This window comes from Streptomyces sp. NPDC053048 (assembly GCF_044547045.1).
Lineage (GTDB): Bacteria > Actinomycetota > Actinomycetes > Streptomycetales > Streptomycetaceae > Streptomyces.
Window position 1 is genome coordinate 234,672 of record NZ_JBITZS010000003.1, and the last position, 229,646, is coordinate 464,317.

The 229,646-nt window shown below is 72.5% G+C and carries 198 protein-coding genes and 4 pseudogenes (1 of these 202 only partly in view); 108 read left to right on the top strand and 94 right to left on the bottom strand.

Annotation, left to right across the window (positions count from 1 at the left end):
* From ACIG36_RS09290 to ACIG36_RS09300, 3 genes are all read right to left on the bottom strand, one after another.
* A partial coding sequence (locus tag ACIG36_RS09290; protein WP_399924526.1) for a GDSL-type esterase/lipase family protein occupies positions 1–1,241 on the bottom strand: 1,241 nt, incomplete at its 3' end.
* A gap of 105 nt (positions 1,242–1,346) precedes the next feature.
* The gene (locus ACIG36_RS09295; protein WP_399924529.1) at positions 1,347–2,927 is read right to left on the bottom strand and encodes a S1 family peptidase; all 1,581 of its coding nucleotides are present in this window, start codon (positions 2,925–2,927) and stop codon (positions 1,347–1,349) included.
* Between the two features lie 79 nt (positions 2,928–3,006).
* On the bottom strand, positions 3,007–3,528 hold the full coding sequence (locus ACIG36_RS09300; RefSeq protein WP_399924532.1) for a hypothetical protein: 522 nt from the start codon (positions 3,526–3,528) through the stop codon (positions 3,007–3,009).
* Positions 3,529–3,901: 373 nt separating this feature from the next.
* Between ACIG36_RS09300 and ACIG36_RS09305 the strand changes: the two genes are divergently transcribed.
* The 8 genes from ACIG36_RS09305 to ACIG36_RS09340 all read left to right on the top strand — a co-directional run bounded on the left by ACIG36_RS09305 (position 3,902) and on the right by ACIG36_RS09340 (position 17,298).
* Positions 3,902–7,825, top strand: a complete 3,924-nt coding sequence (locus ACIG36_RS09305) for a polymorphic toxin-type HINT domain-containing protein (RefSeq protein ID WP_399924535.1) — start codon at positions 3,902–3,904, stop codon at positions 7,823–7,825.
* A 16-nt stretch (positions 7,826–7,841) separates the two neighbouring features.
* Positions 7,842–8,282 carry a hypothetical protein gene (locus ACIG36_RS09310; RefSeq protein WP_399924539.1) on the top strand — a complete coding sequence of 147 codons (441 nt, stop codon included), beginning with the start codon at positions 7,842–7,844 and terminating at the stop codon, positions 8,280–8,282.
* Between the two features lie 330 nt (positions 8,283–8,612).
* Positions 8,613–9,827, top strand: coding sequence for an ROK family protein (locus ACIG36_RS09315; RefSeq protein ID WP_399924542.1), 1,215 nt, complete (start codon positions 8,613–8,615; stop codon positions 9,825–9,827).
* A 157-nt stretch (positions 9,828–9,984) separates the two neighbouring features.
* Entirely contained in the window at positions 9,985–11,094 is a 1,110-nt protein-coding gene (locus ACIG36_RS09320; RefSeq protein WP_399924545.1) for a substrate-binding domain-containing protein, read from the top strand.
* Between the two features lie 105 nt (positions 11,095–11,199).
* Positions 11,200–12,081, top strand: coding sequence for an ATP-binding cassette domain-containing protein (locus ACIG36_RS09325; RefSeq protein ID WP_399924548.1), 882 nt, complete (start codon positions 11,200–11,202; stop codon positions 12,079–12,081).
* Entirely contained in the window at positions 12,078–13,373 is a 1,296-nt protein-coding gene (locus ACIG36_RS09330) for a sugar ABC transporter permease (RefSeq protein ID WP_399924551.1), read from the top strand. The genes ACIG36_RS09325 and ACIG36_RS09330 overlap by 4 nt, the downstream gene beginning before the upstream one ends.
* Positions 13,374–13,589: 216 nt before the next feature.
* Positions 13,590–15,560 (top strand): 1-deoxy-D-xylulose-5-phosphate synthase, encoded by a 1,971-nt coding sequence (gene dxs, locus ACIG36_RS09335; RefSeq protein WP_399924554.1) that lies wholly within the window; start codon positions 13,590–13,592, stop codon positions 15,558–15,560.
* A 211-nt stretch (positions 15,561–15,771) separates the two neighbouring features.
* Entirely contained in the window at positions 15,772–17,298 is a 1,527-nt protein-coding gene (locus tag ACIG36_RS09340; RefSeq protein WP_399924557.1) for an amino acid permease, read from the top strand.
* A gap of 22 nt (positions 17,299–17,320) precedes the next feature.
* Here ACIG36_RS09340 and ACIG36_RS09345 read toward each other — a convergent pair whose 3' ends face one another.
* Positions 17,321–17,767 (bottom strand): NTP pyrophosphohydrolase, encoded by a 447-nt coding sequence (locus ACIG36_RS09345; RefSeq protein WP_399924560.1) that lies wholly within the window; start codon positions 17,765–17,767, stop codon positions 17,321–17,323.
* 159 nt (positions 17,768–17,926) lie between these two features.
* Between ACIG36_RS09345 and ACIG36_RS09350 the strand changes: the two genes are divergently transcribed.
* On the top strand, positions 17,927–19,030 hold the full coding sequence (locus ACIG36_RS09350; protein ID WP_399924563.1) for a hypothetical protein: 1,104 nt from the start codon (positions 17,927–17,929) through the stop codon (positions 19,028–19,030).
* Positions 19,031–19,147: 117 nt separating this feature from the next.
* On the opposite strand, the gene ACIG36_RS09355 is transcribed toward ACIG36_RS09350, so the two are convergent.
* The 5 genes from ACIG36_RS09355 to ACIG36_RS09375 form a co-directional block, all read right to left on the bottom strand.
* Positions 19,148–20,221 (bottom strand): C40 family peptidase, encoded by a 1,074-nt coding sequence (locus ACIG36_RS09355; RefSeq protein WP_399924566.1) that lies wholly within the window; start codon positions 20,219–20,221, stop codon positions 19,148–19,150.
* A gap of 47 nt (positions 20,222–20,268) precedes the next feature.
* Complete coding sequence (locus tag ACIG36_RS09360; RefSeq protein ID WP_399924569.1) at positions 20,269–20,751, bottom strand: poly-gamma-glutamate biosynthesis protein PgsC/CapC; 483 nt, start codon at positions 20,749–20,751, stop codon at positions 20,269–20,271.
* Entirely contained in the window at positions 20,748–21,965 is a 1,218-nt protein-coding gene (gene pgsB / locus ACIG36_RS09365; RefSeq protein ID WP_399924572.1) for a poly-gamma-glutamate synthase PgsB, read from the bottom strand. The genes ACIG36_RS09360 and pgsB overlap by 4 nt, the downstream gene beginning before the upstream one ends.
* 5 nt (positions 21,966–21,970) lie before the next feature.
* Positions 21,971–24,220: a HAMP domain-containing protein gene (locus ACIG36_RS09370; protein ID WP_399924575.1), complete on the bottom strand. Its 2,250-nt coding sequence runs from the start codon at positions 24,218–24,220 to the stop codon at positions 21,971–21,973.
* 168 nt (positions 24,221–24,388) lie between these two features.
* Positions 24,389–25,534, bottom strand: a complete 1,146-nt coding sequence (locus tag ACIG36_RS09375; RefSeq protein WP_399924578.1) for a CapA family protein — start codon at positions 25,532–25,534, stop codon at positions 24,389–24,391.
* Between the two features lie 18 nt (positions 25,535–25,552).
* Here ACIG36_RS09375 and ACIG36_RS09380 point away from each other — a divergent pair, with 18 nt between their 5' ends.
* Complete coding sequence (locus ACIG36_RS09380) at positions 25,553–26,578, top strand: hypothetical protein (RefSeq protein WP_399924581.1); 1,026 nt, start codon at positions 25,553–25,555, stop codon at positions 26,576–26,578.
* Between the two features lie 157 nt (positions 26,579–26,735).
* On the opposite strand, the gene ACIG36_RS09385 is transcribed toward ACIG36_RS09380, so the two are convergent.
* The 5 genes from ACIG36_RS09385 to ACIG36_RS09405 form a co-directional block, all read right to left on the bottom strand.
* Positions 26,736–28,862, bottom strand: coding sequence for a 3-hydroxyacyl-CoA dehydrogenase NAD-binding domain-containing protein (locus ACIG36_RS09385; RefSeq protein ID WP_399924584.1), 2,127 nt, complete (start codon positions 28,860–28,862; stop codon positions 26,736–26,738).
* Positions 28,859–30,079 (bottom strand): thiolase family protein, encoded by a 1,221-nt coding sequence (locus ACIG36_RS09390; protein WP_399924587.1) that lies wholly within the window; start codon positions 30,077–30,079, stop codon positions 28,859–28,861. Before ACIG36_RS09390 ends, ACIG36_RS09385 begins: the two co-directional genes overlap by 4 nt.
* Before the next feature lie 202 nt (positions 30,080–30,281).
* Positions 30,282–31,559 (bottom strand): HRDC domain-containing protein, encoded by a 1,278-nt coding sequence (locus ACIG36_RS09395; RefSeq protein ID WP_399924590.1) that lies wholly within the window; start codon positions 31,557–31,559, stop codon positions 30,282–30,284.
* 75 nt (positions 31,560–31,634) lie between these two features.
* On the bottom strand, positions 31,635–32,294 hold the full coding sequence (locus ACIG36_RS09400) for a response regulator transcription factor (RefSeq protein WP_071963467.1): 660 nt from the start codon (positions 32,292–32,294) through the stop codon (positions 31,635–31,637).
* Between the two features lie 237 nt (positions 32,295–32,531).
* Positions 32,532–33,188 (bottom strand): DUF3000 domain-containing protein, encoded by a 657-nt coding sequence (locus tag ACIG36_RS09405; protein ID WP_399924593.1) that lies wholly within the window; start codon positions 33,186–33,188, stop codon positions 32,532–32,534.
* A 91-nt stretch (positions 33,189–33,279) separates the two neighbouring features.
* Between ACIG36_RS09405 and hemE the strand changes: the two genes are divergently transcribed.
* The gene (gene hemE, locus ACIG36_RS09410) at positions 33,280–34,344 is read left to right on the top strand and encodes a uroporphyrinogen decarboxylase (RefSeq protein ID WP_399924596.1); all 1,065 of its coding nucleotides are present in this window, start codon (positions 33,280–33,282) and stop codon (positions 34,342–34,344) included.
* Here the strand turns inward: hemE and pcaG are convergent.
* The 3 genes from pcaG to ACIG36_RS09425 are packed head-to-tail and all read right to left on the bottom strand — an operon-like array spanning position 34,341 to position 36,873.
* Positions 34,341–34,889, bottom strand: a complete 549-nt coding sequence (gene pcaG / locus ACIG36_RS09415) for a protocatechuate 3,4-dioxygenase subunit alpha (RefSeq protein ID WP_399924599.1) — start codon at positions 34,887–34,889, stop codon at positions 34,341–34,343. The two genes, hemE and pcaG, sit on opposite strands and share 4 nt — an antisense overlap.
* 1 nt (position 34,890) lies before the next feature.
* Complete coding sequence (gene pcaH, locus ACIG36_RS09420; protein ID WP_399924602.1) at positions 34,891–35,622, bottom strand: protocatechuate 3,4-dioxygenase subunit beta; 732 nt, start codon at positions 35,620–35,622, stop codon at positions 34,891–34,893.
* Between the two features lie 57 nt (positions 35,623–35,679).
* Entirely contained in the window at positions 35,680–36,873 is a 1,194-nt protein-coding gene (locus ACIG36_RS09425; protein ID WP_399924605.1) for a thiolase family protein, read from the bottom strand.
* 113 nt (positions 36,874–36,986) lie between these two features.
* On the opposite strand from ACIG36_RS09425, the gene hemG reads away from it, so the two are divergent.
* Entirely contained in the window at positions 36,987–38,429 is a 1,443-nt protein-coding gene (gene hemG / locus ACIG36_RS09430; RefSeq protein ID WP_399924608.1) for a protoporphyrinogen oxidase, read from the top strand.
* Between the two features lie 4 nt (positions 38,430–38,433).
* The gene (hemQ, locus tag ACIG36_RS09435; RefSeq protein WP_399924611.1) at positions 38,434–39,147 is read left to right on the top strand and encodes a hydrogen peroxide-dependent heme synthase; all 714 of its coding nucleotides are present in this window, start codon (positions 38,434–38,436) and stop codon (positions 39,145–39,147) included.
* Positions 39,148–39,243: 96 nt separating this feature from the next.
* On the opposite strand, the gene ACIG36_RS09440 is transcribed toward hemQ, so the two are convergent.
* The 3 genes from ACIG36_RS09440 to ACIG36_RS09450 all read right to left on the bottom strand — a co-directional run bounded on the left by ACIG36_RS09440 (position 39,244) and on the right by ACIG36_RS09450 (position 42,874).
* Positions 39,244–40,812, bottom strand: a complete 1,569-nt coding sequence (locus ACIG36_RS09440) for an alpha/beta hydrolase (RefSeq protein WP_399924614.1) — start codon at positions 40,810–40,812, stop codon at positions 39,244–39,246.
* 166 nt (positions 40,813–40,978) lie between these two features.
* On the bottom strand, positions 40,979–42,085 hold the full coding sequence (locus ACIG36_RS09445; protein WP_399924617.1) for a DUF1996 domain-containing protein: 1,107 nt from the start codon (positions 42,083–42,085) through the stop codon (positions 40,979–40,981).
* Positions 42,086–42,094: 9 nt separating this feature from the next.
* A complete protein-coding gene (locus tag ACIG36_RS09450; RefSeq protein WP_399924620.1) occupies positions 42,095–42,874 on the bottom strand; it encodes a DUF4142 domain-containing protein in 780 nt (259 codons plus the stop codon).
* A gap of 373 nt (positions 42,875–43,247) precedes the next feature.
* On the opposite strand from ACIG36_RS09450, the gene ACIG36_RS09455 reads away from it, so the two are divergent.
* On the top strand, positions 43,248–43,937 hold the full coding sequence (locus ACIG36_RS09455) for a nuclease-related domain-containing protein (protein ID WP_399924623.1): 690 nt from the start codon (positions 43,248–43,250) through the stop codon (positions 43,935–43,937).
* A 60-nt stretch (positions 43,938–43,997) separates the two neighbouring features.
* On the opposite strand, the gene ACIG36_RS09460 is transcribed toward ACIG36_RS09455, so the two are convergent.
* Complete coding sequence (locus ACIG36_RS09460; RefSeq protein WP_399924626.1) at positions 43,998–44,399, bottom strand: BlaI/MecI/CopY family transcriptional regulator; 402 nt, start codon at positions 44,397–44,399, stop codon at positions 43,998–44,000.
* A 201-nt stretch (positions 44,400–44,600) separates the two neighbouring features.
* Between ACIG36_RS09460 and ACIG36_RS09465 the strand changes: the two genes are divergently transcribed.
* Genes ACIG36_RS09465 through ACIG36_RS09475 form a run of 3 tightly spaced genes read left to right on the top strand, consistent with a single transcriptional unit; the run spans position 44,601 to position 48,751 of the window.
* Complete coding sequence (locus ACIG36_RS09465; RefSeq protein WP_399924629.1) at positions 44,601–46,658, top strand: transglycosylase domain-containing protein; 2,058 nt, start codon at positions 44,601–44,603, stop codon at positions 46,656–46,658.
* Between the two features lie 46 nt (positions 46,659–46,704).
* A complete protein-coding gene (locus tag ACIG36_RS09470; RefSeq protein ID WP_399924632.1) occupies positions 46,705–47,445 on the top strand; it encodes an aminoacyl-tRNA hydrolase in 741 nt (246 codons plus the stop codon).
* A gap of 43 nt (positions 47,446–47,488) precedes the next feature.
* Complete coding sequence (locus ACIG36_RS09475; RefSeq protein ID WP_399924635.1) at positions 47,489–48,751, top strand: hypothetical protein; 1,263 nt, start codon at positions 47,489–47,491, stop codon at positions 48,749–48,751.
* A gap of 34 nt (positions 48,752–48,785) precedes the next feature.
* Here ACIG36_RS09475 and ACIG36_RS09480 read toward each other — a convergent pair whose 3' ends face one another.
* Entirely contained in the window at positions 48,786–49,634 is an 849-nt protein-coding gene (locus tag ACIG36_RS09480) for a polysaccharide deacetylase family protein (protein WP_399925389.1), read from the bottom strand.
* A gap of 81 nt (positions 49,635–49,715) precedes the next feature.
* Positions 49,716–50,840 (bottom strand): cell division protein ZapE, encoded by a 1,125-nt coding sequence (gene zapE / locus ACIG36_RS09485; protein WP_399924638.1) that lies wholly within the window; start codon positions 50,838–50,840, stop codon positions 49,716–49,718.
* Between the two features lie 72 nt (positions 50,841–50,912).
* Here zapE and ACIG36_RS09490 point away from each other — a divergent pair, with 72 nt between their 5' ends.
* The 4 genes from ACIG36_RS09490 to msrB all read left to right on the top strand — a co-directional run bounded on the left by ACIG36_RS09490 (position 50,913) and on the right by msrB (position 54,372).
* Positions 50,913–51,695, top strand: a complete 783-nt coding sequence (locus ACIG36_RS09490) for a pyrimidine reductase family protein (RefSeq protein ID WP_399924641.1) — start codon at positions 50,913–50,915, stop codon at positions 51,693–51,695.
* A 251-nt stretch (positions 51,696–51,946) separates the two neighbouring features.
* Positions 51,947–52,441: an indole-3-glycerol phosphate synthase gene (locus ACIG36_RS09495; protein ID WP_399924644.1), complete on the top strand. Its 495-nt coding sequence runs from the start codon at positions 51,947–51,949 to the stop codon at positions 52,439–52,441.
* 102 nt (positions 52,442–52,543) lie between these two features.
* Positions 52,544–53,938 (top strand): UDP-N-acetylmuramate--L-alanine ligase, encoded by a 1,395-nt coding sequence (murC, locus tag ACIG36_RS09500; RefSeq protein ID WP_399924647.1) that lies wholly within the window; start codon positions 52,544–52,546, stop codon positions 53,936–53,938.
* A 26-nt stretch (positions 53,939–53,964) separates the two neighbouring features.
* Complete coding sequence (gene msrB / locus ACIG36_RS09505) at positions 53,965–54,372, top strand: peptide-methionine (R)-S-oxide reductase MsrB (protein WP_399924650.1); 408 nt, start codon at positions 53,965–53,967, stop codon at positions 54,370–54,372.
* A gap of 24 nt (positions 54,373–54,396) precedes the next feature.
* Here msrB and ACIG36_RS09510 read toward each other — a convergent pair whose 3' ends face one another.
* The 4 genes from ACIG36_RS09510 to glgX form a co-directional block, all read right to left on the bottom strand.
* Entirely contained in the window at positions 54,397–54,684 is a 288-nt protein-coding gene (locus ACIG36_RS09510; RefSeq protein ID WP_399924652.1) for a hypothetical protein, read from the bottom strand.
* 143 nt (positions 54,685–54,827) lie between these two features.
* Positions 54,828–56,567 (bottom strand): malto-oligosyltrehalose trehalohydrolase, encoded by a 1,740-nt coding sequence (gene treZ / locus ACIG36_RS09515; protein ID WP_399924655.1) that lies wholly within the window; start codon positions 56,565–56,567, stop codon positions 54,828–54,830.
* A 107-nt stretch (positions 56,568–56,674) separates the two neighbouring features.
* Positions 56,675–59,053: a malto-oligosyltrehalose synthase gene (gene treY / locus ACIG36_RS09520; RefSeq protein WP_399924658.1), complete on the bottom strand. Its 2,379-nt coding sequence runs from the start codon at positions 59,051–59,053 to the stop codon at positions 56,675–56,677.
* A 79-nt stretch (positions 59,054–59,132) separates the two neighbouring features.
* Complete coding sequence (gene glgX / locus ACIG36_RS09525; protein WP_399924661.1) at positions 59,133–61,265, bottom strand: glycogen debranching protein GlgX; 2,133 nt, start codon at positions 61,263–61,265, stop codon at positions 59,133–59,135.
* 270 nt (positions 61,266–61,535) lie between these two features.
* Here glgX and ACIG36_RS09530 point away from each other — a divergent pair, with 270 nt between their 5' ends.
* The 3 genes from ACIG36_RS09530 to ACIG36_RS09540 all read left to right on the top strand — a co-directional run bounded on the left by ACIG36_RS09530 (position 61,536) and on the right by ACIG36_RS09540 (position 64,786).
* Positions 61,536–62,780: an SAV2148 family HEPN domain-containing protein gene (locus ACIG36_RS09530; protein WP_399924664.1), complete on the top strand. Its 1,245-nt coding sequence runs from the start codon at positions 61,536–61,538 to the stop codon at positions 62,778–62,780.
* A 155-nt stretch (positions 62,781–62,935) separates the two neighbouring features.
* A complete protein-coding gene (locus tag ACIG36_RS09535; protein ID WP_399924667.1) occupies positions 62,936–63,643 on the top strand; it encodes a 3'-5' exonuclease in 708 nt (235 codons plus the stop codon).
* Between the two features lie 168 nt (positions 63,644–63,811).
* On the top strand, positions 63,812–64,786 hold the full coding sequence (locus ACIG36_RS09540; protein ID WP_399924670.1) for a zinc metalloprotease: 975 nt from the start codon (positions 63,812–63,814) through the stop codon (positions 64,784–64,786).
* A 40-nt stretch (positions 64,787–64,826) separates the two neighbouring features.
* Here ACIG36_RS09540 and ACIG36_RS09545 read toward each other — a convergent pair whose 3' ends face one another.
* Positions 64,827–65,699 (bottom strand): phosphotransferase, encoded by an 873-nt coding sequence (locus ACIG36_RS09545; RefSeq protein ID WP_399924673.1) that lies wholly within the window; start codon positions 65,697–65,699, stop codon positions 64,827–64,829.
* 96 nt (positions 65,700–65,795) lie between these two features.
* On the opposite strand from ACIG36_RS09545, the gene ACIG36_RS09550 reads away from it, so the two are divergent.
* Complete coding sequence (locus tag ACIG36_RS09550) at positions 65,796–67,007, top strand: macrolide family glycosyltransferase (protein WP_399924676.1); 1,212 nt, start codon at positions 65,796–65,798, stop codon at positions 67,005–67,007.
* 121 nt (positions 67,008–67,128) lie between these two features.
* Positions 67,129–67,773: a LysE family translocator gene (locus ACIG36_RS09555; protein ID WP_399924679.1), complete on the top strand. Its 645-nt coding sequence runs from the start codon at positions 67,129–67,131 to the stop codon at positions 67,771–67,773.
* Here ACIG36_RS09555 and ACIG36_RS09560 read toward each other — a convergent pair.
* Entirely contained in the window at positions 67,770–70,739 is a 2,970-nt protein-coding gene (locus ACIG36_RS09560; RefSeq protein WP_399924682.1) for an NACHT domain-containing protein, read from the bottom strand. The two genes, ACIG36_RS09555 and ACIG36_RS09560, sit on opposite strands and share 4 nt — an antisense overlap.
* Here ACIG36_RS09560 and ACIG36_RS09565 point away from each other — a divergent pair.
* Entirely contained in the window at positions 70,707–70,841 is a 135-nt protein-coding gene (locus ACIG36_RS09565) for a hypothetical protein (protein ID WP_399924684.1), read from the top strand. The two genes, ACIG36_RS09560 and ACIG36_RS09565, sit on opposite strands and share 33 nt — an antisense overlap.
* Before the next feature lie 79 nt (positions 70,842–70,920).
* Here the strand turns inward: ACIG36_RS09565 and ACIG36_RS09570 are convergent, their stop codons facing one another.
* The 14 genes from ACIG36_RS09570 to ACIG36_RS09635 form a co-directional block, all read right to left on the bottom strand.
* Positions 70,921–71,379 (bottom strand): hypothetical protein, encoded by a 459-nt coding sequence (locus ACIG36_RS09570; RefSeq protein WP_399924687.1) that lies wholly within the window; start codon positions 71,377–71,379, stop codon positions 70,921–70,923.
* 109 nt (positions 71,380–71,488) lie between these two features.
* The gene (locus ACIG36_RS09575; protein WP_399924690.1) at positions 71,489–72,271 is read right to left on the bottom strand and encodes a sirohydrochlorin chelatase; all 783 of its coding nucleotides are present in this window, start codon (positions 72,269–72,271) and stop codon (positions 71,489–71,491) included.
* A 14-nt stretch (positions 72,272–72,285) separates the two neighbouring features.
* The gene (locus ACIG36_RS09580) at positions 72,286–73,170 is read right to left on the bottom strand and encodes an ABC transporter permease (protein ID WP_399924693.1); all 885 of its coding nucleotides are present in this window, start codon (positions 73,168–73,170) and stop codon (positions 72,286–72,288) included.
* Positions 73,157–74,032: an ABC transporter ATP-binding protein gene (locus ACIG36_RS09585; protein WP_399924696.1), complete on the bottom strand. Its 876-nt coding sequence runs from the start codon at positions 74,030–74,032 to the stop codon at positions 73,157–73,159. Before ACIG36_RS09585 ends, ACIG36_RS09580 begins: the two co-directional genes overlap by 14 nt.
* 55 nt (positions 74,033–74,087) lie before the next feature.
* Positions 74,088–75,194 carry an aliphatic sulfonate ABC transporter substrate-binding protein gene (locus ACIG36_RS09590; protein WP_399924699.1) on the bottom strand — a complete coding sequence of 369 codons (1,107 nt, stop codon included), beginning with the start codon at positions 75,192–75,194 and terminating at the stop codon, positions 74,088–74,090.
* A 208-nt stretch (positions 75,195–75,402) separates the two neighbouring features.
* Positions 75,403–76,752, bottom strand: a complete 1,350-nt coding sequence (locus tag ACIG36_RS09595; protein WP_399924702.1) for a sulfate adenylyltransferase subunit 1 — start codon at positions 76,750–76,752, stop codon at positions 75,403–75,405.
* Positions 76,753–76,754: 2 nt separating this feature from the next.
* Positions 76,755–77,669 (bottom strand): sulfate adenylyltransferase subunit CysD, encoded by a 915-nt coding sequence (cysD, locus tag ACIG36_RS09600; RefSeq protein ID WP_399924705.1) that lies wholly within the window; start codon positions 77,667–77,669, stop codon positions 76,755–76,757.
* Positions 77,666–78,244: an adenylyl-sulfate kinase gene (gene cysC / locus ACIG36_RS09605; RefSeq protein ID WP_399924708.1), complete on the bottom strand. Its 579-nt coding sequence runs from the start codon at positions 78,242–78,244 to the stop codon at positions 77,666–77,668. Before cysC ends, cysD begins: the two co-directional genes overlap by 4 nt.
* Complete coding sequence (locus ACIG36_RS09610) at positions 78,226–78,936, bottom strand: phosphoadenylyl-sulfate reductase (protein WP_399924711.1); 711 nt, start codon at positions 78,934–78,936, stop codon at positions 78,226–78,228. The genes cysC and ACIG36_RS09610 overlap by 19 nt, the downstream gene beginning before the upstream one ends.
* The gene (locus tag ACIG36_RS09615; RefSeq protein ID WP_399924714.1) at positions 78,923–79,099 is read right to left on the bottom strand and encodes a hypothetical protein; all 177 of its coding nucleotides are present in this window, start codon (positions 79,097–79,099) and stop codon (positions 78,923–78,925) included. Before ACIG36_RS09615 ends, ACIG36_RS09610 begins: the two co-directional genes overlap by 14 nt.
* A 91-nt stretch (positions 79,100–79,190) precedes the next feature.
* Positions 79,191–80,891: a nitrite/sulfite reductase gene (locus tag ACIG36_RS09620; RefSeq protein ID WP_399924718.1), complete on the bottom strand. Its 1,701-nt coding sequence runs from the start codon at positions 80,889–80,891 to the stop codon at positions 79,191–79,193.
* A 120-nt stretch (positions 80,892–81,011) separates the two neighbouring features.
* Positions 81,012–81,095 (bottom strand): putative leader peptide, encoded by an 84-nt coding sequence (locus tag ACIG36_RS09625; protein WP_399925391.1) that lies wholly within the window; start codon positions 81,093–81,095, stop codon positions 81,012–81,014.
* 104 nt (positions 81,096–81,199) lie between these two features.
* The gene (locus tag ACIG36_RS09630) at positions 81,200–81,793 is read right to left on the bottom strand and encodes a GNAT family N-acetyltransferase (protein ID WP_399924723.1); all 594 of its coding nucleotides are present in this window, start codon (positions 81,791–81,793) and stop codon (positions 81,200–81,202) included.
* A 13-nt stretch (positions 81,794–81,806) separates the two neighbouring features.
* Positions 81,807–83,093 carry a GAF domain-containing protein gene (locus ACIG36_RS09635; RefSeq protein WP_399924726.1) on the bottom strand — a complete coding sequence of 429 codons (1,287 nt, stop codon included), beginning with the start codon at positions 83,091–83,093 and terminating at the stop codon, positions 81,807–81,809.
* A gap of 233 nt (positions 83,094–83,326) precedes the next feature.
* On the opposite strand from ACIG36_RS09635, the gene ACIG36_RS09640 reads away from it, so the two are divergent.
* The 4 genes from ACIG36_RS09640 to ACIG36_RS09655 all read left to right on the top strand — a co-directional run bounded on the left by ACIG36_RS09640 (position 83,327) and on the right by ACIG36_RS09655 (position 87,871).
* Positions 83,327–84,502 (top strand): YihY/virulence factor BrkB family protein, encoded by a 1,176-nt coding sequence (locus tag ACIG36_RS09640; protein WP_399924729.1) that lies wholly within the window; start codon positions 83,327–83,329, stop codon positions 84,500–84,502.
* A 167-nt stretch (positions 84,503–84,669) separates the two neighbouring features.
* Entirely contained in the window at positions 84,670–85,767 is a 1,098-nt protein-coding gene (gene rsgA / locus ACIG36_RS09645; protein ID WP_399924731.1) for a ribosome small subunit-dependent GTPase A, read from the top strand.
* A gap of 98 nt (positions 85,768–85,865) precedes the next feature.
* Positions 85,866–87,371: a DNA-3-methyladenine glycosylase 2 family protein gene (locus tag ACIG36_RS09650; RefSeq protein ID WP_399924734.1), complete on the top strand. Its 1,506-nt coding sequence runs from the start codon at positions 85,866–85,868 to the stop codon at positions 87,369–87,371.
* A 2-nt stretch (positions 87,372–87,373) separates the two neighbouring features.
* On the top strand, positions 87,374–87,871 hold the full coding sequence (locus tag ACIG36_RS09655; RefSeq protein WP_399924737.1) for a methylated-DNA--[protein]-cysteine S-methyltransferase: 498 nt from the start codon (positions 87,374–87,376) through the stop codon (positions 87,869–87,871).
* A 58-nt stretch (positions 87,872–87,929) separates the two neighbouring features.
* Here the strand turns inward: ACIG36_RS09655 and ACIG36_RS09660 are convergent, their stop codons facing one another.
* Positions 87,930–88,619, bottom strand: a complete 690-nt coding sequence (locus ACIG36_RS09660; RefSeq protein WP_399924740.1) for a winged helix-turn-helix transcriptional regulator — start codon at positions 88,617–88,619, stop codon at positions 87,930–87,932.
* Positions 88,620–88,730: 111 nt separating this feature from the next.
* Between ACIG36_RS09660 and ACIG36_RS09665 the strand changes: the two genes are divergently transcribed.
* Positions 88,731–90,581, top strand: coding sequence for a protein phosphatase 2C domain-containing protein (locus ACIG36_RS09665; protein WP_399924743.1), 1,851 nt, complete (start codon positions 88,731–88,733; stop codon positions 90,579–90,581).
* Positions 90,582–90,798: 217 nt separating this feature from the next.
* Positions 90,799–91,353, top strand: a complete 555-nt coding sequence (locus ACIG36_RS09670) for an ATP-binding protein (protein WP_399924746.1) — start codon at positions 90,799–90,801, stop codon at positions 91,351–91,353.
* 35 nt (positions 91,354–91,388) lie between these two features.
* On the opposite strand, the gene ACIG36_RS09675 is transcribed toward ACIG36_RS09670, so the two are convergent.
* Positions 91,389–92,438 (bottom strand): DUF2637 domain-containing protein, encoded by a 1,050-nt coding sequence (locus ACIG36_RS09675; RefSeq protein WP_399924749.1) that lies wholly within the window; start codon positions 92,436–92,438, stop codon positions 91,389–91,391.
* 196 nt (positions 92,439–92,634) lie between these two features.
* A complete protein-coding gene (locus ACIG36_RS09680; protein WP_399924752.1) occupies positions 92,635–93,453 on the bottom strand; it encodes a (2Fe-2S)-binding protein in 819 nt (272 codons plus the stop codon).
* Positions 93,454–93,570: 117 nt separating this feature from the next.
* On the opposite strand from ACIG36_RS09680, the gene ACIG36_RS09685 reads away from it, so the two are divergent.
* Positions 93,571–94,317 (top strand): GntR family transcriptional regulator, encoded by a 747-nt coding sequence (locus ACIG36_RS09685; RefSeq protein ID WP_399924755.1) that lies wholly within the window; start codon positions 93,571–93,573, stop codon positions 94,315–94,317.
* Between the two features lie 133 nt (positions 94,318–94,450).
* Here ACIG36_RS09685 and ACIG36_RS09690 read toward each other — a convergent pair whose 3' ends face one another.
* Positions 94,451–95,215: a hypothetical protein gene (locus ACIG36_RS09690; protein ID WP_399924759.1), complete on the bottom strand. Its 765-nt coding sequence runs from the start codon at positions 95,213–95,215 to the stop codon at positions 94,451–94,453.
* A 132-nt stretch (positions 95,216–95,347) separates the two neighbouring features.
* Entirely contained in the window at positions 95,348–97,027 is a 1,680-nt protein-coding gene (locus ACIG36_RS09695) for a PucR family transcriptional regulator (protein WP_399924762.1), read from the bottom strand.
* 221 nt (positions 97,028–97,248) lie between these two features.
* On the opposite strand from ACIG36_RS09695, the gene ACIG36_RS09700 reads away from it, so the two are divergent.
* The 7 genes from ACIG36_RS09700 (at position 97,249) to ACIG36_RS09730 (ending at position 107,009) form a co-directional block, all read left to right on the top strand.
* Positions 97,249–98,139 (top strand): FAD binding domain-containing protein, encoded by an 891-nt coding sequence (locus tag ACIG36_RS09700; RefSeq protein WP_399924765.1) that lies wholly within the window; start codon positions 97,249–97,251, stop codon positions 98,137–98,139.
* The gene (locus tag ACIG36_RS09705; protein WP_399924768.1) at positions 98,130–98,618 is read left to right on the top strand and encodes a (2Fe-2S)-binding protein; all 489 of its coding nucleotides are present in this window, start codon (positions 98,130–98,132) and stop codon (positions 98,616–98,618) included. The genes ACIG36_RS09700 and ACIG36_RS09705 overlap by 10 nt, the downstream gene beginning before the upstream one ends.
* Positions 98,619–98,620: 2 nt before the next feature.
* Positions 98,621–101,014 carry a xanthine dehydrogenase subunit D gene (gene pucD, locus ACIG36_RS09710; RefSeq protein WP_399924771.1) on the top strand — a complete coding sequence of 798 codons (2,394 nt, stop codon included), beginning with the start codon at positions 98,621–98,623 and terminating at the stop codon, positions 101,012–101,014.
* An 86-nt stretch (positions 101,015–101,100) separates the two neighbouring features.
* Positions 101,101–102,561, top strand: coding sequence for an NCS2 family permease (locus ACIG36_RS09715; RefSeq protein WP_399924774.1), 1,461 nt, complete (start codon positions 101,101–101,103; stop codon positions 102,559–102,561).
* A gap of 12 nt (positions 102,562–102,573) precedes the next feature.
* Positions 102,574–103,767: an XdhC family protein gene (locus tag ACIG36_RS09720; RefSeq protein ID WP_399924777.1), complete on the top strand. Its 1,194-nt coding sequence runs from the start codon at positions 102,574–102,576 to the stop codon at positions 103,765–103,767.
* 149 nt (positions 103,768–103,916) lie between these two features.
* Positions 103,917–105,713, top strand: coding sequence for a trypsin-like serine peptidase (locus ACIG36_RS09725; protein WP_399924780.1), 1,797 nt, complete (start codon positions 103,917–103,919; stop codon positions 105,711–105,713).
* 615 nt (positions 105,714–106,328) lie between these two features.
* Positions 106,329–107,009: a hypothetical protein gene (locus tag ACIG36_RS09730; RefSeq protein ID WP_399924783.1), complete on the top strand. Its 681-nt coding sequence runs from the start codon at positions 106,329–106,331 to the stop codon at positions 107,007–107,009.
* A 20-nt stretch (positions 107,010–107,029) separates the two neighbouring features.
* Here ACIG36_RS09730 and ACIG36_RS09735 read toward each other — a convergent pair whose 3' ends face one another.
* Together ACIG36_RS09735 and ACIG36_RS09740 are read right to left on the bottom strand one after the other, a co-directional pair.
* On the bottom strand, positions 107,030–107,239 hold the full coding sequence (locus ACIG36_RS09735) for a hypothetical protein (RefSeq protein WP_399924786.1): 210 nt from the start codon (positions 107,237–107,239) through the stop codon (positions 107,030–107,032).
* 187 nt (positions 107,240–107,426) lie between these two features.
* Entirely contained in the window at positions 107,427–108,632 is a 1,206-nt protein-coding gene (locus ACIG36_RS09740) for a helix-turn-helix domain-containing protein (protein ID WP_399924789.1), read from the bottom strand.
* Between the two features lie 182 nt (positions 108,633–108,814).
* Between ACIG36_RS09740 and ACIG36_RS09745 the strand changes: the two genes are divergently transcribed.
* Positions 108,815–109,621, top strand: a complete 807-nt coding sequence (locus tag ACIG36_RS09745) for an MgtC/SapB family protein (protein ID WP_399924792.1) — start codon at positions 108,815–108,817, stop codon at positions 109,619–109,621.
* Positions 109,622–109,657: 36 nt separating this feature from the next.
* Here ACIG36_RS09745 and ACIG36_RS09750 read toward each other — a convergent pair whose 3' ends face one another.
* Positions 109,658–110,752, bottom strand: a complete 1,095-nt coding sequence (locus ACIG36_RS09750) for an endonuclease/exonuclease/phosphatase family protein (protein ID WP_399924795.1) — start codon at positions 110,750–110,752, stop codon at positions 109,658–109,660.
* A 78-nt stretch (positions 110,753–110,830) separates the two neighbouring features.
* Positions 110,831–113,206 (bottom strand): collagenase, encoded by a 2,376-nt coding sequence (locus ACIG36_RS09755; RefSeq protein ID WP_399924798.1) that lies wholly within the window; start codon positions 113,204–113,206, stop codon positions 110,831–110,833.
* A 175-nt stretch (positions 113,207–113,381) separates the two neighbouring features.
* Between ACIG36_RS09755 and ACIG36_RS09760 the strand changes: the two genes are divergently transcribed.
* Positions 113,382–114,596, top strand: coding sequence for a M6 family metalloprotease domain-containing protein (locus ACIG36_RS09760; protein WP_399924801.1), 1,215 nt, complete (start codon positions 113,382–113,384; stop codon positions 114,594–114,596).
* 75 nt (positions 114,597–114,671) lie between these two features.
* Here ACIG36_RS09760 and ACIG36_RS09765 read toward each other — a convergent pair whose 3' ends face one another.
* The 5 genes from ACIG36_RS09765 to ACIG36_RS09785 are packed head-to-tail and all read right to left on the bottom strand — an operon-like array spanning position 114,672 to position 120,400.
* A complete protein-coding gene (locus tag ACIG36_RS09765) occupies positions 114,672–115,652 on the bottom strand; it encodes an ABC transporter ATP-binding protein (RefSeq protein WP_399924804.1) in 981 nt (326 codons plus the stop codon).
* The gene (locus ACIG36_RS09770) at positions 115,649–116,680 is read right to left on the bottom strand and encodes an ABC transporter ATP-binding protein (RefSeq protein WP_399924807.1); all 1,032 of its coding nucleotides are present in this window, start codon (positions 116,678–116,680) and stop codon (positions 115,649–115,651) included. Before ACIG36_RS09770 ends, ACIG36_RS09765 begins: the two co-directional genes overlap by 4 nt.
* Positions 116,680–117,666 carry an ABC transporter permease gene (locus ACIG36_RS09775; protein WP_399924811.1) on the bottom strand — a complete coding sequence of 329 codons (987 nt, stop codon included), beginning with the start codon at positions 117,664–117,666 and terminating at the stop codon, positions 116,680–116,682. Before ACIG36_RS09775 ends, ACIG36_RS09770 begins: the two co-directional genes overlap by 1 nt.
* The gene (locus tag ACIG36_RS09780; RefSeq protein WP_399924813.1) at positions 117,663–118,634 is read right to left on the bottom strand and encodes an ABC transporter permease; all 972 of its coding nucleotides are present in this window, start codon (positions 118,632–118,634) and stop codon (positions 117,663–117,665) included. The genes ACIG36_RS09775 and ACIG36_RS09780 overlap by 4 nt, the downstream gene beginning before the upstream one ends.
* Before the next feature lie 14 nt (positions 118,635–118,648).
* The gene (locus ACIG36_RS09785) at positions 118,649–120,400 is read right to left on the bottom strand and encodes an ABC transporter substrate-binding protein (protein WP_399924816.1); all 1,752 of its coding nucleotides are present in this window, start codon (positions 120,398–120,400) and stop codon (positions 118,649–118,651) included.
* Positions 120,401–120,535: 135 nt separating this feature from the next.
* Between ACIG36_RS09785 and ACIG36_RS09790 the strand changes: the two genes are divergently transcribed.
* The 15 genes from ACIG36_RS09790 (at position 120,536) to ACIG36_RS09860 (ending at position 140,729) form a co-directional block, all read left to right on the top strand.
* The gene (locus tag ACIG36_RS09790) at positions 120,536–121,906 is read left to right on the top strand and encodes an aminopeptidase P family protein (RefSeq protein ID WP_399924819.1); all 1,371 of its coding nucleotides are present in this window, start codon (positions 120,536–120,538) and stop codon (positions 121,904–121,906) included.
* Positions 121,907–121,980: 74 nt separating this feature from the next.
* Positions 121,981–123,138 carry an NAD(P)/FAD-dependent oxidoreductase gene (locus ACIG36_RS09795; protein ID WP_399924822.1) on the top strand — a complete coding sequence of 386 codons (1,158 nt, stop codon included), beginning with the start codon at positions 121,981–121,983 and terminating at the stop codon, positions 123,136–123,138.
* 40 nt (positions 123,139–123,178) lie between these two features.
* On the top strand, positions 123,179–123,493 hold the full coding sequence (locus ACIG36_RS09800; RefSeq protein WP_399924824.1) for a (2Fe-2S)-binding protein: 315 nt from the start codon (positions 123,179–123,181) through the stop codon (positions 123,491–123,493).
* On the top strand, positions 123,474–124,925 hold the full coding sequence (locus tag ACIG36_RS09805; protein ID WP_399924827.1) for an FAD-dependent oxidoreductase: 1,452 nt from the start codon (positions 123,474–123,476) through the stop codon (positions 124,923–124,925). Before ACIG36_RS09800 ends, ACIG36_RS09805 begins: the two co-directional genes overlap by 20 nt.
* Before the next feature lie 59 nt (positions 124,926–124,984).
* A complete protein-coding gene (locus ACIG36_RS09810; RefSeq protein WP_399924830.1) occupies positions 124,985–125,893 on the top strand; it encodes a dihydrodipicolinate synthase family protein in 909 nt (302 codons plus the stop codon).
* Between the two features lie 28 nt (positions 125,894–125,921).
* The gene (locus ACIG36_RS09815; RefSeq protein ID WP_399924833.1) at positions 125,922–126,926 is read left to right on the top strand and encodes a proline racemase family protein; all 1,005 of its coding nucleotides are present in this window, start codon (positions 125,922–125,924) and stop codon (positions 126,924–126,926) included.
* On the top strand, positions 126,923–128,293 hold the full coding sequence (locus tag ACIG36_RS09820) for an aldehyde dehydrogenase family protein (protein ID WP_399924837.1): 1,371 nt from the start codon (positions 126,923–126,925) through the stop codon (positions 128,291–128,293). The genes ACIG36_RS09815 and ACIG36_RS09820 overlap by 4 nt, the downstream gene beginning before the upstream one ends.
* A 58-nt stretch (positions 128,294–128,351) precedes the next feature.
* Positions 128,352–129,035, top strand: coding sequence for a GntR family transcriptional regulator (locus ACIG36_RS09825; protein WP_399924841.1), 684 nt, complete (start codon positions 128,352–128,354; stop codon positions 129,033–129,035).
* A gap of 255 nt (positions 129,036–129,290) precedes the next feature.
* On the top strand, positions 129,291–130,061 hold the full coding sequence (locus tag ACIG36_RS09830) for an SDR family NAD(P)-dependent oxidoreductase (RefSeq protein ID WP_399924844.1): 771 nt from the start codon (positions 129,291–129,293) through the stop codon (positions 130,059–130,061).
* A gap of 472 nt (positions 130,062–130,533) precedes the next feature.
* Complete coding sequence (locus ACIG36_RS09835; RefSeq protein ID WP_399924847.1) at positions 130,534–130,752, top strand: hypothetical protein; 219 nt, start codon at positions 130,534–130,536, stop codon at positions 130,750–130,752.
* A 107-nt stretch (positions 130,753–130,859) separates the two neighbouring features.
* Positions 130,860–131,666, top strand: a complete 807-nt coding sequence (locus ACIG36_RS09840) for an HlyD family efflux transporter periplasmic adaptor subunit (protein WP_399924849.1) — start codon at positions 130,860–130,862, stop codon at positions 131,664–131,666.
* A gap of 98 nt (positions 131,667–131,764) precedes the next feature.
* A complete protein-coding gene (locus ACIG36_RS09845; RefSeq protein WP_399925393.1) occupies positions 131,765–133,882 on the top strand; it encodes an NHLP family bacteriocin export ABC transporter peptidase/permease/ATPase subunit in 2,118 nt (705 codons plus the stop codon).
* Positions 133,883–133,884: 2 nt separating this feature from the next.
* Positions 133,885–136,770, top strand: coding sequence for an NHLP bacteriocin export ABC transporter permease/ATPase subunit (locus ACIG36_RS09850; protein WP_399924852.1), 2,886 nt, complete (start codon positions 133,885–133,887; stop codon positions 136,768–136,770).
* 167 nt (positions 136,771–136,937) lie between these two features.
* A complete protein-coding gene (locus tag ACIG36_RS09855) occupies positions 136,938–137,876 on the top strand; it encodes an AAA family ATPase (protein ID WP_399924855.1) in 939 nt (312 codons plus the stop codon).
* Between the two features lie 126 nt (positions 137,877–138,002).
* Positions 138,003–140,729 (top strand): AAA family ATPase, encoded by a 2,727-nt coding sequence (locus ACIG36_RS09860; protein ID WP_399924858.1) that lies wholly within the window; start codon positions 138,003–138,005, stop codon positions 140,727–140,729.
* Between the two features lie 24 nt (positions 140,730–140,753).
* Here the strand turns inward: ACIG36_RS09860 and ACIG36_RS09865 are convergent, their stop codons facing one another.
* The 3 genes from ACIG36_RS09865 to ACIG36_RS09875 all read right to left on the bottom strand — a co-directional run bounded on the left by ACIG36_RS09865 (position 140,754) and on the right by ACIG36_RS09875 (position 142,134).
* The gene (locus tag ACIG36_RS09865; protein ID WP_399924861.1) at positions 140,754–141,122 is read right to left on the bottom strand and encodes a peptidase inhibitor family I36 protein; all 369 of its coding nucleotides are present in this window, start codon (positions 141,120–141,122) and stop codon (positions 140,754–140,756) included.
* A gap of 84 nt (positions 141,123–141,206) precedes the next feature.
* Entirely contained in the window at positions 141,207–141,626 is a 420-nt protein-coding gene (locus ACIG36_RS09870; RefSeq protein ID WP_399924864.1) for a peptidase inhibitor family I36 protein, read from the bottom strand.
* 64 nt (positions 141,627–141,690) lie between these two features.
* Positions 141,691–142,134 carry a peptidase inhibitor family I36 protein gene (locus ACIG36_RS09875; RefSeq protein WP_399924867.1) on the bottom strand — a complete coding sequence of 148 codons (444 nt, stop codon included), beginning with the start codon at positions 142,132–142,134 and terminating at the stop codon, positions 141,691–141,693.
* A 295-nt stretch (positions 142,135–142,429) separates the two neighbouring features.
* Between ACIG36_RS09875 and ACIG36_RS09880 the strand changes: the two genes are divergently transcribed.
* The 3 genes from ACIG36_RS09880 (at position 142,430) to ACIG36_RS09890 (ending at position 146,062) form a co-directional block, all read left to right on the top strand.
* Positions 142,430–143,788 (top strand): cytochrome P450, encoded by a 1,359-nt coding sequence (locus tag ACIG36_RS09880; RefSeq protein ID WP_399924870.1) that lies wholly within the window; start codon positions 142,430–142,432, stop codon positions 143,786–143,788.
* Positions 143,789–143,820: 32 nt separating this feature from the next.
* A complete protein-coding gene (locus ACIG36_RS09885; RefSeq protein WP_399924873.1) occupies positions 143,821–144,798 on the top strand; it encodes a pentalenene synthase in 978 nt (325 codons plus the stop codon).
* Positions 144,799–144,862: 64 nt separating this feature from the next.
* Entirely contained in the window at positions 144,863–146,062 is a 1,200-nt protein-coding gene (locus ACIG36_RS09890; RefSeq protein WP_399924876.1) for a cytochrome P450, read from the top strand.
* A 33-nt stretch (positions 146,063–146,095) separates the two neighbouring features.
* On the opposite strand, the gene ACIG36_RS09895 is transcribed toward ACIG36_RS09890, so the two are convergent.
* Both ACIG36_RS09895 and ACIG36_RS09900 read right to left on the bottom strand, forming a co-directional pair.
* Positions 146,096–146,698: a TetR/AcrR family transcriptional regulator gene (locus ACIG36_RS09895; RefSeq protein WP_399924879.1), complete on the bottom strand. Its 603-nt coding sequence runs from the start codon at positions 146,696–146,698 to the stop codon at positions 146,096–146,098.
* A 65-nt stretch (positions 146,699–146,763) separates the two neighbouring features.
* A complete protein-coding gene (locus ACIG36_RS09900; RefSeq protein ID WP_399924882.1) occupies positions 146,764–147,726 on the bottom strand; it encodes a quinone oxidoreductase family protein in 963 nt (320 codons plus the stop codon).
* Between the two features lie 194 nt (positions 147,727–147,920).
* Between ACIG36_RS09900 and ACIG36_RS09905 the strand changes: the two genes are divergently transcribed.
* A complete protein-coding gene (locus ACIG36_RS09905) occupies positions 147,921–150,740 on the top strand; it encodes an AAA family ATPase (RefSeq protein ID WP_399924885.1) in 2,820 nt (939 codons plus the stop codon).
* A gap of 48 nt (positions 150,741–150,788) precedes the next feature.
* Here ACIG36_RS09905 and ACIG36_RS09910 read toward each other — a convergent pair whose 3' ends face one another.
* The 7 genes from ACIG36_RS09910 to ACIG36_RS09940 form a co-directional block, all read right to left on the bottom strand.
* On the bottom strand, positions 150,789–153,368 hold the full coding sequence (locus ACIG36_RS09910) for a glycosyltransferase (protein WP_399924888.1): 2,580 nt from the start codon (positions 153,366–153,368) through the stop codon (positions 150,789–150,791).
* The gene (locus tag ACIG36_RS09915; protein WP_399924891.1) at positions 153,365–156,358 is read right to left on the bottom strand and encodes a glycosyltransferase; all 2,994 of its coding nucleotides are present in this window, start codon (positions 156,356–156,358) and stop codon (positions 153,365–153,367) included. The genes ACIG36_RS09910 and ACIG36_RS09915 overlap by 4 nt, the downstream gene beginning before the upstream one ends.
* Entirely contained in the window at positions 156,355–157,131 is a 777-nt protein-coding gene (locus tag ACIG36_RS09920; protein ID WP_399924894.1) for a glycosyltransferase, read from the bottom strand. The genes ACIG36_RS09915 and ACIG36_RS09920 overlap by 4 nt, the downstream gene beginning before the upstream one ends.
* Positions 157,132–157,822: 691 nt before the next feature.
* On the bottom strand, positions 157,823–158,287 hold the full coding sequence (locus ACIG36_RS09925) for a hypothetical protein (protein WP_399924897.1): 465 nt from the start codon (positions 158,285–158,287) through the stop codon (positions 157,823–157,825).
* A gap of 1,014 nt (positions 158,288–159,301) precedes the next feature.
* Positions 159,302–160,621, bottom strand: coding sequence for a hypothetical protein (locus ACIG36_RS09930; protein WP_399924900.1), 1,320 nt, complete (start codon positions 160,619–160,621; stop codon positions 159,302–159,304).
* 615 nt (positions 160,622–161,236) lie between these two features.
* Complete coding sequence (locus ACIG36_RS09935; RefSeq protein WP_399924903.1) at positions 161,237–162,388, bottom strand: magnesium and cobalt transport protein CorA; 1,152 nt, start codon at positions 162,386–162,388, stop codon at positions 161,237–161,239.
* 109 nt (positions 162,389–162,497) lie between these two features.
* Positions 162,498–163,112, bottom strand: coding sequence for a TetR/AcrR family transcriptional regulator (locus ACIG36_RS09940; protein ID WP_399924906.1), 615 nt, complete (start codon positions 163,110–163,112; stop codon positions 162,498–162,500).
* 90 nt (positions 163,113–163,202) lie between these two features.
* Here ACIG36_RS09940 and ACIG36_RS09945 point away from each other — a divergent pair, with 90 nt between their 5' ends.
* On the top strand, positions 163,203–163,679 hold the full coding sequence (locus ACIG36_RS09945; RefSeq protein WP_399924908.1) for a DUF1453 domain-containing protein: 477 nt from the start codon (positions 163,203–163,205) through the stop codon (positions 163,677–163,679).
* Positions 163,680–163,744: 65 nt separating this feature from the next.
* On the opposite strand, the gene lysA is transcribed toward ACIG36_RS09945, so the two are convergent.
* The 3 genes from lysA to ACIG36_RS09960 all read right to left on the bottom strand — a co-directional run bounded on the left by lysA (position 163,745) and on the right by ACIG36_RS09960 (position 166,565).
* The gene (lysA, locus tag ACIG36_RS09950) at positions 163,745–165,091 is read right to left on the bottom strand and encodes a diaminopimelate decarboxylase (protein ID WP_399924911.1); all 1,347 of its coding nucleotides are present in this window, start codon (positions 165,089–165,091) and stop codon (positions 163,745–163,747) included.
* A 39-nt stretch (positions 165,092–165,130) separates the two neighbouring features.
* Positions 165,131–165,532, bottom strand: a complete 402-nt coding sequence (locus tag ACIG36_RS09955) for an SAV_915 family protein (RefSeq protein ID WP_399924914.1) — start codon at positions 165,530–165,532, stop codon at positions 165,131–165,133.
* 241 nt (positions 165,533–165,773) lie between these two features.
* Complete coding sequence (locus tag ACIG36_RS09960) at positions 165,774–166,565, bottom strand: response regulator transcription factor (protein ID WP_399925395.1); 792 nt, start codon at positions 166,563–166,565, stop codon at positions 165,774–165,776.
* 215 nt (positions 166,566–166,780) lie between these two features.
* Between ACIG36_RS09960 and ACIG36_RS09965 the strand changes: the two genes are divergently transcribed.
* Complete coding sequence (locus ACIG36_RS09965; protein WP_399924916.1) at positions 166,781–168,472, top strand: AMP-binding protein; 1,692 nt, start codon at positions 166,781–166,783, stop codon at positions 168,470–168,472.
* Positions 168,469–170,115 (top strand): AMP-binding protein, encoded by a 1,647-nt coding sequence (locus tag ACIG36_RS09970; RefSeq protein WP_399924919.1) that lies wholly within the window; start codon positions 168,469–168,471, stop codon positions 170,113–170,115. The genes ACIG36_RS09965 and ACIG36_RS09970 overlap by 4 nt, the downstream gene beginning before the upstream one ends.
* Before the next feature lie 261 nt (positions 170,116–170,376).
* On the opposite strand, the gene ACIG36_RS09975 is transcribed toward ACIG36_RS09970, so the two are convergent.
* The 4 genes from ACIG36_RS09975 to ACIG36_RS09990 form a co-directional block, all read right to left on the bottom strand.
* Positions 170,377–171,087 carry a hypothetical protein gene (locus tag ACIG36_RS09975; RefSeq protein ID WP_399925396.1) on the bottom strand — a complete coding sequence of 237 codons (711 nt, stop codon included), beginning with the start codon at positions 171,085–171,087 and terminating at the stop codon, positions 170,377–170,379.
* 176 nt (positions 171,088–171,263) lie between these two features.
* The gene (gene gcl / locus ACIG36_RS09980) at positions 171,264–172,988 is read right to left on the bottom strand and encodes a glyoxylate carboligase (protein ID WP_399924922.1); all 1,725 of its coding nucleotides are present in this window, start codon (positions 172,986–172,988) and stop codon (positions 171,264–171,266) included.
* Complete coding sequence (locus ACIG36_RS09985) at positions 172,985–173,881, bottom strand: 2-hydroxy-3-oxopropionate reductase (RefSeq protein WP_399924924.1); 897 nt, start codon at positions 173,879–173,881, stop codon at positions 172,985–172,987. Before ACIG36_RS09985 ends, gcl begins: the two co-directional genes overlap by 4 nt.
* 34 nt (positions 173,882–173,915) lie before the next feature.
* The gene (locus ACIG36_RS09990) at positions 173,916–174,728 is read right to left on the bottom strand and encodes a TIM barrel protein (RefSeq protein WP_399924927.1); all 813 of its coding nucleotides are present in this window, start codon (positions 174,726–174,728) and stop codon (positions 173,916–173,918) included.
* Positions 174,729–174,839: 111 nt separating this feature from the next.
* Between ACIG36_RS09990 and ACIG36_RS09995 the strand changes: the two genes are divergently transcribed.
* The 8 genes from ACIG36_RS09995 (at position 174,840) to ACIG36_RS10030 (ending at position 181,864) form a co-directional block, all read left to right on the top strand.
* Positions 174,840–175,103 carry a thiamine-binding protein gene (locus ACIG36_RS09995; RefSeq protein ID WP_399924930.1) on the top strand — a complete coding sequence of 88 codons (264 nt, stop codon included), beginning with the start codon at positions 174,840–174,842 and terminating at the stop codon, positions 175,101–175,103.
* A 44-nt stretch (positions 175,104–175,147) separates the two neighbouring features.
* Positions 175,148–175,450, top strand: a complete 303-nt coding sequence (locus ACIG36_RS10000; protein WP_399925398.1) for a helix-turn-helix domain-containing protein — start codon at positions 175,148–175,150, stop codon at positions 175,448–175,450.
* A 91-nt stretch (positions 175,451–175,541) separates the two neighbouring features.
* Complete coding sequence (gene uraD, locus ACIG36_RS10005; protein WP_399924933.1) at positions 175,542–176,072, top strand: 2-oxo-4-hydroxy-4-carboxy-5-ureidoimidazoline decarboxylase; 531 nt, start codon at positions 175,542–175,544, stop codon at positions 176,070–176,072.
* Positions 176,069–176,428 (top strand): hydroxyisourate hydrolase, encoded by a 360-nt coding sequence (gene uraH, locus ACIG36_RS10010; protein WP_399924936.1) that lies wholly within the window; start codon positions 176,069–176,071, stop codon positions 176,426–176,428. Before uraD ends, uraH begins: the two co-directional genes overlap by 4 nt.
* 5 nt (positions 176,429–176,433) lie before the next feature.
* Positions 176,434–177,330, top strand: coding sequence for a factor-independent urate hydroxylase (gene pucL / locus ACIG36_RS10015; protein ID WP_399924939.1), 897 nt, complete (start codon positions 176,434–176,436; stop codon positions 177,328–177,330).
* Positions 177,331–177,352: 22 nt separating this feature from the next.
* A complete protein-coding gene (locus ACIG36_RS10020; RefSeq protein ID WP_399924942.1) occupies positions 177,353–178,774 on the top strand; it encodes an 8-oxoguanine deaminase in 1,422 nt (473 codons plus the stop codon).
* A gap of 135 nt (positions 178,775–178,909) precedes the next feature.
* The gene (locus ACIG36_RS10025) at positions 178,910–180,253 is read left to right on the top strand and encodes a nucleobase:cation symporter-2 family protein (RefSeq protein WP_399924945.1); all 1,344 of its coding nucleotides are present in this window, start codon (positions 178,910–178,912) and stop codon (positions 180,251–180,253) included.
* A 66-nt stretch (positions 180,254–180,319) separates the two neighbouring features.
* Positions 180,320–181,864 (top strand): YfcC family protein, encoded by a 1,545-nt coding sequence (locus ACIG36_RS10030; protein ID WP_399924948.1) that lies wholly within the window; start codon positions 180,320–180,322, stop codon positions 181,862–181,864.
* A gap of 30 nt (positions 181,865–181,894) precedes the next feature.
* Here ACIG36_RS10030 and aceB read toward each other — a convergent pair whose 3' ends face one another.
* The gene (gene aceB / locus ACIG36_RS10035; RefSeq protein WP_399924951.1) at positions 181,895–183,496 is read right to left on the bottom strand and encodes a malate synthase A; all 1,602 of its coding nucleotides are present in this window, start codon (positions 183,494–183,496) and stop codon (positions 181,895–181,897) included.
* A 107-nt stretch (positions 183,497–183,603) separates the two neighbouring features.
* Complete coding sequence (locus ACIG36_RS10040) at positions 183,604–184,254, bottom strand: NTP transferase domain-containing protein (protein ID WP_399924954.1); 651 nt, start codon at positions 184,252–184,254, stop codon at positions 183,604–183,606.
* A 157-nt stretch (positions 184,255–184,411) separates the two neighbouring features.
* On the opposite strand from ACIG36_RS10040, the gene ACIG36_RS10045 reads away from it, so the two are divergent.
* On the top strand, positions 184,412–184,825 hold the full coding sequence (locus tag ACIG36_RS10045) for a DUF5955 family protein (RefSeq protein ID WP_399924957.1): 414 nt from the start codon (positions 184,412–184,414) through the stop codon (positions 184,823–184,825).
* 40 nt (positions 184,826–184,865) lie between these two features.
* Here ACIG36_RS10045 and ACIG36_RS10050 read toward each other — a convergent pair whose 3' ends face one another.
* Positions 184,866–185,654, bottom strand: coding sequence for an IclR family transcriptional regulator (locus tag ACIG36_RS10050; RefSeq protein WP_399924960.1), 789 nt, complete (start codon positions 185,652–185,654; stop codon positions 184,866–184,868).
* Positions 185,655–185,852: 198 nt separating this feature from the next.
* Between ACIG36_RS10050 and allB the strand changes: the two genes are divergently transcribed.
* Positions 185,853–187,178 carry an allantoinase AllB gene (gene allB, locus ACIG36_RS10055; RefSeq protein WP_399924963.1) on the top strand — a complete coding sequence of 442 codons (1,326 nt, stop codon included), beginning with the start codon at positions 185,853–185,855 and terminating at the stop codon, positions 187,176–187,178.
* The gene (gene alc / locus ACIG36_RS10060) at positions 187,175–188,371 is read left to right on the top strand and encodes an allantoicase (protein WP_399924965.1); all 1,197 of its coding nucleotides are present in this window, start codon (positions 187,175–187,177) and stop codon (positions 188,369–188,371) included. Before allB ends, alc begins: the two co-directional genes overlap by 4 nt.
* Here the strand turns inward: alc and ACIG36_RS10065 are convergent.
* From ACIG36_RS10065 to ACIG36_RS10080, 4 genes are read right to left on the bottom strand one after another with little or no spacing between them, the layout of a single operon-like run.
* Positions 188,352–188,900: a GNAT family N-acetyltransferase gene (locus ACIG36_RS10065; RefSeq protein WP_399924967.1), complete on the bottom strand. Its 549-nt coding sequence runs from the start codon at positions 188,898–188,900 to the stop codon at positions 188,352–188,354. The genes alc and ACIG36_RS10065 overlap by 20 nt on opposite strands.
* A 4-nt stretch (positions 188,901–188,904) precedes the next feature.
* Positions 188,905–189,573, bottom strand: coding sequence for a transcriptional regulator (locus ACIG36_RS10070; protein ID WP_399924970.1), 669 nt, complete (start codon positions 189,571–189,573; stop codon positions 188,905–188,907).
* A gap of 59 nt (positions 189,574–189,632) precedes the next feature.
* Entirely contained in the window at positions 189,633–189,791 is a 159-nt protein-coding gene (locus ACIG36_RS10075; RefSeq protein ID WP_399924973.1) for a DUF6126 family protein, read from the bottom strand.
* Positions 189,788–190,432 (bottom strand): helix-turn-helix domain-containing protein, encoded by a 645-nt coding sequence (locus ACIG36_RS10080; protein ID WP_399924976.1) that lies wholly within the window; start codon positions 190,430–190,432, stop codon positions 189,788–189,790. The genes ACIG36_RS10075 and ACIG36_RS10080 overlap by 4 nt, the downstream gene beginning before the upstream one ends.
* Positions 190,433–190,571: 139 nt before the next feature.
* Between ACIG36_RS10080 and ACIG36_RS10085 the strand changes: the two genes are divergently transcribed.
* The 17 genes and pseudogenes from ACIG36_RS10085 to ACIG36_RS10165 form a co-directional block, all read left to right on the top strand.
* Complete coding sequence (locus tag ACIG36_RS10085; protein WP_399924979.1) at positions 190,572–190,997, top strand: ribonuclease domain-containing protein; 426 nt, start codon at positions 190,572–190,574, stop codon at positions 190,995–190,997.
* Between the two features lie 128 nt (positions 190,998–191,125).
* The gene (locus ACIG36_RS10090; protein WP_399924982.1) at positions 191,126–191,698 is read left to right on the top strand and encodes a TetR/AcrR family transcriptional regulator; all 573 of its coding nucleotides are present in this window, start codon (positions 191,126–191,128) and stop codon (positions 191,696–191,698) included.
* A gap of 20 nt (positions 191,699–191,718) precedes the next feature.
* Positions 191,719–192,315, top strand: a complete 597-nt coding sequence (locus ACIG36_RS10095; RefSeq protein WP_399924985.1) for a DUF4865 family protein — start codon at positions 191,719–191,721, stop codon at positions 192,313–192,315.
* Positions 192,316–192,438: 123 nt separating this feature from the next.
* A complete protein-coding gene (locus tag ACIG36_RS10100) occupies positions 192,439–193,074 on the top strand; it encodes a bifunctional 4-hydroxy-2-oxoglutarate aldolase/2-dehydro-3-deoxy-phosphogluconate aldolase (protein WP_399924988.1) in 636 nt (211 codons plus the stop codon).
* 197 nt (positions 193,075–193,271) lie between these two features.
* Complete coding sequence (locus ACIG36_RS10105; protein WP_399924991.1) at positions 193,272–194,435, top strand: cytochrome P450; 1,164 nt, start codon at positions 193,272–193,274, stop codon at positions 194,433–194,435.
* Positions 194,436–194,534: 99 nt separating this feature from the next.
* Positions 194,535–195,284: a GntR family transcriptional regulator gene (locus ACIG36_RS10110; protein WP_399924994.1), complete on the top strand. Its 750-nt coding sequence runs from the start codon at positions 194,535–194,537 to the stop codon at positions 195,282–195,284.
* 244 nt (positions 195,285–195,528) lie between these two features.
* Positions 195,529–196,509, top strand: coding sequence for a sugar ABC transporter substrate-binding protein (locus ACIG36_RS10115; protein ID WP_399924997.1), 981 nt, complete (start codon positions 195,529–195,531; stop codon positions 196,507–196,509).
* Positions 196,506–197,540, top strand: coding sequence for an ABC transporter permease (locus tag ACIG36_RS10120; RefSeq protein WP_399925000.1), 1,035 nt, complete (start codon positions 196,506–196,508; stop codon positions 197,538–197,540). Before ACIG36_RS10115 ends, ACIG36_RS10120 begins: the two co-directional genes overlap by 4 nt.
* Positions 197,537–198,373 carry an ATP-binding cassette domain-containing protein gene (locus ACIG36_RS10125; protein ID WP_399925003.1) on the top strand — a complete coding sequence of 279 codons (837 nt, stop codon included), beginning with the start codon at positions 197,537–197,539 and terminating at the stop codon, positions 198,371–198,373. Before ACIG36_RS10120 ends, ACIG36_RS10125 begins: the two co-directional genes overlap by 4 nt.
* A gap of 196 nt (positions 198,374–198,569) precedes the next feature.
* Positions 198,570–199,691 (top strand): ROK family glucokinase, encoded by a 1,122-nt coding sequence (locus ACIG36_RS10130; RefSeq protein WP_399925006.1) that lies wholly within the window; start codon positions 198,570–198,572, stop codon positions 199,689–199,691.
* Between the two features lie 5 nt (positions 199,692–199,696).
* Complete coding sequence (locus tag ACIG36_RS10135) at positions 199,697–200,281, top strand: hypothetical protein (protein ID WP_399925009.1); 585 nt, start codon at positions 199,697–199,699, stop codon at positions 200,279–200,281.
* A 125-nt stretch (positions 200,282–200,406) separates the two neighbouring features.
* A complete protein-coding gene (locus ACIG36_RS10140; RefSeq protein WP_399925400.1) occupies positions 200,407–200,787 on the top strand; it encodes a DUF6423 family protein in 381 nt (126 codons plus the stop codon).
* A gap of 61 nt (positions 200,788–200,848) precedes the next feature.
* Complete coding sequence (locus tag ACIG36_RS10145) at positions 200,849–202,081, top strand: MFS transporter (protein ID WP_399925012.1); 1,233 nt, start codon at positions 200,849–200,851, stop codon at positions 202,079–202,081.
* 96 nt (positions 202,082–202,177) lie between these two features.
* Positions 202,178–202,783: a hypothetical protein gene (locus ACIG36_RS10150; protein ID WP_399925015.1), complete on the top strand. Its 606-nt coding sequence runs from the start codon at positions 202,178–202,180 to the stop codon at positions 202,781–202,783.
* Between the two features lie 13 nt (positions 202,784–202,796).
* Positions 202,797–203,261, top strand: a complete 465-nt coding sequence (locus ACIG36_RS10155; protein ID WP_399925017.1) for a DUF6187 family protein — start codon at positions 202,797–202,799, stop codon at positions 203,259–203,261.
* Positions 203,262–203,332: 71 nt separating this feature from the next.
* Positions 203,333–204,130, top strand: coding sequence for a JmjC domain-containing protein (locus ACIG36_RS10160; protein WP_399925019.1), 798 nt, complete (start codon positions 203,333–203,335; stop codon positions 204,128–204,130).
* Positions 204,131–204,245: 115 nt separating this feature from the next.
* Positions 204,246–204,362, top strand: a pseudogene (locus tag ACIG36_RS10165) (3-oxoadipate enol-lactone hydrolase); the annotation flags it as partial.
* Between the two features lie 179 nt (positions 204,363–204,541).
* On the opposite strand, the gene ACIG36_RS10170 reads toward ACIG36_RS10165, so the two are convergent.
* Both ACIG36_RS10170 and ACIG36_RS10175 read right to left on the bottom strand, forming a co-directional pair.
* A complete protein-coding gene (locus ACIG36_RS10170) occupies positions 204,542–204,955 on the bottom strand; it encodes a PIN domain-containing protein (RefSeq protein WP_399925021.1) in 414 nt (137 codons plus the stop codon).
* Entirely contained in the window at positions 204,952–205,215 is a 264-nt protein-coding gene (locus tag ACIG36_RS10175) for a CopG family transcriptional regulator (RefSeq protein ID WP_399925023.1), read from the bottom strand. The genes ACIG36_RS10170 and ACIG36_RS10175 overlap by 4 nt, the downstream gene beginning before the upstream one ends.
* 314 nt (positions 205,216–205,529) lie before the next feature.
* On the opposite strand from ACIG36_RS10175, the pseudogene ACIG36_RS10180 reads away from it, so the two are divergent.
* The 5 genes and pseudogenes from ACIG36_RS10180 to ACIG36_RS10200 all read left to right on the top strand — a co-directional run.
* Positions 205,530–205,783: pseudogene (locus tag ACIG36_RS10180) on the top strand (transposase); the annotation flags it as partial.
* Between the two features lie 44 nt (positions 205,784–205,827).
* A pseudogene (locus tag ACIG36_RS10185) lies at positions 205,828–206,829 on the top strand (alpha/beta fold hydrolase); the annotation flags it as partial.
* A gap of 1,056 nt (positions 206,830–207,885) precedes the next feature.
* Positions 207,886–208,110, top strand: a pseudogene (locus tag ACIG36_RS10190) (carboxymuconolactone decarboxylase family protein); the annotation flags it as partial.
* 24 nt (positions 208,111–208,134) lie between these two features.
* Positions 208,135–208,779: an MBL fold metallo-hydrolase gene (locus ACIG36_RS10195; protein ID WP_399925025.1), complete on the top strand. Its 645-nt coding sequence runs from the start codon at positions 208,135–208,137 to the stop codon at positions 208,777–208,779.
* Between the two features lie 51 nt (positions 208,780–208,830).
* Positions 208,831–209,622, top strand: a complete 792-nt coding sequence (locus ACIG36_RS10200) for an exodeoxyribonuclease III (protein ID WP_399925027.1) — start codon at positions 208,831–208,833, stop codon at positions 209,620–209,622.
* A gap of 23 nt (positions 209,623–209,645) precedes the next feature.
* Here ACIG36_RS10200 and ACIG36_RS10205 read toward each other — a convergent pair whose 3' ends face one another.
* Positions 209,646–211,538, bottom strand: coding sequence for an SGNH/GDSL hydrolase family protein (locus tag ACIG36_RS10205; RefSeq protein WP_399925402.1), 1,893 nt, complete (start codon positions 211,536–211,538; stop codon positions 209,646–209,648).
* Positions 211,539–211,686: 148 nt separating this feature from the next.
* Here ACIG36_RS10205 and ACIG36_RS10210 point away from each other — a divergent pair, with 148 nt between their 5' ends.
* Positions 211,687–212,127, top strand: coding sequence for a DUF6278 family protein (locus ACIG36_RS10210; protein ID WP_399925029.1), 441 nt, complete (start codon positions 211,687–211,689; stop codon positions 212,125–212,127).
* Between the two features lie 40 nt (positions 212,128–212,167).
* On the opposite strand, the gene ACIG36_RS10215 is transcribed toward ACIG36_RS10210, so the two are convergent.
* Positions 212,168–212,929, bottom strand: coding sequence for a GntR family transcriptional regulator (locus ACIG36_RS10215; RefSeq protein WP_399925031.1), 762 nt, complete (start codon positions 212,927–212,929; stop codon positions 212,168–212,170).
* Positions 212,930–213,137: 208 nt separating this feature from the next.
* Between ACIG36_RS10215 and ACIG36_RS10220 the strand changes: the two genes are divergently transcribed.
* From ACIG36_RS10220 to ACIG36_RS10235, 4 genes are read left to right on the top strand one after another with little or no spacing between them, the layout of a single operon-like run.
* Complete coding sequence (locus ACIG36_RS10220) at positions 213,138–213,881, top strand: amino acid ABC transporter ATP-binding protein (RefSeq protein ID WP_399925033.1); 744 nt, start codon at positions 213,138–213,140, stop codon at positions 213,879–213,881.
* Positions 213,882–213,898: 17 nt separating this feature from the next.
* Positions 213,899–214,816, top strand: coding sequence for a glutamate ABC transporter substrate-binding protein (locus ACIG36_RS10225; protein WP_399925035.1), 918 nt, complete (start codon positions 213,899–213,901; stop codon positions 214,814–214,816).
* Positions 214,817–214,826: 10 nt separating this feature from the next.
* On the top strand, positions 214,827–215,471 hold the full coding sequence (locus ACIG36_RS10230; protein ID WP_399925037.1) for an amino acid ABC transporter permease: 645 nt from the start codon (positions 214,827–214,829) through the stop codon (positions 215,469–215,471).
* Positions 215,468–216,331 carry an amino acid ABC transporter permease gene (locus tag ACIG36_RS10235; protein WP_399925038.1) on the top strand — a complete coding sequence of 288 codons (864 nt, stop codon included), beginning with the start codon at positions 215,468–215,470 and terminating at the stop codon, positions 216,329–216,331. Before ACIG36_RS10230 ends, ACIG36_RS10235 begins: the two co-directional genes overlap by 4 nt.
* Before the next feature lie 23 nt (positions 216,332–216,354).
* Here the strand turns inward: ACIG36_RS10235 and ACIG36_RS10240 are convergent, their stop codons facing one another.
* From ACIG36_RS10240 to ACIG36_RS10270, 7 genes are all read right to left on the bottom strand, one after another.
* On the bottom strand, positions 216,355–217,545 hold the full coding sequence (locus ACIG36_RS10240) for a globin domain-containing protein (protein ID WP_399925040.1): 1,191 nt from the start codon (positions 217,543–217,545) through the stop codon (positions 216,355–216,357).
* A 99-nt stretch (positions 217,546–217,644) separates the two neighbouring features.
* Positions 217,645–218,094 (bottom strand): RrF2 family transcriptional regulator, encoded by a 450-nt coding sequence (locus tag ACIG36_RS10245; protein WP_399925042.1) that lies wholly within the window; start codon positions 218,092–218,094, stop codon positions 217,645–217,647.
* A 13-nt stretch (positions 218,095–218,107) separates the two neighbouring features.
* Positions 218,108–219,505, bottom strand: a complete 1,398-nt coding sequence (locus ACIG36_RS10250; protein ID WP_399925044.1) for an MATE family efflux transporter — start codon at positions 219,503–219,505, stop codon at positions 218,108–218,110.
* Positions 219,506–219,512: 7 nt separating this feature from the next.
* Positions 219,513–220,538: a cysteine synthase family protein gene (locus ACIG36_RS10255; protein WP_399925046.1), complete on the bottom strand. Its 1,026-nt coding sequence runs from the start codon at positions 220,536–220,538 to the stop codon at positions 219,513–219,515.
* Between the two features lie 66 nt (positions 220,539–220,604).
* Positions 220,605–222,023, bottom strand: a complete 1,419-nt coding sequence (locus ACIG36_RS10260; protein ID WP_399925048.1) for a Y4yA family PLP-dependent enzyme — start codon at positions 222,021–222,023, stop codon at positions 220,605–220,607.
* On the bottom strand, positions 222,014–223,075 hold the full coding sequence (locus ACIG36_RS10265; protein ID WP_399925050.1) for an ornithine cyclodeaminase family protein: 1,062 nt from the start codon (positions 223,073–223,075) through the stop codon (positions 222,014–222,016). Before ACIG36_RS10265 ends, ACIG36_RS10260 begins: the two co-directional genes overlap by 10 nt.
* A 35-nt stretch (positions 223,076–223,110) precedes the next feature.
* Positions 223,111–224,181 carry a TauD/TfdA family dioxygenase gene (locus ACIG36_RS10270; RefSeq protein ID WP_399925052.1) on the bottom strand — a complete coding sequence of 357 codons (1,071 nt, stop codon included), beginning with the start codon at positions 224,179–224,181 and terminating at the stop codon, positions 223,111–223,113.
* A 257-nt stretch (positions 224,182–224,438) separates the two neighbouring features.
* On the opposite strand from ACIG36_RS10270, the gene ACIG36_RS10275 reads away from it, so the two are divergent.
* The 5 genes from ACIG36_RS10275 to ACIG36_RS10295 form a co-directional block, all read left to right on the top strand.
* Positions 224,439–225,986, top strand: a complete 1,548-nt coding sequence (locus tag ACIG36_RS10275; RefSeq protein ID WP_399925054.1) for an ABC transporter substrate-binding protein — start codon at positions 224,439–224,441, stop codon at positions 225,984–225,986.
* The gene (locus ACIG36_RS10280; protein WP_399925056.1) at positions 225,983–226,987 is read left to right on the top strand and encodes an ABC transporter permease; all 1,005 of its coding nucleotides are present in this window, start codon (positions 225,983–225,985) and stop codon (positions 226,985–226,987) included. Before ACIG36_RS10275 ends, ACIG36_RS10280 begins: the two co-directional genes overlap by 4 nt.
* Entirely contained in the window at positions 226,984–227,853 is an 870-nt protein-coding gene (locus tag ACIG36_RS10285) for an ABC transporter permease (protein WP_399925058.1), read from the top strand. The genes ACIG36_RS10280 and ACIG36_RS10285 overlap by 4 nt, the downstream gene beginning before the upstream one ends.
* On the top strand, positions 227,850–229,355 hold the full coding sequence (locus ACIG36_RS10290) for an ABC transporter ATP-binding protein (protein ID WP_399925060.1): 1,506 nt from the start codon (positions 227,850–227,852) through the stop codon (positions 229,353–229,355). Before ACIG36_RS10285 ends, ACIG36_RS10290 begins: the two co-directional genes overlap by 4 nt.
* A gap of 120 nt (positions 229,356–229,475) precedes the next feature.
* Positions 229,476–229,646: the 5' portion of an SGNH/GDSL hydrolase family protein gene (locus ACIG36_RS10295; RefSeq protein ID WP_399925062.1), read on the top strand. Its footprint extends 717 nt past the window's final position; 171 of the gene's 888 nt are visible here — the first part of the coding sequence; its start codon is at positions 229,476–229,478; the stop codon falls past the right edge of the window.

Genomic DNA, 229,646 nt, shown 5'->3' on the forward strand with positions numbered 1-229,646 from the left:
TGGCCGACGCCGGTGGCGTAGTTGCCGAGTTGGGTCCAGCCGCCGTGTCCGGTGCCGCCGTTGTTGAGCCAGGCGTCGATGGCGCCGTTGTCGTGGAGGATGAGGTAGTCGGCTTTTCCGTCGGCGTTGATGTCGGCGAGGCGGACTTTGTTTCCGGGTTGGCCGACGCCGGTGGCGTAGTTGCCGAGTTGGGTCCAGCCGCCGTGTCCGGTGCCGCCGTTGTTGAGCCAGGCGTCGATGGCGCCGTTGTCGTGGACGACGAGGTAGTCGGCCTTCCCGTCGCTGTTGATGTCCACCCGGTAGTCGGCCGGCGGCGCCGGCTTACGCGGCGGTGCGGGCTTGGTTTCCACACGCTCCCGTATCCAGCCGTCGGCGGCGGCGCGGGCCACGGCGTTGGAGAAGGCGTCCGCCATTTTGACGTAGCCGCTGTCCTTGGGATGGAGGTCGTCATTGAGGTCGCGGGTGGTGACCTCGCTCATGTCGACGTATCCGACGTGGCGGCCTTTGCCCTGCTGCTCCGAGACCAGGCGCGGTACGGCGGCGTTGAATCGCTCGATCCGCTTCTGGGTGCCGGCATCCGACGAGGGAACCAGGGAGGAGACCAGCACGGTCACGCCGGGGGCTATCGACGTGATCTTGTCGATGAGCTCGCCGAGACGCCGTGGAGCTTCGTCCACCTGCTGGTTCTCGTTCATGTCGTTCGTGCCGATGTGGAGCAGCACGACGTTCGGCTTCGCCGCGGGCAGCCATTGGTCGACGTTGGCGGACAGGCCGCCGATCTTCCAGCCCCAGTGCCCTTCGTGATCAGGGTCGGCCATCCTGCCGTCCCTCCGGGATCCCACGAAGTCCAGTCTGTCCGTGTGCGGAGCCAGCCGGGTCCACAAGTCCGCACGATAGCCGCCGCCGTGGGAACTGCCGTCTCCATAGGTGATCGAGTCGCCCAGGGGCATCACCCTGAGCTGCGGAACCTTCCAGTCCTTCGTGACGGCCGCGGATCTGGCCGCGGGGACCTGCTGCCGACCATCGGGATGCGGGCTCGAAGCAGGTCCTGGCCTCCTGACGGACGACGCGTCAGTGATCCGGGCGACGTCACAGGCACTCGTGGTCAGCGCGCCCGCGATCAGCGCCATGGCCATGGCCCGTGTGCCCAGCCGCGACGTGGCACGAGGGGCGCATGCTCGTCGCTTGCCCAGGAGGCGTCCGGCGGGAAGCGCGTCTCCGAGGCTGAGTGGAGATCTCATTTCCAAGAATGACTTTCTGTCACGGTTTTACGCAGACGATTCGGCCGAGGAGGCTTGCCACTGACGGGCCGGGACAAAGCCTCCTCTCAGGAGCCGGTCCAGGCCCTACTTGAGGAGCTCGACCTCGCCATGCGTACCGGTCGCGTCCACGGCCGGGTAGACACTGAGGTTGCCGTCCGACCAGCGGACGAGGATGTCATTCGGGCGAGCGTTGGCCGAGAAGGCCCCACCCGTGACAGAGAGGGTGTTGCGCCACGGGGACTTCTCCTCGCGGAACCGGAATTCGTTGGTGAAACCGCCGGCAGTGGTGACTCCCGGGTAGATACTGGCCCCACCATTGATCCAGCGGACCAGGAGGTCGTTTGTCGCCTTGCCGGTGAAGTCCCCGGAGCTGATCTGCTCGACGTAGGTACCGCCCACCTTCGCCTCCTGCAACTGAACCTCGCGCTTGAGCCCGTTGGTTCCGAGGTCGGTGAACATGGAGATCGACCCGTTGACCCAGACGACGAGCAGATCGTCCCGCTGGGCGTTGTCGGTGAACTTGCCCACCGTCATCAGCTTGGCGCGCTTCACCCACGTATCGTTGGCGGGCCTCAGCTGCTCTTCCTTGCTGAACCCGTTCTGGTCGACGTGGGAGAACCACGTCACCTCTCCGTTGCGCCAGCGGACGACCAGGCCGTCGCTACCGCTGCCGGTGAAGTTGCCCCCTGCGACGGACACGGCGGTCAGCCATCCCTTCTCTGCGATCCTGTGCTCGGCAGAGAAGGGATACTTCGGGTTGTTGTGGTCGGCACCCTGGAAGAGGCTGGCCGATCCGTTCTTCCAGACCACGAACAGATCCATGTGCCGGCTGCCGCCGGGTGATCCGCCGGTGAAGTAGCCCTGAACCAGGTGCTGTGCCTCGGTCCAGTTCCTGCCGCGCAGGAGGTCGCGGGAGGAGGTGGCCTGAATCCAGCCGGCGATGTCGTCGACGCGGCTGCTTACGGCGCCTGTACGGGTTTCCTTCTCATCCATGCCGAGACATCCGCCTTGCCAGGAGCGGCTGCTGACGCCGACGAGTTCGTACCGGCCGCCGATGTCGCGGAAGACAGGACCGCCGGTGTCGCCCTGGCAGATGGCGGCACCCTCGGACTTGGCGGTGAGGCCGATCGTGGCGTCCTTGACGGGGCCCAAGGTGAACTTCGCGTAGTGCAGGCGGTCAGGCACCCACTCGGTCTTGGTGCGGCCGTAGCCCGAGGCCCAGAGGTCCTGGCCGTCGATGGGCTGATTCAGGCTGATGCTCGCGGGCGTGACCCCGGTGACCGGCTTGGCCAGCTTGGCCATCACCAGGTCACGGTCGTCGCGAGGGACGAGCTCGACGACGTCGGCCACAGTGCCGGTGTCCCGGGACAGGTCGGCGCGACCGATGGTGGCTGTCGTCTTGAGCTGGGGTGCGCCGGCGGGGACCTTGGTGCTCTGAGCAGGATTCTCGGCGAAGCAACTGGCCGCGGTGACCAGCCACTGCGGTGCCACGAGGGCGCCGGAGCAGCCACGCTGGCCGCCGATGTCGAGCTTGGCCGTGAAGGCGAAGGAATCGTTGACGGGTTGGCCGGTAATAGCTTGTGCGGGCGTGGCGGTAAAGGTGCTTACTGCAGCGGATAAGAGGAACGCTGTGATCCATGCTGTGCGCAGGCGTCTGGCAGACATGTCGTTCTTCCTTGCTCTTGATGCATGGCTCGATGCCCTGGGCAGGCCGAATGAAGAAGTTGGGATGAGTCGGTTTCGGTCAACCAGTGACGCGGAGTTCCAGCAGAACGGCGCTCTTGGCCGGGTCCACCGCCTCGCCGAATGGCCTGTAGTCGTTCTTGGGCGCGTCGATGACGGTGTCCTTGCCATCCACGGTGATTTTGGCCTGAACCGGGTGGTCTTCGGTCCAGATGCCATAGGCATCGGGCAGCTCAAGGAGGAGATGTCCCTGCTTGCCCTTGACGGCGAAGCAGAAGTTCTTCTGCCCCAGCCGGGACTTGACCATGATGTCGTGAGGAGTGGCGCAGTCGGTGAGCGTGATGTGGCCATCGCCCTTGTACAGGGTGATGCCCTTCTCCTTGAGGATCTTCGCGCTGTCGGGGTACTGGAACGTCTCGATCGCGAACGGAGCCTCGTCATCGTTCGACGCTGCTCCGCCTGCGGTCGGCGTGGTCCGCGCCGGGGCGGGCTGAGCCGCATACGAGGTGGCAAACCCGACACACGGCGCAATTAACGCAATGATGCCGGCAATAAGAGCTTTTCGGGCACGGGAAATTGCCACGCTTACCTTCCGGTTTGTGGGTGGGGTCGACGTAACGCCCCGCGATGTCCGCTAGTAAAGCATATGTATGATGCCAGCCGACATGACATCAGTTTGGTGTTGTGACGGGGGAGTTGGGGCGCTTCGGTGCGGGGGAGCGCCGGGCGGTGCTTAGTGAATCGGGCCCTTTCTGATGAGTGCCTAACCGTTCGAATTTGAACGACTTGAATCCGGAGTACGGAATTCCGTAGCCCGGACCGATGAGAAAGGAGACCGCTGTATGAGACGGCGATTACGCCCTCGTGCTGGAGTGTTTCGACGTGCCAGACCCGTGCGGGAGGGCGGAAGACGGCCATTACGGCTGTGGGAGGCCTGCGCTGCGGTACTCCCCGTTGTGCTGCTTGCCGGTCTGCTGGGTGGTGGCTCGGCCGTTGCGGCCGATGATGCGGACAACTCGGACTGGCGCAGGCTGTGGGAACGTGGGCTGGTCGTCAACCTGTGGATGACTGGCAGCCCAGGCATCAAGAGGGCGGCCGAGCAGGCGTTGCTCGGCACGGACGAGGACATCGAGAAGTTCTTCGCGGCCAAGGGCGACATCCAGAACGACGACGACTACATCGATGTCAGCCGTGTCTTCAATGTGGGCGGGCCCGCAGTGCGGGAGGCTGCCAAGAAGGCGCTCAAGGGCTCCCCGGAAGACGTTCGCGCGTTCCTGAAGGATGGCTGGAAGGCGCCTCTCGAAGACGACCGGAGCGTCGAGGCATCCCGCGTCATCTACTACGGGGGCAACGGGGTCAAGAAGGCCGGCGAGGCGGCGCTGAAGGGCACCCCGGCCGACGTTGCCAAATTCCTCGAGGTCGGCCAGTACGACGCACGTGAGACAGACGACGAGGTGCTTGTCTCATCGATCATCAACGCGGGTGGCCCGAACGTGAAGGCTGCCGGCAAGCTCGCACTGAAGGGCACCCCTGAGGACAGGACCGAGTTCCTGGAGGTGGGCCAGTTCACGGCCCGCAACCGCGACCAGGAGCACGCCACCATCGCGGAGCTCACGCAGCAGGCCGAGCAGGCAGGATTGCGCGCGCAACAGGCGATGGAGGCGTCCCAGAAGGCGTCGGCTCGCGCGGTGACAGCGTCCGGGCTGGCCAAGGAAGCCGCACAGAGGGCGGCCAAGGAAACGAAGGCGGCCAGGGACGACTCCAAGAGGGCCGCCGTCAAGGCCCAGCAGGCGGCGGATGCGGCTCGAGCCGCTGCCGGTGCGGCTCAGCAGGCCATCAGTTCGGCCAACGCCGCCAACCGCTCCGCCCGCGTCGCTGCTTTGGCCGCCGTCCAGACTGCCAATGCTGCCAATGCGGCAGCCGAGGCCGCCGGGCGAGCCTACAACGCCTCGATTGCTGCGGCTGGTGATGCCGGCAAGTCCGAAGAGGCCAAGAACTACGCGAAGCAGGCACGTACCGCGGCCGGGCTCGCCAAGAAGTCGGCCGATGCGGCCGAACAGGCGGGCAAGGCATCCTGGGCCGCCGGAGAAGCGGCGAAGGCATCGCTGAGTGCCGTAGCCGACGCCAATGACGCCGCGGACGCCGCCGACGAGGCGAGCGGATACGCGGACGCGGCCGGTATCCATTCCGGTGAGGCGAAGGCGGCTGCGGCCGAGACCCGTCGGCACGCCCGAGAGGCCAATCGCGCCGCCAACGCGGCCCAGACCCTGGCTCGAAAGTCAGCCGGCGCCGCCTATGAGGCACGTGACGCGGCCAACTCCGCTGCCTTTCACGCGAACAGGGCCGCGGACGCCGCCGACGAGGCAGCCAAGCACGCGGGCGAGGCCAAGGACGCGGCCACCGAGGCAGCGAAACAGGCCGGCGCGGCGAAGGAGGCGGCTGACGCCGCGAGCACGGCGGTCGCCACAGCAAAGAAGGTCTTCGGGATTGCCCGGGAGATCGAGGAGGAGGACCTCGCCACCCGTACCGCGGCAGCCATCGAGCGTGCGAAGTCCGAGCAGGCGCGGGCGGAGAAGTTCACGTCCGCCGCTGCTGCTCAGGTGGTTGAGGCCAGGGGACTGGACGACACGGCCAAGGAGCTGGCCGCCGAAGCGGCCAAGCCCGGGGTCGACGTCAAGGCGATCGCGGCCAAGGGACGGGCTCTGGCTCTACGAGCCATGAAGCTCCGCGGTCCCTTCAGCCAGGAGGCTGCGGCCGGGGCCTTGGCCGGCACTGACGCCGACGTTGTGGAGTACCTCCGCAGTGGATGGGCGAAGGCGGAACAGGACGAAACGCGTCAGCGGGTCGTCGACCTGTCCATCCAGAGTCCTTACCAGTCCGTGCGCACCGCTGCGCAGGAGGCGCTCAAGGGCAGCGATCAGCAGATCAGGGACTTCTACACCACCGGTCAGTACACGGCGGGAGAGACGGACTACAGCGTCCGTGTCTCGCAGATCAACAACGCCGGCGGCCCCGGGGTGAAGGAGGCGTCCAAGGTCGCCCTGGCCAGCAAGGACCCCAAGGACCTCGCTGCTTTCATCGCCAGCGGCCAGTATCAGGCCCAGCACGACGACGAGTTGGTCCTGGCATCCCGGCTCGTCAACGACGGCGGCCCGGAGGTGAAGGCAGCGGCCAAGATCGCGCTGGCCGGACCGGCGGATCAGTTGCACTCCTTCATCCAGGTCGGCCAGTACATGGCCGATCGAAAGGACCAGCTCGCCGCTACCCATATCGCTCAGCTCCAGGTCCTGATCCATCAGGGCTCCAAGATCGCGGCCAAGGCCCAGGAGAACCGCTGGACCGCGGCCAATGCGGCGGCCAGGGCCAAGGGTGCCCAGGGCGATGCCGAGAAGGCCGCCGAGCAGGCCCGGAAGTCGGCCGACGATGCCAAGGGATACGCCGCCGAGGCCGACAGGTCGGCCCGCCAGGCCGAGGGCTCGGCGGCCAAGGCGGCGAAGTCGGCCACCACTGCGCGCAGTGCCGCCGACTCCGCCGACCGCGACGCGGATGCAGCCACGGAATCCGCAGCCCAGGCTGAGTTCTCTGCCGGCTACGCGCGGCAGTCTGCCAGTGAGGCAGCTGGCTACGCGGATGATGCGCGAAGCTCTGCCGTGGCGGCCGGAAAGAATGCCGACGAAGCCAAGTCCCTTGCCAGTCAGGCCTGGAATGATGTGCTGAAGAAGCGTCAGGCGGAGCAGGCTGAAGCGCAGCGTCTGGCTGAGCAGCAGCGGAAACAGCAGGAGAAGGAACGGAAGGAAAAAGAGAAGAGGAAGTGTCGCACGAATCGCCCTGGCAATGAGGTCGGTGGCCTTTTGCCTTGTGTGATGGCGCCTGGTGAGTGGACCATCGACACCACGGAGCCCGACCCGGCCCTGACCAACTTCGCTTGGAACATAACCGGGCTGAACGACATCAAGGACTGCATCAAGAACCCTTCCTTGGGTAAATGTGTGATGGCCGCCGTAACGGTCCTTCCTGTCGGCAAGCTCAAGACAGTCGAAAAGGTCATCGACGGGGTTGAAGGGGCCGCCAGGGAATCGCGGATCGCGAGGTCAGCAAAGTGCTTGGAGTGCTTCCTGGCAGGCACCAAGGTGCTCATGGCGGACGGCTCGACGAAGAACATCGAGTCCGTCAGGGTCGGGGAGTACGTCGTGGCCACCGATCCCGTCAGCGGAACGACCCGTCCCCGCTCCGTGACCGATGTCATCGTTACTGAGCACGACAAGCACTTCAATGAGTTGACCTTAGCCACCTCGCGTGGCACGGAAAAACTCACGGCCACCTTCGAGCACCCCTTCTGGTCGCCGTCGGAGAACTCCTGGGTTAAGGCTGCCGAACTTCGGCCTGGCATGACCTTGAGGACCACTGGTGGGCGTGCGCTGAGCGTCGAGGGAAACCGGCCCTTTGCGCAAACAGCCAGGACCTACAACCTGACTGTTGACGATCTGCACACGTACTATGTGTTGGCGGGCGCGACTCCTGTCCTGGTTCATAACAGCGGCGGATGCCTTCCAGTTCTTCGGCACTGGAGCAGCAAGCGATTCCAGTTCGGGAATGAGACCTTTCTGCTTGACAAGAAGGGGGTAGAGCACATCCTCACGCGTCACCACCCGAAGTACTGGGATGGCTCGGTGAAGAAGACTCAGTCTTTCTTCGATCCGAAGATGAGCGTCGATGACGTTCTAGAGGCGATCGATCAAGTCATGCGGCAGAATCGAGAGGTGCTGCTTGAGCGGGGCAGTGGCGGTATGTACCAGATCCGTGGAAATGTCAACGGAGTCGGCTACGTGCTCGGCATGAACAGAGGGCGGATAGGTCAGTTCTATCCGGAAAGTCCATAGCTGAAGGATCTGTGAGATGGTGGAAATCGAGACGTTCCTGAAGGGAGCTGACGGTGGGTTCGTGCAGGTGGAAGCCTGTCACACCCCGCCGACGGACCTCGATTACATTGAGGGCGCAATCCTGCTGTCCATTGATGGGCTGGAGATCATCGGCCTTGAAGAATGGGATTACGTTGACCAATTGTGGTGCTATGTCGCCGATATGGTGAAGCAGGTGCGTGCGACGGGTTACGCGGAGACGTACTTCCCCGACCAGCCGATCGAGCTCTCTTTCCGCGCTTCGGGATCGCGCATCCTGGTCACCTCCAAGATTGGCGCGGAGGTCAAGAGGGCGAGTGCTTCGTCTGTGGATCTCCTGGATTCAGTCAGGGTTGCCGGTCTGTCCTTCTTCGAGAAAATGTCCCAACTGGCTCCAGCCAATTCGTATGCTGAGGCACGACAGGAATTGTCGGCCTGAAAAGTTGAGCCTCGCCGAGGATTCAAGAATCCTCGGCGAGGCCCCTGAGAGTCGGTGGCGCGGCGCCGAGAGGTCCGAACTGCTCCCTGAGCACTCCCCTCGCCGGGCGCAGGTGATCGGCTTCGCTTCCATACCTGGCGGCGGGCGCCACCCGGTCGTCGCATGCGGTTCTACCGATGTGGCCTCAATGTTCCTCAAGGCCTTGACCGGATCCCACCCGGACAGATGAGCTTAGAGTTCAGATGTTGTATGGATGGCCGGGCTCCAGTGCTGCAGTCCGGCCCATGGGGCGGCGGTCGTGTCGGCCCGGTGAGGCAGGAGTGGATGGGCGTGGAGACTCCGGGGTCGCAGTCGTCGCTGCACCGGGCGAATCTGGAGCGGGTCGTGCGTGCTGTGCGTATGGCGGGGTCGCTCACGCAGGCCGAGATCGCGCGGGCCACCGGGCTCTCGGCGGCCACGGTCTCCAATATCGTCCGGGAGCTGAAGGACGGCGGGACCGTGGAGGTCACGCCCACCTCCTCCGGGGGGCGGCGGGCCCGGAGTGTGTCGCTTTCCGGGGATGCCGGGATCGTCGTCGGGGTCGACTTCGGGCACACCCACCTGCGGGTCGCGATCGGCAATCTCGCGCACCGGGTGCTGGCCGAGGAGGCCGAGCCGCTGGATGTGGACGCCTCCGCCGCGCAGGGACTGGCGCGGGCGGAATACCTGGTCAAGAGCCTGATCGCGGCGGCCGGGATTCGGCCGGACAAGATCGTGGGGGTCGGGCTCGGGGTGCCTGGCCCGATCGACGTGGAGTCCGGGGTGCTCGGGTCCACCGCCATCCTGCCCGGCTGGGCCGGTACCAATCCGCGTGACGACCTCGCCGCCCGCCTGGGCGTGCCCGTCCACGTCGACAACGATGCCAACCTGGGCGCGCTGGGCGAGCTGGTCTGGGGTGCGGGGCGGGGCGCCTCCGACCTCGCGTACATCAAGGTCGCCAGCGGTGTCGGCGCCGGGCTGGTGATCAACGGCAAGATCTACCGGGGGCCGGGCGGCACGGCCGGGGAGATCGGGCACATCACGCTCGACGAGTCCGGCCCCGTCTGCCGCTGCGGCAACCGCGGCTGCCTCGAGACCTTCACCGCCGCCCGCTACGTCCTGCCACTGCTCCATTCGGCTCATGGAGCCGACCTCACCATGGCCCGGATGGTGCAACTCGCCCATGACGGCGACCCCGGCTGCCGGCGGGTGATCGCGGACGTCGGCCGTCATATCGGCAGCGGCGTGGCCAATCTGTGCAATCTGCTCAATCCCAGCCGTGTCGTCCTCGGCGGCGACCTCGCCGACGCCGGCGAGGTCGTGCTCGCGCCGATCCGCGAATCCGTCTCGCGCTACGCGATCCCCAGCGCCGCACGGCAGTTGGAGGTCGTCCCGGGCTCGCTGGGCGGCCGCTCCGAGGTGCTGGGCGCGCTCGCGCTCGTCCTCAGCGAGATGGGCGATTCGACGCTGCTCGACGACGCGGGGGCCGCGCACGCGCCCTCCCCCGGCCTCGACACCGGGCACTGACACGCCCGCACGATTCGCCTCTTGAGTTCACGCAGATAACGAATGGCATCGTTGCCATCTCGTTAAGGATTTACTTCTTGACGCTCACTTGGCGGCCGAGTTGACTTCCAGCCACCTCGGCCGCAACGACGCGGCCTCGTCAGGGAGGTATCTGCAAGTGAATTCGCATCTGCGCCGTGCTGCGGTGGCCGTGGCCGCCGTGTCGATGGCCGCCGGGCTGGCCGCCTGTGGCAGCGCCAAGGAAGCGGGCGACAGCGGGGACCGGAAGAAGGACAAGAGCGGCCCGCTGACCATCGGTCTCCTGCTCCCGGAGAACCAGACCGCGCGTTACGAGCGGTTCGACAAGCCGCTGATCGAGAAAAAGATCAAGGAATTGGCGGGCGCGGACACCGTCGTCCTCTACGACAATGCCAAGCAGGACGCCTCGGTCCAGCAGCAGCAGGTCGACACCATGATCACCAAGAAGGTCGACGCGCTGATCGTCGACGCGGTGGACGCCAAGTCGATCGCCTCCTCGGTCAAGAAGGCCAACGACAAGGGCATTCCCGTCGTCGCCTACGACCGCCTCGCCGAGGGCCCCATCAAGGCCTACACCTCCGTCGACAACGAGCGCGTCGGCAAGATCCAGGGCGAATCGCTGCTCAAGGAACTCGGCGACAACGTCTCCAAGGGCGAGATCGTGATGATGAACGGCGCGATCACCGACCCCAACGCCAAGATGTACAAGGACGGCGCCCACTCCGTACTCGACGGCAAGGTCAAGATCGGCAAGGAGTACGACACCAAGGAGTGGAAGCCGGAGAACGCCAACGAGAACATGAAGGGCGCCATCTCCTCGCTGGGCAAGGAGAACATCGTCGGCGTCTACTCCGCCAACGACGGCATGGCCGGCGGCATCATCACCGCCATGAAGGGCGCCGGCTTCGACAAGCTGCCCCCGGTCACCGGTCAGGACGCCGAGCTCTCCGCCGTCCAGCGCATCCTCGCCGACGAGCAGTTCATGAGCGTCTACAAGCCCTACAAGCCCGAGGCGGACGCCGCGGCCGAGCTGGCCGTCGCCCTCGCCCAGGGCAAGAGCGTGGACTCCGTCGCCAAGTCCACCGTCGACAGCGGCACCCAGAAGAAGATCCCCGCCGTCATCGTCACCCCCTTCGCGCTGACCAAGTCCGACATCGGGAAGTACGTCGGCAAGGAGGGCTTCTTCGGCCTCGACGAGATCTGCACCGACAAGTACAAGGCGCAGTGCGACAAGGCCGGGCTGAAGTAGCCCACCGCTCCCCGCTCGAGCCCCCGTCCGGCGCCCCCTCCGGCGCCGGACGGCGGAACCCCCGTCCCCGGGGCAGTTCAGTCCGCCGGTCAGGCGGCGAAGGAGATGATTCACGTGTCCGCTACGCCCGTGCTGGCGTTGCGCGGGATCTCCAAGCGGTTCGGTGCCGTCCAGGCGCTCACCGACGTAGAGCTGGAGATCCACGCCGGTGAGGTGGTCGCCCTGGTGGGCGACAACGGCGCCGGCAAGTCCACCCTCGTCAAGACCATCGCCGGAGTCGGCCCCGCCGACGACGGCGTCATCGAGTGGGAGGGCCGGTCCGTCACCGTGGACCGGCCGCACGCCGCTCAGGAACTGGGCATCGCGACCGTCTACCAGGACCTCGCGCTGTGCGACAACCTCGACGTCGTCGGCAACCTCTTCCTCGGCCGCGAGATCGTCCGCGCCGGGGTCCTCGACGAGGTCGAGATGGAACGCCGCTCCCGCGAGCTGCTGTCCACCCTCTCCATCCGCATCCCCAGCGTGCGGATCCCCATCGCCTCGCTCTCCGGCGGGCAGCGGCAGACCGTCGCCATCGCCCGCTCGCTGCTGGGCGAGCCCAAGGTCGTCATCCTGGACGAGCCCACCGCCGCCCTCGGCGTCGAGCAGACCGCCCAGGTGCTGGACCTCGTCGAGCGGCTGCGCGAGCGCGGCCTCGGCGTGATCCTCATCAGCCACAACATGGCCGACGTCAAGGCCGTCGCCGACCGCGTCGCCGTGCTGCGCCTGGGCCGCAACAACGGCACCTTCGACGTGCGGACGACCTCCCAGGAAGAGATCATCTCCGCCATCACCGGCGCCACCGACAACGCCGTCACCCGCCGCCGCGCCCGCTCCGCGGAGGCCGCCGGTGCCGCCGAGGCCACACCGGCCGACAGGACAGACGAGGCGGCGAAGAGCACCCGGGCCGACCACGCCGACCAGCCCGAGAAGGAGGCGGGCGCATGAGCACCAAGCTGCCCACGTCGTCCCCCGAGCCGACCGCCAACGGCAACGGCCAGGCCCCCGCCGACGAGGCCGTCCCCGCCGTCGACCCGCGTCTGCTGGTCCGCGAGGAGGGCTTCGCCGGGTACTGGAGCGAGTTCCGGCGCAAGATGCGCAGCGGCGAGCTCGGCTCGCTGCCCGTGGTCGTCGGGCTGATCGTCATCGGCCTGGTCTTCCAGCTGCGCGACTCCGCCTTCCTGGGCGCCGAGAACCTCTCCAACCTCTTCGTCACCGCCGCCGGGACCGGCCTGATCGCCGTCGGCATCGTCTTCGTGCTGATCCTCGGCGAGATCGACCTGTCCGTGGGCTCGGTCAGCGGCCTGGCGGCCGCCGTGTTCGCCGTCCTCAACGTCAACCACGGCATGGCCGAGTGGCTCGCCCTCGTCCTGGCGATCGTCTCCGGCGCCCTCGTCGGCGCGCTGCACGGCTTCTTCTTCGCCCGCATCGGCGTGCCCGCCTTCGTGGTCACCCTGGCCGGCCTGCTCGGCTGGAACGGCCTGATGCTGCAGGTCCTGGGCTCCAACGGCACGATCAACCTCGACGACGCCGGGCTGGTCGCGGGGCTGACCAACCACTACTTCACCGACGTCGCCGCCGCCTACGGGCTGGCCACCCTCAGCGTCGTGGCGTTCTTCGCGGTGTCCCTGCGCGACAGCAAGCGGCGCGAGGCGGCCGGCGTCCCCAGCCGCCCGCTCAGCGAGATCGTCCTGCGCACGCTGGTGCTGGCCGTGCCCGCCTATGTGGTGGCCTGGCTGTTCAACCAGTACAAGGGCCTGCCCCTGGCCGTGGTGATCTTCCTCGGCGTGGTGGTCGCGCTCGACTTCGTGCTGCGCCGCACCTCCTACGGGCGCAAGGTCTTCGCCCTGGGCGGCAGCGTCGAGGCGGCCCGCAGGGCCGGCATCAACGTGGCGGCGGTCCGGATCTCCGTCTTCGCCCTCTCCGGGACGATGGCGGCCCTCGGCGGCATGTTCCTGGCCTCCCAGATCAACGCCGCCAACCAGTCCTCCGGCGCCGGCAGCCTGCTGATGAACGCCATCGCGGCGGCCGTCATCGGCGGCACCAGCCTCTTCGGCGGCCGCGGCAAGACCTGGTCCGCGCTGCTGGGCGTGCTGGTGATCCAGTCCATCGCCTCCGGCATGGCCCTGCTGGGCATCGCCTCGGCCGTCCAGTACATGATCACCGGCGCGGTGCTGCTGGCCGCCGTGGTGATCGACTCGGTCTCCCGCCGGACCCAGAAGACGGCCGGACGGGCGTAGGCCCGTACGTACGAACGGGTGGGCGCCGACCCCGCGGGGGCCGGCGCCCACCGCGTTCTTTGGGGCGAAATGCGGGCCCACTGCGCCGATCGCGTGAGATAGCTCGCATCACCCGTTCACCGCCACCGCGGGCGGAACATTAGACTCGACGGATCCAGAAGACCGCGACGTCCTCTGGAGCTCGACAACGGCGACGACAGCTTGAAGGAGGCACGGGTGGCCCTGCTGACCCGCATCAGGGGACCGCGCGATCTGGACCGGCTCAGCCCGGAGCAGCTCGACCGGCTCGCCGCGGAGATCCGCACCTTCCTCGTCGACGCCGTCTCCAAGACCGGCGGCCACCTCGGGCCCAACCTCGGCGTGGTCGAGCTGACCATCGCGCTGCACCGCGTCTTCGACTCGCCCAAGGACAAGGTCCTCTTCGACACCGGCCACCAGGCCTACGTCCACAAGCTGCTCACCGGCCGCCAGGACTTCTCCAGGCTGCGCGCCAAGGACGGCCTGTCCGGCTACCCCTCGCGGGCCGAGTCCGAGCACGACGTGATCGAGAACAGCCACGCCTCCACCGTCCTGGGCTGGGCCGACGGCCTGGCCAAGGCCAACCAGATCCTCGGCAGGGAGGACCACGTCGTCGCCGTGATCGGTGACGGCGCGCTCACCGGCGGCATGGCCTGGGAGGCGCTGAACAACATCGCCGTCGCCAAGGACCGCCCGCTCGTGATCGTCGTCAACGACAACGAGCGCTCCTACGAGCCCACCATCGGCGGCCTGGCCAACCACCTGGCGACCCTGCGCACCACCGACGGCTACGAGCGCTTCCTGGCCCGCGGCAAGGACCTCCTCGAGCGCACCCCGGTCGTCGGCAAGCCGCTGTACGAGACGCTGCACGGCGCGAAGAAGGGCCTGAAGGACTTCATCGCCCCGCAGGGCATGTTCGAGGACCTGGGCCTGAAGTACGTCGGCCCCATCGACGGCCACGACATCGAGGCCCTGGAGTCCGCGCTGCAGCGCGCCAAGCGCTTCGGCGGCCCCGTCCTCGTGCACTGCCTCACCCAGAAGGGCCGCGGCTACAAGCACGCCGAGCAGAACGAGGCCGACCGCTTCCACGGCATCGGTGCCATCCACCCCGACACCGGCCTGCCCGTCGCCTCCGGCGGCGCCAGCTGGACCTCCGTCTTCGCCGACGAGATGGTCAAGCTCGGGCAGGAGCGCGAGGACATCGTGGCCATCACCGCCGCGATGATGCAGCCGGTGGGCCTGGGCAAGTTCGCCAAGGCCTTCCCCGAGCGCGTCTACGACGTCGGCATCGCCGAGCAGCACGCCGCCACCTCCGCGGCCGGCCTGGCCACCGGCGGCCTGCACCCGGTCTTCGCCGTCTACGCCACCTTCCTCAACCGCGCCTTCGACCAGGTCCTGATGGACGTGGCCCTGCACAAGTGCGGCGTCACCTTCGTGCTGGACCGGGCCGGCGTCACCGGTGACGACGGCGCCTCCCACAACGGCATGTGGGACATGTCGATCCTGCAGGTCGTCCCCGGCCTGCGGATCGCCGCCCCGCGCGACGCCGACCAGGTCCGCGCCCAGCTGCGCGAGGCCGTCCAGGTCAAGGACGCCCCCACCGTCGTGCGCTACTCCAAGGGCACCGTCGGCCCGGCCGTCGAGGCCGTCGGCCGGGTGGGCGGCATGGACGTGCTCCGCGAGCCCGCCGAGGGCACCGTGAAGCCGGACGTCCTGATCGTCTCCGTCGGCGCGCTGGCCCCCATGTGCCTGGAGGCCGCCGACCTGCTCGACAAGCAGGGCATCTCCGCCACCGTCGTCGACCCGCGCTGGGTCAAGCCAGTCGACGAGGCGCTGCCGGGCCTGGCCGAGCGGCACCGCGTGGTCGTCACCGTCGAGGACAATGGCCGCGTCGGCGGCGTCGGCTCGGCCGTCGCCCAGGCGCTGCGCGACGCCGGCGTCGACCTGCCGCTGCGCGACTTCGGCATCCCGCCGCGCTTCCTCGACCACGCCTCCCGCAAGGAGGTCATGGCCGAGATCGGGCTGACCGCCCCCGACATCGCCCGCCAGGTCACCGGCCTCGTCGCCAAGCTGGACGGACGCCTCGAGGACGCCCCGGAGGAGGTCTCCGAGGAGACCTCCCAGGACCTGACCGAGGCCGCCGAGACCGCCGAGGCCGTCCGGGACTGACACCCCTTCACACCGCCGTCCCCGAAGGGCCGGCCGGACCACCGCCGTCACGCGCGTGGTCCGGTCGGCCCTTCGGCATGGATGCGCCGGACCTCCATCGGGTGAATCCTGGACGGGGTGGCTGTGGCCGCCCGCGCAAGGCCCCGATCATCGCGGACACTCGCTCAGTTCAGGTGTGGACGAGTGACGCCGAGCAGGTGGAGGTGAGCCGATGAGCACAGCGCAACCCGACCGGAACGGCCGCGGCAGGGGCGGTATGTTCCGGACCAAGAGCGTGGAACAGTCCATCCAGGACACCGAGGAGCCGGAGCACGCGCTCAGAAAGGACCTCTCCGCCCTGGACCTCACGGTGTTCGGCGTCGGCGTGGTCATCGGCACCGGCATCTTCGTCCTCACCGGAAAGGTCGCCAAGGAGAACGCCGGACCCTCGGTGGCGCTCGCCTTCGTCCTGGCCGGCATCGCCTGCGGCCTCGCGGCCCTGTGCTACGCGGAGTTCGCCTCCACCGTCCCGGTGGCCGGCTCCGCCTACACCTTCTCGTACGCCTCGCTGGGCGAACTGCCCGCCTGGATCATCGGCTGGGACCTCGTCCTGGAGCTGGCGCTGGGCTGCGCCGTGGTGGCCGTCGGCTGGTCCGGCTACATCCAGTCGCTGATGGACAACGCCGGCTGGCACCTGCCGAAGGCCTTGTCCGGGGTGCAAGGGGACGGCTTCGGCTTCGACATCCTCGCCGCGATCCTGGTCCTGGTGCTCACCGGCATCCTCGTCGCCGGCATGAAGCTGTCCTCGCGCGTGACGGCGGTCGTCGTCGCCGTGAAGGTCACCGTCGTCCTCATCGTCATCTTCGTCGGCGCCTTCTTCATCACCGGCGCCAACTACGAGCCCTTCGTCCCGCCGGCCAAGGGCACCGAGGGCGGCAGCGGGCTCGCCGCCCCCCTGGTACAGGTGATCTTCGGCTTCACGCCGTCCAACTTCGGCGTCATGGGCATCTTCGCCGCGGCCGCCGTCGTCTTCTTCGCCTTCATCGGCTTTGACATCGTCGCCACCGCGGCCGAGGAGACCCGCAACCCCCAGCGCGACCTGCCCCGCGGCATCCTCGGGTCGCTGGCCATCTGCACCGTGCTCTACGTCGCGGTGTCCGTCGTCGTCACCGGCATGCAGAAGTACGACCGGCTCTCCACGAAGGCGCCGCTCGCCGACGCCTTCAAGGACCTCGGCCACCCCTTCTGGGCCGGGCTCATCAGCTTCGGCGCGGCCGTCGGCCTCACCTCCGTCTGCATGATCCTGCTGCTCGGGCAGAGCCGCGTCTTCTTCGCCATGAGCCGCGACGGACTGCTGCCGCGCTTCTTCTCCATCGTCCACCCACGCTTCGGCACGCCCTACCGCTCGACGATCCTGCTGGGCGTCGCCGTCGCCATCGTCGCGGGCTTCACCTCGATCGACGTGCTGGCCGAACTGGTCAACATCGGCACGCTCTTCGCGTTCGTCGTCGTGGCGCTCGGCGTCGTCATCCTGCGCCGCACCCGCCCCGACCTGCCCCGCGCCTTCCGCACCCCGTTCGTGCCCGTCGTCCCCGCCCTGTCCATCCTCGCCTCGCTGTGGCTGATGCTGAATCTGCCGACCGAGACCTGGGTGCGATTCGCCGTGTGGATGGCCCTGGGCGTCGTCGTGTACTTCGTCTACGGCCGCCGCAAGAGCCGGGTGAGCGAGGCCGACCGGCTGCAACCGCCCACCATCTGAGAGAACGGCACCTGAACGTACGTCAGGAAAGGCCGTCCGCACCCCGGCCGGGGCGCGGACGGCCGCACGACACGTCCTGTGGCCGGACCGAACGCGGTCCGGCCACCTCGGCGCCCAGCGCCCCGACCCGCCGCCGCAGCTCCCGGTCCGCGGTGACGACCACGCAGCGCCGCCCCGGGGCCCGCCCGGCCACCACGTCCACGATCCGGTCGTCCCCGCTGCCCACGGCGGCCTCCACACGCACCCCCGGCACCGACGCGGCCGCGCGCGCCGCGCCCTCCACCACCAGCACGACCTCCAGCGGGCCCGGCAAAGGAGGGACGACCGTCCCCGCGGGCAGGCCCGCCGCCGCGTACGCCACGAGGGCGTCCCGCAGCCGCTCGGCCGCGCCCAGTCGGTCGCGCCACCAGCCGTCGGGCACCGAGCCGACGACGTTCGCCCCGTCCACGACCAGAAGAGCAGCTGTCATGGCGACAGCCTAGGCGCGGGGCGCGGCAGGGCCCGTGTGCGGTCCGCGTGCGGTTCGTATGCGGCCCAGGTCCGGCCCGTACGGGCCGAAAGGCCGCAGGGGGCGCAATGTTATTGTCGAGGGTCGACAAAAAGCTCCAAGAGAGGCTGGCAGCGAGTCATGGCAGTGCGGACGTCCACCCCCACCACCGGCTGGTTGCTGCGGGGCAAGGACGGACGGCTGACGGCCTACGCGCCCGCCTCCGGCGGCCTCGTCCGCTGGACCGAGACCCGGCCGGGCGGCCCCCAGTGGACCGGCCCCGAGCGCTTCGAGGTGCCGGGCCTGGAGCCGCACCTGTCCATAACGCAGAGCGCCGAGGGCTACGTCAGCCTGGCCGGCCTGCGGCGCCGCGCGCACGACGACGGCCGGGCCGAGACCGACGTGGTCTACACGACGCAGTTCCAGCCCGGCCGGGCGCTGACGACCTGGCGCTCGATCGGCACCCCCTACGGCCAGGACTGGCAGCGCGCCGACCAGATCGGCGCCCCCACGGCGGTCGTGGACCGCGTCGGCCTGCACATCTTCGTCCGCAACGCCGGTGGCGGCGTCTGCGGGCGCAGGCAGGACGCGCGTGGCATCTGGGGGCCGTGGGCGGACATGAAGGGCAGTCACGTCCTCGACACCATGTCAGCGGCCGCGAGCGCCGACGGGCGCGTCGAACTGCTCGCCCCCGCGAGCGAGTTCGTCCTGCGCTGGCGCCAGGAGGAGCCCGGCGGCCCGCTGCGGCGCGTGCTGAACACCCCCGCCAAGCCGCTGGCCGGCTCCGGCGCCTCGGCGCCGGCCGCCGACGGGCGCGTCGCCCACTTCTGGCGGGACTCGGCCGACGGCGTCCTGCACGTCCAGCGGCCGGCCGCGCCCGCCGGCGCCGGCGACCAGGAGGGCGCCGAGGCCCCCGCCCCGGTGGCCATCCCCTCCCTCGGCGGCGACGGCACCGGCCCGGTCGCCGTGCTCCGCACGAGCCTGGACGGGACCGACTGCACCGTGCTCGCCCAGCGGGCCGGGTCGGGGCTGCCGGCCGTGGCCGCGTATGCGGGGCAGGAGGACGAGCCGGTGGATGCGACGTGGTCGGAGACCGGGGAGGAGTGTGTGGGGGTGCCGGCGCTGGCGCTGGACGCCCAGGGGCGGGTGGTCGTTGCCGCCATTGGGGCGGACGGTGCCTTGCGGGTTGCGCGGCAGCGGGTGGACGAGCCGGGGCTGGCGCTGGGGCCTTGGGTGCGGGTGTAGAACGGGAGATTTCCCCAACCCGCCGCCCCTTCCCGTAACCGGGGGCAAGCCCCCGGACCCCCTTTTCGTCCTCAAACGCCGGACGGGCTGGAATCAGCCCGTCCGCGCTGAACGCGACTACAGTCGCTTCGCACTGCGCAAGCCCACCGCATAAAAGCCGTTGCCGTCCAAGCGGGCCGTGCCGCCCTTGTCGCCGAAGGTGGGGCCGTTGGCCTCCTCGCGGCTGGAGATGAAGCGGGGCTTGCCGTCGGTGTCGAGGCCCATGTAGATGCCCACGTGGTCGAGGCGGTCGCCGGTGCGCTTGTCGATCTCGAAGAAGACCAGGTCGCCCGGCTGCAGCTTGTCGATGGCCTCGGGGCGCTTGCCCGTCAGTTCCAGGACCGGGACGCCGGGGGCCAGGCGGGCCATGCCGTTGGCGGTGCGGGGCAGGCCGTCGCCCTTGATGTCCTTGCCCATCAGCGGGTAGCGCGCCCGGTAGCCGAAGACGGTGCGGACGAAGCCCGAGCAGTCCATCGCGCGGAACCGCTGGGGCTCGGGGCGCTCCACCGTGCCGTCGCGGAAGGTGTAGGGGATGCCCAGGTAGTCGTAGAAGTCCGACTGCTCCAGGCGCATGTCGCCGGCCTCGGTGCCCTTGGGGTTCAGGGGGCCGAACTGGGCGTCGCCCGCGTAGGGGATGCCCTGGGCGTCCTTCTTCTGCGGGGCGCCCTCGAGGTACTCCATGGAGAAGGCGAAGACGTCCGGGTCCTTGCTGCCCAGGTTCTTGCCGAACCAGTCCTTGAACCAGGCCGACTTCTCCGCGCCCTCCTTCCAGACCACCGGCAGCAGGCGCACCCAGCTGTCGGTGGTCACCTTGGCGGAGGTGGTGGCGGGCTCAGTGAAGGTGCGGCTGGGGCCGGTGAGCACCGCGGTGCGGGCGTTGTCGGTGAAGGTGGCCAGGACCGCGCCGTCGCCGGAGCGGACGACCGTACGGGCCGGGTTGGCCAGCCGTTCGAAGCGCTTCTCGCCCGACGGCAGGGCCTTGCCGGCGGCCGTGGTCCCGGAGCCGCCGACGGACTGGACGGGCGGCGCCGCCTCCTGCTGTTGGTCGCGCAGCTCCACGGTCAGGTAGGCGCTGGTGCCCAGCAGTCCGAGCACGACGAGCGTCTGTATCGCGCGCTGGGTACCGCGGCCTTTTGCCTTCTTCCGGGACATCGGTCTGCGCTCCGTAGGTCTTTGGGCGGGGAGGTCTGGGGGACGGGTCAGGCGGTGGGCATGAAGCCCAGCAGGATCCCGGCGGTCAGGACGACGTAGTTGGCGAGCGAGACGGTGCCGGTGGCCAGCAGCGTCGCGCCCCGCGGCTGGCGCACCAGCTGGTAGGCGATCAGGCCGGGGACGATGAAGCCGAGCGTCTGGTTGGCGTACATCAGCGGGAACTGCTGCTGGAGGATCACATACAGGGTGGCCTGCAGCACCACGCCGGTCAGGACGACCGCCGCGAACAGCCGCTTGCCGTAGAGGATCACATGGCGCTGCAGCAGCAGGGTGCCCAGGTAGGTCAGGACGGTGATGCCGACGACCATGGCGGCGCGCTGCAGGTCCTCGACCAGGGTGAGGGCCAGCCAGCCGGGGGTGATCATGCCGCCGGGGGAGAGGTTGGTCGTCAGATAGCAGACCAGCGAGAACAGCAGGCCCAGGGCGATCCCGATGGCGGCGATCTCCGGAGTGAGGACGGCGGGGATCAACGGAACTCTCCTGTGCTGTGCGTCTGCGGGTTCTCGTCTGCCGGCAGCTCGGCCAGCCGCTCCAGCAGCAGCTCGCCCTGGCCGTGGATGTTGCCGATGGCCACCAGTGAGGCGCCGGGGCCGAGCCGGCCCAGGATCTCGCGCTCCAGTTCGGCGGCGTCGCGGCGGTCGCCGCCGAGGTCGACGACCCGGTCGCGCCACTCGGCGGGGATCGCGTCGTGGGCGCTCTTGGTGGGGTGGCCGATGAGGAAGACCGAGTCCGGCGCCAGCCGGGGGATGATCTCGCCCATCTGGCCGTTGCGCTCGACGCGGTCGGGCCGGCAGTTGATCAGCACGTGCAGCGGGCGCTCGATCGCGCCGAGGCTGAGCAGCTGCTCGACGTTCATCAGCGTCGACTCGGGGTCGTTGGCCGCGAAGATGTTGGCGAAGCGGAACGGCATGCCCTCGGGGGTGAGGTAGCGCTCCACGGACAGCACACCGGGGTCCGGCGGCGCGTCGTACATGCCCTGCAGGGCGGTGGCGCGGTCGACGCCGAGCAGGTCGGCGACGGCCAGCGCGATGGCGACGTTCTCCTTGAACGTGAACCAGCTGAAGCCGCGCAGCTCCGCGTCGGTGACCGTCTCCGGGTCCACCGCGATCAGGCGGCAGTCGCGCTTGGCGGCCTCCTCGCGCAGGATGTGCAGCCGGTCGCGCTCGGCCGTCACGCAGATGCCGCCGTGCGGCATGGACCGGCTCAGGGAGCGGGCCACGTCGTCCAGGGTCGGGCCCATCTCCGCCAGGTGGTCCTCGCGGACGTTGCACAGCACGCCGATGGTGGAGCGGATCAGCTTGGTCTGGTTGACCTCCTGCAGGGCCGGCATGACGGCCATGCACTCGATCACCAGCGCGTGCGGGCGGTAGGCGGCGGCGCGCCGCACGATGCCGATCTGCTCGACGACGTTGGCGATGCCGAACTTGCGGTAGACGGGCTCCTCGGTGGCGTCCGGGTGGATGAAGCGGGCGGCGGTGCCGGTGGTCTTGGCGACCGTGACCAGTCCGCCGCCGCGCAGGGCGCCCGCGCACAGCCGGGTGATGGAGCTCTTGCCGCGGATGCCGTTGATGAGCACCCGGGTGGGGATCATGTCGAGGTTGGTGAAGTGGCGGCGCTGCTCGATCACGCCGGCCACCAGCACGACGGCGCAGCAGATCACGAGGACCGTGTAGAGGAAGAGCACGGCGGTCAGTTCCTTCCGGCCGGCGGCCGCTCGGTGGTCGTCCGCAGCTGCTGCCGGATCAGCTCGAGGTTGCGGACGACGGCGCCGACCTCGTCGTGGTGCTGCGGGAAGAGCACGGTCCTGCGGTCGCCGCCGGCCAGCGCCTCGGCCCGGTCGGCCAGGGCGTGCAGCGGGCGGATGACGATGATGTACAGCCAGCCCAGGCAGGCCACGGCGGCGGTCAGGCCGAGCAGGCCGGCGAGCATGGTGCGTCGCTGGGCGCTGTACTCGGGCAGCTCCAGCCAGGACGTCGGCTGGGAGCTGACGACCTGCCAGCCGAGGTCCTTGACCGCGCCGCCGCCGGTGAAGGGGGCGGCGGCCGCGATGTCGGAGGAGCCGTCGGAGCGGTGCAGGATGGCGGTGCCGGAGGTCTTCCTCGTGTGCTCGCGGGCGGTGACCGCGAGGTCCCGCAGGTGTCCGCCGGGCAGCTTGCTGAAGGCCCGGAAGCCGTGGCCGCGGTCGGCGGCGACGATGCGGTGGCCCTTGTCGATCAGCCAGACCTGGCCGAGGCCCGGCCGGGTCACCAGCGAGATCAGGAACTGCGGGTCGTACTCGCCGACGACCGCCCGGCCCTTGGCACCGGGCACGGCCGCGTAGGCGGCGACGGCCGGTTCCTTGCCGGAGGTGTTGAGCTGGGCGACGGAGTCGGGGCGGGGCGGCTTGCCGGCCGGGTGGCGGGGCGAGTCGCCGGCGCGGGAGAGGACCTTGCCCTCGCCGTCGATCACATAGACCGCGCGGTAGCGGCTGTGCTCGCGCAGCGTCGTGTCGAGGACGGTCTTGACGGCCTTGTCGTCCTTGCCGACCTTGTCGGGGGAGTTCTGCTTCTTCTCGCCGCCGGAGATCGTCTGCGCTGCCGAGGCCACGTCGGCCCAGCCTTCGTTGAGTGCCTTGCGGACGCGGTCGGAGGCGGTGTCGGTGCGCCGGCGCTGGTCGTCGACGAGCTGTTGGGGCACGGTCACGGTGCTGCCGGCCCGGTTGACGAGCAGCAGCAGCGGTCCGGCCCAGGCCAGCAGGACGACGGCGCACACGGCGACCATGGCGGTGGCGCCGATGCCGCCGCGGGCCCGTCCGGTACGGGTGGGGCGGCCGCCCAGCAGCTGGCGGCGCAGGCTCTCCAGGGCGGCGCCGGTACGGGCCGCCTCGCGGCCCTTGAAGCGGGCCACCGGACGGTCGAGTTCGCCGCGCGCGAGTCGGCGGCTCTCCAGGTACAGCTGGAGCAGCGGCCGCTGGACGGTGCGCAGCAGTACCCAGCCGACCACGAGGGCGAGGAGCAGCAGGACGCCCGCGGCGACGAGGCCGAAGGCCTGGGTGCGGACGACGGCCGGGTCCTCGGTGACCTCCACCGAGGTGATCACCGACAGGCCGAGGGTGCCGGCCGCGCTGGTCTCGCCGGGTGCCCGTCCGGCGGCCGCGTAGCCGACGGCGGTACGGACGTCCCCGCGCTTGTCGCCCATGAGGTGGCCGCTGGCGCCGGGATGGCCGCCGGCCTCCGGTGTCTTCGAGGAGTCGGCGGCGGCCGTTCTGCGCGCGGTCTTCGCCCAGGCCTTGCGGGCCACGGACGGGCCGTCGCTGGCCAGGACGGTGCCGGCGGAGTCGACGACCAGCAGGGAGCGGTCCTCGCCGGAGGAGATGCCGGGGACGTTCAGGGAGCCGGAGGCGACCAGCAGCCGGGTGGCGTCGCCGCCGGGCAGGGCGGCCACCACCAGCATGCGGGTGTCGCCGGAGGGCAGTTTCACCAGGCGCGGGCCGAGGACGTCGTCGCTCTTTCCGTCCTTGCCGTCGCCGCCCTTGCCGCTCGTGCCCTTCAGGACGGTGGCCAGCGGGATGTTCTCGCCGCGCGCCGCGAGCAGGGTGCCGCCGGCCGGGTCGACGACGGCGGTGCCGCGCCACTTGTTGTAGACCTTGCCGAGCTTGTCCAGGACCGCGTCGGGGTCGGAGCCGGCGTAGACGGCGGCCGCGCGCTGGATGTCGGTGATGCTCTCGTCGAGGGAGGCCCGCAGGGACAGGGCGCCGTCCTCGGCCACGTGCTGCTGGGAGGTGAGGACGGCCGTGTCGATCGCGGAGCGGTCGCGGTCGCCGAGCACCAGCGCCGTGGTGCCCGCGACGGCCAGCAGCAGCGCCAGCAGCGCGGCTATCGGGGGCCGGGCGCCGCCCAGCAGGGGCATGTCGGCGCGGCGGCGGACCTTGCGCCGGCGGGTGCCGCGCGAAGCGGACAACGGACTTCCTCTCGGTCGCGGCACGCGGGGCATGCCGGGACCACGGGGTTCCTGAACTGTCGGCCGCACTGCGTCTTTGTTGCGTCAAACGTTCGGATTGTAGGCAAACCCTAAACACTTGACAAAAGGGTTTGTGCGGCCACGGTCAAATTCGGTCTTTTGTCGTGACTATTCCGTGACGGTCAGCGGCCGCAATCCGTCCTTGTCGGCACCGCGATTCAGGACGATTCCGCGCGTGCGCTCCAACGCCGTCCGGTACCGCGCCCGCTGCGCCTCGGTGAGATCCCCGCGCCGCAGCGCCGCCCCCACGTCCAGCAGCCGGATCTTCGGTTCCAGCTCCACCAGCGTCGGCACGAACCGGGCGTCCGAAACCGACCACTTGCCCTTCTTCTTGGTGAACTCGAACCAGCCCAGCGCGCCCTCCTCGGTGATTCCGAGGGGTTCCGCGTGCCGGGCCACCTGATTTCCCAGACCGTAGGCGACCCAGGTGTCCGAGACCTTCTCGAAGGGCTGCACCACATGCGCGTGGTGGCCGATGACCAGATCGATACCGGTGCTCTCGGCGATCCGCCGGGCCGTGCGCAGCTGTCCCTTGCTCGCCTCGTTGTGGCCCTCGCGGCCCCAGTGCAGGCTCGCGAAGACCACCTCCGCGCCCGCCGCGCGCGCCGCCTTCTCGTCCGCCGCCATCCGCTTGAGGTCGATCTCGTTGACCAGCCACGGCTTGTCCTTCGGCACGGTCGTGTCGTTGAAACCATACGAATAGGACAGCTGCGCCACCTTCACCCCCTTCACGTCGAGGATGTTCGGGGTGGCCGCCTCCTTGGCGTCGCGCGCCGAGCCCGTGTGCTTGAGCCCCGCCGCGTCGAGCGCGTCGAGAGTGCGCTTCACGGCCGCCGGGCCGTGGTCGAGGGTGTGGTTGGAGGCCGTCGAGCAGGTGTCGTAGCCGATGTCCTTGAGCGTCCCGGCGATCTGCGGGGGCACGCTGAACTTCCGGTACCCCAGGAAGGGCCCCCTCGGCTCGGCCATGACGGTCTCCATGTGGCACACCGCCAGGTCCGCCTTGCCGACCACCGGCTTGATCCCGGCCATGACCGCCCCGAAGTCCGGGCCGGCGCGGCCCGCCTCCTTGGCGTCCTTGTTCGCCTGGTCGGTGATCTCCGGGTGGATCAGGACGTCCCCGCCCGCCACGAGAGTGAACGACGCCTCGCCGCCCCCTGAGTCACCGTTCAGGTAGAGATAGCCCGCGGTCGAGGCGCCGAGGAGGGCCACGGCGGCCAGGGCGGGGACGGTACGGCGGCGAGGGAAACGCTTCACCGGGGTATTTTTACCGCCATGAGGCTGAAGCCGGTAACCGCCGCCCCCGTCGTCACCGCGCTGCTCGGCGCGCTGGCGCTGGCGGCGCTCCCCGGCCTGACCGGCTGCGCCCAGCCCGCCGCCCAGGGCCGGACGGGCACGGAGGCCACCCGGCACCACGCCGCACCGGACCCCGCGGGCTCCGTCGACCTCCGTGGCTGGATCACGTCCTACACCGACCGCATCGCGCAGAACGGGAACTACCGGATCCCCGCCGCGGGCGAGCGCCGGGCCATCGCCGACGGCGTCCGCCTGCTCCTCGACGGCGACCACGCCGCCTCCCAGCGCTCCCTGGCCAAGGCGGGCTACACGATGCGCACCCTCGTCGACCGCGACGGCGGCCGGGAGTTCGCCGAGATCGCCGACGCCACGAAGGACGGCGAGACCACCCGGGGCTGGGGCCGGGTCTACGTCGACCTGCGCGACACCGCCCGCTGGCAGGTCCAGGTGCCGCACCCCGCCGCCGACCTGCGCACCGAGCAGCTCGGCATCGGGCTGCTGCGCAGCTCGCCGGGCGGCGTGCTGATCCTGGCGGGCGCCCACCGGGGCGCCGGGGCCGGCGCGGTGGGCGGCGAGGGCGAGGAGGGCGCGGGGTCGGGCCCCGCGGACGTCGCGCATCGCTCGGACTCGGTCTTCGACGCCGTGGCGAGCGCGCTCGCCGACCGGCGGATGCCGGCCGTGCAGGTGCACGGCTTCGCCGACAGCAGCCTGCCCGACCACGACGTGGTCGTCTCGCCCGGCAAGGGCGACGACGGTCTGCCGGCGGCCCGGCGGCTGGCGGCCGGGCTGCGCAAGCAGCAGCTGAGGGTCTGCGAGGTCTGGCAGCGCTACTGCGGGCGCCTCGAGGGGCGCACCAATGTGCAGGGGGACCATGCGGATGCGGTGGGGGTGCCGTTTGTGCATGTCGAGCACAATCGGCGGGTGCGGATGAGTGACGAGCTGGTGGCGAAGGCCGTGCGGGCTCTGGCCGAGGTCACGAAACGGTGGGGTGCGGGGCGCGGCTAGGTGCCGGCCGGTGGGTGGGTTGTGCCCACCCGTTCCGCCCCAGCGGAACGACTGCCCACAACCCGGGCGCAATTCAGCCCGTCCGGCGTTTGAGGACACCGCGCGGAGCGCGGTCCGGGGCCCGGGGCGAAGCCCCGGACCCCTGTGCTGTCCGCGTTTACGCGGGCACGCTCGCCACGCCCTGCGGGAGGAAGCGGCGGCCGGTGGCGCGTTCGGAGATGCCCTCGCGGTCCAGGTACGGCGTGATGCCGCCCAGGTGGAAGGGCCAGCCCGCGCCGGTGATCAGGCACAGGTCGATGTCCTGGGCCTCGGCGACGACGCCCTCGTCCAGCATCAGGCCGATCTCCTGCGCGACCGCCTCGAGGACGCGGGCGCGGACCTGCTCCTCCGTCAGGACGCTGTCGCCCTGCACCAGCAGCGCCGCGACCTCCGGGTCCAGCTCCGGCTTGCCGGAATCGTAGACGTAGAAGCCCCGCTTGCCGGCCTTGACCACGGCGGCCAGGTTCGGCGAGACCTTGAAGCGCTCGGGGAAGGCGCCGGCCAGCGTCTCGGAGACATGCAGGCCGATGGCCGGGCCGACCAGCTCCAGCAGCACCAGCGGCGACATCGGCAGACCGAGCGGCTCGACGGCCTTCTCGGCGGTGGCCACCGGGGTGCCCTCGTCGATGACGTTCTGGATCTCGCCCATGAAGCGGGTCAGGATGCGGTTGACGACGAACGCCGGGGCGTCCTTGACCAGCACCGCGGTCTTCTTCAGCTTCTTGGCGACGGCGAAGGCCGTGGCCAGCGAGGCGTCGTCGGTCTTCTCGCCGCGCACGATCTCCAGCAGCGGCAGGATCGCGACCGGGTTGAAGAAGTGGAAGCCGACGACCCGCTCGGGGTGCTTCAGCTTCGACGCCATCTCGCTGACCGACAGCGAGGAGGTGTTGGTGGCGAGGATGGCGTGCGCCGGGACGACCGCCTCGACTTCGGCGAACACCTGCTGCTTGACGCCCATCTCCTCGAAGACGGCCTCGATGACGAAGTCCGCGTCGCCGAACGCCTCGGCCTTGTCCAGGACGCCGGTCACCAGGCCCTTGAGGCGGTTGGCCTTGTCCTGGTTGATGCGGCCCTTGCCGAGCAGCTTGTCGATCTCGCCGTGGACGTAGCCCACGCCCTTGTCGACACGCTCCTGGTCGATGTCGGTCAGCACGACCGGCACCTCGAGGCGGCGGGCGAACAGCAGCGCCAGCTGGGAGGCCATCAGGCCCGCGCCGACGACGCCGACCTTGGAGACCGGGCGGGCCAGCGACTTGTCCGGCGCGCCGGCCGGGCGCTTGCCGCGCTTCTGCACCAGGTTGAAGGCGTAGATGCCGCCGCGCAGCTCGCCGCCCATGATCAGGTCCGCGAGGGCCTGGTCCTCGGAGTCGAAGCCCTGGCGCAGGTCGCCGTTCTTGGCGGCGGCGATGATGTCCAGCGCGCGGTAGGCGGCCGGGGCCGCGCCGTGCACCTTGGAGTCGGCGATGAGGCGGCCGCGCTCGACGGCCTGGTCCCAGGCCTCGCCGCGGTCGATCTCGGCCCGGACGACCTCGGTCTCGCCCTTGAGGACGGACGCCGTCCACAGCAGCGACTGCTCGAGGAAGTCGGCGCCCTCGAAGATCGCGTCGGCGATGCCGAGCTCGAAGACCTGCTTGCCGCGCAGCTGCTTGTTCTGGTTGAGCGAGTTCTCGATGATGACCGAGACCGCGCGGTCCGCGCCGATGAGGTTCGGCAGCAGGGCGCAGCCGCCCCAGCCCGGGACCAGGCCCAGGAAGACCTCGGGGAGCGAGAAGGCCGGGATCGCCTTGGACACCGTGCGGTAGGTGCAGTGCAGGCCGACCTCGACGCCGCCGCCCATCGCCGCGCCGTTGTAGTAGGCGAACGTCGGGACCGCGAGCGACGACAGACGCTTGAAGACGTCGTGGCCGCCCTTGCCGATGGCCAGCGCGTCCTCGTGACGCTTCAGCAGCTCGACGCCCTTGAGGTCGGCGCCGACGGCGAAGATGAACGGCTTGCCGGTGATGCCGACGCCCGTGATCTTCCCGTCCTTGGCCTCCGCCTCGACCTGGTCGATCGCGAGGGCGAGGTTGGCCAGCGACTGCGGGCCGAAGGTGGTCGGCTTGGTGTGGTCCAGGCCGTTGTCCAGCGTGATGAGCGCGAAGCGCCCGGCGCCGGGGAGGTCGAGGTGGCGCACGTGCGCCTGCGTCACGACCTCGTCGGGGAACAGCTCGGCCGCGCCCTTGAGGAGTTCAGCGGTGGTGCTCACTTGTTGCCTCCGTCGAAGTGCGGGTTCTCCCAGATGACCGTTCCGCCCATGCCGAAGCCGACGCACATCGTGGTGATGCCGTAGCGGACGTGCGGCTGCTCCTCGAACTGGCGGGCCAGCTGCGTCATCAGGCGGACGCCGGAGGAGGCCAGCGGGTGGCCGAACGCGATCGCGCCGCCGTACTGGTTGACGCGCGGGTCGTCGTCGGCGATGCCGTAGTGGTCCAGGAGCGAGAGCACCTGCACCGCGAAGGCCTCGTTGATCTCGAACAGGCCGATGTCGTCGATCGACAGGCCGGCCTTGGCCAGCGCCTTCTCGGTCGCCGGGACCGGGCCGATGCCCATGACCTCGGGCTCGACGCCCGCGAAGGCGTAGGAGACCAGGCGCATCTTGACCGGCAGGCCCAGCTCGCGGGCGACGTCCTCGGCCGCGATCAGGGAGGCGGTGGCGCCGTCGTTGAGGCCGGCCGCGTTGCCCGCGGTGACCCGGCCGTGCGGACGGAACGGGGTCTTCAGGCCCGCCAGGTTCTCCAGCGTGGTGCCCGGACGCATCGGCTCGTCGGCGGTGGCCAGGCCCCAGCCGGTCTCGCCGCCCTCGGGCGAGGTGCGGCGCACGGAGATCGGCACCAGGTCGGCCTGGATCCTGCCGTCGGCGTAGGCCTTGGCGGCCTTCTCCTGGCTGCGGACCGCGTACTCGTCGGCGCGCTGCTTGGTGATGTGCGGGAGGCGGTCGTGCAGGTTCTCCGCGGTCATGCCCATGAACAGGGCGGACTCGTCGACCAGCTTCTCCGACACGAAGCGCGGGTTGGGGTCGACGCCCTCGCCCATGGGGTGACGGCCCATGTGCTCGACGCCGCCGGCCAGGGCGATGTCGTACGCGCCGAGGGCGACGCCGCCCGCGACGGTCGTCACGGCGGTCATGGCGCCGGCGCACATGCGGTCGATGGAGTAGCCGGGCACGGACTGCGGGAGGCCCGCGAGGATGCCGGCGGTGCGGCCCAGGGTCAGGCCCTGGTCGCCGATCTGCGTCGTCGCGGCGATGGCGACCTCGTCGATCCGGGCCGGGTCGAGGTCCGGGTTGCGGCGCAGCAGCTCCCGGATGACCTTGACGACCATGTCGTCGGCGCGGGTCTCGTGGTAGATGCCCTTCGGGCCCGCCTTGCCGAACGGGGTGCGGACGCCGTCGACGAAAACGACGTCCCTAGCGGTACGAGGCACGTTGGCTCTCCTCCAGGTGCGGATCGCTGCGCGCGGGCATGCCGGTACGGCTCCGCCGCGGTGCGGGCTGACAACCGTCATGCTACTTGCGGGTAACCGCGCTGCCCAGACCCCTCGGGGAGCGGCGAAGGTCACATGCGGAACGCACTCGGGCCCGGCCCCCGCGATCGCGGGGGCCGGGCCCGTGGGGAGGAACGGAGGCTCAGGCGGCGGTGTCCGCCAGGGCCTTCATCAGGACCGGGGTCACCTGCTCGACCTGCCAGGCGCGGGCTCCGTGCGCGCTCAGCACCGAGGCGACGGCCTCCGCCGTGGGGACCTTGGGCGGCTCCCAGCACAGGCGGCGGACGGTGTCCGGGGTGATCAGGTTCTCCTGCGGCATGGTCAGCCGCTCGGCGAGCTCGGAGACCGCCGAGCGGGCGGCCGAGAGCCGGGCCGCGGCGACCGGGTCCTTGTCCGCCCAGGCGCGCGGCGGGGGCGGCCCGGTCAGCGGCTGGCCGGGCTGCGGCAGCTCGGCGTCCGGCAGCGCCCTGGCGCGGTCGACGGCGGACTGCCACTGCTCGAGCTGCTTGCGGCTCATCCGGTGCCCGAAGCCGGGCAGGGCGGCGAGCGCCTGGACGCCGACCGGCATGTTCAGGGCGGCCTCGATGATCGCGCCGTCGCCGAGCACCTTGCCCGGTGAGACGTCGCGCCGCTGGGCGACGTGGTCGCGTACGGTCCACAGCTCGCGCACCACGGCCATCTGGCGGCGCCGGCGCACCTTGTGCATGCCGGACGTGCGGCGCCAGGGGTCCTTGCGGGGCGGGGCGGGCGGCGCGGAGGCGATGGCGTCGAACTCCTGGCGGGCCCACTCCAGCTTGCCCTGCCGGTCCAGCTCCTCCTCCAGCGCGTCGCGCAGGTCGACCAGTAGCTCCACGTCCAGGGCGGCGTAGCGCAGCCAGGGCTCGGGCAGCGGGCGGGTGGACCAGTCGACGGCGGAGTGGCCCTTCTCCAGGGCGTATCCCAGGACGTTCTCGACCATCGCGCCGAGTCCCACGCGCGCGAAGCCCGCGAGCCGTCCCGCCAGCTCCGTGTCGAAGAGCCGCGTCGGCGTCATCCCTATCTCGCGCAGGCACGGCAGGTCCTGGGTGGCGGCGTGCAGCACCCACTCGGCGCCGGACAGGGCATCGCCCAGGGCGGTGAGGTCGGGGCAGCCGACCGGGTCGATCAGCGCGGTCCCGGCGCCCTCGCGGCGCAGCTGGACGAGGTAGGCGCGCTGGCCGTAGCGGTAGCCGGAGGCGCGCTCGGCGTCGACGGCGACGGGGCCGGTGCCCGCGGCGAAGGCCGCGACCACCCCGGCGAGGGCGTCGGCGTCGGCGACGACCGGGGGCATGCCCTCACGCGGCTCCAGCAGGGGGATCGGCGCCGAATCGACGTCGTCCGGGGGGCCGCCCCCGGTGGTTCGCAGTGCAGTGTCTTCTGCGGTCTCTTGGGCGTCGGTCACTGGTCAAGGGTATCTGTGTATGGCAAGCGCCCGTCGCCGGAACGTTCCGGCGACGGGCGCGGCGCGCTTCGCGCGTCAGTGGATGATGCCGGTGCGCAGGGCCACGGCGACCATTCCGGCGCGGTCGCCCGTGCCGAGTTTGCGCGCGATGCGGGCGAGGTGGCTCTTGACGGTGAGCGCCGAGAGGCCCATGGAGACGCCGATGGCCTTGTTGGACTGGCCCTCCGCAACCAGCCGCAGGACCTCGACCTCGCGGCCGGACAGCTCGCGGTAGCCACCGGGGTGGCCGGGGGCGCCGGGCGGGCGGCGCTGCATCCGGGCCGCTGCGGAGCCGATGGGGGCGGCGCCGGGACGGCCGGGCACGCCGAGGTTCGTACGGGTTCCGGTGACGACATAGCCTTTGACGCCGCCCGCGAGGGCGTTGCGCACCGCGCCGATGTCGTCGGCGGCGGACAGCGCCAGGCCGTTGGGCCAGCCCGCCGCGCGGGTCTCGGACAGCAGCGTCAGGCCCGAGCCGTCCGGAAGGTGGACGTCGGCCACGCAGATGTCGCGCGGGCTGCCGATGCGCGGCCTGGCCTCCGCGATGGACGATGCCTCGATCACGTCGCGCACGCCCAGCGCCCACAGATGGCGGGTGACGGTGGAGCGGACCCGTGGGTCGGCGACGACGACCATGGCGGTCGGTTTGTTCGGGCGGTAGGCGAGGCTAGCGGGTTGCTCGAGGAGAACGGACACCAGGCCTCCATGGGGGAGTGGCGGGGGACCGGTGCCGACTTGGGGACAAGCCGGGGCGATCCGTATGGGAAGGGTCACAAGGTCCTTCGGCAGCGAAACGGTCCGGCTTTAGGGAATGATCACGAATTGGTGAGTAACAATTCGGGCAATTAGGACGGTTGCCCGATCAACTTGCCACCCGCCCCGACAAGAAACCACAGGTCAGAGGCGCAGGAAGGGGCCGCACCGGCCCGTACGTCACCGGCTGTGCGGCCCCCGCCGCTGCGGCAGCGTCACGATGCCCGCCTCCGGAGCGCCGCCCGGCGGCAGCCCCGCGATCTGGCACAGCAGATCGCACCACGCCGACAGATGCGCCGCCGTGTCCGGCACCCCGCCCGCGCCCGGACCCTTGGCCGGCAGCGCCGGCGACCACGACGCCCGGATCTCGATCCGCGTCGACGGCTCCCGCTCCCGCAGCCCGCCGAAATAGTGCGAGCCCGCCCGCGTCACCGTCCCGCTGATCGCCGCGTACGGCACCCGGCGCGCCTCCAGCGCGCCCGTCAGCCAGGACCAGCACACCTCCGGCAGCAGCGGGTCCGCCGCCATCTCCGGCTCCAGCTCCGCGTGCACCAGCGTCACCAGACGGAACGTGCCGCCCCACGCGTCGTGCCCCGCCGGATCGTGCAGCAGGATCAGCCGCCCGTCCGCCAGCTCCTCGTCGTCCACCACGACCGCCGCCTCCAGGGCGTACGAGTACGGGGCCAGCCGCTGGGGCGGCGGAGTGGCGTCCAGCTCGATCTCGGGCCGCAGGCGAACCCCTTGCAGCCCCGCGACCGCCTGCCGGAAGACGGACGGGGTGCCCTCCCCATCCGCGTCGTCCGGACCGTCCGAGAGGTGTCCCTGCGCCGCAGCCATGCCCGGAAGACTAGGCGGAACCACCCCCGGTTCCGGGTAGGGACACCCACACGGGCGGGTCACTCGTTCGGCCCGTGCGAAGATTTGGGGCATGAGTGAGCGCAGCCAGCAGCAGACGGGCCGCACCGCGGCACACGATTCGGCGTTCCTGAGGGCGTGCCGCCGCGAGAGCGTGCCGCACACCCCGGTCTGGTTCATGCGCCAGGCGGGCCGCTCGCTCCCCGAGTACCGCAAGGTCCGCGAGGGCATCCCCATGCTCGAGTCCTGCATGCGGCCCGAGCTGGTCACCGAGATCACCCTGCAGCCGGTGCGCCGCCACGGCGTCGACGCCGCCATCTTCTTCAGCGACATCGTGGTGCCGCTCAAGGCCATCGGCGTCGACCTCGACATCAAGCCCGGCGTCGGCCCCGTCGTCGCCGAGCCCGTCCGCACCCGCGCCGACCTCGAGCGGCTGCGCCCGCTCACCCCGGACGACGTCCCCTACGTCACCGAGGCCATCGGCATGCTCACCGCCGAGCTCGGCGCCACCCCGCTCATCGGCTTCGCCGGCGCGCCGTTCACACTGGCCAGCTATCTCATCGAGGGCGGGCCCTCGCGGACGTACGAGAACACCAAGGCCATGATGTACGGCGACCCGCAGCTGTGGGCCGACCTCGTGGAGCGGCTGGCCGGCATCACCTCCGCCTTCCTGCGCGTCCAGATCGAGGCGGGCGCGAGCGCCGTGCAGCTCTTCGACTCCTGGGCCGGGGCCCTCGCCCCCGCCGACTACCGGCGCTACGTCATGCCCGCCTCCCGCACGGTCTTCGACTCCGTCGCCGGCTACGGCGTGCCGCGCATCCACTTCGGCGTGGGCACCGGTGAGCTGCTGGGCCTGATGGGTGAGGCCGGAGCCGACGTCGTCGGCGTCGACTGGCGCGTCCCCCTGGACGAGGCCGCGCGCCGCGTCGGCCCCGGCAAGGCACTGCAGGGCAACCTCGACCCGACCGTCCTCTTCGCGCCGCGCCAGGCCGTGGAGACCAAGACCGACGAGGTCCTGGCCGCCGCCCGCGGCCTGGAGGGCCACGTCTTCAACCTCGGCCACGGCGTCATGCCGTCGACCGACCCGGACGCGCTGACCCGCCTCGTCGAGTACGTCCACGAGCGCACGGCCCGCTAGCCGGTACCGGCAAAGGCCAGGAACACCGTTTCGGCGTGCCGCTCGTCGCCCCGCAGCCGCACGTCGAAGCGGTACGTGTCCGGCCGGTCCGCTTCCGGCACGGCCAGCAGTGTGCCGCGCCGGTCGGCCGACAGGGCGGCGAGCAGCGCGTCGCCCTCGGGCAGGGCGAAGTAGACGCGGGTGAACAGGTGGTGGGGCAGCCCGCGGGCGAACAGGCACAGCGCCAGGTACGGCGCCCCGCCCGGCGGCAGGGTGCGCAGCGCGTAGTGGCCGTCCCCGTCGGTGGGCACGCGCGCGAAGCCGGTGAAGACCGACCCGTCCCGGCGCAGGCTGCCGGGCGCCCCGGCCGGTGAGCCGTCGGGGGCCGTCTGCCAGAACTCCAGCAGCGCGTCCGGCACGGGCGCGCCGTCGCCGTCGATGACGTACCCGTGCAGGACGAGGGCGCCGGGGTGCCCGGCGGGGACGACGTCGCCGCCTCCGGGGAAGGGCAGGGCGGTGCCGTAGTAGGGGCCGATCGTCTGGGAGGGCGTCGCGTCCAGCGGCATGTCAGCGGCCTTCCGGTGGAGGGGCGGTCCAGGTGGCGGCCGGGCCGTCCAGGACGATGTCCCAGTGGTAGCCCAGCGACCACTCGCTCTCGTTGAGATCGGGGTCGTAGACGGCGACCAGGCGGCGCCGGGCGTCGGCGTCGGCAAGGGAGTTGCGGACCGCGTCGTAGGGCAGCAGCGGGTCGTTGGGGAAGTACATCTGGGTGACCAGGCGCTGGGTGAACGCCGTGCCGAACAGCGAGAAGTGCAGGTGCCCGGGGCGCCACGCGTGCGGGTGGGGCGCCCACGGGTAGGCGCCGGGCCGGACGGTGGTGAAGCGGTAGCGGCCGGCGGCGTCGGTCAGGCACCGGCCGGTCCCGGTGAAGTTGGGGTCGAGCGGCGCCCGGTGGTCGTCCAGCCGGTGGGCGTAGCGGCCGGCGGCGTTGGCCTGCCACAGCTCCACCAGCTGGCCGCGGACCGGGCGGCCCCGCCCGTCCAGGACGCGCCCGCTGACGGTGATGCGCTCGCCCAGCGGCTCGCCGCGGTGCTGCCGCGTCAGATCGCTGTCCAGCGGGCCGACGTCGGCCGGTCCGAAGACGGGGCCGGTCAGCTCGGCCGCCCCGGGATCGAGGACGACGGGCACCGGCGGCCGCTGCGGTCTGCGTGCGGTGACGCCGGTGTAGGCCGGCGCCTCGCCCTCCTGGCCGGTCCTTCGGTGCGCTCCTGCCGTTCGTGCCGGTCCGTTGGCTGCCATGGCCTTGGCCTACCCCTCTCCGGCGGGCGCGATCCCCGCCGGAGCAGCGGATATCGGTCAGCGTTCGAGGACCAGCGCCTGCCCCTGGCCGACGCCGATGCACAGCGCCGCCAGGCCCGTGCCCGACCCGGCGGCCGCCAGCTGGTGGGCGACCGAGCCCACCAGGCGGGCGCCGGAGCAGCCCAGCGGATGGCCGATCGCGATCGCCCCGCCCCGCGGGTTGACGACGGCCGGGTCCAGCTCCGGCCACTCGGCCAGGCAGCCGAGCGCCTGCGCGGCGAAGGCCTCGTTGAGCTCGAAGACCGTCAGGTCCGCGAAGGAACGTCCCGCCTTGCCCAGCGCCCGGCGCACCGCCTCGACCGGCCCGAGCCCGTAGAGGTCCGGCTCGATGCCGGTGACCGCCGACGCCCGTACCCGCGCCAGCGGCTCACGGCCGGTCGCCCGCAGGCCCTCCTCGTCGCACAGCAGCAGGGCGGCGGCACCGTCGTTCAGCGGTGAGGAGTTGCCCGCCGTCACCGTGCCGCCCTCCTTGCGGAAGGCGGGCTTCAGCGCAGCCAGCGCCTCGAGGGACGTGGTGTCGCGGATGCACTCGTCGCGCGCCAGGTCCACCCCGGGCAGCGGCACCACCTCGGCGTCGTAGCCGCCGTCCTTCCAGGCCCGCGCGGCCTTCTCGTGGCTGGCCAGCGCGAACGCGTCCTGTGCCGCCCGGCCGATGGCGTGCCGGTCGGCGATCAGCTCGGCGCCCTCGCCCAGGGACACCGTCCAGCGCGGCGGCATCTTCGGATTGGTCATCCGCCAGCCCAGGGTGGTCGAGTACAGCTCCTGGTGACCGGCCGGAAAGGCCCGTTCCGGCTTGGGCAGCACCCACGGGGCCCGGCTCATCGACTCCACACCGCCCGCGATCACCACCGACGCGTCGCCGAGGGCGATCGCCCGGTAGGCCTGGACGACCGCCTCGAGGCCGGAGGCGCACAGCCGGTTGACGGTCGCGCCGGGCACCGTCACCGGCAGCCCGGCCAGCAGCACGGCCATGCGGGCCACGTCGCGGTTCTCCTCGCCCGCGCCGTTGGCGTTGCCGAAGACCACGTCGTCGACGCGGGCCGGGTCCAGCGCCGGCGCCCGGCCGGCCAGGGCGCGCACGACGTGCGCGGCGAGGTCGTCGGGACGCACGGAGGCCAGTGCCCCGCCGTACTTGCCGACCGGGGTGCGGACGGCGTCGACGATGTACACATCCCGGATGCGGTCGTTCATGGGGGTCTCCGTAAACGTTCGGGTGCTCGTGTGCGCGCGAGTCTCGGCCGGGTGCCGGTCGGTGTCAATGGGGTGCCGGTCGGGGGCGGGTGGGTGTTTGAGACAGTGGAGCCATGAGCGCAGCGCACTTCCCCTCGCGGCACGTGGTGGTCATCGGCGGCGGTATCGCGGGGCTGGCGGCGGCCCACCGGCTGCTGGAGGGCGGTGCGCGGGTGACCCTGCTGGAGGGCTCGGACCGGCTCGGCGGCAAGCTGCACGCGGGCGAGATCGCGGGCATGCCGGTGGACCTGGGCGCCGAGTCGATGCTCGCCCGGCGGCCCGAGGCCGTCGCCCTGGCCCGCGCCGTCGGCCTCGGCGACCGGCTGCGCGAGCCCGCCGCCACCGCGATGCTGTGGACCCGCGGCGACCTGCGTCCGCTGCCCAGGGGACACATGATGGGCGTGCCCGGCGACCTCGCCGAGGTGGCCGCCTCCAAGGTCCTCTCCGAGGAGGGCCTGGCCCGCGTCGCCCGCGACGAGGAGCTGCCGCGCACCGAGCTCGGCGAGGACGTCGCCATCGGCGCGTACATCGCCGCGCGGATGGGCCGCGAGGTCGTGGACCGGCTGGTGGAGCCGCTGCTGGGCGGCGTCTACGCGGGTGACGCCTACCGGATCTCCATGCGGGCCGCCGTGCCGCAGCTGTTCGAGGCCGCGCGGACGCACGGCTCGCTGACCGCGGCGGTCCGCGACCTCCTCGCCCGCGCCGCCGCCCGGCAGCAGGGCGGGCCGGTCTTCATGGGCATCGACGGCGGCATCGGCCGGCTGCCGCTCGCCGTCGCCGAGGCGGTGCGGGCCCTGGGCGGCACCATCCGCACCGGCACACAGGTGACGGAGATCGAGCGCACCGGCGACGGCTGGCTGGTCGCCACCGAGGGGGAGACGCTCGCGGCGGACGGCGTCGTCGTCGCGACCCCCGCGCGGCACACCGCCCGCATCATCGGCCGCGCGGCGCGCGCGGGCGGCGCGGGCGCCGCCGTGGACGCCCTCGCCGAGGTCGAGTACGCCTCCATGGCCCTGGTCACCATGGCCTTCCGCCGCTCCGACGTGGCCGGTCTGCTCCACGGCAGCGGCTTCCTCGTGCCGCCCGTCGACGGCCGCAAGATCAAGGCGTCCACGTTCTCCAGCAACAAGTGGCGCTGGAACGCCGACGCCGACCCGGACCTCTTCGTCCTGCGTACCTCGATCGGGCGGTTCGGCGACGAGGACGACCTCCGGCGCGAGGACCCCGAGCTGGTGGCCATGTCGCTGAAGGACCTCGGCGAGGCCGTGGGTCTCACGGCGGCCCCGGTGGCCACCCGCGTCACCCGCTGGGACGACGGACTGCCGCAGTACCCGGTGGGCCACCTCGAGCGGGTCGCCCGCCTCCGGGAGCACATCGCCCGCCTGCCCGGCCTGCGGCTGTGCGGCGCGGCCTACGAGGGCGTGGGCATCCCGGCCTGCGTCGCGAGCGCCCACCGGGCGGCCGACGAGCTTCTCGCGACCCTGGACGAGGGCGCGCGGGACGACAGGGGAGAATAGGAACATGACTGACGCGCAGAAGATCCCGAACGCCGGCAAGAAGGCCAAGGACCTCAACGAGGTCATCCGCTACACCCTCTGGTCGGTGTTCAAGCTGCGCGACGTGCTGCCGCAGGACCGCGCCGGCTGGGCCGACGAGGTCGAGGAGCTCTTCGCTCAGCTCGCCGAGAAGGACGTCACGGTGCGCGGCACCTACGACCTGTCCGGTCTGCGGGCCGACGCCGACGTGATGATCTGGTGGCACTCCGAGACCTCGGACGCCCTCCAGGACGCCTACAACCGCTTCCGCCGCACCCGCCTGGGCCGCGCGCTGGAGCCGGTGTGGTCGAACATGGCGCTGCACCGCCCCGCCGAGTTCAACAAGTCCCACATCCCGGCGTTCCTCGCCGACGAGACGCCCCGCGACTACGTCAGCGTCTACCCGTTCGTGCGCTCGTACGACTGGTACCTGCTGCCCGACGAGGACCGCCGCCGCATGCTCGCGGACCACGGCAAGATGGCCCGCGGCTACCCCGACGTCCGGGCCAACACCGTCGCCTCCTTCTCGCTGGGCGACTACGAGTGGATTCTGGCCTTCGAGGCCAACGACCTCTACCGCATCGTCGACCTCATGCGTCACCTGCGCGCGTCCGAGGCGCGCATGCACGTGCGCGAAGAGGTGCCGTTCTACACCGGCCGCCGCAAGGCCGTGGCGGACCTGGTGGCCGGCCTCGCCTGAGCCTCACCCGCATCGTGAAGGGGCGCCCGGCCTTCGCCGGGCGCCCCTTCACGTTCGCCGCCGGTTACCGCGTCGTCGTCCTGCTGCGTTGTCGTCCTACTGCGTTGTCGTTGCGCGCGGCTGCGCCCGTCCCGAGCAGTAGGCGCGCCGTGCCGGCAGGTCGCCGTAGAGCAGGTAGTTCTCCAGGTGGCGGTTGACGCAGGCGTTGGGGCCGCCGCCGATGCCGTGGGTGCCCGCGCCGCGCTCGGTGACCAGCACCGAGCCCGCCAGCCTGCGCTGCAGCTCGAGCGCGCCCTTGTAGGGCGTCGCCGCGTCCCGTTCGGCGGCCAGCAGCAGCGTGCGCGGCAGGCCCGCCTTCCGCTCCACCTCGACGTCGAGCGGGCGCTGCCGCGGCCCCTGCCAGAACGCGCAGGGCAGGTTCATGAACGCGTTGCTCCACGTCTCGAACGGGGCGCGCCGGGCGAGCTTGTCGTTGTCGCGCTCCCACATCGCCCACGAGTGCGGCCACCGCACGTCGTTGCACTCGACGGTGGTGTAGACGGCGTTCTCGTTCTCGGCGGCCCGCGCGCCCGCCGCGCTGGGCGCCGCCAGCGCGATCAGCGGCTTGTCGTCGCCGCGCAGATAGGCGGACAGCGCGTTCGCGTCGCGCGCCCAGTGGCTGTCGGAGTAGCCGGACTTCAGGAACGCCGACTGCATCTGGCCGGGGCCCACCGTGCCGCCCGCGGCCCGCTTGGCCAGGCGCCGGCTCGCCTTGTCGTACGAGGCCAGCACGTCCTTGGCGGTGCGCCCGAGGTGGTAGACCGCGTGGTGCCGGGCCACCCAGCGCCGCCAGTCGGCCCAGCGCTTCTCGAAGGCGGCGGACTGGTCGAGGTTGTTGCCGTACCAGACCTTGCGGGGGTCGGGGTTGACGACGCTGTCGAAGACCATGCGGCGTACGTGCGTGGGGAACATCTCGGCGTACAGGGCGCCGAAGTAGGTGCCGTAGGACGCGCCCACGAAGTTCAGCTTCTTCTCGCCGAGCGCGGCCCGCAGCACGTCGAGGTCGCGGGCGTTGTTGAGGCTGGTGTAGTGCCGCAGGGCGGAGCCGTTGCGGCGGGCGCAGCCGCGCGCGTAGGCCCGTGCCTTGGCCAGTTGCCGCTTCTTGTACGCGGCGGAGGGGTGCTGCGGCGCGTCGGTGGGGCCCTTGACGAAGGCGGCCGGGTCGACGCAGGACAGCGGTGCCGAGCGGCCGACACCGCGCGGGGCGTAGCCGACGAGGTCGTAGGCGTCGGAGACGTTGTGCCACTGGGGGAGACGGGTGAGCAGCGGGTAGAACATGCCGTTGCCGCCCGGTCCGCCCGGGTTGAAGACGATCGCGCCCTGCCGGTCGTCGTCGTGGCCCTGCGCGCGGGCGCGGCTGACGGTGAGGCGGATGTGCTTGCCCTTGGGGTGGGCGTAGTCCAGGGGGACGGAGACGGTGCCGCACTCGATGGGCGCGGGCAGGCCCTCCACGGCCGGGCAGTCGTCGAAGTCGATGCCCTTCTCCGCGGCCCACGAGGCGGCCAGGGCCACGCCGCGGGCCTCGGCGAGGCCGGGATCCAGCGCGTGCGCCGGGGCGGAGGGGAGTCCGGTGAGCCCGGTGAGGATCAGGGATCCGAGGGTTCCGTACAGGGCTGCTGATCTCACTGGGTACGTATCCCTTCATATGCAATGCGGCAAAAGGGATAATTGGGTTAGCGGTTGGGGAAGTAAAGCACCGGGCACGATGTCGGGCGCGAATGCGCCCGAAGAGAGCCCGTGCCCGGTGCCTGGTGCCCGCTGTGCGCCGCCGGCTGCCGTCAGCCGACCGCTGTCAGCCGCAGCGGCGGCCGCTGTTGACGCAGCGCACGACGGTTGCCATCAGGTCGTCCGGCATGACGTTCGCGAAGTCGGCGTGGTCCGTGACGGGCTTGCGCAGCTGCTCGGGGAAGCTGTCGACGGCGAAGACCGGACCGGGCGGCACGCTGTAGGTCAGCTCCATCCGCAGCTGCGGCACGGGCCGCAGGCCGCGCGCGCAGCGGCCCGTGCGCGCGTCGGGGAAGGCGAGGTGCGCCCGGTGGTCGGCGCTGTCGATGTTGCGGCCGTCCCAGCAGCTGGGGAAGTCCAGCAGCCTTACGACCTTGCTGCCGCGCGGGCACAGCGGGTACTTGTCGCCGAAGTGCCGGCCGGCGACGCCGGTGCAGCCCCATTGGGCGCGGGCGTTGCCGGGGCCTGCCGTGAAGGCCTTGGCGTCACCGGTGATCGCCCGCAGCCCGGCCGGCATGGCGGTGACCCGGGCGGCAGGGTTGCCGCGGAAGGTGAGCGCGGCGCTGTCGGGGGTGAGGACGCGACCGGTGTTGCCGTCGGGGGCGGCGGGGGCTTCGGGGGCCTCGGGGCTCTTGCTCTTCGGGTCCTTGCCCTTGGGGTCCTTGTCCTTCGGGTCCTTACGGTCCGTCAGGCGCAGGACGGGCCAGAAGTAGGCCGACCTGTCGCCCCGGGCGCAGGTGGTGCCCGCCGCGCGCAGCGAGGCGTCCGTGGAGAAGGCGTCGGTGGAGAGGTTGCCGACGTAGTCGTGGAGATGGTGGGCGCCGTTGCGCACACCCGGCGTGACGATGAAGTTGTCCGGGTTGCGGTGACCGTTCTCGTTGCGGCCGCAGCGGGCGGTGAACGTCCCGGTGGAGGCGGAGGGCCCGTTGCGGGGCGGGCGTGCGTCGGGGCGGGCGCGGCGGATGTCGGCGAAGTCGGCCGGGTCGGGGCCCGCGTGGGCGTGATTGTCAGTGGGGGATGTCACTCTGGGTGACGAGTTCGGTGTCGGTGTCGGTGTCGGGCGGGCGGAGGCGCTGCCGGTCACGGCGGCGAACAGGCCCGCCGAGCCGAGCAGCGCGGCGACGGCGATCAGGACCAGGTGCGTGGCGCCGAGCCGGCGCCGGTGACTGGGCATGGGGTGGGCTCAACTCTCTTCGGAGGAGGGGGAAGGGGAGGGCGATGACGGTGAGAGGTGCGGTGAGTGCCGGGGGAGGGGCGTGGCCGTGGGGAGGTCCGGGGTGACGGCGGGCGCGGGAGTCGCGGGAGTCGCGGGGGTCGCCGGGGCCGCTCCGGCACGCGAGGCCGGCGGGGGCGGCGGCGCGCCGGAGGCGAGGGCGTCGAAGTCGACCAGACCGGTGTCCTCCAGGATCTTCAGGTGGTCCAGGACGGTGGTGTTGGCGTCCTCGGCCAGCTCGCGTACCGCGGAGTTGCGGGTGCCCGCGCGCACCTGGCCGACGAGGGCGAAGACCTTGCCGTGGGCGCGCCGCAGGATGTTGGCGAACTCCCGGTCGTACGTGCCGCCGTGCGCGGCGTCGAGGCGGGTCAGCCAGCGGCGCTGCTCGGGGGAGGGCTGGCTGGGCAGCTCCAGCCCCAGCCGCCCGGCCACGTCGCGGACGTGCTGGTCCAGGGTGGTGTGGCCCTCTACCAGGTGTCGTCCGGCCAGCTTCACCGACGCCGTGGTGCCGCGCTCGAGGGCCTGCTGGCCGGCGGGGATCTCCCACAGCCCGGCCAGCCGGACCCGTTCGACGAAGTCGCGGTCGGCCGCGGACAGCGGCCCGAAGCGCGTGGAGACGGAACCGGCCGTCGGATCGAGGGCGGCGCCGGTCGCTGTGCGGTCGCGGTACGACCAGAGGGGGAAGAGCAGTGCGGCGACGGTCGCGGTGAGGGCGGTGACGACCAGGCCGGTGCCGATGAGGGATCGCATGGGGCCTCCTAGTGCGGGACCGCACGCTAGGGGCCGGGCACTGATCCGCAAGGGGATTCGGCGAATCCGTGAGCGGGGGCGGAGCCCGGATCCCCGCTCCGGCCTGCGGCTTCGGCCGCCCGGGGCCGATCGGCGGGCGCGTGTGGGCCGCGTCACTGTCCGGGCAAGGCCGCCCGGGGCGGCGGAGGAGGTTGGTACGTTGTGCGGTTCCGCCCGCCGCGGTGGGGCGGTGCGGGGCGCGGGATCCGGCGCCGGGCATGGACGAGGCCCCGCGGTCGGGGGGACGCCGCGGGGCCTTCGCACCATTCAACGGGTGGTCGATTGGGTTGGTTCCCGCACTTCTGCGGCAGTATGGCGGGTGGGGGTGATGGGCGTGCGTGAACGGCCGGAAGCCAAGAGGGGCGCGAACGGAAAGCGCTACGACCCCGAAAGGCTCTTTCTGCCCCCCGACGACGATCTCGCCCCGAACCGGCCGGGGGAGACCCTCCGCGCCCGGCTCGAGGCGTCCCGGGCGGGCCGGGTGGGGCTTGCGCTGGCCCGGCTGCTCGGCCGCCGTCCGGTGGAGGACGACTGGCGTCGGGCGCTGGCCGCCGAGCAACTGGTGGGGACGGAGCTGGACGGGCTGACGGCGGGCGGCTGGGAGGTGGTGCACTCCATCGTCCTGCCGGGGGACGCCGTCATCTCCCACCTGCTGATCGGGCCCGGCGGCGTCTTCTGTGTCGCCGCCGAGCAGACCAGGGGCACGCGGGTCGAGGTGGGCGAGGTCTCGGTGCGGGTGGGCGCGGAGCGTCAGGGGCGCCCGTACGTCCGCCGGACGCGGCACTGCGCGCTGCGGTCCTCGCTGGTGCTCTCCCGCGGCTGCGGCTTCCCGGTGCCGGTGCTGCCGGTGCTGGTGCTCGTCGGCGCCGTGCGCGTGGAGGTGGACCGGTCGCTGGACGACGTGCGGGTGCTGCGCGAGGAGGAGGTCCTGGGGCTCGGCGAGCTGGGCGGGGTGCTGCACCCGGACCGGGTCGACCGGATCCACACGGTGGCGCGCAACCGCCGGGTGTGGCTCCTGGCCTAGGGCGCGACTTCGCGGACACGCCCTGGGGCGCGTCCCGGGACGTCTGCCGGGGCGCGGTGCCTACCAGGTGCCGGGGGCCCCTCCGGCCAGCAGCCGGCTCAGCAGCGTCGCGTCCTCCTCGGTCAGGCCGTCGGCGAAGCGGGTGAGCACGACCTCGCGGTCGGCCCGGCCGTCGAGGACCTTGTGCATCCGCCGGGCGGCGAGGCCCGCCTCGTCGGTCAGGGGCGCGTAGGCGTAGGCGCGGCCGCGCGGGGTGCGGGTGAGCACGTCCTTGCCGTGCAGCCGGGACAGGATCGTCACCACGGTGCTGTACGTCAGCTCGCCCGACAGCGTGCCCTGCACCTCGCGCGGGGTGAGCGGGGTGCCCGCCCGCTGCAGTGCGGCGAGGACCTCGCCCTCGAGGGCGCCGCTCGCGCGGCGCCGGCCCTGGCGCACGACGGCGGTGGGGGTGGGCGCTCCCATGTGTCCGGTGTTCCTTCTGTTTCTGCTGATCTTGCTGGTTCTGCCGGGCTTCGAGTGCCCTTTACAGGAGTGTAAAGGCTTTGTCAGCCGTATTCGAACCTTCGGTAACCTGACGGACTATCAGATTCCGCTTTGTGGCAGACTCGCCGCCAGATCGAGCGGTAGACGTAGCGACAGATGTTCGGACAGGGTCAGGTCAGGGTGGCTGAACGACGGAAAAACGGGGCACATGCCCACAAAAGCTCCACTTTCGCCTATGGCCACCGGGGGAAGCGGGGCGCCCCCCGGCGCACCTCCCAGCGCACCTCCCGCAGGAGCTTCCGTCCCGCCTACCCCCGCCCCGGCCGGACGGGCTTCCGCCGCTGGATCCCCTCCTGGCGCCAGACCCTGGGCCTTCTCGGTGCCGTCACCGGCGCCCTCGTGGTCACCGTCGGCGTGCTGTACGCGCGCACCGGGATACCCGAGGACCTCAACGCCTTCGCCACCCAGCAGGACAACGTCTACTACTGGGCCGACGGCACCGAGATGGCCCGCACCGGCCCGGTCGACCGGCAGGACACCGCGCTGGAGAAGGTCCCCGAGAAGGTGCGCTGGGCCGCCCTCGCCGCCGAGAACGAGACCTTCTACTCCGACAGCGGCATCTCCGTCAGCGGCATGACCCGCGCCGTGACCAGGATGCTCACCGGCGGCGACACCCAGGGCGGCTCCACGATCACCCAGCAGTACGTGAAGAACGCCTACCTCAACCAGGACCAGACGTTCAGCCGCAAGCTCACCGAGATGTTCATCGCCATCAAGCTCGACAACAAGCTGAGCAAGGCCGAGATCCTCCAGGGCTACCTCAACACCAGCTGGTACGGCCGCGGCAGCTACGGCATCCAGCGCGCCGCCCACGCCTACTACGGCAAGGACGTCTCGCAGCTCGACGTGAGCGAGGGCGCGTTCCTCGCCTCCCTGCTCAAGGGCGCCGCCCTCTACGACCCCGCCGTCAGCGCCAGGAACCACGAGCGCGCCGTGGAGCGCTGGAACTGGATCCTCGACCGCATGGTGACCATCGGCAGGCTCTCGCCCAAGGAGCGGGCCGGCTACACGAAGTTCCCCGAGCCCAAGGCGCCGCCCAAGCCGGCCGGGCTCAGCGGGCAGACCGGGTACCTCGTGGACACCGCCCGCGCCTATGTGAGCGCCCACACCGAGGTCTCCGACGCCGACTTCGACCTCGGCGGCTACCAGATCCGCACCACCTTCCGGAAGGCCGACGTCGAGGCCCTGGCCAAGGCCGTCGACGCGAGCCGCAAGCGGCTCGACCCCGACAAGCGCGAGGCCGACAGGAACGTCCGCGTCGGCGCCGCCTCCGTCACCACCGACGGCCGCATCCTCGCCCTCTACGGCGGCTCCGACTACCTCAAGCAGGGCTTCAACGACGCCAACTCCACGGTCGTCCCCGCCGGCACCGCCTTCGGCCCGTTCGTCTACGCCGCCGCCCTGCGCGACGGCATCCAGCGCGAGCGCGGCGGCCCCCGCACGCCCGTGACCCCCGCCACCGTCTACAACGGCGACGACAAGGTCGCGATCCGCACGCCCGAGGGCCCGTACTGGGACCGCTCGGGAAAGATCGTCAAGGCGCGCAACGACGGCGGAAAGTCCTGGGGCAGGGTCACGCTCAAGGAAGCCGTCGCCCAGTCGGTGAACTCGCCCGTCATGCAACTGGGCATGGACGTCGGGCTGGACCGGGTGGGCAAGGTCGCCGTGCAGACCGGCCTGCTCGAAGAGAGCCTGGGCGCCAAGGTGCCCGCCTTCTCCCTCGGCACCAGCACCCCCAGCGCCATCCGCATGGCCGGCGCCTATGCCACGTTCGCCGCCAAGGGCGTCAACGCCGAGCCCTACTCCGTCGACCGGCTCAGCCGCAACGGCGACCCCGTGGAGGTGGAGAAGCCCACCCCCGAGCGAGCCCTCCCCGCGAGCGTGGCCGGCGCGGTGGACGACGCGCTGCGCGAGGCCGTCCGGCGCGGCACCGCGACGGCCGCGAAGGCCGCCGGAGCCGACGCGGCCGGCAAGACCGGCACCGGACCGGACAACAAGTCCGCCTGGTTCGCCGGCTACCGCGGCAGGACCGCCACCGCCGTCTCGCTCTTCCGCATCGACCCGAAGACCCAGGAGCCGCTCCCCCTGGACGGCCTGGGCGGCGCCGCGAAGACGGCGACCGGCAGCACGTACCCGCTCGACATCTGGACCGCCTACATGAGCCGGGCGGGCAAGTAGCACACCAGCCCCGCCCGTCCCGTGCGCCCCACGGTAGCGTGGGGGCGTGACCAGCTCCGATGCCCCGTCCGGCGCCACCGGCGACCCTCGCGACAACGCCCCGCAGTTCGTCCTCCCGCTCGTCGTGCGGATGGAGAAGACCGCGCCGCCCACCCGCACCGACGCCCTGGAGACGGCGGCGCGCGCGGTGCTCACGCTGCTGTCGGACGAGCGGGCGACCGCCGCCGACGGCGAGTGGGCGCGGGCGGTGCGCGACTGGCAGGACGCCCGGATCCGCAAGGTGGTGCGACGGGCGCGCGGCGCCGAGTGGCGCAAGGCCTCGGCGCTGCCGGGCATCACGGTGATGGGCCGGGCCGAGGCCGACGCGCCCGCCGCCGAGGTGCGGGTCTTCCCGCCCGTACCGCTGGACGGCTGGCCCAAGGAACTGGTCAAGCTGCAGGTGTCGGGAACCGACCTCGACGACCCCGAGCCCCCCGCCGCGCCGGACCCCGCCCGGCCGGTGCTGTGGCTCAACCCCTGCCTCGGGATGTCCGCGGGCAAGGCCATGGCGCAGGCCGGGCACGGGGCCCAGCTGGCATGGTGGGACCTGGACGAGGCAGCCCGCGAGGCCTGGCGCCGGGACGGCTTCGCGCTGTCCGTACGGACCGCCGACCCGGCCCGCTGGGCCGAGCTGACCGCGAGCGGGCTACCGCTGGTACGCGACGCCGGCTTCACCGAGATCGCGCCCGGCTCCTGCACGGTCGTCGCGGACCACCCGTCGCTACGGAACTGTCACACAAGCCTGTGATACTGGCGCCTAAACATCTGTACGGGTGCCAGGGAGTACGAAGTTGTCGAAGAGGTCTCTTTACGGAGGGACGGCCCTGGGCGCCGCGTGCGTGGCGGCGGCACTCGTCGCCGGTCTGACCCGCACCGACGCCGGCGCGGACGACAGCGGGAAGGCCGCCGCCGCCTCCCCGGCGGCGCCGGGGAGCGCATCGAGGAGCGAGGCCAACGGCGGCAAGGAGCCCGAGGAGGTCTGGGACGGCAAGGTCAGGATCCTCGGGGACGGCTCGACGTCCTACACCGGCCCCCAGCCGAAGGTGACCAAGCCCGAGAAGCTCAAGCCGGGCGAGAAGCCGCCGCAGTTCGTCGTCTTCTCCTGGGACGGCGCCCTGGAGAACGACGACCGGCTCTTCTCCCACTTCCGCAAGGTCGCCCGGCAGAGCAACGCCCAGATGACCTACTTCCTCAGCGGCATCTACCTGCTGCCCAAGTCCGACCGGCACAAGTACCAGCCGCCCCGGCACAAGCAGGGCGACGCGGCCATCGACTTCACCTCCGACGCCCACATCAAGGACACCCTCGAGCAGCTGCGCGGCGCGTGGCTGGAGGGCAACGAGATAGGCACGCACTTCAACGGCCACTTCTGCGGCAAGGGCGGGGGTGGCGAATGGACCGTGGACGAGTGGAAGAAGGAGATAGAGCAGTCCTACTCGTTCGTCCAGAACTGGAAGACGAACACCGGCTTCAAGAACGTCGACCCGCTGCCCTTCGACTACAAGAAGGAGCTCGTGGGCGGCCGCGCCCCCTGCCTCGAGGGGCAGAAGACGCTGATACCGGCGGCGAAGTCCTTCGGCTGGCGCTACGACGCCAGTTCGCCCGGCGACTTCCAGCTCTGGCCCTCGAAAATCGACGGCGTCTGGAACTTCCCGCTGCAGCTGCTGCCGTACCCCAAGAGCGACCGCCAGGTCCTCTCCATGGACTTCAACTTCCTCTACAACCAGTCCGGTGACAACACCAACGGCGACCCCGCCAAGCGCGCGGAGTGGCAGCAGCTCACCCGCCAGGGCTACCTCAACGGCTTCAACCGCGTCTACAACGGCAGCCGCGCCCCGATGTTCATAGGCAACCACTTCGAGACCTGGAACGGGGGCATCTACATGAAGGCCATGGAGGACGTCATGAAGGACGTCTGCCGCCGGGACGGGGTGCGCTGCGTCTCCTTCCGCCAGGTGGCGGATTGGCTGGACGCCCAGGACCCGCAGGTGCTGGCGAAGCTGCGCGGGCTGGACCCGGCACAGGCCCCGGACTGGAAGACGTTCATCAAGTAGAAGACGTTCGTCGAGCAGCGGAACCGGCGGGAGGTCACCCGCCGATCAGGTCGGAGACCCGGACGAACTCATAGCCCTTGGCCCGCAGTGCCGGCACGATCTTCCGTACCGCCTCCTCCGTTGTCGGTGCCGCGCTGCGCGTGCAGTGCATCACCACGACCGAGCCCGGCTGGACCTGCGAGATCACCTGAGTGGCCACCGGTCCGGCCTGCTTGGCGAAGGCGTCGCCGCTGACGACGTCCCACTGCACGGCCGTCACCTTCGCCGGTCCCAGCTCCCGCAGCACCGACGGGTTGTGGCAGCCGCCCGGGAAGCGGAAGTAGGGCACGACGCGCTCGGCCCCGGCCTTCTTGAACGCCGTGAAGGCGCGCTCGACGTCGGCGCGCGCCTGGCCGCGCGGGAGGGCGGGCAGGCCGTAGCAGGGTGTGGCGAAGGCGTGGTGGCTGTAGGAGTGGTTGGCGATCTCGAAGAGGGGGTCGCCGCCGATGGACCTGACCTGGTCCGGGTACTGCTCGGCCCAGCGGCCGGTCATGAAGACGGTGGCGGGCACCTTCAGCCGGCGCAGCGTCTCGATGAGCGCGGGGTTGTCGAAGTGCTCCCCGCGGGCGGCTCGCGGCCCCTGATCGGACGTCATGTCGGCGTCGAAGGTGAGGGCGACGCGCTTGGCGCCGTCACGGGCGCCGTGCGAGAAGACGGGCGCGGCGCCGCCGGGGCCCGGCGGCAGGGTGGGTGCGGCGGACGGGGCCGCGGACGAGGGGGCGGCGGAGGCCGGCGCGGTGGCCTTCGCTCCGGCGGACGTGGCCGTGGCGGCGCCGGTCCGGCCGGCGTCCTGGCCGCCGCCACAGGCGGTCAGGACGCAGCACAGCAGCGCGGCTGCGCCCAGGGCGGCGGCGGAGCGGGAGAGTCGGGTCTCGGGGAGCACCAGGGCACGTTACCCGGCCGGAGCCGGGCCGTATCCCGCCGGCTACGCCTCGGCCAGGGCCTTGCCGTCGCGCGCGAGCGCGGTCAGCCGGGAGATGGCCCGGAAGTACTTCTTGCGGTAGCCACCGTTCAGCATCTCCTCGCTGAACAGCTCGTCGAACGGCCGCCCCGACGCCAGCACCGGCACCTCGCGGTCGTAGAGCCGGTCGGCGAGGACCACCAGGCGCAGGGCCGTCGACTGGTCCGGGACCGGCTCGACGCCGGTCAGGCACACGGCCTTGATCCCGTCGCTCATGGCGCCGTAGCGGCTGGGGTGGACCTTGGACAGGTGCTCGAGGAGGGCGGGGAAGGCGTCCAGCGAGGCGCCCTCGGCGGTGTGTGCGACGCGCTCGACGGTCTCGTCGTCGTACGGGGCGGGGGCCTGCGGCAGGCCGCGGTGGCGGTAGTCCTCGCCGTCGATGCGCAGGGGCCGGAAGTGCGCGGACAGGCCCTGGATCTCGCGCAGGAAGTCGGCGGCGGCGAACCGGCCCTCGCCGAGCTTGCCGGGCAGCGTGTTGGAGGTGGCGGCCAGCGCCACGCCCGCCTCGACGAGCTTGCTCAGCAGCGAGGAGACCAGGACCGTGTCGCCGGGGTCGTCGAGCTCGAATTCGTCGATGCACAGCAGCCTGTGGCCGCTGAGGGTCCGCACGGTCTGCTGGAAGCCCAGCGCGCCGACCAGGTTGGTCAGCTCGACGAACGTGCCGAAGGCCTTCTGCTCCGGGGCGGCCGCGGTGGCGTGCCAGAGAGAGGCCAGCAGGTGGGTCTTGCCGACGCCGTAGCCGCCGTCGAGGTAGACGCCGCGCGGGCCGGCGGGGGCGGCGGGCTTCGTCTCGCGGCGGAACCAGCGCTTGCGGCCGGTGGCCGCGGCTTCGCCACCGAGGCCCGCGGCGAAGGCGGCGAGCGTCTTGACGGCCTCGGCCTGGCTGGGCTGGTTCGGGTCGGGGAGGTAGTTGTCGAACCGCACCGAGTCGAAGCGCGGCGGCGGCACCATCTCGGCGACCAGGCGGTCGGCCGGTACGTGCGGGGCGCGCGAGGTGAGCGCGACGGGCCGCCCGGCGGCCTGCCCGGCCGTGGGGCCGGTGGCGGCGGAGCCCGGTGCGCTGGAGGGTGCTGCGGTGGAGGACGACACAGCTGTCCAGCGTAGCCCCGGATCGGGGCGGGGGCCGTCCCGCGCGGGGCGAGCCATGTCACACTGCCGCCTATGCGACGCCTGTTCCCCTCCCCGCTCAGCCCCGCCGACCTCGAGGACCGCGAATGGGGGCTGGACGAGCTGGCCGACCTCTACGCCTACCCGGAGGCGGACGCCGGGGGCGGCGCCGGGCGGCCGTGGCTGCGGGCCAACATGGTCTCCTCCCTGGACGGCGCCGCCCACCACGAGGGCCGCTCGCAGCCGCTGTCCTCGCCGGCCGACATGCGGATCTTCGGCACGCTGCGGGGCCTGGCCGACGCGGTGATCGTGGGCGCCGAGACCGTGCGGCAGGAGGTCTACCGGCCCGCGCGAGCCCGGGAGGCGTTCGCGGCGCGACGGGCGGCGCTGGGCCAGGGGCTCGCGCCCGTCATAGCGGTGGTGAGCGCCGGCCTGGAGCTGGACTTCTCGCTGCCGCTGTTCACCTCGCCGCTGGTGCCCACGATCGTGCTGACGGGCGCGCAGGCCCCGGCGGATCGGATCGACGCGGCGCGCACGGCGGGCGCCGAGGTGATCGTGGCGGGCGAGGGGCGCGGGGTCGACGCCGCGCGCGTGCCGCGGCTGCTGGCCGAGCGGGGGCTGCGCAGGCTGCTCACGGAGGGCGGCCCCCGGCTGCTGGGGCAGTTCGCGTCGGCCCGGGTGCTGGACGAGATGTGCCTGTCGCTGGCCCCCATGGTGGCCACGGGCACGGCGCCGCGGATCATGGCGGGGCCGCCGCTGGAGGTGCCCGAGCGGTTCGTGCTGGGCTCGGTGCTGGAGCACGACGGCTTCCTGTTCACCCGTTACCGCAGGGGCTGACGCATGAGCCGGCGCGGGGGGACGACGGGGTCGTCACGGGGCGTCACGGACCGTCGCGGGGTCAGGGGCGCGCGTCGGCCGGCGAGGATCCGACAATCGGCGGAATTTTTCGTTCCGGTTCTCTTCCGGTGGGCAGAATTGAGTCAGACGCTCTCCCGAGGGCAGAGGACCACAACAGGCGGGCTCACGGGAGCACGCGCAGGATGGTTTCTGTTGGGCCCGGTGGCCCATGGAGAAGAAGGGCGCCCACCGTGTTCACGAGCGTACTGATGATCGAGCAGCCGCTGTCCGCCGCCGATGTCGACTTCGTCACGACCCTCCACGACGACGCGATGTCCTTCGTCGTCCTCATGCGGCCCAGAGGCGCCGAGGACCGGCTGCTGCGCGCCATCGACGACGTTGCCCTCGGCGAGCTGGAGCAGGCCGTGCACGAGGCGGACGAGCCCGAGGGCGCGGAGGCCGTACGGCCCGCCGTGCTCGCCCTGGAGCACTCCCTGCAGAGCCTGCGGGCGGCGGGCTGCGAGGCCGTCGGCCAGATCATCGACAACCACCCGCTGGACCTGCTGCGCTCCGTCGTCGAGCAGACCCACGCCGACGAGGTGATCGTGCTGACCGCCCCGCACCTGGTCGAGGAGTTCTTCCACCGAGACTGGGCCTCCCGCGCCCGCCACAAGGTCGGCGTGCCCGTCCTCAAGCTCTACGCGCACAACGACGAAGAGGTGCCCGAGGGCGGCGCCGAGGAGTGAGCCCGGCCGGCGGCCCGCGGCGGGCGTGGACCGGAGTACCGGCGGCGAATGCAACAATCGGTGCCTGTAGCCACACCCGCCGACCCCCAGGGAGCACCGCACATGGCACCGGCCGTCCCCACGACGATGGACCGACCGCACTTCATCGGCATCGGCGGCGCCGGAATGTCGGGCATCGCGAAGATCCTCGCGCAGCGCGGTGCGGCCGTGGCGGGCAGTGACGCCAAGGAGTCCGCGACCGCCGGCGCCCTGCGCGACCTCGGGGCCACCGTGCACATCGGCCACGCCTCCGGGCACCTGGCCGAGGACGCCAGCTGCGTCGTGGTCTCCAGCGCCATCCGCGCCGACAACCCGGAGCTGGCCGCCGCCGCCGAGCGCGGCATCCCGGTCGTCCACCGCTCGGACGCGCTGGCCCGCCTGATGGACGGCCTGCGGCCCATCGCCGTCGCCGGCACGCACGGCAAGACCACCACCACGTCCATGCTGGCCGTCTCCCTCGACACCCTGGGCCTCGACCCCTCGTACGCCATCGGCGGCGACCTCGACGGCCCCGGCTCCAACGCCCGCCACGGCGCCGGCGAGATCTTCGTGGCCGAGGCGGACGAAAGCGACCGCAGCTTCCACAAGTACGCGCCCGAGGTCGCGATCATCCTCAACGTGGAGCTCGACCACCACGCCAACTACGCCTCGATGGACGAGATCTACGAGTCCTTCGAGACCTTCGTCGGCCGCGTCCGCCCCGGCGGCACCCTCGTCGTCTCCGCCGACCAGGCGGGCGCCCGCGAGCTGACCGCGCGCGTCTCCGGCCGCCACGACATCGAGGTCGTCACCTACGGCGAGGCCGAGGACGCGGACGTCCGCGTGGTGAAGATCAGTCCGCGCGGCCTGACCAGCGAGGTCACCGTCCTGCTGAACGGGCGGATGCTGACCTTCACGGTCTCCGTCCCCGGCCGCCACTACGCGCTCAACGCCGTCGCCGCCCTCGCCGCGGGCGTCGCCCTCGGCATCCCGGCGCACAACCTCGCCTCCGCCCTCGGCAAGTACACCGGCGTCAAGCGCCGCCTGCAGCTCAAGGGCGAGGCGAACGGCGTCCAGGTCATCGACTCCTACGCGCACCACCCCACCGAGATGACCGCCGACCTCGAGGCCATGCGCGGCGCGGCCGCCGGCTCCCGGGTCCTCGTGGTCTTCCAGCCCCACCTGTTCTCCCGCACCCAGGAGCTGGGCACCGAGATGGGCCAGGCCCTGGCCCTGGCCGACGACTCCGTCGTCCTCGACATCTACCCGGCCCGCGAGGACCCGGTCCCCGGCGTCACCAGCGCCCTGATCATCGACGCGGCCGTGGCCGCGGGCGCCGAGGTGCGCGCCGAGCACGACATGGCCGCGATCCCGGACGTGATCGCGGGAATGGCCCGCCCCGGCGATCTCGTTCTCACCATGGGCGCCGGCGACGTGACGGACCTCGGTCCGAAGATCCTGGCCCGCCTGGAGAGCTGACCCACACACCGCGGAGGGCGTGCGAGATGGCGTACGAGGTCGAGAAGACGGACGAGCAGTGGCGCGCCGAGCTGAGCCCGGCGGAGTACCAGGTACTCCGCCAGGGCGGCACCGAGCCCGCCTTCCGCGGCGAATACACCGACACCAAGGCGGAGGGCGTCTACAGCTGCCGGGCCTGCGGCGCGGAGCTCTTCCGGTCCACCGAGAAGTTCGAGAGCCACTGCGGCTGGCCGAGCTTCTTCGACCCCAAGGACGCCTCCGCCGTGGAGCTCCTTCAGGACCACTCCCACGGCATGGTCCGCACCGAGGTCCGCTGCGCCCGCTGCGGCTCCCACCTCGGGCACGTCTTCGAGGGCGAGGGCTACCCCACGCCCACCGACCAGCGCTACTGCATCAACTCCATCTCGCTGCGCCTGGAGCCGGCGGAGGGCTGAGGCCGGCTCACTTCTGCGTGCCCGTCACTTCTGCGCGAGGCCCTTCTTCAGGTCGTCGTAGTTCATGACGGGGAGGAGCTCGACATCCGCTTCCATCTCCAGCAGGAGCGCTTCCAGCGTGGCGGGTATCCGCGACGGGTCCTCCAGGTCGAAGACGAGCACGCAGGTGCGGCCGCCGTCCATCGGGCCGAAGTAGGCGGCTTCGGGCTTGGTCCGGTCCATCAGGCCCTGCACGAACTTCGGGAGGTTGCCGCTCCGGTAGGCCTCGTTCGAGGCGTGGGTGTCCAGCCGGGCCCTGAGCATCATGCGCATGGCTCATCGTCCCCTCGGCGCGACGCACCGCACCCGGCGCTCCGGCTCCGCGCTCACTGAGGCGCGGATGCGCCCGTTCCCAGCGTCCCTCCCGCCCCGCCCCGCCGCAACGCGCGGCGGGAGTCGGGGCGCCTCCGAGGAGGTCAGCCGCACCGCAGCACGGCCGCCGAGGCGGGCGGCAGGTGCAGCAGGCCGTCCGGGCCGGGGAGGTCCACGGGCCGCCAGGCGGCCAGGACCTCGCGCACCGGGGCGTCGCCCAGCGGCAGCGCGGCCGGTGCGTCCGTCGGGTTGACGGCCGTGCACAGGCCGCCGCGGCGCAGGACGGTCGTGCCGCCGGGGCCGACGGTGACCGCCGTGGCGGAGAGCGGCCCCGGGGCGGGCTCGGCACGGCGGAGGGCGATCAGACGCCGGTACCAGGCGAGGAGCCGGTCGTGCGGGGGACGGCCGGGCTCGGACCAGTCGAGGCACGAGCGATCGCGCGTGGCCGGGTCCTGCGGATCGGGGATCTCGCCCGCCGTCCACCCGTGGGCGGCGAACTCGCGGCGGCGGCCGGTGCGCACGGCCTCGGCCAGGTCCGGGTCCGTGTGGTCGGTGAAGTACTGCCAGGGCGTACGGGCGCCCCATTCCTCGCCCATGAACAGCATGGGGGTGAAGGGCGCGCCCAGTACGAGGGCGGCGGCGCAGGCCGGCAGGCCGGGGGAGAGGCGGGCGGAGAGGCGGTCGCCCAGGGCGCGGTTGCCGATCTGGTCGTGGGTCTGGGCGTAGCCCAGGAGCCGGTGGGCGGGGGTGGTGGCGGGGTCGAGCGGGCGGCCGTGCGGGCGGCCGCGGAACGCGGAGTGGGTGCCGTCGTGGAAGAAGCCGCCCCGCAGCGTCTTGAGCAGGGCCTGCGCCGGGTCGGCGGCGAAGTCGGCGTAGTAGCCCCCCGACTCCCCGGTCAGGAGGGTGTGCAGCGCGTGATGGAAGTCGTCGTTCCACTGGGCGTGCAGGCCCAGTCCGCCGGCCTCGCGCGGGGTGGTGGTGGCCGGGTCGTTGAGGTCCGACTCGGCGATCAGGAACAGGGGCCGTCCCAGCCGCGCGGCCAGCGCGTCGACGGCGGCCGACAGTTCGGCCAGGAAGTGCTTCGGCCCGGTGTCGGCCAGCGCGTGCACCGCGTCCAGCCGCAGCCCGTCGAGCCGGTAGTCGCGCAGCCAGGCCAGCGCACTGCCCGTCAGATACGCGCGCACCTCGGCCGATCCGGGCGCGTCCAGGTTGACGGCCGCACCCCACGGCGTGTGGTGGGCGGCGGTGAAGTACGGGCCGAACGCGGGCAGGTGGTTGCCCGAGGGGCCGAGGTGGTTGTGCACCACGTCCAGGACGATGCCCAGGCCCAGCCCGTGCGCGGCGTCCACGAAGCGCCGCAGCCCGTCCGGCCCGCCGTAGGGCTCGTGCACGGCCCACGGGGCGACGCCGTCGTAACCCCAGCCGTGCCGGCCCGGGAACGGGCACACCGGCATCAGCTCCACATGCGTGATCCCCAGCTCCGCCAGGTGCCCCAGCCGGGCCGCGGCCGCGTCGAAGGTGCCCTCCGGGGTGAACGTGCCGGTGTGCAGCTCGTAGAGCACCGCGCCCGGCAGCGGACGGCCCGCCCAGGGGTGCCGCCAGGCAAAGCGGGTGAAGTCGACGACGGCGGAGAGGCCTTCGGGGCCGTCGGGCAGCCGGCGCGAGCGGGGGTCGGGCAGGACGGGGCCGCCGTCGAGGGCGAAGCCGTAGCGGGTGCCGTGCGCGGCGGGCGTCTCGCGGCGCCACCAGCCGGCGCGGGCCGCGTCGCGCTCCATCGCGTACGTCCGGCCGTCGGCCAGCAGGTCGGCCCGGCCGGCCTCCGGTGCCCACACCTCGAACAGCACGGCAGCTCCTCCCGGACGCGTCCTCCCGGAACAGGTGCTGTCCATGGTGCCGCCCGATGGCACCCGGCTGCTACGAGGCCGCCGGTGCCCGTCCGTTCGCGCCCGCCCTACGCCCGCACCAGCAGCGCCACGGGTGACGCCGCCAGCAACCTGGCCAGCTCCACTCGCCCCTGCCACATCCCGCCCGTCAGCAGCTCGCGCCACGCGCCGCCCGCCGGCAGCTCCAGCACCGTCCCGCGCCAGCCCCCGTCCTCCGCGAGCCGCCGGGGCAGCCGGGTCGCCGCCGCGACCACCTCGCCCGCCCGTGCGAAGGCCACGCAGTGTCCGGCCGCGGGCCCGGCCGGGGTCAGCGGTTCGTAGGAGCCCTCGGCGCCGAACCACGCCGGATGCGCGCGCCGAAGGCGCAGCGCGGCGCGGGTGAGGGCGTACTTCTCGCCGGACAGGCCTTCCCGCGGGCCCGCGGCCGGTTCCGGGGGGAAGGGCGGCACCCGCCGGTTGTCCGGGTCGACCAGTGCCGTGTACACCCCTTCCGTTCCCATGTACACGTCCGGCACCCCCGGCATCGTCAGGTGCAGCAGCGCCGCCCCCAGCGTGTTGGCCCGTACCGTCGGCGCGGCCTCGAGGGCGAGGGCGGCCAGGGCGGCACGGTCCTCCTCCCCGCACGGGCCCGTCGCGACGAACTCCGTGACGGCCGCCTCGTAGGCGGCGTCCGGCTCGGTCCAGGTGGTGAGCAGCGCCGCCTCGCGGACGCCCTTGAGGACCGCGGTCGCCAGCCGTCCGGCGTCGGCGGTGCCCAGCCCGAAGGCGTTCTGCCAGGCCGACCACGCCACGTGCGGGTCGGGGGCCGTGCCGCGCGACCACAGCCGGTCCATCAGCTCCGCCCAGTGCCGCGGGTACTCGCTCAGCGCGGCGATCCGGGCCCGCGCGTCCGCGCTGCGCTTGGTGTCGTGGGTGGAGAGCACGGTCCCGCCGGCGGGCCAGTCGCGCCGCAGCCGGGCGCAGTAGGCGTGGAACTCCGCCGGGCCGACCGCCGGCCGGTCCGGCACCCCGCCGACCTCGGTGGCCGACAGCAGCGGCGCGTAGCGGTAGAAGGCGGTGTCCTCGACCGACTTGGCGCGCAGCGCGGAGGCGGTCTGCGCGAAGCGGGCGCAGAAGTCCCGCTGGTCGGGCCCGTCGCCCAGCCGGCCGAGCGCCGCGTCGCGGACGAACTCCACGGCCCGCGCCTCCTCCGGCACCGCGAAGGCGGTGCGGGCACCCTGCGCCGCCTCGTCGAGCAGCGCGGCGTCGACCGGGGTGACCGTCCGGCCGGGCACGGCGTAGGGGCGGTAGACGGGCAGTCGGACGAGGATCTCGCACAGGGCGGTGCGCAGGGCCCAGGGGGCGTGGTCGCGCAGCCGGTGGGTGGCCTCGCACAGGCGTCCGGCGGTCCGGACCAGGCGCTCGGTCTCCGCCGCGAGTTCGTGGGTGACGACCCGGTAGGCGGCGCGGCGCACGGTCGCGGGCCAGTCGCCGCCCCGGTCGGGCGGCGGGCCGGCGAAGGCGCGGTAGGAGGCGGCCAGTTCGGCCGCCCCGTCGGGATCGGTGAACAGGCCGTCGAGGTGGCGCAGGGCGTCGTAGCCGGTGGTGCCGGCGACGGGCCAGTCGGCGGGCAGGCGCTCGTCCCCGCTGAGGATCTTCTCCACCACCGTCCACCGCCCGCCGGTGGCCGCGTGCAGCCGCCGCAGGTAGCCGGCCGGGTCGGCGAGGCCGTCGGGGTGGTCGACGCGCAGCCCGTCGAGCACCCCGTCGGCCAGCAGCGCGAGGACCTTGGCGTGGGTGGCGGCGAAGACCTCCGGGTCCTCCACGCGCACGGCGATCAGCTCGGAGACGGTGAAGAAGCGGCGGTAGTTCAGCTCGGTGCGGGCCAGCCGCCACCAGGCGGGCCGGTACCACTGGGCGTCCAGCAGCTCGGGCAGCGGCAGCCGCTCGGTGCCGGGGCGCAGCGGGAAGGCGTGCGCGCGGTAGCGCAGCACGTCGCCGTCGACCGCGAAGCGCGCCAGCTCGTCCCCGAGCGGCCCGGCCAGGACGGGCAGCAGCACCTTGCCGCCGTGCTCGGCCCAGTCGATGTCGAACCAGCGGGCGTGGCGCGAGGCCGGGCCGTCCCGCAGCACCTCCCACAGCGGGCCGTTGAGGTGCTCGGGCGCGGGCAGCGCCATGTGGTTGGGCACGATGTCGGCGATCAGCCCCAGCCCGTGCGCGTGGGCGGTGCGCGCCAGGGCCCGCAGCCCCTCCTCGCCGCCCAGCTCGGCGCGTACGGCGGTGTGGTCGAGGACGTCGTAGCCGTGGGTGGAGCCGGGGACGGCCTCCAGGACGGGGGACAGGTGCAGGTGGGAGACGCCCAGGCCGGCGAGGTAGGGCACGGCGCGCTCGGCCTCCCGGAAGGGGAAGCCGGGCTGCAGCTGCAGGCGGTAGGTGGCGGTCGGCGGGGCGGAGCTGTCGCGCGTCACGGGAACATACGTACCCACAACGGGGCGGCATCGCGCACGCCCGCCGCCGGGCGGGGCGCCGGAGGCCGGCCGGGTGCCGTCAGGCGGGGCGCTGGAGCACCGCCAGGCTGCGGTCGGTGAGGGTGAGCCGTTCCCCGGCCCGGACCTTGGGCCCGTCGGCCGCCGCGCCGTCGGGGCGGGCGGTGTCGACCACCACCTGCCACTGGGTGCCGTGGTCGGCGGGCACGACGAAGTCCAGCGGCTCGTGGTGCGCGTTGAACATCAGCAGGAAGGAGTCGTCGACGATGGGCTCGCCGCGCGGCCCCGGCTCCGAGATGGCCCCGCCGTTGAGGAAGACGGTCAGCGACTTGGCGTGGGCGGCCTGCCAGTCCCCGTCCCGCATCTCCTCCCCTTCAGGGGTGAACCAGGCGATGTCGGAGAGTTCGTCGTGGGTGCCCCGCACCGGGCGGCCGTGGAAGAAGCGGCGCCGCCGGAAGACCGGGTGGTCCCGGCGCAGCCAGACCAGCGAGCGGGTGAAGCACAGCATCCGGCGGGCCCGCGCCGAGGCCTCGTCGTCCTCACCCGGGACCGGCCAGCGCACCCAGGAGATCTCGCTGTCCTGGCAGTAGGCGTTGTTGTTGCCCCACTGGGTGCGCGCGAACTCGTCCCCGTGGCTGAGCATCGGCACGCCCTGGGAGACCATCAGCGTGGCGATGAAGTTGCGCATCTGCCGCTCGCGCAGGGCGAGCACCGCCGGGTCGCCGCTCTCGCCCTCGGCACCGCAGTTCCAGGACCGGTTGTGGCTCTCGCCGTCCGCGTTGCCCTCGCCGTTGGCCTCGTTGTGCTTGTCGTTGTACGAGACCAGGTCGTGCAGGGTGAAGCCGTCGTGACAGGTGACGAAGTTGATGGAGGCCAGCGGGCGCCGGCCGTCGTGCTGGTACAGGTCGGAGGAGCCGGTCAGGCGCGAGCCGAACTCGGCGAGGGTGGCCGGCTCGCCCCGCCACAGGTCCCGGCAGGTGTCCCGGAACTTGCCGTTCCACTCGGTCCACAGCGGAGGGAAATTGCCGACCTGGTAGCCGCCCTCGCCCACGTCCCACGGCTCGGCGATCAGCTTCACCCGGCTGACCACCGGATCCTGCTGCACCAGGTCGAAGAACGACGACAGCCGGTCCACCTCGTGGAACTGCCGGGCCAGCGTCGCCGCCAGGTCGAAGCGGAAACCGTCCACCCGCATCTCGGTCACCCAGTAGCGCAGCGAGTCCATGATGAGCTGCAGCACGTGCGGACTGCGCATCAGCAGCGAATTCCCGGTACCGGTGGTGTCCATGTGGTACCGCGCGTCGTCCGCCAGCCGGTAGTACGAGGCGTTGTCCAGGCCCCGGAAGGAGAGCGTGGGCCCGAGGTGACTGCCCTCCGCCGTGTGGTTGTAGACCACATCGAGAATCACCTCGATCCCCGCCGCGTGCAGCGCCCGCACCGCCGACTTGAACTCCAGCACCTGCTGACCCCTGTCGCCCCAGGACGCATAGGCGTTGTGCGGGGCGAAGAAACCGATGGTGTTGTAGCCCCAGTAGTTGCCCAGCCCCGCGTCCACCAGCCGGTGGTCGTTGACGAACTGATGGACCGGCATCAGCTCGATGGCGGTCACCCCCAGCTCCGTCAGGTGCTCGATCACCGCCGGATGCGCGAGCGCCGCGTACGTACCGCGCACCTCCTCCGGCAGGGCCGGATGCAGCATCGTCAGGCCCTTCACATGGGCCTCATAGATGACCGTACGGTGGTAGTCCGTACGCGGCGGCCGGTCGTCCCCCCAGTCGAAGTAGGGATTGACCACCACCGAAGTCATCATGTGCGGTGCCGAGTCCATGTCATTGCGCTTCTCCGGCCGCCCGAAGTGATAGCCGTAGACCGCCTCGCCCCAGCCGATCGCCCCGCTGACCGCCTTCGCGTACGGGTCCAGCAGCAGCTTGGCGGAGTTGCAGCGCATCCCCCGCTCCGGCTCGTACGGGCCGTGCGCCCGGAACCCGTAGCGCTGACCCGGCATCACACCCGGTAGATAGGCGTGCCGTACGAAGGCGTCGCTCTCGCGCAGCTCCACCGCCGTCTCCGAGCCGTCCTCGTGCAGCAGGCACAACTCGATCCGCTCGGCGGCCTCGGAGAAGACCGCGAAATTGGTGCCGGCGCCGTCGTACGTCGCGCCGAGTGGGTACGCCTGTCCCGGCCAGACCTGCATGAGCGAAAGTGTTCCACCCCGGGCCGCGCTTTCCGCAGATCTTCCCCAAAACCCCGGAAGGAAGCCGCCGCCGGCCGCCCCGGCTCGGCCGACCGGGTGAGGACCACCCTTCTGGCTATGAATCAGATCACTCCCGCCACAGGGCCGTCGGACAACCACCACGTCCGGCGGCCGAGTTGCGCGAAGGGCCCGAACCGAGCGGATGCACCGGCTCCCGCCCGCACAGTACGCTGCCTTGATCGTTGGACGGGGGCGGAAGGCGGTGCACTGGTGAGCTCGGGCGGGCTGGAGCTGCCCCCTGGAGACGGAAGTCCCGAGGGAGACGGCTCGACCGACACGCCACCAGGCGTGATGTCCCTGACCCGGCCCCGGGAGATCGGGGCGGAACTGGACTGGGGCGCCGACGCCTGGGGCGAGGTGCGCACCCGCGCCCGCCGGGCCGGGCGCGCCTACATCTGGCTCAACCTCGTCGAGCAGCGGCTGCGCGCCGTCGTCGCCGCCGTGCTGCGCCCGGTCTACGAGCCGGTGCACGGCGACGAGGAATGGGTCGTGGCCGCCGCGGGCCCCGCCGGCCAGGAGTGGGTGCAGCGCGCCGTGGCCGTGCGGGAGGTGAGCCGCCGTAAGGGCTACCTGCTGGACCCGGCCGACGACAACGTCCTCAGCTTCCTCACCCTGCCCCAGCTGCGCGAGCTCCTCGTGCAGCACTGGCCGTGCTTCGAGCCCTACCTCGACGACCGGCGCGAGCTCGAACTCGCACTGGACGAGCTCGAGGTGGCCCGCAACGTCGTCTCCCGCAACCGCGCGCTGTCCGAGACCGTCCTCGCCCAGGCCGAACGGGCCTCGGCGAGGCTGCTGGACATCCTCGGCGGCGGCACCCACGGCCCCTCCGCCGACCGGCTGCCCGTCGACGCCGTCGAGGACCTGGTGGGCGACCGCTACGCCGACGTCGTCGGCGTCCACCCCGACCGGGTCAGGCTGCAGCGCCAGCTGCCCGTCGAGGACCTCTTCGGCAGCGCCCGCCGCCTCGACGCGGTCGGCATAGGGCTCAACCTGCTCGTCCAGAACTACTCGGGGCGGCGCCTGGTGCGGCTGGCGGAGTCCGGCTGCCGGGCCCGGCTGCTCTTCCTCAACCCGGCCAGCAGCGCGGTGCGCCGCCGCGAGCGGGAACTGGGGATCAAGAAGGGCGAGATGAGCCGGTCGGTGGAGATGAACATCATGCACATGCGGCGGGTGCGCGACCGGCTGCGCGACACCGCCGCCTTCGAGATCCGGGTCTTCGACGAGACCCCGCGCTTCACCGCCTACCTCGTCAACGGCGACGGCTCGGACGGCCTGGCCGTCGTCCAGTCCTATCTGCGCAAGGCCCGGGGCATGGAGTCACCGGTCCTGGTCCTGCGCGGCGGCGGCCGCGACGTGCTGCGCCAGGGACGGTCCCCGGAGGACGAGGGCGGGCTCTTCGAGACCTACCGCGAGGAGTTCGAGGGGGTGTGGGCGGACTCGCGGTCGGTGTCGTGACGCCGTTCCGCGATGGGGGTTCGTCCGTATAAGGCGGGTTTCATCCGATATGCCGTCAGGGGTCGCTGCCGGGGCCGATGTCAGGGCCCGATGTCAGTGGGCTGTGCGACGCTGGGGCACCAGACGGGGGAAGCACCACCGAAGGGGGAACCGCCATGGCCTGGCACGACGAGCCGCTGATCGGCTTCGACCTGGAGACGACGGGCACGGACCCGGCGCAGGCACGGATCGTCACCGCGGCGGTCCTCGAGACCAAGGGCGGGGAGGTGGCCGCGAGCCGGCTGTGGCTGGCCGATCCGGGGGTGCCGATCCCGGCCGAGGCGGCGGCCATCCACGGCATCACCAGCGAACGGGCGGCCGCCGAGGGACGGCCCGCGGGCGAGGTCGTCGAGGAGATAGCCGGCGTGCTCGCCGGCCACTGGGCGCTGGGCGTCCCGGTCGTCGCGTACAACGCCGGCTTCGACCTCAGCCTGCTGGAGGCCGAGCTGCGCCGGCACGGGCTGCGCTCGCTGGGCGAACGGCTGGGCGGCGGCGAGGTCGGGCCCGTCGTCGACCCCTACACCATCGACCGGCACGTCGACCGCTACCGCAAGGGCCGGCGCACCCTGGAGGCGGTCTGCCGGGAGTACGGCGTGGTGCTGGACGGCGCCCACGAGGCGGGGGCCGACGCGCTGGCGGCGGTCCGCGTCGCCCGCGCCACGGCCGAGCGGTACCCGCGGATAGCCGGGGCCGGGCTGTGGGAGCTGCACCGTGACCAGGTCCACTGGTACGGCGAGTGGGCGGCCGGCTATCAGAAGTGGCTGCGCCGGCAGGGCGATCCGCAGGCGGTGGTGGACACCTCCTGGCCGCTCCGGTCCCGTTGAGCGACCGGTCTCACTGACATCACCCGAATTCGGAACCTGTCTATGTATTTGGTCCGGATTCTGTGATGCCCGTAGATGTCGGGGGTGTCCGGGTCTACGGTAATCCGTACCGGGCCCGCGATACCCCCCATCACTGCCGCGTCGAGCGGCGATCCGAGGAGGCGCGTCGTGCCCGAGAACCAGGAGTCGTCATCGTCCCGGCCGGAGCCGTCGTCCCGGCGGCAGGACTCGTCCCGGCCGCCCGAAGGCCTGCTGTGCGGGACCATGGAGGTCCACCGCAGGCTGCTCACCGAGGACGGTGACTACGCCTCAGCCCGCACGGACATCGAGAACCAGGCGTTCGCGTACGAGAGCGGGGACGCCCGCACGGCCCGCACGGGCGTGACGTGCATTCCGGTCGTCGTCCATGTCGTGCACCGCACCGACGAGGAGAACATCGACGACACCCAGGTCTTCAGCCAGCTCGATGTCCTGAACAAGGACTTCCGCAAGCGCAACGCGGACGTCGCCCAGGTGCCGGAGATCTGGAAGGACCTCGCCGCCGACAGCCGGGTCGACTTCCGCCTCGCCACCCGCGACCCGGACGGGAAGCCCACCACGGGCATCACCCGCACCCGCACGACGGTGGCGGGCTTCGGCACCGACGACGCGGTGAAGTTCACCGACCGGGGCGGCCGGGACGCCTGGCCCGCCGACCGCTACCTCAACATATGGGTCTGCCTCCTCGACGGCGGCCTGCTCGGGTACGCCCAGTTCCCGGGCGGCCCGGCGGCGACCGATGGCGTGGTCGTGCGGCACTCGGCGTTCGGCACGAGCGGCACCGCGGCGGCGCCGTTCGACCTGGGGCGGACGACCACCCACGAGGTGGGCCACTGGCTGAACCTGTACCACATCTGGGGCGACGACGGGACGGGCTGCAGCGGCAGCGACTTCGTCGCCGACACCCCCAACCAGGGCGGCCCCAACTTCGGCGCCCCGGTCTTCCCGCACGTCTCGTGCCGCAACGGCCCGCACGGCGACATGTTCATGAACTACATGGACTACGTGGACGACGCGGCCATGTTCATGTTCACGACCGGCCAGGCCAAGCGGGTCGCCGCCACCCTCGACGGCCCCCGGTCGTCCCTCGCCGAGGGCACCTGACGGCCGGGAGGCGGCCGGAAGCGGTCCGGAAGGGGGCGGATCAGAAGGGGTACCACCGCACGGCCGGGTCGCCGTCCCGCAGGGAGGCGACCCGGCGGCCGAACTCCGCGAGGGCCGCGGGGTTGCCCGGCGCGTGCTGCGCCACCCACGCGCAGCTGGCCGTCTCCCGGGCGCCGCGCAGCACGGCACAGCCGTCCCACTCGCGCACGTCCCATCCGTAGGTGTGCACGAAGGAGTGGTAGGCGTCCGGGTCCAGCCCGTACCGGTCCCGGCTGAGGGCCATCACCACCAGGTCGTGCTCGCGCAGGTCAACGGCGAAGGTCTCCAGGTCCACCAGTACCGGACCGTCGGGCCCGATGTGGACGTTGCGCGGGAGCGCGTCGCCGTGGATCGGGCCCGGCGTCAGACGGGGCGTCAGCGCGGCGGCCGCGGCGGTGAAGCCGTCCCGGCGCTCGCGCAGGTAGTCGGCGTCGGCCGGGTCGATGGCGTCACCGGCCAGCCGCAGCCAGCGCTCGACGCCGCCGAGGAGGTCACGGTGGGGCAGGCCGAAGCCGGGGTCCGGCAGCTCGTGGATCCGCCGCAGCAGCCCGGCCAGGTCGGCCGGTGCCGCGGGGCGTGCGGGCGCGGGGAGCCGGTGCCACAGCGTGACGGGGTGGCCGTCGGCGGACAGCGCCTCGGGCGCGGCCGCGCGGACGGCGGGCACGCCGCACTCGGCGAGCCAGGCGGCGACGCGCAGTTCGCGGCGGGCGCGGTCCATGAGCGAGGCGTCCCTGCCCACCTTGGCGACGAGGTCGCCGGCCGCGAAGACGGCGTTCTCGCCCAGCGAGAGCAGGGTCGCGTCCGCCACCCGGACGGGGGCTCCGGCCGCGGCGAGCAGCTCGCGGGCGCGCTGTTCGGTAAATGCTGTGTCCACCGCGCAAGTGTCCCCCGCGCGGGTCGGGGGAGTGATCGGGGGGATGGCGGAAAACATTCTTGACACGAGACGTTGCGTCTCGCATAGGGTGTGGCCATGACTCAGCCCACCGGCCAGCGGCCCGCCCATATCGCGATGTTCAACATCGCGGCTTCCGGACACGTCCACCCCGGCCTCGAGGTCGTCCGGGAACTCGTCGCCCGCGGCCACCGCGTCACCTACGCGATACCCGAGTCCTTCGCGGAGCTCGTCGCCTCGACCGGCGCCGAACCGAAGATCTACGACTCATCGCTCCCGGTCGACCAGGACCCCGACGCGTGGGGCAGTGAGCTGATCGACCACCTCGAGCTCTTCCTCGACAACGCCGTCCACTCGCTGCCCCAGATGGCGGCCGCGTACGAGGGCGACGAGCCGGACTTCGTCCTCTACGACAGCACGGTGTACGCCGGCCGCGTCCTCGCCGAGCGCTGGGGTGTGCCGTGTGTGCAGCTCAGCACGCACATGGTGGCGTGGGAGGGCTACGAGGAGGAGGTCGCCGGGCCCCTCTTCGACGCGGTCAAGGAGAGCCCGAAGGGCAAGGAGTACTACCGGCGCTTCACCGACTGGCTGACCGGGAACGGCATCGCCACCGACCCCGACAGCTTCGCCGGCCGGCCCGGCCGCAGTCTGGCCCTCATCCCCCGCGCCATGCAGCCCAACGCCGATCGCGTCGACACGTCCGTCTACACCTTCACGGGCACGTGCCAGGACGACCGGACCCACCAGGGCACCTGGGAGCGCCCGGCCGGCGCCGAGAAGGTCCTGCTGATCTCCCTCGGCTCGGCCTTCACCAAGAAGCCCGCCTTCTACCGCGAGTGCATCAAGGCATTCGGTGACCTGCCCGGCTGGCACGTCGTCCTGCAGATAGGCAAGCACGTCGAGGTGACGGAACTGGGGGCGATTCCCGCCAACTTCGAGGTGAGTTCCTGGGTTCCCCAGCTGGCCATCCTCCAGCAGGCCGACGCGTTCGTCACGCACGCCGGCATGGGCGGCTCCAAGGAGGGCCTGGCCTGCGGCGTCCCGATGGTCGCCGTGCCGCAGGCCGCCGACCAGCCCGGCAACGCCGCGGTCCTGGAGGGGCTCGGGGTGGCCCGGCACGTCCCGATGGAGGAGGCCACCGCCGACACGCTGCGCGAGGCGGTGCTCGCCCTGGTCGCCGACCCCGCCGTGGCCGAGCGCTGCGCGGCCCTCAAGGCCGAGGTCACCTCCGAGGGCGGCGCCCCGTACGCGGCCGACCTGATCGAAGCGGAACTGAAGGCTTCCAGGTAACTCCTGGTACGGTCCCGTCCCATCGGCTGTCGCGCCCCACCCCCACGGGGCGCGACAGCCGTTCGTGATCCGTGCGCGGACAGGCTCCGGCCGACGCACCGTGCGAGAGGAGCTCCGCCCCATGACCGCCGCGATACTCGGCTTCGCCCTCTTCTCCCTCCTGGTGGCCATGGCACCGGGCCCCGACACGCTCCTCGTCCTGCGCAACTGCCTGCGCGGCGGCCGCCGCACCGGCAGCGCCACCGCGCTCGGCGCGGCCGTCGGCTCCCTGGCCTGGGGAGTGGCCGCCGCCTTCGGCCTCGCGGCCGCCCTGCAGCGCTGGGACGCGGCGTTCACCGTGGTCCGCCTGGCGGGCGCCGCCTACCTCGTCCTCCTGGGCGCGCAGGCCCTGTGGGCCCAGCGCCGCGGCGCCGCCACCGCGCAGGCACCGCTCGCCGGCACCGCCGAGACCGGGGCCGACGCCCCGGGCGTGGCCGAGGCCTTCCGCCAGGGCCTGCTGAGCTGCCTGCTCAACCCCAAGGTGGGCGTCTTCTTCGTCGCGGTGGTCCCCCAGTTCCTCCCCGAGGGCGGCTCACCGCTGGGCACGACCCTGCTGTTCGGCGCCATCGACGCGGTGATCGCCGCCGCCTGGATGCTCCTGGTGGCCGTCTCCGCCACCCGCATGCTCACCTGGCTCCGCCGCCCCCGCGTCAACCGCAACCTCGAACTCGCCACGGGCGGCGTACTGGTGGCCCTGGGTGTGGGCACGGCGGCGGAGTCGGTCTAGGGGGTCCGGGGCCGGGGGGAGCGGATGACGGTACCCGGGGGGAAGAGGTCGAGGCCGATGACAGTTACGGCGTCGATGATGTGCACCTCGATGTGCTCGGCGCTGCCCGCGAGGCTGGTGAGGTCGACGACCGCCTCCGCTGTGTTGCGACAGGCGACGGTCAGTCTCCGGAGGTTCGAGAAGGTCTTCACCACGGGGGTCAGGTCGGACAGCCCTACCGCATTGTTGAGGATGAGATCTGAGACATGCGGGAGCGGTGGGCTCTCCGCGAGGCGGGAGAGGTTCTGGCCGACAATCTGGAGGCCGACGAGGGAAGGCATCGCGGCGATCTCCCCGCGTGCCGCCTCGGCGAGACCCGAGGCGATGAAGCTGAGGAACTCCAGGCCCGTGAAGCGGGAGACACCCGAAAGCACCCCCGGCAGGCAGGCGCGCTCCCAGAGGAACAGCCTGCGGAGATTCGGAAGGCCGGGGAGGTGCGTCACGTCCGGCTCGACCAGCCGAGCATGGAGGTTCAGATGCTCGAGGTGCGGGAGCTCGCGAATCCGGCTCAGATCCAGAGCGTGCCTGCTCCAAATCACCAGAGAGGTGAGCGGCAGCTCATCGAGCGGTGAGACATCGAAGCCGCCACGAGGAAAAGACAGGGACAGGTTGCGCAGCCCGCGGAGGTTCCGGACGAAGCCGAGGTCTGTGAGCAGGCCGCCGGAGATTCCCAGGTCACGCAGTCGTCCCGCATCGACTGCCGAAGCGATTTCGGCGGTCGAGAAGTCGCCGGAGAAGGAGAGCCTCACCTTCTGGCGGAGGGCCGGAAGCGCCTTCAGCTCCGCGTGGCTGTTGACGACGACCTTGGCGCTCTCATCGAGGTGACGAAGTATTTCCTCGTCGTACTCCTGGGCGTCGTACGCGTTCCATCCCATGGCCAGCTCGCTCTGGACGTCGAACTCACGGCAGTCACGATACTTTTTGAGCAGGGACATCGCGGCGTCTCCGCCCACTGTCACCGCCGTTTGCACCACCGCTTTGGCCTCGTCCTCATGCCCCACCTCCTCTGGCCCTGGCAACAGGTCGAGGATCACCGGACCGATGCAAGCCAGCTTTGCCGCCTCCCGAGCGCTGCGCGGCGGCAGCAGCGCCGCGCACCGGCTCTCCACCGCCTCCCGCACATCCGGGTTCAGCTCCGTTGCCTGGTCCAGGCACGCCATGGCGAGCAGATGCAGCCGCATCCGGTGCTTGGCGCTGCGGTCGCCCCGGGCCACCAGTCGGCGCAGCAGCGTGGCGCGCTCGGCCGGTCGGGCATGGGCGACGGCCATCCGCAGCACGTCCTCCCACTGGTCGTCGTGGGCATTCTTGACGAGCAGCCCCAGATCGCGGGTCTCCACCGCGGCCTTGGCCCCGAGGTAGTCCTGAAACGTGCGGTGTACGAAGTCGATGGTGTCGGCTGTGGGGCGACGCAGGAGGCCGCTGCGGGACACCAGGTGGGTCAGTACCCGCTCGGCGTTGCCCTGTTCGGAGACGGCGGGCATGGCCGGCAGGGTCTCGTCGATGACGGCGAGGGCCGTCTCCTCCTCCATTTCCGTCTGGCCGTTGCGGATGAGCCAATACGCCAGCCGCTGCAACAGCTGAATCGCCTGGTGCTGGGTCAGACTGATGCCCTCCGGCGCCTCGATTCCGCGCTCGATGTCCCTACGAAAGAGCAGCATGGAGAGCGCGGCGTCGTACAACTCCATGCGGCTTCGCGGCAGATGGCCTCGACGATCGCGGTGGAGGGCGCACATCAACGCGCACATCAGGGGCGTCGAAGCCAGTTGAGCGAGGTCTCGCTGCGCCCGCACCGCGTTCTTGAAGCGTTCCTCCAGCCCAGGGCCTGCGCCCGCTGCCTCGTGCCAGCGTGTGGCGAAGACCGTGACGTCCCGCCGGTTCATCGGCCGTACGGTCAGCTCCGTGAACCTCGAGCCCTCGAGCCACCGCTCGGGAACGGCGGATGGCCGGGTGGTGACGAGAAAATGTGAGCGCGGATAAGCGGCGAGCAGATCCCGCAGCCATTCCTTTGTCTGCTCACGCCGTTGGCTCGGCACTTCGTCGATGCCGTCGATGAGCAACAGGCCTCGCCCGCTGGCGAGCACCCGATCCGCCCAGCCCAGCGGCTGGCAGGAGGCGAGCGTGCTTCTGACGGCTTCCAGGAATTGCGCAGGGCTCGGGAGTGCGCTGTGCAGGTGCAGGGTCCGTAAGGGGAGAACGAAGGGGATCAGATCCCGGAAATGGGCCAGCGAGCCGGGTGGCTGTTGGCCGGCGGAGATGACTGCGAGCCACTGCAGGAGAGTGGTCTTTCCGCTTCCCGCGAGCCCACGGACCAGAACCCGCTGCCGTCCGGCCAGGGCCCGCTCGGCCCGTTCTGCGATGGAGGACGGACCGTGACCGTCCTCCTCCGGGGATTCGTCCTGCCGCACGGCCAGTTCCAGACTCAGATACGCCGTGTCCAGAGGCCAGCACGCAGCCTGCGGCCCCTGCAGGTCGAGTCCCACGATGGTGAGTCTGCTGTGCCGCTCGACGAGGTAGCCGCGATAACGTTCCTCGAACGCCGCGTCCTCGTCGCCGAGCGGATGCGGAGCCGGGGCTGACTCCGCGACCGCCCTGTCCCTGAGCGACATCAGATGCCCCGGATCGGCCCCCAAAGCCTTGGCGAGCGCCACCACCGTGGCCTCCGTCGGCACCTTCCGCCCGTTGAGGACCCGGCTCACCGTCGTGTGCCCCAGCCCCGCCCGCCGTTCCAGTGCGGCGTACGTCAGCCTGCGTTCCGACCGCAACAGCCGGAACAACGCGGCCAGTTCGGCAAGTGCTTCGGACGTCTCCTGATCAGCCCCCATGCGTTCATCTTCGTCCGCACGAACGCCGGTGAACGCGGAATCGGAGAAGTTCGGTTCATGAGCCTCGAGCTGATGCTTCTCGCAGTCCTGTTCACCGGTGCCCACGCGATCGCCACCCGCGTCGGCGGGACCACCGCGGACCGGGCGGCCGCCCTGATCGCCTTCGTGAACGCTCTCGCCCTGACCCACACACTGCTCACGCGGTAGCCGAGAAGGACCGTGCGGCGGCGCCGCGCCCCTGGTGTCGCCGCACGGCCGGTTCAGGTGGTTTCTTCGTGCCCTGCCCCTACCTGTTGTACCGCTCGATCTTCAGCACCCAGTTCTGGAAGCCGGCCGTGCCGATGTTGTCGCTCGGGCTGACCCGTACCTGTGCGCTGACGTCCTGCTGGTTGAACTGCGGTTCGAACTTGATGATGCGGAGCGTGGTGTGGGACGACCACTCCGCGGAGGCCGCCGCCGAGGAGAAGCGGTGGTTGTCGCTCACCGGTTCCGGGCTCTGGCCGCCGAAGAGGATGTCGAGCCAGACGACGCTGTTGTTGTCGCCGGAGCTGACCAGCGTCTCCGCGCTGAAGGTCGCCACGAAGATCGCGCCGTAGGACGGCGAGTTGGGGCCGCCGACCTTGAGGTTGATCTTCGCGTCCGGGAGGTCCTGCCAGCCGGGGCTCTTGGTCTCCCAGCGGTCGGCGTCGCGGACCCAGTAGGTGCGGTCCGCCGGGCGCGCCACCCAGTCCGTCACAGCAGTCACACTCTTCCCCTTTCCGTCATGCCGGTCATGGGTCGTGTTACTGGGTACAGCGAACCAAACGGGCATCAAGGTCAGGGGTCGAATCCTGATATGGGCTCAGCAAACGGCCCTATCCCGCCGAAAGGGAGATCGCGGCTCGTGTCACGGGCGTGCTCCCGCGCACCAGCCGTGCCGTCGCCCGTGCCTCGTCGTACCGGCGCAGCAGCAGGGTGATCACCTCAGGCGCCGGGCCCAGGACGTCCGCGAGGACGTCGGCGCCCGCCGCCCGCGCCCCCGCCGCGATGCGGTCCGGCAGCCGGCCGGGGGCCAGGACGTACGGGGCCACGGCGACCGTGCGTACGCCCTCGGCACGCAGGGCGCGCACGGCGTCCTCGGTGCGGGGGGCCGAGGCGGAGGCGAACGCGGGTCGCACGGCGCACCAACCGGTGTGCCGCCACTCCCGCGCGATTTCTGCGATCACCGCGATCGCCTCCGGGTCGGAAGAGCCCGCCGAGGCCAGGACGACCCCGGTCGAGCCACGTTCGCCGGCGACCGCGCCGGCCTCGTCCAGGCGTCGTTCCAGCGCGGCGGTCAGCAGCGCGGAAGGGCCGAGAACGTTCGCCCGGCGCACCGTCAGGCCCGGCAGGGCGGAGCCGGCGCGGGCGAGGACGGCGGGCAGGTCGGCCTTGGCGTGGAAGGCGCGCGTCAGCAGCAGGGGGAGCGCGACCACCTCCCGCACGCCCTCCGCGGCCAGCCGCTCCAGCACCCGCGGCACGCTCGGCGCGCAGAAGTCGAGGAAGCCCACCTCCACCCGCAGACCGGGCCGGCGGGCCGCGACCCGGTCGCGCAGCGCGGCGACCGTCGCCGCGTGCCGTGGGTCGCGGCTGCCGTGCGCCACCAGGAGCAGCACCATGACCGGCCCGTCCCCTAACGGACCGCCAGCCCGCGCGTGCGCAGCACCCGGCGCTCGAGCGGGCTGAAGACGATCAGGTCGATGGCGATGCCGACGAACAGGATGAGGACGATGCCGAGCAGCACCCCCGGCATGTCCGAGTCGGTCCGCGCGTTCTCCAGGTACTGGCCCAGACCCAGCCCCAGGTCGGGGGAGGAGGCGATGAGCTCGGCCGCCATCAGCGACCGCCAGGAGAACGCCCAGCCCTGCTTGAGCCCCGCGATGTAGCCGGGCAGCGCGGCCGGCAGCAGGATGTGCCGTGCGCCGCGCGCCCCCGTCGCGCCCAGCGTCCGCCCCGCCCGCAGGTACAGCGGCGGCACCTGGTCGATGCCCGACACCAGGCCGTTGGCGATGGACGGCACCGCGCCCAGCAGGATCACCGCGTACATCGCCGAGTCCGTGATGCCCAGCCAGATCACCGCGGCCGGCACCCAGGCCACCGACGGCAGCGACTGCAGCCCCGACAGGATCGGCCCCAGCGCCGCCCGGACGATCGCCACCCGCGCCACCAGCAGCCCCAGCGGGGTGCCGATGGCCAGGGCCGCGAGGAATCCCAGCAGGCCGCGCGAGACGCTGGTCCACACGATGTCCAGCAGGGTTCCGCCCAGCCACAGCTCGCGCAGGCTGCTCCAGACCGCCGAGGGGTCGGGCAGCTTGTAGTCGTCGGTGACGCGGGCCAGGACCAGCAGCTTCCACACCACCAGCACCAGCACGACCGCTGCGACGGGCGGCAGCACCTTGGTCAGCAGCACCTGCCGCCAGGGCGTGCGCTTGACCTGGACCGAGTCCAGGGCGTCGAGCCCGGCTTCCAGGCCCGCGAGGTCGGGCTCGGCGGCCCGCGCGGTCTCAGTGCCGGCCATGGCGGCGGATCTCCTCCCGCAGTTCCTCGGTGATCTCCACCGACAGGTCGGCCACCGCCGCGTCCTCGATCCGGCGCGGCTGCGGAATGCCGACCTCCCACTCCCGCACCACCCGGCCCGGCCGGGACGACAGCAGCACCACCCGCTCGCCCAGCCGCACGGCCTCGCGCACGTTGTGGGTGACGAACAGGACCGACAGCCGCGTCTCCGCGCAGATGCGGGTCAGCTCGTGGTGCAGCACGTCCCGCGTGATGGCGTCCAGTGCCGCGAACGGCTCGTCCATCAGCAGCAGCCTGCTGTCCTGCGCCAGCGCCCGCGCCAGCGCGACCCGCTGCCGCATGCCGCCCGACAGCTCGTGCACGCGCTTGCCGTACGAGCCGCCCAGCCGCACCAGCTCCAGCAGCCGCTCGGCCTCCGGTCGCCGCCGCGCCCGCGGCACCCCGCGCAGCCGCAGCGCCAGTTCGATGTTGCGGCCCGCGGTCAGCCACGGGAACAGCGCGTGCTCCTGGAACATCAGCGCGGGCCGGCCGCCGGTCACCTCGATGGTGCCGCTCGTCGGCCGGTCGAGGCCCGCCACCAGGTTCAGCAGCGTCGACTTGCCGCAGCCGGAGGCGCCCAGCAGGCAGACGAACTCGCCGGGACGGACGTCGAGCGTGATGTCCTCGAGCACGGGCCGCTCCGCGCCGGGACGGCCGTAGCTCTTGTGGACGTGGCCGAGGCGCACGGCCGGACGTATCCCCTCGTCGAGGAGAGCCGTGCCGGCCGGACTGCCGGTCGTGCCGCCGGTCGCCTTGCCGGCTGTGTCGCCGGTCGCCTTGCCGGTCGTGTCACCGGTCGCGGATGTGATCGGTGCCGGGGCCATTCGGCCACCTCCTGATCGGGGAGCGGGCATACGAGCCCCTACTGCCGCGTACACGTCACTGCCTTCCGAGCTTCGCGGCGTCGACCGCCGGCTTGCCTTCGGCCTTGAGCACCTTGTTGAGCAGGGTCAGGTCGTAGATGCCGGACAGGTCCGGCTTCTCCAGCAGCCCCGCGTCGACGGCCTGCCCGGCCTCGGTCTCCAGCGTCCGCGCCAGCGGATCGTCCGTCGTCGTGATGGACTGCCAGGCCGGGTCGAGCACCTTCGCCGGCAGCTCCTTGCCGTTCAGCCGCTTGAGCGCCGCGTTGACCGACGCCTTCGCCCGGTCGGGGTTCGCGGCGATCCAGGCGTTGGTCCGCACCGAACCGCGCAGCACGGCCTCGACCACATCGGGGTGCTCGTCGAGGAACCTCTGCGACACGATCACATTGGTGATCACGAACTTCCCCTCCGGCCACAGCGTGCTCTCGTCCAGCAGCACCTTCCCGCCGTCCGCGACCAGCCTGGACGCCGTCGGCTCCGGCACCCAGGCGCCGTCGACCGAACCGGACTTGAAGGCGTCGGGCGTCACCTTGTTGTCCGTACGGACCACCGAGACGTCGCCCTTGCCGCTCTGCGGATCGACCTTCCAGCCCTGCCCGGCGATCCAGTTGAGGAACGCCACGTCCTGCGTGTTGCCCTTCTGCGGCGTGGCGATCCGCTTGCCCTTGACGTCCTCCAGTGAAGGGATCTTCTTGGGGTCGACGACGAGCTTCACGCCGCCGGACGCGGAACCGGAGATGATCCGCAGGCTCTTGCCCTTGGACTTCACATAGCCGTTGATCGCCGGCGACGGCCCGATCCAGCCGATGTCGATGGAGCCCGCGTTGAGCGCCTCGATCTCCGACGGCCCCGCGTTGAAGGTGGTCGCACGGACCTTGGTGCCGCCCAGCGCCTTCTGGAGGATGCCCTCCTGGTCACCGATCAGCGGCGTGGCGTGGGTGAGGTTGGGGAAGTAGCCGATCCGTACGGTGTCGACCGAGAGCTTCCGCCCCTCGGCCGCGGCGTTCGCGCTGTCGTTCTTCTTCTGCGACCCGTAGCCGCAGGCGCCGAGGACGACGGCCAGCAGGGGGAGGGCGGCCGCGGCCACGAGGGCGCGGCGGCGGACCGGTGGGGCGGCAGACATGAGGGCGGTTCCTCTCCGCGGGCCGGAGCGTACGCCGAAGGCGCGCCCGGCGGTTCACAAGGGACTTCGGGGACGGGGGAGTCGGGGCGGTACGGACATCAGCGAGCACATCGCCCGACGCCGCCCTGCCCGCTGCCGAGGAGGCCGCTGCCGATGCGGCCGCCCACCTTGTCGAAGGTCGAGAAGACGTCCCTGGTCCCGGTCATGGTCAGAAGTCCCAGCCCTCGTCGTCGGCCGCCGGCTCCGCGCCGCCGCCCGCCGTGCCGTCCGTACCCGCCGCGAAGGCCGCACCGGCCATGCCCGCGGTGAGCGTGGTGCCGTCGGCCGGGTCGATCAGCAGGAACGATCCCGTGCGGCGGGAGCGGGCGTAGTCGTCGAGCGCCAGCGGCTCCGCGGTGCGCAGCACCACCCGCCCGATGTCGTTGGCGGCCAGCTGTCCGGGGTCGGGGTGCTGGGAGAGGTCGTCCAGGGCCAGCCGGGAGGGCAGCGCCTTGACGACGGCCTTGACCGTGCGGGTGGTGTGCTTGAGCAGCACCCGGTCGCCGACGCGCAGCGGCCGGTCGGCCACGTGGCAGACGGTCGCCTCCACGTCCCGGGTCGTGCCGGGCGCGCTCGCGGTGGGGGCGATCAGGTCGCCGCGCGAGACGTCCAGGTCGTCGGCCAGCCGCACGGTCACCGACTGCGGCGCCCACGCCACGTCCACGGCCTGGCCGAGCGCGTCGATGGCCTCGACCGTGCTCGTCCGGCCCGAGGGGAGGACCGTCACCGGCTCGCCCACGCGCAGCACGCCGGAGGCGAGCTGGCCGGCGTAGCCGCGGTAGTCGCGGTGGGCGGCGGTCTGCGGGCGGATGACGTACTGGACGGGGAAGCGGGCCGGGTCACCCGTGGGATCGGCGACCACGGGGACGCTCTCCAGGTGTTCCAGCACGGTCGGGCCGCCGTACCAGTCCATGTGCGCGGACGGGGTGACGACGTTGTCCCCGGCGAGCGCGGAGATGGGGATCGCGGTGACCTCCGGCACCCCCAGGGAGGCGGCGTACGCGCCGAACTCCCGCGCGATCGGGGCGAAGACGGACTCCGCGTAGCCCACGAGGTCCATCTTGTTGACGGCCAGCACCACGTGCGGGACGCGCAGCAGCGCGGCCACGGCGGCGTGGCGGCGGGTCTGCTCGACGACGCCGTTGCGGGCGTCGACCAGCACGACGGTCAGCTCGGCGGTCGAGGCGCCGGTGACCATGTTGCGCGTGTACTGCACATGGCCGGGCGTGTCGGCCAGGACGAACCGTCTGCGCGGGGTGGCGAAGTAGCGGTAGGCGACGTCGATGGTGATGCCCTGCTCGCGCTCGGCCCGCAGCCCGTCGGTCAGCAGGGCCAGGTCCACGGCCTCGTGCCCGCGGCTGCGCGAGGCGTGCTCGACGGCCTCCAGCTGGTCGGCCAGCACGGACTTGGAGTCGTGCAGCAGCCGGCCGACGAGCGTGGACTTGCCGTCGTCGACCGAGCCGGCCGTGGCGAAGCGCAGCAGCGACGTCGCCGCGGCGTCAAGGGAATCGGTGCTCATTGCTAGAAGTACCCCTCGCGCTTGCGGTCCTCCATCGCGGCCTCCGACAGCTTGTCGTCGGCCCGGGTGGCGCCCCGCTCGGTGAGCCGGGACGCGGCGATCTCGGTGATGACGTCCTCGACGGTCGCGGCGCCGGAGTCGACGGCGCCGGTGCAGGACATGTCGCCCACCGTGCGGTAGCGCACGATGCGTCTCTCCACCCGCTCGCCGTCCCGGGGCGTGCCCCAGTCGCCGGGGGCCAGCCACATGCCGTCGCGGGAGAAGACCTCGCGCTCGTGCGCGAAGTAGATGGAGGGCAGTTCGATCTTCTCGCGGGCGATGTACTGCCACACGTCCAGCTCGGTCCAGTTCGACAACGGGAAGACGCGCACGTGCTCGCCGGGCGAGTGACGGCCGTTGTACAGCTGCCACAGCTCGGGGCGCTGGCGGCGCGGATCCCAGCCGCCGAACTCGTCCCGCAGCGAGAACACCCGCTCCTTGGCCCGCGCCTTCTCCTCGTCCCGGCGGCCGCCGCCGAAGACGGCGTCGAAGCGGTGGCGCTCGATGGCGTCCAGCAGCGGCACGGTCTGCAGCGGGTTGCGGGTGCCGTCCGGGCGCTCGCGCAGCCGCCCGTCGTCGATGAACTCCTGCACCGACGCCACGTGCAGGCGCAGCCCGTGCGTGGTGACGGTGCGGTCGCGGTAGGCGATGACCTCGGGGAAGTTGTGCCCGGTGTCCACGTGCAGCAGGGCGAACGGCACGGCCGCCGGCGCGAAGGCCTTCAGCGCCAGGTGCAGCATCACGATCGAGTCCTTGCCGCCGGAGAACAGGATCACCGGCCGTTCGAACTCGCCCGCCACCTCACGGAAGATGTGCACGGACTCCGACTCGAGGGCGTCGAGGTGCGAGAGCGCGTAGGCACCGTCGGCGTCGCTCATATCAGCCCCTTCTCGTTCAGCAGCGCGTACAGCGCCTTCGCCGATTCCTCGACGGTCTGCTCGTGCGCCGCGATCCGCAGGTCCGGGGCGGCGGGCGCCTCGTAGGGGTCGTCGACGCCCGTCAGCCCGGATATCTCGCCGGCCGCCTGCCGGGCGTACAGGCCCTTGACGTCCCGCGCCGAGCACACCTCCACCGGGGTCGCCACATGCACCTCCAGATAGCCGGTGCCCTCCGCCCGGTGGTGTTCGCGCACCGCCTCGCGGGAGTCCGCGTACGGGGCGATGACCGGCACCAGTACCGTCACGCCGTGCGAGGCCAGCAGCCGGGCGACGAAGCCGATCCGGCGCACGTTGGTGTCCCGGTCCTCGCGGGAGAAGCCGAGCCCCGCGGAGAGGAACTCGCGGATCTCGTCCCCGTCCAGCACCTCCACCCGCCGTCCCTCGTCCCGCAGCCGGGACGCGAGCGCTCGGGCGATGGTCGTCTTGCCCGCGCTGGGCAGGCCGGTGAGCCACACGGTGGCGCCCACGCTCATGGCGGTCTCTCCTGTCGTCCCTGTCATCCGTGCAGCCCGCATTCGGTCTTGCCCAGCCCGGCCCAGCGGCCGGCGCGCGCGTCCTCGCCCTCGAGCACCCTGCGGGTGCAGGGCGCGCAGCCGACGGAGGTGTAGCCGTCCATCAGCAGCGGATTGGTGAGCACGCCGTGTTCGGTGATGTAGGCGTCCACGTCGTCCTGGCTCCAGCGGGCGATCGGCGAGACCTTGACCTTGCGCCGCCGTGCGTCCCAGCCGACGACCGGGGTGGCCGCCCGGGTGGGCGACTCGTCGCGGCGCAGCCCGGTGGCCCAGGCGTCGTAGCCGGCCAGCCCCTCCGCCAGCGGCCCCACCTTGCGCAGCGCGCAGCACAGGTCCGGGTCGCGGTCGTGGAGCTTCGGCCCGTACTCGGCGTCCTGCTCGGCGACGGTCTGCCGCGGCGTGAGCGTGATGACGCGGACGTCCATCACGGCGTCGACCGCGTCGCGGGTACCGATGGTCTCCGGGAAGTGGTAACCGGTGTCCAGGAAGACCACGTCGACGCCGGGGCGCACGCGCGAGGCCAGGTGGGCGACGACCGCGTCCTCCATGGAGGAGGTGACGCAGAAGCGCTCGCCGAAGGTCTCGGCGGCCCAGCGCAGGATCTCCGGCGCGGGCGCGTCCTCCAGCTCACGTCCCGCCCGCTCGGCGAGCAGCCGAAGCCGCTCGAGCCGCTCCGCCTCGTCAACTTCCGTCATGGGGAGCCCCCTTGGTCAGGCCCCGGGCGAGGAGCCCGAGGAACGAGAGCCGGAACGCGCGGTTGCACGCGCCGCATTCCCAGGCGCCGTGGCCCTCCTCGGAGGGGCGCAGGTCCTCGTCACCGCAGTAGGGGCAGTAGAACGGGGCGGCTCGTTCGCTCATACCTCCTCCTGATTGTTCGCTTCTCCGCCCGCGCGGCGCAGAGGTGCGGCTTTCGTCTTCATCTGCGGCCCGGCGGCCGCGCGTGCGTCGCTCACGAAAGCTCACCCTCCGAGGCGCGGGCGGCCCAGGTGGCGAACCGCTCGCCCTCCTCGCGCTGTTCGCTGTAGCGGGTCAGGACCCGCTCGATGTAGTCGGGCAGCTCCGCCGAGGTGACCTTCAGCCCGCGCACCTTGCGGCCGAAGCCGGCCTCGAGTCCGAGCGCGCCGCCCAGGTGCACCTGGAAGCCCTCGACCTGCTCGCCCCGCTCGTCCGTCACGAGCTGGCCCTTGAGACCGATGTCCGCCACCTGGATGCGGGCGCAGGCGTTGGGGCAGCCGTTGATGTTGATGGTGACCGGCTCGTCGAAGTCCGGGAGCCGCCGCTCCAGTTCGTCGATCAGGGAGGCGCCGCGCGCCTTGGTCTCCACGATGGCGAGCTTGCAGAACTCGATGCCCGTGCAGGCCATTGTGCCGCGCCGGAACGGGGACGGGCCGACCCGCAGGTCCAGCGCCTCCAGGCCGGTGACCAGCGACTCCACCCGGTCCTGCGGCACGTCGAGCACGATCATCTTCTGCTCGGCGGTGGTGCGCAGCCGGCCCGAGCCGTGCTCCTCGGCCAGTGCCGCGATCTTCGTCAGGCCGGCGCCGTCGACGCGGCCGACGCGCGGGGCGAAGCCGACGTAGAATCGGCCGTCCTTCTGCCGGTGCACCCCGACGTGGTCCCGCCAGCGCGCCACGGGCTGCTCGGGGGCCGGGCCGTCGAGCAGCGGGCGCCGCAGGTACTCGTCCTCGAGCACCTTCCGGAACTTCGCCGCGCCCCAGTCGGCGACGAGGAACTTCAGCCGGGCGCGGTTGCGCAGCCGGCGGTAGCCGTAGTCGCGGAAGATGCCGATGACGCCGCCGTAGACGTCCGCGACCTCCTCCAGCGGCACCCAGGCGCCCAGCCGGACGCCGATCCTGGGGTTGGTGGACAGGCCGCCGCCCACCCACAGGTCGAAGCCGGGGCCGTGCTCGGGGTGGCGCACGCCGACGAAGGCGATGTCGTTGATCTCGTGGGCGACGTCCAGCAGCGGTGAGCCGGAGACGGCCGACTTGAACTTGCGGGGGAGGTTGGAGAACTCCTTGTCGCCGATGAAGCGGCGGTGGATCTCCTCGATGGCGGGGGTGCCGTCGACGATCTCGTCCTCGGCGATGCCGGCGACCGGCGAGCCCAGGATCACGCGGGGGGTGTCGCCGCAGGCCTCGGTGGTGGACAGGCCCACGGCCTCCAGACGCCGCCAGATCTCGGGGACGTCCTCGATGCGGATCCAGTGGTACTGGATGTTCTGCCGGTCGGTGATGTCGGCGGTGCCGCGGGCGAACTCCTGGGAGATCTCGCCGATGACGCGCAGCTGCCCGGTGGTCAGCCGGCCGCCGTCGATGCGCACCCGGAGCATGAAGTACTCGTCGTCCAGCTCCTCCGGCTCCAGCACCGCGGTCTTTCCGCCGTCGATGCCCGGCTTGCGCTGGGTGTACAGCCCCCACCAGCGCATCCGGCCGCGCAGGTCGCTGGGGTCTATGGAGCCGAAGCCGGCCTTGGAGTAGATCGTCTCAATGCGTGTCCGCACATTGAGACCGTCGTCGTCCTTCTTGAACTGCTCATTGGCGTTGAGCGGAGTGAAGTGGCCGACCGCCCACTGGCCCTCGCCGCGGTGGCGGCCGGTCTTGCGCCGGGGCGGGGCGGCGGCGCGGGAGTCTGGAGTGGAGTCAGCCATGGGTAAATGTCCTTAGAAGTCCGCATACGTCCGAGGAATCGGCGCAGGGAAAGCGGCAGGAAAACGCCTCTGGCCGCGCAACAGGAGGGCGGCGAGGGGAGGGCGGTGGTGCTGTGACTGTCAGCCCGCCGGACAGATGGCGCTGGACATGCGGCAGAGGTCGACGTGGCGTCGACTCACCAGGGCAACTCCAGCACGGGACATGGCGGAAGCGTGGCACGGCGGTCTTCGGCCAGTCCACTGTTGTCCATATTATGAGATGGGCCGTCCCGCAGAGCGGGACGGCCCGGGGTTTCGGGAGGGCGCCGCTACCCGGTTTCGCCGCCCCGCGCCCCCGGCCAGGGGCCCGGCGCCGCGACGTCCGGCTCCTCCTCCGTCTTCACCTCGAACACCCGGAAGCCGCGCCGCGCGTAGTTGGCCAGCGCGTGCGGGCCGTCCTTGCTGCAGGTGTGCAGCCACACCCGCTCGGTGGGCTTCCGCTCCGGCCACCGCCCGGCCAGGTCCCAGGCCCGCGCGGCGCCGAACGACAGCAGACAGCCGCCGATACGGCGGCCCCGGAACCGCTCCATCAGCCCGAAGTAGACGATCTCGACGGCCCCCTCGGGCTGCGGGTCCAGCTCGATGTACCCGGCCGGCGTCCCGTGCTCGTACGCCACCCAGGTCTCCACCCCCGGCCGCTCCAGATGGGCCAGCCACCTCTCGTACGTCCACGGCAGCCGGTCCGTCCAACTCAGATCCCCGCCCACGGCCGTGTAGAGGAAGCGGCTGAACTCCGGCGAGGGCACCTCGGCCCGTTCGATCCGAACCCCGGACGGGATGTCCGGATCGTGGTCCGGAAGGTCGTCCGGCGAGGTCTGTTCCATGGACCAGGTGGTCACACTCGTCGTCGCGCTCTTGCTCATGCACCCCACCCCATCACGGCAGGGGCGCGGAGCCGGATCCGCCCTGACCTCCCGGCAGCTCCCGGCGCGCGGCCAGCACCACCGGCGCCGTCGAGGCGGGCAGCAGATCCGCCCCGTGACCCGGCGCCAGCAGCCGGACGTCCAGGCCGTCCGCGAAGCGGTACGGCCGGTGGCTGAGCACCCCCGCCAGCGTGCGCCGCATCCGGGAGAGCTCCGCCCGCACCGTCACCGTGCGCGTGGCGTCCCCGAAGAGGTCCGCCGCCAGCTCCGCGGCCGTGCGCCCCGCCGGGTGCCGGGCCAGGATGAACAGCAGCTCGGCATGGCGCGGGCTGAGCTCGTGCGACCAGTGGCCCGCCCCGCCCGAGACGGTGACCGTCCAGTCGTGCGGCCGTCGCAGGTCCAGCACCACCCGGCTGGGCGGCGCGTCCTCCCCGGCGCTCTCGTCGACCCGCACCAGCCAGCCGTCCGGCAGCGGTTCGATCGAGCACGGCCCGAGCGAGGGCAGCCACACCCGCCCCGGCCGCACCTGACCGGGCAGCACCACCCGGCTCACGGGAGCCATGCCCGTCACCGCCGCCGTCCAGCCGTCCCGGTCCACCGCCAGCGCCCGCCCCCCGACCCGGGCCAGCATCGGCGCCGCGATCGCGCGCAGCCGGTCGACGGACTCCCAGTGCCGCGCCCGCAGCTCCGCCTCGGACACCTTGGCGACGGCGGTCACCAGCGCCAGCGTCGCCGGATTGAAGGCGAGCGCCGGGCCGCTGACGTTCAGCACCCCCAGCAGCCGCCCGTCGCGCGGGTCGTGCAGCGGGGCCGCCGCGCACGTCCAGGAGTGATGGGTGCGCACGAAGTGCTCGGCGGAGTGCACCTGCACCGGCCGGCGCTCGACCAGCGCCAGCCCGATGCCGTTCGTCCCCACCAGCTCCTCCTTCCACGACGCCCCCACCTCGAAGCCCAGCCGGTCGGCGCTCCTGCGCACTCCGGGGCTGCCCTCCCGCCACAGCAGCCGTCCCTCGGCGTCGGTGACGACGATCAGATGCCGCACCGCGTCGGCCGCCTCCAGCAGCCCCTCGCGCAGCTGCGGCAGCAGCACCCCCAGCTGGGAGGTGTGCCGCAGGTGCTCCACCTCGTCGGCCGGGATCAGCGGTACCGGCCGGCCCGACTCCGGATCCACCCCGTGGCGGCGCACGCGGTGCCACGACTCCCCGATCACCGGCCGGGGCCGGGCGGGGGGCTCCGAGCCGGCGAGCGTGGCCTCCCGGATCGCGGGAAGCAGAGCCGCGTCGATTGGTATGCGCTTCACGCTGCAATGGTGCCGTCACGGGGCGGGGCGCGACGGGGCATCCGCGATATTGCAACGCCATGCAACCATTGCGAACGCCCCCGCCCCGGGCGGAAAGTGACGGTGAGCGGCCGGAGGGTGGTGCCGAGTCGGCGCAGCACCACCCTCCGCGGCCTCCCGAGGGCCCCGTCGCGTGCGCCCGGCCGCCGGGGCAGCGGAACGATGGACCCGCCCGCGGCGGATACGGTTAGCGGGTGCAGGCAGCAAAAGAACATTCGGGCCGGCAGGTCGGCCGGCTCCACAGGGCGAGGGCCCTGTACCGCAATGTCTCCAAACGCAGGATGGCTTGGCTGCTCCTGAAGGACACCGTCAATTCCTGCATGGAGTACCGCGTCACCGGGCTCGCGGCGGAGGCCGCCTTCTTCACCCTCCTGTCGCTCCCGCCCCTGCTGCTGGGCCTCCTCGGCCTGCTGCGCTACCTCGACGACTGGACCGGCACCGACACCATCGGCAGCATCCAGCAGAACATCCTGGCCGCCTCCTCGACCGTCCTGTCCGACCAGGGCACCAAGGAGATCGCCGAGCCGCTGGTCCAGGACGTCATCAGGATCGGCCGCCCGGACGTCATCTCCATCGGCTTCGCCATCGCCCTGTGGTCCGGCTCCCGGGCCGTGAACGTCTTCGTCGACACCATCACGATCATGTACGGGCTGGAGGGCAAGCGCGGCATCGTACGCACCCGGCTGCTGGCCTTCCTCCTCTACATCGTCGCCCTGCTGATCGGGGCGGTGGCGCTGCCGCTGATGGTGGCCGGGCCCGAGGCGGTGGTGGACATCGTGCCCTGGAGCGCGGACGTGGTCCGCTTCCTGTACTGGCCCGTCGTCATCGTGCTGTCCATCGCCTTCCTCACCACGCTCTACCACGTGTCCGTGCCGGTCCGCTCGCCCTGGGCGGAGGACATCCCCGGGGCGCTCGTCGCCCTGGGCATGTGGGTGCTGGGCAGCTTCCTGCTGCGCATCTACCTCACGCACACCGTCGAGGGCGTGACGATCTACGGATCGCTCGCGGCGCCCGTCGCCGTGCTGCTGTGGATCGGCGTCTCGGCCTTCGCCGTGCTCGTCGGCGCCGCCGTCAACGCGGCCCTGGACCGCGTCTGGCCCTCCGTCACCACGGCCGCCGCCCGCGCCGAGGTCGACCGGCAGCGCGAGGCCGCCGCCGTGCGGGCCGCCTACGAACGGGCCGCCATGGCCCTGGTCCACGAGATCGAGGACGACCCCTACGAGGAGCCCGAGGACGGCGTGATCGGCCAGGACCGCGAGCCCCCCTCGGAGTTCCCCGAGCGCTGGGCCCAGTTCCTGCCGCACGAGGACGTGCGCTCGCGCCTGTCCAAGCCGGACCACCAGCCCAAGCACGCCAAGCCGCGCGACTAGCCGGGAGCGGAAAAACCGTTGGCGGCGCCCGTCCGGGCGCGCCTACGATCACCGAGTACGTATGGAGCACTCCTCAGGAGGTGAGCACGCGATGACTGTCATTGCGACGGGCCGCGCCCGCACCCGGAAGCAGATTCATCCCACCTCCCTCCTGAAGGACCACGGTCTTGTCCGAGAACAGTTCCGCACACCCGCTCTCCGCCTACGGCTGGGACGACGGGTTCGCTGACGGCTTCGCTCCTCTCACCGGCCCGGGGGTCGTCCCCGGCCGCATCGTCCGCGTCGACCGGGGCCGCTGCGACCTCGTCGTCGCCGACGGCGACGGTGTCCGGCACGTCATGGCCGACACCGCGCTCGTCACCACCGGCGATCCGCTGAACATCATGTGCACCGGCGACTGGGCCGCCGTCGACCTGGAGACCGGCTATGTCCGCGCGCTGCTGCCGCGCCGCACGGCCTTCGTCCGGTCCACCTCCTCCAAGCGGTCCGAGGGCCAGGTCCTCGCCGCCAACGTCGACCACGCCGTCATCGCCGTGTCCCTGGCCGTCGAGCTCAACCTCGGCAGGGTCGAGCGGTTCCTCACCCTGGCCTGGGAGAGCGGTGCCACGCCGCTCGTCGTGCTCACCAAGGCCGACCTCGTGCCCCGCGCCGACACCCTCGCCCATCTCGTCGCCGACACCGAGGCGGCGGCGCCCGGGGCGCGGGTGCTGGCGGTCAGCGCGGAGACCGGCCAGGGCGTCGACGCGCTCGCCGCCGAGCTGGCCGGCGGCACGGCCGTGCTGCTGGGCCAGTCCGGGGCCGGCAAGTCCACCCTCGCCAACCGGCTCACCGGGCAGGACGTCCAGGTCGTGCAGGCCGCCCGCGACCGGGACGGCAAGGGCCGGCACACCACCACCACGCGCAACCTGCTGCCGCTGCCCGGCGGCGGCGTCCTGATCGACACCCCGGGCCTGCGCGGCGTGGGGCTGTGGGACGCCGAGCGCGGGGTCGCGCAGGCGTTCGCCGAGATCGAGGCCCTCGCGGCCGACTGCCGCTTCCACGACTGCGGCCACGACAGCGAGCCGGGCTGCGCGGTCCTGGCCGCCGCCGACAACGGTGAACTGCCGCAGCGCAGGCTCGACAGCTACCGCAAACTGGTCCGCGAGAACACGTGGATGGCCTCGCGCTCCGACGCCCGCCTGCGCGCGGAGATCCGCCGCGACTGGAAGCAGAAGCAGATGGCCGGGCGGCGCATGGCCGAGCAGAAGCGGGGCGGCGGCCGCTAGGGCCTGCCTCCGCGCTGCCGCATGGCCCTCGCCCCCGGGCGAGGGCCATGTCCGATTTCCGCCAGTGACGGCCCTGCCGGTGCCGCAGACTGGAACGCATGACGGACACCGCAAGCCGACTCGACGACTTCCGCTACCAGGCGGTGAGCAGCAGGGACGCACGTTTCGACGGCGAGTTCTTCACCGCCGTGAAGACCACCGGAATCTACTGCCGGCCCAGCTGCCCAGCGGTGACCCCCAAGCGGCAGAACGTCCGCTTCTACCCCTCGGCCGCCGCCGCGCAGGGCGCCGGCTTCCGCGCCTGCCGCCGCTGCCGCCCCGACACCGCCCCCGGCTCCGCGGAGTGGAACGTGCGCGCCGACCTGGTCGGCCGGGCGATGCGGCTGATCGGCGACGGCATCGTCGACCGCGAGGGCGTCCCCGGGCTCGCCGCCCGCCTCGGCTACAGCTCCCGCCAGGTGCAGCGCCAGCTCACCGAGGAACTGGGCGCCGGACCCGTGGCCCTGGCCCGCGCCCAGCGCGCCCACACCGCGCGCGTCCTGCTGCAGACCACCCGGATGCCGGTCACCGAGGTCGCCTTCGCCGCGGGCTTCGCGAGCGTCCGGCAGTTCAACGACACCGTCCGCGCCGTCTACGCCCGCACCCCCAGCGAACTGCGCGGCCGCTCCGCCGCCGCGCCCTCCGGCGACCCGGCGCCCGCCGGCATCCCGCTGCGGCTGGCCCACCGGGGCCCGTACGCCGCGCGCGAGATCTTCGACTTCCTCGGCCGGCGCGCCATCACCGGTATCGAGGAGATGACGGGCGCCCCCGGGGCCCGGCTGTACCGCCGCACCCTGCGGCTGCCCTACGGCACGGGCGTCGCCGACGTCCACGAGCCGCGGTCCGGCGCGGCGGGACACGGCAACTGGCTCGACTGCCGGCTGCACCTGACCGACCCCCGCGACCTGTCCACCGCCGTCCAGCGCGTCCGCCGCCTGTTCGACCTGGACGCCGACCCCTACGCCGTCGCCGAGGGCCTCGGCGCGGACCCGCACCTGAGGGCCCTGGTGGCCGCCCGCCCCGGGCTGCGCGCGCCGGGGGCCGCGGACGCGGAGGAGCTGGCGGTACGGGCCGTGCTGGGCCAGCAGGTCTCGCTGGCGGCCGCGGCCCAGCTGGGCGCCACGCTGGTGGCCGCGTACGGAAAGCCGCTGGCCGTACCCGACGGCGGGCTCACCCATGTCTTCCCCGAGCCCGCCACGCTGGCCGACGCAGCCCTCGACGAACTGGGCATGCCCGACGCGCGCCGGCGCACGCTGCGGACCGTCGGCCGCGCCCTCGCCGACGGCACGGTCCGCCTCGACGCCGGCGCGGACCGGGACGCCGCCGAGCGGGCGCTGCTCGCCCTGCCCGGCATCGGCCCCTGGACGGCCGGCTACATCCGCATGCGGGCGCTCGGCGACCCCGACGTCTTCCTGCGGGGCGACGCCGGGGTGCGCCACGGGCTCGCCGCGGTGGGCGCCGGGCCCGACGACGCCGAGGCCTGGCGGCCCTGGCGCTCCTACGCCGTGCACCACCTGTGGAACGCTCCCCCGAACCGCCCCCGAACCGCCGCGAAGGACGACTGACCATGCTCTACACCGAGATCGACAGCCCGCTGGGCCTGCTGCTGCTCACCGGCCGGCCCTCCGTCACCGCGCCCGGCGGCACCGCGATCGCGTCGCTGTCCGTCCCCGGGCAGAAGAACGCGCCGGCCGTGCGGGACGACTGGCGGCGCGAGCCCGCCGCCTTCGACGAGGCGCGGCGCCAGCTGGCGGCCTACTTCGCCGGGGAGTCGAAGGACTTCGCGCTCGAATTCGATGTCCAGGGCACCGAGTTCCGCCGCAAGGTGTGGGACGCGCTGGACGACGTCCCGTACGGCGCCACCACCAGCTACGGGCAGCTCGCCGCCCGCATCGGCGCCTCGCGGGTCGCGGTGCGCGCGGTCGGCGGGGCGATCGGCGCCAACCCGCTGCTGGTGCTGCGGCCCTGCCACCGGGTGATCGGCGCGGACGGTTCGCTCACCGGCTACGCGGGCGGCCTCGAGCGCAAGCGGCTGCTGCTGGACCTCGAGGGGGCGGCTGTCTGAGCCGGCACTGATCGCTCACCGGGCGCGCGCGTTATGAATGTGCGCCCCCGGCTGCGCGTCAGCGCCGTTCGGTCCATCCGTGCTCTGCGGCGTGCCAGCCCAGCTGCAGCCGGGTGGTCACCCCGGCCAGCTCCATCAGCCGCTTCACCCGCCGCTGCACCGTCCGCAGGCCCAGGCCGAGCTGTTTGGCGACGCTGGCGTCGGTCAGCCCCGCCAGCAGCAGGGACAGCACCCGCAGATCCGTGGCGTCGGGCCCGGCCGGGCAGCCCGCCGGGCCGCCGCCGGCGGGCAGCGGCGGCCGGCCCTCGTGCCAGACGTCCTCGAAGAGGTCGACCAGCCGGTCCAGCAACGGCCCGGCGTGGACGACCAGGGCCGCCGACTCGGCCGTGCCCGACGCCAGCGGCACCAGGGCGACCCTGCGGTCCGCCATCACCAGCTCGGCCGGTATCCGGTCGACCACCCGCAGCCCCGCCGCGGCCGGCCGCCCGCCCGCCGGAGCGTGTTCGACGACGGTCCGGTGCGCCACCGCACCCGCGTCGTCCGGGACGGCGGCCCAGGGTCTGTCCGTCAACCCCAGGGCTCTGCCCGTCAACATGGCGCACACTTCTTCCGCCGCGCCCAGCCGCATCCGCAGCAGCCGCCCGGCGACCGCCTCCGCTCCCGTCACCACCTCCACCGCGTCCGGCCCGGACGCCCATTCCCCCTGCACCGACTGCCGGATGACGTCCACACCCATGGCACCGAGCACGTCACACCCCTCCCCATACACCACAACCGTGTTGCGCCTGTGGACATCATCCCTGGGGTGGTGTTCGCCGTGCACTCTTCCCGTATGCCCCGCAGTGTGGACAATAAGGGCATGAGTCAGCAGGGGGACCATTACGCCGAACAAGAGGACGCCTGGTGGCGCGAGTTGTACGGCAGGAGTGAGCCCGACACCGGCGCGGCCGCCGCGGGCGACAGCCTCGACGAGAGATTCTCCTCCGCCTCGGCGGTCGTCGGGCCGGAACCGGTCCGTCCGCGCCCCGAGTCCCGGCGGCCGAGAGCCGCCGAGCCACCGGGCGCCGGCCCCGTCCTGCCGGGACCGCCGTCCGCGTCCCCGTCCGGGCTCTCGCCCGCCCTCTCGCGCGGAGTGCCCCGGCAGGCCAAGCGCTGGCCGGCCCCCGGCCACGGCACGCTGCCCGTCCCCGCCTCCCCGCCACAGGGCCGGCCCGGCTTCGACGGCCCGCCCGAACTGCGCCCGCCCGCAGGTCCCGCGCGTCCGCCCGCAGGCCCCGCGCGCCGGCCCGAGGGCCCGCCGCCCCCCGACCCGAGGACCCGGGTCTCGCCGCCGCCCCCGTCCGTGCCCGTACACCTCGAACCCCTCGAACCCCTCGAACCCCTTGAACCGCTCGAACCGCTCGAGCCCGTGGAACCGCTCGAGCCGCACGGTCCGGCCGAGGCGTCCCGGGCGCCGGCGGAGACGGTGTCGCCGGACGTCCCCGACGTCCCCGACATCCCGGACGACGCCGGGATCATGGACATCGCGCACGTCACCGGCGTCGCGGACCTCACCGGCCTCGCCAATATCGCGGGCGCCGCCCGGGGAGCGGGGATCGCCGAGGCGCCCCTCGCACCCGTTCTCCCCGAGGTGACCGACGCCTCGGAGTCCCCTGGCGCGCCCGGCGCCGTGGAGGCCGGCGCGCCGCCCGCGCCCGCGCCGGAGCGCAGCCCCGCGCGCAGGAACGGAACGCGCCTGCGCGTCACCGAGTTCGTGGGCCGCAGGCCCCCCACGTACGACGCCGAGCCGACCGCCTGGCCGTCCGCCGACCCCGGCGGGCTGGAGGATTTGGTGCCCGACACCGTGCTCGACGGCGCCCGTTACGGCGCGATGACGCTGCGGGCCGCCTCCCTGCGCGGGGACTCCGCCCGCTACCGCGGCGAACCGCGCCGGGACGCCCTGCTCACCGCCCGGTTCGGCAGCGGCCGGGACGCGCTGCTGCTCGTCGCCATGGCCAGCGGCGCCCGCGCGGCCGAGGGCGCCCACCGCGCGGCGCGGGAGGTCTGCGAGTGGATCGGCGGCGCGGTCGGGCGCAGTCACGCCCGGCTGGCCGAGGACATCCACGCCGGCCGCCGCGACGAGCTGAAGTCGGGCCTGCACCGGCTCACCGACCGCACCTACGGCCGGCTGCGGGGCCGTGCGGCCGAACTGGGCCTGCAGCCCGCCGAGTACGCCGCCGGGCTGCGCTGTCTGCTGCTGCCGGCCGACGTCCGCTGCCGCACGCGCGTGTTCTTCGGCGTCGGCGCCGGCGGCCTCTTCCGGCTGCGCGACGGAGCCTGGCAGGACCTGGACCCCGGGCCGAACGAACCGGACGCCGCCGAACCCGCGGCCGGTCACGGGCCCGGCGCCGACGCGTACGCCCCCGCCGACCGGATCACCGTGGACCTCGGCATCCCCACACCGGGGACCACGCCCGTCATAGACCCCGCCGACGTACCCAGCGAGCCCTTCCGCTTCCGGGCCTCCGTCGCCCGTCCCGGCGACACCCTGCTGCTGTGCACCGCCGGCCTCGCCGACCCGATGCGGGGCGAGCCCGAGCTCGGCGTCCGCCTCGCCGAGCGGTGGACGCGGGAGGAACCACCGGGACTCGCGGAGTTCCTCGCCGACGCGCAACTGCGCGTGAAGGGATACGCCGACGACCGCTCCGCCTGCGCGGTCTGGGAGCTGTAGCGCGCACCACCCCGCCCCGCCGGTGATTTCACCGAATCCGCCGTGCCGCCGCCCCACTCCCTGGCAGTTTTCCGGGTGCCGCACAAGAGGCTCCCGCATCCCGGTCGTATAACCATGTTGATGCGTCAACAGGCGTCATTCCGGCGAACGTGGGGCATGCATTTGCCGTGAGCGTGTTCGATGCCGGGGCGCCGGGGAGGGGTCGGGGCGGCGAGGGATGAAACGGCGGACTGCACACCGGGCGGGCGCGGAACGGCGCGAGGACAGGGGAGGGTCCGCGGACGGCACGGCCCGGGAGAAGGCCGCGGAATGCGATCCGCCGGTCCCGGGGCCGCACTGGGAGAGACGGCTCCGGCGCAAGGACCTGACGGCCGTCGCCGGCATCCGCGCGGAACTGCGCGCGCTGCTCGACCGCTGGGGCGAACCCGGACGGGCCGACACCGCCGAACTGCTGGCGAGCGAGCTGGTCACCAACGCGCTGGTGCACACCGACGGCGGCGCGGTCGTCACCGCCCGGCTCAGCGGCGGCGCCGCGCCGGCGGTCCGCGGCCGCCTGCGGGTGGAGGTGCGGGACTTCCTCGCCCGGCCCCCCACCCTGCGCCCGGACGTGACGGGGGCCCGGAGCGGGAACGGCTCCGGGCCCGGCGTCGAGGCCACCGCCACGTCCGGGCGGGGCCTGTTACTCGTCCACGCCCTCGCCGACGGGTGGGGCGTCAGGGCCCACGGCGTCGGCAAGGCCGTCTGGTTCGAGCTGGACGCCCGCGCGCCCTGAGCCGTTCGTACGCGGCGGCTCAGGGCGTGCGAGGGTCAGCCGAACTGGCGCTCGATCTGGGCGAGTTTTGCCTCCAGTGAGTCGAGTCGAGGGATGGCCTGGGTGTCGTCCTCCGCGGTGAGGTCGATGGGGTCGGGCCTGCCTACCGCCTGGAGGGGCCGGGACCGTACCGGAAGCTGCCCCGACTCGACTATGGAAGGCTCCGCCCCCGCTTGGGAACCGATCTGGGCGGCGGGGGGCATCGCGGGGCCGGTCACCTCGACCTGCCGGCCACCGCGGGAACGCCCCCACATGCGGTGCTGACGGTTGTACGCCTTGATCCGGGCCCGCTCGAGCTTGCCCGCCTCCCGGCGGCGCATCCGGTGCTGGGCGCGCTGGCGCTTGTCCTCGCGGACCTCCTCGACGGCCTCGTCCAGGGAACGGACGCCCTCCAGGAGCATCAGCGACCAGGCGCCGAAGGTCTCGCGCGGCGCCCGCAGCCATCGCACTATCCGGATCTGCGGCAGCGGGCGGGGCACCAGGCCCTGCTCGCGCAGCGCGGCCCTGCGGGTCTGCTTCAGCGCCCGGTCGAAGAGCACGGCCGCCGACAGCGACATGCCGGCGAAGAACTGCGGGGCCCCCGCGTGGTCCAGTCCCCGGGGCGCGTGCACCCAGTTGAACCAGGCGGCGGCGCCCGCGAACGTCCACACCAGCATCCGGGAGCCCAGCGCCGCGTCGCCGTGGCTGGCCTCGCGCACGGCCAGCACCGAGCAGAACATCGCGGCCCCGTCGAGGCCGAACGGCACCAGGTACTCCCAGCCGTCGGTCAGCCCCAGGTTCTGCTGACCGAAGCCGACCAGGCCATGGAAGGAGAGGGCCGCGGCCACGGCGGCACAGCAGAAGAGAAGTACGTAGGAGGCGCTGCCGTAGATGGCTTCTTTGCGGCGTCTGCGCTCCTCGTTGCGTTCCCAGGAGTCCGTGCCGGCCGCCGTGTCCTCCGGGCCGGACTGCCGGCCGCGCGCGTACACCGTCACCGCCACCACTGCCCCGATGAGCGCCACGGCACTGGGAAGCACCCAATTCAGCGGTATGTCGGTCACTCTCATCTTGCGTCCCTTGCATGCAGTACGGGGTTTCGCGCGCCATCCTGACGGAACCCGGTCGCATGCCAAGGGGTTTCACGGCAACTCCCCGCGAATGGACGGCAAGGATATACGGAGAGCTACGAAGAAATTCGAACGCCGCCCAGTGGGAAGGGAATTGAGTTCTATTCACTCCACCGGATGGAGTGGCCTTGCCATTTCAGCGTGCTGACAGCCGCTCCACGCGGTCGGCGTCGGCGGTGCGGGGGCAGGTGATGCAGGTGTTCTCGGGCCGCAGAGTGTAGAAGAAACAGCAGCTCGCGCGGTCGCGGGTGGGTGCCGGAACGCCGCCGGGAAGGGTGAGTTCGCGGAAGCGGGCGCCGCCGATGTAGGGGGCCGTGTCCCCCGGCAGCAGCAGCTCCAGCTCGTGCCGGGCGCGCTCCTCCTCGCCGAGCAACCGCCCCACGTGCCAGAGCCCCTCGGCGGTCTCGTCCGTCGCCATGCCCCACAGCGCCCGCGCGCCGCGCCGCATGCGCGGTCCGAAGCCCTCCAGTACCGGCCCGAGGTGCGCGGCGACCGCGGCCCGCAGCTCCGCGCGCAGCGCCTCCTCGTCCGGCACGGCTCTCGCTCCCGGCGAGCCGGCCGCCGGGTCGCCCGGCAGATGGGCGAAACCGTTCGCCTCCGCCGTGATCCGGCCACTGGCCCGGTGCAGGGAGACCGCCGTCAGCGGCAGCCGGACCACGCGGCGCTGCAGGAACCACGGAAGGGTGAACAGCAGGCACACGTGCCAGGCGTAGCGGTGCAGCCCGAAGCTCGCGACCACGTCGGGCCGGGCCCGTAGTCCGTAGTCCCGCTGGACCTGCTCGACGTCCCAGTCGAGGAACGTGTCGAGCCCCGCCCCGCCCGCGGCGAGGTCGGCCGCCGTCACCCAGCCCTCGCCGCTGCGCGGGGGCTCGCACAGGATCGTCACGGCCGGGAGGAGTTCGGTCAGCCGGGCGTAGGAGTCCGCGACGGGAGAGGCTGCCGGTGCAGCAGACATGGAGGTGACCACCGATTCCCGATCGTAGGCAGGTAAGGCTTACCTTACCCGTCGTGGCCGGGGTTTGAACTGCCGGAACCGCCGCCTATGGTTCCGACTGAGACCAGGAGGACCCCAATGGAGCAGGGCAGACCCCACACCGCAGTATCGCGGCCCACCGCCGCCGTACCGGAGCAGGCCACGCCGGGCGTGCCGGGCGTGCGGGGTGAGCACACCCACGACGACAGCCAGCGGTACGCGCGCCGGGCGCCGCAGCGCTACTCGGTACGGGGTCAGGTGCTCGACGCGCTGCGCAGGGCGCTCGTCAGCGGCGAGCTCGTGCCCGGCGAGGTGTACTCGGGCCCCGCGCTCGGCGAGCGGTTCGGGGTGTCGGCGACGCCCGTCCGCGAGGCGATGCAGCAGCTGGCGCTGGAGGGCGCGGTCGAGGTCGTCCCCAACCGCGGCTTCCGCGTCGCCAGCCGCACCCCGCGCGACCTCGCCGACCTCGCCGAGGTCCGCGCCCTCCTCGAGGTGCCGGTGCTGCTGCGGCTGGCCCGTACGGTGCCCGCGTGCCGCTGGAACGAGCTGCGGCCGCAGGCCGAGACGGCCGCCGCCGTGGCCGCCGGCGGCGACCGGGCCGCCTACGCGGAGGCCGACCGGGCGTTCCACCGGGCGTTGCTGGAGCTGTCGGGGAACCGGCAGCTGGTAGCGGTGGCCGGGGAGGTGCAGCGGCGGGCGCAGTGGTCGGTGGGCGGGGATCCGGTGGCCGATGCGGGGCAGCACTTTGTGCTGCTGGATGCGCTCGTGGCGGGTGACCTGGCTGCCGTGGAAGCGGTGGCGAGTCGGCACTGCGGTTTTTCTCCCCCACCCCGCCCCTTCCCGTAAGGCCTCAATCGCCGGCCGGGCTTTTCAGCCCGGCCGGCGATTGAGGCCAGAGCACAGCAGCCCGGCCGGCGTTTGAGGCCAACGGGGTCCGGGGCGGAGCCCCGGTTACGGGAAGGGGCGGGGTGGGGAAAAGTCACCGCAACCGCGTCGCCAGCCACGCCGGTACTCCGCCCAGCAGCCGCACCAGGCGCCCGGCTTCCGCCCGTAGGCGGGCGGCCTCCGCCGGATCAGGGAGGACGGCCGCCAGTGAGGCCAGGGCCGGGGCGATGCCCACCAGGTAGCCGAGCTCCTCGCGGATCCGCAGGGACTCGGCGAAGCCGTGCCGGGCCTCGGGGAGTCTGCCGTCGTGCTCGGCCATGGCCGCCACGTGCCGCCAGGTGAAGGACAGCAGCAGCCGGTGGCCGTGCGTGTCCGCGCCGGCGTGGGCGCGCTCGAAGGCGGCGGTGGCGTCGGAGGGGTTGTCGGACAGGTGCTGGGCGATCAGTCCGCGCCGGAAGTCCAGCACGGGGCGCGTCGGTGAGTGCGGGCCGAGGAGTGCCGCCGCCCGTCCCAGCGCGGACCGGGCCTCGTCGGCCCGGTCACGCACGCCCAGAAGGGTGGACGCGTAGGCGAGATGGCCGCGCTCGCACGCCGCCGCCCCGCGCTCCTCGTCGTCGGTGGCCAGGGCCTCCGCGGACCGCAGTGAGTCCTCGGCCGGGCCCCAGCCCTCTCCCGTGAACACGCACCGCTCGACGAGGACCGCCGTGCGCCGCAGCGCCGGGCCCGCTTCCGTGGCCGCGCGCGGGGCGAGCAGCGCGGCGGCGTCCTCCCAGCAGGCCCTCGAGCGCAGCCGCCAGACGGCGCGTTCGAGGGGGTCGTCCCCCTGAGGATGTGGCTCCGGCAACCCAGAATTCCGCATGGCGGTATCCGCCACAGTGCCCTCCCCAAGCGCGCCGTCGAGCTGGAAGCCTGCTTCGATCTCAGCACGAAGACGGGGGCGCGGCCAAGGGTCAGGTGTGAATCAGTTCACAAAGTGCCGGAGAATGATCATTCAGCTCATGCGCAGCGCCAGGAAGAAATCCAGCTTGTCCTCCAGGCGCGACAGGTCGCGGCCGGTCAGCTGCTCGATGCGGCCCACCCGGTACCGCAGCGTGTTGACGTGCAGGTGCAGCCGCGTGGCGCAGCGCGTCCAGGAGCCGTCGCAGTCCAGGAACGCCTCCAGCGTGGGGATGAGTTCCGCGCGGTGGCGGCGGTCGTAGTCGCGCAGCGGGTCGAGCAGGCGCGCGGTGAAGGCGCGCCGGACGTCGTCGGGGACGAACGGCAGCAGCAGGACGTGCGAGGCCAGTTCCTGGTGGCCGGCGGCGCACACGCGCCCCGGGCGGGCGGCGGCCACCCGGCGGGCGTGCCGGGCCTCCTCCAGCGCGCCGCGCAGGCCCTCGGCCGAGTGGACGGAGGCGCTGACGCCGAAGGTCAGCCGGCCGTCGTCGGCCAGGCCCGCGGCCAGCGGCTCGCGGACGGAGGCGAGCAGGGTGTCGGCGTGCAGGCCCGCCGGCGCCGGTTCGTCCGTCCCGGTCAGCACGGCAGGCAGCGGCACCAGGGCGACGGCCTCGTCGCCGGTGTGGGCGACGGCGATGCGGTCGGAGGGCTCGGGCCCGGACGCCTCCGGGTCGACCAGCACCTCCTCCAGCAGCGCCTGGGCCACCGGGCCGCCCGGGATGTCACCGTCCTCCCACTCCACGCGGGCCACGACGACCTGCCAGTGCGGGGCGGTGCCCAGCCCCGGCAGCAGCACCGGCGCGGCCACCCGCAGCCGGGCCGCGATCTCGGCGGGCGCGGCACCCGCCTGCACCAGCTCCAGGACCTCCTGGGCGAGGCGGCGCCGTACCGTGCGGGCCGCGTCGCGCCGGTCGCGCTCGACGGCGATCAGCTGGGTGACGCCGTGCAGCAGGTCCAGCCGCTCCTCCGGCCAGTCCCCGGCGTCCGCCTCGACGGCCAGCAGCCAGTCGGACAGCACCGTCTCGCGCACGTCCCGGGCGGAGACGGCGCGGCCGCTGCTGCGGACGGGGAACAGGGAGTACGTGCTCCCGGCCACGCTCACCCGGTGCGGCCCGCGCCGGCCGGCGCGGGAGGCGGCCAGGTGCTCGCCGGCCAGCGCGGCACCCACCGCCGCGGGCAGCTCGGCGCCCGCCCCGGGCAGCGAGGAGCCGGCGATCCGACGGCCGGTGGGGGAGAGCACCCAGGCACGCAGGTCCAGGTCGGAGCCCAGCAGGTCCAGGACGACCTCGGGGCCGCCGCCCGCCGGGCCGCCCGTCATCAGCCGGCGGTGCCGGTCCACCACGGCCGCCAGATCGCCCGCGCGCTCGCTGGAGACCTGCCGCACCACGTGCTCGGTGATGGACGCGAAGGAGACGGTCTCGTGCACCGAGAACAGCGGCAGCCGGTGCCGCGCGCACGCCTCGATCAGGTCGTCCGGCGTCGAGGCGATCTCCGCCTCGCCCGCGGCGAGCCCGGCCACGCCGGCCGCCGTGAGGATGCGCACGAAACGCTCGGAGTCGGCCGGCTCCCGCCGCCAGGCCAGCCCGGTGAGCACCAGCTCGCCGCCGGAGAGGTAGCGGCTGGGGTCGCGCAGGTCGGTGGTCATCACGCCGCGCACCGTGCGGTCCAGCTCGTCCTCGCCGCCGAGCAGTCGAAGGCCCAGCGCCTCGGTCTCCAGCAGTGCGCGCAGCCGCATCGTGGGTCGCCGCCGATCTGTCTTCTTGTAACCAGTGGAATGCAGTGAGGTTTCTGAACCCCGTCTTTCGTTCGAATCTACAAGACAGGGGCCCTGGCCAGCCAACCGCTTCATGTTTTCGGTGACTGCACCCGCCGGTCGCGGCATCGCTGTACTGGCCGTGCGCCGCGCGAAACAGGACATGAGACAGGACATGCAGCCCCCTCTCGAGAAGAGCCCCCATGGACTTCCTGCGCCCTGCCAGCTGGGAGGAAGCGCTCGCCGCCAAGGCGGAGCACCCCACCGCCGTACCCATCGCGGGCGGCACGGACGTCATGGTCGAGATCAATTTCGATCACCGCCGTCCGGAGTACCTCCTCGACCTCGGCCGCGTCGGCGAGCTCCACGCCTGGGAGACCGACGGCCCCGACGTCCGTCTCGGCGCCGCCGTCCCCTACACGCGCGTCATCGACCACCTCGGCGCCGAGCTGCCCGGCCTCGCCCTCGCCGCCCGCACCGTCGGCTCCCCGCAGATCCGCAACCGCGGCAGCGTCGGCGGCAACCTCGGCGCCGCCTCCCCGGCCGGTGACAGCCACCCCGCGCTGCTGGCGGCGGGCGCCGAGGTGGAGGCGCAGTCGGTGCGCGGCACCCGGCTGATCCCCGTCGAGGAGTTCTACACCGGCGTCAAGCGCAACGCCCTCGCCCCGGACGAACTCATCAGGGCCGTCCGCATCCGCAAGGCCACCGGCCCGCAGCAGTTCTCCAAGGTCGGCACCCGCAACGCCATGGTCATCGCCGTGTGCGCCTTCGGCATCGCCCTGCACCCCGCCGGCCGGACCGTGCGCACCGGCATCGGCTCGGCCGCCCCCACGCCCGTACGGGCCCGCGCGGCCGAGGAGTTCCTGGACGCGGCGCTCGCCGAGGGCGGGCACTGGGACTCCGGCAGGCCCGTACCGCCGTCGGTGGCCGCGCAGTTCGCCGAGCTCGCCGCCGGCGCCTGCAACCCCATCGACGACGTGCGCGGCAGCGCCGCCTACCGCAGGCGCGCCGTCGCCGTCATGGCCCGCCGCACGCTCGGCTGGGTCTGGGAGGAATACCGCCACGCCGAGGGAAGGGAAGCACGATGCGCGTGAGGCTCACCGTCAACGGCCGTCCGCAGACGGCCGACGACGTCTGGGAGGGCGAGAGCCTGCTGTACGTGCTGCGCGAGCGGCTGGGCCTGCCCGGCTCCAAGAACGCCTGCGAACAGGGCGAATGCGGCTCCTGCACGGTCCGCCTCGACGGGGTGCCGGTCTGCGCCTGCCTGGTCGCGGCGGGGCAGGCCGAGGGCCGCGAGGTGGTCACCGTCGAGGGCCTGGCCGCCCGCTCGGGCGCGGGGGAAGGCGGGCTCTCCGTCGTCCAGCGGGCCTTCGTCGACGCCGGGGCCGTGCAGTGCGGCTTCTGCACCCCCGGCCTGCTCGTGGCCGCCGACGACCTGCTCGAGCGCACCCCCCAGCCCTCCGACGCCGACATCCGCGAGGCCCTGTCGGGCAACCTGTGCCGGTGCACCGGCTACGAGAAGATCCTCGACGCCGTGCGGCTGGCCGCCGCCCGCGCCGGAGAGGCGGTCTGAGCATGCGCGAGTCCACCCCCACCGGTCTCACCCCCGCCGGCCTCACCCAGGGCAGCCGCACCCCCGGCGGCATCGGCGAGTCCACGCTGCGCCCCGACGGCACCCTCAAGGTCACCGGCGAGTTCGCCTACGCCTCCGATCTGTGGCACGAGGACATGCTCTGGGGCTTCACCCTGCGCAGCCCGCACGCCCACGCCCGGATCCGCTCCCTCGACGTCTCCGGCGCCCTGGCCACCCCCGGCGTGCACGCCGTCATGACGCACGACGACCTGCCCGCCGCGACCCGCTACGGGCTGGAGATCAAGGACACCCCCGTCCTCGCCGACGGCGTCGTGCGCCACCACGGCGAACCGGTCGCCCTCGTCGCCGCCGACCACCCCGAGACCGCCCGCCGCGCCGCCGCCCGGATCAGGGTCGACTACGAGCAACTGCCCGTCGTCACCGACGAGAAGAGCGCCACCGCGCCCGGCGCCCCCGTCCTGCACCCCGGCCGCACCGACCTCCACGCCCGCCACGTCCCGCACCCCAACGTCGTCCACCGCCAGCCCGTCGTGCGCGGCGACGTGGCCGCCGCCAGGGCCCGCGCCGATGTCGTCGTCACCGGCGAGTACGAGATGGGCATGCAGGACCAGGCGTTCCTCGGCCCCGAATCGGGCCTGGCCGTACCCGCCGAGGACGGCGGCGTCGACCTCTACATCGCCACCCAGTGGCTGCACGCCGACCTCCGCCAGATCGCCCCGGTCCTCGGCCTGCCCGAGGACAAGGTCCGCATGACGCTCTCCGGTGTCGGCGGGGCCTTCGGCGGCCGCGAGGACCTGTCGATGCAGGCCCACGCCTGCCTGCTCGCGCTGCGCACCGGCCGGCCCGTGAAGATCGTCTACAACCGCTTCGAGTCCTTCTTCGGCCACGTCCACCGCCACCCCGCCCGGCTGGCCTACGAGCACGGGGCCACCCGCGACGGCAGGCTGCTCTACGTGACGTGCCGCATCGTCCTCGACGGCGGCGCCTACGCCTCCTCCTCGCCCGCGGTCGTCGGCAACGCCGCCTCCCTCTCCGTCGGCCCGTACGTCGTCGACAACGTCGACATCGAGGCGCTGGCCCTCTACACCAACAACCCGCCGTGCGGCGCGATGCGGGGCTTCGGCGCGGTGCAGGCGTGCTTCGCCTACGAGGCCCAGATGGACCGGCTCGCGGCCGCACTGGGCATGGACCCGGTGGAGTTCCGCCGCCGCAACGCCATGTCGCGGGGGTCGGTGATGCCCACCGGGCAGGTCGTGGACGCCCCGGCGCCGGTCGCCGAACTGCTGCGCAGGGTCAAGGCGATGCCGCTGCCGCCGCCGCGCCAGTGGGAGAGCGCCGGCGGCCCCGTGGACGTACGGGCGCTGCCCGGCGGACTGTCCAACACCACCCACGGCGAGGGCGTCGTGCGCGGCGTCGGCTACGCGGTCGGCATCAAGAACGTGGGCTTCTCCGAGGGCTTCGACGACTACTCCACCGCGCGCGTGCGGCTGGAGGCCGCCGGCAGCGAGGCCGTGGCCACCGTGCACACGGCGATGGCCGAGGTCGGGCAGGGCGGCGTCACCGTGCACGCCCAGATAGCCCGCACCGAGCTCGGCGTCTCCCGGGTGACGATCGAGCCCGCCGACACCCGCGTCGGCTCCGCCGGCTCCACCTCCGCCTCCCGCCAGACCTACGTCACGGGCGGCGCCGTCAAGAACGCCTGCGAGGCGGTGCGCGAGAAGGTCCTGGAGCGGGGCCGGGCCCGGTTCGGGACGTACCACCCTGCGTGGGCGACGGCCGAACTGCTGCTGGAGGGCGGCAAGGTGGTCACCGACGGCGGCGAGGTGCTCGCCTCCCTCGTGGACGTCCTCGAGGGCGAGCCCGTCGAGGCCGAGGTGGAGTGGCGGCACCGGCCCACCGAGCCCTTCGATCTCCGCACCGGCCAGGGCTTCGGCCACGTCCAGTACTCCTTCGCCGCCCACCGCGCCGTCGTCGAGGTGGACACCGAGCTGGGCCTGGTCAAGGTGGTGGAGCTGGCCTGCGCGCAGGACGTCGGCAAGGCCCTCAACCCGCTGTCCGTCACCGGCCAGATCCAGGGCGGCACCACGCAGGGGCTGGGGCTCGCGGTGATGGAGGAGATCGCCGTGGACCCGGTGACCGCCAAGGTCCGCAACCCCTCCTTCACCGACTACCTCATCCCCACCATCCTCGACACCCCCGCCATCCCGGTCGACGTCCTCGAACTCGCCGACGAGCACGCCCCCTACGGGCTGCGCGGGGTGGGGGAGGCCCCCACCCTCTCCTCGACGCCCGCGGTCGTGGCGGCCATCCGCCAGGCCACGGGCCTGGCCCTGACCCGGGTGCCGGTGCGGCCGGAACACCTCACGGGCACCTGAGCACCCTCCCTGTTTTTCCTCCCGTCCTCCGTCTCGGGCCGTCCCCCGGGTCGTGCAGCCCCCACCGCAACCCTGGAGTTGGCACCATGACCCATGCATCCGTGCGGCCGGGAACCCCGGCGCACGACGCGGGCGACGGCCCGTGTCCGTCCGGTGGACGCTCCCGGCTCGACCGGTACTTCCACATCACCGACCGGGGGTCCACCGTCGCCCGCGAAGTGCGCGGCGGCGTGACGACCTTCATGGCGATGAGCTACATCCTGCTGCTCAATCCCCTGATCCTGTCCGGCCCGGACGCCGCCCAGCACCGCCTCGGCCAGTCCGCTCTGATCACCGCCACCGCCTTCGCCGCGGCGGTCGCCACGCTGCTGATGGGGCTGGTCGGCAAGGTGCCGCTGGCCCTGGCGGCCGGGCTCGGCGTCTCGGGGGTGCTCTCCACCCAGGTCGTCCCGCGGCTGACCTGGCCGCAGGCGATGGGCATGTGCGTGATCTACGGCGTGGTGATCATGCTGCTGGTGCTCACCGGCATGCGGGAGCGGGTGATGAACGCGATCCCGCTCGCGCTCAAGCACGCCATCACCATGGGCATCGGCATGTTCATCGCCCTGATCGGGCTGGTGAAGGCCGGGTTCGTGCACGCCGCGACGTCCGGCGGGCCGGTCACCCTCGGACCGGCCGGCGAGCTGGCCGGCTGGCCGGTGCTGCTGTTCTGCGTCACGCTGCTGCTGATCTTCATGCTGCAGGCACGCGATGTGCCGGGCGCGATCCTCATCGGCATCGTCGCCGGTACCGTCCTCGCGCTCGTCGTCGACGCCGTCGCCGACCCGGGGCCGAAGACCTGGCGCAACGGTCCGCCCGGACTGGAGGGCGGCGCGGTCTCGATGCCGGACTTCTCGCTCTTCGGACAGGTGGAGTTCGGCGGCTGGGGCGCGGTCGGCGGGGCCACCGTCGGCATGATCGTCTTCACGCTGGTGCTGGCCGGCTTCTTCGACGCCATGGCCACGATCATCGGCGTGGGCACCGAGGCGGGCCTGGCCGACGGGCGGGGCCGGATGCCGGGGCTGAGCAGGGCGCTGCTCGTCGACGGCGCGGGCGGCGCCATCGGCGGGGCGGCGGGCGCCTCGGGCCAGACGGTCTTCGTCGAGTCCGCCACCGGGGTCGGCGAGGGCGCCCGCACCGGGCTGTCCTCCGTGGTCACCGGGCTGTTCTTCGCCGCGTGCCTGTTCCTCACCCCGCTCACCCGGATCGTGCCCGCCGAGATAGCGGCGGCCGCGCTGGTCGTCATCGGCGCCATGATGGCGGGTCACGCCCGCCACATCGACTGGACGGACCGGGCGGTGGCCGTACCGGTCTTCCTGACCGTGGTGCTGATGCCGTTCACTTACTCCATCACGGCGGGCGTCGGCGGCGGCGTCATCGCCTATACGGTCATCAAGGCCGGCCAGGGCCGATGGCGTGAGCCCGGCGCCTTCATGTGGGCCCTGAGCCTCGTCTTCGCGGGCTACTTCGCCCTGCACCCCATCGAGCACTGGCTCGGCGTGAAGTGAGGAGAGAGCGCTGTGCTGGACATCGCCGAGGAACTGCACCGCTGGTGCGAGGAGGGACGCGACTTCGCCGTCGCGACGGTCGTGGCCGTCAGCGGCAGCGCGCCGCGGCAGCCGGGCGCCGCACTCGCTGTCGACGCGGACGGCACGGCGGTGGGCTCGGTGTCGGGTGGCTGTGTGGAGGGCGCGGTCTACGAGCTGTGCCGGGAGGCCCTGGAGAGCGACGAGAGCGGCGAGGGCGTGGTGCGGCGGTTCGGCTACTCCGACGAGGACGCCTTCGCCGTGGGCCTGACCTGCGGCGGCGTCATCGACGTCCTCGTGGTGCCGGTGCGGGCCGACGATCCGTTACGGGCGGTGGCCGCCCCCGCGCTCGCCACCGCGGCCCGCGGCGGGACGGCGGCCCTGGCGCGCGTGGTGTCGGGCCCGGCGGGCATGGCGGGGCGCGCCCTGCTCGTCCACGCCGACGGCCGTCACACGGGAACGCTCGGCGGCCCGGAGGAGTTGGACCGCGCGGCGGCGGCCGAGGCGGCCGCGCTGCTGGAGGCGGGCCGCACCGCGACCCTGGAGATCGGCGCGGACGGTTCGCGCTGCGGGGAGCCGGTGACGCTGCTCGTGGAGTGCAGCGTGCCGCCGCCCCGGATGATCGTCTTCGGGGCGATCGACTTCGCGGCGGCGCTGGTGCGGGCGGGGAAGTTTCTCGGCCACCACGTCACCGTCTGCGACGCGCGCCCGGTCTTCGCCACTGCCCGGCGCTTCCCCGAGGCCGACGAGGTCGTGGTCGACTGGCCGCACCGCTACCTCGACGCGCAGGCGTCGCGGGGGGCCCTCGACGGCCGGACGGTGCTGTGCGTGCTCACGCACGACGCCAAGTTCGACGTCCCGCTGCTGGAGCGGGCCCTGCGGCTCCCGGTGGCGTACGTCGGCGCGATGGGCTCGCGCCGTACGCACGAGCAACGGCTGGCGCGGCTGCGCGAAGCGGGCATGGGCGAGGCGGAACTGGCGCGGCTGAGGTCGCCCATCGGGCTCGACCTGGGGGCGCGTACGCCCGAGGAGACGGCCCTGTCCATCGCCGCCGAGATCGTCGCGCTCCGGCGCGGCGGCTCGGGCGCACCGCTCACCGGGGCCGGCACGCCCATCCACCACGAGCATCCGCAGCGCGAGCCGGGCCACGAGCCGCGTCACGAGCGGCGGGCGTCCGTGGCGGCGTAGCGCGTGTCCGGAGTGGGGCGGTCCGGGACCTGGGGGCGGGGCGGTCCGCACGGGGCTGCCGGCCTCGGCCCCGGGTGATCAAGGGAACACCCGCTGTGCAAATATTCATCGCACTTTTGTTCCCTTGTTTCCTAGTGCTGAGAGCCACCTTGTCTCCTTCCAGATCCGGCTGGACCCGCGCCCTCGCCGTGGCGCTCACCATGGCCGCGTGCGGCACGACGGCGACCGCCACGGTGGCCGTCGCCGCCCCGCGGCCGGCGGACGACGCCCGCGCCGCCGAGGCGTACTGGACGGCCGAGCGCATGGCCGGCGCCAAGCCCGTCGAGGCCGGCCACACCACGGCCCCTACCGGCACGCCGCGCTCCGGCCTCACCCGGGCGCCCCGCGCCGGCGTCGCCGCACCGTCCGGAACGCCCAAGGGCTCCTACGGCGACGGCATACCCGCCGTCGGGACGTTCTTCAGCAGCTCCGGCCCGAGCGGTGCCACCTACTGCACCGCCAGCGTCGTGCAGAGCGCCGGACGCAACCTCGTCCTGACCGCCGGGCACTGCGCCAAGTCCCTGGCCGGCGGCGGGCAGCGCATCTTCGTGCCGCAGTACCGCAAGGGCCTGGACGCGGCCCACCAGCCCCACGGCGTCTTCCCCGTGGACAAGGTCTTCACCGACCCCCGCTACACCAGGAACAGCAAGGGCGCCGACTCCAACCTCGACTTCGGCTTCGCCCGCCTGTCGCCCAACGCGCAGGGCGCCGAGGCCGAGGACCGTACGGGCGGACTCCGGCTGACCGACACCCCCCGCTGGACCAGCACCGTCAACGTCCTGGGATACCCCGGCTCGTACAACCCCGACCAGCGGGCCATCAGCTGCACGGTCCCGTCCTTCCGGCTGCCGGGCTTCCGCCAGATGCAGATGAAGTGCGGCGGCTACTACGGAGGCGTCTCCGGCGGCCCGTGGATCGCCAACTACGACGCCAAGTCCCGCACCGGCGACGTCATCGGCATCGTCGGCGGCTTCAACGGCGGCGGCAACACCGCCAACGACGACTGGCTCAGCTACTCCCCGGTCTTCGACGGCGAGATCCGCGCCCTCTACCAGGACGCCGTCGTCGGCCGCACGCCCCAGCGTTCCGGCACCTACCAGCAGCCCTCGGACAAGGCCCGCCTGGCCGGCGCCGCCTCCACCTGGACCCATGCCAACCACCTGGCCTCCGGCGACTTCACCGGCGACGGGCGCGACGACATGGTGACCATCTGGAGCGACGGCGAGGTCACCCTGTACACGGGCGACGGCTCCGGCGGCTTCAGCTCGGAGAAGCAGCTCGCCAAGGCGGACTTCTGGAAGCGCGCCAAGACGGTCACAGCGGGCGACTTCGGCGGCTCCGCGCTGCCGGACCTGATGGTGCGCTGGGACAACGGCAAGCTCAGCTACTTCGAGGACGTCAACTCCTCCGGCTTCGGCAAGGAGTTCACGCTCGCGGCCGTGGGCTCCTCGTGGAAGGACGCGGCGCAGATCACGGCGGGCCGCTACAACTCCACGCGGAAGAACGACCTGGTCGTGCGCCGGTCCGACGGCAAGGTGACGCTGCACTCGGGCGTGACGTCGTCGGGGCTCGGCAGCGAGCGTCAGCTCGCGGCCTCCGGCTCGTTCTGGAAGAACGCCCAGTCCCTGACCAGCCTCCAGCCCGCGGGCAAGGACACGTCGAACGTGGTCGTGCGCTGGGCCGACGGCTCCCTGGGCAGCTTCGCCCTGGGCGGCACCGGCCTCTCGGGCACCCGCCTCCAGGCCCCCAACGCCTCCTGGTCACCCGCCGTCATGGTGGCCGGCGACTTCAGCGCGAGCGGCCGCCCCGACGACCTCGTCGTGCGCTGGTCCAACGGCGAGACGTCACTGTACGACGGCACCAAGGGCGACGCACTGGGCAGGTGGACGGCGCTGGTCCAGCCGTAGGGGCTCGTCGCCCCGCACCCCTTGTACCGCGAGAAGCCGGACGGCCGCAGGACGCGGCCGTCCGGCACTCGGGCATCTACGGTGTCATGGCGCGCAGAGCAGCCCGTGAGGTGCGGGCACCTCATCACCACGCGGCTCCCCTCGGAAAGTGATGCGCGTCCCGGACGTGCCTGCGCACCGCCACCGTGGCGGCCACTGCCGGCGCCCTGTCACCCCCGTCCACGGCGGCTTGCTGGGCGCGCCGCAGCTCGGCGCATTCGGCACAGCCGATCGGCGCACCCGTGCCCCCGGTACGGATTGCGGCCCCTTCCCGGCTGTTCCTGCTGCGCTCGTTCGCTTCGCGCACCCGTGCCCTCACCTCCGCCCGGCGCATGTCCGTGTGCGTATGCCCCTCGGGGGCGGCGGCGTTGTCTTTCGCGTGCTCGTCAGTGCCCGGCATGGCGGCTCCCGTTCAGCGTTGTGATCGCGTGAACACCATGCGGCCCTGCGCGTCGTGGGCCCAGGGGCGGGGTGTACGAGTCGCCAGGGGAGGTAGGACGTGCTGTCCTAGGGGGCCTCTGGTGAGTCGTGAGACGGTCGTCGGCGCACCTGGAGTCGAACAGGGACAATCTACTCATGACAGAACTGCTCGAGTGGAGCTATGAGGGTACAGAGCTGGCGTGGATCCAGGACCGGCTCGGACGGCCCGATGACGGACCTGGACATGTGGTGTCCGAGCTCGTGCCGAGGGGCTTGGGCTCCTACCTGCGCGTCTTCCACCCCTTCCAGGCCACGGACGGATCAGGCCGCACCTGCTCTTGGCGCACGCTGGCCGAAGCGTATGGCATCCGCTTCCACGCCGAGTTGTCCCACAGGTCACTGCCGACCGGGACCGGTCCGTCCGGCGGGCCTTTCTGGCTGGCCGAGTCGGGTCACCTTGACGGCCGCAGCCGCCAGGCACTGCAGCGTTGCCTCGCTCCGTCGACAGGCGACCAGCCTGTCTTCTACGCCTATGACCTCGTGGCCATGAGCCAGGTGAACTCACCAGTCGAACATTGTTCAACTCTGGCCGATCTCGATTCCACGCATGAGGCTGCGTGTGCCGAGCTGGGAGGCAACGTCGACGGTCCGGAGTTCTGGTGGCCGCAGGACCGAAGCTGGGTGGTCACCACCGACCACGACTTGCTCTCCACCTACATCGGTTGCTCGGCCGAGACAGCGAAGCGCATCCTGCAGACTGACGAGCTCGAGGCCCTGCCCGTCACCCCGCAGACCCGCGTCGACTTCTACGCCGACGAGGCCAACCACCTCCGATGAGCCTCGTCGGGCCCGTACGCTCAGAGGAGCGGCTCCAGCGAGATCGGCAGGGACACGATCTGCGCCCCCAACGCGCCGACAGCGACAAGCGAGTTGGCGTGCAGGTCGAGCGCCCCTCGCAACAGGTCCAGGTCGACATCCGCCTGCGCCGGAGACGCCAGTACGGCACCGCTCACCGTCAGTAGCAGGGTGGCGGCCGTGACGGTCGCGATGCGGCGGATACGTGTCATTTCCCGTAACTCCTCTGATGCGGGTGGGGATTACGGGGCGTCCTACCCTCGCCGACGGTGATGACTCCGCCCTAGCGCACGGGCGCCGACCCGTGCGCCCTCGCGCTCGTACGCACGCCCTTTGACGCGGCCGGCCCGGCCCGGGACGCCTCATGCCCAACCAGCGGCGGATCAGTAACTCAGGACACTAGCCGTCGATCTCCAGTCGAAGGGCGAGGTCCTTGATGGGGGATGTGCGCCGCAGCTCCCGCCCTCTCAGCTCCGCCACCAGGTGCCGGGACGAGCCGTGGTAGCGCATCCACTCCGGGGCGGTCCGTTCGGCCGCCAGTAGGGCCCGCGTGGCCTCGCGGTCGCGGCGCAGCTCGGCGTACGCCTGGGCGCGGTCGAGGTGGTGCCGGGCGAGCCAGGTGGGAGGGAGGCCTGCCAGGCCGGGGATGCGGTCGGCGTGGTTCAGGGCCTTGTCGGGCTTGCCCATGTCCACGTAGGCGTTGACCGTGGCGACCCCGGCGTTGGTGGGCCCGAAGGGGGTCGCGTAATCGAGGCGGTCGGCCCCGATACGGGCGGCAGCGGCGGAGGCGAGTGACAGCAGTTCCTCCGCCGTGTCGCCGCGTTCCGCCCGCACCGCCGCGGTGGCGCCGCGAAGCAGCAGGATGCCCCAAAGGGCGAGATCCAGAGGAGCCGACCGGAAGCCGGGCTCGATGCGTTCCGCCATCCGCACCGCCACGTGTTCGGCGTCGGCGACGCGTCCCTGCTTGGAGAAGATCCACGACAGGGTCGAGATGCCGACGACCTCCAGACGCGGGTCGTCGGACAGGGCCGCCGCCTCCATGGACCGTTCCAGCGCGGTGTAGGCGACGTCCTCCTTGCCGAAGGCGGTCAATGTGGTGGCCGCCACCTGATACGCCTCGGCCAGCATCGCGTAGGACGTCGAGCGCTCCTCGCCGGTGTAATGGCGGACCGCCGACCGGGCGTCGGACAGGAGCGTCGGCAGCAACGCCGTGATCTTCGTCAACTCGCCCTGGCGGCGGATCCTTTCCGTACCCCGCATGCTGCTGCGCAGTTCGGCGACGGTGGGGGGCGGCACGTCCTCCTCCTGTCCCATCCCGGGGAAGCCGGACAGTGGCGTGACCGCCTGCCGCAGCGCGAGAATGCTCGGCGGCTCGGCGTTGCCGGCCGACGGCAGCACGGCGGGCGGCCCGAGCAGCGCCGAGGTCTCGACGTCGAGGGCACGGGCAAGCTTGTTCAGGGTGTTCATCCGGGCCGTGAACCGCTGGTTCTGCTCCAGCTTGCGGACGGTATCCACGCTGAGCCGCGCCTTCTCGGCCAGCCCCTCCTGGGTCAGACCACGCCGTACGCGCAGCTCACCCACCCGGTCCCCGAGTGTCGCCGTCATTGCCCCGCCCGTCAGGAGAGTCGAATGCCTGGGACCACGGTACGCCCGGCTCACCTGGGGTACGGGCGGGTCGAACAGCGCGCGAACACCGGGCGCATCCGCCGGTTCAACATCTTGCCGTGACCGGCCGATAAGAGATCGATGAGCCGGTAGGACCGGCGGTGACGAAGGAGGGCGACGGCATGGCCATCGTCAACGAGTGGCACATGGCGGCCAACATCGGGGCCGGCCTGGGGTTCGGTGCGATCATCGGGCTGGAGCGGCAGTGGCGTGCCCGGATGGCGGGGCTGCGCACCAACGCGCTGGTCGCCGCCGGGTCCGCCCTCTTCGTCCTGCTGTCGATCTACGGCTTCTCCAGTGCGACCAGTACGACCGGCTACGACGGCTCGCGCGTCGCCGCGCAGATCGTCTCCGGCATCGGTTTCCTGGGCGCGGGCGTCATCATGCGCGACGGTCTGAGCGTGCGCGGCCTCAACACGGCGGCCACCCTGTGGTGTTCCGCCGCCGTGGGCGCCCTCGCCGGGACCGGGCTGTACGTGCTCGCGGCGCTCGGCACGGTCGGGGTGGTGGGGGCGAACACCCTGCTGCGGCCGCTGGCGCGCGGGCTGGACCGGGGGCCGCACGGCGGGGCCGAGGTGGCCACGGACTACCACTTCGAGGTGGTGTGCACCGAGCCCGAGGAGGCCCATGTGCGCACGCTCGTCGTGCAGGCCGTCGCCAGGCCCGGCTTCCGGCTGCGGTCCGTGCACAGCCAGGACGCCGAGAGCGCGGGCAAGGTGATGGTGTCGGCGGAGCTCACCACCGAGCGGCGCGACGACAGCCTCCTGGAGGAGGCCGTCAGCAGGCTCTCGCTCGAGCCGGCCGTCTCGGCCGTCAGCTGGACCGTGCTGCACGGCCCGGATGTCGAAAACGGCGAGGAGGACGACGAGGACTACGCCGCCGGGCGGCGGGCCCGGCGGCGGGTGCGGAACCTGTTCACGGGACGCTGAGGCGGCTCGTCGAAGACCTTCGTCCGAAGGCCTTCGTCACAGGTCGAGCTCGGCGACGAGGGCGGCGTGGTCGGAGGCCTGGTCGTGCGATCCGTGCACGCTGGGGAACGGGCTGCCGAACTCGAAGATCCCGCGCGTCTCCAGCTCCACTGCCGTCACCTTGCCGAACAGCTCCGGCGAGAACATCAGGTAGTCGATCTTGTCGGCTGCCTTGCACTTCCCATGGGTGCCGTCCGGGCCCTCGTACGCGTCGTGGGTCATGGCGTCCCGCAGGCCGGCATCCAGCAGGGACTTGAGCGGCACGCTGTCCGGGGTGTCGTTGAGGTCGCCGGCGACCACGACGTGGGCCGAGCGCTCGAGGGCCGCTTCGTAGAGCTTGGCGACGCGCTCGCCCTGGCGCTTGCGTTTCTCCGCACCGCCACCGATCTTGCTCTTGAAGTGGTTTCCCAGCAGCCACAGCGGCCGCCCGCCGACGTCGATCTCGAATTCCGGGCAGTCCCTGCTGAAGATGGGGAATTCGTCCTGGGGATTCTTCTTGTCGAAGATGTGCGAGCGTATCGAGGTGATCGAGCGCCGGCTGAGCAGCCCGACGTCGATGCCGCGGTTGTCGTTGCCGTCGATCAGCATGTTGAACGGATACGGCTCCCCGTCCATCTGGCCTGCCAGGACCTGTTCGTTGAAGCGGTGCAGGGTGAGCCGGTCCTCGACCTCGACCGTGAGCAGTATGTCGGCGTTCACCTCGGCGATCACCCTGGCCGTGTTCCGGATGGCGTCCAGGGAGAGGTCCCCCCGGACCAGCTCGGCCCAGCCGATCCAGGCCGCCCTTCCGGTGGCCTCGTCCCTCACCTGGACGTCGGTGCCCTGCCCCTTGAGCAGTTTGGCCCTGCCCTTGGGCTGGTTCATCAGGATCGTCTGGGTGGAGATCTCCTTGTTGACGTCGACGCTGTGCGCCAGAAGGATCTTGATGATCTCCTTCTTGTCGTCGTCCGTGTACTCCTTGTGGTCGAGAACTTCGACGAGTTCCCTGAAGGCGTCGAGTACGTCGTCGCGTATCCGGTCGTTGGGGATACCGAGGGCGACGGGCCGCCGGAAGAGATTCTCCGCGTTGAAGGTGGCGATGCGAATGCTCATGGCGCCTCCTCGTACACGTCCAATTCTCCGGCGGCCCGCCCGTGGCTGTCCAACGGAGTGGACCGCCGTTTTCGCGCGTCAGCCGCGCAGCGGCCCCTCGCAGCGGTAGTCCGCCGTGCCCGCCGGCCGGTCGGACCAGATGTCGACCTTGCCGAAGGAGCAGTTCATGTCGGCGAGGTTGTTGGAGGCCGTCTTCGCGCGGTCGAGTATGAAGTAGTCGACCGTCTCGGACATGTCCTTGAAGACCAGGTCGGCGTTGCCGGGGCTGCTCAGGTTGGCGGTGATGCGGCCCGTGCAGACGAAGCGGGGGCGGTCGGTGGTGCGGACGGAGCCGCACTCGGGGGTGTGGCCCGTCGAGGCGGTGAAGGACGAGCGGACCTGCTCGGCCGTGGCGTGCTGGAGGCGGTTGACCGGCGTGTACGTGGTGTTCGGCACGTACAGGTCCTTGACCTTGGCGATCTGCTTGTCGAGGAAGGCGTTGTAGTCCCGCTGCACGTACCAGTCGCGGCCCATGCGGTTGCGCCAGGCGTCGTACCCGGAGACGTCGTTCGCCCGGAGGTAGCCGTACATCTCGCGGAGCAGCGAGGGGCGTTCGGTCCACAGGTACTCGAAGAACGTCCCCGCGTACGAGTAGAACCGGAAGCCGTCGCGGTCGTACTCGGCGTGCAGCAGCTGGTCGACGGTCATGCGCGGCTTGCCGCCCGCCGTGTCGTCGATGATGCTCTGGACCAGCGACTTGCGGACCTTGATGCCGTCGTCGCGGGTGGCGCCGTCGAAGAACTCCGCCGTGCCCTCGTCCATCGCGGTGGTGCGGTCGTTCTGGTACCAGGGGCCCTCGCCGAAGCTGCCGGGCACCGCCCAGCGGCCGTTGAGGTAGTGCGTGTACTCGTGGCGGAACAGCTCCTCCAGCGTGAGCGTGGAGTCCTGCGGCACGCGGCGCTCGTACGTGTAGAAGGTGGCGCCCTTCTCGATGTAGATGCCGCCGTTGTTCGTGGCCATGCCGGTCAGCAGCGGGTGGTAGATCTCGTAGTCGGCGCGCGAGGCGTACAGCACGATGTTCAGCGAGGCGTTGGTGTCGCCGGCCAGCGGCTGCTCGGTGCCCAGGACCCGGTGGTACTGCGCCTTGACCTGCTTGCTCGCGTAGTAGAGGCGGTCGACGGTGGTCCGGGGCAGTGCGGTGCGCACCTTGATGGCGCCGTTGTCGTACGTGTACGTGTACGGGAAGATGCGGCGCTCGATGTCCGTCTTGCACACCCCGTACTGCTTGCACATCTCCAGCTCGTTCAGCCAGGTGACGATCTTGCCCCAGGGGGCGCTGCCCTGACCGAAGTTGCGGGTGGTGGTGTCCAGCAGCCCGCCCAGCGCGGAGCCGATCTCGCTCCTGACCGCGGCGACCTGGCTGAGCCGGCCGTACTCGTTGAGCGCGTCGCGCACCACCCACTCGTTCTCGGTGCCCTTGAGGTGGGTGTGTCCGGCGAAGGCCTTGAGGGCGGCGCGGTAGGCGGGGTCGGCGGCCACGGCCGCGTCGAACGCGGCGTCGTCGTTGTAGACGCCCAGGTAGCCCACGGACAGCGCGCCCAGTACGGCACCGCCCCAGGCCCGGTCCTTCGCGGTGTCGGGGTGCGAGGCGTCCATCATGCCCAGGACCCGCTTCATCAGCGGGAGCTGGTGGTGGCGCAGCCCGGGAACGCTGGCGGCGTAGAGGGCCTCGCGCAGCGTCTCGGCGTTGGTGCGGGTGGCGTCGAAGGTGCGCGCGGCGCTGCCGAAGTAGTAGACGGCGCGGCGGACGGCCTCCAGGGTCTGCGGGTCGGTGTGGTCGATCTCGTCGCGCGAGAAGTCGTGGTAGGCGGCGGCGTGGAGGTAGGTGAACAGCTCCAGCACGTGGGTGCTGTTCTTCCCGTCGTGGGAGTAGCCGTACCGCTCGGCGCGCAGCGCCACGGCGCGTACGTGCTCCTTCGACATCACGCGGGCCAGCCGCTGGTCCCAGGTCCACAGGATGTCGCGCAGGCAGCCGTCGGCGGTGACGGCCGGGTCGGCGAGGAACTCGGCGAACTGCTCGGGGCCGAGCCGGCTGACGCCGTCGAGCGTGCAGGGCACGCTCGTGCCGCCCACCTTGGCGCGCGGGGCGAGGGACTTGGCCTTGCCCTTGTCCTTGGCGTTCTCCTTGGCGTTCTTGGCCTGCGGCTTCGCCGGGCCCGGGACGCGTGCCCGCGTCAGGTCGCCCGGCCCCGCCTTGGACAGGTCGGAGGGCTTGGGGGCCTGGGCCAGCCTGGTGACCTCGTCGAACGGGTTGGGCGTGGGGGTGTCCGCCCGCGCGGCCGCCGACGGAGCGGTGGCGGAGGCGGGGGCAGGCGCGGGCGAGTCCGCGAAACCGGGCTGGACGACAGTGGTGCCGAGCGTCACGGCTATCGCGGCGGTGAGCAGGGATCTGCGCAGGGTTCTGGAGTGGGACACCGATGTCTCCTGTGTGTGGGAGGTGTTGAGTGATGCGCACGCGAATGGGGGGTGAGAGGCGGCGCCATGTGATGCGTAACGTAGTAATGTGAAATGTTACTGACAACCCCTTAGATGTTCCGGATTCCGCCCGGGATCAAGGGGAGGACCATTTGCGCAGGTCAACGGGGGTTCGATGAACACCAGGAAAAAAAGCGTTATTTCAGGGTCGCGAATAGCGTCGTGGCCGGCGGCGCTGCTCGCCGCCGTCCTGCTGCTCCTCTGCGCGCCACCACTCGCCGAGGCCGCAGGCAGAGCGGCGGTGCGCGACAGCGCCTCCCGGTGCGCCCTTCCCGGCGCCACCGGTTGGACCGACGAGGGGCACGACACCGACCACTCCGTCTTCCAGCGCCCCACCGGCACCATCAACGTCGGCATGATCTTCGTGGACTTCCCCGACGCGCCCGCCACCGAGCACCCGGCCACCGCCGGCGCCCGGATCACGCCCGGCGCGGACTGGATGTGGCACGCCTCCTACGGCAAGGTCTGGCCGGCCATCAGTCAGCACCAGCGGTGGGTGCGCATGCCGCACCGCTCCACGGACTACGGCTTCGCCCGCGGGCTGACGCACGAGACGCACGAGGCGTACCTCAAGGACGCCGTGACCGCGGCCGACCCGTCCGTGGACTTCTCCCGCTACGACACCGTCTACGTCGTCGCCACCCGCAACGCCACCGCCATCCCCTTCACCCCCACCTACATTTACGAGCCGGGCACGCGGGGCGTCGTCGCCGACGGCACCCGAGTGAAGTGGGCGGTGACGTTCGGTCAGGACATGTGGCACTGGGACCACCGGCTGGTGGGCCACGAGACGGCGCACACCTTCGGCCTGCCCGACCTCTACGCCTTCGACGCGGGCTCCGACGCCCACCGCTTCACCGGCGGCTGGGACGTGATGGGACTGATCGGCGGCGCCGGCTCGCAGTACTTCGCCTGGCACTCGTGGAAGCTCGGCTGGACCGGTGACGACCAGGTGCTCTGCCGGGCGACGCGCGGCAGCGACACGGTCCGTCTGACCGCCGTCGGCTACCACACCGGCACCAAGATGGCCGTCCTGCGCACCGGCCCGACCACCGCCTACGTCGTGGAATCCCGGCGGGCGGTCAACGCGGACGCGGGCGCCCGTTCGACGGGCGCCCTGGTCTACAAGGTCGACTCGTCCGTGCCGACCGGAAAGGGCCCGATCCGGGTGATCGACGCCAGGCCGGCCACCACCCCCGTGGGCGGCCGGCCGCTGGACGACGCCCCGTTCGCCTCCGGCCGGTCGTTCACCGACCACTCCGCCGGCGTCCGCATCGAGGTCCTGGACGCCGACAGCTCCGGCGACACCGTCCGCGTCACCAAGTGGTGACGCGATAAAGGGACGTAGGACGCGCCGGTGCCCCGGATCCCCCCATGGAACCAGGGCACCGGGGCCCCCTTTCGCTCAGGCGGCCTCGGGGAAGTGACAGGCCACCTGGCGAGCCTCGCCCGGCACCGCGATCCGCAGTGCCGGGACCTCGGTGCGGCAGATCTCCCGCGCCTTCGGGCAGCGCGGATGGAACGTGCAGCCCGGCGGGGGAGCCGCCGGGCTCGGCGGATCGCCGAGCAGCGTGATGCGCTCCCGCGCCCGCTCGGCCGCCGGATCCGGCAGCGGAACGGCCGAGAGCAGGGCCCGGGTGTACGGATGGGCCGGGGCCGCGTACACGCGCTCCTTGTCGCCGATCTCCACGATCCGGCCCAGGTACATCACCGCCACCCGGTCGCAGACCCGCTTGACCACCGACAGGTCATGGGCGATGAACAGGTAGGCCAGCCCCAGCTCCCGCCGCAGCCGCTCCATCAGGTTGACGATCTGGGCCTGCACGGAGACGTCGAGGGCGGAGACCGGCTCGTCCGCGACGACCAGCCGGGGGCCGGTGGCGAGCGAGCGGGCGATGCCGATGCGCTGCGCCTGCCCGCCGGAGAACTCGTGCGGATAGCGGTCGATGTGCTCGGGGATGAGCCCGACCAGCTCCATCAGCTCCACCGCCCGCCGGCGCGCCTCGGCCGCCGGAGTGCCCTGCACCAGCAGCGGGTCGGCGATGATCCGGGCCACCGTCTGCCGCGGGTTGAGGGAGGAGTGCGGATCCTGGAAGACCATCTGCAGCTCCCGGCGGAGCGGCTTGAGTTCGCGGGGGCGCAGCCGGCTGATGTCACGGCCGTCGTAGGTGATCGTTCCGGCCGTCGGCTCCAGGAGTCGCACGATCATGCGGCCGGTGGTGGACTTGCCGCAGCCGGACTCCCCGACCAGGCCCAGTGTCTCGCCCGCCGCGATGTCGAAGCCGATGCCGTCGACGGCCCGTACGGGCGCCGAGCGGCTGCCGCGGCCGGGGAAGGTCATCGTCAGGTCCCGTACGGACAGCAGGGGAGCGGCGGTGGGGGTCATGGGGTGCCTTTCCGGGCCTCGGCGGGGGCGTGCTGGGGGAAGTGGCAGGCGACCAGGCGCCCGTGGGCCGATGTGGGTTCCGGCCTGGTCGTCGCGCAGCGGTCGCGCTCGTCCGGCGGGGCGGCCGCCGCGCGCGGGCAGCGCGGAGCGAAGGCGCAGCCCGGGGCGGGGGTCAGGAGTGAGGGCGGGCTGCCGGGGATCGCCCGCAGGGGCGCGTCGTCCGTGTCGTCGAGGCGGGGCAGGGAGTCGAGCAGGCCGCGGGTGTAGGGGTGGTGGGGGTCGGCGAACAGCGCGTCCACCGGGGCCTGTTCGGCGGCCCGCCCGCCGTACATCACCAGGACCTCCCCGGCGACGCGGGCCACCACGCCGAGGTCGTGCGTGATCATCACGACGGCCAGGCCCCGGTCCTGCTGCAGGCGGGCGATCAGCTCCAGGATCTGCGCCTGGACGGTGACGTCGAGGGCGGTGGTGGGCTCGTCGGCGATGAGCAGTTCGGGTTCGCAGGCGAGCGCCATGGCGATCATCACGCGCTGGCGCATCCCGCCGGAGAACTGGTGCGGGTACTCGCCCGCGCGCCGCGCGGGCTCGGGGATGCCGACCTCGCCGAGCATCTCGACGGCACGGCGGCGGGCGGCGGCCCGGCGGGAGCCGAAGTGCACGCGGTGGTGCTCGGCGATCTGCTCGCCGACGGTGTAGTAGGGGTGGAGACTGGACAGCGGGTCCTGGAAGATCATCGCCATCCGGCGGCCGCGCAGCCTGTTGAGCTCGCCCTCGGGCAGCCCGACCAGCTCCCGGCCGTCGAGGGCGATGGAGCCGGTGACCTCGGCGCCCGTGTGCAGGCCCAGCACGGCGAGCGAGGTGACGGACTTGCCCGACCCCGACTCGCCGACGATGCCGAGGGTCTGGCCGCGGCGCACCGAGAAGGTGAGCGCGTCGACGGCCCGCACGGGCCCGCGCCCGGTGCGGAAGGTGACGGTCAGGTCCCGGACCGACAACAGGGGCCTCTCTTCGGCGTGCGGGACGGCCATCAGAACCTCACTCTCGGGTCGACGACGGCGTAGAGCAGGTCGACGGCCAGGTTGGCGACGACGATGAAGACGGCGGCCAGCAGGGTGACGCCGAGGATGACGGGCTGGTCACCGGTGGACAGGGCGCCGTGGAAGAGCCGTCCGACGCCGGGGAGTCCGAAGATGGACTCGGTGATGACCGCGCCCGCGAGCAGTCCGCCCAGGTCCATGCCGAAGAGGGTGAGGACGGGCGTCATGCCGGCGCGCAGTCCGTGCTTGACGACGACCTTGCGGCGCGGCAGGCCCTTGGCACGGGCGGTGCGGATGTAGGGCTCCGCCATCGTCTCGATCATGGAACTGCGGCTCTGGCGCGCGTACATCGCCGCGTACAGGACGGCGAGGGCGAGCCACGGCAGGAGCAGGTTCGACGCCCAGTCCAGGGGATCGTCGCCGAAGGGCACGTACTGCGGGTAGGGCAGCAGCCCGGCCACCCGGATCACGCCGTAGATCAGCATCATCGAGGTGAAGTAGACCGGCAGCGAGGCGGCGCCGACCGCGCCGACCATCAGGGCCCGGTCGGTGAGGGAGTCCTTGCGCAGGGCCGCGGTGACCCCGGCGCTCAGCCCGAGCAGCAGCCACAGCGCGGCCGCGCCCAGCGCCAGCGAGGCGGAGACCGGGAGGCGGTCCATCAGCAGGTCCCAGACGGCCTCGGAGTTCTCGTAGGAGTAGCCGAGGCAGGGGAAGTCGCAGTGCAGGGCGTACTGCCCGCTGCCCATGGTGCGGCCGGTGAAGATGCCGGTGACGAAGTCGGCGAACTGCCGCCACAGCGGCCGGTCCAGGCCCATGTGGGCGCGGATCGCCTCGAGCCGCTCGGTGCTGCAGGACTTGCCGCAGGCGGCGGCCGCGGGGTCGGAGGGCAGGACGTAGAAGACGGTGAAGGTGACGGCGGCGACGGCGAGGAGCACGCCGACGACGCCCAGCAGGCGGCGGGCGGTGTAGAGGATCATGTGCGGCCGCTCCTCGGGTCGAGGACGTCGCGCAGCGCGTCGCCGAGCAGGGTGAAGGCGAGCACGGTCAGGAAGAGGCAGGTGCTGGGGATGATGAAGTACATGGGATCCGTGTCGTAGAAGGCGACGCTCTCGGCGATCATCTGGCCCCAGGAGGGGGTGGGCGGGCGGACGCCGACGCCCAGGTAGCTCAGGGCGGCCTCGGTGGCGATCATGCCGGGGACGATGAGGGTGGTACTGGCGATGACGGGCCCGGAGACGCCGGGCAGGATCTCCCGGGTGAGGATCCGCCAGGGCCCCGAGCCGCCGACGCGGGCGGCGTCGACGTACTCGCGGTGCTTGAGGGAGAGGGTCTGGCCGCGCACGACGCGGGCGACGCCGGGCCAGCCGAACACGCCGATGACCGCGGTCATCAGGGCGACGCGGTTGACGTCCTTGGCCACCGACATCATCGCGATCATGAAGATGAGGGAGGGGAAGGACATGGTGAGGTCCATCAGGCGGGAGAGCACGGCGTCGGTGCGCCCGCCGAAGTAGCCCGCGGCGATGCCGGCCGCCGTTCCGGCGGCGACGACGATCGCGGTGGCGGTGAACGCGATGAACAGCGAGACCTGGGCCCCGTGGACGACGCGGGCGAACAGGTCGCGGCCGGTGACGGGCTCCACGCCGAGCCAGTGGTCGGGGGAGACGCCGCCGAACGGGCCGATGGGCCGGCCGCCGAGGTAGGGGTCGACGGCGCTCTTGTCGAACTCCTCGGGGGACCAGCCGCCGAGCGCGCTCAGCAGCGGGGCGCCGGCTGCCATGAGCAGGAAGAGGGCGATGACGGCCAGGGCGACGCGCACGGAGGCGCGGCGGAGCAGTTCGGTGCGGGCCAGGCGCCAGGGGCCGCTGCCGGTGGGTGCCGCGGCCGGGGCGGGCGTGGTGCCGGGCGTGGTGCCGGCGGTGGTGCCGGTGGTGGTGTCGTTCATGGTGTGGCGGCCCTTCAGCCCTGGCCCTTGGCGGGGTCCTTGAGGCCGACGGTGGCGTAGTCGAGCTGGCCGCCGAAGGAGGTGTGCCCGTAGGCGCCGGCGATGTTGGTGCCCAGCACCAGTGGCCACCGGCGGATCAGGACGGGGACGGTGGGCGCCTTGGCGAGGATCGTGCCGTCGAGCTCGCGCCAGGCCGTGGCCGCCTGCCGGGTGTCGGTCATGGCAGCGATCTCGTCCATGCGCTTCATGGTCGCGTCGTCGCGGAAGAGGGAGTGGTTGCCGGAGTTGCCCTTGTCCTTGATGAAGCGGCCGTCGAAGACGAAGGGCAGGAAGGTGGAGCCGGAGGGGTAGTCGGGGCACCAGCCGGTGTAGACCAGGTCGGTGCGGTTCCTGGTGTCGCCGATGGTGGCGTAGAACGCGGACGGGTCGACCGTCTCGATGACGACCTTGATGCCGGCCCGGCCCAGGGACTGCTGGATCGCCTCGGCCCGGCCCTTGTCGCCGGCCGAGACGGTGATCCGGGTGGTCAGCCCGTCCGGTCTCCCCGCCTCCTTCAGCAGTTGCTTCGCCTTCGCCACGTCGCCGGTGGCGGGGATCGCGGTGGTGTCGGGCTGCTTGCCGCCGAAGAGGGCGGCCGGCATGTACGCGGTCGACAGGTCGTTGAAGGCGGGCCCGCCGGAGGCGGTCAGGACGGCGTCCCGGTCCAGCGCGTACAGCACCGCCCGGCGCACCCGCACGTCGTCGAAGGGGGCCCGGCCGGTGTGCATCTGGACCATGTCGGTGCAGCTGGTGGACTCGGCGATCAGCCGCTCGCGCACCTCGTCCCGGGGCAGGACCTTCGCGGCGCTCTCCGGCCGTACGGCGTACCAGGAGACGGCCGAGGCGTCCGCGCCCCGGCTGGCGATCATCCGGTCGTCGATCTGGTTGGCCTTCAGGCCCATGACGACCACCAGCCGGTCGGGGTAGGCCTTGCGGACCTCGTCGGTGCCCGGATCCCAGTGGTCGTTGCGCACCAGGACGAGCTTCTTGCCGCGCGCGTAGCTCTCGACCTTGTAGGGGCCGGAGGAGAAGGGCCGGTTGTCGTACTGCGGCCCCTTGTCCCTGGCCTTCGGCACGGGCGCGAAGGTGGGCATCACGGTGGCGTTGGGGAACTCGGCGAAGGGCTTGCGCAGGTCGAAGACGATGGTGCGGTCGTCCGGCGTCCTGATGGAGTCCAGGTGCCTGCCCTCGGCGGGGCCCCGGTAGCCCTCGGCGCCGGCGAGGTAGCGGGCGGCGTAGTCGGCGCCGCCGGGCAGGTCGGGGGAGAAGGACCGCTCCACGTTGTACTTGACGTCCTGGGCGGTGACGGGCGAGCCGTCCTCGTACCGCACCCCCTCCTTGAGGCGGAACGTCCACGTCCGGGCGCCGTTCGAGGGCGTGCCCAGGTCGGTGGCGAGGTCGGGCACCAGCTCGGCGCCCTTGCCGCCGGGGGCGGCGCGGTAGGTCACCAGGGTGCGGTAGAGCAGCCGGGTGCCGAAGTCCATGTCGCTCATGACCCAGTTGCGGGCCGGGTCGAGGTGGGTGAAGTCCTGGTTGGACAGCACGGTGAGGGTGCCGCCCTTGCGGGGAGTGCCGCCGACCACGGTGCCTTCGCCGGCGGCCGCGCGGTGCTTGCCGCCGCCCCTCGCGCTGTCCTCCCGGTGCCCTCCGGAGCAGCCGGCCGCCCCGAGGGCGACGGTGGCCGCCGCCAGGGCGGCGGCGATGGCGGTGCATGTGCGCTTGTTCATCAGTGGTCACTCCGTGAACTGTCGAACAGCCATGGCTGAAATGTGACCCGTAACATAGTAATGTGAAATTGCACTGACAAGACGTCAGCCCCTGCTCAGCCTCTCCGTTATCCACCTGTGTCCGAGGAGGACCCCGTGAAGGAAGCCGCAACCACCGCGATCCGCACGGTCAGTCATGATCTGCCCGTGTCGGCGGAGTTCGAGGAGTTCATGGCGGGCGGCTGGTCGGCCACCCCGCTGCCCGGCGACATCCGGCTGCCCGTGGCGGACCTCGCCGCCGCCCGCCGCGCCAGGCTGTCCGCCCGCTTCCCCGGCGAGCGGCTGATCGTCCCCGCCGGTGAGCTGAAGGTCCGCTCCAACGACATGGACCACCGCTTCCGCCCGCACAGCGCGTACGCCTGGCTGACCGGGCTCACCGGCGAGGACCAGGTGGGCCACGTCCTCGTCCTGGAGCCCGACGGGCCGCACCGGCACGAGGCCGTGCTGTACCTGCGCCCCCGCTCGCCCCGCGTCGGCACGGAGTTCTACCGCGACCGCCGCTACGGCGAGTTCTGGGTCGGCCGGCGCCCCGACCTCGCCGAGGCCGAGCGCATGACCGGCATCCGCTGCCTCCACCTCGACGACCTCGGGCTCCTGCCGCCGGGCCGCGACGCGTCCCGCGACACCGGCCTCGCCTCGGTCCTGAGCGAACTGCGCCTGGTGAAGGACGCGTGGGAGGTCGAGCAGCTGCAGCTGGCCGTCGACCACACCGCCGCCGGCTTCGAGGACGTCGTCCGTGCGCTGCCCCGCGCCCTGGAACACCCGCGCGGCGAGCGATGGATCGAGGGCGTCTTCGGGCTGCGCGCCCGCACGGAGGGCAACGGCCCCGGCTACGAGACCATCGCCGCCTCCGGTGCCCACGCGTGCGTGCTGCACTGGATACGCAACGACGGACGCCTGAACCCCGACGAACTCCTCCTGCTCGACGCCGGGGTGGAGACCGACACCCTCTACACCGCCGACATCACCCGCACCCTGCCGCTCTCCGGGCGCTTCTCGCCCGTCCAGCGCGAGGTGTACGAACTCGTCCTCGCCGCCCAGGAGGCGGGCATCGCCGCGCTGCGGCCGGGCGCGAGCTTCCGCGACTTCCACCGGGCCGGCATGCGCGTCATCGCCGAGGGCCTCGCGGAGTGGGGCGTGCTCAAGAGTCCTGAGGGCGACTTCCACCGCCGCTACACCCTGTGCAGCAGCGGGCACATGCTCGGCCTGGACGTCCACGACTGCGCCCAGGCGCGGGCCGACGCCTACCTCGACGGCGTCCTGGAGGAGGGCCAGGTCCTCACCGTCGAACCCGGGCTCTACCTCCAGCCCGACGACGAGACGCTGCCGCCCGAACTGCGCGGCATCGGCGTGCGGATCGAGGACGACCTGGTCATCACGGACGGAGGGGCGCGGCTGATGTCCGGGGCGCTGCCCAGGACGCCGGACGCGATCGAGGCGTGGATGGGCGAGCTGACGGAGAGGTAGGAGCTGACGGAGAGGTAGAAATCGCGAGCGGACGGCTCTTGGCACGCCTCAGTGCAATGTGAAATATTACTGACGTGCCCAAGAGTAACTCCCCGGACCACGCGGACGTCATCGTCGTCGGAGCGGGCGTGGTCGGCGCCGCCTGCGCCTACTACGCCGCCCGCGCCGGCCTGTCCGTCACCGTCGTCGACCGAGGTCCCGTCGCCGGCGGAACCACCGGCGCGGGCGAGGGCAACCTCCTCGTCTCCGACAAGGAACCCGGCCCCGAACTCGACCTCGCCCTGCTCTCCACCCGCCTGTGGCGCGAACTCGACGCCGCGCTCGGGGAACGGACCGAGTACGAGCCGAAGGGCGGCCTCGTCGTCGCCTCGACCGGCACGACCCTGGACGCGCTGCGGGACTTCGCCGGAGCGCAGGCCAAGGCCGGCGTCACGGCCGAGGAGATCCCCGCGGACCGGCTGCACGACCTCGAGCCGCACCTCGCCCCCGGCCTCGCCGGCGGCTTCCACTACCCCCAGGACGCCCAGGTCCAGCCCGCCCTCGCCGCCGCCCACCTGCTGCGCGCCTCCGGCGCCCGGGTGCGCACCGGCCAGGAGGTCACCGCCGTCCTCACCGGCCCGTCCGGCGAGGTGCGGGGCGTGCGGACACCCGGCGGCGACCTGCTCGCCCCCCACGTGGTGAACGCCGCCGGCACCTGGGGCGGCGAGGTGGCCCGGCTCGCCGGAAGCCACCTGCCCGTCCTGCCCCGCCGCGGCTTCGTGCTCGTCACCGAACCGCTGCCGCGCGTGGTGCGGCACAAGGTCTACGCGGCGGACTACGTCGCCGACGTGGCCAGCGACTCGGCGGCCCTGCAGACCTCCGCCGTCGTCGAGGGCACCCCCGCAGGTCCCGTCCTGATCGGCGCCAGCCGCGAACGCGTCGGCTTCGACCGCACGCTGTCCGCCGAGGCGCTGCGCCGCCTCGCGCGCGGGGCCACCGAGCTGTTCCCCGTGCTGGCCGGGGTACGGGCGATCCGCGCGTACGCGGGCTTCCGCCCGTACCTGCCCGACCACCTGCCCGCCATCGGCGCCGACCCCGCCGTCCCCGGCCTGCTGCACGCCTGCGGGCACGAGGGCGCCGGCATCGGCCTCGCCCCGGCCACCGGCGTGATCGTCGCCGCACTGCTGACGGGCGCCGAACCACCCCTCGACATCCGCCCGTTCGGCCCCGGCCGTTTCGCGCCCGCCGCCTGAACCCCACCGGTCACCACCCCCGCCCCGAGAGGAGTCCGCAGTGGCCCGTACCCCCGCCGAACTGGCCGGGGCCCGGCCCGAGCCGCCGTTCGAGATCACCTTCGACGGCCGCCCGGTCACCGCCCTGCCCGGTCAGACCATCGCCGCCGCGCTCTGGGGGGCGGGCATCCTCGCCTGGCGCACCACCCGGCACGGCGGCCGGCCACGCGGCGCCTTCTGCGGCATCGGACAGTGCTTCGACTGCCTCGCCACCGTCAACGGACAACGCAACCGCAGGGCCTGCCTCGTGCCCGCCCGCCCCGGGGACACGGTCACCACCCAGGAAGGACACGGCCATGCCGACCTCGCCGTCTGACCCGTACGACCTCGCGGTCGTCGGCGCCGGCCCCGCCGGCCTCGCGGGCGCCGTCACCGCCGGCGAACTCGGCCTGTCCGTCATCCTCCTGGACGCCGCCGGACAAACCGGCGGCCAGTACTTCCGCCACCCCGCCCCCGGCCTCGGCGCCACCCGCCCCCAGGCCCTGCACCACGACTGGCCCGCCTTCGCCGCACTGCGCCGCCGCCTCGAGAACGGCACCGTCACCCACCTCGCCCACCACCACGTGTGGACCGTCACCCGCCGCGACGAGCACACCTGGACCGTCCACGCGCTCACCGGAACCGACGGCGACGGCGAACGCCCCGTACGCCTGCACGCCCGCACGGTCCTGTTCGCCACCGGCGCCCAGGAACGCCACCTGCCCTTCCCCGGCTGGACCCTGCCCGGCGTCGTCGGTGCCGGCGGCGCCCAGGCCATGCTCAAGTCCGGGCTCGTCCTGCCCGGACAGCGCGTCGTCGTCGCCGGCAGCGGACCGCTGCTCCTCGCCGTCGCCTCCTCGCTGGCCGCGGCGGGCGCGCGCATACCCGCCGTCGCCGAGGCCTCCGGCTACCTCGGCTACGCCCGCAGCCCCCGCGCCCTGGCCACCAACCCCCACAAGCTCCTCGAGGCCGCCGTCCACGGCTCCGCCCTCCTGCGCCACCGGATACCCCTGCACACCCGCAGCGCCGTCACCGAGGTCCACGGCACGGATCGCGTCGAGGCCGTCACCGTCTCCCGTCTCGACCGCCACTGGCGGCCGCTGCCCGGCACCGGCCGCCACATCGCCTGCGACGCCCTCGCCGCCGGCCACGGCCTCGTCCCGCAGACCGAACTCGCCACCTCCCTCGGCTGTGCGACCCGCCGCGGCCCCGACGGAGCCACCGCCCTCGCCCTGGACGACCTCCAGCGCACCTCGGTGCCCGGCCTGTGGGCCGCAGGCGAGACCGGCGGCACCGGCGGCTGGCAACTGGCCCGCACCGAGGGCGAACTGGCGGGCATCGCGATCGCCGCCCACCTGCGCGCCCGGCCCGTCCTCACCGGCAGCCGGCGCGTGGCCGGCCTGCGCCGCCGCCGCGACCGCATGCGGGCCTTCGCCGACGCCATGGCCGCCGCCCACGCCCCCGGCCCCGGCTGGACCGGCTGGCTCACCGACGCCACCGACGTCTGCCGCTGCGAAGAGGTGACCGCCGGCCGGATCCGCGAGGCGGCCGGCGAACTCGGCGCCGGCGACGCGCGCACCGTCAAGCTCCTCACCCGGGCCGGCATGGGCTGGTGCCAGGGCCGCATGTGCTCGGCGGCCGTGTCCTGCCTCGCGGCGGACGGTACGGCGGAGGGGACCGTACCGCCGTCCGCCGAACGCAGGCCGCTGGCCGTGCCCGTACCGCTCGGGGTCCTGGCCACCGAGCCCGAACGACCGGACCCCGGATGACCGGACCCGGGTGACCGGACCGAACGACACGCTCTCCCACCGAAGAAGGGTTACCGGCAATGACCACCACCACCTGGCACTCCGACCGTCCCTGGCGGGGCATCATGGTCGCCACCGCGCTCCCGCTGCGCGACGACCTCTCCGTCGACTACGACGCCTACGCCGAACACGTCCGCCACCTGCTCGACAACGGCTGCGACGGCGTCGTCCCCAACGGCTCGCTCGGCGAGTACCAGACCCTCACCGACGACGAGCGTGCCCGCGTGGTGCGCACCGCCGTCGAGGCCGCCGGGGACGGCGCCCGGGTCATGCCCGGTGTCGCCGCCTACGGCAGCGCCGAGTCGCGCCGCTGGGCCGAGCAGGCCGCCGAGGCCGGCTGCGGCTCCGTCCTGCTGCTGCCGCCCAACGCCTACCGCGCCGACGAGCGGGCCGTGCGCGGCCACTACGCCGAGGTGGCCGCGGCCGGGGTGCCCGTCGTGGCGTACAACAACCCCATCGACACCAAGACGGACCTGACCCCCGCCCTGCTGGCCCGGCTGCACGCCGACGGCCACATCGTGGCCGTCAAGGAGTTCAGCGGCGACGTCCGGCGCGCCTACGAGATCGCCGAACTCGCCCCCGAGCTCGACCTGCTGATCGGCGCCGACGACGTCCTGCTCGAACTCGCCCTCGCCGGGGCCGTCGGCTGGATAGCCGGCTACCCCAACGCCTTCCCCGCCACCTGCGCCGAGCTCTACCACGCGGCAGTCGCCGGCCACCTCGAGACGGCCCTGCCCCTGTACCGGTCGCTGCACCCGCTGCTGCGGTGGGACTCCAGGACCGAGTTCGTGCAGGCCATCAAGCTCTCCATGGACATCACCGGCCGCCACGGCGGCCCCACCCGGCCCCCGCGCCTCCCGCTCACCGGGGAGACCGAGGCCGCGGTGCGCTCGGCCACCGAGAAGGCCGTCGCCGACGGCCACCACTGAGAGCCCACCCACCGCGGAAAGGACGTCCGTGCGCACCCGTCATGTCTTCCATGCCGTCGACTCGCACACCGAGGGCATGCCCACGCGTGTCATCACCGGTGGCGTCGGCGTGATCCCCGGCGCCACCATGGCCGAACGCCGGCTGCACTTCATCGAGCACCTGGACCACCTCCGCACGCTCCTGATGTACGAGCCGCGCGGCCACGCCTCCATGAGCGGCGCGATCCTCCAGCCCCCCACCCGTCCCGACGCCGACTACGGCGTCCTCTACATCGAGGTCTCCGGGCTGCTGCCGATGTGCGGGCACGGCACCATCGGGGTGGCCACCGTGCTCGTCGAGACGGGCATGGTGGCGGTCACCGAGCCCGTCACCACCGTGCGCCTGGACACCCCGGCCGGTCTCGTCGTCGCCGACGTGCGGGTCGAGGACGGCGTGGCCAAGGCCGTCACCTTCACCAACGTGCCCGCGTTCGCCGTCGGCCTGGACCGCGTGGTGGACGTGCCCGGGTACGGGAAGGTGACGTACGATCTGGCCTTCGGCGGCAACTTCTACGCCTTCGCCGAACTCGAGGCGCTGGGGCTGCCCTTCGACCGCGCGCGCAAGGACGACCTGCTGGCCGCCGGGCTCGCCGTCATGGACGCCGTCAACGCCTCGCCCGACCGGCCCGTCCACCCCGAACACCCCGAGATCAACGGCCTCAAGCACGTCTACCTCGCCGCCCCCGGCTCCGACGCCACCCGCTCCCGGCATGCCATGGCCATCCACCCGGGCTGGTTCGACCGCTCGCCGTGCGGCACGGGAACCTCCGCCCGGATGGCGCAGCTGCACGCCCGCGGCGCGCTGCCGCTCGACCGGGACTTCGTCAACGAGTCCTTCATCGGCACCGAGTTCACCGGCCGGCTGGTGGGGGAGACGCGGGTGGGCGGGCTGCCGGCGGTGGTCCCCACCATCACCGGGCGGGCCTGGATCACCGGCACCGCCCAGTACTTCCTCGACCCGGACGACCCCTTCCCCGGAGGTTTCCTGCTGTGACCGCAGCCACCGCGTCGTTCCTCTCGATCAACCCGGCCGATCCGGCCGACGTCGTCGCCCGCGTCACCCCCGCCGGCGCCCCGGCCGCGGCCGCGGCCGTCGAACGGGCCCGCGCCGCCGGGCGGGACTGGCTCGCCGGCGGCGCGGCCGCCCGGTCCGCGGCCCTCTCGGCCGTCGCCGGCGCCCTCGAGGCCGCCGCCGAGGAGCTGGCCGGCCTCGCCGTGCGCGAGGTGGGCAAGCCGCTGACCGAGGCCCGCGCCGAGGTGGCCCGTACCGTCGCCATCTGGCGGTACTACGCCCAGGCGCCCTACGAGGCCGCCGGCGCCGTCCACGAGCCGGCGGCCGGAGCCGGCCTGCTGCTGACGCGGCGGCGCCCGCACGGCGTCGCCGGCCTGATCACCCCGTGGAACTTCCCGTTCGCCATCCCCTCCTGGAAGGCCGCACCGGCGCTGGCGGCCGGCAACACGGTCGTCCTCAAGCCCGCCCCCGAGGCCACCGCCTGCGCCCTGCGGCTCGCGGAGATCGTGCGGGGGGCCGTGCCGGACGGGGTGTTCACCGTCGTTGCCGGCGGCGCCGACGAGGGGGGTGCCGTCCTGGCGGCGGCCGACGTCGTCTCCTTCACCGGCTCCACCGGCGTCGGCAACACCGTCGTCCGGGCCGCGACCGCACGTGGCGTGCCGGTCCAGGCCGAGATGGGCGGCCTCAACGCGGCGATCGTCCTGCCCGACGCCGACATCGAACGGGCCGCCGCCCACATCGCCGCCGCGATCGCCGGGTACGCCGGGCAGAAGTGCACCGCCACCAGCCGGGTGATTGCCGTCGGTGCCGCCCTCGATCCGCTGCGCGAGGCCCTGGCCGGCGCCCTGCGCGAGGTGCCGGTCGGCGACCCGGCCGACCCGGCCACCGTGTGCGGTCCGCTCGTCTCCGACCGGGCGCGCGAGCGGGTGACGGCGGCGCGGGAGGGCCTGTCCGTGGTCGCCACCGGCGCCACGCCCGAGGGGCCCGGCTGGTACGCGGCCCCGGCGCTCGTGGAGAAGGTGCCGCCGGAGCACCCGGTGCTGCGCGAGGAGGTGTTCGGGCCCCTGGCCGTCCTGCTGCCGGCCGACGACCTCGCCCACGCCGTGCGCGTCGCCAACGCGGTCCCGTACGGGCTGGTCACCTCGGTGCACACGGCCGGCCTCGGCGCGGCGCTGCACGGCCTCGACCACCTCGACACCGGCATGATCCGCGTCAACGCGCCGTCCACGGGCGTGGACTTCCACCTGCCCTTCGGCGGCGCCAAGGCGTCCGCGCACGGACCGCGCGAACAGGGCAGGGCAGCGCTGGAGTTCTACACTTCCAGCCGGACCTACACCCTGACGCCCTGAATCGCAATGTGACATTGTACGCTGGTGGTCCAGTCCAACGGGCCACGAAAGGGACACCATGGGGCACCTCAAGCAGCGCAACCTCGTCACCGCCAGCGAGCGGCTGCGCGACCAGGTCGCCCACGCCCTGCGCGCCGCCCTGATCTCCGGCGAGCTGCGTCCCGGGCAGGTCTACTCCGCGCCGGGGCTCGCCGAGGACTTCGGTATCTCGGCGACCCCGGTGCGCGAGGCGATGCTCGACCTGGCCCGCGAGGGCCTGGTCGAGCCCGTCCGCAACAAGGGCTTCCGCGTGACCGAGGTCAACGAGCGCGACCTCGACCAGTACACCGAGATCCGCACCCTGATCGAGGTCCCCATGACGGGCCGCATCACCCGCACCGCGGCCCGCGAGGACCTCGAGGCCCTCCGCCCGGTCGCCGAGGAGATCGTGCGCGCCGCCCGCGAGCACGACCTCATCGGCTACCTCGAGGCGGACCGCCAGTTCCACCTCACCCTCCTCGCCCTCTCCGGCAACGAACGCCTCGTCGAGACCGTCAGCGACCTGCGCAAGCGGTCCCGCCTGTACGGCCTGACGGCGCTGGACGAGCGCGGCGAGCTGATCCCCTCGGCCGAGGAGCACCTCGAGCTCCTCGACCTGATGCTGGCGGGCGATGCCAAGGGCGCCGAGAAGTGCATGAAGCGCCACCTGGGGCACGTGCGCTCGCTGTGGGCGAAGAACGGCGAGCGGCCCGGCGGCGCCTGAGGTCGCACCCGGGCACGCCGGGGCGTAGGAAGGCGCGCAGCTCCTCCCGTCGCGGACTGACCGGCTCCGCACGGTCGGCTGTCGTGTGCCTGGTGGTCATGACACCACCATCAGTTGACTCCACTCACATCTCGGCAATACCGAGAAGAATCCTCGTTGTTCCCCCTGACATGGGGCGGTCGGCGGAGGTGACCGGGACTGTCGGCACCTCCGCCGACGCATTCCTTTCCTGACAATTGACTGGATTCTTTAATGATGTCGAATGTTCCGGGCGCGCGACGCTTTGACGGCAAGGTTGTTCTTATCACCGGCGGCGCCACCGGCATGGGCTACGCCGCCGCCGAACTCTTCCTCACCGAAGGGGCGAAGGTCGTCATCACCGGACGCGGCGAGGACCGGCTCAAGCTCGCCGCCGAGCGCCTCGACGCCGGCGACCGCCTGCTGACCGTGCGGGCCGACGTCTCCCGGCGCGCCGACGTCGACCACCTGATGACCGGGATCGGCGAGCGGTTCGGCCACCTCGACGTGGTGTTCGCCAACGCCGGCGTGGGCGTCTTCAAGCGGATCGAGGACTTCACCGAGGAGGACGTCGACACCGTCCTCGGCGCCAACGTCAAGGGCGTCTTCTTCACCGTCCAGCGCGCGCTCCCGCTGCTCCGCGACGGCAGCTCGATCGTCATCAACGCCTCCTGGACCCTGCACCGCGGACTGGTCATCGGCTCGCTCTACTCGGCGAGCAAGGCCGCGGCCGCCAACCTCGCCAAGACGCTGGCCAGCGACCTCTCCGGGCGCGGCATCCGCGTCAACTCGGTCAGCCCCGGCTACATCGACACCGACATGTTCCGCGAGTCCGTGCCCACCGACGAGGCGCGCCGCGCCAGCGCCGAGGAGTCGGTGCTCGGCCGCGTCGGCACGCCCGAGGAGGTGGCCGCGACCGTGGCCTTCCTCGCCTCCGACGCCGCCTCCTTCGTCAACGGCGTCGACCTCCTGGTCGACGGCGGCGTCGTCAACTCCATCCCCGCGTAGCAGAGACAGGAGATCGGGGCACGCGGAGCATCGAGACCCAGGTCGGCATCGACGCCCACCTCGACGGTGCGACGGCCACGCCGGCCGCCCCGGCCGCGCCCCGCCGGCCCGCGGCGTGATCTCCAAAATCTTCACACAACGTGAGCGGCCGGCCCGCGCGGCCCGCGCCGCTCCGTCATATGCCGGTTATGCCCAAAGCGCTTGATGAGTGTGTGTCCATTTATGTTCCGTCGGGATGCGGAGGCGCCCGAATCTGTTACTCGATCCTGTGAAGAAGTTGTGATGGTTGAGTAAAGGAATCGGATAGCCATCCCCGCTCGCGCACCCTCCTTCGTCAACACGGTTGGCCGCGCCACCCGTTCGCGTGCTTATATCTGCGGCACCGCGGCGGCCCTACGAACGGTGGCCGATTACGGCCGGGCCGCCGGGGCCCCATTGAGAAACAGTCAGACGAATGAAGGGTGCGCGAAAAATGCGTGACAACCTCGAGACCCGCGAGATCGCCGACGCCGAGCTGGACGCCGTTTCCGGTGGTGTCGCCATTTCCGGTGGCCTCCTCGGCGCCGTGACCGGCGACGTCCACACCGTGCTCGGCACCGTGACCTCCCTGGACACGGTCCAGGCCGTCCGTCCCACCGCCGGCCAGGTCGCGGACATCGTCGGCATCCAGGCCGGCGTCGCCGGTCTCTGAGCGGGACCGGTCACCCCGTGAACCCCGGAACGCCTTTCGTTCCGGGGTTCACCGGCGTCCGCACCATGCGTTTTCCCGTGTCACGAATGCAGTCGAAGGAATAGTCCGTGCAGTTCCGCCAGCAGGCGCTTTCCAAACTGCAATCGCCCGAAGAACTCGATCTGCCCGTACGCTTCGCGCGACCGCAGGGCCGGCTGGTCCTGGCCGTCACCGTCGTCGTCATGGCCGTCGCGGCATTCTGGGCATTCACCGGATCCGTGTCGTCCAAGCTGAGCGCCCCCGGCATCCTCACCCACGCCGACGGAAGCTATCTGCTGCAGAGCCCCTTCGCCGGGCAGGTCACCAAGGCGTTCGCCCGGGAAGGGGAGTTGCTCGCCCCCGGCGCTCCGCTGCTGCAGATCGGCACGGACCGGGGCGAGCGGACCGTGCGCCTGCCGGCCGGTGGCCGGGTGACCACCCTGATCGCCAAGACCGGTTCCGTCGTCGCGACCGGCGCGGACGTGGCGACCGTGGAACGCGTGACGAGGGCCGACGACCCGCTGGTGGCCATGCTGTACGTGCCCGCCGACAGCGGCTCGGCGATCACCGTGGGCGCCTCGGTCGACATCGGCGTCCAGTCCGTCCCCCAGCAGCCGTTCGGCGTGCTGCGCGGCCGCGTCGAGGCCGTCGGCCGCGCACCCCGCACCCCGGCGCAGATCAGCGGATTCCTCGGCGACAGCAGGCTCGCCGCACAGTTCACCCGGCAGGGCAACCCCGTCGCGGTCCTCGTGCGGCTCGAGCGCTCCTCCGCCACCGCCTCCGGCTACCGCTGGTCCTCCAAGGACGGGCCGCCGCACCCCCTCGACTCCATGACGCCCGTCACCGGCTCCGTCCACCTCGCCGCCCAGCGGCCCGTCGACTGGCTGCTGCCGTGACCCGCCGCGCGCCCCGCGCCGGCACGCACGGACGGGGCCGCCGCCCGGCACCCGCGAGCCGCCGGCAGAAGACCGTACGCACCCCCACCGTGCTGCAGATGGAGGCGGTGGAGTGCGGTGCCGCCGCGCTCGCCATGGTGCTCGGCCACCACGGCCGCTTCGTCCCCCTGGAAGAACTGCGCATCGCCTGCGGCGTCTCCCGCGACGGCTCCCGCGCCGGCAACCTCCTCAAGGCCGCCCGCGCCCACGGACTGCGCGCCAAGGGCATGCAGATGGGCCTGGACGCGCTCGCCGAGGTGCGCGCCCCGGCCGTCCTCTTCTGGGAGTTCAACCACTACGTCGTCTACGAGGGCACCGGCCGCCGCCTCGGGCGCCGGGGCGTGTACATCAACGACCCCGCCAAGGGCCGGCGGTTCGTCCCCATCGAGGAGTTCGACACCAGCTTCACCGGCGTCGTGCTCACCTTCGAGCCCGGTGAGGACTTCCGCCGCACCGGCCGCAGGCCCGGCGTCCTGGGCGACGTGCCGCGCCGCCTGCGCGGCACCTCGGGCACCATGCGCGCCGCCGTGGTCGCCGGCCTCCTGCTGGTGGCCGTCGGCGCGACGGTGCCTGCACTGAGCCGCACCTACATCGACACGTTCCTCATCGGCGGCCGGACGTCCACGCTGGGCGTGCTCTTCGCGTCGATGGCGACCGCCCTCGTGCTCACCGCCGCGCTCACCGCCGTCCAGCAGGCCAATCTGCTGCGCGGACGCGTCATCTCCTCCACCCTGGGCAGCGCCCGCTTCCTGCGGCATCTGCTCAGACTCCCGGTCGCGTTCTTCTCCCAGCGCAACCCGGCCGACCTGGTCCAGCGCCTGCGCTCCAACGACGCGGTCGCCGAGACGCTCGCGAGGGACCTCGCGGCCGCCGGCGTGGACGCGGTGGTCGTGGTCCTCTACGCGGTGCTGCTGTGGACGTACGACCCGCAGCTGACCGTCGTCGGCATCGGCATCGCGCTGCTCAACGTGGCCGCCATGCGGATCGTGATGCGCGTACGGGCCACCGGCACCCAGAAGCTGCGGGCCGAGAGCGCCCGCCTGACCAACACCTCCTACAGCGGTCTGACGCTCATCGAGACGATGAAGGCCACCGGCGGCGAGGACGGCTTCTTCCGCCGCTGGGCCGGACAGCACGCGATCACCCTCGACGTGCAGCAACGGCTCGGCGTGCCCAGCGCCTGGCTCGCGATCACCGCACCCACGCTGGCCGCGCTCAACAGCGCGCTGATCCTGCTGATCGGCGGCCTGCGGGCGGTGGAGGGCCACCTCTCGGTCGGCCTGCTCGTCGCCTTCCAGGCCCTGGTGACCAGCTTCACCGCACCGATCACCCGCCTCAACGGCGTCGCCGGCCGCATCCAGGACTTCGCCGCCGACGTCGCCCGCCTCAAGGACGTCGAGAACTTCCCCGTCGACCCCTTGTACGCGCGGCGCGAGCCGCCCGCCGGCACCCGCCGCCTCAAGGGCCATGTGGAACTGGACCACGTCACCTTCGGCTACAGCCCCCTGGACGCCCCGCTGCTGAAGGACTTCTCCCTGTCGGTCGGCCCCGGGCAGCAGGTCGCGCTCGTCGGCGGCTCCGGCAGCGGCAAGTCCACCGTCTCCCGGCTGATATCCGGCCTCTACACCCCCTGGGAGGGCGCCATCCGCATCGACGGCATGCGGCTGGAGGACATCCCGCGCGGCGCGCTGGCCGCCTCGGTCTCCTTCGTCGACCAGGACGTCTTCCTCTTCGAGGGCACGGTCCGCGACAACGTCGCGCTGTGGGATCCCTCCATTCCCGACGAGGCCGTCATCGCCGCCCTCGAGGACGCCGCCGTGTACGAGGTGGTCGCCCGGCGCCCCGGCGGCATCCACAGCCGTGTGGAGCAGGACGGCCGCAACTTCTCCGGCGGCCAGCGCCAGCGCCTGGAGATCGCCCGCGCGCTCGTACGCCGCCCCAGCGTGCTGGTCCTCGACGAGGTGACCAGCGCCCTGGACGCGGTGACCGAACAGGTCGTCATCGACAACCTGCGGCGCCGCGGCTGCGCCTGCGTGGTCATCGCCCACCGGCTGAGCACGGTCCGCGACAGCGACGAGATCGTCGTGCTCGACCGGGGAACGGTCGTGGAACGCGGGCGGCACGAACACCTGGTCGCAGCCGGGGGCGCGTACGCGGGCCTGGTCAAGGAGCACTGAGCATGACCACTCCTACCACTCCTCACCACACCCCGGTCGCCGATCCGGTGGTCGCGGCCCTCGGCGGGCTCGGCACGGCCGTCGACTGCGCGGGCCTGCGCAGCCTGTCCCTGGAGGGACCGCTCGTCCTGTGGCTCGTCGAGGGCGGCGCGCTGGACCTGTTCGCTGTCGACGCCGCGCAGGCCGGCACCTGGCACTTCCTCGGCCGGCTGGAGACGGGCACGCTGCTGCTGGGCCCCGCCGAGGGCCCCGAGCACACGCTGATCGCCCGTCCCCGCCAGGACTGCCGGCTGCGCCGCATCGAACTGCGCGAGCTGTCCAGGCCCGAGCACGGCGGGTACGGCGGGTACGGCGAAGACAATGGGTACGGCGCGTACGGGGGCTACGGAGGCTACGGCGACCAGTGGTACGACGCCGCCGACGGGGCGCTCAGCCCCCTGGAGAACGCGTTCGCGCTCGGCGTCGGCCGGGGCCTGCGCGTCCTGTGCCAGGCACCGCTCGACGGCCGGGCCGCCACCGGCGGGAGCAGTGCCGACGACGACGTCCTGTGGATGCAGATCACGCCGGGCAGCGTGCGGTACGGCGCCGCCTACGAGGGGTACGCGACCGGCACCCTCCTCGTCGACGCCGCGATGTGGCAGGGCATGGTCGACCAGCAGTACCGGCTGCTGTACGCACTGGACCGCTGGATCGAGCAGCTGGAGCGCGCCCACGAGGACCGTACGGCGGCCGGCATCGAGGCCGGCGAGACCGCGCGGGCCCAGGCGGACCAGGCGCTGCTGGCCTCCATCGACCGCTCCGGCGGGCGCCCGCGCCGCGCCGCGGGCGACGACGCGACCTTCGCCGCGTGCCGCCTGGTCGCCCGCGAGGCCGGCATAGCCCTGTCCGACCCGGGTCCGGCGCGGGCCGGCTCCGAGCGGCTGGACCCCGTCGAGCGCGTCGCGCTCGCCTCGCGGATCCGTACCCGACCCGTCCGGCTCGCCGGGCGCTGGTGGCGGGAGAACAGCGGCCCCCTGGTGGGCCGTCGCGCGGAGGACGACGCGCCGGTCGCGCTGCTGTGGCGGCGCGGGGGATACGAGGCCGTCGACCCGGTCACCGGCGCGCGGGAACGCGTCGGCAAGGCCGGCGAGGCCGCCTTCGCGCCGCGCGCCGTCATGTTCTACCGCCCGCTGCCGGACCGGCCGCTGGGCCTGCTGGGACTGCTGCGCTTCAGCGTGCGCGGCACCGGCGAGGAGCTGCGCGGCATCCTCGTGGGCGGGCTGGTCGCGGTCTGCCTGGGCGCGCTCGTGCCCCTCGCCACGGGCAAGGTCCTCGGCGCGTACGTACCGGCGGCGGAGAACGGTCTGATCGTGCAGGCCACCCTGGCGCTCGTCGTCACGAGCGTCGTGTCCGCCGCCTTCATGCTGCTGCAGAACATCTGCGTCCTGCGCATGGAGGGCCGTATCGAGGCCACCCTGCAGCCGGCCGTGTGGGACAGGCTGCTGCGCCTGCCGACGACGTTCTTCACCGGCCGTTCCACCGGCGAACTGGCCGGCGCGGCCATGGGTATCAGCGCCATCCGCCGCGTGCTGTCCGGCACCGGCTCGGTGGTCCTGCAGGCCGGCACGGTCGGCACGATGAACCTCGTGCTGCTGCTCGCCCACAGCGTGCCGCTGGCGCTGGTGGCCCTCGCCATGCTGCTGGTGATCGCCGCCGTCTTCCTCGGCCTGGGGCTGTGGCAACTGCGCTGGCAGCGGCAGCTGGTCAGGCTCGGCAACAAGCTCGACAACCAGGCCTTCCAGACCCTGCGCGGACTGCCCAAACTGCGCGTCGCCGCGGCCGAGAGCTTCGCCTACGCCGCCTGGGCCCGCGAGTTCGCCCGCACCCGCGACCTGCACCAGCGCATCGGCCGGATCAAGAACGTCGTCACGGTGCTCAACGCGGTCTGCCTGCCGCTGTGCACCCTGGTGATGTTCATGCTGATGGCCGGCCCGGCCCGCGGCAGCATGTCGGCGAGCGGATTCCTCACCTTCAGTACCGCCGTGACGATGCTGCTGGCCTCGGTCACCCAGCTGACCGGCGCGCTGCTGTCGGCCGCGGCCGTGCAGCCGATGTTCGAGCAGATCAGGCCGGTCTTCGAGGCGACTCCCGAGGTGGAGGGCTCCAGCGTGCAACCGGGCGAGCTGAGCGGCGGCATCGAGGCGAAGGACCTGTCCTACCGGTACACCCCCGACGGACCGCTGGTGCTCGACGAGGTGTCGTTCCGGGTGCGGCCGGGCGAGTTCGTCGCGATCGTCGGGGCCAGCGGCTGCGGCAAGTCGACCCTGCTGCGGCTCCTCATCGGCTTCGAGAGGCCCGGCTCGGGAAGCGTGCTGTACGACGGCCAGGACCTGGCGGCACTCGACCGGGCGGCCGTGCGCCGCCAGTGCGGCGTCGTCCTGCAGAACGCCCAGCCCCTCACCGGCTCGGTCCTCGACTGCATCCGCGGCGCCGGGACGTACTCGCTCGAGGAGGTCTGGGAGGCCGCGGCGATGGCGGGCCTGGCCGAGGACATCAAGGCCATGCCCATGGGCCTGCACACCGTGCTCTCCGACGGCGGCGGCACCCTCTCGGGCGGCCAGCGCCAGCGGCTGATGATCGCCCAGGCCCTGGTGCGCAAGCCGCGCGTCCTCTTCTTCGACGAGGCCACCAGCGCGCTGGACAACGAGGCCCAGCGCGTGGTCATCGAGTCCACCCGCGCCCTGCGCGCCACCCGCGTCGTGATCGCCCACCGGCTGTCCACGGTCATGGACGCCGACCGGGTCGTCGTCATGGCGGACGGCCGGGTCGCCCAGCAGGGCCCACCCGCCGCCCTGCTCGCCGACACCGGCGGCCTCTTCCACGAACTGGTCCGCCGCCAGATGAACTGACGGCGCGGGCCACGGGGCCGTCCCCGGAGCCCGCGGTGCCCCGGTCGGCCGGTGCGGACACCGGCCGCCCCCGGCCCGTGTACCGGCCAGGGTGCGACACCGGCTCGACGGGCCCCCGGCTCGGGAATCGTGACCGGCGGACGCTGACCGGGAGAGACAGGACGCGCATGGAATCGATCACCACGGCGATGGTGGGCCGCGAGGACGAACAGGCGGAGCTCACGGCGTTCGTGAAATCCGCCACGGGCCGGGCCCTCGTCCTGCGAGGGGAGGCGGGGGTCGGCAAGAGCTCGCTGCTGAGCCACGCCGCCGCGCTGGCGGAGCAGGAGGGGCACGTCGTCATCCGCGCCGCCGGCGTCGAGGCGGAGTCCGCGCTGCCCTACGCCGGGCTGCATCAGTTCCTCCATCCGCTGCTCGCCGACGCCACGCGACTGGACGACAGGAGCCGGGCGGTGTTCGACGCCGTGCTCGGCGGAGGACCGGGCGATCCGCCGTCGGTCATGACGCTCGGCATCGCCGTCCTCGGCCTGCTGTCGCTCTCCTGCGCTCAGCGGCCACCCTTACTGGTCCTCGACGACGGGCAGTGGCTTGACGACGCCAGCGCCGACGTCTGCGGCTTCGTGGGCCGACGCCTGGCCGGCAGCCCGGTGAAGCTGCTGGTCGCGGTCCGCACCGACATCACGTCGCGCTTCGACACCGCCGCCCTGCCCGAACTGCCGGTCGCAGCCCTCGCCGACGAGGACGCGGCACGCCTGCTGGACCACCGTTACCCGGACCTGGGCCGACGGCTCCGCCGGGTCGTCCTCGAGCAGGCCCGGGGCAACCCGTCGGCCTTGCTGGACCTGCCCGCGCGAGCCGCACTGCGCGCGACCGGAATCCCGCCCCGCGCCTCGACGCCGCACCCGGCCTCGCTGACCTCGCAGGAACGCCGCATCGCCGACCTGGCCGCGAGCGGCCTGACGAACAAGGAGATCGGCAAGCGGATGCACCTGTCGCCGCGTACCGTCGGCTCGCACCTGTACCGCACCTTCCCCAAGCTGGGCATCACGACCCGGGCGGCACTGCGCGACGCACTGAGCCGGACCGAGGAGGGTGCACAGGTCTGACGAACCGGCGATGCCGGCCGGCGGTGGTGACGGCCGACGGTGGTGACCGAATCCATGCAGGTCAGCGGGCCCGGATGTTCGTAGGATGGGTGAACTCCTCCGGGAGGAACCCCTACCGGAGGTCGCATGCCGCACCACGCGAAACGCCAGCTGCTCGGGCGGGAACGGGAGCTGGAGGCGCTGGACCGCCTGCTGCGCGACGTGCGCGACGGACGCAGCCGGGTGCTGGTCCTGCGCGGCGAGGCGGGCGTCGGCAAGTCGGCACTGCTCGACCATCTGGCGGAGCAGGCCGCACCGCTGCGGACCGTGTACGCGGCCGGCGTCGAAGCCGAGTCCGACTTCGCCTACTCGGCCCTGCAACGCCTGTGCGCCCCGCTGCTGCCGCACCTCGACCGGCTGCCGTCGGTACAACAGGACGCGCTGCGTGTCGCGTTCGGCCTGAGCGCGGGGAATCCGCCCGAGATGCTGCTGGTCGGCATCGCGGTCCTCGGTCTCCTCGCCGAGGCCGCGGCCGCATCCCCGCTGGTGTGCCTGGTCGACGACGCCCAGTGCCTGGACCTGATGTCCCAGCGGATCCTGACGTTCGTCGGGCGCCGGCTGGACGCCGAATCGGTGGCACTGGTGTTCGCCGAGCGGATCACCGACGGGGAGAAGGACGAGGGCTGTTCCGGTCTGCCGGACCTCACCCTGCGCGGGCTGGCCGACGCCGACGCACGGGCTCTGCTCGACAGCGTGCTTCCCGGGCCGGTCGACGCCCGCGTGCGGGACCGGATCGTCGCCGAGACCGGTGGAAACCCGCTCGCCCTGCTGGAGTTGCCCCGGGGCCTGTCACCGGCGGAGCTGGCGTTCGGCTTCGGAGGACCCGGCGCCGGCCCGCTGGCGACCCGGGTCGAGGACGGCTTGCGCCGGCGCGTCGACGCGCTGCCGGCCGACACCCGCGCCCTCCTGCTGCTCGCTGCGGTCGAACCGGTCGGTGACGCACCGCTGTTGTGGCATGCGCTGCACCTGCTCGGCATCGGCATCGAGGCCGCGGCACCGGCCGAGGCCGCGGGCCTGATCACCCTGGGAGCCTCGGTGCGGTTCCGCCACCCGCTGGTGCGTTCGGCCGTCTGGCGCGGTGCGGATGCCGCCGCACTGCGTGCGGCGCACCGCGCACTGGCCGAGGCCACCGATGCCGGGCGCGACCCCGACCGGCGGGCCTGGCACCAGGCCCACGCCGCGGTCGGGCCGGACGAGCACGTGGCCGCCGCGCTGGAGCGCTCCGCCGACCGGGCCTTGGCGCGCGGCGGACGCGCGGCCGCCGCCTCCTTCCTGGAACGTGCCGCCGCGCTCACCCCCGACCCGAAGGAGCGGGCGCGGCGCGCGCTGGCGGCCGCGAGGGCCCACCTCGCGGCGGGCGTGCCGGCCCGGGTGCCCGACCTGCTGGCCGCCGCCGAACTGGGGCCGCTGGACCCGCTGCAGTTCGCCGACGCCGGCAGGCTGCGCGCCAAGGCGTCGTCCATGACCAACCCGGGGCTCGGCGCGGTGCAGCCGTTGCTCGACGCGGCGGGCCGCTTCAGGTACCTCGACCCGGCCGCCGCGCGGGAGACCTGCCTCGCGGCGTTCGGCGCGGCCATCTGGGCCGGCCGCCACGACGACAGCGGACTGCGGCGAGCCGCCGAGGCGGCTCGCGACCTGCCGCACGGCGACGAGCCGGCGGGAGTCTTCCTCCGGGCCCTGGTCGTGTGGACCACGGACGGTCCGGTTGCCGCCTTCCCGCTGCTGGCGCGGGCGCTGCGCTCCCTCACCGACGACGAGGACCTGACCGTCCTGTGGCCGGCCGCGAACGCGGCCGTGGAGCTTGGCGATCTCCAGGCCTGGCTGGACGTCACCGACCGGGCGGTCCGCTTCGCCCGGACGACGGGCACGCTGTCGGTCCTCTCGACGGCACTGCCCTACCGGGCGGCCTCGCTGGGCTATGCGGGACGCTTCTCCGAGGCCTGGGATCTGCTGGCCGAGGCCGAGGCCGCGGCCGTCGAGGAAGCGGCGGGCGTGGCGACGAGCATGGTCTCGACGGCCTTGCTCAGCGCGTACCGGGGGCGGGAGCGGCCGGCCCTGGAACTGATCGGGGCGATGGAAAGGGAGGGCGAGCAGCGCGGCCTGGGCCGCCTCACCGGCATGGCGGCGTGCGCGCGGGCCGTGCTCCGCAACGGCCTGGGCAACTATCCGCTCGCCATGGAAGCGGCGCTCCGGGGCGGGGAGTACCGGGACCTCGTCGTGCACCACTGGACGTGCAGCGAGCTGGTCGAGGCCGCGACCCGGGCCGGCCATCCGGCCGTGGCGGCCCGAGCGCGCGAGCGGCTGGCCGACTGGGGACGGGCCGGCACGCCCTGGGCCCTGGGCGCGCAGGCGGTCGCCGACGCCCTGACCGGAGAACCCGAGCAGGCCGAGGACCGCTACCGCGAGGCCGTCGACCACTTCGGCCGGGGCGGGCTCGGCGTGTTCGAGGCCCGGACCCGGCTGCTGTTCGGCGAATGGCTGCGCCGCCGCAACCGGCGGGCCCAGGCCCGCACCGAGCTGCGCGCGGCGCACGAGGCGGCCTCCGCGATGGGCATGGAGGCGTACGCCGAGCGGGCCCGGCGAGAGCTGCTCGCCACCGGCGAGACCGTCCGCAAGCGGACCCCCGGCACGCCGGTCCTGACCCCGCAGGAGGCCCGGATAGCCCGCCTCGCGGCCACCGGGCACCCGAACGCGGAGATCGGCGCTCAGTTGTTCCTCAGCCCTCGCACGGTCGAGTGGCACCTGCGCAAGGTCTTCGCCAAGCTGGGGGTCTCCTCCCGTCGCGAGATCGAAGGGGCCCTCTCCGACCGGTGACCGCGGGTGCCCCGCGGCCCGGTGTCAGCAGTACTTGAAGGAGCTGATCCTGTCGTTGATCCATGACGGGACGGAGGGCCACTTCTCCCGGGGGCCGATCTTGAACTCCAGGCCGCGGTACCCGTTGTGCTCGTAGAAGCAGATGCTGCTGCCCGTGTTGTTCACCACGGACGACGTGATGTCCTGCATACCCGTCCACAGGGCACCGTCGCGCTTCAGCTTTCCCATGTCGCCGATGTTCTGATCCGACGCGATCGCCGTGAACTTGGAGCCGCCGGTGGAGCCGAAGAAATCATTCTCGGACCACAGGCAGACATAATTGCTGGGGCACGCTCCGGCACCCTGTCCGAGGTCGAGGATCGTGGTGGCGCTCGCGGACGTCGCCGCAGCCATGATCAACCCGGCAGCCGCGGCAGCGCACAGTCCGAGCCTTGCCGTCTTCTTGGGCAATGTCCTTACCATCCGGTCGTGAAGGGGTCAGCAGTACTTGAAGGAGCTGATCTTGTCGTTGATCCATGATGGGACGGAGGGCCACTGCTCCCGGGGGCCGATTTTGAACTGCAGGCCGCCGTACCCGTTGTGCTCGTAGAAGCAGATGCCGCTGCCCGTGTTGTTCACCACCGAGGACGTGACGTCCTGCATGCCCTTGTCCCCGGTGGAGGTGCGTGCCAGCTTTCCCATGTCGCCGATGTTCTGATTCGACGCGATGGAGCCGAACTTGTGGTCGTAGACGAACTTCCCTTGAATGAAGTTGCCTTCCGACCACAGGCAGACGTAACCGTTGGGGCACGAACCGGCCCCGTGGCCGATGTCGAAGACACTGGCGGCGCTCGCGGAGTTCGCCGTGGCCAGCATCAGCCCGGCCGCGGCGGCGGCACCCAGTGCAAGTCTCGTCATCCTGCTTTTCGAGAACATGGTCCCTCTCTTCCAGGGTGGATTGGTGAGGATGAGCGGAGTCGGATCAGCAGAACTTGTAGGAGCTGATCCTGTCGTTGATCCACGACGGGACGGAGGACCACTTCTCCCGGGGGCCGATCCTGAACTCCAGGCCGCGGTACTCGTTGTGCTCGTAGAAGCAGATGCTGCTGCCCGTGTTGTTGACCACCGAGGAGGCGGAATCCTGCATGCCCTTCCAGCGCCAGAGCTTGCTCTCGAAGACGAACTTCCCCATGTCCGAAACGTTCTGGTCCGAACCCACGGCCCCGTAGTCCAACCCGCTTCGCGGATTTCCTCTGACGAAATCGTTCTCGCTCCACAGGCACACCCAGTTGGCGGGGCACTTACCCGACCCGGTCTGAATGTCGGTGAGGACACTGGCGCTCGCGCTCGTCGTCGTGGCGGCGACTGCCCCGGTCAGCGCGGCAGCGCCCACGGCGAGTCTCAGCACCGTTCTCCGCAGGTTCATCGTGATCTCCTCTGCTTCCTCCGCCGGCCCGAGCCGACGCATCTGCTGGTACTGCCAGGGGTGTTGCTCCGAGATGTCCGCTCGCGGAGCAACTCCACTGTGCCGTCGAGGACACACGGGTGGCATCAGTCATCCGACTGCTCTCGTAGCTGAAGCCGAGCGCTGGGCCGTCGCAGGGCCGGCCCGCTCCTGCAGTCATATGACCGATGCGCCGGCGCGTGGCCGTAGAACACAGTTGGTCGGGCCGACGTCATCGACGGACGGCTTCCAGCCCACTTCAGAGAGGTCCATGCTCATGCGCTCCACCACCGCTCCAGTGGCGGCGCCCGTTGCGCCGGGCCGCCTACCCCTGCTCGGCCACCTGCCGCAGCTGGCCGTCAAGCGGGTGGGGTTCCTGCAATCGGTCAGGGCGCAGGGCGACATCGTCACGATATTCCTCGGCAATCGGCCGGTGTTCGTCCTGAACTCGCCGGAAGCCGTCCACGACGTTCTCGTGGGGCAGAGCAGGAAGTTCGGCAAAGGGCTGCTGTTCGACGTCGCGCGACCGTTCATCGGGAACGGCATCATCACCTCCGAGCGGGATTTCCACCGGCGTCAACGACGCGCGCTCCAGCCCGCCTTCCGCCGCGACAGCATTGCCGCGTGCGTCGGCACGATGGCCGGCATCGCCGAGGAGCAGGTGTCGGCCTGGCGTCCGGGCGAGGTGATCGCCATGGACCTGGTGATGCGCCGGATGATGACGGTCATGCTCGTGGCGACGCTGTTCGGCACCGAACGTCCGGACGGTGCCGCGGCCGTCGCCGAACTGGGGGAGCGGGTCGCCGAGCACCTGACCACGGTGATGCGCGGGGTCTTCGTCGGCACCGTCCTGCCGGCGTCGATCGCGTCCTCGCCCGTGCTGGGGCACCGCACGTACCTGTCCGCTGCCGCGGCGCTGCGCGAGCTCGCGGACACCGCCGTCCGGCAGGCCCGGCAGGAGCCCACCGACCGCGGCGACCTGCTGTCGGTCATGCTCGCGGGCACGCCCGGGAACCCGCAGGGGATGACCGACGTGGAGGCCCGCGACGAGCTGCTGTCCCTGCTCATGGCCGGTGCCGAGACCACGTCGACCACCCTGTCCTGGGCGCTGTACGAACTCGGCCGGCGCCCGGAGACCACCCGGCGGATCAGGGCCGAGTGCGACGCGCTGCCCGCCGGCGCCCTGCCCGGCGCCGCGACGCTCCCCTTCACCGACCGGTTCCTCCGGGAGGTGCTCCGCCTCCATCAGCCCAACTGGCTGCTCATGCGGCGCGCACTGGAGCCGGTGCGGGTCTGCGGGATCGACCTCCCGCAGGGGGCCGAGCTGGTCTACAGCGCGGTGACGATGCACCGCGACCCGGCGTACTACCCGGACCCGCTGCGGTTCGACCCGGACCGGTGGCTCGGCCGTACCGAGAAGGACCTGCCACCGGGTGCCTACGTCCCTTTCGCCCTCGGCAACCGGAAGTGCATCGGCGACCACTTCGCGATGACCGAGATGCTGGTCGTCCTCCGCTCGATCGTCTCGCGGTGGCGACCCCGGCCGGTCGAGGGGCACCGGGTCCGGCCGGTGGTCCAAGCGCTGATCCGGCCGAACGCGCTGCCCATGCGCGTCTCACCCTGGCCGGCCGATTGAACCGGCCCCGTTCTCCGGAGGTGCGCCACACCATGACAACGACGGCGGAGCCCCTTTCCCTGGACCCGGGGCCACCGGCCCCGGATCCCGTCCCCTTTCCGCGCCGGATCAGTCCGGACTTCCCGGCCGCCCACGACCGTCACCTCGCCTGGCCGAAGTCCTTCGGCTTCCTGTCCTCGGAAGCGGCGGAAGCCCACCATCTCAAGGGCCAGTTCCCGCTGATCGCGGCCATGTTCTATCCGAACGCGACCGGCAGCGAACTGGACATCGGAGTCGACCAGCAGAGCTGGTACTTCCTGTTCGACGACGCGCTCGACGAGGAGTGGGGCCGGTCCCCCGAGCGGGTCCGCCATCTCGTCGGACTCGTCAAGGAGGGCACCACCGGCGAGGCCTCCCCGCTGCCCCTGGCCGCTGCCTTCGCCGACATGCGACGACGCAGTTGCCAGGACATGCCCGAGGACTGGAGCCGGCGATCGGCCGCCCACTGGTCCTCCTACCTCGACCACCACGTCCACGAGGCGCGAAGCCGGCAGACCGGCACGCCCATGTCGCTGGGCACGTACCTGCGGGTCCGGCGCCACACCATCGGCGTGGCACCGGTCATCGACCTCGCCGAGCGCCTGTCCTCGTGCGTCCTGCCGGACCACCTGTACGCGCTGCCGCACCTGTCGGTCATGCGTGAGATGACGAAGACCTTCATCATCTGCGACAACGACATCGTCTCCCTGGAAAAGGACACGGCACTGGGGGAGCGGAACAACCTGGTGCTCTGCCTGGAAAGGGACCGCGGCCTCTCCCGGACGGAAGCGATCGGCCAGGCCCTCCGCCGCCAGGCCGAAGCCCTTGAACTGTTCACCGGCGCCCACCGCGCCCTGCTCGGCGCCAGGGCGACGAGCGACCTCGACCCGGCCGAACGCGACCTTCTCCAGCGCTACTGCACGGAGGCACTGCAGACCACCATCCGCGGCGCCTACGACTGGCACCACGCCTCCACCCGGTACCGCGTGTAGGCCAGTGCTCGCCGCCACGACAATCCGGCGTTCCCAGGATCGACACAGCTGAGGAGCATGCACCATGCCCGATCACCGCCCGGCGTCCTTCGTCGCCTCCGAACGGGACCGGACCTGCCCGTTCGACCCGTCGCCGGACCTGCGCCGGATGCGCGAGGAGGACGGCCTGCCGCGGCTGCGCGTCCTCCATCCGGTGCGCGGCGAGATCGAGGCCGTCGTCATCACCGGATACGACGACGTCCGGGCCGCTTTCGCGGACGAGCGCCTGGTGACGGGCAACGGCATCGACCCGGCGCTGCCGCGCACCCTGTTCAACCACCCGGGCTTCCTGCCCGCCTACAGCGGTCCGGAGCATGCCCGCCTCCGCCGGATGCTCACCGGCAGCTTCACCGTCCGCCAGGCCGAGCGGCTGCGTCCCGCGATCGAGGCGATGGTCGCCGACCACCTCGACGCCATGGCGGAGCAGGGACCGGTCGTCGACCTGGTCGAGGCGTTCGCCCTGCCCATTCCGTCGCTGGTGATCTGCGAACTGCTCGACGTCCCGTACGGGACACGGTCCATGTTCCAGCGCTGTTCCCGGGTGATCATGGACGGGACGGCCGACGCCGACCGCTTGGTGGCCGCCTCCGCCGAACTGAACGCGGCCATGGCTGACATCGTCACCCGCAACCGGGCCACCCCCGGGGCCGGAGTGCTCGGCACGATGGTGCGGCAGTACGGGGCGGAGCTCACCGACGACGAGCTCATCGGGTTCGGCACCACCCTCCTGGTCGGGGGACACGAGACGACGGCGACCATGCTCGCGCTGAGCGTGCCGGCCCTGCTCCGCCATCCGGAGCAGCTCGCCGCCCTGCGCGACGACCCCACGGTCACCGGTGCGGCCGTGGAGGAACTCCTGCGCCATCTCGCCATCCCCGCACCGCTCCTGCGCACGGCCGTGGCGGACGTCGACATCAACGGCAACAGGATCGCCGCGGGCGAGCACGTGCTGCTCTCTCCCCTGACCGCGAACCGCGACCCCGGCCTCGTCCCCGAGCGCCCCGACGAACTCGGCCTCCACCGCCGTCCGGTCGCCCAGCTGTCCTTCGGCTTCGGCGCCCACCAGTGCCTCGGCCGGCAACTGGCCCGACTGGAGCTGAAGATCGCCTTGCCGGCCCTGCTCCGCCGCTTCCCCACCCTCCGGCTCGCCGTCCCCGAAGCCGCCCTCCGCTTCCGCCGGGGCTCGACGGTCTACGGCGTCGAGGCACTCCCGGTCACCTGGTGACCGGTCGGCCACTCGCGCCGGTCGGGCGGGTCGTCAGCGGTCCTGATGGCCGGAGGCGCGCAGGTGGGCGATGCCCCGGTCGAGGGCTGCTTCAAGGTGGGTGGAGCCGCCCGTGGTCATGAGGATCAGCACGCCGCCCTGGATGCCGGCCAGTAGGGCGGCGGCCTCGCGGTCGGCGTCCAGTTCGGGGGCGATGGCGCCGCTGCCCTGCATGTGGCGGATGCCTGCGGCGAGTTGGTGCTGCCACCGGCCGATCAGTTCGCCGGCCACCGTGCGGGTGGCGTCGGTGGTCCCGCCCAGGCGGGCGAGAGCCGCATGGAGGGGGCAGTCGCTGCCCTGAGCGCGGTAGCGGGCGACGACCTTGTCGCGCCACAGCTGCCAGGCCGGCCAGGAGGTGAGGGAACTCAGCTCCGGTTCCTGGTCGTGGATCACCCGGGCCGCCTCGTGCCGGGCAACGGCGAGGAGCAGTTCGTCCTTCCCGCCGGGGAAGTAGTGGAAGAGCTGGCTCTTGCTGGTCGCGGTGCGGGCCATGACGTCCTCGAGCCGCACCGCGAACACCCCTTGTTCGCGGATCTGGTCGGCGGCGCCCTCGACGATGCGCTGCCGGGTCGCGGTGCCCTTGCGGGTCAGCGGCATGGATCCTCCCGAAGTGAGCTGTTGTGTCCCGTTCCAGCGGTCGGCCCGGACGGGGTGACGGGCGATCAGGGAAGAAGCAGCAGTTTTCCGGTGGTGCTGCGCGACTCCAGGTCCGCGTGGGCGCGGGCCGCGTCCGCGAGCGGGTAGCGGCCGGTGACGCGCGGGGTGAGCCGGCCCGTCAGGATCAGGTCGAAGAGCTCCCCGGTCCGCTGCAGCAGGGCCTCGCGGGTGGCGACGTGGTGGTGGACCACGGGGTAGGTCAGCAGGATGCTGTTGGGCAGGTCGGTGGGCCGCAGGGTCGGGACGCCCATGAACGGGCCGTAGTAGGCGTGCACCCCGTGGGGCCGCAATGCCGACTGGGAGGAGTGGAAGGTGCCGGCGCCGCCGCCGTCGTAGACGACGTCGGCCCCCCGTCCGCCGGTGAGCTTCCTGATCCGGTCCTCGAAGCCGCCGCCGGAGTGAACGAGGACGTGGTCGGCGCCGGCCTCCTTCGCGACGGGGGCCTTCTCCTCGCGGGAGACCAGGCCGATCACCCGGCCGCCGCGGGCCCTGACCATCTGGGTGAGCAACCGGCCGACCCCGCCCGCCGCCGCATGCACCACGGCGGTGTCGCCCGGACCGATCGGATAGGTCTCGGTGCTCAGGTGGCTCGCGGTGAGGCCCTGCATCATCACGGCCGCGGCGGTCTCGTCACTGATGCCGTCAGGCACCTTGACCAGCGAGTCCGCCGGCACGGCGAGCAACTCGGCGTAGCTGCCGGGGTGGTAGAACCAGGCCACCCGGTCACCGACGGCCAGGTCCGTCACTCCCTCGCCGAGGGCGGTGACGTATCCCATCCCCTCGGCACCGAGGACGACCGGGGCCGCCCAGCCCGGTCCGCCTTCGGCGCGGGCGCCGACGTCCATGTAGTTCACCCCGGCGGCACCCAGCCGCACCAGCGCCTCGCCGGGACCGGGGGCCGGGTCCGGCAGCTCGGTCCAGCGCATGACCTCGGGGCCACCGTGCTCCTCGATACGTATCGCATGCATGGAATGACACCTTCCTGTGCGGGCTCGTTGTGGGGAGGCGAACGGTCGGCACGTTAGGCAGCTAAAAATGGACCAGCAAGTCCAAAGATCAAGTCCGAAGATCGAGTCCGAAGATGGTGTGCGGACCGGCTCCAGTCGCACGAGTGACGGGGCCGGTCCCGGGGAGGGGAGCGGTTGTGGTGGAGGGCGGGGGTGTGTCCGGCGCGCCCGGCGCCGGGGACCGGCTGGTCGGCCGGGACGGTGACCTGCGAGTGGTTCGTGAACGGCTGCGCCTCGGGGCGGGCGGCGGCGCGCTGCTGCTGGCGGGAGAGGCCGGCGTGGGCAAGAGCGCCGTGCTGGACGCGCTCGCGGGGTCCGCGCGTGCGGACGGGGTCCAGGTGCTCAGGGCCGCGGGCGTGGAGTTCGAGGCCGACTGCAGCTACTCGGGCCTGAACCAGGTCCTCTTCCCGTTCCTGGGCGCCCTGGAGCACCTCGACGCCACGTTGCGCAACGCCCTCCGCGTGGCGCTCGGTTTCGACAGCGGCTCCCCGCCGGAGCAGCTTCTCGTCTCCAACGCCGTGCTGCGGCTGCTTCAGACGGTTGCCGGCGGGGAGCCGCTGCTGATCGTCATCGACGACCTGCACTGGGTCGACCGCGCCAGCACCAGGGTGCTCGGTTTCGTCGCCCGGCGAGTGAGCGGCCTGGGCGTCGGTTTCGTGGCGGCGGCGCGCTCGGGAGAGTTGAGCGCCCACGAGGGCGGTGCCCTTCCCACGTACGACCTCCCGCCCCTGGACGACGGGTCGGCGGCGCAGCTGCTCGGCAGCAGGTTCCCCGGGCTCGCGGGCAGTGTGCGCCGACGGCTGCTGGCCGAGGCGGGCGGCAATCCGTTGGCGCTCCTGGAACTGCCGACCGCACTGCCGCCCACGTCCGCGGACCCGCTCGCCGTGCTGCCCCTCACCAGCCGGCTGGAGACGCTGTTCGGTTCGCGTGTCACGAGCCTGCCCGCTTCCTCGCGCCACCTGCTCCTGCTCGCGGCTCTGGAAGGGACCGGCGACCTGGGTGTGCTGCAGGCGGCCGCACGCCACGTCGCGGGCGGGTACGACCTGGACGATCTCGCACCGGTCGAGCGCGACCGCCTGGTGCTCGTCGAGGAGGACGCACGGCGGCTGAGGTTCCGGCATCCGCTCATCCGCTCCGCCGTGGTGGGGCACGCCCCGAGCAGCGAGCGGCGCGCCGTGCACGCAGCGCTGGCCCACGTGCTTGTCGACCAGCCCGAGCGCCGCGCCTGGCACCTGGGCGAGGCCACGCTGGAGCCCGACGAGGAGGTCGCCGCGCTGCTGGAGCACGCCGCCGGCCTCACCCTGCGTCGCGGGGACGCCACTGGGGCCATGCGGACGCTGATCCGGTCGGCATCCCTCACTCCCGAAGGGCCGAACCGCAGCCGTCGCCTCGCGGAAGCGGCCTACCTGGGGGCCGAGTCCACCGGAGCCCTGTCCAGCGCCCGCAAGCTCCTGGACGACGCACGCCGGGCCGCCCCGGAAGGCCAGGACTCCCTCCACTCCGCCACGGCGTCGGCCCTGCTCGTCCTCAACGGCGATGGAGAGGGGGGCGGTGACGTGGCCACGGCCCACCGCCTGCTGAGCCGTGCCATCGAGTCCGCGGCCGGTGCCCACCGGTACCGGGCCGGCGACAAGGCGCTCGTCGACGCGCTGCATGTACTGGCCGTGATCTGCTTCTTCGGCGCCCGGCACGACCTGTGGCAGTTCTACTACCGGGTCGTGGAACGACTCACCCCGGAGCCGCCGGCCATCCTGGCCGTCCTGGGCCGGACGTTCTCCGATCCCGCCCGCACCGGGGCGGCGGCACACGGACAACTCGACGTTCTCACCGCCTCCCTGGCCGGTGAGGCCGACCCGGTGCGGATCACCCGCGTCGGCACGGGGGCCCTCTACCTCGACCGCCTCGGCGAGGTCCGCGAAGCGGCCTGGCAGGTGGTGCGGACGGGGCGCGACGGCGGCCCGGCGAGGCGGTACATCTCCGCGCTCATCCACCTGTGCCTGGACGACTACCTCACCGGACGCTGGGACGAGGCACTGGACCTCGCCGGCGAGGGACTCCGGGCGTGCGAGGAGCACGGGTACAGCGCCTTCGCCTGGTACTTCCTGTACATCAGGGCCATCGTCCTCGGGGCCCGCGGGCACGCCGACGAAAGCCTCGCGACGGCCGAGCGCATCATCGGCTGGGCTTCGCGCCACGGCGCGCACTGTGCCACGCACTACGCGCACCACGCGGCGGCCGTAGCCGCTCTGGGCCGAGGAGACTTCGCGCTCGCCTACGAACACGCCGACGCGGTCAGCCCGGCCGGCACCCTGGCCTCACACGTCCCCCACGCGCTGTGGGTGGCCGCGCACCTCGTGGAAGCCGGTGTCCGCAGCAACCGGCGCGAAGAGGCCGTCGAGCACGTCCGGGCCATGCGCGACGCCGGCATCGCCGGCGTGTCTTCCCGGCACGCCATGCTGACGGAGGCGTCGGCTGCCCTGTGCACCGCCGACGACGAGCAGGCCCTGCGCCTCTTCGCCCTGGCGCTGGCTACCCCCGGCGGCGGCCGGTGGCGCTTCGACCACGCCCGGGTCCAACTCGCCCACGGCGAGCGGATGCGAAGGACCCGGGCGACAGCCGAGTCCAGGACACCGCTGCAGGCCGCGCTGGCGACTTTCGAGGACCTGGGCGCCCGGCCGTGGGCCGAACGAGCGGCGAAGGAACTGCGAGCGGCGGGCGGGAGCAGACGACAACCCGGTACCTCGAACACCCACGGCCTGAGCTCCCAGAAGCTCGAGATCGCCCGCCTCGCCGCATCCGGACTCACCAACAAGCAGATCGCCGAGCGCCTGTTCCTCTCGCACCGCACCATCGGCGCGCACCTGTACCAGATCTACGGGAAGCTGGGCATCACCTCTCGCGCCATGCTGCGTGATGCTCTCGACCCGATGACTGAAGGCGCAGGCCGTCCGTCGCCACCTCGCCGACCGGAATAACCGGAACAAGCGGACCGCGAAGTCGATCGAGGGGATCGGCCTTCGCTGCTACGGCCGGTCCCGTGGCAGTGCCTCGTGCGGGAGCCGGACGCCCGGGGTGACCCGGTGGTAGGCCGCGAGCTGCGCGGCGGCGATCCGGTCCCAGTCCAGGTGGGCCACCGTCGGCGGCCCCTTCGCGCCCAGCGCCGCGCAGCGGGCGGGGTCGCGGGTGAGTGCGGCCAGGGCGGCCGCGTAGGCGTCGACGTCGCCGGGCGGGACGCGCACACCCACGTCGTCGGTGACCAGGTCGCGCAGGTGAGGGATGTCGAAGGCCAGTACGGGGGTGCCGGTGGCCAGGGCCTCGGCGGCGACCATGCCGAAGGTCTCCTGACGGCTGGGGACACAGGCGAGCCGGGCCGAGGCCAGGAGGTCGAAGCGGGCGGGCCCGTCGGCGCGGCCCAGCCAGCGGACGCGGTCGGCGATGCCGAGGTCGGTGGCCAGGGCGCGGGCGGCGCCGGCGTGCGGGCCGTCGCCGGCGATGTGCAGGTCGGCCGTGGTCTGCGGGGCGGCGAGCGCGTAGGCACGCAGCAGCAGGTCCAGGCCCTTCGACGTCTTCTCCAGACGCCCCAGATAGAGGACATGGCCGCCCCGCTCGGCGCGGGGCCGGATGAACGCGGCCTGGTCGACGCCATTGGGGATCACCTCCACTCGCGCCGACGGATGACGCTCGCGCAGCTCGGCGCCGAGGCCGTCGCTGACCGCGACGAGCGTGGTGTGGGAGGCGAGCCCGCGTCGCTCGACGGCGCCGAACGGCAGGTGGAACTCGCGGGCCTTGTCGGCCGCGAACAGCCATTGCACCAGCCCGACGACCGGCTTGCGCGTCAGGTACGGGACGCAGACGGACGAGAACGGGGCGGCGAAGTCCTCCACCACGACATCCGGATCGTAACGGCGCGTCAGCCAACCCAGCCGGGTGACGGTGACGGCGAAGTAGGCGATCTGCGCGGCGAAGCGGCTGCGGGCCAGTGGCCCCGGGTGCGCGGGTAGCGGTACGTAGCGGACGCCGTCGCGGACGGTCGCGGTGGCGCCGCGCCAGGGGGCGACGACGACGGTCACCTCGATGCCGCGCGCGGCCAGCCGCCGGTTGACCTCGTGCGTACGAACCGAACCACCGCCCGCGCCGGGCCGTCTCGGGTCCTCGAAGCCGAGGTGGAGCACGCGGTACGCGCCCCGGCGCCGTGACCGGGTGCGTAAGGATGCCGCCGCGCCGGTCAGTACGACGAGCACCACGAGGGCCCACAACACCGGGTACGGCCGCAGCGCGAACAACGCACCACAGGCCAGGGCGCCTGCGGCCAGCGGGCCTGCGGCCCCTGCCGTCGGCCCGAGCCCGGGAGCCCGGCGCCGCGCCAGTGCCACCGTCACCACGGCCACCGCCGAGGTGACGGCCGCCGAACTCCACGCCAGCGCCGGTGGACGGGCGGCGGCCGGCGCGTACGCACTGCCCCCCAGCAGGCAGGCCACTGCCAGCGGCACCACCACTGCCCGGGCCGGGCCCCATGCCTGGAACACGACCGTCACCAGCACGATCGTCGCGCCCGCGAACCCGGCGAGGGCCAGCGGCGGCAGCAGCGCGGCCGACGCGGTGTAGTGCTGGGGCAGTACCAGCGCGGTGACCGCGTCCGGGCAGGTGGCGATCGTGACCGTGACGGCGGTGCCCGCGATCCAGTGCTGCCGCAGTGCCGTGCGGAAGCCCTCGCCGCCCGCCCCTGGCGGTCCGGCCGCCAGCCGGGGGAAGACGACGGTGGCCAGGGCGGTCGACAGGAACAGCGGCACCCGGGCAAGGACCGCCAGCGCCTGGTACGGCGCCAGCTCGGCCGAGCCGCCGCGGACCGGGACGGCGACGACGACGTCCAGCGTGAACAGCACGCACGTCAGCAGTTGGATGCCGCCGACGGTGGCCGCGCGCCGCCACAGCCCGCCACGTTCGCGGGACTCGGCCTCGGTGCCGCCCCGTGGACGCGCCAGGTCTGCGCGCAGGGCGACGAGCCCGGCGACGGAGGTGACCGCCGCACCGGCGGCGAAGGCGCCGATGGCCCCCGCGGCACCCCATCCGGCGGCGACGGCCGCGACGGTGACGGCGATCCGTACGGCCACCTCGCCGACCCGCAGCGCGCCCAGCTGGGCGAAGTGCTCGCGCCCCTGGAGGTAGCCGGCGCCGACGGAGTTGAGCCAGATCACCACGCACGCGGCAGCCAGGCCGGCGAGCGGACCCGGCCCGGCATACGAGGCCACGGTCCCGCACGCCGCCACAGCTGTCAGGAAGGACAGCCCCAGCGCCAGCCACAGGCAGGAGCGCACCGACATCCGCCGCCGTGCGCTGCCCGGGGCGCTGTCGGCGACCTCACGGGCCAGTACCCACGGAACCGTGGCACCGGCCAGGGTGCCCACGCCGAGGAGTACCGAGGACACGGCGGAGTAGACGGTGAACTCGGACGGCGGAAGGAGATGGACGAGGAAGAGCGAGAGCCCGTAGTTCCCGGCGCCGACCAGGACGGCGGAAAGGGTGAGCAGGAGGGCGCCACGGACCGGGCCCCCATCCGGTGAAGGAGACGGGGCAGTACGGGCCAGGGCAGTGGTCGTCGTCATCGTCGCCCCGCCGTTCCGGAGCCGGCGACCAGTGCGCGTACGTCGTACACGCGCAGTGCGCCGACGGTCCTGCCGGGTTCGCTGTGGACGAGCCGGGCCTCGCGCTCGAGCACGCGGGGCAGCTGGGGGCCGATGTGTGCGTACCCCTGTTTCACGAGTTCGGTGGAGAGTACGAGGTAGTCGACGCGGTTGCGCCTGAGGTCGGCGGTGGTCCGCCAGTCGGCGAGCCGGGCGCCGGGCAGGACGAAGGAGGTGCCCTCGTCGGTGGCCGCGACGACGCTGCCCGCGGCGAGGTGCGTACGGGACCAGGCCAGGGTGCGCCGGAGGGCGTCGTCGTGCCGGGTGTGGACTCGGGCCCAGACGACGGCGTCCACGGTCAGGGCGAGCGCGGCGAGCACTGTGCCCGCCCTGGTCGCCATGCCCTTGGGCCGGAGGAGGACGTCGAGTGCGAGCGCGAGGGCGGCGGTGCTGGTGACGACCAGCGGGTAGAACATCTGCTCCTCGAGCGTACCCACGGCCACCGCGTAGATCAGGTGCAGCAGCGTGCACGCCGCCCACGCCGTGATCAGCGTCCGCCCAGGAGCATCGGCGAACACCTGGGGCCGCCGGGTGTGGCACCACAGCAGCCAGGCGACGGCCGCGGTGCCGAGGGCGATCAGGGCGTAGGGGACGGCGAACTGGCCGAGCTGGACGAGCAGCCGGTCGGTGAAGGCGGCCGTGCCGTCGGTGCTGTTGAAGCCGCTGATCTGCTTCAGGCCCAGGGCGCGGGCGATTCCGTCGGTTTTCTGTGCCCACCACGGCGCCCAGTTGCCGGTGGCGGCCGTCGTGATGACGTACACCGCGTAGCCGGCGACGGTGACGGTGGCGGCCGTCAGCCGCATCCGCCGTGTGTCCCCTCGGGCGGCGAGGCCGAGCACGACAACGGGTACGAACGTGCCCAGCGTGTAGGGCTCCTTGGTAGTCATCGCGAGCGCGAACAGCAGCCCCGCGCCCACGCCGGTGGCGGTCCGGCCGCGTGGGGTGGCCGGGGTGCGGGCGAGCACCAGCATGCCGAGTGCGGTGGCGGCCGTGGCCTGGGCCTCGAGCATGACGCGGCTGTCGAAGCGGTTGAGGAACGGGTCCAGGGCCAGGAACAGTCCGGCGGTCAGTGCCAGGGGGCCGCGGACGGTCCGGCGCAGGAGTGCGGTGACGGCGACGACGGTCAGTGCCCCGGTGGTGGCGATGACGGGCCGCAGGTCCAGCACCTGGTGCAGCAGGTCGCCGGAGGCCTGGCCGGTCAGCCGCATGAAGGCGGCCAGCACCGCGAAGAGGGCGGGCGGGTGGAGGGCAAAGAACTGCCCGTCCCAGACCGGCCCTTGGCCGTCGGCGAGGTGCCGACTGATGGCGGTGTAATAGAGCTCGTCGACGAACACGTCGTAGGAACGTCCGATGAAGGCCAGCCGCAGGACGAGCGCGAGGACGAAGAGGGCACCGAGCCATGGGGCCGCTATGGCGGTGGCGCGGCGGCGGGCCGTCTCATGCCGCCGCGCCTGGGTAGGGGGGTGGGTCTGCCAGCCGAGGATGTCGTGGTGGCGGGCGAGGCGGATGGACACTCGCGAGTCGCCGGTGTCGACGCCGATGCGGGTCAGGACGGCTTCGGCGTCCCGTTCGTCGGCGCCGAGCAGCAGCAGGCCGGGGCGGGGGCCGGTGAGGTCGACGAGATCGGTCGTGCGCAGGGAGGCGAGATCGGCGCGCTCGAGGACGTCGGCCGGGGCGTTGACGATCACGCATGTGTCGGTGACGGTGCGCCGCTCGACGGCCTTCGCCCGGCCGGTCCCGCGCAGCCGGCCGTCCTCGGCAGTGAGCGTCGCGAGTAGGTGGGACGCGGTGGCTGTCCAGTTGAATCTCGCCGCCCATGCCTGGCACTCGGTCTCCCAGCGGGCGGCGTCCTGGGGCGCCTCGACGGTGCGCAGGGCCTTGGTGAGGCCGGAGGCGAGGTCGTCGTCGGGGCCCAGGAGCCAGCCGGTGACGTCGTGGCGGACGGTGTCGCGCAGCCCGGGGACGTCGTAGGCCAGGGCGGGCACCCCGGCGGCCGCGGCCTCCATCACGGACAGGCCCCAGCCCTCGGCGAGGGAGGTGGTGGCGGTGATCCACGCGGAGTCGACGAGCGCGTCGCGCTCCTCCTGCGGCACGCGGCCGTGCAGGACGACGCAGTGGCCGACGCCGAGTTCGTTCACGAGCGCGGCGAGGTCCGGGCGCGCCTCGCCGTCGCCGACGATGTGCAGTTCCGCGTCGGGCAGTTCACGGCGGAGGGCGGGCATGGCGTGGACGAGCCGGTCGACGCGCTTTTGTGTGACGAGCCGTCCGACGCAGACGATGCGTGGTGCCGCGGCGCGCTGCCGGGGCCGGGGCGCGGGGGGCGGTGCCGGGTCGAGGCCGGCGGGCGCGAAGTGGACCGGGCCGCGCACGGCGAGCCGCCGGCGGATCTCGGCGCGGGTGGAGGGGGACACGGCACAGACCGCGCGCCGTCCGTACACCAGGGCGCTGCCCCGCCGCTCGAGCCAGCGGCCGAGGCCGGCGGCGGGGCGGGGGAACCACAGGGCGAACTGGCCCTGGTGGACGTGGTGGATGAGCAGCACCACAGGGGTGCGGCGGCGCACGACGAGCGGGGTGAAGAAGGGGATGCCGTTCTGCGAGTCGATCACGGCGGCCACCGAACGGCGGTGGCACAGCAGCCACAGCAGGACGAACGGGTAGACGGTGAACCGGCCGCCGCCGCGTACGACGGTCCCGAAGCCGGTGTCCTCGCGGCGGGCGGCGCCCCGGGGGCGGGCGGTCAGGTACGTGACGCGGACGCCCGCGTCGTGGAGCTGCCGGGCGACCTCCTCGCAGTAGAGCTCGGCGCCGCCGGCCTGCGGGTGGCGGCCGTCGCGCCAGTTGCAGACGACGACGTGGCGGCCGTGCCAGTCCTGGGTGGCCGGGAGGGCGGTGTGTAAGTCCGTCGGGTTCATCCTGCCTCCCCGACGGCGGAGGCGGCGGGGGCGTGGTGGACGGTCCGGTGCAGCCGCCACAGCTCGCCGGCCACGCGGCGCCCGTCGGTGAACGGCCGGAAGCTCGAGCCCTCCTGGTCGCTCCACACGACGGGGAACTCGGCGAGGCTCAGCCCGAGGGCACGGGCCCGCGCGATCACCTCGAGGTCGAAGGCGAAGCCGGTGGTGGTGACGTCGGCGAAGATGCGCCGCGCGGCCTGGGCCTCGAAGAACTTGAACCCGCACTGGGTGTCCTTCACCGGCCCGGAGAACCTCCGCGTCGCCAGCCGGAACCCGGCCCCGCCCAGCCGCCGCAGGGCCGGCTGACGCACGGGCATCCGCGCCCCGGTGCAGCGCCGGGAGCCGATGACGACCTGCCGGCCGTCCCGCAGCAGGGCGACCGCGTCGTCGATCGCGGCGGCGGGGGTGGCGAGATCGGCGTCGCAGAAGCCCACCCAGCGGGATCTGGTGGTGACCATCCCTCTGGCCACGGCCGCTCCTTTGCCACGCCGCGAGCAGCCGGTGACGGTGATGGGAATGCCGGAGGCGGCGAGCCGGTCGACGCACTCGGCCGTACGGTCACTGCTGCCGTTGTCGACGACACGCAGCGCGGCGGTCAGCGACATGCCGCGTAAGTGCTCGGCGAGGGCGAGCACGGTGGGGGCCAGGCGCCGCTCCTCGTTGTAGGCGGGGATGACCAGTTCCAGATCACAGGCAGCAGCGGTCGGGGACGCTGCCGTGCGGGGGCGCTCCACGGCGGTCTCTCCTTTTCACGTGGTGAAGGGGCGGGGTGTACGCGGCCATACGCAGGAGGGGCAGCCAACAGCCGTTCTGCGTTGTGACGCAGCCTCAGGCTCGCCGGCTCACTGAACCCGGGCGATTCCGCCACTGAAATCGAAGGCCTGGGTGCCGAACCCCCACGGCCACTTTGTCGACACTTGCGGTGCCGGGAACGGCGGCCGGAGGCCTTACGGTGGAGCCGCAGCAAAGCCAAGGGATGCGGCGGTTTCAGGAAGGCGCCCATCAGTTGCTCGAGCGGTGTTGGCCGAGGCGACGTTCGGCAGTACACAGGCGACAACGGCAGTGCCGGTCAACGTGACTGCGGCGATCCTGCGGAGCGAGCGCATGGCAGCCCTCTCGTCCCGGTGGATGAGTCATTCCACTCGGGTCTGCCCCGGCAGTGGGTATTTCATATACAGGTCCACCCGGGTGGGTGACTATTCCGGTTGTGTGTTCGGGTTCTGTATTTCAGGACTCGGTGGTGCCTGAACCAACCTGTCGGCGAGGCCACCGCCCGCTGGTCATCAGGCCCTTCTCGATCTGCCGGTCCGCCGGCACCCTACCGGTCGCCAAGTGAGGCCGAGGCCGGGTTCGGCCTCGGCCTCACGAGGATCGAAGACGTCGGTGTCGGCGGCGAGCGGCTTCCGAACGGGCCGACGTCGTGAGCTAACTGATGCTGAAGTAGGTCGTCTCGGTGGTGTCGTTGATGGTGATGCTGCCCTGGAGTATGCCGGGGGTGGTTGTCGAGGCCTGGACGTCGACGGAGTAGAAGCACATCGTCGAGGGGTCGATCTCCGGGGCCGTGACGCTCACGGACCCGTCAGGGTTGAGCGTGAAGTCCAGCGTGTCGTTGGTGTCGGCGGCTGGGCAGATGTAGCGGACAACGCCGTCCGGCGCCAGAGCCACCCCTGACGGAAACGTAAGGGTGACGGTCCGGCCGGCCGGAACCGTGATGTCCGCGGACACCGTGAATGCCATTTGCGTGGTGACGCCCTGCGTCATGACCACCGGATTCGGATCGACCTGAGCGACCGTGAAGCTGGGTACTCCCCATTGCAGCACCACCTGACCGGGCTGGCCGGCGTTGCCGACACCGTGCTGGTAGAGCGGATCCCACATGTTCGCTGTCACACCGCCCGAACCCGGGATCGTCACTCCGTTCGACACCCCCGGACCGCCCGCGAAACCACTGCCGCCCCCACCCCCACTGCTGTCGCGGAGGTGGTCCAGATCAACGATGGGCCCTCCGCCGCCACCACCGGCATAGCCACCGCCGCCACCCCCGCTGTACCAGTTGGGAAGGTATGCGTTGGACCCTCCGCCGCCGCCCAGACCCGCGATCGGAACCACGCCCCCGGGCCTCCCGCTGGAGTCGGGGGAACCGGGGGCGCCGAGATTCCCCCCACGCCCCCCATGGCCGTAGCTGCTGGTCCCGCCCAGTCCGCCGGCGGCCGTGACGGCACCCCTTCCGGGGGCAGGCCCCCCTCCCGTGCCCCCGTACAGGCCGCCACCCGGGCCGCCCGGGTTGCCACTGCCGCTGGCACCTCCTCCGCCGCCGGCGATGAGCAGGGGCTGCTGCAGCCGGACACTGAACAACCCGCTCAGACCCCCGCCCGGGTAACCCCCGCCCGGGTAGGGGTCGCCCGGGGTCCAACTCCGTCCTCCGCCACCGCCGAAGCCACGACAGTCGCCCACCACCACCCGCAGCGTCTCTCCCGGGATCACACTCACCAGGCCCGACGTGAAGCCCCCAGCACCCGCAGCCACATTGCCGGGCGAGCCACCCGATCCCCACATACGGGCGTTGATCACGGTGACGCCTTCGGGGACAGTGAATTCCTGGATCGCCCCGATCGCGTTGAACCGAAGACAATGGGTGTAAGGGGCAGTTGGCGTGCCGGCCACCGGGGACGTCGCCGTAGCGGATATGAGCCCCTGCGGTTCCGGCGCATCCGCCGCTGACACGGCAGCGGCGTCGGGGACAGGCTCGGGATTTTGGGACATGCGAATCTCCTGACCTTTCCTCGGCTTGCAGATCGGACGGGTAGCCGTGCAGCACACAGGCACGGCACTCTGGGGATACCGGCGGAAATGCGAAGACGCCGGTGACGGTGACTGGCGTCAGCAGGTGAGGGTGGGGCTCTGTCAGCTGATGCTGAAGGAGGTCGTCCCGGTGCTGCCGCCGACGGTGATGCTGCCCTGGACGGGATCCGGTGAGGCCTGTACGTCGACGGAGTAGAAACATGCCGTCGAGGGGTCGATCTCCGGGGCCGTGACGCTCACGGACCCGTCAGGGTTGAGCGTGAAGTCCAGCGTGTCGTTGGTGCCGGCGGCTGGGCAGATGTAGCGGACAACGCCGCCCGGTGCCAAGGCCACGCCTGACGGAAACACAAGGGTGATGGTCCGGCCGGCGGGAACCGTGGTGTCCGCGGACACCGTGAACGCCATTTGCGTGGTGACACCCGGCGTCATGTCCACCGGATCCGGGGCCACCTGAGCGACCGTGAAGACGGGATCCTCCCATTGCAACACCACCTGACCATGCTGGTTGGAGTTGCCGATACCCGGCTGGTAGAGCGGGTCCGCTGTGTTCGCCGCGATAGCGCCTGAACCCGCGATCGTCACCCCGTTCGACACACCCGGACCACCTGCGAAACCGCTGCCCCCACCCCCGCCCCCACCGACCGAACCCGCGCCGCCGTCGAAGCCGGCGCCACCGCCGCCGGCATAGCCACCCCCGCCCCATCCTCCACGGTAGGCTCCGTCCGCGAAGGTAGCGCCTGCGCCGCCACCGCCGCCCAGCCCGTTGACCGGAACAACACCGCCGGGTTTCCCGACGGAGTTGCTGCCGCCAGTGGCACCCGGATTGCCGCCACGGCCCCCGCGGTTACCGGAGTTGTCGGCCCCGCCGGCCCCGCCCGTCGCCCCGACCGCACCCAGCCCGGGACAACGCCCCGCTCCCGCGCCCCCTTCGTGGCCACCACCGGCCCCGCCCGCTCCGCCCTCCCCGTTGGAATAGTAGGTGGAAGTGCCGCCGCCGCCGGCGACAAGGAGCGGCCGCTGCAGCTGGGCGCTGAACAGGCCGCTCAGCCCCCCGCCTCCCCAATCCGGGCCGCTGATGCCGCCGCCACCGAATCCGGTATAGCCGCCCACCACTACCGTCAGCGTTTCTCCCGGGAGCACACTCACATCACCCGACGTAAATCCCCCACCCCCGCCCGGGCTGGGCTGCCCCATGGCAGGGGAATAGCCACGGCCGCCTGAGCCCCACATACGGGCATTGATGCGGGTGACGCCCACGGGGACGGTGAAATGCTGTATCGCGCCCGTGTAGTTGAAGCGGACGCAGTTGGTGTAGGTGGGCGTGGGTGTGCAGGCCGCCGGAGCCGCGGTGGCGTGCGCGAGCCCTTGTGGTTCCGGCGCCCTGACTGCCAGTACGGGATCGGGTTCAGGAATCTGGGACATGGGCGTTCTCTGTCCTTTCCTCACACTGGGCAATAGGCCAAAGTTCCGGAAGCCGGGAGGACGAGAAGGAAATGAGACCTTTTCTGCCGCACACGCTACTCATGAATCCCCACGCATTGCCCGGAACATCACAGATACGGGTTGAGCCCGCTCAGCCCCCATGGCGTGGGGTCAGAAATGTGCGCACCGGATGCTCCCCCTTGCCGACGAGGCACGTCAACACCGCCATCCGGCTGACCGTCCCCGAACCGGCACTTCCTTGGCCGAAACATTTCTTGGGGCAGTTCACCTATGTCTCATGAGAAGTTGCTTGGGCTGATGGAAGCGGTCCGGAGCCGACTCGCTGTCCGGCGGGAAGGCCGCGCGTCTCCTCGAGGTCCGGGCGATCTCGTACGGCACCCTTGTCTGTTCGATCAGGAGACGATGCTCCCGTCCGGGCCGCTGTACTCCTGGGGTCGCAACATGGCGCACTCGGATTTGGCCAAGTCCCCGCTGAAGGACTACGGGCGGATCACGGCCCGTTTCGTGTCGCATCAGCACCAGCAGGGGCGCGACGTACTCTCGGCCACCGGACCAGGTGCACTGTCCGCGCGATCGAGGGCGTGGGGCGAGTGGCTACAGCCAGTCGCGCTTCTTGAAGATGACGTACAGGCTCGTACAGACCACCGCCATCAGCACAATCGCGAACGGATACCCGCCCACCCAGTGCAGCTCCGGCATGTGGTCGAAGTTCATCCCGTAGATCGTTCCCACCAGCGTGGGGGCGAACAGAATCGCCGCCCACGACGAGATCTTCTTGATCTCCTCGTTCTGCTCGAAGCCCGCCTCGGCCAGGGCCCGCATCTCGGCGTTCTGCTGCTGGGTGACGAGGGTGGCGTTGACGGCCAGGATGTCCGCGAGGGCCGAGCGGAAGCCGTCTACGCGTTCGCTGGTGTGGGTGACGTGGTCGGCGACGTCGCGCAGGTAGCGCTGGAGCTCGTCGTCGGTGCCGTACTTCGCGAAGCCTGCCATCAGGCCGTGCAGCATGCCCACCAGGGGGCGGGTGGCGCGCTGGAACTCCACCATTTCGCGGGCGAGTTCGTAGATGCGGCGGGAGACGGCGGGGTCGCCGCCGAAGACCTCGGTCTCGATCTCGTCGATGTCGTTCTGCACGCCCGCCACGACGGGCGCGTAGCCGTCGACCACGGCGTCGAGGATCGCGTAGAGCACCGCCTCGGGGCCCAGGGCCAGCAGCTCGGGCGTGGCCTCCATGCGCTGCCGCACGGCCGACAGGTCCGGCGCGGCGCCGTGCCGGACCGTGATCACGAAGTCGGGGCCGACGAAGACGTGCAGCTCGCCGAAGTCCACCTCCTCGGGCGCGTCGAGGTAGCGGGCGGCCCGCAGGACGACGAAGAGGGTGTCGCCGTAGCGCTCCAGCTTGGGGCGCTGGTGGGCCTCGAGGGCGTCCTCGACGGCGAGCTGGTGCAGGTCGAACTCCTCGGCCAGCGAGAGCAGTTCGTCCTCGGTGGGGCGGTACAGTCCGATCCACGCCATGCTCTCGGGACGCTCGCGCAGCTGGCGGTAGGTGTCCGCCAGCGAGCCCGGCGTCGCGACGCGGTGGCCGTCGCGGTAGACGGCCGCTTGGACCACGCTGCCCTGCGCTTCGACGGGCCCGGCGGAGGTGTCGGGGGAGGGCGCCGGGGGAGCGGCCGGGCGGCCGTTCGCGGGGCGCAGCCAGGAGTGCTTCCTCGGGGAGGACGACCGGTGGCGCGGAGGGCGCTCGGGCATGGTTCTCTTCCCTCTCGCTCGTCACTGGATCGCATAACAGGATATACGGCACCTTGCGGGCCGACCGGGCGGGGCGAGGAGGGCCCTCCGGGCCGCGCCGTGGCCGGTGTCAGGCGCCCCGCAGTGAGAGCAGGTGCAGGCGCAGTACCCGCCGCATGTCGTCGGGGGTGACGCGTCCGGGCTGGAGTACGGCGGTGAGGGTCAGGCCGTCGAGGAGCGCCAGCAGCCTCAGGGCCTCGAGGGGGGCGTCCAGGTCCTCGGGGAAGCCGCCGTGGTGCCGACCCTCGCGCAGGACGCGGTCGATCAGCTCGCGCATGCCGGCGTGCAGTTCGTCCGCGCGGGGCCGCAGGTCGGGGCGCACCCGCGCCGCCGTGCTGAAGGCCAGCCACAGCACCGCCTCGTCGTGGCGGGCCGCGTCCAGGGGCAGGAACTCGGCGAGGAGCTCCTCGAGGAGTGCGGCGCGGTCCGGGCCCGACGGCGCGGCCAGCAGCCGTTCGGCGCGGCCGCGCACCCGGGCGTCGACGCGCCGGGCCAGCTCCCGCATGGCGAAGAGCATCAGCTCGGAGTGGCTCGCGAAGTAGTGCCGCACCGAGCCGACGGCCAGCCCCGCCTCCTCGGCGACGTTGCGCAGCGACGCGTTCTCCAGGCCGTCCCGGCCCGCCACCCGGAAGACGGCGTCGGCCACCGCCCGGCGGCGGGCCTCGGGGTCGACGATCTTTGGCATGTTGCCGTTATAGCACGACCGGGCTAAATTCTTTTTGGCACAACCGAGCTATTAAGGCTGCTGCACGTAGCCGTTAAGGGGTGGAGTGACGTGAACGTGTGGGTGGCGGCCGGTCTCATCGCGGTGGTCGCCGTCGCGGTCGTGGTCAAGCGGCTGATCGGCGAACCGCTCAACGCGCGTGACCTGTTCGGTCCGCCTCTCGTGCTCACGGGGCTGGGCCTCTGGGCGCTGTGGGAGGTCCCGGACCTCGGCGGCACGGACCTCGCCTGGGTGGCCGGGGGATCCCTGCTGGGCGTCGGGCTCGGCGTGGTGCGCGGCATGACCATCCACCTCTTCGAGAAGGAGGGCGTGCTGTGGCAGCGCTACACCGGCCGCACGTTCGCGGTGATGGCGGGCTCCGCGCTGATCACGATCGGTTTCGGGGCGCTCGCCGGCCGCCTGGGCATGGACCCCCAGGCGCGACCGGTGCAGCTGTCGATCGGCGTCGGCTTCCTCGGCGAGGCCCTGGCGGTCGGCGGGCGCGGCCTGATGTCGGGCGTGCCGTTCGCACCGGAACGCCGGCGCTAGCGCCGGAGCGTGTCCGACGGCCGGGGCCCTCCACGGGGGAGAAGGCCCCGGCCCGGTCGGCCCGGTCAGTCGCCGACGTCCCGGCCGCGCAGGTCCGCCAGTGTCTCCCGGCGCACCAGCAGCCGCGCCCGGCCGCCCGTGACGGCGGCCACCGGGGGGCGCCCCACCAGGTTGTACGCCGACGCCATCGACAGGTGGTACGCCCCGGACGCCGGCACCGCCAGCACGTCACCCGGCCGGATGTCGCCCGGCAGGGCGACGTCCTCCGCGAGCACGTCGCCCGCCTCGCAGTGGCGGCCGACCACCGTCACCGGCCGCGTCGGCACCGCCGAGGCGCGGCCCACCAGGCGGACCGTGTAGCGCACGCCGTACAGCGCCGGGCGGGGGTTGTCGCTCATGCCGCCGTCGACGGCCACGAACGTCCGGCTGCCCGTGGTCTTCACCGCCAGCACCCGGTACAGCGCCACCCCCGCCGGGCCCGCGATCCAGCGCCCCGGCTCGACGGTCAGCCTCGGCACCGGGAGGTCCGCGTGGGCGCACCGCAGCGCCAGTTCGGCGCCCACCCGGGAGGCGTACTCGCCCGGGTCGAGCGCCGCGTCGCCCTGGTGGTAGGCGATGGCGAAGCCGCCGCCCAGGTCGAGCTCGGGGAAGGTGACCCCGTGCAGGTCCCGCAGCCGGGCGAGGAAGGGCACCAGGCGCCGCACGGCGGTGACGTACGGGTCGACCGAGGCGATCTGCGAGCCGAGATGGCAGTGCAGGCCGACCAGTTCCAGGCGCGGCTGGCCCAGCACGCGGGCGACCGCGTCGGCCGCCTCGCCGCCCTCGACGGACAGCCCGAACTTCTGGCCCTCCGTCCCCGTCCGCACCGCGGCGTGCGCCCCGGCCTCGACGCCCGGCACCACCCGCACCAGCACCCGCTGCCGGGCGCCGGGCGGCACGAGGGCGGCCAGCCGGGCCACCTCGCCGACGCTGTCGATGACCACCCGCCCCACGCCCAGGCGCAGCGCCGTGCGCAGGTCCTCGGGGCTCTTGGCGTTGCCGTGCAGGATGACGCGCTCCGCGGGAAACCCCGTGTGCGCGGCGAGTTCGAGCTCGCCCGCGGAGCAGACGTCCAGCAGCAGCCCCTCCTCACCGATCCAGCGGATCATCGCCCGGGTGAGGAACGCCTTGCCGGCGTAGGCGATGTCCGCGTCCGGCAGGGCGGCGCGCCAGGCACGGGCCCGCGCCCGGACCTCGTCCTCGTCGACGACGTACGACGGGGTGCCGAAGCGGTCGGCGAGCTCGGCGAGGGACACTCCGCCGACGGCCAGGTCGCCCGAGGGCAGCACACGGGCCGAGGCGGGCCACACGGGCGCCGGGGCGTCCTCGTCGGCAAGCGGCGGGAGGGCCGCGGGGGCAAGGGGAAGGGACACGGATGATCTCCTTCGGGGAAATCGGCGGAACGCGAGGAGTCAGCCGGGGAACGTCGGCAGCAGGGTCTGGGCGCTGTCGGGGGAGGGCCGCACGGCGGGGGCGGTCAGCTGCGGGTCGACGCGGACCAGCCGGACGCCGAGCGGCCCGGCCAGGGCCCGCACGGCGGGCAGGGCGAGACGGACGTGGGGTACGCCGCGGCCCAGGCAGTCCTCGAGGCGGCGCGGGGAGGTGAAGGCGACGGCGGTGCGGCCGCCCAGCGGGGTGCGGAAGACGCGCAGGGCGAAGCCGACGGGGCAGGGCCTGACGGGTACGTACAGCAGGCCCGCCCGGACGGGATGGGAAGGCTCTCCGTCGTCGGCCGGAAGCGCCTCACGGCCGGTACCGCCGTTCACGGCGGTGACGGCGGCGACAGCGGCGGCTTCCGCGGGAGTACGGCTCACATGCATGACGGTCCTCGGGAGGTGTCGGGAGATGCGTCGGTCACGCTATGCCCGGCCCGCGTCCCCCCGACCGTCTCCTTGACAGCTCGTTGACCCCGCCCGGCGGACCCTTGACGGCCCGTTGACGGCGTCCGGCAACAGCGTCCAGCAACGGCCCGTCAACCGGAACGCGCTCACCGCCATCACCCGGAAGGGAGAACCCGGCCGGAGAACCCGGCCGGAGAACCCCGGCCATGGACGGTCACGGCAGCAGCCCCGCCCGGCGGGCGGCCACCACCGCCTCGAGCCGGGTGTGCGCGCCCAGCTTCCGCATGCCGGAGCGCAGATAGCTCTTGACCGTCTCGGGCCGCAGGCCCAGCCGCTCCGCGACCTTCGCGTTCGTGGCGCCCGAGGCGACGCCCACCAGGACGTCCAGTTCGCGGGGCGAGAGCGTCACCCGCGGGCCCCCGGGCGACGGCGGGGCCGACGCCCGTGCCAGCCGGGTGCACGCCGCCAGCAGGTCGCGCCGCAGCTCGGGGTCCTCGATGCGCTGGGCCAGGGCATGCAGTTCGCCGTGGGCCTCGCGCACCTCCTCCCACAGCGCGGCGTCCGCGACGGCCGGCTGCCCGGCCGCCGCCAGCAGGCGCCGCGCCTCCTCTCGCACCGCCAGCGACTGCTCCAGTTCCCGCACCGCCCCCACCGCGGCCGTCAGCGGCCGCTCGCCCAGCGCCAGGGGCCGCCGCAGGGCGCCGTAGAGCACGCCGCGCACCCGGCCGCGTACCACCACGGGCACCGCCAGCACCGAGCGCAGCCCCTCCGCCGCGACCGCCGCGTCGTACTCGTGGGTGATGGCGGGGGAGGAGCTGTAGTCGGTCACCGACAGCGGCCGGGTCAGCACCGCGGCCTTGCCGCCCAGCCCGCTGCCGGCCTTCACGGCCAGCCCCTGCAGGGAGCCCGTCGTCGTACCGGTCAGGTCCGAGATGCGGAACTGCCGGGCGTCCGAGAGCAGTCCGCCGAAGGCCACCGGCAACCCCGCGCTCGTCCGCAGCCTCATCAGGGCCGCCCGCACCTCCGTCGTCCCGTCAGGTTCGTTCACCGCTGCCCCCGCCCTGGACACTCGACATATTTGAAAGGCCCCGGGCCGGGGCAAGGTCCCCGTGTCCCGTCGAACGCGGGCCACCCCCGTCCGGGGGTGGCCGGAGCCGGATCACCGTCGCACGATGCTAACCAGCGCTTCGGCGACGCGTCCGGCGATCTGGAGGACCTGTGATGGCAACGAACCCGACCGGCCCGGCCGGTCCGGCCGCCGGATTCCGGGCGGCGCGCGACTTCCTGCTCGCGCACCGCGAGGACTGGGCGGCCGCCCGCCGGGGCTTCGCCTGGCCCCGGCCCGCCGAGTTCAACTGGGCCCTCGACTGGTTCGACGCGATCGCGCGGGACAACGAGCGCACCGCCCTGTGGATCGTGGAGGAGGACGGCCGCGAGGCCCGGCTGACCTTCGACGCCCTGCGCCGCCGCTCCGGCCGCCTCGCCAACTGGCTGCGCGCCCGGGGCGTACGTGCCGGGGACCGCGTCCTCGTCATGCTCGGCAACCAGACCGAGCTGTGGGAGACCGCGCTCGCGGCGATGAAGCTGCGGGCCGTCGTCATCCCTGCCACCCCGCTGCTGGGCCCCGCCGACCTCGCGGACCGCATCGAACGCGGCCGGGCCCGCCATGTGCTGGTACGGGCCGAGGACACCGGCAAGTTCGCGGACGTCCCCGGCGACTACACCCGCATCGCGGTGGGTGGCACCGCCGAGCGGGGCTGGCTCGCCTACGAGGAGGCGGAGGCGGCCGAGGAGGACTTCACCCCCGACGGCCCGACCCGCGCCGACGACCCCCTGCTCCTCTACTTCACCTCCGGCACCACCGCCCGCCCCAAGCTCGTCGAGCACACCCACGTCTCGTACCCCATCGGTCACTTGACGACCATGTACTGGATCGGGTTGCGGCCGGGCGACATCCACCTGAACATCTCCTCGCCCGGCTGGGCCAAGCACGCCTGGTCCAACCTCTTCGCCCCCTGGAACGCCGAGGCCACCGTCTTCGTCCACAACTACAGCCGCTTCGACGCGGCCCGGCTCATGGCCGAGATGGACCGCTGCGGTGTCACCAGCTTCTGCGCCCCGCCCACGGTCTGGCGGATGCTCATCCAGGCCGACCTGGGCGCGCTGCGCACCCCGCCGCGCGAGGTGGTGGCCGCGGGTGAGCCCCTCAACCCCGAGGTCATCGAGGCGGTCCGGCGCTCCTGGGGCCGTACCATCCGCGACGGCTTCGGGCAGACCGAGACCTCCGTGCAGGTCGCCAACCCGCCCGGCCAGCCGCTGCGCACCGGCTCCATGGGACGCCCCAGCCCCGGCTTCGACATCGTCCTCCTCGACCCGCACACCGGCGAGCCGGCCGACGAGGGCGAGATCGCCGTCGACCTGTCCGGGCGGCCCGTCGGGGTGATGACCGGCTACGCGGGCGACCCCGAACGCACCGCCGAGGCGATGGCGGACGGCTACTACCGGACGGGTGACATCGGCCGACGGGACGAGGACGGATACATCACCTATATCGGGCGCTCCGACGACGTCTTCAAATCCAGCGACTACAAGATCTCCCCCTTCGAGCTGGAGAGCGCCCTCCTCGAGCACGAGGCCGTCGCCGAGGCGGCCGTCGTCCCCGCCCCCGACCCGCTGCGGCTGTCCGTGCCCAAGGCGTACGTCCTCCTCGCCGAGGGCTGGGAGCCCGGCCCGGTGACCGCGAAGGCCCTCTTCGCCCACTCGCGCGCCGTGCTCGCCCCCTACAAGCGCGTCCGCCGGCTGGAGTTCGCCGAACTGCCCAAGACCGTGTCCGGCAAGATCCGCCGCATCGAGCTGCGCGAGCGCACCGCTCGGGGCGACGGAACCGAGTACCGAGAGGAAGACCACCGGTGAGCCCACTCCCCCCTTCCTACGCGGCAGGCCCCACCGACACCCCGCTGCTCGAGGACACCATCGGCGCCGATCTGGCCCGCACCGTCGAACGCTTCGGCGACCGCGAGGCGCTCGTCGACGTCCAGGGCGGCCGCCGCTGGACCTACGCCGAGTTCGGCGGGGCGGTGGAGGAGGTCGCCCTCGGGCTGCTCGCCAAGGGCGTGGGCCGGGGCGACCGGGTGGGCATCTGGGCCGTCAACTGCCCCGAGTGGGTGATGATCCAGTACGCCACCGCCCGCATCGGCGCCGTCATGGTGAACGTCAACCCCGCCTACCGCGTGCACGAACTGGAATACGTCCTGCGCCAGGCCGGCATCAGCCTGCTCGTCGCCTCCACCGAGTACCGCACCAGCGACTACCGGCGCATGGTCGAGCAGGTGCGCTCCGCCTGCCCCGCCCTGCGCGACGTCGTCTACATCGGCGACCCCACCTGGGACGGCCTCCTCCGCCTGGGCACCGCCGTCACCCCCGAGCTGCTCGCCGCGCGCGAGGCCCTGCTGAGCTGCGACGACCCCGTCAACATCCAGTACACCTCGGGCACCACCGGCTTCGCCAAGGGCGCCACCCTCTCCCACCGCAACATCCTCAACAACGGCTACTTCGTGGCGCAGACCCTCGGCTACACCGAGGAGGACCGCATCGCCCTGCCCGTGCCCTTCTACCACTGCTTCGGCATGGTGATGGGCAACCTCGCGGCCACCTCCCACGGCGCCTGCGTGGTCATCCCGGCCCCCGTCTTCGACGCCACCGCCACCCTGCACGCCGTCGAACGCGAGCGCTGCACCTCGCTCTACGGCGTCCCCACCATGTTCATCGCCGAGCTCGCCCTGCCCGACTTCGCCACCTACGACCTCTCCTCGCTGCGCACCGGCATCATGGCCGGCTCACCGTGCCCCTCGGAGGTGATGAAACGGGTGATCTCCGAGATGCACATGGGGGAGGTCGCCATCTGTTACGGGATGACCGAGACCTCCCCGGTCTCCACCCAGACCCGCCGCGACGACGACCTCGACCGCCGCACCGGCACCGTCGGGCGGGTGCTGCCGCACGTCGAGGTCAAGGTCGTCGACGCCGCCACGGGCGAGCCGGCGGCGCGCGGCGAGCCGGGGGAGCTGTGCACCCGCGGCTACTCGGTGATGCTCGGCTACTGGGACGACCCCGAGCGCACCGCCGAGGCCGTGGACGGCGACGGCTGGATGCACACCGGCGACCTGGCGGTGATGGGCGAGGACGACTATGTGCGGATCGTCGGCCGTATCAAGGACATGATCATCAGGGGCGGGGAGAACGTCTACCCGCGCGAGATCGAGGAGTTCCTGCACTCCCACCCCAAGATCTCCGACGTGCAGGTCATCGGGGTTCCCGACGAGAAGTACGGCGAGGAGATCATGGCCTGCGTCATCCTCCGTGACCCCACCGACACCCTCACCCGCGACGAACTCGCCCGCTACTGCCGGGGCCGGCTCGCGCACTACAAGGTGCCGCGCCACCTGCGGCTCATGGAGTCCTTCCCCATGACCGTCAGCGGCAAGGTGCGCAAGGTGGAGCTGCGGCAGGAGGCGGCAGCGCTGCTGGGCCCGGCGTCGGCGGTGCCGCGGCCGTAGCGCCTGGGCCCGGCGGGGCGGCGGGCGTGTGCGGGGTGGGCCGTCGCGGCCCGCCCCGCCACCCCCCCCGTGCGTGCCCCCCGTTTCCCCCGCTGATTCCCCCGTCGTCCCCCGCTGTTCCCCCGTTGGCGGGCCCGCGTTCCCCCGTGCGGCGCGGGCCCTGTACACGAGTCTCGGCCCGTAGGCCCCAACTGGCCATGGCGCACGCCGAGTTCAGAGCAAGAATTGAGCTTGGCGGTGCGGGCGGGCCCGTCGCGGCGGTCAGCCGCGGCCGCGCCGGACCAGCTCGTCGGCCCACTCGTTCAGGGCCCGCGGGGTGCCCGTCAGATCCATCACGAACAGCGGGAGCCGCAGGTCGTCCGCCCGGCAGCGGGCGTCGGGGGCGTAGCCGGCCAGGGAGAAGCAGGCCGGGTCGGCGGCGTCCAGCAGGCCGTGCAACCACAGGCATTCGATGTCGCGCAGCGTGGTGGGCAGGGTGGTCGGGTCGACCCGGGCCACCAGCCCGGTGGCCCGCAGGTCCACGCCCGTGGCGGCGGGGGCCGGGCAGGTGCCGGGACGCCGCACGTCGGTGAAGCCGAGCCAGCGCAGATAGCGTTCGGCGGCCATCACCGCGTCGCGCTCGGTGCGGATGGCGACCGGGCGGAAGACGGCGCGGGAGACCGGACGCCGGCGCGCGGCGGGCTCGGCGGGCGGCTCCTGCTCCGGCTCGCGCACCGGCTCGACGGGCAGCCGCACCACCGTCCCGCACGAGCAGCCGAACTCGGGCCTGGGCCACTGGCCCTCGCGGTCGCAGGACGGGCAGCGCACGGAGACCCAGGAGTCGCGCCAGGTGCGGTGCGCCACTAACTCGGCCTCGGCGTCCGGCAGTACGGGCACGGTGAGGGGGGCGCCACAGGCGCAGGGGAACGTAGGAGGGGTGAAGGAGTGCTCCCGGTGACACGTGGGGCAGTGCACCGGCACGCTCTTGGCCATGGTCGGCTCCAGCGAGTGGTCCGTAGGGGTTGTGGGGTACCCCATCGTCCACGATGCGGGCCCGGCCCGGGAGCGAATCGCCAAGGCCGCGAAGGGAGAGGTTCCGGGCGGCGGCGCCGGGGCGCGACGACAACGATGCCGGCGCCGGCGCCCGGAGGCTCCGGGGCGGCCACGGCTCACGGCGGCGGCTCGAACTCCCGTACGGAGTCGATGTCCGGGCCGTGCGGGGTGTTCGCCTCCCGCTCGATCATGATCTCGACCAGCACGGGACGCGACGTCGCGACGGCCTCCTTGCGCGCCCACTCGATCGCCGGACGGATGGCGGCGGGTTCGGTGACGCGACGGGCGGAACAGCCGTAGGCCCGCGCGACGGCGACGTTGTCGGTGCCCGTCTCGTCGTAGTGGATGTCGACCTGGTAGTTCATGCCGTAGCCGGCCGAGGCCTGCCGGATCAGGCCCAGGTACTCGTTGTTGAGCATGATCAGGACGTAGGGGATGTCGTACTGCGCCGCCACGGCCAGCTCCTCGACCAGGTACTGGAAGCCGTAGTCGCCGACGACGCCGACCACCTCCGACTCGCCCCGGCCCATGCCCTGGAGGGCCTTCTTCACCCCGATCGCCGCCGGTATCTCCCAGCCGAGCGGCCCCGCCTGGCCGCACACCTGGTAGTGGCGGGGCCGGTGGGCCTTCTGATGCTGACCGCCCCAGATCTGGTACAGGCCGATGGCGGTGACGAAGTGGGTGTCCTCGCCGAACGCCTCGTTGATCTCCTTGTAGACGCGGGGCGCCTTGATGGGGACGGTGTCGAAGTCCTCGCGGCGGGTGAGGGTCCGCTTCAGCTGCCGGCAGCGCTCGAGCCAGGCCCGCGTGCGGGGCCGGGCCGCGCGCGTACGGGCCTCGGCGAGCAGGGCGGCGAGGAAGAGCCGCGCGTCCGAGACGACGCCGAGGTCCGGCTCGATGACCCGGCCCAGCTGGGTGGGCTCGATGTCGACGTGGACGAACGTCCGCGCCCCCTTGTAGACGGCGGTGTCCGCACCGGTGTGCCGGTCGCCGAACCGGGCGCCCACGGCCAGCACGAAGTCCGCCTCCAGGAACGAGGCGTTGGCGTACCGCTGGGAGGTCTGGATGCCGGTGGTGCCCATGTGCAGCTCGTGGTCGTCCTCGATGACGCCCTTGCCCATGAGGGTGACCTGGAACGGCACCCGCAGGTACTCCACCAGCGCGCGCAGTTCGGCCGCCGCCTCGGCGAGGATCACCCCGCCCCCGGCGAGCACCAGCGGCCGCTCGGCGGCCAGCAGCAGGTCCAGGGCGGCGGCCACGCGCGGCGGGTGCGGCGCGACGGTCCGCACGGGCAGCCGGGTGTCGGTCGCCGGGTCGTAGCGGATCTCGCGCCGGGCGACGTCCAGCGGAAGGTCGATCAGTACGGGCCCGGGGCGCCCCTCCCGCGCGGTGCGGAACGCCTCCCGGAAGACCCACGGGATCTGCGCCGCCTCCTTGACCTGCACCGCCCACTTGGTGACCGGCCGGGCGACGGCCGCGATGTCGACGGCCTGGAACGCCTCCTGGTGCAGCTTTGCCGAGACGGCCTGCCCGGTGACGCACACCATCGGCACGGAGTCCGCGAACGCGGTGTACAGCCCGGTGACGAGGTTGGTGGCGCCCGGCCCCGAGGTGGCGATGGCGACGCCCACGCGGCCGTTGGTGCGGGCCCAGGCGTCGGCCATGTGGGCGGCGCCCTCCTCGTGACGGACGATCAGGTGCTCGATGCCGCCGACGGCCTCCATCGCCTGGTACAGCGGGAGGATCGCGGCACCGGGGCAGCCGAAGGCCACGTCGACGCCCTCGTCCCGCATGATGTGCACGGCCGCCCGCATGGCGGGCATGGTGGCGATGCCCGTCATGACGCCGCCCCCGGTGTGCCCGAGAGGCGTTCGACGCCGCGCAGCAGGGCGGAGTGGTCGAGGCCGCCGTCGCCCTGGGCGCGGGCGGCGGCCACCAGCGTCGCCACGAGCGCCCCCAGCGGGAGCACGGCGCCGGCCCGGCGGGCGGCGTCGGTGACGATGCCCATGTCCTTGTGGTGCAGGTCGATGCGGAAGCCGGGGGTGAACTCGCGGGCGAGGAAGTTGTGCCGCTTGCGGGTGAGGACGGCCGAGGCGGCGAGGCCGCCGGAGAGGACGTCGAGCGCGGCGGTGAGGTCCACGCCGGACTTCTCGAGGAAGACCACGGCCTCCGCGCACGCCTGCAGATTGGCCGCGACGATCAGCTGGTTGGCGGCCTTGACGGTCTGCCCGGCGCCGTGCGGGCCGCAGTGGACCACCGTCGTGCCCAGTGCGCCGAGCAGGGGCCTGGCCTCGTCGAAGTCGGCCCGCCCGCCGCCCACCATGACCGACAGGGTGCCCTCCACGGCCCCGGCCTCGCCGCCGGATACGGGCGCGTCGAGGACGCGCACGCCCCGGGGTCGCGCCGCCTCGGCGAGGGCGACGGCGGTCCGCGGGGTGACCGAGGACATGTCGATCAGCAGGGTGCCGGGTGCGGCATGCGCCAGGACGCCGTCGTCGCCGTGGGCGACGGCGGCCACCTCGGCGTCCGCGGGAAGCATGGTGACGACCACGCCGGCGTGCGCGACGGCCTCGCGCACCGAACGGGCGGGGGTGCCGCCGGCCGCGGCGAGCCGGTCGAGTCCGTGCGCCTCGAGGGTGTACCCGGTGACGGCGTACCCGGCTTTGAGCAGGTTCTCGGCCATGGGCGCCCCCATGATGCCGAGCCCGATCCAGGCGACGCGGGGCAGTGGCATGGGTCTTCCTTCCGGTAGGGCCAGGTACGGGTGTTCAGTACTCCGCGAGCCACCCGAAGGCGTCCGCGCTCGTGCCGCCGGCGGCCCGGTACTCGAGGCCGACGGGGCCCGCGTACCCGGCGCGGCGCAGCCGGCCGAGCAGGCCGGGCAGGTCCAGGCCGCCGGTGCCCGGCGCCCCGCGTCCCGGAACGTCGGCGATCTGGACGTGCCCGGTGACGGCCGCGTACCGGTCGACGACCGCCGGCAGGTCCTCCCCGGCCATGGCCAGGTGGTACAGGTCCATCAGCAGCCGGGCGTTGCCCAGCCCCGTCGCCGCGTCGACCTTCTCGACGACCGCCACGGCGGACGCCGCGTCGCCGAGCGGGTACCGCGGGGACTCCACGGCGTTCAGCGCCTCGATCAGCAGCACGGCCCCCACCCGGTCGGCGGCCCGTGCCGCGTGGGCGAGGTTGGCGAGCGCGAGCGCGTCCTGCTCCTCGGCGGGCACGCCGTCCACCCGGTTGCCGTACAGGGCGTTGAGCGCCCGGCAGCCCAGTGACCGCGCGAAATCGGCCGCGACGGCGACGTTGGCGCGGAAGCGCTCGGACTCCTCGCCGGGAACGGACAGCGCGCCCCGGTCCGGGCCCGGCAGGCGGCCCGCGTAGAGGTTGAGGGCGACCAGCCGCGTCCCGGCCCGTTCCAAGGCGCCGCGCAGCGCGGCGAGTTCGTCCTCGGGCGGCGTCGGGGTGTGCGGCCAGGGCCACCACAGCTCCACCTCGGTGAAGCCGGCCGCCGCGGCGGCGGCCGGGCGCTCGAGCAGCGGCAGTTCCGTGAAGAGGATCGAGAGGTTCACATCGAAGCGGTGCAACCGGGCCTCCTCCTTCGCAGTGTCGATTCCGTAGTTCGGAAATTGAATTCCATCAAGAGGAAGGCTGCTCCCGTGCGGACAGTCCTGTCAAGGGCCCGGTACGTTGACCGCGTGCGATTGAGAGTGGAGTTCACGACAGAGCCGTTCGACCTCGATGAGGCCCCGACCCACGCCGTGACGGCGCGTGAGGTGATGCGGCGGGCCGAGCTGGACGCCGTCGATGTCGGGCCGTTCGGCAACACCGTCGAGGGCCGGGCCGACGCCGTGCTCGCCGCCCTCGACGAGATGCTGCGCGCGTCCCTGGGGGCCGGTGCCACCCGGGTGTCGCTGCAGGTCAACGTGGTGCCCGCGGTCACGGAAGGCAACGGCGGGTGAGCGAGCACCCGTTCCGCGCCGCCGTCCGGCCGCTCGTCGACGCCATGGGCGGGCAGCTGCTGGAGCCGGACCAGGCCGGGGCCGACGACGTCGTGCTGTCCTGGGAGGGCCGCGAGGTCGTGGCCGTACGGCTTCCGCACCTGGCCGAATCGCTGGAGCGCATACTGGCCGACCTGGAGCGCCGCCACGGCGTCCCGCTCGCCGAACTCGACCGCAGGGTCAAGCAGTCGGTCGTGCGGAACCTGGAGGCACGCGGCGCCTTCTCGCTGCGCCACGGCGTGGAGACCGTCGCCGCCGCGCTCGGCGTCAGTCGGTTCACGATCTACAACTATCTGAATCGCGACTAGCTTTTTCAACAAACTGTTGACGCGGTGTTCCTCAGGGCGTTAGCTATGCGCAGCTCATCCGAGCGCAGCGAGAAGCGCCACGGAGGTTCCCGTGACTTCGAGTTCGACGCCGGGGCTCACCCGGTTCAACGCGGCCGACGACCGCTCGGCGCGGGCCGCACTGCGCGAGATCTGCGCCAGCGCCGCGTGGGGCGAGCAGGTCCTCGCGCGGCGCCCCTACCGCGACGCCGAGGAACTGCTGACCGCCAGCGACACCGCCGTCGCGGGCCTGGGCCCGGCCGATCTGGCCGAGGCCATGGCCGCCCACCCGCCCATCGGCCGGCCCGCCCCCGGCGACGCGGTCTCCGCGCGCGAACAGCGCGGCATGGCGGACGCCTCCGCCGCCCTGCGCACCGAGATGCTCGAGCTCAACCTGGCCTACCAGGAACGGTTCGGGCACGTCTTCCTGATCTGTGCCACCGGCCTCACCGCCGAACAGATGCGTGACGCCCTCCGCCGCCGGATCGGCAACCCCCCGGAACGCGAGCGCGAGATCGTTCGCGGGGAGCTCGGCAGGATCAACCGCATCCGGCTGGCCCGGCTCGCCGTGCACCCCGCCACCGAAGGAGCCACCCGCCCATGACCGGCAGCACCACCACGGTCTCCACGCACGTCCTCGACACCGGCGCCGGACGCCCCGCCGACGGCGTCGGCGTGGAACTGGCCGTACGCCAGGGCGCGGACGGCGACTGGTCGCTGCTCGCCGCCCGGTGGACCGACGCCGAGGGGCGCTGCGCCGGCTTCCCCGCGCTGCCGCCGCACACCGCCCAGGCCCGCCTGCGCTTCGTCGTCGGACCCTACCTGCGCCCCGATCCCGCCGAGGGCGGCGCGGCCTTCTTCCCCGAGGCGGCGGTCACCTTCGCCGTCGAGCCCGGCGAGCACTACCACGTGCCCCTGCTGCTCAGCCCGTTCGGCTACTCCGTATACCGAGGGAGTTAGGCACCGTGATCCTGGGTCAGAACCAGTACGGCAAGGCCGAGAACCGCGTCGTGAGGATCACCCGCGACGGTTCCACCCACCACATCAAGGACCTCAACGTCTCGGTCTCCCTCTCCGGCGACATGACGGACGTCCACCTCTCCGGCTCCAACGCCAACATCCTGACCACCGACACCACCAAGAACACCGTCTTCGCCTTCGCCAAGGAACACGGCATCGCCTCCGCCGAGGAGTTCGGCATCCGGCTCGCCCGCCACTTCGTCACCGGCCAGCCCGCGATCACCACGGCCCGCATCCGCGTCGAGGAGTACGCCTGGGGGCGCATCGAGACCCCGGGCTCCAAGCGGCACTCCTTCGTCAGGGAGAACCAGGAGGTCCGCACCGCGCAGATCACCTTCGACGGCACCGCCTGGGAGGTCGTCTCCGGACTGAAGGACCTCGTCGTACTGAACTCCACCGACTCGGAGTTCACCGGCTACGTCAAGGACCGGTACACCACCCTCCCCGAGACCCGCGACCGCATCCTCGCCACCCAGGTCCAGGCGTGCTGGCGGCACGCGGGCCACGACGCGGACCGGACCGGCCCCCACGCGGACTGGGAGGACTCCTACCGCCAGGCCCGCGAGCACCTGCTGCAGGCCTTCGCCGGCACCTACTCCCTCTCCCTCCAGCAGACGCTCTACCGGATGGGCACACGCGTCCTCGAGAATTGCCCCGGCATCGAGGAGATCCGTCTCTCCCTCCCCAACAAGCACCACTTCCTGGCCGACCTCGAGCCCTTCGGCCTCGAGAACGACAACGAGGTCTACTTCGCGGCCGACCGCCCCTACGGCCTCATCGAGGCGACCGTCCTGCGCGACGGCGCCGAACCCCGCATCCCGGTGGACCTGACGAACCTCTGACGACCCCGAAGGACACGCGACCATGGCGGAACCCCCACCCCCACCCCCACCCTCAGCCCCCCGACCGGCGCCGCGCATCATCATCGAGAACTGCGCGATCGCCACCGTCGACGCCGGCGACACCGAGTACGACAGCGGCCACATCGTCATCAGCGGCAACCTCATCGAGGCCGTCGGCCCCGGCCCCGCGCCCGCGCCGCCGGAGGGCGACGCAGGGCCGGTCCGCCGCGTCGACGGCACCGGCCACCTCGCGACCCCCGGCCTGGTCAACACCCACCACCACTTCTACCAGTGGCTCACCCGCGGCCTCGCCCAGAACTCCGGCCTCTTCGACTGGCTCGTCGCCCTCTACCCCATCTGGTCGCGCATCGACGAGCGGATGGTCCACGCCGCCGCCCGCGGTTCCCTCGCCATGATGATGCGCGGGGGCGTCACCACCGCCATGGACCACCACTACGTCTTCCCGCGCGGCTCCGGCGACCTGCTCGGCGCGGAGATCCGCGCCGCCCGCGAGCTGGGCGTACGGTTCAGCCCGACGCGCGGCTCCATGGACCGCGGCGAGTCCGCGGGCGGGCTGCCCCCCGACTTCGCCGTCGAGACCACCGAGGCCGCCCTCATCGCCACCGAGGAGGCCATCGACACCCACCACGACCCGTCCTTCGGCTCGATGCTGCGCATCGGCGTGGCGCCCTGCTCGCCGTTCTCCGTCTCCACCGAACTCCTGCGCGAGGCCGCGGCCCTCGCCCGCCGCAAGGGCGTGCGCCTGCACACCCACGGCTCGGAGACCGTGGAGGAGGAGCGGTTCTGCAAGGAACTGTTCGGCATGGGCCCCACCGACTACTTCGAGTCCACCGGCTGGCTCGGCGAGGACGTGTGGATGGCCCACTGCATCCACATGAGCGACGCCGACATCGAGGCGTTCGCCCGCACCGGCACGGGCGTCGGCCACTGCCCCTCCTCCAACGCCCGCATCGCCGCCGGCACCGCCCGCGTCCCCGACATGCTCGCCGCCGGGATCCCCGTGGGCCTGGGCGTCGACGGCACCGCCTCCAACGAGTCCGGCGAACTCCACACCGAGCTGCGCAACGCCCTCCTCATCCACCGGCTCGCGGGTGGCGAGGGCGCCCTGACCGTCCGTCAGTCCCTGCGGCTGGGCACCTACGGTGGCGCACAGGTCCTGGGCCGGGCCGCCGAGACCGGCTCGCTCGAGCCCGGCAAGCTCGCCGACGTCGTGCTGTGGAAGCTCGACGGGCTGGGCCACTCCACCATCGCCGACCCCGTCGCCGCCCTCGTCCTCGGCCCGCCCGCGCCCGTCACCCTCTCCCTGGTCGACGGCCGGCCCGTCGTCGAGGACGGCCGCCTGGTCACCGCCGACGAGGACACCATCGCCCGCGAGGCCCGCGACGAGGCCCGCCGCCTCGCCCGCGTCGCCGCGGCGGGTTGACGCGTGTCCTGACGGACCCGCCGAGGGGGACGGCCCTCGGCCGGGCCGGACCGGGGCGCGGCACAGCGGCGCGCCCCGGTCCTTCTCCCGCCTCGCCCCGACGCGCGGCGGCCCCCACCGACAGGAGGAACCGCAGTGGCAGTCCACCCCGTGGACCGGCTGCCCGGCCCCGGCAAGCTGCTCGCGAGCGGCCTGCAGCACGTGGCGGCCAGCTACGCCGGAGTGGTCGCACCGCCCCTCGTCGTCGGCGCCCACGTCGGGCTCTCCCCGGTGGAGCTGACCTTCCTGGTGGGGGCGAGCCTGTTCACGGCGGGCATCGCGACGCTGCTGCAGACGGTCGGCTTCTGGAAGGTGGGGGCCAGGCTGCCGTTCGTCAACGGCGTCTCCTTCGCGGGCGTCGCGCCGATGCTCGCCATCGCCGACGCCCAGTCCGACCGGCGCGACGCCCTGCCCGTCATCTACGGCGCCGTGGTGGTGGCCGGCGTGCTGGGCTTCCTCCTGGCCCCCTGGTTCTGCCGGCTCGTCCGCTTCTTCCCGCCCGTGGTCACCGGCACCGTCATCACCCTGATCGGCATCACCCTGCTGCCCGTCGCCTTCGGCTGGATCCAGGGCGGGCACCCCGAACGGCCCGCCTCGCCGACCGGTCTCGGCCTGGCGGGCGTGACCCTGGTGACCGTGCTGGTCCTGCGGCGGCTGCTCAAGGGGTTCCTCCAGCAGATCGCCATCCTGCTCGGGCTGGTCGTGGGCACCCTCGTGGCGATCCCCGCGGGGGCCGTCGACACCACCGTCACCCGCCACGCGGCCCTCGCCGGCTTCCCCGGGCCCTTCCACTTCGGCCACCCGCAGTTCGAGCTGCCGGCCATCGTCTCGATGTGCGTGCTGATGCTGGTGTGCATGACGGAAAGCACCGCCGACATGCTCGCGCTCGGCGAGATCACCGGCCGCCGGGCCGACGAGAAGGTCATCGCCGCCGGGCTGCGCGCCGACACCCTGGGCACCGCGGTGAGCCCTTTCTTCAACGGCTTCGCCAACAGCGCCTTCGCGCAGAACATCGGCCTGGTGGCCATCACCGGGGTGCGCAGCAGGTTCACCGTCGCCGCCTGCGGGCTGATCTTCGTCCTGCTCGGGCTGAGCCCGGTCTGCGCCTCGCTGATCGCCCTCGTGCCGCAGCCGGTGCTGGGCGGCGCGGGCATCGTGCTGTTCGGCACGGTCGCCGCCGCCGGGATCAATGTGCTGATCGGGGCGGGGCTCGACCGCGGCGAGAACCTGCTGATAGCCGCCACCTCGCTCGGCGTCGGCATGATCCCGGTGGTCTCCCGGAGCTTCTACGACGACGCGGGCGTCCCCGAGACCCTGAAGGTCGTCCTCGACTCGGGCGTCAGCGCCGGCTGTCTGACGGCGGTCGTGCTCAACCTGGCCTTCCACCACCTGGGTGCCGCACGGTCCGCACCGCCCGCGCGGTCTGCGCGTGGCGACTAGGGGCAAGAGCCGCATTACTGAACAATCTCCACCAAAACGCCCGACAGTGTGGAGAGGGGTGCCGCTGTGGACCAGCAAGCCGGGGCGGAGCCCCCCGAGCCCACCGAGCGGCCGGACGGCGAGCACCCGGAGCGGCGCCGCTTCGTCTTCCCCAGCGCGCTCACCGTCCTCGCGGCCGTCACCCTGATCGTCTGGGCGCTCGCCTTCGTCATCCCCTCCGGCGCCTACGACCGCGGCCCCGACGGCGACCCGGTCCAGGGCACCTACCACCGCGAGGCCGCCCCCGGCGACTTCGGTCACCGGCTCGGCCAGCTCTTCCTCGCACCGGTCAACGGCCTGTACGGGGTGCGCGACGCGGCATCGGGCGAGGTCACCCCGGACGGCGTCGGCGCGCTCTACGGCAGCGCCGCCGTCTTCCTGTTCGTCCTGGCCATCGGCGCGTTCATCACCGTCGTCTTCGCCACCGGCGCCCTGGACCGGGGCATCGAACGGCTCGCCCACCGGCTGCGCGAGCGCGGCGCCCTGCTCATCGCCGGCATCATGACCGTCTTCTCGCTGCTGGGCACCGTGGAGGGCTTCGCCGAGGAGACGCTGGGCTTCTACGGGCTGCTGGTGCCCCTGATGCTGGCACTGGGCTACGACCGCATGGTCGCCACCGGCACCATCATCCTCGGCGCCGGCGTCGGCGTACTGGCCTCCACCGTCAACCCGTTCGCCACCGGAGTGGCCTCCTCGGCGGCGGGCGTCTCCCTCGGCGACGGCATCGCCCTGCGCTTCGCCATGTGGCTGGTGCTGACGGGCGTCACCATCGGCTACGTCGTGCGGTACGCGCACCGGGTGCGCGCCGACCCCGCCCGCTCGCTGGTGGGGTTCCGCGAGGGCGACCGGGAGCTCGCCGAACAGGCCCTGGAGCCACCGGAGCTGACGGGGCTGCACAAGGCCGTGCTGGTGCTGGTCGCCCTGGTCTTCGCGTTCATGATCTTCTCGGTGATCCCCTGGTCGAGCGCGCTCACCGGCCGCGCCGACGCCGAGCCCTACGCCTGGGAGCCGGGCTGGTCCTTCGCCCAGCTGGCGGCCCTGTTCATCGGCGCCGCCCTGCTGGTGGGGCTGGTCGCCCGGCTGGGGGAGCAGCGGCTGAGCGCCGCCGTCGTGCGGGGCGCGGCCGACTTCATCGCCCCCGCCCTGGTCATCGTCCTCGCCCGAGGCGTCACCGTGATCATGACGAACGCCAAGGTGCTCGACACGGTCCTGCACGCCGTCGAGGACGTGGTCACCGGCACCCCGCCGGTGGTGTTCGCGATCCTGGTGTACATCGTGAACCTGCCGCTGGCGTTCCTGATCCCCTCCACCTCGGGCCACGCCACCCTGGCGATGCCGATCCTCGCGCCGCTCGCGGAGTTCGCGGGCGTATCGCGCGCGGTGGTGGTCACCGCCTGGCAGTCGGCGAGCGGCTGGATGAACCTGTGGGTGCCGACCACCGCCGTGGTGGTGGGCGGGGTCTCGCTGGCGAAGGTGGGGTACGACCGGTATCTGCGGTTCGTCTGGCCGTTGCTGGCCATTCTGGCCGTGCTGATCTGCGGATTCGTCGCGCTCGGTGCGGCCGTCGGTTGACGACGGCCGCACCGGCCGCCGGGGCCGTTCCTACTCGAGCAGCTCGTACGCCGGCAGCGTGAGGAAGTCCGCGTAGTCCGGGTCCAGCGCCACCTTCAGCAGCAGGTCGTGGGCCTGCTGCCAGGCGCCCTCGGGTGTGCGGGCCGCGGCCAGCTCCTCGGCGGCCACGGTGCGCACCAGCGCGGGGGTGACCTTCTCGCCGGTGTCGAGGACGACGCCCGCGTCGACCCACTGCCAGATCTGGGAGCGGGAGATCTCGGCGGTGGCCGCGTCCTCCATCAGGTTGAAGATGGCCACCGCGCCCACGCCCCGTAGCCACGCCTCGATGTAGCGCAGGCCCACCTGGACGGCGTTGCGCAGCCCCTCGGAGGTCGGCTTCGCCTCCAGCGTGTCCACGGCCGTCAGCTGATCCGCCGTCACCCGCACGTCCTCGCGCAGCCGGTGCTTCTGGTGCGGCCGGTCGCCGAGGACCGCGTCGAAGCAGGCGCGGGCGACGGGCACCAGGTCGGGGTGGGCGACCCAGGAGCCGTCGAAGCCGTCGGCCGCCTCCCGGTCCTTGTCCGCCCTGACCTTCTCCAGGGCGACCTCGTTGACCCGGGGATCGCGGCGGGAGGGGATGAACGCCGCCATCCCGCCGATGGCGTGGGCACCGCGCCTGTGGCAGGTGCGGACCAGCAGCTCGGTGTACGCGCGCATGAAGGGCGCCGTCATGGTGACGGCGTTGCGGTCGGGCAGGACGAACTTCTCGCCGCCGTCACGGAAGTTCTTGATGACGGAGAAGAGGTAGTCCCAGCGGCCGGCGTTGAGCCCGGAGGCGTGCTCGCGCAGCTCGTGGAGGATCTCCTCCATCTCGTACGCGGCGGTGATCGTCTCGATGAGGACGGTGGCGCGGACCGTGCCGTGCGGGATGCCCACGTAGTCCTGGGCGAAGACGAACACGTCGTTCCACAGCCGGGCCTCGAGGTGCGACTCGGTCTTGGGGAGGTAGAAGTAGGGGCCCTTGCCGAGGTCGAGCAGGCGGCGGGCGTTGTGGAAGAAGTAGAGGCCGAAGTCGGCCAGCGCGCCGGGGACCGGGCGGCCGTCGACGGTGAGGTGGCGCTCGTCGAGGTGCCAGCCGCGCGGGCGCATCACGACGGTGGCCAGCTCCGCGTCGGGACGCAGCGCGTACCGCTTGCCCTCGGGGGTGGTGAAGTCGATGCGGCGCCGGTAGGCGTCGATGAGGTTCAGCTGGCCGCCCACGACGTTGCGCCAGGCGGGGGAGGAGGCGTCCTCGAAGTCGGCGAGCCAGACGCGGGCGCCGGAGTTGAGGGCGTTGACCGTCATCCTGCGGTCGTCGGCGGGGCCGGTGATCTCCACGCGCCGGTCCTCGAGCGCCGGCGGGGCGGGGGCCACCCGCCAGTCGGGGTCCTCGCGGACGGCGGCGGTCGCCGGGAGGAAGTCCAGCGCGCCGGTACGGGCGATCTCGGCGCGGCGCGCGGCGCGGCGGGCCAGCAGCTCGTCCCGGCGCGGGGTGAACCGGCGGTGCAGCGCGGCGAGGAAGGCCAGGGCCCCTTCGGTCAGCACCTCCTCCTGCCGGTCCACGGGCGGGGCGTCGACGACGGCCGGCGTGGACGGCGTCGCGGGTGCGGGCATGGGCGTCACTCCTTGGGAGAGGGCGGGCCTTCGGCCGGGCGGGAGCGCGGGAGAAGCCGTGCGTTTCCAACGGAGAATAGTTTTCTCATTATGGAAGTTCAATGGCGTCATTCCAGGCGCCGTTCCAGGCGTCGTTCCAGCAGCGCGAGATCGTCCGGGACGTCGATGTCGTCCGGCGCCGCGACGTCCGAGCACTCCACGAGCCGTACGGCGGCGGCATGTTGACGCAGATACGCGCGCGCCCCCCGGTCGCCGGACGCCGTCCGCGCCACCTCCGCCCAGTGCTCGCGGCCGAACAGCACCGGATGCCCCCGCACGCCGCCGTAGGCCGCCGCCGCCAGGGACGAGCCGGCCCGGTGCGCGGCGACCACCCGCGCGACGGCCGCCGCGCCGACGTACGGCTGGTCCACCAGCGTCACCACGACGGCCGGGACGCCGGGGAGCTCCGCCAGCGAGGCCAGCCCGGCCGTCAGCGACGAGGCCATCCCCCGTGCCCAGTGCGGGTTGTCCACCAGCACCACATCCGCCACCGGCGCCCCGAGCCGCGCCCGTACCTCGGCCGCCCCCGCGCCCAGCACCACATGCACCGGCCCGCAGCCTCCCTCGCGCAACACGCGCACCGCGTGCTCCACCAGCAGCTCGCCCCGGTGCTCGAGGAGCGCCTTGGGCCGGCCGCCGAGCCGTCGCCCGCCGCCCGCCGCCAGCAACAGCCCCGCTACGCACGCCTGTTTCGCACCCGTGTCCGCTGTTCGCGTCATAGCCCCTGCATAGCGCATGCCTGGCCGGATGTGCGTCGGACGCCAGTTCGTCACTCGTACGTGAACGCGCGGCCTGAATTTCGCTGTGCGTGTGGCGCGTCGCACGGAAAGTGGCGTTAACTGATCCGCGCGAACGACGCGTGGAGGGGGACAGGTCGTGGCGGAAGGCGCCGTAGTGGTGGAAGAGGAGCGAGCGGGACATTCCGGCGAAAATCCGGACCCGAGGGTCGGCGAGCTGGGCGCGGCGGTGTCCCGGCTGCGCCGGGAGCTGGCCGGGCATCCTGCCCCGTTACCCGACAGGGACGCCGCCGAGGACGAGCTGGCCGCCCTGGACGCCATGGCACGCGCCGGACAGCCCGACGTCTCCCGGCTGCGCCGCTCCCTGCTGCTGGTGGCGGGCGCCGTCGGCTCCGTCAGCGCCCTGGCCCCCGCCCTCGGTGCCGTCCGCACGGCAGTCGACAGCTTCGGCGGGCTGCCGGAGCAGGCACCGGCCCCGGCGGTGCCGGACGGGGCGGAGGTGCCCCGCCCGCGCGAGGGCGGCCGGGGTGCCGCGAACGGCGAGCGGGCGTAAGGCGGCGTACCGGCCCGTCGGACACGCCCCCCGGGGTGGCTCAGGCGGACACGGTGGTGGCGGCCAGCGACTCCGACAGCTCCGCCGCGACGAGCTGCAGCAGCGGGACGATCCTCTCCGTGGCGGCCTCCGTGACCCGGCCCGCCGGGCCGGAGATGGAGATGGCCGCCGACGTGGGGGAGTGGGGCACCGGGACCGCGAGGCAGCGGACCCCGATCTCCTGCTCGTTGTCGTCCATCGCGAAGCCCGACTCGCGCACCCGGGCGAGCTCCGCCAGGAAGCCCTCCGGCGTGGTGATCGTCTTCTCGGTCGCGGCCGGCATGCCGGTACGGCCCAGCAGCGCGCGGACCTCGTCGTCGGGGGACTGGGCGAGCAGCGCCTTGCCGACGCCCGTGGTGTGCGGCAGCACGCGCCGGCCGACCTCGGTGAACATCCGGACCGAGTGGCGCGAGGGCACCTGCGCCACGTACACGACCTCGTCGCCGTCGAGCAGCGCCATGTTCGCGGTCTCGCCGGTCTCCTCTACCAGGCGCGCGAGGTGCGGGCGGGCCCAGGTGCCCAGCAGGCGGGCGGAGCTCTCGCCGAGCCGGATCAGCCGGGGGCCGAGCGCGTACCGGCGATTGGGCTGCTGGCGTACGTAGCCGCAGGCCACCAGGGTGCGCATCAGGCGGTGGATGGTGGGCAGCGGCAGGCCGCTGCTCGCGGACAGCTCGCTGAGTCCGACCTCCCCACCGGCGTCGGCCATCCGCTCGAGCAGGTCGAAGGCGCGCTCGAGGGACTGGACGCCGCCACTGTTTGAGGCGGTTCGGGGCTCGGCGGACGAGGGCACGGCGCTCCTTCCGGGATGGGGGTGGCAGCAGCCTACCGGCCTCGGCCGACGCCACATGCACGTTTCTGTTGCGTGAAATCTATATTCCGTCGGGTGAAAAGCATTGACGGGCGACGGCCCCGGCAGAACACTGCGATCACACCCATACTTCAACAGAATGTTGAAGCGGTCGGGTTCCTGCACGGGAGAGGCCGAAGAGTGGAGCTGGTACTGCGCTCGACGCGGGTCGTGACACCGGACGGCATCCGCGCCGCCTCCGTCGCCGTCACCGGCGGCCGGATCACCGCACTCCTGCCGCACGCGGCCGCGCCCCCGCCAGGGGCCGTGCTCGAGGACCTCGGGGACGACGTCCTGCTGCCCGGCCTCGTCGACACCCACGTCCATGTGAACGACCCCGGCCGCGCCGAGTGGGAGGGCTTCGCCAGCGCCACCCTGGCCGCCGCGGCCGGCGGCGTCACCACGCTCGTCGACATGCCGCTCAACAGCGTCCCGCCCACCACCACCGTGGCGCACCTGCGCACCAAGCGGGACGTGGCGCGCCTCCGGGCGCACATCGACGTCGGCTTCTGGGGCGGGGCGCTGCCCGGCAATCTCGCCGAGCTGCGGCCGCTGCACGACGCCGGGGCGTTCGGCTTCAAGTCCTTCCTCTCGCCGTCCGGCGTCGAGGAGTTCCCCCACCTCGGCCGGGCCGACCTGGAGGCGGTGGCGGCGGAGATCGCCGGCTTCGGCGGGCTGCTGATCGTCCACGCCGAGGACCCGCACCACCTGGCCGAGCCCCCGCCCGGCGGCGAGCGCTACGCGGACTTCCTCGCCTCGCGTCCGCGCGCCGCCGAGAACGCGGCCGTCGCCGCGCTCGTGGACGTCGCGGCACGGCTGGGCACCCGTGTCCACGTCCTGCACCTGTCCTCCTCCGGCGCGCTGCCCGCCCTGGCCGCCGCCCGCGCCGCGGGCGTGCCCGTCACGGTGGAAACCTGCCCGCATTTCCTCACCCTCACCGCCGAGGAAGTGCCCGACGGGGCCACCGAGTTCAAGTGCTGCCCGCCCATCCGCGAGGCCGCCAACCGGGACGCCCTGTGGGCGGCGCTGGCCGACGGGACCATCGACTGCGTCGTCTCCGACCACTCGCCCTGCACCACCGACCTCAAGGTCCCCGACTTCGCCGCGGCCTGGGGCGGCATCTCCTCCCTCCAACTGGGCCTGCCCGCCGTCTGGACCGAGGCCCGGCGGCGCGGCCACACCCTGCACGACGTGGCCCGCTGGATGGCCACCGCGCCCGCCGCCCTCGCCGGCCTGGCCCGCAAGGGCGCCATCGAGCCGGGGCGGGACGCGGACTTCGTCGTCCTGGCCCCCGACGAGACCTTCACGGTCGACGCGGCCGCACTCCACCACCGCAACCCCGTCACCGCCTACGCCGGGCGCACCCTGCACGGCGTCGTACGGTCCACCTGGCTGCGCGGCCGCAGGATCAGCGACCACGGCATCCCCCTGACCGGGCCCACCGGCCGACTCCTGGAGCGCGCATGAGCACGAGCGGCATATCAGGCACCACTCCGTCCTCCTCGTCCACGACGGGCACCACCTCCTCCACCGCCATCACCTCGTTCACCGGTGCCGCGAACCCCTACACCGGCGGCGACCCCTACGCCGACTACCGCACCGCCGACCTCCCCTTCGCCGCCCTGCCCGACCTCGCGGACCGCCGCCTGGGCGGCGCCGTCATCGCGGCCTGCGACGAGTTCTTCGCCGAGCGCGAGAACCTCCTCCAGCCCGGCCCCGCCCGCTTCGACCCCGAACTCTTCGGTCACAAGGGCAAGATCATGGACGGCTGGGAGACCCGCCGCCGGCGCGGCGACCACGCCGCGCTCCCGCACCCCTCGGACGAGGACCACGACTGGGCGCTGATCCGGCTCGGCGTGCCCGGCGTCGTGCGGGGCGTGATCGTCGACACCGCCCACTTCCGGGGCAACCACCCGCGGGCCGTCAGCCTCGAGGCCACCCATCTGCCCGGCACGCCGTCCCCCGCCGACCTGCTCGCCGGCGACGTGCAGTGGACCGTGCTCGTACCGCGCACCCCGGTCGGCGGCCACGCCGCCAACGGCTTCCGCGTCGACGCCGGGCAGAGCTTCACCCACCTGCGGCTCAACCAGCACCCCGACGGCGGCATCGCCCGGCTGCGCGTCCACGGCGAGGCCGTGCCCGACGCCGCCTGGCTCGCGGTGCTCGGCACCTTCGACCTCGCCGCGCTGGAGAACGGCGGCCACGTCGAGGACGCCTCCGACCGCTTCTACTCCTCCCCCCTCAACACCATCCGTCCCGGCCGCCCCCGCACGATGGGTGAGGGCTGGGAGAACCGCCGGCGCCGTGACCGCGGCCACGACTGGGTGCGCTACCGCCTGACCGGGCACGCCGTCCCGCGGGCCGTCGAGATCGACACCGCCTGCTACAAGGGCAACGCGGCGGGCTGGGCCACCGTCTCCGTCCTCGACGCCACCACCGGCGCCGACCCGGCCGACCACACCACCGGCTGGACCCAACTCCTGCCGCCCACCCGGCTGCAGCCCGACACCCTGCACCGCTTCCCGCTCACCGGCGCCCCCGCCGCCACGCACGTACGCCTCGACGTCCACCCCGACGGGGGCATCGCCCGGCTCCGCGTGCACGGCTCGCTCACCGAGCGCGGCACGCGCGAACTGGCCCTCAGATCGGGCCGGCCGTAGCGGGGCCTCCACCCAGCGGGCGGCTCATGAACAGGGCCGTCTCGCCCTCCGAGGCGGTGCCGGTGTAGAGCGTGGTGTCCAGGCCGCACAGGGCGAACCCCATCCGGCGGTAGGCCCGTACCGCGGGCGCGTTCACGCTGCTGACCTCCAACCAGGCGGTACGCGCTCCCCGTTCCCGGCCGCGCGCGAGGGCCCGGTCCATCAGGCCGCCCCCGATGCCCTGCCCGCGCCGGGTGGGCGCCACCCGGACGTCGGCTATCACCAGACGGCGGTTCCACTCCTCGTACACCGAGGTGATCGCGCCGCACAGCTCTCCGTCGTCGAGGGCGACGAGCACCTCGGCGCCGTCGCCGTCCTCGTCCTCGTCGTCGGGGAACACCTTGCGCAGGGGTGGATCCACGGGCACGGTCCGCAGGGTGAAGCCGTCGTCCGAGGCGGTCACTTGGAGGACGGTGCCGGTGGTGAAGGAGTTGTCGAGTTCGTCGACGGCCGCCAGTTCACCCGGGAGCGCCGGTCGATAGATCACCATGCCGTCAGCCTACGTCGGCGAGGGTCCCCCAGAACATCGCCTCGTAGTCCTGGAGCAGCCGTCCGTACCGTCGGGCCAGGTGCTCCGAGAGCCGGCCGCTCGCCAGCCCGCTCCCCACGGCGGCCAGGGCCCGCTGCGCGCCCTCGGGGTCCGGGGCGGCGAACAGGTCGAAGAAGCCGCACGCCTCGTCGTCGAACCCGTAACGCTCGCGCAGCGCCAGGGCGACGGTGGCGCAGTACTCGCCCCACGCCGCGAAGTTGGCGGTCAGTGCGACGACGACGTCCACCGGCTCGGCGCCCAGCGCCAGTTGGGCCACACAGGCCGGATACGCCTGGCATCCGGACCGGGGCTCATGGGCGCGCACCGCTTCCTCGTCCAGTCCGCAGGCCGCCGCGAGCGGGCCGAGCCGTTCCAGGGCGGTGCTCTCGCCCTGCGCGAGGTGGTCGAAGAAGTCGGCGACGAGGGGCTGCCGGTGCGTGGCCGCCCGTTCGGCCAGGTGGAGGAAGGCGTGGCGGTCGCTGGGGATGACGTGGTGCTGCTCGAGCGCGATCGCCGCGATCGCGGCGACGGGCGCGTCGCCCGCCGCGATGCGCGGGACGAGGGGGTTGGCGCCCGCGCCGGGCAGGAGCGCGCGGACCGCGTCGTCGAGGACTTCCCGGGCTGTACGGGCCATGGACCCAGCGTATCGGCGGGTGGACGCGGGCGGCGGCCGCTCCCGCGCCCCGCCCGGCACTACTCCCGCGCCCCGCCCAGGTAGAAGAGGAGGAAGAAGAAGGCGACGATGAAGTGGACGGCGACGAGGTAGATGAAGACCCGGACCGTCATGCCCATCGGGGCCCGGTCCTCCTCCACGAAGTCCCGCGTCCCGTCGCCCGTCGCGTTGTCGCTCATGGCATGGCCCTTCCGGTCGGCGCGCCGCCCAGGCACAGCCCGGCGGCGCCGCTCTGCATCAGCGTGTGCATGAACAGCAGGTCCACTCCCTCGGGCGACGCCGCCGCGATGCGGTGCGGGGTCAGGGAGTCGAAGTGGGCGGCGTCCCCGGCGTCGAGCAGGTGGACGGCCCCGCCCAGCGTCAGCCGCAGCCGCCCGCCGGTGACGTAGAGCCATTCCTCGCCCGGGTGCACCCGCACCAGCTCCTGCTGGCTGCCCCTGCCGTGCGGCACGTGCAGCCGCAGTGCCTGCATGGCCCGCCCGGAGCCGCCGGCCCGCCAGTACGTCCAGCCGCCGGCCTCCTGCGCCTCCATACGGTCCGCCCGTACGATCGGATCGCGGCCCTCGGGCACCTCGCCCAGCAGGTCGGATACGGTCGTTCCGTACATCCGTGCCAGCGCCAGCAGCATCGGCAGCGACGGGGTGCGGCGGCCGGTCTCGAGCCGGGACAGATGGGCGGGCGACAGCCCGACCCGGGCCGCGGCGGCCTCCAGCGTCAGCCCGCTGCGTCGGCGCAGGGCACGCAACTGGGGGGCCACGACGGGCGTCTCGTCTCCCTCGCCCGCCACGGGGGCGAGCCGCGGGTCATGCGGTGGACTCATGTTCCCGGTATAGCCGCGGCCGTGCCTCAGGGGCAAAATTTTTGCCTGTCAGGCAAAGTCCCGAGTGTGATGAACGTCAGGGAAACATCAAGGGATTGGCATTGACATGACAGGTGCTACGCGCGTCATGCTTGTGTCCATGACAACCCCCCACCGCTCCGCGCGCTTCGCCGCGCTCGTCGCCCTCGCCTCGACGCTGCTCCTCGGCGCCCCCGCCGTCGCCGCTCCGCAGGCCGCCGCGCCGCACGCCGCCTCCGTGTCGGTGCCGGCCGAGAAGATCGTCGGCGACATCTGCCACTCCGACCTGCCCTCGCAGGCGCACGACACGATCCGCCTGATCGAGAGCGGTGGTCCCTTCCCGTACCCCAAGGACGGCACCGTCTTCTCCAACCGCGAGAACGTCCTGCCGAAGCAGGCGCGCGGCTACTACCACGAGTACACGGTCAAGACCCCGGGCTCCCCGGACCGCGGCGCCCGCCGCATCGTCGCCGGGCAGAAGACCCGCGAGGACTACTACACCGCGGACCACTACCGCACGTTCGACCGCGTCGACTTCTCCTGCTGACGACCGCCACAACCGCCCGCGCGCCCGGCCGGGCCCGCTGTCACGACCGACAGCGGGCCCGGCCGCCGCATGTCCGTCGCCCGTCCGCAGAAGATCGTTTGTACCTACCGGTATGTACACTGACGATCATGAGTACTCCCGAACGCCTCATCGAGAGCACGCGCGAACTGCTGTGGGAACGCGGCTACGTCGGCACCAGCCCCAAGGCCATCCAGCAGCGCGCGGGTGCCGGGCAGGGCAGCATGTACCACCACTTCACCGGCAAGCCCGGCCTCGCCCTCGCCGCCATCCGCCGCACCGCCCAGGAACTGCTGGACGCGGCCGAGGAGCGGTTCGCCGGACCCGGCACGGCCCTCGAGCGGATCTCGGCGTACCTGCTGCGCGAACGGGACGTCCTCAAGGGCTGCCCCATCGGCCGCCTCACCCAGGACCCGGACGTCATGGCCGACCCCGAGCTGCGCCGGCCCGTCGACGAGACCTTCGACCGGCTGCGCGGGCGCATCGCCGCCGTCCTGGCCGAGGGCGTCGAACGCGGCGAGTTCGGCACCGCGCTCGACCCGGCCCGCACCGCGTCCGCCGTCGTCGCCGTCCTGCAGGGCGGCTACGTCCTGGCCCGCGCCGAGGGCTCGAGCGAGCCGTTCCACCAGGCGGTCGGGGGAGTCCTGGACCTGCTCGCCGCCCACGCCACCGACCGCGCATAGGGCCCGAGGAGCGACGAACCGTGTACGCCATGCAGTACGAGATCACCCTGCCCGCCGACTACGACATGAACGTCATCCGGCACCGGGTGGCGACCCGCGGCCACGCCCTCGACGACCGTGCCGGGCTGGGCCTCAAGGCCTACGTCATCCGCGAACGCGGCGTCGACGGCTCGCCGGTCAACCAGTACGCCCCGTTCTATCTGTGGGACGGCATCGGCGCGATGAGCCACTTCCTGGTCGGCGGTGGCGGATTCCAGGGCATCATCGGCGACTTCGGACGTCCCGTCGTCCAGCACTGGACCGGCATCGCGTGCGAGCCGGGCCCCGCCCGCGGCGCCGCGCCCCGCGCGGCATCCCGGCGGCTGACACCTGTGCCGGCCGGCGCCGACCCGGCCGCCCTGGTGGCCGAGGCGCTCGGTGAACTGCGCGAGTCGGCCCGCTCGAGCCAGGTGCACACCGCCGCCCTGGCCTTCGACCCCCGGCACTGGCAGCTGCTGCGCTTCACGCTGTGGGCCGACGCCGTCCCGGCGGCCGAGGACCCGGACGCCGAACGCTACGAGGTGCTGCACCTGTCCACGCCCCACCTCGGCGACATCCCGGCCGGGCGGCACTGGTAGCGGGCCGCCGGTCCCGCATCCCGCTCGCGCCGCCCGCCCGTGCCGCCCCGCCGACGTTTCGCCGGCGGGGCGTCCGGGGAGGCACGAGACCAACGCACCCCGCGAGAAGGGCGGCGAACTGCCGTGTACCGCTGGGAGACCACCCGCACCGTCCTCGCCCAACGCGTCGTGGCCGTGGTCCGCGGCGACACCTACGACCAGGCCGCGGTCACGGCCGGCACCCTGCTCTCCGCGGGGATAACGAGCCTGGAGATATCCCTCACCACTCCCTTCGCCCTGGAGGCCGTCACCACCCTGGCCCGGGAGGTCGGCGAGGAGGCCGTCATCGGCGCGGGCGCCGTCCTCGACGGTCCCTCCGCCCGGATGGCCATCGAGGCCGGGGCCCGCTTCCTGGCCTCGCCCGCGCTGGACGCCTCCGTCATCCGCACCGCACACCGCCACGGCGTCCCGGTCTTCCCCGGCGTCGCCACCCCGACCGAGATCGTGCGCGCCCTGGAACTGGGCGCCGACGCGCTCAAGCTCTTCCCCGCCACCGGCCGCCGCCCCGACTGGGTCGCCGAGGTCCGCGCCGACCTGCCGCAGGCGGCACTGGTGCCCGGCGGCGGCATCTCCGTCGACAGCGCCCCCGACTGGATCGCCGCGGGGGCCGTCGCCTGCGCCCTGGGCCCCGAGCTCTCCGACGGCGACCGCGACTCGGTCGCCAAGCGCGCCGGTGAACTCCTCAGCCGCCTGGCGGACGCGGACCGGCCCCAGGACTGACGCGCGACAGGACCGACGCGTGGCAACTCCACTGTCCCAGGACGCCCGTTCTTCTCGTCCTCAGGACCGATACCCAAAGACCGTACGCCCCCGTATGGTGAGGGTGATCCGAGCAACTGTCCGAAGACCAGGGGGCGATAGCGGTGGAATCCTTACCGACCACAGGCGGTACCGGAGCGACGGTCGATCTCGCGGCGATGGGGCAGCAATTCAGCCGCGACCCGTACGCGGTGTACGCGAAGCTGCGCGAGCGGGGCCCGGTGCACCATGTGCGCATGCCGGAGGGCGCCGACTGCTGGCTGGTCGTCGGCTACGACGAGGTGCGCGCCACCCTCAACGACGCCCGGCTGTCGAAGCACTGGGACAACGCCTCCGACACCCTCGGCCTGCCCGCCGTGGCCGCAGGCCCGCACATGCTGGTCAGCGACCACGCGCAGCACACCCGGCTGCGCAAGCTCGTCGCCAAGCAGTTCACCCCCAAGCGCGTCGAGGCGATGGTGCCGCTGGTGCAGCGGACCACCGACGACCTGCTGGACGCCATGCTGCGGTCGCCGGACCGCCGCGCCGACCTGGTCGAGGCGCTGTCCTTCCCCCTCCCGATGAGCGTGATCTGCGAGCTGCTGGGCGTGCCCGGCCTGGACCGCGAGGCCTTCCGCCACTGGTCGAGCACCACCATCGGCTCCGCCCCGCCGGCGGAGAAGTCCAAGGCGGCCCAGGAGGTCGCCGTCTACCTCGCCGACCTGGTCGCCGCCAAGCGGCAGAGCCCCGGCGACGACCTGATGAGCGACCTGATACGCACCACCGACGAGGACGGCGACCGGCTCTCGCCCGACGAGCTCATCGGCATGGCCTGGCTGCTGCTGGTCGCCGGCCATGAGACGACCGTCAACCTCATCAGCAACGGCGTCCTCGCCCTGCTCAACCACCCCGACCAACTGGCGGCCCTGCGCGCCGACCCCGGGCTGCTGGACAACGCCGTCGAGGAGATGCTGCGCTACGACGGCCCGGTGGAGACCTCCACGTACCGCTTCACCACCGAGCCCATGGAGATCGGCGGCACCCTCGTGCCCGGCGGCGGGGAGCTGGTGCTCGTCGCGCTGGCCGACGCCGACCGCGACCCGGCCCGCTTCGACGACTCCCACCGCTTCGACATCCGCCGCGACGCCCGCGGCCACGTCGCCTTCGGCCACGGCATCCACTACTGCCTGGGCGCGCCGCTGGCCCGGCTCGAGGGCCGGATCGCCGTCCGCTCGCTGCTCGAGCGCTGCCCGGACCTGGCCCTGGACACCCACCCGGACGCGCTGACCTGGCGCGAGGGCCTGCTGATGCGGGGCCCCTACCGCCTGCCCGTCCGCTTCTGACCGGGCCGCCTCCCGCCCGGCACCCCTGGGCGGGAGGCATGTCCGGACAACCGGACCTACGGACTTCCCGTCATCAGGTCCTGCGGCTACGCTCCCTTCGTGGCGAAGCAGCAACCCCTCCAGTTCACCCTCGACCGAGGCAGCCCGGTCCCGCTCTACTTCCAGCTGTCCCAGCAGCTCGAGGGCGCCATCGAACGGGGTGAGCTCGCCCCCGGCAGCCTCCTCGGCAACGAGATCGAGCTCGCCGGCCGCCTCGGCCTGTCCCGGCCCACCGTCCGCCAGGCCATCCAGACCCTGGTCGACAAGGGCCTGCTGGTGCGCCGCCGGGGCGTGGGCACCCAGGTCGTGCACAGCCAGGTCCGGCGGCCGCTGGAGCTGAGCAGCCTCTACGACGACCTGGAGTCGGCCGGCCAGAAGCCCGCCACCCGCGTCCTGCGCCATGCCGTCGAGCCGGCCGGCGCCCAGGTGGCCGCGGCCCTGGGAGTGGCCGAGGGTGCCGACGTCGTCCGCGTCGAGCGCCTGCGCCTGGCGCACGGCGAGCCGGTGGCCCGCCTGTGCAACCACCTCCCGGTGGGCCTGCTGGAGCTCGACGCCGACACTCTCGGCGGCACCGGCCTCTACCGCCTCATGCGGCAGGCCGGCATCACCCTGCACAGCGCCCGCCAGACGATCGGCGCCCGCGCCGCCACCGCCGAGGAGGGGGAGCTGCTGGCCGAGCCGGAGGGCGCCCCGCTGCTGACCATGGAGCGGACGACTTTCGACGACACCGGCCGGGCGGTGGAGTTCGGCTCCCACCTCTACCGGGCCTCGCGCTACGCGTTCGACTTCCAGCTGCTGGCCAGGTCCTGACCCGGACGGGCTGTCAGCTCATCAGAATGTTCTGACAAAGTCTTGACGCGGTGTGTCGTCCGCCACTACAACTCCACGCACGGGAAGAAGCCCCACGCCGCCGCCGACGCCCCGGCCGACAGCGGTGACGGATGGTGACGGATACTTGGGCGGTCGGTCCCGCGGGACAGGGGTCCGGCCGCACCGTGACAGACAGTGAGAAGGGCAAGTCCTCGTGGCAAGGGTTCGGACAGGCGTACGTGCGGTGAGCGCCGTGCTGGCAGCGGTGCTCGGCGCCACACTGGCTGGGTGCAGCAGCACGGGCGGCAAGCGGGCCGAGGAGCGGGCCGCCAAGGCCGCCCAGGGCCGCTCCGCGGTCGACACCCCCCGGTGGACCTTCGCGATGGTCACCCACTCGGGCGATGGCGACAACTTCTGGGACATCGTCCAGAAGGGCGCCAAGCAGGCGGCCGTCAAGGACAACATCAACTTCGTCTACGCACACGACGCCGAGGGCAACAAGCAGGCCCAGAGCGTGCAGGCCATGATCGACCAGAAGGTCGACGGCCTGATCGTCACCCTCGCCAAGCCCGACGCCATGAAGGACGTCGTCGCCAAGGCGCGGAAGGCCGGCATCCCGGTGGTCACGGTGAACTCGGGCTCCGACAAGTCCAAGGAGTTCGGCGCGCTCACCCACATCGGCCAGGACGAGGTCGTCGCCGGCGAGGCCGTCGGCGAGCAGCTCAACGACCGCGGCCGCAAGAAGGCCGTCTGCGTCCTGCACGAGCAGGGCAACGTCGGCCACGAGCAGCGCTGCGACGGCGTGAAGAAGACCTTCAAGGGCGATCTGCAGAACCTGTACGTCGAGGGCACCAACATGCCCAACGTGCAGTCCTCCATCGAGGCCAAGCTGCAGTCCGACAAGGACATCGACTCCGTGGTGACCCTCGGCGCCCCCTTCGCGGCCACCGCCGTCAAGGCCTCCCGGCAGTCCGGCAGCAAGGCCGAGGTCGCCACCTTCGACCTCAACGCCCAGGTCGCCAAGGACCTCCAGGACGGCACCCTGGCCTTCGCCGTCGACCAGGACCCCTACCTCCAGGGCTACGAGGCGGTCGACCTCCTGTGGCTCTACCGCTACAACCGCGACATGCTCGGCGGCGGCCGCCCGGTCCTCACTGGCCCGCAGATCGTCACCAAGGACGACGCGAAGACGCTGGCCGAGTACACGAAGCGGGGCACCCGATGACCACGGCCGCAACCGCCGACGAACGGCTGCTGAACCGGAGCTACCTGCGCCGCATGCTGGGCCGCCCCGAACTGGGCGCGGTGGTGGGCGCCGCGGCCGTCTTCGTCTTCTTCTCCTTCGTCGCGGACAGCTTCCTCCAGGCCTCCAGCCTGTCGACCGTCCTCTACGCGTCCTCGACGATCGGCATCATGGCCGTCCCCGTGGCGCTGCTGATGATCGGCGGCGAGTTCGACCTGTCGACGGGCGTGATGGTCACGACCTCGGCGCTGATCTCGTCGATGTTCAGCTACCAGATGACGGCGAACGTCTGGGTGGGCGTGGGCGTCTCCCTGCTGGCGACCCTCGCCGTGGGCTTCTTCAACGGCTTCATGCTCACCCGCACCAAGCTGCCGAGCTTCATCATCACGCTCGGCACCTTCCTGATGCTCACCGGCCTGAACCTGGGCTTCACCAAGCTGATCAGCGGCACGGTCTCCACCAAGACCATCGGCGACATGGAGGGCTTCCAGTCCGCCCGCGCGCTCTTCGCCTCCCACCTGACGATCGGCGGCGTCGACCTGCAGGTCACCATCCTCTGGTGGCTGGGCCTGGTGGCCCTCGCCACCTGGATCCTCCTCCGCACCCGCGTGGGCAACTGGATCTTCGCCGTCGGCGGCGGCGCGGACGCGGCCCGAGCGGTGGGCGTCCCGGTGAACAAGACCAGGATCGGCCTGTACATGGCCGTGGCGTTCTGCGCCTGGATCTCGGGCCAGCACCTGCTGATGTCGTACGACGTCGTGCAGTCCGGCGAGGGCGTCGGCAACGAATTCCTCTACATCATCGCGGCCGTGATCGGCGGCTGCCTGATGACCGGCGGCTACGGCTCGGCCATCGGCTCCGCGGTCGGCGCGTTCATCTTCGGCATGACCAGCAAGGGCATCGTGTACGCGCAGTGGAACCCGGACTGGTTCAAGTTCTTCCTCGGCGCGATGCTGCTCCTGGCGACCCTGCTGAACGCGTGGGTCCGTAAGCGCGCGGAGGCGACCAAATGACCGCCCTGGTCAAGCTCACGGACGTGAGCAAGTTCTACGGAAACATCCGCGCGCTCGAGGGCGTCTCCCTGGAGGTCCACGCGGGCGAGATCACCTGCGTCCTGGGCGACAACGGCGCGGGCAAGTCGACCCTGATCAAGATCATCGCGGGCCTGCACCAGCACGACGCGGGAACCTTCGAGATCGAGGACGAGGAAACCAGCCTCACCTCGCCCCGCGAGGCCCTGGACCGGGGCATCGCCACGGTCTACCAGGACCTCGCGGTGGTCCCCCTGATGCCGGTGTGGCGCAACTTCTTCCTGGGCTCGGAGCCGACGAAGGGCCGCGGGCCCTTCAAGCGCCTCGACGTGGAGAAGATGCGCGAGACGACCCGCGCCGAGCTGCTGCGCATGGGTATCGACCTGCGCGACGTCGACCAGCCGATCGGCACCCTCTCGGGCGGTGAGCGCCAGTGCGTGGCGATCGCCCGCGCCGTGTACTTCGGGGCGAAGGTCCTGGTCCTGGACGAGCCGACCGCCGCGCTGGGCGTCAAGCAGTCCGGCGTCGTCCTCAAGTACGTGGCCGCGGCCCGCGACGCCGGCCTGGGCGTGGTCCTGATCACCCACAACCCGCACCACGCGTACCTCGTCGGGGACCGCTTCGTCCTCCTCAAGCGGGGTGCGATGGCGGGCAGCCACGCGAAGTCGGAGATCGCGCTGGACGAGCTGACCCGCCAGATGGCGGGCGGCTCGGAGCTGGACCAGCTCAGCCATGAGCTGGAGAGGGCACCGGTACCCGACGTGATCGGCGGCAAGCCGGTCGACTCGGCCGGGGACCAGGACGTTTCCGGCTGACCCGCCGTGGGGGCCCCGCGCCTCCGGCGCGGGGTTTCTCCCACCCACCCACCCGTCACCCGGCAACGGACAGGTACCGAGGGGACTGCCCGCCCCCCGCCCCCCGCCCCCACGGCACCGTTTCGCGGCGCACCGCGCCGGTAAGGCAGAATCGGCACGTCCGTATCCATCCACCACCGCAGGGGCAACAACCGCGATGAGCATGTACCGCGAGCGGGTACACCGAGGCACCGCCAGAGCCACTGTGCTCCGCACGGTCGGCACGCGCGAGCGCCGCTCGCACCTCACCGCCCCCCGTGTCCCCACCGTCGGCATCGACATCGGCGGCACCAAGGTGATGGCCGGCGTCGTGGACGCCGACGGCAACATCCTCGAGAAGCTGCGCACCGAGACCCCGGACAAGTCCAAGAGCCCCAAGGTCGTCGAGGACACCATCGTCGAGCTCGTCCTCGACCTCTCCGACCGCCACGACGTCCACGCCGTCGGCATCGGCGCCGCCGGCTGGGTCGACGCCGACCGCAACCGCGTCCTCTTCGCCCCTCACCTGTCCTGGCGCAACGAGCCCCTGCGCGACCGCCTCGCCGGCCGCCTCGCCGTCCCCGTCATGGTGGACAACGACGCCAACACCGCCGCCTGGGCGGAATGGCGCTTCGGGGCCGGCCGCGGCGAGGACCATCTCGTCATGATCACCCTCGGCACCGGCATCGGCGGCGCGATCCTCGAGGACGGCCAGGTCAAGCGCGGCCGGTTCGGCGTCGCGGGCGAGTTCGGTCACATGCAGGTCGTGCCGGGCGGCCACCGCTGCCCGTGCGGCAACCGGGGCTGCTGGGAGCAGTACAGCTCGGGCAACGCCCTGGTCCGCGAGGCCCGTGAGCTGGCCGCGGCCGAGTCGCCCGTCGCGTACGGGATCATCGACCGGGTCGGCGGCAACATCCCGGAGATCACCGGCCCGCTGATCACCGAGCTGGCCCGCTCCGGCGACGCCATGTGCGTCGAGCTCCTCCAGGACATCGGCCAGTGGCTCGGTGTCGGCATCGCCAACCTGGCCGCCGCCCTCGACCCGTCGTGCTTCGTCATCGGCGGCGGGGTCTCGGCCGCCGACGACCTGCTGATCGGCCCGGCCCGGGACGCCTTCCGCCGCCACCTCACCGGCCGCGGCTACCGCCCGGAGGCCCGTATCGTCAAGGCGCAGCTGGGCCCCGAGGCCGGCATGGTCGGCGCCGCCGACCTGGCCCGGCTCGTCGCCCGCCGCTTCCGCCGCGCCAACCGGCGCCGCGTCGAGCGCTACGAAAGGTACGCGCGGGCCGGCCGCGGGTGATCACGATGGAACAGCCGGGACGCGCGGCGGCCCCTGAGCCGCCCGAGAACAAGGGTGACACCACCGCGACCGGTGGCGGCGCCCGCCGCCACCGCTGGCTCAAGCCGGTCATCATCTTCCTGCTGATCGCCATCCCCGCCGGATACCTCTACATCTCCGCGATGCAGAGCCGCGGCGGCGGCGAGAGCAAGAAGGAGCAGGCGGCCGCCACCGGCCTCGAGGAGGGCTGGCCCACCCGGCTCCAGCGGCGCCTGTACGAGGTGTCGGTGCCGCCGTACGCCGAGAACGTGGCCCACTTCGAGGTCAACGCGTGGAAGGCGAGCTCGCTGTACCTGCAGTTCACCACCACGCGCGAGCGGTTCGACAAGTGGCTGCACGACTACGCGGGCCCCGACGCCGAGCTCAAGGACGGCGAGGTCACCATCGACGAGGACGAGGCGTCCCGGGTGGGCTGGACGTTCGGTGACGGCCACCGCTGGGCGGGCACGGTCCACGAGCAGGACCGGCCCAAGCCCAGCCTGGAGATCACGGCGAACCTGGACAACCCCGACTTCCCCCAGGTCTACGTGATCTCGACGACCACGCCCTGACGCGACGTACGTGACGTGACGTGACGTGGCGCGGTGAGCGGTGGTGTCCGTCGGTACGTGCGCGATCTCTCAGATGCGATCCGACGTGGTGACGGGCGAGATCGTGACCCCCGCCATGGCGGCCACTGCCGATGACCTGTGACGAACACACCCGCTTCTCCGCCGACAGCGACGCCGTGATCGTCTCCCGTCAGTTCGCCAAGGCCTTCATGACGCCGGACCAGGACCGCATCACCTTCTACGACGGTGAAGTCAGGCCGGGTGAAGCGGTATTGAGGATGTTCACGACCGAGGCCGCTCGGCGACGGACGACCATCAACCACAACCGGTTCGTTCCCCCGCCCACCGACGTGCCCGGCACGAGTCCCCAGCACCCGGAGCAACCCACCCAGCCCCGTCCCGTCAAACAACAGCTGGAGGAGCAGATCCGGCTGGCGGTGGAGAACGGGATGCCGCGGCGCCCCGCGATCGAGCTGTACATTCCCGTGACGTCGATCAAGGGATGAAGGCTGATGTCCTTCGGGGGGTGCGAGCAGGCACCCCCTGAGGGACTGACCGAGGACGTGAATGAAGACCGCTCATCTCCACCGCCTCGTTGCCGCCCGCACGGTCTCCATGCTCGGCGACCGTGCCGCGGAGAGCGCACTGCCGATCATCCTGCTGCTGGTCACGAACGACCCTCTGGTGGCCGGGCTGGTCACCGCCTCCAACATTCTCCCCGCACTGCTCTTCTCCCTTCCGGTGGGCCACCTCGCCGATACCCGGGAACGCCGCGGGCTCCTGATCACCGCTGATGTGTGGCGGGCGGTCCTGGGGCTCGGGCTCGCCCTGGCACTCCTCGCGCCCGAACCCTCCGTCGCCCTGCTGGTCGGCATCACCTTCCTCATGGGATGCGGTGACGTCCTCTTCTCCGTGGCCTCGCACACCTATCTGCCGGCGCTCGTCCCGTCGACGCGCATCATGCGGGCCAATACCGTTCTGGAGGCCGGGGACGCGGCGGCCACGCTCACCGGCCCGGCGCTCGCCGGTGTTCTCGTCTCCCGGTTTCCGCATCCCGTCGCACTGGCGGTGAACGCCGGTTCCTTCGCCGTTTCCGCGGCATTGCTGGCTCGGCTGCCCACCGCAAGGGCCCCACGTTCCGACGATGACGAGGTGAGCGGCGACCGCCGGACCGCGCGGAGGCGCGGGAATGTGCTCGCCGGCTTCCGTCTGCTCATCTCCGATCCGCTGCAACGGATCCTGCAACTGGCCTGTCTCTACATGCACCTGGCCGCCGCCCTCTTCGTCCTGGTGGTCGTGTCGGTGTCCGTGCAGACACTGCACCTCGGGCCTTTCCGTACCGGTCTGGTTCTCTCCGCGGCGGGGGTGGGTGGCCTCGTCGTGACCTTGCTGGTCACCCGATTCGTCGAGCACCTCCCTTGGGGGCTGCTGCTCGGCACGGCACTGTGCGGGCTGGCCGCGACCTTTCTGTGGCTGGCCATGGCCCAGGGATTCGTCAGCCTTTTCCTGGCTGCACTGTGCATGGACGCGTGTTCCGCCTTCGCCTTCATCACAGCCGGCTCCGTGCGCCAGGTGTTCACCCCCGCCAAGGCCCTCGGGCGTCTCACGGCTGCCGCGGGGCTCGTCAACGCAGCTGTGCGCGCCGCGGGCGTCCTGAGCGGCGGTGCTGTCGTGGCGTGGGCAGGTGGCCGTACGGCCGCCGTCGCCCTCGGGGTCATCGGCCTGGCATGTGCTGTACCCCTGCTGACGGCCCGGACCGCACGCCGCCCGATCGCCGCCGACACGACACCCGCATCGTGACCGCCTGACCGCACACGTTCTCGCAGCCCAGGAGACCCTTGTGCCCAGCACTTTCTTCCCGCCCTCACCCTCGTCGCGCAACTGTGGCACCACGGCATGCGCGACTTCCTCCTCCTGGAACGCGAGTCACGCCTCACCGGACGCTTCTTCACCCGGGTCGACAACCTCGGCCAGCGGGTGCTGCGCAGCCCTTATGAGCACCACCCCGGTGCCGAAGGGCACCGGGACTGCGAAATGCTGGATTTCGCCCGGCTGCACTGGCCCCAGCTGACGGAAGTGGAACAACACGAAGTCCGCATGGCGCAGTCGGGACAACGCGGCGTCGCCCCCATCGACATCTTCGAGTCCTACTGCTCCCACGTCGCGGCCTCCCATGAGGTGACGGCGAGGGCACGGCGCGCCGAGGTCCTCGAGGTGGCCGGGTCGGATGAAGCCGATGTGAACGCCGCTTTCTTCCGCCCGGAAGGCCGGGCGATTTTCACTCGAAGATCACTCGAGTACCGCGGACTGCCTCTTGTCCATGAAGAGACCATGGAGCTCGCCGGAACCGCCCGACTGTATGTGATGGGAGCACTGGCGTCCTTGGCGCTGGGCCCGGCGGCACGCAACATCGACGGCCACCGGGTGGCCGCTGCCCGCATCACCGCCGCTCTACGGGCTCGTCGTGCCGGTGCCGGCCGACCAGGAAGATCGAACGGCTGAACAGGATGAGCGAATGATCATCGTGGACTACAAGGGAGCCGAATCCGCTCTCGAGCCTCAGCTGATCGTGCTGGGAACGGAATGCGAACGGATCTTCGCGGCTCTGGGCATGACCGCCCACGCCCGGAGCCTCGCAGAAGTCATGCTCGGCGCGGAACGAGCCGAGCACACCGGCTCATGGTCCCTGAACTGGATGGAGGCGGTGGAGCGCGGCATTCACTACTGGGTGACCTTCCGCAGTCGATTCACGTCCGCCGAATGGGACGGCGTTCGCCGCAACGGAGCACCCAGGGAGAACCTGGCTCGCTGCGGCACGGCTGTGGCCGCCGAGCTCGGTCTGCCTGCCGATGACCCGCTCGTGGCCCTGCTGGCCGTCGCCATGATCCGCCGCGAGGAATTCGACGGCTACGTGCAGAAGAACGGCTACGTGCAGAAGAACGACTACGTGCCGAAGAATGCGAAGGGAGTACGCACGTGAGGTACCGGGGGAACCCGCCGTCACTGGAGCTGTCCGACGCCTTTTACGCACGCTACTGGGAACGCGGCCCTGTGCACGTTCACAATGCCGCCCCGGGGAGATTCAAGGAGCTCTTCGACGCCGCGGCCTTCGAGGAACTCCTGGCCTTCGGCGCGCTGCGCTCAGGTTTCGTCACCGTCATCCACCGACGCCGGCCTGTGGCCGCGGAACTGCTCTGCCGTGAACCCCAGGACGTGGGCGGAGTCGAGCACGACGACCTCGTCGATCCGGAGATGCTGACCCCCTACCGCGAGCAAGGCGCGACGATCATCCTCGCCTGTCTCCAGCTGTACTCCCGGCACGTGGCGGGGCTCGCTCAACGGCTGTCGGACGCCATGGGGTGCGACATAGAGGCACACGCATTCCATACACCGGCCGACACCCACGGCCTGGCTCCTCATTACGACGGTGAGCCCGGTTTTCTCCTCCAGCTGGAAGGAAGCAAACACTGGAACCTGCATCCGCCCCTCACCGACGGGCTGCCGATTCAAGGCGGCCACCCGCCGGTCGGCTGGCAGCCGGACGAAACCCTGGCCCAACGGTTCACTGTGCAGCCGGGGGACCTCCTGTACCTGCCTCGAGGCTGGGTCCACTATGCCGGCACCACGGAACAGCACTCCCTCCACATCACATTCCAAGCGCTGCTCAACCTTGAACGAGACGTGATCCTCGAGCGTGTCGAGCGCGAAGTGGACGAGGCTGTACGCAAGGAGGACGTCCTGCCGGTGGCTCCCGTGGACGGCCCGTCGACGCTGGCCGCCCATGTTCGGGTGATATCGGCGAAGTTGGCCGCGTGGGCGGATGAGCTGGAGAGCGCCGGACCCGAGTAGCGATTCGCCGCGTCCGTGGCGGCGGCAACCGGCAGGCCGACGCCGCCCCACAGGTTGTCCACCACCTGGTCGGGCCCGCACGGCCATGCCCCCCGTCAAAGGGGCGGCTGTGATGATGCATGAGAGGGTCTGGCGGGTGAGTGAGCTGGCGAACACCCTGCAATACCGCTCTGACGGGCCAGAAGACGCCCCGGTCCTGATCCTGGGCCCGGCCCTCGGGACCACATGGCACAGGTAGGCGAAGGCGTCTTGCGCGGTCCAGGGAGTCCAGGTCAGCGGCGTACGCGCAGGTTAGGGCCTTGTGGCCCAGGAGTGTCGATGCTGTTGGTGATACGTGTGTGACAGCGCGTGTGACAGGAATGGCGAGCGCGCGCTGTTCGTGTAACCGGGCACGCGTCAGGGCGATCCGGCTCAGACCTTGATGATGGTGACGCGTGTGCCGCACAGGGTGGTGAGGTCCTCGGGGTCGGAGGTGAGGACCGTGACAGGGCCGGGAGCGACGAGAGCGGTGGCGCTGAGCATGGCGTCGATGGCGTACTTGTGCCCGTGCAGTCCGGCGTCGGCCAGGAGCGCGGCAGCATGGCGAGCGATCGGTTCGGTGATCGGTTCGACGATGAGGCGGGACAAGGTCCACTCCAGGGCCGGCCGGTTGATGCGGGGGTGGACCACCTCGACGAGGGTGGCCGCGGAGGTGATGACACGGAGATCGTCGGCGCGGGCAAGGGCGAGCCATGCGGTGACCGTGCGGTCGCGCAGGACAGCCTTTGCCAGTCCCTCGCTGTCGAGGACGAGGGTGCCGCCGGGGGCGGCGGGCGAGCGGTTCACGCGGCGTCCGTCCCGCCGTGGGCCTGTTCCTGCCGGGCCTGGTGGAGCTGGTCACGCAGTGCCTGGACCTCGTCGTCGGTGATGGGGCCGTGGTCGGCCTCAGCGACGGTGATGAGTTCGTTGAGATTGTCGCGCTCGATCTGGCGGGCGACGGCGGCAGTCACGTACGCGGACAGGCCGGACGGGCCGCTGCGGGTGCGGGCTGCCTCCGCGATGTCGCGAGGCATGGTGATCGAATACTTGCCGGTAGGCTCGCTCATGCCACCAATCCTACCGATAATCCTCCTCGCGGGGGGGGGGAGAGAGAAATGGCCGGGCCTCTGCCGAGGCGGGTGAGCAGTGCCTCGGCGCGCCATCGGTGAACAGGCTTGGTGCGTTCACCTGATCAGGAGGGGGTGGACGCTATGAGGAAGAGGCGTGGGCGCGCCCGCAGCCGGCATCCCGAGGAGGCTGCTGCGGCGTGCGCTGCGAGGCTGGGCATTCATCGCACCCGCCCCGGGCCGAGCAGCATGCCGGCCGATGTCCGCCAGGCCCTGCGCTGGCCGGCGGGCTGACCCGAGCCGCATTACTCCAACTGTGCGGGGTCAGTCCTGTCGAGCGCTCCTCGGGACGCCGGCAGTTCCGTCGCCTCAACCGTGGCGGCGACCGTCAGGCAAATGCCGCGCTCCATATCGCATCGTGTTCACCCGTCTGCGGGTCGACCCGCGCACTCAGGACTATGACGAGCGCCGGATCAAGGAGGGCAAGACCCGTCGCGAAATCGTCCGTTGCCTCAAGCGCTATGCGGCCCGGGAGGTCTTCCACCTGGTCAGACAGCTGCAGCCATGACCCCGCTCATAGGGGCTGTCGTGACAGATGAGAGGGTCTGGCGGGTGAGTGAGACACCGGCGAACACCCTGCAATACCGCTCTGACGGGCCAGAAGACGCCCCGGTCCTGATCCTGGGCCCGGCCCTCGGGACCACATGGCACATGTGGGACCGGCAGGTACCGGAACTCACCCGCCACTGGCGTGTGGTGCGCTTCGATCTGCCGGGGCACGGTGGCGCCCCCGCCGAGCCCGTCGCGACGGTCGGCGAGCTGACCGACCGCCTGCTGGCGACACTCGACGCGCTGGGCGTCGACCGCTTCGGGTACGTGGGCTGCTGCGTCTCCGGTGCCATGGGCGCCGACCTCGCGCTGCGCCACCCGCACCGGCTCGCCGCGCTGGCCGTGGTCGGCTCGGCGGCGCGGTTCGCCGGGGCCGGGTTCGGCGGCGCCGAGGAGTTCCGTACGAACGGTCTCGAGCCGGCGGCACGGAAGGCGCCGGAGCGCTGGTTCACCCCGGCGTTCGCCGCCGCGCAGCCGGCGATCGTCGACTGGGCCGTGCAGATGGTCCGTACGACGGACGTCCGCTCCTACGCGGCCGCGTGCGAGGCGCTGGCCGCGTTCGACGTACGGGACGAACTGGGCCGGATCGCCGTGCCCACGCTGGTCGTAGTGGGCGCGGAGGACGAACTCACACCCCCGGCCGAGGCCCGCGTCCTGGTAGCGGGCATCCCCGACGCGAGGCTCGCCGTCGTACCGGCGGCGCGGCATTTGACACCGGTGGAACAACCGGCGGCAATCACGGACCTGCTGACCCGCCATTTCACGATGCCGTGGGCTCCGCCGGGCCCGGCCGGAGGCCGGGCCGCGTCCCCGGACTCAGCCTCGGCCCAGGACCGGCCTGCCGGCCCGACCCGCGCCCAGGACTGGGCTTCCGCCCCGGACCCGGCCTTGGCCGGAGGCCGGGCTGCGGGCTCGGACCCGGACCGGGCCCCGGCCCAGGACCGGGCCGCGGGTCCGACCCACGTCCAGAACCGGGCTTCCGCCCCGGACCCGGCCTCCGCCGAGGACGGGGCCTCGGGGTCCGCCCACACCCCGGACCGGGTCCAGACCCCGGACCGGGTCCAGACCCCGGACCGGGTCCAGACCCCGGACCGGGTCCAGACCCCGGACCGGGGCCTGGCCGCGGACTCGACATCGACTCCCGCCTCGGATTCGATCCCCGCCTCGGGTTTGGGCGTGGCGTCGGCCTCGGCCGCGGCGGCCGGTGGGGCCTCGGCCCAGGGATCGGCCCCCGGTGCGAACCCGGCCACCGCGACCCGGGACACGGCCTCGGCAGCCAGTGGGCCCTCGGCCGCCCAGGGCCTGGCCCCCGGTTCGAACGCGGCCACCGCGACCCCGGTCCCGGGCTCGGCCGCCGACCGTGCCGCGAACCAGGCCTCGTCCCCGGATGCGGCGCAGGCCGCCGCGACGTCGGCCCCGAGCTCGGCTCAGGCCTCGGTCGGCCCCGCCGCGGCAACCAACGGCCCGGCGGCGTCCGGTGACCCGCACGTCCAGCCGGCGGGCGCGTTCGGCTCCGCCGTCGCCCCGGCCGGTTTCGGGCCGCCCCTCCCGGCTTCCGCCGGGCCCGCGCCGACGCCCGACGGCACCTTCGGCCCGGTGGCCGGTGCCCCGCATCCGGTACCCGGTAGCGGCCCGGCCGCCGGCTCCGCGTACCCGCTGCCCGGTATCGGCTCGACCGCCCAGCCGGCGCACCTGATACCCGGCACCACCCCGGCGGCCATGGCCGGTACGGGCCCGGCTGACGGGGCCACTTACCCGCTCCCGAACAGCGGCCCGGCCGCCCAGGCCCCGACCCATCCGGTGCCGGGTACCGCCCCTGCCGTCGGCCCCGCGTACCCGCTTCCCGGCACCGCCCCGGCCGCCCAGGCCGTACCGTTGCCCGGCAGTCACCAGGCCCCGGCGGCCGCCCCCGGCAACCCCTACGCCGACGTACTCACCGGCCCAGAGCCCAATCTCGGCGCCACCGCCGACGCGGCGTCGTCGGCACACCTCCCCCAGGACGACTTCACCGCCGGCTTCCACGAGATCGCCGCCCTCCTCGAGGGCTCCGCGGTCCGGGCGCGGCCCGGTCTGGACCGGCGTACCCGCGCCCTGGTCACGCTCACCGCGCTCGCCGTCGGCGGGCATCTGGACGATCTCGCCCTGCACACGCGGGCCGCCCTGCTCGAGGGCGTCACCCCTGACGAGATCAGGGAAACGCTTCTGCAGTGCGTGCCCTACCGCGGCCTGCCCGCCGTCCGGGCGGCCTTCGCGGTCGCGCACCGCGTCCTCGCGGAGACGCGCTGAGGGGCCGCGTAGCAAGATGACCTCATGAAGCTGACCAAGCACAGTCACGCCTGTGTCCGCCTGGAGAAGAACGGTCGCACGCTCGTCATCGACCCGGGAGGGTTCAGCGAGGAGGACGCGGCCGTCGGGGCCGACGCCGTGCTCGTCACTCATGAGCACCCCGACCACTTCGACGAGAACCGGCTGCGGGCCGCCCTCGAGGCCAACCCGGCCGCCGAGCTGTGGACCCTGCGCAGCGTCGCGGAGCAGGTCTCGGCGGCCTTCCCCGGCCGGGTGCACACGGTCGGGGAAGGCGACGCCTTCACCGCCGCCGGCTTCGACGTCCAGGTGCACGGACAGCTGCACGCCGTGATCCATCCGGACATCCCGCGGATCACCAACGTCGGCTATCTCGTCGACGGCTCGCTCTTCCACCCCGGCGACGCCCTGACCCTGCCGGGGCAGCCGGTCGAGACGCTGATGGTCCCGGTCATGGCCCCCTGGAGCCGGGTCGCGGACGTCATCGACTACATCCGGGAGGTCAAGCCGCGCCGGGCGATCGACATCCACGACGCACTGCTGACCGATCTGGCCCGGCCCGTCTACGACCGGATGCTCGGTCCGGACGGTCCCGGCGTCGGCGGGGCGGACCACTCGCGGATGGCGGCGGGCCAGGCCATCGAGTTGTGAGGAGCGGTCCGGGAAGGCGGGTCTGTCAGACCCGGCCGTTAGGGTGGGCCCATGCGCATCGCTACCTGGAACGTGAATTCGATCACTGCCCGCCTCCCGCGCCTGCTGGCCTGGCTGGAGAGCAGCGGCACGGACGTGCTGTGCGTCCAGGAGACCAAGTGCACCGCCGAGCAGTTCCCCGCCGACGAGCTGCGCGAGCTCGGCTACGAGTCCGCGGTGAACGCCAACGGCCGGTGGAACGGGGTCGCCCTGATCTCCCGCGTCGGCCTCGACGAGGTGGTCATGGGCCTGCCCGGCGGCCCCGACTACGACGGCGCGCAGGAGCCCCGCGCGATCTCCGCGACGTGCGGCGGCGTGCGCCTGTGGTCGGTCTACGTGCCCAACGGCCGAGAGGTCGGCCACGCCCACTACACGTACAAGCTCAACTGGCTGGAGGCGCTGCGCGACGCGGTCTCGGCCGACGCGGCGGGGGACCGCCCGTTCGCGGTCCTCGGCGACTTCAACATCGCCCCCACCGACGACGACGTCTTCGACCCGGCCGTCTTCGAGGGGGCGACCCACGTCACGCCGGCCGAGCGCGCCGCGCTCGCCGCGCTGCGCGACGCCGGCCTGTCCGACGTCGTGCCGCGTCCGCTGAAGTACGACCACCCCTACACCTACTGGGACTACCGCCAGCTGTGCTTCCCCAAGAACCGCGGGATGCGCATCGACCTGGTCTACGGCAACGCCCCCTTCGACAAGGCCCGCAAGGACGCCTTCGTCGACCGCGAGGAGCGCAAGGGCAAGGGCGCCTCGGACCACGCCCCGGTCGTCGTCGACGTCGACCTGGACGGCCGGCCCTAGGCGCCCCCGTCGTCCGCCCCCCGTCAGATCAGCTGTCGCAGGTCGACCGAGTCGCTGAACGCCTTCATCCCGGCGTCGTTGGGGTGCAGGTGGTCCCCGCCGTCGAAGCGCGGGAGCATGCGTTCGGGGCGGTCGGGGTCACGGATCGCCGCGTCGAAGTCGAACACGGCGTCATAGATCCCGGAGGTGCGGATGTGCCGGTTGATGGCGGTGCGGTGGGCGTCGGCCTGCGCGGTGCAGTCGTGGAAGCCGCCGCACGGCGCGATGGTGGCGGCCACGACCCGCATGCCGCGCTCGTGGGCGCGGGCGGTGATCGACCGGAGCGCGGCGATGACCTCGTCGGCCGTGGTGCCGGCGCGGACGTCGTTGACGCCCTCGAAGATGACGAGCGTGCGGGCAGAGGTCTGTGCCAGCACGTCGCGCTCCAGCCGGTTCCCCGCGCTCACCCCGCTCTTGATGCCGCTGGTGCCGTCGCCGGGATAGCGGTCGGACACCACGCGGTTGCCGGAGATGCCGTGGTTGAGGACGCCGAGCTCCGGCACGGTGTGCTGGGCGCGCAGCCGCCGGGCCAGCAGGTCCGGCCAGCGGCCGTTGGCGCCGGGGGTGGCCCGTTCGCCGTCGGTGATGGAGTCGCCGAGGGCGACGACCGAGCCGGGACCGCCGCTGACGTCCACGCCGGTCAGCAGGGGCCAGCCCTCGAGCTTGTCGGTGAACGCGCCGGGTCCGCGGTCGCCGGTGCGGTCGCCGCTGCCGTCGGCGCTGAGGAACGAGACCTGGTTGCTGTAGCTGTGCACGGGCACCGCCCGTACTGTGCCGGGCAGGTGGATGCTCACCAGCAGGTTGGTGCCGGGCGGCACCCGGAAGCGCACCGGGTCGCTGAACCGCTGGGCGCCCGCCGGGATGTCGACGCCCGCCCGGTCGTCGAAGGTCAGCGGCACGGGGCGGGCCGTCGTGGACGCGCCGTCCTCCTGCAGGGCCACGGTGGCGTGCCCGATGCGCACGGGGCGCTGGGCGAAGGTGTTCTCCAGGCGGATCCGGGTCCGCGGCCCGCCGGTGCTGCTGTGCACGACGAGCCGCAGGGTGCGGTCCGTCCACGGGCCCACGGCGGCGTACCCGGACGTGGACGTCGCCCAGCTGCCGGTCCACTCGTTCGTGGGAGCGCGCAGGGCCAGCGAGAAGACGTGCAGATCGACGCCGGCTCCCGGGTCCTTGGGCAGGACCACCGAGCCGATCTGCCGCCCGCGCGCCACCGGCACGGTCACCGTGTACAGGCGGGTGGTCTCGGTCCGCTGCCCGCCGGGGGTGTTGCGGTGGGGCAGGCCGACGGCCTTGGTGGTGAGCGGGCCGCGCCGCCAGTCGGGCGCGACGAGCCGGTACGTACTGCTGGAGCCGTCGCGGTAGCGGATGGTGCCGGTCCCGGTCGCGGCGTTCCCCGGCCCGCCCTTGGTGCTGCCCGCCACCAGGAAGGTCAGGGCCTCGCCGCGGCCGCTGAGCCGGACCGCCTGCCCGGCGACCCGGACGTTGTCCGGCCGGCCGGGGGCTGTGCGGGGCCAGGTGAGGCGGGTGGCGTCGATGTCGAGCGTGCGGCCGGGCGTCCAGCCGGCGGTGGCGAGGTCCTGGGCGGAGAAGGAGCCGCCGGAGCCGTCGAAGTCGGCGGCCGCCGGGCGGGCGTCGTCGCTGACCGCCCGATTGTCGAAGAGCCGCTCCAGAGGGAGCGGCTCCTTGTACGCGGCGGCGACGGCGGCACGGGCCGCGTCGGCGCCCGGGGCGGGGGCGGTGTCGGCCAGGGCGGGGGTGTTCGCGAGCGCGACGGCGCAGACCGCGCCCGCCACCGCACCGGCCCATCGGACCCGTCCTGAGGCCGTCCGTCTGTGTCGTCTGCCGTCGAACGTCCTGAGCCTCGGTGTCCGGAGCATGCGCGTCATGCCTCCCAGCTTTGCCCGCTCTGAAAGTGGCGGGATGAAGCTAAGGAGGCGTTTGGGGAACGTCAAGGAGGCCGATCGGCCACGTCGGGTGCCGCGCGCCTGTGGTGGGGCCATCCGTGCGAGTGAGATCCTGGCCGGTATGAACATTCCCTTCTTGGACAGCTGGCGCAAGCGGCAGGGCCCGGCGCGCGGTGCGGCGGCGCCCGACGCCTCCGACCGGGATCCGGAAGGCCTGGCCGAGTTGTTGTCGGAGTGCGAACTGCTGCGCGCCCACGCGCAGTCGGCGGGTGTCGCGCTCGACGACGCGCCGACGTCCCTGGAGGCGCTGGACCAGCTGCAGCCGCGCTGGCGCGAGGACCCGGAACTGGTGTCCTGGCTCGGCAACGACGCGGGTCTGTACCTGGGTACGGTCATCGTGCGGACGGTCGCCGGCGCGGGCTGGTGGATCCGGCAGGACGGCCAGCCGGTCGTCCGGCTCGCCAACGGCCGTGAGATCGACGTGGTCGAGGCCGGCCAGGCCTGGGCGGAGGACGGCGCCCCGGAGCTGTCCCGGCAGTACGCGGAGATCGCCGAGAACTGATACGGCGCCCGCGCGGGGGCCGGCGGGGTGTCAGGGGGTGTCAGCTGGTGAAGGCGATGGTGTACTCCAGCCGCCAGCGGTCCGCGCGGACCACGATGTCGGAGGTCTCCACGGCCCGGTCGTCACCGTCGAAGTGGGTGCGTTCGACGACGGTGACGCACTGGCCGGCCGCGCACCCCAGTGCCTCCGCCTCGGGCGTGGTGGCCGGCCGCGAGCCGACCAGCTCCCGCGCCCGCACCACCCGGATGCCGATGGCCGCCAGCCGGCCGCGCACCCCGCGCCGTGCGTAGGGCCCGCGTTCGGGCAGGGCGACGTCGGTGCCCTCGGTGATCGTCAGCGGCTCCCAGCTGGTGGCGAGCTGCACGGGATGGCGGTCGGCCAGGTACTCGTACTGGGTGCACAGCACCGCCTCGCCGGACGGGATGCCCAGGCGCTCGGCGATCGGTGCCGGGGCGGTCGTCTCACTCGAGGACGCCTCCCACGTGAGGGCGGTGTCCCGGGAGCGCCCCGCGTAGTCGCGGACCTCCGCGGCGAAGGGGGAGTCGACCGCGCCGGTCGAGCGCAGCAGGGTGCCCAGCGGCTTCCTGTCGCTGACGAACACCCCCCGTCCGAACTGCCCCTGGGCGTATCCGGCGGCCTTCAGGACGCGGACCGCGCGGTCCACGGTCTGATCGCTGGCCTCGTACGCGCGTTTGAGTTCGGAGCGGGAGGGGATCCGGTCGCCCACCGCGAGTCCGCCCTCGTCGATCCGTTGCCGCAGGTCGTCCGCGATGCGCAGGTATACGGGCCTGCTGTCGCCCACACCGGGCTCCCTTCCCCCACTGCTTTCCCCCGTCCGGCCCCCACAGGCTAGGTACCCAGGCTCGGTCTGTGTACCTAGGGCAAATGGCGGCTATTGCGGGCCCCGATCCGGCTCAATCACCCTTCGTACGCGTGTCACCGGGGAAGTCCCGTATCGAGGCGGTTAGTTTGCGGCGACCGCGAGACAGCTGAGAGTGGGTAGGGCTGGTATGGCCGTCGAGCCGTTGATCGAGCTGCGGGGTGTCAACAAGCACTACGGCACGCTGCACGTGCTGCAGGACATCGACCTCACCGTCGGCCGCGGCGAGGTGGTGGTGGTCATCGGGCCCTCGGGCTCCGGCAAGTCCACGCTGTGCCGGGCCATCAACCGCCTCGAGCCCGTGGAGTCCGGCACCATCCTGCTCGACGGGCAGCCGCTGCCGGAGGAGGGCCGGGAGCTGGCCAAGCTGCGCGCGGAGGTCGGCATGGTCTTCCAGTCCTTCAACCTCTTCGCCCACAAGACCGTCCTGGCCAATGTCTCCCTGGCGCAGATCAAGGTCCGCAAGCGCGGCAAGGAGGAGGCCGACCGGCGCTCGCGCGAGCTCCTCGAACGGGTCGGTCTGCTCGCCCACGCCGAGAAGTACCCCGCCCAGCTCTCCGGCGGCCAGCAGCAGCGCGTGGCCATCGCCCGCGCCCTGGCCATGAGCCCCAAGGCGCTGCTGTTTGACGAGCCGACGTCGGCGCTGGACCCGGAGATGATCAATGAGGTGCTGGAGGTCATGCAGCAGCTCGCCCGGGACGGCATGACGATGGTCGTCGTCACGCACGAGATGGGCTTCGCCCGCTCGGCGGCCAACCGCGTGGTCTTCATGGCCGACGGCCGCATCGTCGAGGACCGCACCCCCGAGGAGTTCTTCACCGCGCCCGAGAGCGAACGGGCCAAGGACTTCCTCTCCAAGATCCTCAAGCACTGACCGGGGTGAGCGCACACATGAGACGCCTCGTCGCCGCGCCGGCTCTCCTGGCCACGCTGGCCCTCGCCGCCCTGCTCACCGCCGGCTGCGGCAAGGAGGGCAGCCCGCCCGTCAAGGGCCCGCAGGCCGAGAAGCTGCCCGTCTATCAGGTCGACACCGGCTTCCGGCTGCCCGGATCGCCCACCTGGCGGGCCGCCGAGCGCCGCCGCCACCTCGTCGTCGGCGTCAAGGAGGACCAGCCCTACCTGGGCGAGAAGGACCCCGCCACCGGCGGCTACTCCGGCTTCGACATCGAGATCGCCCGGATGATGTCCGCCTCCCTCGGCTTCGCGCCGAAGACCATCGCCTTCCGCACCATCGCCTCCGCCAACCGCGAGACCGCCCTGCAGAACGGCCAGATCGACTACTACGTCGGCACCTACACCATCAACGACCTGCGCAAGAAGCAGGTCGGCTTCGCCGGCCCCTACTACATCGCCGGCCAGTCCCTGCTGGTGCGCACCGACGAGAAGGACATCCACGGCCCCCAGGACCTGGCCGGCAAGCGGGTCTGCTCGGCGGCCGGCTCCACCCCGCTGCAGCGCATCCAGCGCGAGTACCCCAAGGCCATCGCCGTCGCCTACGACACCTACTCGATCTGCGTGGACAACCTCATCAGCCTCCAGGTGGACGCCGTCACCACCGACGACACCATCCTCATGGGGTACGCCGCCAAGGCCCCCGATGTGCTGAAGGTGGTCGGCAAGCCCTTCTCCAAGGAGCCCTACGGCATCGGCGTGCCCCGCGGCGACACGGCCCTGCGCCTCGCCCTCGACGACGCCCTCGCCGCCCACGAGAAGAACGGCGACTGGAAGAAGGCCTACGACGCCACCCTCGGCCTCTCCGGGGTACCGGCCCCGCCGCCGCCCGCCATCGACCGCTACCCGGCGAGCTGAGGAGGAACCCGTGGACGTACTCGCCGACAACTTCTCCCTCTACGGCAAGGGCCTGCTCGGCACCGTCGAGCTCACCGTCTACGCCTCGCTCCTCGCGCTCGTCCTGGGCTTCGTGATGGCCTCCTTCCGGGTGGCGCCCGTCGGCTCGCTGCGCGTCTTCGGCACGGTGTGGGTGACGGTGCTGCGCAACACCCCGCTCACCCTGCTGTTCTTCGCGGTGATGCTGGGGCTGCCGCGGTTCGGGATCGTCCTGCCGTTCCAGCTCTTCGCCGTCCTCGCCCTCGGCTGCTACACCTCGGCCTTCATCTGCGAGGCGCTGCGCTCGGGCATCAACACCGTGCCCACCGGCCAAGGGGAGGCGGCCCGCAGCCTCGGCATGACCTTCGCCCAGACCCTCGGCGACGTCGTCCTCCCGCAGGCCTTCCGCTCGGTCATCCCGCCGGTCGGCTCCACGCTGATCGCGCTCGCCAAGAACTCCGCGATCGCCGGCTCGTTCAGCGTCACCGAGCTGCTGGGCACCTACAAGACGCTCAACGAGCTGGGCTACAGCATCATCTGGTCCTTCGTCTGGATCGCCGTCGGCTATCTGATCGTGACCCTGACCATCAGCGCGGTCTTCAACGTGCTGGAACAGCGCTGGGGAGTCGCCCGATGACCAGTACGGCCCTGTACGACATCCCCGGCCCGCTCGCCCGCCGCCGCCACCTGCTCTACGGCGTCCTCTCCACCCTGGTCATCCTCGGCATCGTCGCCTGGGCGCTGTATCTGCTGTTCGACACCCAGCAGTTCACGGCGGCCAAGTGGCGGCCGTTCGAGTACAAGGGCATCCAGGAGATGCTGCTGCGCGGCCTGGGCAACACCCTCAAGGCGTTCGCCCTGGCCGCCGTGCTCTCCCTGGCCCTCGGCGCGGTCCTGGCCTGCGGCCGGCTGTCCGTGCACCGGCCGCTGCGCTGGGCCGCCACGCTCGTGGTGGAGTTCTTCCGCGCCATGCCGGTGCTGGTGATGATCTTCTTCGTCTTCGTGGCGCTCAAGGTCCAGCCGCTGCCCGCCCTGGTGACGGGCCTGACCCTCTACAACGGCTCGGTGCTCGCCGAGGTCTTCCGCACGGGCGTCAACGCGGTGGAGCGCGGCCAGCGGGAGGCGGCGTACTCGCTGGGCATGCGCAAGACCCAGGTGATGACGTACGTCCTGGTGCCCCAGGCGCTGCGGGCGATGCTGCCCACCATCATCAGCCAGCTGGTGGTCGCCCTGAAGGACACCTCGCTCGGCTTCCTGATCACCTACGAGGAGTTCCTGCACGCGGGCAAGGCGATCGCCGGCAACCTCGACTACGACCTGCCGTTCATCCCCGTCGTCATGGTCATCTCCCCGATCTACATCGGGATGTGCATGCTGCTGTCCTGGTTCGCCAACTGGGTCGCCCAGCGCCAGCGGCGCAGCCTGAAGACCGAGGCCGTCGAGGTGGCCCCGCCGGAGCCGGGCACCTTGATGCCGGGGGCGGGGCCGCATCCCTGACGCGTGTCCGTCCCGGGCGCACCTCAGGCGTCGGCGCCCAGCCACAGGTCGGGGCCGAAGACCTCGTAGTGGATGTCCGCGGCCGCCACGCCCGCCGTGAGGAGCTGGGCGCGCGCGGACTTGAGGAAGGGGAGGGGGCCGCAGAGGTAGGCCGTGGTGCCGGCGGGGACGTCGAGGACGGAGAGGTCGGCGAGACCAGTGCGGTCGGCGGGGCGGGGGGCCTCGGGGCGCTCGTACCAGACGTGGGCGTCGGCGTCCGGGAGCTTGGCGACGAGCTGTTCGAGGTCGGTGCGGAAGGCGTGGGAGCTCTCGTCGCGGTCGGCGTGGACGGCGATGACGCGGCGGGTGGAGCCGGTGGCGGCGAGGTGGGTGAGCATCCCGATCATCGGGGTGCAGCCGATGCCGGCGGAGGCGAGCAGGAGGGGCGCGTCGCCGTCGTCGAGGGTCACGTCGCCGAAGGGGTGGCTCAGGCTCAGCACGTCGCCCACGGCGACGTGGTCGTGGAGATGGGTGGAGACCTCGCCGGCCGGGTCGCCGCTCACGCGCTTGACGGAGAACTGCAGGGCGTCCTCGGGCAGGCCGGAGAGGCTGTACTGGCGGATCTGGCGGGCACCGTCGGGGAGGGCGACCTGGACGGAGACGTACTGGCCGGGGCGGGCGGCGGGCAGCGGCCGGCCGTCGTCCGGGCGGACGAGGAAGGTGGTGACCTCGGGCGTCTCCCGGTGGCGGGCGACGACGCGGTAGGGCCGCCAGGTCGCGCCGAGCAGGACGCCCGCCTCCTCGTACAGTCGGGCCTCGAGGGCGATCAGGGCGTTGGCCATCAGCCAGTAGACCTCGTCCCAGGCCGCCGCGACCTCGTCGGTGACCGCGTCGCCCAGCACCTCGGCGATGGCGGCGAACAGATGCCGCTGGACGACCGGGTACTGCTCGCGGGTGACGCCCAGTGAGGCGTGCTTGTGGGCGATGCGTGCGAGCATCACGTCGGGGCGGGTGCCGGGGTGCTCGACCAGTGCCGTGGCGAAGGCGGCGACGGCGCCGGCGAGGGCCCGCTGCTGGCTGCCGTCGGCCTGGTTGCCGCGGTTGAACACGTCGCGCAACAGCTCCGGGTGGGCGGCGAAGAGCTTGTCGTAGAAGAGCGGGGTGATCTCACCGATCGCGCCGCCGACGGCGGGCAGGGTGGCGCGGACGATCTCGGACGACTTCGGGGACAGCATCGGCGCTCCTGGTCTCGAGGGATCTTCGATACAACCGGTTAATTGGTATCTGAGATTCGTGTTTTTGAACGTGCGAACCGACCGTACGCCAGGGCCGCTTCAGCCTCCCGGGCGGGTGCTCAGGCTCAGCAGCACCGGGCCGGTCGGCGGGCCCGTCAGCTCCTCGACGGTGAGGGGATCCAGCGCGGCGAAGAACGCCTCCTGGGCGTCGCGCAGCGCACCGCGCAGCCGGCATGCGGCGCGCAGTGGGCACGGCGGCTCGTCCTCGCAGCCGACGACGTCACCGGCGCCCTCCAGCTCGCGCACCAGGCGCCCGACCGAGCCCGTGCGCCCGGCCGCGGTGAGGGTGAGCCCTCCGCCCCGGCCACGGCGGGCCTCGACCACGCCCAGGTGCTGCAGCCTGCTGACCACCTTGGCGGCGTGCGTGTAGGGCACGCCGACGGCGTCGGCCACCTCGCGGGTGGTCGGCGCCGTGTCCTCGGTGTCCGCCGTCACGGCCAGGCGCATCGCGATGCGCAGGGCGATGTCGGTGCTCTTGGTCAGTCGCACGCCCTCACCGTAACTAATTGGATTCTGAGAATCCAATTATCGTGGGGCGGTGCGCCCGCAGTCCGGCCGCGTAGCGGCGCAGCAGGAGCGCGGCCGTGGTGGCCAGGCCCGCCAGCAGCCCGAGCCAGATGCCGAGCGTGCGCAGTCCGGCCGCGTAGCCGAACAGCAGGGCCGCCGGGAGGCCGATCAGCCAGTAGCCGACGAGGGTGACGCGGAAGCCGCCCTTGGTGTCGTCCAGGCCCCGCAGCAGCCCCACGCCGATGTTCTGCGCGCAGTCGAAGAACTGCAGGACCGCGACGACGAACAGCAGTTGGCCGGCGATGGCCAGTGCCCGTCCGCCGTCCGCCGCACCCGGCACGAGGAACGGCCGCAGCACCAGGCCCGGGAAGGCGAGATAGCAGCAGGCGACACCGGCCATGACGGCGGCGCCGCAGGCCAGGGCCGAATTCCGCACCCGCCGGGCCGCGGGGACGTTGCCCAGCGCCAGCTCGCGGCTGACGTGGATGGAGGCGGCGTGGGAGAGGCCCACGGCCACCTGGAAGACGATGTAGACGAGCTGGTTGACGGCCGTGTGGGCGGCGAGCGCGGCACTGCCGAAGGTGCCCGCCATCAGCGCGGTGAGAGAGAAGAAGCCCGCCTCCGAGCCGTAGGTGGCGGCGACCGGGACGCCCAGCGCGACCAGGCGGCGCACTGTCGCCCGGTCGGCCCCCAGCGGGTTGCAGCTCAGCAGCGGGGCCAGCACCGGGTCCCTCGCGGCCGAGGCGTACAGCGCCAGGAACGACAGCAGGTACACCAGCGACGTCGCGACACCGATGCCGGGCAGGCCCAGCGCGGGCAGCCCCCACGTGCCGTGGATCAGCGCCCAGTCGAGCACCGCGTTGACGACCACGGAGGCCAGGGTGATCCGCAGCAGCGCCTGCGGGCGGCGCATGCCGACCGTGAACTGACGCACCGCCTGGAACCACAGGCAGGGCAGCAGCCCCGGGGCCAGCGCCGCCAGCACGTTCCGCGCCGGCTGCGCCACCTCGGCGTCCTGGCCCAGCAGGGGCAGGCACTGCCCGATGCCGAGCATGAGGACGGCCCCGGCGAGCCCGGCCAGCGTGGCGACGGCCATGCTGGCCCGCACCACGACGCGCACCTCCCCGGCGCCGTCGGCGGCCGCCGCCTCCGCGCGGGCGGCCGCGGCCGCGATCCGGTTGCCCACGGACGTCACCAGGCCCACGCCCATGGTGCGCAGCTGGTTGAAGATGACGATCGCCAGGCCGCCCGCCGCCAGTTCGCGGGTGCCGAGCAGGCCCATCAGCACGGTGTCGGTCGTGGTGAGCGCGACCTGGGCGAGCTGGGTGAGGGCGAGCGGGACGGCCAGGCCGGCCAGGACGCGGCTGTCGCGCAGGAGAGGTTTCACGCCCATGAGCGCATCAGATCCCGCGCAGCTTGGCGAGGACCTCGTCGATCCCCTGCTCCACCACGGGGTCGAGGAGGTCGCGTTCGGCCATCCACGCGTCGTCGAAGACGGTGTCCAGGTACTTCTCGCCACCGTCGTTGACGAGGGCGACGGCCACGCTGCCCGGCGGGAGGGCCGGCAGCCGGTGCAGCGCCTCGTGGACGACGCCACCGGCCGAGCCGCCGATGAGCAGGCCGGTGCGGGCCACCGCGCGGCAGGTGGCGAACGCCTCGACGTCGCCGACCTTGACGCCCTCGTCGATGAGGTCGAAGTCCACCAGCGCGCCCAGCGGCGCGCCCTCGGGGGTGCCGGTGCCGGACTGGTAGTAGTCGTGGGCGGGCCCGCCGAAGGCGATGGACCCCTTGGGCTCCACGCCGACGGTCCGCACCCGGGGCACGAGCCGGCGCAGCTCGCGGGCGGTGCCGCAGAGCGATCCGCCGGTCCCGACGGCGCCGACGAGCACGTCCACGCGGCCGCCGAGGGCCGCGTACAGCTCATGGGCGACGGGGGTGTAACCGGCGCCGTTTCCGGGGTTGTTGTGCTGTTCGGTGAAGACGGTGTTGTCCCGGCCGCGGGCCATCCGCTCGGCCAGTTCCTCGCGGGCGGCGGTGGCCAGCTCGCCGGTCGCGTCGTCGGTGGCGTACACCAGCTCGGCGCCCATCGCCCGCATGGCCCGCAGCTTGTCCGCGCAGGCGTGGTGGTCGACGACGGCGGTGAAGGTGTAGCCGCGTTCGGCGGCGACGACGGCCAGGCCGAGCCCGGTGTTGCCGGACGTCGACTCGATGATGCGGCCCCCGGGGCGCAGTTCGCCCCGGGCCTCGGCGTCCAGCACCATCCGCCGGGCCATGCGGATCTTGGCGGTGCCCATGGGGTTGAACATCTCCAGCTTCAGCAGCAACCGGCTGCCGGTCGCGGTGCGGCACAGCTCCAGCAGCGGGGTGCGGCCGATGAGCTGGGAGACGCGGGTGACCACGGCGGGGCGGGCGAGTGCCTCGTACATCGGATGGACTCCTGTGGCGCGAAGGCAGACGGGGACGTGAGAGGGGGAACGGGAGCCGGCGGGCGGTCAGCGGGCGGCCGTGGCGTGCCGGTCCAGGCGCCAGCGCGGCCGCCGCGTCGCCGCGTCCGGCGGGGGGTGGTCCAGGACCACCTTGGGCGGCAGCGGGAGCTCGTGGAAGGGGGACTCGTTGGAGTCCATCTGGTAGCCGGCCGTATTGGGGTAGACCAGCAGGTCGCCGACCGCCGGCCGGGCGGGGAAGGGCACCTTGCGCCAGGTCACCATGTCGCCCTCCAGGCAGCTGGCCCCGCCCACGCAGGCCGCGTACGCCGCGGGCCCGGCGGCCGGACCGGCCGGGGTGAGCAGGACGGGATCGGGCAGGTACTCGCTGTTGAACCACTGCTCGGACAGGCTCAGGCTGGTGCCGTCCACGGTCAGGACGCCGTAGCCGTCGCGGTCCTTGACGCCCCGTACCCGGAAGACGGTCGACCCGGCCCGGTCCAGCAGGGCCCGCCCCGGTTCCGCGAGCAGGGCGATGCCCGCCTCCCGCAGCAGCCGGCCCAGGCTGTGCGCGTGCCCGGCCGGAGTGGCGGCGAGGACGGCCCGCAGGGCGCCGGCCCCGGCCACGGGGGAGTGGTACGGGTAGAAGTCGGCCGCCGTGAACGACCGTTCGGCGTGGTAGTGCTCGGGGCGCTGCTCCGCGAGGAACCCGCGCCAGTCCTCGGCGGCCGCGTAGTCCACGGCGAAGCCGCCGCCGACGCTGATCCGGTCGGCCGCCAGGCCCAGCGCCCGCGCCGCCCGGCACAGCGTGACCAGCTGCCCGGCGAGATCGGCGCGTGGCTGGACGGCGTATCCGGTGAGGTGGAAGCTGAAGCCCTCCATGCGGACCGCGTCGCCGGCCTCCGCGCAGCGGCGCAGGGCCACCGCCAGCTCGCCGTTGCCGAGCCCGAAGCGGCTGTGCGGCTGGGTCGGCGGCAGCCGGCGCAGCAGCACCCGCGCGGGGCGGGCCGCCTCGCCCGGCGCCAGCGCCAGGTCGGGGCCCAGGGCCAGGGCCACCAGGTGGTCCAGCTCCTCGACCGAGTCGACGGCGATCAGGGCGCCCTGCAGTACCGCGACGCGCAGCAGGTTCGTGTCCTTGGCGGGCCCGGTGACCACAATGTCCTCGCCCCGCACCCCGTGGGCCAGGGCCTCGCGCAGCTCCCCGGCACCGGAGACGTCCACGCCCGCGCCCCCGGCGGCGCAGCGCTCGACCCAGACGGCCGCCTTGTTGGCCTTCTTCGCGTAGTACACCCGCCCGGCCACGCCGGCCTCGGCGAGGACGGCGCGGAAGGCGGCGAGGTTGGCGTCGAAGCGCTCGGGCAGCAGGAAGTGGAAGGGGCCGCCGAAGGCGTGGGAGAGTTCCTGCAGTAGTCCGCTGGCCAGTACCTCCGCCGCCCGCCCGTCCGGGTGGGCGGGCAGCGAGGGCACCCTCGTACCGGTCACCGCCACAGCGGTACCCGGGTGCCGAGGCCCTGGGCGAGGGCCAGCTGGGCGAAGCGGTGACCGAGGGCGATGTCGGTGACGACGAGGCCGCTGTTGTAGGCGAAGACCCGCTCGCCGGGGGCGGTGCGCCCGGCCGCGGTCCCTGCCAGGACCTGGGGGAACTCGGCGTCGACGGGCGGCAGTCCGCCCTGCTCGTCGGCCATGTCGGTGCCGGTGACGAGCATCTGGGCCCGGCTGGTGGACACCACGCGGTCGGCCTGGTGCAGCGTGGAGGGCGCCAGCCCGTGGCCGACGAGGATGCTCAGTGCGCCGGGCCGCAGCCAGGAGGCGGCCACGGCCGCCGGCGTGTGCTGCCCGGCCGTGGCGACGACGACGTCGGCGGCCTCGGCGGCCGCGCGGACGTCGGTGACGACCTCGAGGGAACGGTCGGGGAAGTCCTCCCGCAGCCGGGTGCGGACCGCCTCGATGCCGTCGGGGTGGGTGCCGTAGAGCATCAGTCGTTCCAGGCCCGGCAGGGCCGTCAGCAGGAACGGCAGCGCGAGGCGCCCTTGCGTGCCGGTGCCGATCACCAGGACGGCTCGGGCGCCGGGCGCGGCGCACTCCCGGGCCAGCAGGGCGGAGACGGCAGGGGTGCGCAGGGCGCCGACGCGGCCGCAGTCCATCATCGCCACCGGCAGCCCGGTGATGTCGTCGTAAAGGGTGAGCGCGGTGTAGTAGTGCTGTGCGTCGCGGGACTTGTCCAGGCCGTGTTTGTAGGAGGTCTTCACGGCGACGACATCGCGCGAGCCGTCGCGGCCGAGCATCGCGTACGCGACGGAGTGGCCGTCGCGGGGTTTGACGGTGAGCTTGCGCGGGTTGTCGGAGAGTCCGGCGGCCAGGGTCCGGTAGGCGTTCTCGACGGTGTCGAGGACGTCGGCCGGGGTGATGGCGATGCCGGCGACGTCGCCGGTGGACAGGACGGTCAGGTGCCGGTCGTCGGCGGGCGCTCCAGGTATCTCGGACATGAGGTCGGCGGCGGGGCGGGGGGTGGCCGGTCCGGGTGCGGTGATGTCCGTCATGACGAACTCCTCGGCTCTCGGTGCGCGGGGCCGGTTCAGGTGGTGGGGTGGGCCTCGATGGCCTTCTGGCCGTAGCCGTGCTCGTGCTCCTCGGCGGGCGGGCGGGTGCGGCGTCCCGGTACGCGGACCGAGGCGCGCTTGAGCCAGCGGTCGGTGCCGTCGTAGCGCGGGGCGAAGGGCACCCGTCCGTGGACGACGAGGTCGTTGTCGACGACCAGGACCTCTCCGGGGGTCAGGCTCACCGCCACCGAGACGCGTTCGAGCTCGGCCTCCAGGCGCGCGTAGGCGGCCCGGTAGGCGGGTGTGGCCTGGTCGAGGGGGGTGTAGGCGGGGTCGAAGCGCAGGGTGAGGCCGTCGGCCGCCTGCCACAGGGTGGGGACGCGGCGCGGGGGACCGCTGAAGTCCCCGGCCTCGAAGTAGGCGTCGTCGGGCAGGATCGGCAGGGCGGGGCGGGAGAGTTCGGCGACGGTGGCCTCGTCCAGGCGGACGCGGCGGATGCCGGCGGCGGTCGTGGCGATGGCGTCGGGGTTGCGCATGCAGCCGAGCATCAGCAGGTGGGCGCGGCCGGGGTGGAAGGCGTCCTCGGTGTGGGGGCTGAGCAGGACGCTGCTGCTGGCACCGGTCTGCTGCCGCTCGTGCCCCCGGGCGGGGACGATGTTGTGCACGAACCGGCCCCGCTGCTGGCCCTCCCAGGCGATGGGGACGCCCATGACGGTGGCCAGCAGGAGCAGGACGACGTCGTGGTGGGCGCCCGCGTCGCCGGCGGTGGCCCAGCTCGTGGGGGTGGGGCCGAGGTCGGCGTCGGTCACCCGCAGGCCGCGCAGGACGTACAGGCCGGCGTCGGAGTCCACCGGGCGGCACTGGTGGTGGATGGCCTCGCCGAGGCCGGCGGCGGACTCCCGTACCTGCCAGAGCAGGCCGGGCGAGGAGGTGCCGGGTCCGTGGGCGTGGAGTATCTCCCGGGCGGCGCGGTGCAGTTCGCCGACCGAGGCCTCGTCGAGGAGGCGGACGGGGGCGGTGGTCGGCGGGAGGGCGGGGGAAGGGCTCTGCGGGCAGGCGGGGGCAGCACGGTGCGGGCAGGCGGGGGTGGTTGTTCCCGGGCTCATGGCACGATCTCCCGATTCCTTGGCGGTGGGGGCGGCGAGAGAGGGGACTGGCTTGAACGTACCGCTCGAAGTTAGGTTAGGCAAACCTAACTGAACGGTTACCCGTTAGGTCCGTCCTGTCTGAACTAGTCTGCAAATAAAGGGAGTTGACGGTCTGGCCGATTTCACTGCACAGCGCGCAGGGGCTTGCCGACCCCGAGATCATTAGGGTAGGCAAACCTAAGCACCCCTCACATCTGCTGTGGATCGAGGTCGGCATGGACTTCAACAGGCGACAGATGCTTATGGCCGGAGCGGGAACCGGAGCGGCGATGCTGCTCTCCGCCTGCGGGGGAGGAGACGGCAAGGCCTCCCGGGACAACGCAAACCAGCCGCGCAACGGTGGCACCCTGCGCGTCGGCGCGCTGGGCCGGGCGTCCGCCGTCACCCGCGACCCGCACGGAACTCAGGGCAATGAAAGTGACTATCTGGTCATCTCCCTGATCTACGACACGCTCACGGCCCCCGGGCGCAAGACGAACACCACCGGCCGCCTCGCCACCTCCTGGACCTCCTCCGACGACCTCAAGACCTGGCGCTTCACCCTCGCCGACGGCGCCGCCTTCCACGACGGCACCCCGGTGACCGCCGACGACGTGGTCTGGTCCCTGCGCCGGCTGCGCGGCACCCCGGCCGGCGCCTCCCGGCTGCCCGGCATCACCGCCGGCAACATCACCGCCGACGGCAAGCGGACCGTCGTCCTGGTCTCCGACTACGCCAACGCCGAACTGCCGCTGCTCACCCGGCTGTCCACGTTCGTCCTGAAGAAGGACACCGACGCCAAGGCGCTGGACAAGGCGCCCGGGACCGGCCCCTTCAGGCTCGACTGGTACCGCGGCGGCAACGCCCGCCTGATACGCAACGACCGCTGGCACGGCGGCAAGGTCCTCCTCGACGCCATCGAGGTGACCATGTTCGAGAACGCCCAGGCCATGGCCAACGCGCTGCTCGCCGGGCAGATCGACCTCGCCTCCAACGCCGGGGCCGTCGCCGCCCGCACCGCCGCCTCCCGCAAGGACGTCCAGGTCGTCCGGCGGCCCGACGACATGGCGATGCCCATCGTGATGCGCGCCGCGCAGGGCAGCCCCTTCGCCGACCCCCGGGTCCGCGAGGCGTTCAAGCTCGTCGTCGACCGCGAGGCCATGGTCAAACAGGTCCTCTCCGGCTACGGCACCGTCGCCAACGACGTCCTCGGCACCGCCGACCCCGCCTACGCCAAGGACCTCCCCCGGCGCACCCGCGACCTGAACCGCGCCAAACAGCTGCTCGAGGAGGCCGGCTTCGACCTCGGCAGGACCTACCGGCTGGTCACCACCGAGGACATCGCCGGCCTGGCCGAGTCCGCGACGCTCTTCGCCGCCCAGGCCCGGGAGGCCGGCGTCAAGGTCGAGGTCGTCAAGCAGGAGTCGGGTGCCTTCTACGACAAGACCTGGCTCAAGGGCGACTTCTACACCAACTACTGGGGCACCAACGACTCCGTCGTCTTCTTCGCCTCCAACACCCTGGTCAGCGGGGCCCCGCGCAACGAGGCGGGCTTCGCCGACAAGGACTTCGACGCCGCCTACCGCAAGGCCATCGGCACCAAGGACGCCGCCGCCCGCAAGGCCGAACTGCGCACCCTGCAGAAGATCGAACACGAGCGGTCGGGCTATCTGCTGTGGGGCATGGCCGACGGCATCGACCTGGCCGCCGCCAAGGTCCGCGACCTGCCCAGGCTGCCCGGCTACGGGCGCGTCCAGCTCGAGCACGTGTGGCTCGCCCGGTGACCTCCGCCCCGTCCGGCATACCCGGTGCGGTCTCGACGACCGCGACCGCACCGGCCCGCCCGCTCCGCCACGTCCTGCGCGTCGCGGGCCTCCTGGCCCGGCGGACGCTGCTGCTGGCCGTCCTGCTCGCCGTCGTCTTCGCGGCCGTCGAGCTGCTGCCCGGCGACGCCGCCCTGGCCACCTCCGAACGCGGCGAGAGCGCCGCCGACCTCGCCCGGCGCAGGCACCTGCTCGGCCTCGACCGGCCCCTCGCCGAGCGCTTCGCCGACTGGCTCACCGCCCTGCCCACCGGCGACCTGGGCACCTCCGCCCGCGGACAGCGCGTGGCCGACCTGCTGTCCGCGCCCTTCCCCAACACCCTCCTGCTGGGCGCCGTCGCCTTCGCGCTGACCGCCCTGCTCGCGCTGACCCTCGGCTGCTGGGCCGCCGCCCGGCCGGGCGGCGCGGTGGACCGCGTCGTCGGCCTCCTCGCCACCGCCACCCTCGCCCTGCCCGAATTCGTGGTGTCGGTGGGCCTGTTGCTGGTGCTCTCCCTGTGGACCGGCTGGCTGCCCCCCACCACCCTCACCGCCGCCGACGGCTCCCCGGCCGACTGGACGATGCTGATCATTCCCGTACTGGCCCTCACCGTGCCGCAGGCGGGCTGGAACACCCGCATCGTCCGGGCGGCCCTCGCCGACCAGGCCACCGCACCCCACGTCGAGGCCGCCGTCCTCGACGGGCTGCCCGCCCACCGCGTCCTGCTGCGCCACGCGCTGCCCGGCGCGCTGCCCGCCATCGCCACCGGACTCGCCACCTCCACCGGCATGCTGCTGGGCGGCGCCGTGGTGGTGGAGACCCTCTTCAACTACCCGGGCGTGGGCATGGTCCTGGCCGGTGCCGTCGCCGACCGCGACACCCCCGTCATCGCCGGCGTCGTGGCCTGCACCGCCGCCGCCATCACGCTCGTGCTCTTCCTCGCCGACCTCGTCCGCGACCGCACCGTGGGAGCCCGCCCATGAGCGCACCCCCCGCCTCCGGCCCGCCCGCGCGCCGCCGCCTCCCCCGCCCGGCGGCCGTGCTGCCCGGCCTCGGGCTCGCTCTCGTCCTGCTGCTCGCGACGGCCGGGCCGCTGCTCGCCCCGCACCCCGTCGACAAGCCCGTCACCGCCCCCTACGCCCCACCCGGCCAAGGGGCCCCGCTGGGCGGGGACCAGCTGGGCCGGGACGTGTGGAGCCGGCTGCTGCACGGCGGCGGCGCCCTCCTCGCGGGCTCCTTCGCCGTGGCCCTGGCCGTCACCTGCGTGGCCGTCGTCCTCGGCTGCTTCGCGGCCCTCGGGCCGCGGCTGGGGCGCCTGGTCGAGCGGAGCGCCGACCTCGGCATGCTGCTGCCGCCGGTCCTCGGCATCATGCTCTTCGCCCTCGCCTGGCCCGGCGGCCGCCGCCCGGCCGTCGTCGCGGCCGCCGTCGTGCTGGGCGTCCCCTACGCCGTACGGGTCGCCGCCGCGGCCGCAGCACCACTCGCCGCCTCCGGATTCGTCGAGGCGGCCGCAGCGGGCGGCGAGCGCCTGTGGTACCTGGCGCTGCGCGAGATCCTGCCCAACCTGCGCTCCACCGTCCTCGCCCTGTTCGGCCTGCGCTTCGTCGCCGCCGTCTACGTCATCTCCATGGCCGGCTTCCTCCAGCTCGGCCCGCAGCCACCCGAGGCCGACTGGGCCCTGATGATCCGGGAGAACGCCGCCGGCGTCCTCCTCAACCCCTGGGCCGTCGTCGCCCCCGCCGCCGCCATCGGCGTCCTCGCCATCGGCACCAACGTGGCCGCGGACGCCCTCACGCCCGGCCGGAGCAGGCCCGCCCCCGGCCGCCGCGGCAAGGCGGCCGTCTCATGAAGCGCCTCAGGAGCAGCGACCGCGACGCGCCCCTGGTGACCGTCACCGACCTGGAGATCCGCATCCCCGACGGGCCGGTGCTGCTGCCGCGCGCGGGCCTGGTCGTCCGCCGGGGCCGCGTCACCGCCCTGACCGGACCTTCCGGTTCCGGCAAGTCCACGCTGCTGCGGGCCGTCCTCGGTGACCTGCCCCCCGGGGCGCGCGTCACCCACGGCAGCGCCCGCGTCCTGGGCCACGACGTCTTCGCCCTGCCGCCCGGGGCCCTGCGGGAACTGCGCCGGCACCGCCTCGCCTACGTCGGGCAGGACCCCGGCTCGGGCCTCAACCCCCGCATGCGTGTGCGCCGGCTGATCGCCGAGACCGCCGCCGAACCGGGACCGGAGGCCGTGCGCCGGCTGCTGGCGGAATGCCGTCTGCCGGTCGACGACGGCCTGCCCGACCGCCGCCCCACGGCCCTCTCCGGCGGACAGCAGCGCCGCGTCGCCCTCGCCCGCGCCCTCGCCCGCACCCCCGACGTCCTGCTCCTCGACGAACCCACCGCCGGCCTCGACCCCGCCCTGCGCGACGAGATCGCCGAGCTGTTGCGCCGCCTCGCCGCCGACCGGGACCTCGCCGTCGTCCTCGCCTGCCACGACCCGGCCCTCCTCGACCGCTGCGCCGACGACGTCACCGACCTGGGCAGCGGCCCGGCCCCGGTCCGCGCCCCCATCCCCCGGCCCGGTACGGACGCCCCGGCGCCCGACGGGAGAAGCGGCCTGGCCGCCCGGGGCATCGGTGTGACGTTCACCCAGGGCGGCAGGGCGCACCGGGCCCTGCACGGCGTGGACTTCGCGGTGGCCCCCGGCACCGCCGCCGGCATCGTCGGCCCCTCCGGTTCCGGCAAGACCACGCTGCTGCGCGTCCTGGCGGGGCTGCGGCCCGCCGGCACCGGCAGCCTCACCCTCGACGGCCGGCCCCTGCCCGCGCCCGCCGGCCGGCGCGACCGCGACCAGCTGCGGCGCGTCCAGCTCGTCCCGCAGAACCCACTCGGCGCCCTCAACCCCGCCCGTACCATCGGCGCCACCCTGGCCCGGCCACTGCGGCTGCACCGCGTCGTGCCCCGGCGGCGGACCGCCGAGCACGTCGCGGAGCTCCTGGGCGACGTCGGCCTGCCCACCGGCTTCGCCGACCGCTACCCGCGTGAGCTCTCCGGCGGGCAGCGCCAGCGCGTCTCCATCGCGCGCGCCCTGGCCCCGCGCCCCGACGTGCTGCTGTGCGACGAGGTCACCTCGGCCCTGGACCCCAACACCGCCGTCGCCATCATGGACCTGCTCACCCGGCTCAAGGACGAACGCGGGCTGGCCCTGGCCGTCGTCAGCCACGAACCGCACCTCGTCGCCGCCTACACCGACACCGTCCACCTCCTGCACGCCGGCCGCGTCACCCACTCGGGCCCCACGGGTCAGGTCCTGCCGCCACCGACGTCCCCCTGGGCCCCCGGGTCGCCGCCGCCTCCGGATTGACAGACCGTAACCACGCGGGGAGTCTGTGGCTCGCGATGATCAACCGGCGACGACGACCGACCACGCCGACCGGCTCACGCGAAGACAGTTTCCGGACTTTTTGGAGAACTTGTGGCACAGGTGCGCGAACGTGGTGCGCGATACGGAAAGGCGCTGGCGGCGCTCGGCGCGGCCTCGGCTCTGACGGCGGGCGCGACCGGCGCCGCCACGGCGGCCACCCCGGCCGAGCAGGCCGGCAGCGCCCGCTATGTGGCCCTCGGTGACTCCTACACCTCCGGCCCCGGCATCCCC

What these genes read in the sequence shown, in the direction of transcription:
- ACIG36_RS09880 (WP_399924870.1), top strand. Translation starts at nt 142,430, where the DNA reads ATGCGCTCCACCACCGCTCCAGTGGCGGCGCCCGTTGCGCCGGGCCGC.
- ACIG36_RS09350 (WP_399924563.1), top strand. Translation starts at nt 17,927, where the DNA reads ATGGCAGTGCGGACGTCCACCCCCACCACCGGCTGGTTGCTGCGGGGC.
- ACIG36_RS09625 (WP_399925391.1), bottom strand. Translation starts at nt 81,095, where the DNA reads ATGTCCCGTGCTGGAGTTGCCCTGGTGAGTCGACGCCACGTCGACCTC.
- ACIG36_RS09630 (WP_399924723.1), bottom strand. Translation starts at nt 81,793, where the DNA reads ATGAGCAAGAGCGCGACGACGAGTGTGACCACCTGGTCCATGGAACAG.
- ACIG36_RS09460 (WP_399924626.1), bottom strand. Translation starts at nt 44,399, where the DNA reads ATGGGAGCGCCCACCCCCACCGCCGTCGTGCGCCAGGGCCGGCGCCGC.
- ACIG36_RS09735 (WP_399924786.1), bottom strand. Translation starts at nt 107,239, where the DNA reads ATGACACGTATCCGCCGCATCGCGACCGTCACGGCCGCCACCCTGCTA.
- ACIG36_RS09985 (WP_399924924.1), bottom strand. Translation starts at nt 173,881, where the DNA reads ATGCCACTGCCCCGCGTCGCCTGGATCGGGCTCGGCATCATGGGGGCG.
- ACIG36_RS09770 (WP_399924807.1), bottom strand. Translation starts at nt 116,680, where the DNA reads ATGGCCGTCCCGCACGCCGAAGAGAGGCCCCTGTTGTCGGTCCGGGAC.
- glgX (WP_399924661.1), bottom strand. Translation starts at nt 61,265, where the DNA reads ATGCAGGTCTGGCCGGGACAGGCGTACCCACTCGGCGCGACGTACGAC.
- ACIG36_RS09940 (WP_399924906.1), bottom strand. Translation starts at nt 163,112, where the DNA reads ATGCCAAAGATCGTCGACCCCGAGGCCCGCCGCCGGGCGGTGGCCGAC.
- ACIG36_RS09585 (WP_399924696.1), bottom strand. Translation starts at nt 74,032, where the DNA reads ATGGCCCCGGCACCGATCACATCCGCGACCGGTGACACGACCGGCAAG.
- hemQ (WP_399924611.1), top strand. Translation starts at nt 38,434, where the DNA reads ATGACTGACGCGCAGAAGATCCCGAACGCCGGCAAGAAGGCCAAGGAC.
- ACIG36_RS10195 (WP_399925025.1), top strand. Translation starts at nt 208,135, where the DNA reads ATGAAGCTGACCAAGCACAGTCACGCCTGTGTCCGCCTGGAGAAGAAC.
- ACIG36_RS10130 (WP_399925006.1), top strand. Translation starts at nt 198,570, where the DNA reads ATGAGCATGTACCGCGAGCGGGTACACCGAGGCACCGCCAGAGCCACT.
- ACIG36_RS10220 (WP_399925033.1), top strand. Translation starts at nt 213,138, where the DNA reads ATGGCCGTCGAGCCGTTGATCGAGCTGCGGGGTGTCAACAAGCACTAC.
- hemG (WP_399924608.1), top strand. Translation starts at nt 36,987, where the DNA reads ATGAGCGCAGCGCACTTCCCCTCGCGGCACGTGGTGGTCATCGGCGGC.
- ACIG36_RS09865 (WP_399924861.1), bottom strand. Translation starts at nt 141,122, where the DNA reads ATGGCTGCGGCGACGTCCGCGAGCGCCACCACGATCCTCGACCTCGGA.
- ACIG36_RS10000 (WP_399925398.1), top strand. Translation starts at nt 175,148, where the DNA reads ATGGGCGGGCAGCTGCTGGAGCCGGACCAGGCCGGGGCCGACGACGTC.
- ACIG36_RS09830 (WP_399924844.1), top strand. Translation starts at nt 129,291, where the DNA reads ATGTCGAATGTTCCGGGCGCGCGACGCTTTGACGGCAAGGTTGTTCTT.
- ACIG36_RS10070 (WP_399924970.1), bottom strand. Translation starts at nt 189,573, where the DNA reads ATGGCCCGTACAGCCCGGGAAGTCCTCGACGACGCGGTCCGCGCGCTC.
- ACIG36_RS09915 (WP_399924891.1), bottom strand. Translation starts at nt 156,358, where the DNA reads ATGAACCCGACGGACTTACACACCGCCCTCCCGGCCACCCAGGACTGG.
- ACIG36_RS09380 (WP_399924581.1), top strand. Translation starts at nt 25,553, where the DNA reads ATGAGGCTGAAGCCGGTAACCGCCGCCCCCGTCGTCACCGCGCTGCTC.
- ACIG36_RS09835 (WP_399924847.1), top strand. Translation starts at nt 130,534, where the DNA reads ATGCGTGACAACCTCGAGACCCGCGAGATCGCCGACGCCGAGCTGGAC.
- ACIG36_RS09875 (WP_399924867.1), bottom strand. Translation starts at nt 142,134, where the DNA reads ATGAACCTGCGGAGAACGGTGCTGAGACTCGCCGTGGGCGCTGCCGCG.
- ACIG36_RS10090 (WP_399924982.1), top strand. Translation starts at nt 191,126, where the DNA reads ATGAGTACTCCCGAACGCCTCATCGAGAGCACGCGCGAACTGCTGTGG.
- ACIG36_RS09855 (WP_399924855.1), top strand. Translation starts at nt 136,938, where the DNA reads ATGGAATCGATCACCACGGCGATGGTGGGCCGCGAGGACGAACAGGCG.
- ACIG36_RS10275 (WP_399925054.1), top strand. Translation starts at nt 224,439, where the DNA reads ATGGACTTCAACAGGCGACAGATGCTTATGGCCGGAGCGGGAACCGGA.
- ACIG36_RS09550 (WP_399924676.1), top strand. Translation starts at nt 65,796, where the DNA reads ATGACTCAGCCCACCGGCCAGCGGCCCGCCCATATCGCGATGTTCAAC.
- ACIG36_RS10175 (WP_399925023.1), bottom strand. Translation starts at nt 205,215, where the DNA reads ATGAGCGAGCCTACCGGCAAGTATTCGATCACCATGCCTCGCGACATC.
- ACIG36_RS10205 (WP_399925402.1), bottom strand. Translation starts at nt 211,538, where the DNA reads ATGCTCCGGACACCGAGGCTCAGGACGTTCGACGGCAGACGACACAGA.
- ACIG36_RS09675 (WP_399924749.1), bottom strand. Translation starts at nt 92,438, where the DNA reads ATGAGAGTGACCGACATACCGCTGAATTGGGTGCTTCCCAGTGCCGTG.
- ACIG36_RS09310 (WP_399924539.1), top strand. Translation starts at nt 7,842, where the DNA reads ATGGTGGAAATCGAGACGTTCCTGAAGGGAGCTGACGGTGGGTTCGTG.
- ACIG36_RS10080 (WP_399924976.1), bottom strand. Translation starts at nt 190,432, where the DNA reads ATGAGTCCACCGCATGACCCGCGGCTCGCCCCCGTGGCGGGCGAGGGA.
- ACIG36_RS09775 (WP_399924811.1), bottom strand. Translation starts at nt 117,666, where the DNA reads ATGATCCTCTACACCGCCCGCCGCCTGCTGGGCGTCGTCGGCGTGCTC.
- ACIG36_RS10120 (WP_399925000.1), top strand. Translation starts at nt 196,506, where the DNA reads ATGACCACGGCCGCAACCGCCGACGAACGGCTGCTGAACCGGAGCTAC.
- ACIG36_RS09700 (WP_399924765.1), top strand. Translation starts at nt 97,249, where the DNA reads ATGGACTTCCTGCGCCCTGCCAGCTGGGAGGAAGCGCTCGCCGCCAAG.
- ACIG36_RS10155 (WP_399925017.1), top strand. Translation starts at nt 202,797, where the DNA reads ATGATCATCGTGGACTACAAGGGAGCCGAATCCGCTCTCGAGCCTCAG.
- ACIG36_RS09850 (WP_399924852.1), top strand. Translation starts at nt 133,885, where the DNA reads ATGACCACTCCTACCACTCCTCACCACACCCCGGTCGCCGATCCGGTG.
- pcaH (WP_399924602.1), bottom strand. Translation starts at nt 35,622, where the DNA reads ATGGCAGCCAACGGACCGGCACGAACGGCAGGAGCGCACCGAAGGACC.
- ACIG36_RS09580 (WP_399924693.1), bottom strand. Translation starts at nt 73,170, where the DNA reads ATGGCCGGCACTGAGACCGCGCGGGCCGCCGAGCCCGACCTCGCGGGC.
- ACIG36_RS09785 (WP_399924816.1), bottom strand. Translation starts at nt 120,400, where the DNA reads ATGAACAAGCGCACATGCACCGCCATCGCCGCCGCCCTGGCGGCGGCC.
- hemE (WP_399924596.1), top strand. Translation starts at nt 33,280, where the DNA reads ATGAGTGAGCGCAGCCAGCAGCAGACGGGCCGCACCGCGGCACACGAT.
- ACIG36_RS09685 (WP_399924755.1), top strand. Translation starts at nt 93,571, where the DNA reads ATGGAGCAGGGCAGACCCCACACCGCAGTATCGCGGCCCACCGCCGCC.
- ACIG36_RS09340 (WP_399924557.1), top strand. Translation starts at nt 15,772, where the DNA reads ATGAGCACAGCGCAACCCGACCGGAACGGCCGCGGCAGGGGCGGTATG.
- ACIG36_RS10265 (WP_399925050.1), bottom strand. Translation starts at nt 223,075, where the DNA reads ATGACGGACATCACCGCACCCGGACCGGCCACCCCCCGCCCCGCCGCC.
- ACIG36_RS10065 (WP_399924967.1), bottom strand. Translation starts at nt 188,900, where the DNA reads ATGGTGATCTATCGACCGGCGCTCCCGGGTGAACTGGCGGCCGTCGAC.
- ACIG36_RS09325 (WP_399924548.1), top strand. Translation starts at nt 11,200, where the DNA reads ATGATTCACGTGTCCGCTACGCCCGTGCTGGCGTTGCGCGGGATCTCC.
- pcaG (WP_399924599.1), bottom strand. Translation starts at nt 34,889, where the DNA reads ATGCCGCTGGACGCGACGCCCTCCCAGACGATCGGCCCCTACTACGGC.
- ACIG36_RS09715 (WP_399924774.1), top strand. Translation starts at nt 101,101, where the DNA reads ATGACCCATGCATCCGTGCGGCCGGGAACCCCGGCGCACGACGCGGGC.
- aceB (WP_399924951.1), bottom strand. Translation starts at nt 183,496, where the DNA reads ATGCCCGCACCCGCGACGCCGTCCACGCCGGCCGTCGTCGACGCCCCG.
- ACIG36_RS09765 (WP_399924804.1), bottom strand. Translation starts at nt 115,652, where the DNA reads ATGACCCCCACCGCCGCTCCCCTGCTGTCCGTACGGGACCTGACGATG.
- ACIG36_RS09900 (WP_399924882.1), bottom strand. Translation starts at nt 147,726, where the DNA reads ATGCATGCGATACGTATCGAGGAGCACGGTGGCCCCGAGGTCATGCGC.
- ACIG36_RS10020 (WP_399924942.1), top strand. Translation starts at nt 177,353, where the DNA reads ATGGCGGAACCCCCACCCCCACCCCCACCCTCAGCCCCCCGACCGGCG.
- ACIG36_RS09890 (WP_399924876.1), top strand. Translation starts at nt 144,863, where the DNA reads ATGCCCGATCACCGCCCGGCGTCCTTCGTCGCCTCCGAACGGGACCGG.
- ACIG36_RS09845 (WP_399925393.1), top strand. Translation starts at nt 131,765, where the DNA reads ATGGAGGCGGTGGAGTGCGGTGCCGCCGCGCTCGCCATGGTGCTCGGC.
- pucD (WP_399924771.1), top strand. Translation starts at nt 98,621, where the DNA reads ATGCGCGAGTCCACCCCCACCGGTCTCACCCCCGCCGGCCTCACCCAG.
- ACIG36_RS10235 (WP_399925038.1), top strand. Translation starts at nt 215,468, where the DNA reads ATGACCAGTACGGCCCTGTACGACATCCCCGGCCCGCTCGCCCGCCGC.
- ACIG36_RS09960 (WP_399925395.1), bottom strand. Translation starts at nt 166,565, where the DNA reads ATGAGGCTGCGGACGAGCGCGGGGTTGCCGGTGGCCTTCGGCGGACTG.
- ACIG36_RS09670 (WP_399924746.1), top strand. Translation starts at nt 90,799, where the DNA reads ATGAAACGGCGGACTGCACACCGGGCGGGCGCGGAACGGCGCGAGGAC.
- ACIG36_RS09490 (WP_399924641.1), top strand. Translation starts at nt 50,913, where the DNA reads ATGCGACGCCTGTTCCCCTCCCCGCTCAGCCCCGCCGACCTCGAGGAC.
- ACIG36_RS09450 (WP_399924620.1), bottom strand. Translation starts at nt 42,874, where the DNA reads ATGCGATCCCTCATCGGCACCGGCCTGGTCGTCACCGCCCTCACCGCG.
- ACIG36_RS09680 (WP_399924752.1), bottom strand. Translation starts at nt 93,453, where the DNA reads ATGTCTGCTGCACCGGCAGCCTCTCCCGTCGCGGACTCCTACGCCCGG.
- alc (WP_399924965.1), top strand. Translation starts at nt 187,175, where the DNA reads ATGAGCACGAGCGGCATATCAGGCACCACTCCGTCCTCCTCGTCCACG.
- ACIG36_RS09405 (WP_399924593.1), bottom strand. Translation starts at nt 33,188, where the DNA reads ATGGCTGCGGCGCAGGGACACCTCTCGGACGGTCCGGACGACGCGGAT.
- ACIG36_RS09935 (WP_399924903.1), bottom strand. Translation starts at nt 162,388, where the DNA reads ATGCCCGAGCGCCCTCCGCGCCACCGGTCGTCCTCCCCGAGGAAGCAC.
- ACIG36_RS09810 (WP_399924830.1), top strand. Translation starts at nt 124,985, where the DNA reads ATGACCACCACCACCTGGCACTCCGACCGTCCCTGGCGGGGCATCATG.
- ACIG36_RS09885 (WP_399924873.1), top strand. Translation starts at nt 143,821, where the DNA reads ATGACAACGACGGCGGAGCCCCTTTCCCTGGACCCGGGGCCACCGGCC.
- ACIG36_RS10145 (WP_399925012.1), top strand. Translation starts at nt 200,849, where the DNA reads ATGAAGACCGCTCATCTCCACCGCCTCGTTGCCGCCCGCACGGTCTCC.
- ACIG36_RS09355 (WP_399924566.1), bottom strand. Translation starts at nt 20,221, where the DNA reads ATGTCCCGGAAGAAGGCAAAAGGCCGCGGTACCCAGCGCGCGATACAG.
- cysC (WP_399924708.1), bottom strand. Translation starts at nt 78,244, where the DNA reads ATGCGGGCTGCACGGATGACAGGGACGACAGGAGAGACCGCCATGAGC.
- ACIG36_RS09740 (WP_399924789.1), bottom strand. Translation starts at nt 108,632, where the DNA reads ATGACGGCGACACTCGGGGACCGGGTGGGTGAGCTGCGCGTACGGCGT.
- ACIG36_RS10285 (WP_399925058.1), top strand. Translation starts at nt 226,984, where the DNA reads ATGAGCGCACCCCCCGCCTCCGGCCCGCCCGCGCGCCGCCGCCTCCCC.
- ACIG36_RS09510 (WP_399924652.1), bottom strand. Translation starts at nt 54,684, where the DNA reads ATGCGCATGATGCTCAGGGCCCGGCTGGACACCCACGCCTCGAACGAG.
- ACIG36_RS09965 (WP_399924916.1), top strand. Translation starts at nt 166,781, where the DNA reads ATGGCAACGAACCCGACCGGCCCGGCCGGTCCGGCCGCCGGATTCCGG.
- ACIG36_RS09730 (WP_399924783.1), top strand. Translation starts at nt 106,329, where the DNA reads ATGACAGAACTGCTCGAGTGGAGCTATGAGGGTACAGAGCTGGCGTGG.
- ACIG36_RS09705 (WP_399924768.1), top strand. Translation starts at nt 98,130, where the DNA reads ATGCGCGTGAGGCTCACCGTCAACGGCCGTCCGCAGACGGCCGACGAC.
- ACIG36_RS09615 (WP_399924714.1), bottom strand. Translation starts at nt 79,099, where the DNA reads ATGAGCGAACGAGCCGCCCCGTTCTACTGCCCCTACTGCGGTGACGAG.
- ACIG36_RS09745 (WP_399924792.1), top strand. Translation starts at nt 108,815, where the DNA reads ATGGCCATCGTCAACGAGTGGCACATGGCGGCCAACATCGGGGCCGGC.
- ACIG36_RS09870 (WP_399924864.1), bottom strand. Translation starts at nt 141,626, where the DNA reads ATGACGAGACTTGCACTGGGTGCCGCCGCCGCGGCCGGGCTGATGCTG.
- ACIG36_RS09690 (WP_399924759.1), bottom strand. Translation starts at nt 95,215, where the DNA reads ATGCGGAATTCTGGGTTGCCGGAGCCACATCCTCAGGGGGACGACCCC.
- ACIG36_RS10105 (WP_399924991.1), top strand. Translation starts at nt 193,272, where the DNA reads ATGGGGCAGCAATTCAGCCGCGACCCGTACGCGGTGTACGCGAAGCTG.
- ACIG36_RS09780 (WP_399924813.1), bottom strand. Translation starts at nt 118,634, where the DNA reads ATGAACGACACCACCACCGGCACCACCGCCGGCACCACGCCCGGCACC.
- ACIG36_RS09595 (WP_399924702.1), bottom strand. Translation starts at nt 76,752, where the DNA reads ATGAGCACCGATTCCCTTGACGCCGCGGCGACGTCGCTGCTGCGCTTC.
- ACIG36_RS10200 (WP_399925027.1), top strand. Translation starts at nt 208,831, where the DNA reads ATGCGCATCGCTACCTGGAACGTGAATTCGATCACTGCCCGCCTCCCG.
- ACIG36_RS09655 (WP_399924737.1), top strand. Translation starts at nt 87,374, where the DNA reads ATGCTCTACACCGAGATCGACAGCCCGCTGGGCCTGCTGCTGCTCACC.
- ACIG36_RS10040 (WP_399924954.1), bottom strand. Translation starts at nt 184,254, where the DNA reads ATGACGCGAACAGCGGACACGGGTGCGAAACAGGCGTGCGTAGCGGGG.
- ACIG36_RS09805 (WP_399924827.1), top strand. Translation starts at nt 123,474, where the DNA reads ATGCCGACCTCGCCGTCTGACCCGTACGACCTCGCGGTCGTCGGCGCC.
- ACIG36_RS09345 (WP_399924560.1), bottom strand. Translation starts at nt 17,767, where the DNA reads ATGACAGCTGCTCTTCTGGTCGTGGACGGGGCGAACGTCGTCGGCTCG.
- ACIG36_RS09445 (WP_399924617.1), bottom strand. Translation starts at nt 42,085, where the DNA reads ATGCCCAGTCACCGGCGCCGGCTCGGCGCCACGCACCTGGTCCTGATC.
- ACIG36_RS10125 (WP_399925003.1), top strand. Translation starts at nt 197,537, where the DNA reads ATGACCGCCCTGGTCAAGCTCACGGACGTGAGCAAGTTCTACGGAAAC.
- ACIG36_RS09930 (WP_399924900.1), bottom strand. Translation starts at nt 160,621, where the DNA reads ATGTCCCAGATTCCTGAACCCGATCCCGTACTGGCAGTCAGGGCGCCG.
- ACIG36_RS10225 (WP_399925035.1), top strand. Translation starts at nt 213,899, where the DNA reads ATGAGACGCCTCGTCGCCGCGCCGGCTCTCCTGGCCACGCTGGCCCTC.
- ACIG36_RS09695 (WP_399924762.1), bottom strand. Translation starts at nt 97,027, where the DNA reads ATGCGGCTGCGCGCACTGCTGGAGACCGAGGCGCTGGGCCTTCGACTG.
- ACIG36_RS09620 (WP_399924718.1), bottom strand. Translation starts at nt 80,891, where the DNA reads ATGGCTGACTCCACTCCAGACTCCCGCGCCGCCGCCCCGCCCCGGCGC.
- gcl (WP_399924922.1), bottom strand. Translation starts at nt 172,988, where the DNA reads ATGACGGGCATCGCCACCATGCCCGCCATGCGGGCGGCCGTGCACATC.
- ACIG36_RS09295 (WP_399924529.1), bottom strand. Translation starts at nt 2,927, where the DNA reads ATGTCTGCCAGACGCCTGCGCACAGCATGGATCACAGCGTTCCTCTTA.
- ACIG36_RS10290 (WP_399925060.1), top strand. Translation starts at nt 227,850, where the DNA reads ATGAAGCGCCTCAGGAGCAGCGACCGCGACGCGCCCCTGGTGACCGTC.
- ACIG36_RS10135 (WP_399925009.1), top strand. Translation starts at nt 199,697, where the DNA reads ATGGAACAGCCGGGACGCGCGGCGGCCCCTGAGCCGCCCGAGAACAAG.
- uraH (WP_399924936.1), top strand. Translation starts at nt 176,069, where the DNA reads ATGACCGGCAGCACCACCACGGTCTCCACGCACGTCCTCGACACCGGC.
- ACIG36_RS10150 (WP_399925015.1), top strand. Translation starts at nt 202,178, where the DNA reads ATGCGCGACTTCCTCCTCCTGGAACGCGAGTCACGCCTCACCGGACGC.
- ACIG36_RS10270 (WP_399925052.1), bottom strand. Translation starts at nt 224,181, where the DNA reads ATGAGCCCGGGAACAACCACCCCCGCCTGCCCGCACCGTGCTGCCCCC.
- ACIG36_RS10085 (WP_399924979.1), top strand. Translation starts at nt 190,572, where the DNA reads ATGACAACCCCCCACCGCTCCGCGCGCTTCGCCGCGCTCGTCGCCCTC.
- ACIG36_RS10210 (WP_399925029.1), top strand. Translation starts at nt 211,687, where the DNA reads ATGAACATTCCCTTCTTGGACAGCTGGCGCAAGCGGCAGGGCCCGGCG.
- ACIG36_RS09590 (WP_399924699.1), bottom strand. Translation starts at nt 75,194, where the DNA reads ATGTCTGCCGCCCCACCGGTCCGCCGCCGCGCCCTCGTGGCCGCGGCC.
- ACIG36_RS09610 (WP_399924711.1), bottom strand. Translation starts at nt 78,936, where the DNA reads ATGACGGAAGTTGACGAGGCGGAGCGGCTCGAGCGGCTTCGGCTGCTC.
- ACIG36_RS09975 (WP_399925396.1), bottom strand. Translation starts at nt 171,087, where the DNA reads ATGGCCAAGAGCGTGCCGGTGCACTGCCCCACGTGTCACCGGGAGCAC.
- ACIG36_RS09535 (WP_399924667.1), top strand. Translation starts at nt 62,936, where the DNA reads ATGGCCTGGCACGACGAGCCGCTGATCGGCTTCGACCTGGAGACGACG.
- ACIG36_RS09665 (WP_399924743.1), top strand. Translation starts at nt 88,731, where the DNA reads ATGAGTCAGCAGGGGGACCATTACGCCGAACAAGAGGACGCCTGGTGG.
- ACIG36_RS10075 (WP_399924973.1), bottom strand. Translation starts at nt 189,791, where the DNA reads ATGAGCGACAACGCGACGGGCGACGGGACGCGGGACTTCGTGGAGGAG.
- ACIG36_RS09330 (WP_399924551.1), top strand. Translation starts at nt 12,078, where the DNA reads ATGAGCACCAAGCTGCCCACGTCGTCCCCCGAGCCGACCGCCAACGGC.
- ACIG36_RS10240 (WP_399925040.1), bottom strand. Translation starts at nt 217,545, where the DNA reads ATGCTGTCCCCGAAGTCGTCCGAGATCGTCCGCGCCACCCTGCCCGCC.
- ACIG36_RS09425 (WP_399924605.1), bottom strand. Translation starts at nt 36,873, where the DNA reads ATGAACGACCGCATCCGGGATGTGTACATCGTCGACGCCGTCCGCACC.
- cysD (WP_399924705.1), bottom strand. Translation starts at nt 77,669, where the DNA reads ATGAGCGACGCCGACGGTGCCTACGCGCTCTCGCACCTCGACGCCCTC.
- msrB (WP_399924650.1), top strand. Translation starts at nt 53,965, where the DNA reads ATGGCGTACGAGGTCGAGAAGACGGACGAGCAGTGGCGCGCCGAGCTG.
- ACIG36_RS09860 (WP_399924858.1), top strand. Translation starts at nt 138,003, where the DNA reads ATGCCGCACCACGCGAAACGCCAGCTGCTCGGGCGGGAACGGGAGCTG.
- ACIG36_RS09825 (WP_399924841.1), top strand. Translation starts at nt 128,352, where the DNA reads ATGGGGCACCTCAAGCAGCGCAACCTCGTCACCGCCAGCGAGCGGCTG.
- ACIG36_RS10250 (WP_399925044.1), bottom strand. Translation starts at nt 219,505, where the DNA reads ATGGGCGTGAAACCTCTCCTGCGCGACAGCCGCGTCCTGGCCGGCCTG.
- ACIG36_RS10255 (WP_399925046.1), bottom strand. Translation starts at nt 220,538, where the DNA reads ATGTACGAGGCACTCGCCCGCCCCGCCGTGGTCACCCGCGTCTCCCAG.
- ACIG36_RS09760 (WP_399924801.1), top strand. Translation starts at nt 113,382, where the DNA reads ATGAACACCAGGAAAAAAAGCGTTATTTCAGGGTCGCGAATAGCGTCG.
- ACIG36_RS09895 (WP_399924879.1), bottom strand. Translation starts at nt 146,698, where the DNA reads ATGCCGCTGACCCGCAAGGGCACCGCGACCCGGCAGCGCATCGTCGAG.
- murC (WP_399924647.1), top strand. Translation starts at nt 52,544, where the DNA reads ATGGCACCGGCCGTCCCCACGACGATGGACCGACCGCACTTCATCGGC.
- ACIG36_RS09650 (WP_399924734.1), top strand. Translation starts at nt 85,866, where the DNA reads ATGACGGACACCGCAAGCCGACTCGACGACTTCCGCTACCAGGCGGTG.
- ACIG36_RS09555 (WP_399924679.1), top strand. Translation starts at nt 67,129, where the DNA reads ATGACCGCCGCGATACTCGGCTTCGCCCTCTTCTCCCTCCTGGTGGCC.
- ACIG36_RS09565 (WP_399924684.1), top strand. Translation starts at nt 70,707, where the DNA reads ATGCTTCTCGCAGTCCTGTTCACCGGTGCCCACGCGATCGCCACCCGC.
- ACIG36_RS09910 (WP_399924888.1), bottom strand. Translation starts at nt 153,368, where the DNA reads ATGACGACGACCACTGCCCTGGCCCGTACTGCCCCGTCTCCTTCACCG.
- ACIG36_RS09750 (WP_399924795.1), bottom strand. Translation starts at nt 110,752, where the DNA reads ATGAGCATTCGCATCGCCACCTTCAACGCGGAGAATCTCTTCCGGCGG.
- ACIG36_RS09575 (WP_399924690.1), bottom strand. Translation starts at nt 72,271, where the DNA reads ATGGTGCTGCTCCTGGTGGCGCACGGCAGCCGCGACCCACGGCACGCG.